Origin of the sequence: Streptomyces sp. TRM68416 (assembly GCF_014596915.1) — a bacterium.
Lineage (GTDB): Bacteria > Actinomycetota > Actinomycetes > Streptomycetales > Streptomycetaceae > Streptomyces.
Genome location: NZ_JACVWU010000021.1, coordinates 1 through 171607 on the forward strand (window position 1 = coordinate 1; position 171607 = coordinate 171607).

159 protein-coding genes and 5 pseudogenes are annotated in these 171607 nt (G+C 70.9%); 61 read left to right on the top strand and 103 right to left on the bottom strand.

The annotated features are described in order from the left end of the window. Positions 1 to 4513, bottom strand: a 4513-nt coding sequence (locus tag ICC28_RS29160) for a DUF6531 domain-containing protein (RefSeq protein ID WP_188291736.1), incomplete at its 3' end; no start/stop codon positions are given. A 106-nt stretch (positions 4514 to 4619) separates the two neighbouring features. Next, positions 4620 to 5267, bottom strand: coding sequence for a hypothetical protein (locus ICC28_RS29165; RefSeq protein ID WP_188291737.1), 648 nt, complete (start codon positions 5265 to 5267; stop codon positions 4620 to 4622). Positions 5268 to 5339: 72 nt separating this feature from the next. Between ICC28_RS29165 and ICC28_RS29170 the strand changes: the two genes are divergently transcribed. Both ICC28_RS29170 and ICC28_RS29175 read left to right on the top strand, forming a co-directional pair. Further along, entirely contained in the window at positions 5340 to 5699 is a 360-nt protein-coding gene (locus ICC28_RS29170) for a hypothetical protein (protein ID WP_188291738.1), read from the top strand. After that, entirely contained in the window at positions 5683 to 6465 is a 783-nt protein-coding gene (locus tag ICC28_RS29175) for a hypothetical protein (protein WP_188291739.1), read from the top strand. The genes ICC28_RS29170 and ICC28_RS29175 overlap by 17 nt, the downstream gene beginning before the upstream one ends. 115 nt (positions 6466 to 6580) lie before the next feature. Here the strand turns inward: ICC28_RS29175 and ICC28_RS29180 are convergent, their stop codons facing one another. The 14 genes from ICC28_RS29180 to ICC28_RS29245 all read right to left on the bottom strand — a co-directional run bounded on the left by ICC28_RS29180 (position 6581) and on the right by ICC28_RS29245 (position 17473). Beyond that, positions 6581 to 7171, bottom strand: a complete 591-nt coding sequence (locus tag ICC28_RS29180) for a hypothetical protein (protein WP_188291740.1) — start codon at positions 7169 to 7171, stop codon at positions 6581 to 6583. 100 nt (positions 7172 to 7271) lie between these two features. Continuing rightward, complete coding sequence (locus ICC28_RS29185; RefSeq protein ID WP_188291741.1) at positions 7272 to 7874, bottom strand: hypothetical protein; 603 nt, start codon at positions 7872 to 7874, stop codon at positions 7272 to 7274. Then, positions 7871 to 9235, bottom strand: coding sequence for a hypothetical protein (locus tag ICC28_RS29190; protein WP_317454118.1), 1365 nt, complete (start codon positions 9233 to 9235; stop codon positions 7871 to 7873). Before ICC28_RS29190 ends, ICC28_RS29185 begins: the two co-directional genes overlap by 4 nt. After that, entirely contained in the window at positions 9232 to 10659 is a 1428-nt protein-coding gene (locus tag ICC28_RS29195) for a hypothetical protein (RefSeq protein ID WP_188291742.1), read from the bottom strand. Before ICC28_RS29195 ends, ICC28_RS29190 begins: the two co-directional genes overlap by 4 nt. Continuing rightward, positions 10656 to 10967 (bottom strand): hypothetical protein, encoded by a 312-nt coding sequence (locus ICC28_RS29200; RefSeq protein ID WP_188291743.1) that lies wholly within the window; start codon positions 10965 to 10967, stop codon positions 10656 to 10658. Before ICC28_RS29200 ends, ICC28_RS29195 begins: the two co-directional genes overlap by 4 nt. A 23-nt stretch (positions 10968 to 10990) precedes the next feature. After that, positions 10991 to 11407, bottom strand: coding sequence for a Tad domain-containing protein (locus ICC28_RS29205; RefSeq protein WP_188291873.1), 417 nt, complete (start codon positions 11405 to 11407; stop codon positions 10991 to 10993). 29 nt (positions 11408 to 11436) lie between these two features. Next, positions 11437 to 11838 carry a TadE/TadG family type IV pilus assembly protein gene (locus ICC28_RS29210; protein WP_188291874.1) on the bottom strand — a complete coding sequence of 134 codons (402 nt, stop codon included), beginning with the start codon at positions 11836 to 11838 and terminating at the stop codon, positions 11437 to 11439. A 93-nt stretch (positions 11839 to 11931) separates the two neighbouring features. Then, on the bottom strand, positions 11932 to 12369 hold the full coding sequence (locus ICC28_RS29215; protein WP_188291875.1) for a TadE family protein: 438 nt from the start codon (positions 12367 to 12369) through the stop codon (positions 11932 to 11934). A 26-nt stretch (positions 12370 to 12395) separates the two neighbouring features. Then, a complete protein-coding gene (locus ICC28_RS29220) occupies positions 12396 to 12647 on the bottom strand; it encodes a hypothetical protein (protein ID WP_188291744.1) in 252 nt (83 codons plus the stop codon). A 34-nt stretch (positions 12648 to 12681) separates the two neighbouring features. After that, positions 12682 to 13608, bottom strand: coding sequence for a type II secretion system F family protein (locus ICC28_RS29225; protein WP_188291745.1), 927 nt, complete (start codon positions 13606 to 13608; stop codon positions 12682 to 12684). After that, positions 13605 to 14606 carry a type II secretion system F family protein gene (locus tag ICC28_RS29230; protein ID WP_188291746.1) on the bottom strand — a complete coding sequence of 334 codons (1002 nt, stop codon included), beginning with the start codon at positions 14604 to 14606 and terminating at the stop codon, positions 13605 to 13607. The genes ICC28_RS29225 and ICC28_RS29230 overlap by 4 nt, the downstream gene beginning before the upstream one ends. A 4-nt stretch (positions 14607 to 14610) precedes the next feature. Continuing rightward, positions 14611 to 15918 (bottom strand): CpaF family protein, encoded by a 1308-nt coding sequence (locus ICC28_RS29235; protein WP_188291747.1) that lies wholly within the window; start codon positions 15916 to 15918, stop codon positions 14611 to 14613. Next, positions 15915 to 16748, bottom strand: coding sequence for a hypothetical protein (locus ICC28_RS29240; RefSeq protein WP_188291748.1), 834 nt, complete (start codon positions 16746 to 16748; stop codon positions 15915 to 15917). Before ICC28_RS29240 ends, ICC28_RS29235 begins: the two co-directional genes overlap by 4 nt. Positions 16749 to 16765: 17 nt before the next feature. Beyond that, a complete protein-coding gene (locus ICC28_RS29245; protein WP_188291749.1) occupies positions 16766 to 17473 on the bottom strand; it encodes a hypothetical protein in 708 nt (235 codons plus the stop codon). Positions 17474 to 17999: 526 nt separating this feature from the next. Between ICC28_RS29245 and ICC28_RS29250 the strand changes: the two genes are divergently transcribed. From ICC28_RS29250 to ICC28_RS29310, 13 genes and pseudogenes are all read left to right on the top strand, one after another. Further along, the gene (locus ICC28_RS29250) at positions 18000 to 18239 is read left to right on the top strand and encodes a hypothetical protein (RefSeq protein WP_188291750.1); all 240 of its coding nucleotides are present in this window, start codon (positions 18000 to 18002) and stop codon (positions 18237 to 18239) included. A gap of 30 nt (positions 18240 to 18269) precedes the next feature. Beyond that, positions 18270 to 20363, top strand: coding sequence for a hypothetical protein (locus ICC28_RS29255; RefSeq protein WP_317454119.1), 2094 nt, complete (start codon positions 18270 to 18272; stop codon positions 20361 to 20363). Then, a complete protein-coding gene (locus ICC28_RS29260) occupies positions 20353 to 21636 on the top strand; it encodes a hypothetical protein (RefSeq protein WP_188291751.1) in 1284 nt (427 codons plus the stop codon). The genes ICC28_RS29255 and ICC28_RS29260 overlap by 11 nt, the downstream gene beginning before the upstream one ends. 460 nt (positions 21637 to 22096) lie before the next feature. Beyond that, the gene (locus tag ICC28_RS29265; protein WP_188291752.1) at positions 22097 to 22534 is read left to right on the top strand and encodes a hypothetical protein; all 438 of its coding nucleotides are present in this window, start codon (positions 22097 to 22099) and stop codon (positions 22532 to 22534) included. Continuing rightward, positions 22525 to 23214, top strand: a complete 690-nt coding sequence (locus tag ICC28_RS29270; RefSeq protein ID WP_188291753.1) for a hypothetical protein — start codon at positions 22525 to 22527, stop codon at positions 23212 to 23214. The genes ICC28_RS29265 and ICC28_RS29270 overlap by 10 nt, the downstream gene beginning before the upstream one ends. Before the next feature lie 31 nt (positions 23215 to 23245). Further along, a complete protein-coding gene (locus ICC28_RS29275) occupies positions 23246 to 23917 on the top strand; it encodes a hypothetical protein (protein ID WP_188291754.1) in 672 nt (223 codons plus the stop codon). A gap of 91 nt (positions 23918 to 24008) precedes the next feature. Continuing rightward, positions 24009 to 24767 (top strand): hypothetical protein, encoded by a 759-nt coding sequence (locus ICC28_RS29280; protein ID WP_188291755.1) that lies wholly within the window; start codon positions 24009 to 24011, stop codon positions 24765 to 24767. 167 nt (positions 24768 to 24934) lie between these two features. Continuing rightward, a pseudogene (locus ICC28_RS29285) lies at positions 24935 to 25315 on the top strand (MerR family transcriptional regulator); the annotation flags it as partial. Between the two features lie 21 nt (positions 25316 to 25336). Continuing rightward, positions 25337 to 25888, top strand: a pseudogene (locus ICC28_RS29290) (hypothetical protein); the annotation flags it as partial. A 379-nt stretch (positions 25889 to 26267) separates the two neighbouring features. Then, positions 26268 to 26510, top strand: coding sequence for a hypothetical protein (locus ICC28_RS29295; RefSeq protein ID WP_188291756.1), 243 nt, complete (start codon positions 26268 to 26270; stop codon positions 26508 to 26510). Between the two features lie 497 nt (positions 26511 to 27007). Then, complete coding sequence (locus ICC28_RS29300) at positions 27008 to 27679, top strand: hypothetical protein (RefSeq protein WP_188291757.1); 672 nt, start codon at positions 27008 to 27010, stop codon at positions 27677 to 27679. Beyond that, positions 27670 to 28755, top strand: coding sequence for a hypothetical protein (locus ICC28_RS29305; protein WP_188291758.1), 1086 nt, complete (start codon positions 27670 to 27672; stop codon positions 28753 to 28755). Before ICC28_RS29300 ends, ICC28_RS29305 begins: the two co-directional genes overlap by 10 nt. A gap of 23 nt (positions 28756 to 28778) precedes the next feature. Further along, the gene (locus ICC28_RS29310; RefSeq protein WP_188291759.1) at positions 28779 to 29093 is read left to right on the top strand and encodes a hypothetical protein; all 315 of its coding nucleotides are present in this window, start codon (positions 28779 to 28781) and stop codon (positions 29091 to 29093) included. Positions 29094 to 29095: 2 nt separating this feature from the next. Here the strand turns inward: ICC28_RS29310 and ICC28_RS29315 are convergent, their stop codons facing one another. After that, entirely contained in the window at positions 29096 to 29722 is a 627-nt protein-coding gene (locus ICC28_RS29315) for a hypothetical protein (RefSeq protein WP_188291760.1), read from the bottom strand. Positions 29723 to 29870: 148 nt separating this feature from the next. Between ICC28_RS29315 and ICC28_RS29320 the strand changes: the two genes are divergently transcribed. Further along, the gene (locus tag ICC28_RS29320; protein ID WP_188291761.1) at positions 29871 to 31211 is read left to right on the top strand and encodes a putative T7SS-secreted protein; all 1341 of its coding nucleotides are present in this window, start codon (positions 29871 to 29873) and stop codon (positions 31209 to 31211) included. Continuing rightward, a complete protein-coding gene (locus ICC28_RS29325; RefSeq protein WP_223189813.1) occupies positions 31208 to 31951 on the top strand; it encodes a hypothetical protein in 744 nt (247 codons plus the stop codon). Before ICC28_RS29320 ends, ICC28_RS29325 begins: the two co-directional genes overlap by 4 nt. Before the next feature lie 44 nt (positions 31952 to 31995). On the opposite strand, the gene ICC28_RS29330 is transcribed toward ICC28_RS29325, so the two are convergent. From ICC28_RS29330 to ICC28_RS29360, 7 genes are all read right to left on the bottom strand, one after another. Beyond that, entirely contained in the window at positions 31996 to 32445 is a 450-nt protein-coding gene (locus ICC28_RS29330; RefSeq protein WP_188291762.1) for a hypothetical protein, read from the bottom strand. Positions 32446 to 32544: 99 nt separating this feature from the next. After that, positions 32545 to 33327, bottom strand: coding sequence for a hypothetical protein (locus ICC28_RS29335; RefSeq protein WP_188291889.1), 783 nt, complete (start codon positions 33325 to 33327; stop codon positions 32545 to 32547). 143 nt (positions 33328 to 33470) lie between these two features. After that, positions 33471 to 34013: a hypothetical protein gene (locus tag ICC28_RS29340; protein WP_317454120.1), complete on the bottom strand. Its 543-nt coding sequence runs from the start codon at positions 34011 to 34013 to the stop codon at positions 33471 to 33473. Positions 34014 to 34045: 32 nt separating this feature from the next. Continuing rightward, a complete protein-coding gene (locus ICC28_RS29345) occupies positions 34046 to 34714 on the bottom strand; it encodes a hypothetical protein (protein WP_188291763.1) in 669 nt (222 codons plus the stop codon). Further along, a complete protein-coding gene (locus ICC28_RS29350) occupies positions 34695 to 35291 on the bottom strand; it encodes a hypothetical protein (protein ID WP_188291764.1) in 597 nt (198 codons plus the stop codon). The genes ICC28_RS29345 and ICC28_RS29350 overlap by 20 nt, the downstream gene beginning before the upstream one ends. A gap of 31 nt (positions 35292 to 35322) precedes the next feature. Further along, on the bottom strand, positions 35323 to 36555 hold the full coding sequence (locus ICC28_RS29355; RefSeq protein ID WP_188291765.1) for a putative T7SS-secreted protein: 1233 nt from the start codon (positions 36553 to 36555) through the stop codon (positions 35323 to 35325). After that, on the bottom strand, positions 36552 to 36863 hold the full coding sequence (locus ICC28_RS29360; RefSeq protein ID WP_188291766.1) for a WXG100 family type VII secretion target: 312 nt from the start codon (positions 36861 to 36863) through the stop codon (positions 36552 to 36554). The genes ICC28_RS29355 and ICC28_RS29360 overlap by 4 nt, the downstream gene beginning before the upstream one ends. Positions 36864 to 36968: 105 nt before the next feature. Here ICC28_RS29360 and ICC28_RS29365 point away from each other — a divergent pair, with 105 nt between their 5' ends. Continuing rightward, positions 36969 to 37649: a hypothetical protein gene (locus ICC28_RS29365; RefSeq protein ID WP_188291767.1), complete on the top strand. Its 681-nt coding sequence runs from the start codon at positions 36969 to 36971 to the stop codon at positions 37647 to 37649. Positions 37650 to 37721: 72 nt separating this feature from the next. Here ICC28_RS29365 and ICC28_RS29370 read toward each other — a convergent pair whose 3' ends face one another. Beyond that, a complete protein-coding gene (locus tag ICC28_RS29370; protein WP_188291768.1) occupies positions 37722 to 38024 on the bottom strand; it encodes a WXG100 family type VII secretion target in 303 nt (100 codons plus the stop codon). Positions 38025 to 38385: 361 nt separating this feature from the next. Here ICC28_RS29370 and ICC28_RS29375 point away from each other — a divergent pair, with 361 nt between their 5' ends. Further along, the gene (locus tag ICC28_RS29375; RefSeq protein ID WP_188291769.1) at positions 38386 to 43071 is read left to right on the top strand and encodes an FtsK/SpoIIIE domain-containing protein; all 4686 of its coding nucleotides are present in this window, start codon (positions 38386 to 38388) and stop codon (positions 43069 to 43071) included. Between the two features lie 9 nt (positions 43072 to 43080). On the opposite strand, the gene ICC28_RS29380 is transcribed toward ICC28_RS29375, so the two are convergent. Both ICC28_RS29380 and ICC28_RS29385 read right to left on the bottom strand, forming a co-directional pair. After that, positions 43081 to 44880 carry a serine/threonine-protein kinase gene (locus ICC28_RS29380; RefSeq protein WP_188291770.1) on the bottom strand — a complete coding sequence of 600 codons (1800 nt, stop codon included), beginning with the start codon at positions 44878 to 44880 and terminating at the stop codon, positions 43081 to 43083. 116 nt (positions 44881 to 44996) lie between these two features. Continuing rightward, complete coding sequence (locus ICC28_RS29385; protein ID WP_188291771.1) at positions 44997 to 45845, bottom strand: menaquinone biosynthetic enzyme MqnA/MqnD family protein; 849 nt, start codon at positions 45843 to 45845, stop codon at positions 44997 to 44999. Positions 45846 to 46131: 286 nt separating this feature from the next. Here ICC28_RS29385 and ICC28_RS29390 point away from each other — a divergent pair, with 286 nt between their 5' ends. Next, positions 46132 to 46335, top strand: coding sequence for a cold-shock protein (locus ICC28_RS29390; protein ID WP_037627265.1), 204 nt, complete (start codon positions 46132 to 46134; stop codon positions 46333 to 46335). A 100-nt stretch (positions 46336 to 46435) separates the two neighbouring features. Here the strand turns inward: ICC28_RS29390 and ICC28_RS29395 are convergent, their stop codons facing one another. Beyond that, on the bottom strand, positions 46436 to 47041 hold the full coding sequence (locus tag ICC28_RS29395) for a helix-turn-helix domain-containing protein (RefSeq protein ID WP_223189816.1): 606 nt from the start codon (positions 47039 to 47041) through the stop codon (positions 46436 to 46438). Between the two features lie 68 nt (positions 47042 to 47109). Here ICC28_RS29395 and ICC28_RS29400 point away from each other — a divergent pair, with 68 nt between their 5' ends. The 4 genes from ICC28_RS29400 to ICC28_RS29415 are packed head-to-tail and all read left to right on the top strand — an operon-like array spanning position 47110 to position 49097. Further along, positions 47110 to 47802, top strand: coding sequence for an AzlC family ABC transporter permease (locus ICC28_RS29400; RefSeq protein WP_188291773.1), 693 nt, complete (start codon positions 47110 to 47112; stop codon positions 47800 to 47802). Continuing rightward, on the top strand, positions 47799 to 48113 hold the full coding sequence (locus ICC28_RS29405) for an AzlD domain-containing protein (RefSeq protein WP_188291774.1): 315 nt from the start codon (positions 47799 to 47801) through the stop codon (positions 48111 to 48113). Before ICC28_RS29400 ends, ICC28_RS29405 begins: the two co-directional genes overlap by 4 nt. A gap of 54 nt (positions 48114 to 48167) precedes the next feature. Further along, positions 48168 to 48401 (top strand): hypothetical protein, encoded by a 234-nt coding sequence (locus tag ICC28_RS29410; RefSeq protein WP_188291775.1) that lies wholly within the window; start codon positions 48168 to 48170, stop codon positions 48399 to 48401. A 57-nt stretch (positions 48402 to 48458) separates the two neighbouring features. Further along, on the top strand, positions 48459 to 49097 hold the full coding sequence (locus tag ICC28_RS29415; RefSeq protein WP_188291776.1) for a class I SAM-dependent methyltransferase: 639 nt from the start codon (positions 48459 to 48461) through the stop codon (positions 49095 to 49097). On the opposite strand, the gene kstD is transcribed toward ICC28_RS29415, so the two are convergent. After that, positions 49094 to 50824, bottom strand: coding sequence for a 3-oxosteroid 1-dehydrogenase (kstD, locus tag ICC28_RS29420; RefSeq protein WP_188291777.1), 1731 nt, complete (start codon positions 50822 to 50824; stop codon positions 49094 to 49096). The genes ICC28_RS29415 and kstD overlap by 4 nt on opposite strands. 460 nt (positions 50825 to 51284) lie before the next feature. On the opposite strand from kstD, the gene ICC28_RS29425 reads away from it, so the two are divergent. After that, the gene (locus ICC28_RS29425; RefSeq protein WP_188291778.1) at positions 51285 to 52178 is read left to right on the top strand and encodes a LysR family transcriptional regulator; all 894 of its coding nucleotides are present in this window, start codon (positions 51285 to 51287) and stop codon (positions 52176 to 52178) included. A 186-nt stretch (positions 52179 to 52364) separates the two neighbouring features. On the opposite strand, the gene ICC28_RS29430 is transcribed toward ICC28_RS29425, so the two are convergent. Continuing rightward, positions 52365 to 54293 carry a long-chain fatty acid--CoA ligase gene (locus tag ICC28_RS29430; protein ID WP_188291779.1) on the bottom strand — a complete coding sequence of 643 codons (1929 nt, stop codon included), beginning with the start codon at positions 54291 to 54293 and terminating at the stop codon, positions 52365 to 52367. Positions 54294 to 54518: 225 nt separating this feature from the next. Here ICC28_RS29430 and ICC28_RS29435 point away from each other — a divergent pair, with 225 nt between their 5' ends. Further along, complete coding sequence (locus tag ICC28_RS29435) at positions 54519 to 55337, top strand: MaoC family dehydratase (RefSeq protein ID WP_188291780.1); 819 nt, start codon at positions 54519 to 54521, stop codon at positions 55335 to 55337. 20 nt (positions 55338 to 55357) lie between these two features. Here ICC28_RS29435 and ICC28_RS29440 read toward each other — a convergent pair whose 3' ends face one another. The 10 genes and pseudogenes from ICC28_RS29440 to ICC28_RS29485 all read right to left on the bottom strand — a co-directional run bounded on the left by ICC28_RS29440 (position 55358) and on the right by ICC28_RS29485 (position 63219). Then, positions 55358 to 56059 (bottom strand): TetR/AcrR family transcriptional regulator, encoded by a 702-nt coding sequence (locus ICC28_RS29440; protein ID WP_188291781.1) that lies wholly within the window; start codon positions 56057 to 56059, stop codon positions 55358 to 55360. Positions 56060 to 56069: 10 nt separating this feature from the next. Beyond that, positions 56070 to 56369: a DUF4229 domain-containing protein gene (locus tag ICC28_RS29445; RefSeq protein WP_188291782.1), complete on the bottom strand. Its 300-nt coding sequence runs from the start codon at positions 56367 to 56369 to the stop codon at positions 56070 to 56072. A 112-nt stretch (positions 56370 to 56481) separates the two neighbouring features. Further along, entirely contained in the window at positions 56482 to 57006 is a 525-nt protein-coding gene (locus ICC28_RS29450; protein ID WP_188291783.1) for a GNAT family N-acetyltransferase, read from the bottom strand. Positions 57007 to 57022: 16 nt separating this feature from the next. Further along, on the bottom strand, positions 57023 to 57673 hold the full coding sequence (locus ICC28_RS29455; protein ID WP_188291784.1) for a UdgX family uracil-DNA binding protein: 651 nt from the start codon (positions 57671 to 57673) through the stop codon (positions 57023 to 57025). A 93-nt stretch (positions 57674 to 57766) separates the two neighbouring features. Then, entirely contained in the window at positions 57767 to 58930 is a 1164-nt protein-coding gene (gene mqnE / locus ICC28_RS29460; protein WP_188291785.1) for an aminofutalosine synthase MqnE, read from the bottom strand. A gap of 49 nt (positions 58931 to 58979) precedes the next feature. After that, positions 58980 to 59435 (bottom strand): Lrp/AsnC family transcriptional regulator, encoded by a 456-nt coding sequence (locus tag ICC28_RS29465; protein WP_188291786.1) that lies wholly within the window; start codon positions 59433 to 59435, stop codon positions 58980 to 58982. Positions 59436 to 59547: 112 nt separating this feature from the next. Further along, on the bottom strand, positions 59548 to 60219 hold the full coding sequence (locus tag ICC28_RS29470) for a UbiX family flavin prenyltransferase (RefSeq protein WP_188291787.1): 672 nt from the start codon (positions 60217 to 60219) through the stop codon (positions 59548 to 59550). 32 nt (positions 60220 to 60251) lie between these two features. Beyond that, a pseudogene (locus tag ICC28_RS29475) lies at positions 60252 to 60823 on the bottom strand (Uma2 family endonuclease). 45 nt (positions 60824 to 60868) lie between these two features. Beyond that, positions 60869 to 61771 (bottom strand): menaquinone biosynthesis prenyltransferase MqnP, encoded by a 903-nt coding sequence (mqnP, locus tag ICC28_RS29480; protein WP_188291788.1) that lies wholly within the window; start codon positions 61769 to 61771, stop codon positions 60869 to 60871. Further along, a complete protein-coding gene (locus ICC28_RS29485; RefSeq protein WP_188291789.1) occupies positions 61768 to 63219 on the bottom strand; it encodes a menaquinone biosynthesis decarboxylase in 1452 nt (483 codons plus the stop codon). Before ICC28_RS29485 ends, mqnP begins: the two co-directional genes overlap by 4 nt. Positions 63220 to 63305: 86 nt before the next feature. Between ICC28_RS29485 and ICC28_RS29490 the strand changes: the two genes are divergently transcribed. Next, positions 63306 to 63620, top strand: coding sequence for a PLD nuclease N-terminal domain-containing protein (locus ICC28_RS29490; RefSeq protein WP_188291790.1), 315 nt, complete (start codon positions 63306 to 63308; stop codon positions 63618 to 63620). A gap of 27 nt (positions 63621 to 63647) precedes the next feature. On the opposite strand, the gene ICC28_RS29495 is transcribed toward ICC28_RS29490, so the two are convergent. After that, on the bottom strand, positions 63648 to 63983 hold the full coding sequence (locus tag ICC28_RS29495) for an ArsR/SmtB family transcription factor (protein WP_188291791.1): 336 nt from the start codon (positions 63981 to 63983) through the stop codon (positions 63648 to 63650). Positions 63984 to 64108: 125 nt separating this feature from the next. On the opposite strand from ICC28_RS29495, the gene ICC28_RS29500 reads away from it, so the two are divergent. Continuing rightward, positions 64109 to 65083, top strand: coding sequence for a zinc-binding alcohol dehydrogenase family protein (locus ICC28_RS29500; protein ID WP_188291792.1), 975 nt, complete (start codon positions 64109 to 64111; stop codon positions 65081 to 65083). 19 nt (positions 65084 to 65102) lie between these two features. Here the strand turns inward: ICC28_RS29500 and ICC28_RS29505 are convergent, their stop codons facing one another. Then, positions 65103 to 66977 carry a serine/threonine-protein kinase gene (locus tag ICC28_RS29505; protein WP_188291793.1) on the bottom strand — a complete coding sequence of 625 codons (1875 nt, stop codon included), beginning with the start codon at positions 66975 to 66977 and terminating at the stop codon, positions 65103 to 65105. 85 nt (positions 66978 to 67062) lie between these two features. On the opposite strand from ICC28_RS29505, the gene ICC28_RS29510 reads away from it, so the two are divergent. After that, complete coding sequence (locus ICC28_RS29510) at positions 67063 to 67662, top strand: TetR/AcrR family transcriptional regulator (protein ID WP_188291794.1); 600 nt, start codon at positions 67063 to 67065, stop codon at positions 67660 to 67662. On the opposite strand, the gene ICC28_RS40815 is transcribed toward ICC28_RS29510, so the two are convergent. Then, a complete protein-coding gene (locus tag ICC28_RS40815; RefSeq protein WP_282702969.1) occupies positions 67643 to 67762 on the bottom strand; it encodes a DUF397 domain-containing protein in 120 nt (39 codons plus the stop codon). The genes ICC28_RS29510 and ICC28_RS40815 overlap by 20 nt on opposite strands. Further along, complete coding sequence (locus ICC28_RS29515; protein ID WP_282702970.1) at positions 67719 to 68636, bottom strand: helix-turn-helix domain-containing protein; 918 nt, start codon at positions 68634 to 68636, stop codon at positions 67719 to 67721. Before ICC28_RS29515 ends, ICC28_RS40815 begins: the two co-directional genes overlap by 44 nt. A gap of 106 nt (positions 68637 to 68742) precedes the next feature. Between ICC28_RS29515 and ICC28_RS41335 the strand changes: the two genes are divergently transcribed. Beyond that, positions 68743 to 69336 (top strand): hypothetical protein, encoded by a 594-nt coding sequence (locus tag ICC28_RS41335; RefSeq protein WP_188291796.1) that lies wholly within the window; start codon positions 68743 to 68745, stop codon positions 69334 to 69336. Here ICC28_RS41335 and ICC28_RS29525 read toward each other — a convergent pair. After that, entirely contained in the window at positions 69309 to 69704 is a 396-nt protein-coding gene (locus ICC28_RS29525) for a DUF6281 family protein (RefSeq protein WP_188291797.1), read from the bottom strand. The genes ICC28_RS41335 and ICC28_RS29525 overlap by 28 nt on opposite strands. Before the next feature lie 108 nt (positions 69705 to 69812). On the opposite strand from ICC28_RS29525, the gene ICC28_RS29530 reads away from it, so the two are divergent. Together ICC28_RS29530 and ICC28_RS29535 are read left to right on the top strand one after the other, a co-directional pair. Next, complete coding sequence (locus tag ICC28_RS29530; RefSeq protein WP_188291798.1) at positions 69813 to 70262, top strand: nucleoside deaminase; 450 nt, start codon at positions 69813 to 69815, stop codon at positions 70260 to 70262. Then, positions 70255 to 71253 (top strand): isopenicillin N synthase family dioxygenase, encoded by a 999-nt coding sequence (locus tag ICC28_RS29535; RefSeq protein WP_317454122.1) that lies wholly within the window; start codon positions 70255 to 70257, stop codon positions 71251 to 71253. The genes ICC28_RS29530 and ICC28_RS29535 overlap by 8 nt, the downstream gene beginning before the upstream one ends. Positions 71254 to 71260: 7 nt before the next feature. Here the strand turns inward: ICC28_RS29535 and ICC28_RS29540 are convergent, their stop codons facing one another. The 8 genes from ICC28_RS29540 to hemL all read right to left on the bottom strand — a co-directional run bounded on the left by ICC28_RS29540 (position 71261) and on the right by hemL (position 79339). Continuing rightward, the gene (locus ICC28_RS29540) at positions 71261 to 71659 is read right to left on the bottom strand and encodes an SRPBCC domain-containing protein (RefSeq protein ID WP_188291800.1); all 399 of its coding nucleotides are present in this window, start codon (positions 71657 to 71659) and stop codon (positions 71261 to 71263) included. Positions 71660 to 71698: 39 nt separating this feature from the next. Then, a complete protein-coding gene (gene ccsB / locus ICC28_RS29545) occupies positions 71699 to 72811 on the bottom strand; it encodes a c-type cytochrome biogenesis protein CcsB (protein WP_188291801.1) in 1113 nt (370 codons plus the stop codon). After that, positions 72808 to 74514: a cytochrome c biogenesis protein ResB gene (locus ICC28_RS29550; protein WP_188291802.1), complete on the bottom strand. Its 1707-nt coding sequence runs from the start codon at positions 74512 to 74514 to the stop codon at positions 72808 to 72810. Before ICC28_RS29550 ends, ccsB begins: the two co-directional genes overlap by 4 nt. A 3-nt stretch (positions 74515 to 74517) precedes the next feature. Beyond that, positions 74518 to 75279, bottom strand: coding sequence for a cytochrome c biogenesis CcdA family protein (locus tag ICC28_RS29555; protein ID WP_188291879.1), 762 nt, complete (start codon positions 75277 to 75279; stop codon positions 74518 to 74520). 13 nt (positions 75280 to 75292) lie between these two features. Then, the gene (locus ICC28_RS29560) at positions 75293 to 75880 is read right to left on the bottom strand and encodes a TlpA family protein disulfide reductase (protein WP_188291803.1); all 588 of its coding nucleotides are present in this window, start codon (positions 75878 to 75880) and stop codon (positions 75293 to 75295) included. Positions 75881 to 75946: 66 nt separating this feature from the next. Then, positions 75947 to 77179: a polysaccharide deacetylase family protein gene (locus ICC28_RS29565; RefSeq protein WP_188291804.1), complete on the bottom strand. Its 1233-nt coding sequence runs from the start codon at positions 77177 to 77179 to the stop codon at positions 75947 to 75949. A 160-nt stretch (positions 77180 to 77339) separates the two neighbouring features. Continuing rightward, positions 77340 to 78023 carry a histidine phosphatase family protein gene (locus ICC28_RS29570; protein ID WP_188291805.1) on the bottom strand — a complete coding sequence of 228 codons (684 nt, stop codon included), beginning with the start codon at positions 78021 to 78023 and terminating at the stop codon, positions 77340 to 77342. After that, positions 78020 to 79339, bottom strand: coding sequence for a glutamate-1-semialdehyde 2,1-aminomutase (gene hemL / locus ICC28_RS29575; protein WP_188291806.1), 1320 nt, complete (start codon positions 79337 to 79339; stop codon positions 78020 to 78022). The genes ICC28_RS29570 and hemL overlap by 4 nt, the downstream gene beginning before the upstream one ends. 496 nt (positions 79340 to 79835) lie before the next feature. Here hemL and ICC28_RS29580 point away from each other — a divergent pair, with 496 nt between their 5' ends. Then, positions 79836 to 80273, top strand: a complete 438-nt coding sequence (locus tag ICC28_RS29580) for a hypothetical protein (protein ID WP_003974483.1) — start codon at positions 79836 to 79838, stop codon at positions 80271 to 80273. A 99-nt stretch (positions 80274 to 80372) separates the two neighbouring features. On the opposite strand, the gene ICC28_RS29585 is transcribed toward ICC28_RS29580, so the two are convergent. The 13 genes from ICC28_RS29585 to ICC28_RS29645 all read right to left on the bottom strand — a co-directional run bounded on the left by ICC28_RS29585 (position 80373) and on the right by ICC28_RS29645 (position 93393). Further along, positions 80373 to 81623, bottom strand: a complete 1251-nt coding sequence (locus ICC28_RS29585; RefSeq protein WP_188291807.1) for a DUF418 domain-containing protein — start codon at positions 81621 to 81623, stop codon at positions 80373 to 80375. A 607-nt stretch (positions 81624 to 82230) separates the two neighbouring features. Next, positions 82231 to 83340 (bottom strand): sensor histidine kinase, encoded by a 1110-nt coding sequence (locus tag ICC28_RS29590; RefSeq protein WP_188291808.1) that lies wholly within the window; start codon positions 83338 to 83340, stop codon positions 82231 to 82233. Next, positions 83337 to 84008, bottom strand: coding sequence for a response regulator (locus ICC28_RS29595; protein WP_188291809.1), 672 nt, complete (start codon positions 84006 to 84008; stop codon positions 83337 to 83339). Before ICC28_RS29595 ends, ICC28_RS29590 begins: the two co-directional genes overlap by 4 nt. Before the next feature lie 253 nt (positions 84009 to 84261). Continuing rightward, positions 84262 to 84567 (bottom strand): transcriptional regulator, encoded by a 306-nt coding sequence (locus ICC28_RS29600; protein WP_188291810.1) that lies wholly within the window; start codon positions 84565 to 84567, stop codon positions 84262 to 84264. An 8-nt stretch (positions 84568 to 84575) separates the two neighbouring features. Continuing rightward, positions 84576 to 85034 carry a hypothetical protein gene (locus ICC28_RS29605; protein WP_188291811.1) on the bottom strand — a complete coding sequence of 153 codons (459 nt, stop codon included), beginning with the start codon at positions 85032 to 85034 and terminating at the stop codon, positions 84576 to 84578. A gap of 240 nt (positions 85035 to 85274) precedes the next feature. Next, entirely contained in the window at positions 85275 to 85907 is a 633-nt protein-coding gene (locus tag ICC28_RS29610) for a sigma-70 family RNA polymerase sigma factor (RefSeq protein WP_317454123.1), read from the bottom strand. Positions 85908 to 86079: 172 nt separating this feature from the next. Continuing rightward, positions 86080 to 86724, bottom strand: coding sequence for a hypothetical protein (locus tag ICC28_RS29615; RefSeq protein ID WP_188291812.1), 645 nt, complete (start codon positions 86722 to 86724; stop codon positions 86080 to 86082). Between the two features lie 221 nt (positions 86725 to 86945). Continuing rightward, positions 86946 to 88190 carry a serine hydrolase domain-containing protein gene (locus tag ICC28_RS29620; protein ID WP_223189822.1) on the bottom strand — a complete coding sequence of 415 codons (1245 nt, stop codon included), beginning with the start codon at positions 88188 to 88190 and terminating at the stop codon, positions 86946 to 86948. A gap of 287 nt (positions 88191 to 88477) precedes the next feature. Beyond that, positions 88478 to 89911: a HAMP domain-containing sensor histidine kinase gene (locus ICC28_RS29625; RefSeq protein ID WP_317454124.1), complete on the bottom strand. Its 1434-nt coding sequence runs from the start codon at positions 89909 to 89911 to the stop codon at positions 88478 to 88480. Then, complete coding sequence (locus ICC28_RS29630) at positions 89912 to 90625, bottom strand: response regulator transcription factor (RefSeq protein WP_188291813.1); 714 nt, start codon at positions 90623 to 90625, stop codon at positions 89912 to 89914. Between the two features lie 73 nt (positions 90626 to 90698). Continuing rightward, positions 90699 to 91289, bottom strand: a complete 591-nt coding sequence (locus ICC28_RS29635) for an FMN reductase (RefSeq protein WP_188291814.1) — start codon at positions 91287 to 91289, stop codon at positions 90699 to 90701. Then, positions 91286 to 92368, bottom strand: a complete 1083-nt coding sequence (locus tag ICC28_RS29640) for an LLM class flavin-dependent oxidoreductase (RefSeq protein WP_188291815.1) — start codon at positions 92366 to 92368, stop codon at positions 91286 to 91288. The genes ICC28_RS29635 and ICC28_RS29640 overlap by 4 nt, the downstream gene beginning before the upstream one ends. A gap of 137 nt (positions 92369 to 92505) precedes the next feature. After that, positions 92506 to 93393 carry an NADP-dependent oxidoreductase gene (locus tag ICC28_RS29645; RefSeq protein ID WP_188291816.1) on the bottom strand — a complete coding sequence of 296 codons (888 nt, stop codon included), beginning with the start codon at positions 93391 to 93393 and terminating at the stop codon, positions 92506 to 92508. A 133-nt stretch (positions 93394 to 93526) separates the two neighbouring features. Between ICC28_RS29645 and ICC28_RS29650 the strand changes: the two genes are divergently transcribed. Next, positions 93527 to 93925 carry a winged helix-turn-helix transcriptional regulator gene (locus ICC28_RS29650; RefSeq protein ID WP_188291817.1) on the top strand — a complete coding sequence of 133 codons (399 nt, stop codon included), beginning with the start codon at positions 93527 to 93529 and terminating at the stop codon, positions 93923 to 93925. A gap of 113 nt (positions 93926 to 94038) precedes the next feature. Here ICC28_RS29650 and ICC28_RS29655 read toward each other — a convergent pair whose 3' ends face one another. Beyond that, positions 94039 to 94500, bottom strand: coding sequence for a hypothetical protein (locus ICC28_RS29655; protein ID WP_188291818.1), 462 nt, complete (start codon positions 94498 to 94500; stop codon positions 94039 to 94041). A gap of 106 nt (positions 94501 to 94606) precedes the next feature. On the opposite strand from ICC28_RS29655, the gene ICC28_RS29660 reads away from it, so the two are divergent. The 3 genes from ICC28_RS29660 to ICC28_RS29670 all read left to right on the top strand — a co-directional run bounded on the left by ICC28_RS29660 (position 94607) and on the right by ICC28_RS29670 (position 95978). Continuing rightward, positions 94607 to 94942: a YnfA family protein gene (locus ICC28_RS29660; RefSeq protein ID WP_188291819.1), complete on the top strand. Its 336-nt coding sequence runs from the start codon at positions 94607 to 94609 to the stop codon at positions 94940 to 94942. 107 nt (positions 94943 to 95049) lie between these two features. Then, complete coding sequence (locus ICC28_RS29665) at positions 95050 to 95826, top strand: SDR family NAD(P)-dependent oxidoreductase (protein ID WP_188291820.1); 777 nt, start codon at positions 95050 to 95052, stop codon at positions 95824 to 95826. After that, entirely contained in the window at positions 95826 to 95978 is a 153-nt protein-coding gene (locus tag ICC28_RS29670; RefSeq protein ID WP_188291821.1) for a hypothetical protein, read from the top strand. The genes ICC28_RS29665 and ICC28_RS29670 overlap by 1 nt, the downstream gene beginning before the upstream one ends. A gap of 79 nt (positions 95979 to 96057) precedes the next feature. Here the strand turns inward: ICC28_RS29670 and ICC28_RS29675 are convergent, their stop codons facing one another. After that, positions 96058 to 97251 (bottom strand): RtcB family protein, encoded by a 1194-nt coding sequence (locus tag ICC28_RS29675; RefSeq protein ID WP_188291822.1) that lies wholly within the window; start codon positions 97249 to 97251, stop codon positions 96058 to 96060. 179 nt (positions 97252 to 97430) lie between these two features. On the opposite strand from ICC28_RS29675, the gene ICC28_RS29680 reads away from it, so the two are divergent. From ICC28_RS29680 to ICC28_RS29690, 3 genes are all read left to right on the top strand, one after another. Next, on the top strand, positions 97431 to 98276 hold the full coding sequence (locus ICC28_RS29680; RefSeq protein ID WP_188291823.1) for a DUF3558 domain-containing protein: 846 nt from the start codon (positions 97431 to 97433) through the stop codon (positions 98274 to 98276). A 109-nt stretch (positions 98277 to 98385) separates the two neighbouring features. Continuing rightward, positions 98386 to 99210 carry a DUF3558 family protein gene (locus ICC28_RS29685; protein WP_188291824.1) on the top strand — a complete coding sequence of 275 codons (825 nt, stop codon included), beginning with the start codon at positions 98386 to 98388 and terminating at the stop codon, positions 99208 to 99210. Positions 99211 to 99294: 84 nt separating this feature from the next. Then, a complete protein-coding gene (locus ICC28_RS29690; RefSeq protein WP_223189824.1) occupies positions 99295 to 99675 on the top strand; it encodes a VOC family protein in 381 nt (126 codons plus the stop codon). Positions 99676 to 99706: 31 nt separating this feature from the next. Here the strand turns inward: ICC28_RS29690 and ICC28_RS29695 are convergent, their stop codons facing one another. After that, on the bottom strand, positions 99707 to 100903 hold the full coding sequence (locus ICC28_RS29695) for an FAD-dependent oxidoreductase (RefSeq protein WP_188291825.1): 1197 nt from the start codon (positions 100901 to 100903) through the stop codon (positions 99707 to 99709). A 479-nt stretch (positions 100904 to 101382) separates the two neighbouring features. Here ICC28_RS29695 and ICC28_RS29700 point away from each other — a divergent pair, with 479 nt between their 5' ends. Then, the gene (locus ICC28_RS29700; RefSeq protein ID WP_223189825.1) at positions 101383 to 101892 is read left to right on the top strand and encodes a helix-turn-helix domain-containing protein; all 510 of its coding nucleotides are present in this window, start codon (positions 101383 to 101385) and stop codon (positions 101890 to 101892) included. A 58-nt stretch (positions 101893 to 101950) separates the two neighbouring features. Here ICC28_RS29700 and ICC28_RS29705 read toward each other — a convergent pair whose 3' ends face one another. The 4 genes from ICC28_RS29705 to ICC28_RS29720 all read right to left on the bottom strand — a co-directional run bounded on the left by ICC28_RS29705 (position 101951) and on the right by ICC28_RS29720 (position 105536). Next, positions 101951 to 102670, bottom strand: coding sequence for a tryptophan 2,3-dioxygenase family protein (locus ICC28_RS29705; RefSeq protein ID WP_188291826.1), 720 nt, complete (start codon positions 102668 to 102670; stop codon positions 101951 to 101953). After that, positions 102667 to 103908 carry a pyridoxal phosphate-dependent aminotransferase gene (locus ICC28_RS29710; protein ID WP_188291827.1) on the bottom strand — a complete coding sequence of 414 codons (1242 nt, stop codon included), beginning with the start codon at positions 103906 to 103908 and terminating at the stop codon, positions 102667 to 102669. The genes ICC28_RS29705 and ICC28_RS29710 overlap by 4 nt, the downstream gene beginning before the upstream one ends. A gap of 73 nt (positions 103909 to 103981) precedes the next feature. Continuing rightward, entirely contained in the window at positions 103982 to 104743 is a 762-nt protein-coding gene (locus ICC28_RS29715; protein ID WP_188291828.1) for an SDR family NAD(P)-dependent oxidoreductase, read from the bottom strand. Next, the gene (locus ICC28_RS29720; protein ID WP_223189827.1) at positions 104733 to 105536 is read right to left on the bottom strand and encodes a thioesterase II family protein; all 804 of its coding nucleotides are present in this window, start codon (positions 105534 to 105536) and stop codon (positions 104733 to 104735) included. Before ICC28_RS29720 ends, ICC28_RS29715 begins: the two co-directional genes overlap by 11 nt. A gap of 207 nt (positions 105537 to 105743) precedes the next feature. Here ICC28_RS29720 and ICC28_RS29725 point away from each other — a divergent pair, with 207 nt between their 5' ends. Next, positions 105744 to 106985: a cytochrome P450 gene (locus ICC28_RS29725; protein ID WP_188291829.1), complete on the top strand. Its 1242-nt coding sequence runs from the start codon at positions 105744 to 105746 to the stop codon at positions 106983 to 106985. 421 nt (positions 106986 to 107406) lie between these two features. On the opposite strand, the gene ICC28_RS29730 is transcribed toward ICC28_RS29725, so the two are convergent. Then, positions 107407 to 109356 carry an amino acid adenylation domain-containing protein gene (locus ICC28_RS29730; protein WP_188291830.1) on the bottom strand — a complete coding sequence of 650 codons (1950 nt, stop codon included), beginning with the start codon at positions 109354 to 109356 and terminating at the stop codon, positions 107407 to 107409. Between the two features lie 193 nt (positions 109357 to 109549). Here ICC28_RS29730 and ICC28_RS29735 point away from each other — a divergent pair, with 193 nt between their 5' ends. Genes ICC28_RS29735 through ICC28_RS29765 form a run of 7 tightly spaced genes read left to right on the top strand, consistent with a single transcriptional unit; the run spans position 109550 to position 126456 of the window. Next, on the top strand, positions 109550 to 110854 hold the full coding sequence (locus ICC28_RS29735; RefSeq protein ID WP_188291831.1) for a condensation domain-containing protein: 1305 nt from the start codon (positions 109550 to 109552) through the stop codon (positions 110852 to 110854). Beyond that, complete coding sequence (locus ICC28_RS29740; protein ID WP_188291832.1) at positions 110844 to 117443, top strand: non-ribosomal peptide synthetase; 6600 nt, start codon at positions 110844 to 110846, stop codon at positions 117441 to 117443. The genes ICC28_RS29735 and ICC28_RS29740 overlap by 11 nt, the downstream gene beginning before the upstream one ends. Beyond that, positions 117440 to 122836 carry a non-ribosomal peptide synthetase gene (locus ICC28_RS29745; protein WP_188291833.1) on the top strand — a complete coding sequence of 1799 codons (5397 nt, stop codon included), beginning with the start codon at positions 117440 to 117442 and terminating at the stop codon, positions 122834 to 122836. The genes ICC28_RS29740 and ICC28_RS29745 overlap by 4 nt, the downstream gene beginning before the upstream one ends. Beyond that, the gene (locus ICC28_RS29750) at positions 122833 to 123975 is read left to right on the top strand and encodes a saccharopine dehydrogenase NADP-binding domain-containing protein (RefSeq protein ID WP_188291834.1); all 1143 of its coding nucleotides are present in this window, start codon (positions 122833 to 122835) and stop codon (positions 123973 to 123975) included. Before ICC28_RS29745 ends, ICC28_RS29750 begins: the two co-directional genes overlap by 4 nt. Then, positions 123972 to 125051 carry a Gfo/Idh/MocA family oxidoreductase gene (locus ICC28_RS29755; protein ID WP_188291835.1) on the top strand — a complete coding sequence of 360 codons (1080 nt, stop codon included), beginning with the start codon at positions 123972 to 123974 and terminating at the stop codon, positions 125049 to 125051. The genes ICC28_RS29750 and ICC28_RS29755 overlap by 4 nt, the downstream gene beginning before the upstream one ends. Beyond that, positions 125048 to 125821: a thioesterase II family protein gene (locus ICC28_RS29760; RefSeq protein ID WP_188291836.1), complete on the top strand. Its 774-nt coding sequence runs from the start codon at positions 125048 to 125050 to the stop codon at positions 125819 to 125821. The genes ICC28_RS29755 and ICC28_RS29760 overlap by 4 nt, the downstream gene beginning before the upstream one ends. Continuing rightward, positions 125818 to 126456, top strand: a complete 639-nt coding sequence (locus ICC28_RS29765; protein ID WP_188291837.1) for an O-methyltransferase — start codon at positions 125818 to 125820, stop codon at positions 126454 to 126456. Before ICC28_RS29760 ends, ICC28_RS29765 begins: the two co-directional genes overlap by 4 nt. 77 nt (positions 126457 to 126533) lie before the next feature. Here ICC28_RS29765 and ICC28_RS29770 read toward each other — a convergent pair whose 3' ends face one another. After that, entirely contained in the window at positions 126534 to 127913 is a 1380-nt protein-coding gene (locus ICC28_RS29770) for an FAD-binding oxidoreductase (RefSeq protein ID WP_188291838.1), read from the bottom strand. Positions 127914 to 128075: 162 nt separating this feature from the next. Here ICC28_RS29770 and ICC28_RS29775 point away from each other — a divergent pair, with 162 nt between their 5' ends. Continuing rightward, entirely contained in the window at positions 128076 to 128426 is a 351-nt protein-coding gene (locus tag ICC28_RS29775) for a VOC family protein (RefSeq protein ID WP_223189830.1), read from the top strand. A gap of 5 nt (positions 128427 to 128431) precedes the next feature. Further along, positions 128432 to 129613 (top strand): class I SAM-dependent methyltransferase, encoded by a 1182-nt coding sequence (locus tag ICC28_RS29780; protein ID WP_188291839.1) that lies wholly within the window; start codon positions 128432 to 128434, stop codon positions 129611 to 129613. Positions 129614 to 129675: 62 nt separating this feature from the next. Here ICC28_RS29780 and ICC28_RS29785 read toward each other — a convergent pair whose 3' ends face one another. The 7 genes from ICC28_RS29785 to ICC28_RS29815 are packed head-to-tail and all read right to left on the bottom strand — an operon-like array spanning position 129676 to position 136566. Beyond that, the gene (locus ICC28_RS29785; RefSeq protein ID WP_188291840.1) at positions 129676 to 130545 is read right to left on the bottom strand and encodes an alpha/beta fold hydrolase; all 870 of its coding nucleotides are present in this window, start codon (positions 130543 to 130545) and stop codon (positions 129676 to 129678) included. A 21-nt stretch (positions 130546 to 130566) separates the two neighbouring features. After that, positions 130567 to 131931: an NAD(P)/FAD-dependent oxidoreductase gene (locus ICC28_RS29790; RefSeq protein WP_188291841.1), complete on the bottom strand. Its 1365-nt coding sequence runs from the start codon at positions 131929 to 131931 to the stop codon at positions 130567 to 130569. 2 nt (positions 131932 to 131933) lie between these two features. Continuing rightward, positions 131934 to 132764, bottom strand: a complete 831-nt coding sequence (locus ICC28_RS29795) for an ABC transporter permease (RefSeq protein WP_188291842.1) — start codon at positions 132762 to 132764, stop codon at positions 131934 to 131936. Continuing rightward, positions 132761 to 133579 (bottom strand): ABC transporter permease, encoded by an 819-nt coding sequence (locus ICC28_RS29800; protein ID WP_188291843.1) that lies wholly within the window; start codon positions 133577 to 133579, stop codon positions 132761 to 132763. The genes ICC28_RS29795 and ICC28_RS29800 overlap by 4 nt, the downstream gene beginning before the upstream one ends. After that, complete coding sequence (locus tag ICC28_RS29805; protein WP_188291844.1) at positions 133576 to 134514, bottom strand: ATP-binding cassette domain-containing protein; 939 nt, start codon at positions 134512 to 134514, stop codon at positions 133576 to 133578. The genes ICC28_RS29800 and ICC28_RS29805 overlap by 4 nt, the downstream gene beginning before the upstream one ends. A gap of 53 nt (positions 134515 to 134567) precedes the next feature. Further along, the gene (locus tag ICC28_RS29810) at positions 134568 to 134837 is read right to left on the bottom strand and encodes an acyl carrier protein (protein WP_188291845.1); all 270 of its coding nucleotides are present in this window, start codon (positions 134835 to 134837) and stop codon (positions 134568 to 134570) included. A 46-nt stretch (positions 134838 to 134883) separates the two neighbouring features. Next, complete coding sequence (locus tag ICC28_RS29815) at positions 134884 to 136566, bottom strand: AMP-binding protein (RefSeq protein WP_188291846.1); 1683 nt, start codon at positions 136564 to 136566, stop codon at positions 134884 to 134886. 149 nt (positions 136567 to 136715) lie between these two features. Between ICC28_RS29815 and ICC28_RS29820 the strand changes: the two genes are divergently transcribed. Then, complete coding sequence (locus ICC28_RS29820; protein WP_223189832.1) at positions 136716 to 138323, top strand: (2,3-dihydroxybenzoyl)adenylate synthase; 1608 nt, start codon at positions 136716 to 136718, stop codon at positions 138321 to 138323. A 3-nt stretch (positions 138324 to 138326) separates the two neighbouring features. Continuing rightward, the gene (locus ICC28_RS29825) at positions 138327 to 139148 is read left to right on the top strand and encodes a 4'-phosphopantetheinyl transferase (protein WP_282703007.1); all 822 of its coding nucleotides are present in this window, start codon (positions 138327 to 138329) and stop codon (positions 139146 to 139148) included. Here the strand turns inward: ICC28_RS29825 and ICC28_RS29830 are convergent. Continuing rightward, the gene (locus ICC28_RS29830; RefSeq protein ID WP_282703022.1) at positions 139103 to 140317 is read right to left on the bottom strand and encodes a cytochrome P450; all 1215 of its coding nucleotides are present in this window, start codon (positions 140315 to 140317) and stop codon (positions 139103 to 139105) included. The genes ICC28_RS29825 and ICC28_RS29830 overlap by 46 nt on opposite strands. A 202-nt stretch (positions 140318 to 140519) precedes the next feature. On the opposite strand from ICC28_RS29830, the gene ICC28_RS29835 reads away from it, so the two are divergent. Beyond that, positions 140520 to 141761, top strand: a complete 1242-nt coding sequence (locus ICC28_RS29835; RefSeq protein WP_188291849.1) for a cytochrome P450 — start codon at positions 140520 to 140522, stop codon at positions 141759 to 141761. Positions 141762 to 141932: 171 nt separating this feature from the next. On the opposite strand, the gene ICC28_RS29840 is transcribed toward ICC28_RS29835, so the two are convergent. Then, positions 141933 to 144305, bottom strand: a complete 2373-nt coding sequence (locus ICC28_RS29840; protein ID WP_223189840.1) for a BTAD domain-containing putative transcriptional regulator — start codon at positions 144303 to 144305, stop codon at positions 141933 to 141935. Positions 144306 to 144832: 527 nt separating this feature from the next. Between ICC28_RS29840 and ICC28_RS29845 the strand changes: the two genes are divergently transcribed. After that, positions 144833 to 146122, top strand: a complete 1290-nt coding sequence (locus ICC28_RS29845; RefSeq protein ID WP_188291850.1) for a DUF2637 domain-containing protein — start codon at positions 144833 to 144835, stop codon at positions 146120 to 146122. A 55-nt stretch (positions 146123 to 146177) separates the two neighbouring features. Here ICC28_RS29845 and lysS read toward each other — a convergent pair whose 3' ends face one another. Then, positions 146178 to 147917, bottom strand: a complete 1740-nt coding sequence (gene lysS, locus ICC28_RS29850; protein WP_188291851.1) for a lysine--tRNA ligase — start codon at positions 147915 to 147917, stop codon at positions 146178 to 146180. Between the two features lie 127 nt (positions 147918 to 148044). Between lysS and argS the strand changes: the two genes are divergently transcribed. Then, complete coding sequence (gene argS, locus ICC28_RS29855) at positions 148045 to 149799, top strand: arginine--tRNA ligase (RefSeq protein ID WP_188291852.1); 1755 nt, start codon at positions 148045 to 148047, stop codon at positions 149797 to 149799. 19 nt (positions 149800 to 149818) lie between these two features. On the opposite strand, the gene ICC28_RS29860 is transcribed toward argS, so the two are convergent. Next, a complete protein-coding gene (locus tag ICC28_RS29860; RefSeq protein WP_188291853.1) occupies positions 149819 to 150235 on the bottom strand; it encodes an ATP-binding protein in 417 nt (138 codons plus the stop codon). Between the two features lie 113 nt (positions 150236 to 150348). On the opposite strand from ICC28_RS29860, the pseudogene ICC28_RS29865 reads away from it, so the two are divergent. Together ICC28_RS29865 and ICC28_RS29870 are read left to right on the top strand one after the other, a co-directional pair. Continuing rightward, positions 150349 to 151173, top strand: a pseudogene (locus ICC28_RS29865) (helix-turn-helix domain-containing protein). Beyond that, positions 151170 to 151367: a DUF397 domain-containing protein gene (locus ICC28_RS29870; protein WP_188291854.1), complete on the top strand. Its 198-nt coding sequence runs from the start codon at positions 151170 to 151172 to the stop codon at positions 151365 to 151367. The pseudogene ICC28_RS29865 and the gene ICC28_RS29870 overlap by 4 nt, the downstream one beginning before the upstream one ends. A gap of 55 nt (positions 151368 to 151422) precedes the next feature. Here the strand turns inward: ICC28_RS29870 and ICC28_RS29875 are convergent, their stop codons facing one another. The 8 genes from ICC28_RS29875 to ICC28_RS29910 all read right to left on the bottom strand — a co-directional run bounded on the left by ICC28_RS29875 (position 151423) and on the right by ICC28_RS29910 (position 160377). Then, on the bottom strand, positions 151423 to 151782 hold the full coding sequence (locus ICC28_RS29875; protein ID WP_188291855.1) for a DUF805 domain-containing protein: 360 nt from the start codon (positions 151780 to 151782) through the stop codon (positions 151423 to 151425). A 276-nt stretch (positions 151783 to 152058) separates the two neighbouring features. Next, positions 152059 to 153270, bottom strand: coding sequence for a PLP-dependent aminotransferase family protein (locus ICC28_RS29880; protein WP_317454125.1), 1212 nt, complete (start codon positions 153268 to 153270; stop codon positions 152059 to 152061). Between the two features lie 115 nt (positions 153271 to 153385). Beyond that, positions 153386 to 154378 carry a porphobilinogen synthase gene (gene hemB, locus ICC28_RS29885; RefSeq protein WP_188291857.1) on the bottom strand — a complete coding sequence of 331 codons (993 nt, stop codon included), beginning with the start codon at positions 154376 to 154378 and terminating at the stop codon, positions 153386 to 153388. A 245-nt stretch (positions 154379 to 154623) separates the two neighbouring features. Beyond that, entirely contained in the window at positions 154624 to 156330 is a 1707-nt protein-coding gene (locus ICC28_RS29890) for a uroporphyrinogen-III synthase (RefSeq protein ID WP_188291858.1), read from the bottom strand. Next, positions 156327 to 157298 (bottom strand): hydroxymethylbilane synthase, encoded by a 972-nt coding sequence (hemC, locus tag ICC28_RS29895; protein WP_188291859.1) that lies wholly within the window; start codon positions 157296 to 157298, stop codon positions 156327 to 156329. Before hemC ends, ICC28_RS29890 begins: the two co-directional genes overlap by 4 nt. After that, positions 157295 to 159043, bottom strand: a complete 1749-nt coding sequence (locus ICC28_RS29900; protein ID WP_188291860.1) for a glutamyl-tRNA reductase — start codon at positions 159041 to 159043, stop codon at positions 157295 to 157297. Before ICC28_RS29900 ends, hemC begins: the two co-directional genes overlap by 4 nt. Further along, on the bottom strand, positions 159040 to 159801 hold the full coding sequence (locus ICC28_RS29905; protein ID WP_188291861.1) for a redox-sensing transcriptional repressor Rex: 762 nt from the start codon (positions 159799 to 159801) through the stop codon (positions 159040 to 159042). Before ICC28_RS29905 ends, ICC28_RS29900 begins: the two co-directional genes overlap by 4 nt. A gap of 285 nt (positions 159802 to 160086) precedes the next feature. Beyond that, positions 160087 to 160377 carry a glutaredoxin family protein gene (locus ICC28_RS29910; protein WP_188291862.1) on the bottom strand — a complete coding sequence of 97 codons (291 nt, stop codon included), beginning with the start codon at positions 160375 to 160377 and terminating at the stop codon, positions 160087 to 160089. Positions 160378 to 160529: 152 nt separating this feature from the next. On the opposite strand from ICC28_RS29910, the gene ICC28_RS29915 reads away from it, so the two are divergent. From ICC28_RS29915 to ICC28_RS29925, 3 genes are all read left to right on the top strand, one after another. Beyond that, on the top strand, positions 160530 to 161444 hold the full coding sequence (locus ICC28_RS29915) for an HAD family hydrolase (protein ID WP_188291863.1): 915 nt from the start codon (positions 160530 to 160532) through the stop codon (positions 161442 to 161444). 628 nt (positions 161445 to 162072) lie between these two features. Next, complete coding sequence (locus tag ICC28_RS29920; protein WP_188291864.1) at positions 162073 to 162846, top strand: ECF subfamily RNA polymerase sigma factor, BldN family; 774 nt, start codon at positions 162073 to 162075, stop codon at positions 162844 to 162846. A gap of 233 nt (positions 162847 to 163079) precedes the next feature. Then, on the top strand, positions 163080 to 164321 hold the full coding sequence (locus ICC28_RS29925) for a DUF5667 domain-containing protein (RefSeq protein WP_188291865.1): 1242 nt from the start codon (positions 163080 to 163082) through the stop codon (positions 164319 to 164321). Between the two features lie 109 nt (positions 164322 to 164430). Here the strand turns inward: ICC28_RS29925 and ICC28_RS29930 are convergent, their stop codons facing one another. From ICC28_RS29930 to ICC28_RS29965, 9 genes and pseudogenes are all read right to left on the bottom strand, one after another. Beyond that, positions 164431 to 165483, bottom strand: coding sequence for a lysophospholipid acyltransferase family protein (locus tag ICC28_RS29930; RefSeq protein ID WP_188291866.1), 1053 nt, complete (start codon positions 165481 to 165483; stop codon positions 164431 to 164433). Between the two features lie 14 nt (positions 165484 to 165497). Then, entirely contained in the window at positions 165498 to 166559 is a 1062-nt protein-coding gene (locus ICC28_RS29935; RefSeq protein ID WP_188291867.1) for an NAD-dependent epimerase/dehydratase family protein, read from the bottom strand. A gap of 285 nt (positions 166560 to 166844) precedes the next feature. Continuing rightward, a complete protein-coding gene (locus ICC28_RS29940; protein WP_003948845.1) occupies positions 166845 to 166943 on the bottom strand; it encodes a 30S ribosomal protein bS22 in 99 nt (32 codons plus the stop codon). Between the two features lie 145 nt (positions 166944 to 167088). Then, positions 167089 to 167301 carry a helix-turn-helix domain-containing protein gene (locus ICC28_RS29945; protein WP_004984898.1) on the bottom strand — a complete coding sequence of 71 codons (213 nt, stop codon included), beginning with the start codon at positions 167299 to 167301 and terminating at the stop codon, positions 167089 to 167091. 129 nt (positions 167302 to 167430) lie between these two features. Then, positions 167431 to 168246 (bottom strand): phosphatase, encoded by an 816-nt coding sequence (locus ICC28_RS29950; protein WP_188291868.1) that lies wholly within the window; start codon positions 168244 to 168246, stop codon positions 167431 to 167433. A 119-nt stretch (positions 168247 to 168365) separates the two neighbouring features. Then, a pseudogene (locus ICC28_RS41600) lies at positions 168366 to 168517 on the bottom strand (cobyrinic acid a,c-diamide synthase); the annotation flags it as partial. Then, positions 168510 to 169685: an acetoin utilization protein AcuC gene (locus tag ICC28_RS29955; RefSeq protein WP_188291869.1), complete on the bottom strand. Its 1176-nt coding sequence runs from the start codon at positions 169683 to 169685 to the stop codon at positions 168510 to 168512. The pseudogene ICC28_RS41600 and the gene ICC28_RS29955, both read right to left, overlap by 8 nt. After that, positions 169636 to 170856: an MFS transporter gene (locus ICC28_RS29960; protein WP_188291870.1), complete on the bottom strand. Its 1221-nt coding sequence runs from the start codon at positions 170854 to 170856 to the stop codon at positions 169636 to 169638. The genes ICC28_RS29955 and ICC28_RS29960 overlap by 50 nt, the downstream gene beginning before the upstream one ends. A gap of 83 nt (positions 170857 to 170939) precedes the next feature. Then, on the bottom strand, positions 170940 to 171584 hold the full coding sequence (locus ICC28_RS29965; RefSeq protein ID WP_188291871.1) for an HAD family hydrolase: 645 nt from the start codon (positions 171582 to 171584) through the stop codon (positions 170940 to 170942). Positions 171585 to 171607: the final 23 nt, after the last annotated feature.

The window sequence follows — 171607 nt, forward strand, 5'->3', positions numbered from 1 at the left end:
CGAGCTCAGCTTCGACCTGCCGACCGATGGCGCGCAACTCCCTGCGGAGTTCGGTGCGGATCGCCCGATCACCGAACCCTCGGGCGACCCGGTCCTGGACGAGCGCGTCCAGGTGCTGGTTGACCCGCTGGAGGAACGGCTGACGGTGGGTGAAGTTGTGCGGGCTCGGGTGCCCGAGCGGGATACCGTTGGCCGCGTCGTTGATGTCGACGTTGTAGCGGTCCAGCAGCTGACGGCTGCGCGACCCCGGCGCCCAGTGCCCGGTCGTCCCGCCGGACGGCACGATGTGCGCCGCGGCCTGGCCCGGCCCGACCGGGCGCCCTTCCAGCCGCATGTTCCTGCGCAGCCGCCGGGCGTTCTGCCGACAGGTGAGCAGGCCGAGGTAATCGATCCAGTGCAGCGGATTGAGCACGTACAGGCGGTCGTGGGGGCCCGCGGCCAGGCCGAGGGGGTCCGGGGAGATGTAGGCCGCGGTCAGCGGGTCGTAGTAGCGGAACAGGTTGTAGTGCAGGCCCGTCTCGGGGTCGTCGTACTGCCCTGGGAAGCGCAACGGCGTCCGAGCATCCGCGCCGGGGTCCCCTGCGGTCAGCCCCCACAGCGTGGCGTCGGCGCGCCAGGCGATCTCGCCCGACTCCGTGACCAGCTCGGTCGGGGTGCCGACGAGATCCGTGACGATGGCGAAGAAGCGCTCGTCGATCACCGTCTGCGGGGCGTCCGCCAAGGTCGTGCGCTCGGTCTGGGTGACCGGGTGCACGCCGTCCCGCTCCCAGGTGAGCGTGGTCTCCTCCGGCTCCCCGGGGCGTCCGGTGGTCTGCTCGACCAGGTCGGAGCCGTCCCACGAGAAGCGGGTCTCCTCCACGACCGTCTCGCTGTCCGCGGCCAGCCGCTGCTTGGCGATGCGGCGGCCCAGCGGGTCGTAGAGATAGCGCCAGCGGGTGCCGTCGGGTGTGGCGACCGAGGTCAGGCGGTCCTCGGCGTCCCAGGTGTAGCGCCAGACGTCCGGCTTGCGCGACAGCCGCGTCCTGCGCCGCTCGACCAACCGGCCCGCGGCGTCGTAGGTGTAGCGGACCGCTCCCGCCCGGGTCACCCGGTGGCCCGCGTACGTGCGTTCCCCGCGCGCCTCCGGATCGGGGTGGCCGTCCGGCCAGGTCGCGCGGGTCTGGTTGCCCGCCGGGTCGTGGGCGTACGACTCGGTGCGACCGGGCGCGTGGACGGCCGTGACCCGGCCCATGGGGTCCAGGTCGAACGTGCGGCGGCCGGTGGCCGGGTCGTCTACGCGGGCCAGATTGCCGTCGGGCCGGTAGGTGTAGACCTGGCGCTTGAGGATGTCCCGGGCGCCGGGGCCGGTGAGGGTCTGGGCGGTCAGGCGCCCCGCGCCGTCCCAGGCGTGGGTCAGGGCAGGCCCGGCCGCGCCGAGTCGGCGGGTGGTCTCACGGCCGAGCGGGTCGTGGGCGGAGGTGAGCGTCCGCCCGGCGGCGGCGAGGGCGGTGCGGTTGCCCGAGGCGTCGTACGCGTAGGTGGTGACGACTCCGGACGGGGTGACCCGGCGGAGGGGCCGGCCGACGGAGTCGTAGTCCGTGAGCAGGGCCCGGGTGTCGATCACCTCCGCGGTGACCCGGCCTGCCCGGTCGTAGGTGTACGTGAGCGTGGCGTCGGGGCCCTCGGCCCGCAGAAGGCGTCCCGCGTGGTCGTGGACGTAGGTGGTGGTCCGGCCGTCGACGGTCTTGACCGTCTGGTTGCCCACGGCGTCGTAGGTGAACGCCACGGTCTGGCCCAACGGATTGGTTCGGCTGAGCAGTTGACCCGCGGCATCGTGGGTGTACGCGACGGTCCGGCCGTCGAAGTCCGTCTCCGAGACGAGGTTGCCGACCGGGTCGTAGGTGTACTCCCAGGTCAGCCCCTGCGGGCCGGTGACGGTCAGCGGGCGCAGTTCGGTGTCGTACGTGTAGGTGTGGCGCGCTCCGTCCGGCGTCGTCCGGGAGGCCAAGAGGTCGAAGCCGCCGTAGGTAAGCCGGTGCTCGCGGCCCAGGGGGTCGGTGTGGCGGACGCAGTTACCCTCGGGGTCGTACGACCAGGTCTCCGTGCCACCGTCCGGGGCGGTGCGCGAGGCGAGGAGGCCCTCCGGGGTCCAGGACATGACGGTCGTCGCGCCCAGCGGGTCGACCACCGTGACGGCGCGGCCGAAGGGGTCGTAGGTGTACCGAGTCGTGGCGGCGAGCGGATCGGTCGCCGTCGTCGGCTGTCCGGCGGCGTTGTTGTCCCAGCGGTGCACGGCCCCGGAGGCATCGGTCAACGAGGTCAGGGCGCCCGTGCTGTCATGGGTGAATACGGTGACGGCGCCGTCCGGGGCGGTCACGGAGACGCAGTTGCCCCGCTCGTCCCAGTCCTGGCGTCGTACGGAACCGTCGTAGTCGACCAGTTCCACCAGGAGGCCCGCGTCGTTGTGGCGGGCGGTGGAGTGGGTTCCGTCGGGCAGGGTCGCTGCGGTCAGGTTGCCGCGAGCGTCCCATTCCAGACGCAGGCTGCGGCCGAGGGCGTCGGTGCGGCTGAGCAGCCGGTCGCGATGATCCCATTCCTGGCGGACGGTGTGGCCCAGCGGGTCGGTCTCGGCCACCAGTTGGTAGGCATCGTTGAATTGAAGCGTGGTCGTGTTGCCGAGCGAGTCGACGGCGAGGGTCCGGTGTGCCTCCTCGTCGTAGACGAAACGGCAGGCGAGGCGGCCGTCCGCGCCCCGGCCGCCGACGCAGCGGTCGGCGTCGTCGTAGTCGAAGGTGTACCAGTAGCCGTTGCGGTCCTCCCAGCGGGTCAGGCGGTGCCGGTCGTCGTAGGTGAACAGCAGCGGGCGGCCCGAGGAGTTGCGGATCCGCGCCAGACGGCCGTGCTCGTCGTAGCCGTAGCGGATCAGAGTAGGGCTCTCGGGGTGGCTGTCCAGAGTCAGGGCCGTCATGCGGCCGTCCTCGCAGTGCACTCCGAGGCGGTAGCCGCCGTGGTGGAGTACGGCGGAAGGGGTGCCGTCGGCCCGGTGCTCGACGGTGATCCTGTTGCCGTGGCGGTCGGTGATCGCGGATAGCGGCAGCTCCGCCGCGGAGCGGCCGGGCAGGCGGCGGAAATGGAGGATCCGGCCGGTGTCCGCACGGTGGACCGTGATCTCGCCGTCAGGACTGCCGTCCCACCGCATCGGCCATTCCGGGCCCTCCACCGGCAGCAGCGAGATGTCCGGTTCCGGGACCGGATAGTGCAGGACCATGCCGTCCTCCACCACCAGCCGTACTCCGCCGGCGTAGGGGAGGAGCCGCTGGTCGAGGGTGCAGGTCCAGTTGCGGCCCAGCAGGCGGCCGCTGCGGACACCCGTGCGGTGGTGGCGTTCGAGAACCAGCGGGAGTATGCCGTCCAGCGAGACGTCGGTGGCCGACATGACCAGTTCGCCCGTGGCCATGTCGACCGGGTCACCGCGGGTGATGAGGTTCTTCATCTGCCGACCGAGCGAGCGGGCGCTCCTGCCGAGCCCTTTGACGCCGAGGGCCATGCCCTTGAGGCCCGTCTTGCCCAGCGCCTTGAGCCCCTTGGCGAGTCCGCCGAGGGTGGTCAGCCCCTTCATGCCGGGTATGCAGTCCAGCGCCGCGAACGCCACATCCCACAAAGACGCCCGTCCCTGTGAGTATTTATAGAGCGTGTCGGCAAGCACCACGAGCGCCGCCACCAGCACGATCGCCGCCAGGATCGGCCCCCCGATGATCATCGCGACGATGCCGACCACCGCCACGACCACCTTGCACACGGCGACGATCGTGTCCCAGTTGTCGACGAACCAGTCCCCGATCTCCTCCCACCACGACCGGTTCTGGATGCCCGCGTCCGAGGCTTCGTCGATCTTCGACTTCGCCGTCCGGGCCGCCTCCTCGCGCATCTTGCGCGCGTCCTCGGCCATCTTCTTCGCCGCGTCCAGCGCGCTCTGGGCGCTGGAGACGTCCGCCTTCGCGTTCGCCTGCGCGGTCTCCGCCTGCTGCGCGTCCCGCGTCGCGGCCCGGACCTTCGCCTCGTCCGGCTTCTCGGTGGACTTGCTGCCCGTGGGGTCGTCCTTGTACTTGTCGGCCTCCTTCGAGGCCCGCGTCACCCACGAATCGGCCTTGGACAGACGGGACTTGGCCGCGGTCAGGTCCGACCGCGCCTCCCGCCCCTTGGCCAGCGCCCGGTCCGCCAACGACTGCGCCCGCTCCAGCTTCGGCCAGTAATCGGCCAGCGCGTCGCCGCACAGCTCGTACGACGTCTTCAGCTTGCGCAGGTTCTTCGGGACGTCGGCGAAGTCCTCCTTGAAGACCTCGGCCGACTTGCCCGCCCACTCCGCAAGCGTCGACTCCCCCGCCATGCCCTTGACCAGACGCAAAGCGCCCGACACGTCGTCGGCGAAGTCGTGGAGTTTCTTGGCGAGTTGGCGGACCTGCTGCGGATCGCCCGGTACCGGGTCCTTGTCCAGGTCCAGGACATGCCAGTCCGTGGGCCGATAGCCCGCCATACCGCAACCCCCGTCACGTGCGCATCACCAACAACCGTATGCACGCGTGAACATACAGGGCACGGACGTTCGACGCGAAGGTCATCCCCTCGTCGCGGCCGACCGGCTACTCCGCGAAGCGGAACGTCGAGGTGATCGCGTCGAAGATGTCGAAGAAGGAGTCGGCGAGGTCCAGCACCTGGCTGCTGCCCGCCACCAGCGCGACCTTTCCCTCCTGCCCCGGCACCGGGATGAAGGTCTGCATCAGCACGGCGCGGATCGTGCGCTTGAGGGCGTCGTCGGGTACGGCGATGTCCTCGATGCCGTACGTGCGGGCCGCCGGGCCCACGCCCGGGATGTCGACCGTCGTCACCTTGCGCCAGGAGTCGCCCTCCTTCTTGGCCTCCTTGACGGCGAGTTGGCCCGCCATGACCGCGGGGTCCGTCGAGAGGGGCTCGCCGGAGGCCGAGCGGCCACCGACCAGGGACACCGTCACCGAGCCGGTGATCGGGGTGTCGCCGCCGAAGCTCTCGGCCATGCAGCCGCAGTACAGGGCGCCGGACTTCCAGGCGTCGGCGGCGGCCTTGCGGAGGAAGTCCGTGTAGACGTCGCGGTGCTTGGCCAGTTCGGGGTGGCCCGCGACCCGCTCGTTCACCATCCGGCGGATCGAGTCGTCCCGGGACTCCGGCCGGACGTCGAACTCCCACCACGACTCCGGCACCTTGATCCGGAACCCTCCGCGCTCGACGGCGAGCGCCTCCATGTAGCGGGCCATGACGTCGACCTTCCCCCTGCGTGCGATGTACCGTGCCGATCAGCCTACGAGTACCGGTCGGGGGACGAGCACATGGGCAAGGGCAAGAGCGACCTCTCGCTGCCGCTGACCGAGCTGGAGGACTTCGGGCGGCGACTGCGTTCCATCAAGGAGCGCATGAACCACACCAAGAAGATGTTCCAGTCCTACGAGGACGACATCGGCGACGGCACCGTCAACAACGCCCTCGACGACTTCGAGTCCAACTGGGAGGACGGCCGCGAGGACATCGGCCAGCAGCTCGACGCCCTAGCGAGCATGTCCGACGCCGTGGTCCGCGAGTTCAAGAAGCTCGACGACGAACTGACCAAGCAGGTCAACGACGCGATGAAGACCGAGGACAAGCGGGGTGGGAAGGGAGACAAGGGGGACAAGGGTGGCGGTGGCAAGTAGCGGCAGCCCCGCCCTGCACCTCGCCGACTACCGGCAACGCATGCGGCTGCTGCACCCGAACCGGAAGACCCCGCGCGCCCCGCACCGGCTCAGCGCCCGCCTCACGCGCCGCGTCCCCGCCCTCCCACTGCCCGCCGTCGTGTCGACGGCGGTGGCGCTCAGCGTGCTGGTCTGGCTGCCCCCGATGAGCGTGCTGTGGCTGCCCGGCGAGCAGGGGCAGAGGCTGTTCTGGCCGCTCATGGCCCTGGCGGGCCTGATGCTGCTGGTCGTCCTGCTCCCCGAGCTCGCCCACTACGGCAGCAGGCGCGGCGCCCTCGTCCTCGTCCTGCTCGGCGGCATGTACCTGCCCTTCGGCGTGGCCGTGACCCTCGACACCGCCACCCTCCTCGAACGCGGGTACTGGGTGGACACCGTCGTCGTGTCCAGGACCGAGCCCTCCGGGCGCGGCACCCCGAACTGCACGCTGCGGGAGCTGGGAGGCGACTCCCTGACCACGACCCTGAGCAACTGCGATCACCGGCCCGGCGACCACCTCCTCGTCTTCGCCGACCCGACGGGCGAGACCGGGGCCCGGCTCAGCCGCCCCTCGGGCCTGAGCCCGGAGCGCGAACTGGCCGTCCTCTCCGCGGCCGCGATCACGGTCGGCGCGTGGAAGGGCACGGTCACCGGATACCGGCGACGCAAAGCCCTCGGCCTCCTCGGGGCGGAGGCGGGCGAGGCGGAACTCAGCTACGGCCGGGTCCCGCGGGATCCTGGGACGCCGTAGCGGACCCCCGGGATCCTGGGACGCCGTAGCGGACCGTCGGGATCCTGTTACGCCGTAGCGGACCGTCGGCATCCGAGGCCCGGCAGCGGAGCCGCGGGTCAGGCCCCCGCAGCCGTCACACCGTCAGCGTCTTCGCGATGCCGTCCGCCATCTGCTCCAGCGGCTCGTCCAGCACCGCCTCCGTCCACGACACCATCATCGTGATCGCCGTACTCATGTGCTGCGGCCGGACGCCGTAGAACAGGGTGTGGATCACCTGGCGTTCGCCGAAGAGGCGCTTCTTCTCCTCCAGGAGGTTCTGGCGGATGCGGACCGCCTCGCCCAGGGGCAGGCGGACCTCGCGGACGTCCGGTTCGCCGAAGTCCCTCGCCGTCATGTGCTCGGCCAGCCACCCCAGCGTGACCTCGGGGAAGGTGTCGTCCGGGTGGATGGCGTCGAGTTCGAGGACCGCCGCCGCGGTGTTGTGGCCGCTGAGGTACAGGCCGAAGGCGCCCAAGGGGTCCCGCTTCTGGCAGTCGGCCGCGGCCCGCTTGAGGTCACGGGTCAGGCGTCGGGCATCCCCACGCTGACCGTCCCGCTCATACCGCTCCACCAGCTCCTGCGCCTGGGACCCGGCCCAGTAGTCCAGGTCCACGCTGCCCGGGACCGGGAACGGCACCCAGTCCTCGGAGCACTCCAGGCCGAGGTCAGAGAGGTCGTCCGTCATGTCCATAGCCACTCCATCAGCCACTCCGTCGCTGGAACAGGTTCTGCTCGTACGCACCGCACCGGGCGGCGCGCCCCCGGGGTCCTCCACGCCTCAGCCCTCACTCCTGCCATGTGAGTGACCCGGCGATCGCGTCGAAGAGTTCCGCCATCGCGTCCGCGATGGGCTCCAGCGGGGTGGAGAAGGTGAGCAGCAGGAACGCCGTCGTGCCGGGGACGGGGAGGTGGTACTCCACGGTGACCGAGTTGTGCGGGGCGCTCGCCGGGCCTTCTTGGCCGCTGCCCTGCGGGACCAGTTTCCGTACCCGGACCGCGGGCCCGGCCGGCAGGTTCTCGATGCCGACCGTCCCCGCGCCGTCCTCCGCCAGCGCCCGTACCAGGGCCTCCAACGGCAGGGGCTCGGGGCGTTGCAGGGGGGCGAGCGTGACCAGCAGCGAGGCGGGGATGGTGAAGGGTCCCACCTCCTGCAGGCTGAGGTAGAGCTCGATGCCACCGCTGCGGTGGGCCTTGGCCGCGCGGCGCCGCAGGTCCTCGCGGAACTCGTCCTTCAGATGGGGGGCGTTGTCGATGCCGTGGAACTGGCGCTCCACGAGCGCGTTGATCGACCGGTCACGCCGGTCGGGGTCGAGGTCGACACGGAACCAGCCCTCGGGGAGCAGGAGGCGGTAGTCGCCGGGGACGTCGGTTTCCTGGGCGCTGGTCATACGGCGTGCTCCGTGGCGTTCTGTTCCGGGGCCGGACGGTCGAGGTGGAGGCGGCTGCGCAGCTGGTGGACCGCGTACGGGGTCGCCTGAAGGAATCCGCCGAGGGCGCCCAGGGTGATCGCGGTCGTCCCGGCGGCCGGGTGGGCGTCCTCGATGCTCAGCCCGAGGGACACCGAGAAGAACGCGCCCAGGGCCATGACCGCCGTGGACGACAGTCCGGCGATCGTGGACGGGAAGCGCGCCGTACGACGGGCGGCCCGGCCCGACTCCGGCAGCGGCTGGGCTCCCAGCACCTGCTGCTTGGGCCAGGGCGTACGCCCGCTCAGGCGCCGCTCGGACACCGTGAGCCCGGTCGCGCCGCGCAGCCGGGACCATCCCTCCGCGCCCCCCGGGCCGCCGAACCACAGGGGCCAGGGCAGCACCGCGCGTACGTGCCCGCCGGGACCGCAGATCTCGACACCGGTCGCCGCCCCGGCCCGATCGCGGACCAGGACCAGGGAGGTGAGGGCATGCGGGCCGGCCAGCGGGAACCAGCACTCCTGCCCGCCCACGAAGCACAGGACGAGATCGCGGTCCTGCACCCGGATCCCGGTGTCCCGGCAGAACCGCACGGTCGCACCCGACCCGGGCGCGGGAGCGGCCTCGATCCGCGCGCGCACCACGGGGTCGTGGCGCCGCAGGCGCGTCCGGGTACGGGCGCGCAGGACCAGCCGTGCCACGGGCCCGACGAAGGCCGCGATCGCGGCCAGGAGGATGAGCCAAGGGGACCGGGAACCGGACAGGATGACCACCGAGATCGCGGCGAACCAGACACCCCCGGCCACAAGCCGCGTCCACCAGTACCAGGAGGGGAAGTCCCCGCCCGGCCCGAGGGACCTGCCCGACCCAAGAGACCCGCCCGGCCTGAAGGAGCCTCCCCCTGCCGTACGGCTCCCCGCCGCGACCAGCGGATCATCCCTGTCCTGCACGCGATGCAGCGGAATCCCCGCCGCTTTCAGCAGATCCGTGATGCCGGTGACGCGCAGCAGTTCCTCGCCCCGCACCGCCCTCTTGGGCAGAACAGGCGACTCAGGCAGCCAGTCCTCGACGTCGAACGACCCGATCAGCGCCCCGTCCCGGTCCTGGAACTGGATCTGCCCCCAGGAGCCGGGAATCGTCGGTCCCATGCGCTCCGCGTCCTCGCCGGCGGCGTCGACGAAGACGGCACGCGCGATCCCCGCCGCGCCCACCGGATGGCGGACCGTCCGGCCGCGGGTACGCAGGACGAGATCACCGCCGTCGACGAAGAGCCGGGCGGTGTGGCACAGCTCGACTCCGGGACCGCGGGCGCCGCGCGGCCTGAGCGCGGGCTCGGGGATCACCGGGTGACCTGGTCGTACGTCGAGGTCACGGCACTGTACGCGCCTTCCGCGCCCGCCACGACACCCGTGGCCGTCAGGCCCGTCCAGACCTGGCTCTGGCCGGTGAAGCTGTTGATGGCGGTGCTGACCTCGGGGGCCGTCCTCGCCGCCGCCGGGAGGGCGTTGAGCTCGGCGGCCGCGCGGGCCAGGTCGGGGTCGAGGGCGGACCCGGAGCTCGGGGGCGCCATGCTCTTGAGGCCGTCCCGCCATCCCTGCTTGGAGAAGGCGTTGCCGATCGTTTTCACGCCGTCGACGGTATCCCGGTACATGGAGACCGGGCTGAAGCCCTCCTTGAGGTTGCTCCAGGTGAAGACCTTCCCCTTGGGCATGCCCGCCACCGCCTGCGCCGCGCCCTTGCCGCGGGCCGCGCCCGGAACGGCACGGTTGGCGATCTTCCACGCCTTGTTGGCCTTGGCCCCCGCCGCCACCGCCTGCTTGTACAGGTTGCTGCGGGCCAGCGCCTTGGCACCGGCGGCGGCTCCCTTGGCGCCCGCCATGGCCGCCCGCCCGAGGCCGAAGGTGGCGACACCGACGGCGTCCAGGAACACCGACTTCCAGCTGCCCTCGCCGCCGATCGCGAGGACCAGGTCGACGGCGAGCGCGACGATGCCGGCCGCCAGCGCGATCGCGTTGGCGACCACCGCGATGACCTGCCCGATGACGGGAATCCAGCCGAGGGCGAGGGCCGCGACACCGGCCCACAGGGCGATACGCCCCGCCCATTTGGAGATCTCCTTGAGCCAACCGGAGTTCTCGTGGACCCAGTTGTCGAACTTGTCCTTCCAGCCGTCCTTGAGCCCGTCGCCCTCGATGACGTCGTGGATGGCGTCCGCGGCCAGCTTCGCGGCGCGGTCCCGGATGCCCTTGGCGGCCTGCACCGCCTCCTTCGCCGCCGACAGGGCGGAGGCCGCCTGCTCCTTCTGCCGCTTGTACTTCTTGCTGTCCGGGTCGTCCTTCGGAGTGTCGTCGGGCTGCCCGTCGAGCGAGCGCTGGGCAGCGCCGCGGTTCTCCTCGGCCTGCTCGGCGTCGCGCAGCGCCTGGTCGGCCATCTGCTGGGCGCGGTGCAGCTCCGAGGCGTACTCGTTGCTGCACACCCCCTCCCGCACCTGCGTGCCCAGGGCGTTGGCCGCCTCGTCGTACCGCTTGAACGCCCTGCGCAGCTTGTCGCCCGCGCCTTCGGCGGCCTCGCGGAACTCCGTGGCGGTCTTGCTCTTCCAGTTCTCGACGGAGGCCAGCTCCTTGATCTCGCGGGCCTCCTTCTCGATGGCCTCGGCGGTCTTGCGCAACTGGCGTCCGAGCCGGGCCACCTGCTCCGGGTCACCCGGGACCGGGTCGGAGGACTCGTCGACAACGGCCCAGCGGTGGCCGGCGGGACGGGATGTCACTTCTTGCCTCCGGCTTCCTTGTCCGCGCGGCGCAGCGCCTCGGCCAGTTCGTGGTCGAGGGTCTCGTACGAGTCCGCCGCGGTCTTCGTGATCGTGTGGAGCTTCTCCAGCTCCTCCGTGAGTTTCTTGCGATGGATCTTCCAGTTGCTGCCGAACTCGTCGAAGGCGTCCAGGATCTTCTGCGAGCCGATGTCCTCGACGCCGTAGCCCTCGGCCGGGTTGGCGCGCTCCGCGAAGGTGTCCTTGATCCGCTTCAGCGCCCTGGCACACTCCTTGATACGGGTTATGTCCGCCTCTTGGTCACCCATGGGTCCCCTCCGTGCGCATGGCCTCAGCCCACCTCGTTCTCCGCCACCGCCTGGCCGCGGACGATGACGTCACCGCCGTAGAACATGCCGGTGAAGACCGGGGAGTACGTCAGTTGCACCTCGACCTGCACCTGGTCGACGGCGGCGACGACGCAGTGGGTGGCGGCGATGTCCGCGCCGGACATGTCCATCTCGGCGGCGAAGGCCTTCACGCGGGCGTCGCAGTTCTCGTAGTTGATCGGGGCGGGGCCGCCCTCGTTGTCGTAGAGGGCCTCGCGGTCGATGTCCTGGGCGGCGTAGCGGGCGGCCTGTTCGGCGATGTCGGCGGCCCGTTCGCGCTGGGAGATGGACAGGCCGCCGTCGATGACGAAGGCCGCGAGGGAGAGGAAGACCAGCGCGAAGATGATCACGGCGCCGGCGCCCGAGCCGCGGTCGTCCATACGGGCGCGCAGGCCCGCGAGCCACAGTCTCACGCCGACCTCCGGAAGGGGTCCAGGGGTGAGCTGAAGGAGGCGTCCATCGTGGGGTCGATGTCCAGGCCGAGCGTCGCCAGGCCGCGTACCCGGCAGCTGACCTGCACGGAGAACAGGGGGTCGACCTCCGGGTCGAAGCCGGTGCTGGTCTGGGTCACCGTCACCGGGCCCGCGCACACGCCCACCAGGTTCGCGGCGGCCGCCTTGCGGGCCTCGGCCATCGCCGTGGCGTGGTCCTTCTGGATGGAGCCCGCGCGCGCCGCGTCACGTGCGGCGCCGTCCAACGCGCCGCGTCCGTCGACGAGTTGGCCGAAGGCCACCAGCACCAGGATGAACAGCATCATCACCGGGGCGAGGATGACCACTTCCACGGTGGACAGGCCCCGATCGTCGGTCATGGCGGACAAGCCGCGATCATCGGCCGTGGCGGACAGACCACGGTCACCGTCCACGGCGGACAAGCCGCGACCGTCGCCGCGAAGCGAACGCATCTAGTTCTCCCCCTCCGGCACAAACCGCTCCACCGGCCCCGCCGACTGCGCGTGCACCGTGAGGTTCAGGCCCGGGAAGACCGACGGCACCTTGGCCGTGATCTCCACGCCGACCGTGTTCTGCTCCGGCTGGAGCATCGTCACGTTCGGCGAGAGCACCAGCGCCGGGCCCAGTTGGTCGATGTAACTGTTGACGACCGTACGGGCCTCGCCCCGCCACCCGCCCGGCTGGGCGTCCGCCGTGGCGCGGGCCTTGCGGGCGCCGGCCTGGGCGGCCGCCTGGGCCACGTGGTCGGCGAAGAAGTACAGCGCGAACTGCACGGTGGCGAAGATCATGAAGAAGAGGACGGGGGTGAGCAGCACGAACTCGATCGCGGTCATGCCGGAGTCACCGCGCGCCGAGACCGCCTCCCGCCGACGGCGTACCCATGCCTCCATACGTCGCTGCACCCCCGTGACCGTGCTCAGCAGGTGCCGGACGCGCTGGCGCCCTCAATGCAGTTCTTGACGTTGTCCGCGCCCTTCTCCAGCGCCGCGTTGATGATCGCGGCCACCACGCCCACGATCGCCACGACGACCGCGGAGATGATGACCCACTCGACGGCGGAGGCACCGCGGTCCAGCTCGCCGGAGCGGGCGCGCTGCACGCGCGCCTGAAGGAAGGTGACCAGGAAGTCCACTGCCGGGATACCGGTGTTGAAGTTCCGCTGGTTCATGGCCAGTTGTCCTCTCGAAGAAATGGGATGGTCATCAGACCTGGAACACGCGCATGGCCGCCGGATAGATCAGGAACACCAGGAAGCCGGCGCACAGCAGCAGCTGCGCGACGAGCATCGACTGGGACTTCTCGCCCGCGCTGCCCTCGATCTCGGCGAGTTCGCGGTGCCGCATGGTCTCGGCGCGGGAGGCGAGCGACTCGCGGACCTTGGCGCCGTCGTCGGCGACCAGGGCGAGGGAGGCCGACAGGTCCTTCAACTCCTCCACGCCCAGCTCCTCGCCGAGCGACCCCAGCGCCTGCCACTGGCTGATGCCGGTGATGCGGGCGTCGGCGAGGGCGCTGCGGATGCGCTGGTTGGCCCAGCCGTCGGAGACCTCCGCCGCCGCCATCAGCGCCTCGGGCAGACCGCGTCCGCCGGCCAGGCTCATCGACACCAGGTCCAGGTAGGCGCCGATCACGCGCCGCAGGTCGCGCCGCTTCTCGGCCGCGTCCCGCCGTACCTCCACATCGGGGAGGAAGAAGAAGAGGACCGCGAACAGCAGCGCCAGCCAGACCGGGATGATCGGGCTGCTGCCGAAGCCGAGGGTCCAGACGACGGCGAAGAGGAACGGCCCGAAGAACAGACCGGCGACGCCCAGCAGCACCTTCGTCGCCAGGAAGTTCTCCCAGCTGCGCTCCAGCACGGCGAGGTCGGCGCGCAGCGAGCGCTGCTCCCACCCCTGCTGAAGGTAGAACTCGGCGACACGGCGGCCGACTTCGGCGCGCGTGGAGGAGAACCGGCCGTCCGAGTTCTGCGTGGTGCGCGCCGACTCGTAGGCCGCACCGCGGGCCCGCATCGCGTCGATCCGCGCGACCTGCGCGACGGCGCTGCGCTTGGTCGGCATCAGGGCGCGGACCAGGGCGTAGATGCCGAGTCCGAAGACCGCCCCGACGACGATCGGCATGGTCACTTCGCTCATCGTCGTGTCCCCTCCTCCGGCTGGAACGGCGACTGCTGCGGATGCGCCTGCTGCCCTTGCTGTCCGCCCGCTGCCGCCGACGACGTACGAGGACGCACGAACTGGACGGAGGCCTCGTCGCGGACCAGGAAGCGTTCGGGCGTCTCGATGGTGGACAGCTTGCGCAGCCACAGGAAGCCGAGCGCGAACAGGCCGCACACGCAGGCGAGGACGAGCTGGCCGACCGGGTCGCCGTAGGGTTCGACGAACTCGCGGTTGAAGATGGACAGTCCGAGGACGAAGGCGACGGACACCGCGACGACGATCTGCACCGAGCGCCGGGTGGACGCCCGTTGGGCCATCACGCGCTGCCGCATGTCGACCTCTTCGCGCGCCGACTTGGCGAGCGCGCCGAGCACCTGCCGCAGACCGGGGCCGCGCAGGCGGGCGTTGAGGATGAGGGCGGCGACGATGATGTCGGCGGAGGCGTCGTCGATCTCGTCGGCGAGCTGCTGGAGCGCTTCGGGCAGCGGGGTACGGGCGCGCAGCCGGTCGACGAGCGCGTCCAGGTGCGGCCGCAGCACCGGGGCCGCGGCGCGCGCGGACGCCGGGATGGCCTGCTCCAGGCCGACCGCGCCGGCGATGGTGTCGCGCAGCGACTCCGTCCAGGAGGCGAGGGCCTCGACGCGCTTCATGGCGGCCCGTTCCTCGGCGGCACCGCCGAACAACCGGTCCCAGAAGAACACGAGGATCCCGGCCGCGATGCCGAGCACCACCCAGCGGGTGAGCAGCAGGACGACCAGTCCCACGCCCGCGGCGAGCGATCCGCGCTGACCGGCGAACCGGACCAGCTCGTTCATCCGCTCGCTGGACTTCTGCTTCTCGTGCTCGGGCTTGGCGGGCAGTCCGCGTACGGCGATCAGGAGCAGCGCGAGTCCGCCGCCGACGGCGACACCGCAGGCGAGCGCGTACAGGACGGTGGTGGAGAAGAGACCACCCAGGGAGCCGAGTTCACTCATGTGCTCACCCCCACGTTCCGGCGGGCCGGTATCCGTGCGCCATCAGGTCCTCCAGGCAGGCGAGCGGGGCGTGCGGCACGACGCGGCCGTCGGGTGCCTCGGCGAACACCTCGCTGGACAGCACCCGGCCGTCGACGCCGTTGACCTCGCGGATGGAGGTGACCATGCGCTGGAGGCGGCCGCCGCTCTGGTAGTTGTTGCGCCGCTGGATGAAGACGACGAAGTTCACCGCGCCCGCGATCAGCATCTGGCTGGCCTCGATGGGCAGTCGCTCGCTCGCCTGCAGCGCGTAGGTGGAAATACGGTTGAAGACCTCGCTGGAGCTGTTGGCGTGGATCGTGGACAGCGAGCCGTCGTTGCCCTGCGACATCGCGTTGAGCATGGTCACGATCTCGTCGCCGAGCACCTCACCGACGATGACGCGGGAGGGGTTCATACGCAGCGACCGGCGCACCAGCTCCGCCATGGAGATCATGCCCTGGCCCTCGGAGTTGGGCAGCCGCTCCTCGAACGCCACGACGTTGGGGTGGAGTTCGGGGAACTGGTCGAGCCCGAGCTCCAGGGCACGCTCGACGGTGATGAGCCGCTCGTGCCCGGGGATCTCGTTGGCGAGCGCCCTGAGCAGCGTCGTCTTACCGGCGTTGGTGGCGCCCGCGATCATGATGTTCTTGCGGGCGCGGACCGCGCAGGCGAGGAAGTGGCCGACCTCCGGGGTCAGCGTGCCGTTGCCCACGAGGTCGGAGATGAAGACCTTGCCCATGCGCGCGCGACGGATGGACAGGGCGGGCCGCCGGGCGACGTCCATGACGGCCGACAGCCGCGAACCGTCCGGCAGCCGCAGGTCGAGCTGCGGGTTGGCGGAGTCGAAGGGCCGGGAGGACAGACCGGAATACGCGCCGAGGACCTGAATGAGCTCGATCAGCTCTTCGTCGGTCTCGGCGACGGGATCACCCTTGACCTCCCGCCCGTCGGAGTACCCGACGAAGACCTGGTCGCACCCGTTGATGTCGATGTTCTCGACCTCGGGGTCGTCGAGGAGCGGCTGAAGGCGCCCGACGCCGAACAGCGCGGCGTGCACGGCGGCCGCGTACTGCTCCTCGGTCTCGGCGTCCAGCGGAGTACGCCCGGCGTTGATCTCGGTGCGGGCGTACTCCTCCAGTATCTGCGCGATGACGGCACGGGCGTACTGCCGCTCGTCCTCGCTGGACATCGGAGTGACACCGCTGACCTGGTCCAGGCGGCGCTGCTCGGCGATGCGGTCGCCGGCGTCCTGCCGGAACCGCTTGACCAGCTGGTGATCGACCGTGCTCATCCGGGCTGGCCGTTCATCTGGGCCTGGTGGGCCCAGGCCGCGCCGTACTGCTGGTAGACGTCGGCCGCGACCTTGCGGGCCGAGCGGATCAGCAGCGACTTGTCGAGGCGTCCGCGCTTGCGGCCCGCGAGCTGGTCGGCGCCGGCCGGGTCGTCGGCGATGGTGCCCACGACCCGGGCGCCGGTCTGCGCGTGCACGAGCATGTCGTTGACCTGGCCCGCGATCTTGCCGGCGTTGTTCGGGTCGGCGACGAGGACGACACCGATCAGCGGGGTGGCGAGGCTCGCGGCGCCGCGCGGGCCGCCGTGCAGCTTGGTGGCCAGGGCGGCGGCCCGGTCCCGTACGCGGGCGATGGCCTCCGGCTCGGTACGGCTGACCAGCAGCACCAGCGCGGCGTGCGGGAACAGCTCCACCGCCGGGGTGTCCCCGCTGATGCGGCCGCAGTCGGCGATGACGTCGGCGGGCGCGTGGGGCGAGTCGGCGAGCGCGGAGAAGGCGTGCCCGAGCGTGGGCCACAGCCCCGCGAGCCCGGCCGCCTGCTCGGCGACACCGAGCCCGACGAGCACTTCGAGCCCACCGCTCAACGGCTGGACGTGGTCCCACAGTTGATCCGGGACGAGGCCGCGCCGGGCGGTGGCGGCTATGGACAGCATGCCGGTGTTCGGGTTCAGCGGCCCGCCGTGCGCCGCGGCACTGCGGTAGACGAGGTCGCCGCCCGCCGGGTCCGTCTCGGCGAGCAGGACGCGGCGCGGCCAGACCGCCGAGAGCGCGACGGCCGCGGTGGTGACGCCGGGGGAACCCTTGTCGGCGGCGAGAGCGATGAGCGCCATGGGTTTGGGTTCGCCTTCTAGTTGCTGCGGGGGACGGCCACGAGGGCCACTTCACCGACGGCCGCGGCCTGGGCGAGGGCGGCGGCCGCGTCGGCGTCGACGGTCAGGGTGACAGCCAGGTTGCTACTGCCGACGAGTTCGCCGCCGTTGCCGTCCGGTACGTAGGCGACGGTGGCCTGGTCGACGATGGCGCCGCCACCGGAGGAGGAGCCGTCGCTGTCGGTCTTGGAGCCGTTGGCCCCGACGCGGTAGGCGGCGACGGTGTCGCCCGCCTTGAGCCCGGTCGGGTACTGGCCGGCCTTGAGGGAGAGGCCCACGGTGGCCTTGCCCTCGGTGACACCCACCTTGTCGGCGAACATGTCACCGATGACGACGGTGCCCGCGTAGATCGTGGACTTGGCCTTGAGGGTCTTGAGCGTGGCCAGCTGGCTCCACTTGACGTAGTTGATGCTGTCGTCCTCGGCCACCAGCACGGACGCGACGTTGTTGCCGACCGGCTCACCGGCCTGGATGTCCTTTGTCACCTGGACGACCTCAACACGGTCCCCGGCCTGAAGCACGAGCATCGTCGCGCCCAGCGCGCCGACCAGGATGAGCAGCACGGCCAGCGCGGCCAGGGCGGGTTTGCGCTCGCGAGGAGGGGTGGGAAGCCGGTCGCCGACCGACGGCTGAGCCGGAGCGGCCGCACGTCCCGAGCCCGCCCCCGTACGCTCTTGGATCTTCACGCAACCGCTCCCCGTACACCCAAGAAGTTATCTGCCAAATACTCTGCATGCTCTGCAATTCCGGACACTTCGCCCGCCTTCGCGGCCTCCCCTTCGCGTCTTCGGCGGGTAGCCAGCGCCGGGGCGAGTGTCAAGCCATGGCACCGTATCAGCCGCCCATAAGCCCCTCAAGGCACGTCCGGCCCCATGCGAATCAGGGACGGGACTGTTACCCGTCCGCAACGAGAAGCGCTGGTCACCCGGCTGAACACACCCCCTTCTGTGCGCGCGCGAACCCCTCCCACTACGGCGCCCCGCTCGCCGTCCGACGCCCTCACACGCCGACCACGCCCCCTGCACGATTCGCCCACAGAGGCAGAGTGACCCAGAACACCAAGCCGAGCCGATCCCCCTTCACGCCAACGAGTGAACCAACGGCATATGCCAGCCCACCTTGCGATGCCCCACCCAGCGTCACCCCGCACGCCAAGAATCCGACGACCCCTGCCCTGGTGCAGCCCTGGCCGCCGAGACCTGGAGGCAACTGATGTCCGTGGACCTCTCCTTCTTCCGCTCCGAGACGTCCCAGCGCCTGCGCGCGGAGGGCCGCGCCGAGGGCCGCGCCGAGGACGTCCTCCTGATCCTCGACACGCGCGGCATCGAGGTGCCGGACGCCGCGCGCGAGCGGATCGCCTCCTGCACCGACCTGGACGAGCTGCGCACCTGGCTCACCCGGGCCGTGACGGCGACCACCGCCGACGACCTGTTCACGGAGCCCGAGGCCTGATCTTCTCCCCCCGTCAGTACAGTTCCGCGGGTGACGGCAGTCGACGGGGTGCAGGGAATGACGACACGGGACGCATACGGCAGGCAAGGCGCGGACAAGGCACTGCACCCTCCTGCCGCCGCACGCATACTCCTCGCCCTCTGCGCCCTGACCGCCCTCTTCACAGCCGTCGCCGCCGCGCTCACCCCGGCCCATGCGACCACCCAGGCCGCCTACCTCGCCGACCAACTGCGCGTCAGCCCGGTCTACGTCACCGACCAACTCCCGCGCGAGGTCCCGAAGTCCACGGCGCGCGACTTCGCCCGCCTGGCCAGGGGCACGGGCACGGGCGTACCGACGTACGTCCTCGTCCTGCCCAGCCAGGCCGCGGCCGGCGAGGGCCTGCTCGGCGCGGTGCACGACCGGCTCGGCCGGGACGGCCTGTACGTACTGATCGACGAGTCGACGGTCGAGGCCGCCACGGCCTACGGCGTAACCGCACCGGCCGACGACGCGGTCACCGTCTCCCGCTACGAACTCCCCTACGACGCAGGCCCGTTGCGCAGCTTCGAGCGCTTCGTCGAAGCCGTGGCCGAGGGCCCGGAAGCAGCCGCCGCGAGGGCGGCCGCGGCGCGCGAGAGGTACGCCGACGACGAACCACCCGACCTGTACATCGGCCCGAGCGACCGCCAGAACCAGTCGCTCCTCACAGGCATGCTCCTCACCGGCGTACCGCTGTCGATCCTGCTGACAGCCCCATATGTACGACGATGGCGGCGCCGCCTGCCGGGCGCACCGCGCAAACCTGCGAAGCCGAGCCCGCGTTGGCGGCTCCCGGCGATCGCAGCGGCCGCCGCCGCCCTGGTGGCCCTGACCGCGAGCGCCGCCTTCGACCAGACGACGTCGAGCGCGTCCCCGCCACCCCGGGCGATCGACCTCAACGCCCGTCTCGACCGGGTCGCGGAGGGCCTGTCCAAGGACCCGGTATATACGGACCCGGAGAGCCCTCAGACCCTGGACGCGGCTCAACTCAAGCAACTGCACAGCCGTATCCGCGCGTTCGAGGCGTCCGAGGGCGGCGGCCCGGTGTTCGTGGCCGTCGTACCGCAGTTGTGGTCGGACGAGTCGAAGGGCGACGAGGAGAACTTCGCGTACGCGCTCCACGACAAGGTGGGCAAGGACGGGCTGTACATCGTCGCGGACCCCCTGGACGGCTACATCGACGCCTTCAACTACGGCCTGCACCTCGACACTTACAGCCTCCTCTACGACCTCCCCGAGTCGATCGAGTACGGCGACGAGATGTCCCGCGCAGCACAGGACCACCTCCTGGGCGAACGACTCGACGCCCTGATGACGATCGTCGACGACACCGACCGCACGGACGAACCGACGACGCCCGGTGCCCCGTACCCGGTGGACAACCCCGTCACCGAGGACGACCTGACACCGCTGTTCGCCGCGGACGACTTCTGGCCGGGGCTGTTCATGGGCACCCTGGCGGCAGGCCTGCTGCTCGGGGTGGTGGCGGGCGCGCTGGAGATCACCCGCAGGGTGCTGCGGCGCCGCCGCCCGGAGCCCCCCGCCACGGAGACGCTGCCGGAGATCTCCCCGACGGAGCCGTCCACGCCGTACCTGCGTACCGCGGCCCGTACCGAACTCCGCGCGCTACTGGCCGACTTCGACCCCGAGAAGCCCGGCGACAGACGCCCCGGCGACTGCCTGGACGCGGCGATGCTGCTCCTCGACGGCGACGCCGACGGCATCGACGACGCCGCCCCGTACGCCCTGCTCGCGGTCACCCTCCTCGCCCGCGCGGGCCGTGCCGCCGCCGCGGGCAAGGCGTACAACCGCTGCTGCGCGGTCAACCCGCTGCACGGCCCCGCGGTCGGCCGCCACCACGTGCGCCTGACCGCCGGGGACGGGCACAGGCGCCAGCTCCACATCTGCGCCCGCTGCCGCGACACGGCGACCACGGCACCGCGCACCGTCCACACGCTGGTACTGACCCTGCCCGCCTCCGCCTCCGCCTCCGCCTCCGGCGCACGCGTGCCGTACGAGGAGGCGGACGAACTACTGACCGCCGTCCCCGAAGGCATCCGCCGGCTGATCGAGAAGGTGAAGGAGAGGACGTATGTCCCGTAGCCGCCACCTGCTCGCCGCCGTGGTGACGGCCCTGCTGCTCCCCGTGTCGACGGCGGCAGCCGCCACCCCCAGCCCCGGCGAGCACATCGCGCAGGCCCTGGCCACGACACCGGTCTACGTCGACGACGCCTACGCCTCCGCCGTCCCCCCGGCCGAACGGCGGCGCCTGGTACGGCAGATCGAGAAGACCGACCTCCCCATCAAGGTGGTGCTGACGCCGCTGACGAAGGGCGACGCCTTCGACGGCGAGGCGGACACCCTCGCCGCGGTCCTCCGCGACCGCCTCCCCCAACGCGAACTGATCCTCATCACCACCGACGGCAGCTACACCGCCTCCCTCAACGGCTACGAATGGCCCGCCGACACCCACCAGACCCGCGACGCGGTGGCAGCGGTCGGCTTCATGGACGAACTCCGCCACGCGGGCCTGGCCGCCCGCACCGCGAAGGCCGTTGAACTGGTGGCCGAGGGCGACGGCACGGCGGCGTACGAGGAGGCGACCAGCGACCTGCGGGAGCCGGCCACGGACAGCGACGCGCCGGGGGACAAGGCGGGAACCCCTTGGCAGCAACGGGGATGGGGATGGGGATGGGCCATAGCGGCATCGGCGCTGGGCACCCTGCTTGTCCTCGTCGTACGCCGTCGCCGCCGCAAGGCCCCGCCGCCCCGCTCCCCCTTCGCCCACCCCCAAGCGGTCTTCGCCGCGGCCCGCGCCGCGGACGAGGCGGCCCTGCGCCGCCGGGCGGAAGCGGAGGTGCTGGCCCTGGGCGAGGCGGCCCGGTCGGCAGACACCGCAACCACCCCCGGCCTCCAACGGGCCCTGGACGCCTACGCGGCAGCGTCCGCGGTCCTGGACACGGCCGGAACCCTCCCGGACCTGGCCGGAGTCCTCGCCCTGGTAACGGAAGGCCGAGACGCCCTAACCGCCACCACCCCGTCCCCCCTCCCCCTCTGCTTCTTCAACCCCCTGCACGGCCGCGCAACCCACCGCACCACCTGGCGCCCCCTCGGCCGCCGCGACAAAACCCCCATCGCCTCCTGCACCCCCTGCACCCACGCCCTCCGCACCCACCGCGCCCCAGAAGTCCTGACCACCACCTCCCCGTCCGGCACCCCGATCCCCTACTTCGAACTCCCGGCGGACCAGAGCGTGTGGGCCGCCACGGGCTACGGCTCCCTCCTACGGGGCGGGGACAGCTTGGCGGCGCGGGTGGGGCGGCGGGGACTTCTCGCGGAGTGGGCGGGGGGGGAGGCTGGGCATCGTCGTTCCTGAATCGGCTGGGCGTCAATGCGGCGCGATAATTGGCAGATTTGGGCGGCTTGGGGCGGTGATATGTGGGGGTTTGGTGGCCCGGATCTGCCAATTGCGAGCCGTCTGGGCGCAGGGGGCATCAGGGCCGGCGTAGGCGCGAGACCGGCAAGGTGACAAAGACGCCGCAGTCACCACGCCCCGCGGCGGGTGTCAGTGAACCGTGCCGTGTTCGATAGGACTCGATCGTTTGAGAGGATCGAGTTATGGCACGTCCTTCCCAGCACCCGGCAGTCGCCCAGAGGCTGGGCGCCGGCACAACCGGGACGCTGCGCAAGTGGGTGCGGCAGAACCAGATCGGCGCCGGTACCCGTCCGGGCATGACGAGCGGGGAGTCGGCGGCCGAGCCGAAGCGGGCCAACGACGACTTCAAGGCCGCGGCGCCTTTCTTCGCGACCGAGCTCAACCGGCCACACACGCGCTCGTGGCGTTCATCGACGAGCACGCCGTGGCCTTCAAGACCCCGGGCTGGCTGGCCCAGATCGAGCGAAGGACCGCCCCAAAGAAGTTCTATGCCACCATGGCGGCATTCGCCTTCGTTGTCGGCTTGATGACATCCGCGATTATCAGCCGCTGGCTCTTCCTGCCGGGCCTACTGCTGACTGCAGCCCTCCTGTGGTTCATTGCGATAAATGCGCAACACAGTAGATGGATTCCGACATTCTTCATTCTTTCGGTCATGGCGTTTGCGACCCTCGCTCTATTCCTGACACAGGAGATGTGCGTCGTGAGCGCGGCGGCCCGTGGTGTGCGCAGGCAGCGGGAGCAGCAGGCCATGGAACTTCTGATGTCGTCGCCGCCATCCACTCCGCCTCCGCCCCCGCCCCCGGCGGCCCCACCGCGGTTGCGCCCATGGAAGTGAAGCGGCGACGGGGCCTCGACACCACGCGCCCACCTGCCTGGCTGTCACGGCTGGAGCTGGGCATGCCTCCTCGCAGGCTCTATGCCCTGAGCGGTGCATTCGCCGTCCTGACGGGAGCCATGATCTCCACTGTGATCAGTCAGTGGCTGGTCTTGCCGGGCATCCTGCTCGCGCTCGGTCTGCTCTGGTTTATCGCGGTGAATACGGACCAGCGGCTCTGGCTGATGGCTCCGTTTCTCTTCGCCACCTTCGCGCTTATCGTGTTCGGGATGTTCATCGATCAGGACCGGGCCCTGGCCGAGCGTGGCCGCCCCGTCGACCTGGTGGTTGTCGAGAGGTCCCAGACCAGAAGCGAATCGACGTGCAAGGTGCGCTTCCCCGACGGCAGCGTGAGCGAAGGGCCGATCGGCGGCTGCCGCGGCGCCGACGTCGGCGAGTCCATTCGCCTCTTCGTGGACCCCGAGGGCGAGGTGCAGCCCAGCAACACCACCCCCAACGTCGCTCTATGGACCTGGCTGGCAGCAGGAACGAACCTCATCTTCACTGCCTGCGTGGTCCGATCCGCCGTCCGTGGTGTACGCAGGCTTCGAGAATTGCAGACTGCGGAACAGTTCGCGCCCCTGCGTGGTCTCGTGCCGCCGCCCCCACCTCCGTCGTCACCACCGCCGTTGCATGGGTGACAGCAGAACTGTGATCAGCGATGAAGCGCCCATGGCGGCGCACACTCTGAGCAGCAGGCTCACACAGCGCGAGCGCATGGCGTCCCCTATCGCCATGGCGTTGACCGGCCTCGTTCTGGGGCTGCTGGCCTGCGCGCTTCCCTTCGCGTTGCGGTTGGCGCTGTTGGTCGTACGTGCGGACAGCTGGCCGGCGTACGTCCTGCTGGGGGTGGTGGTGCTGGGCCTGCTGGTCGTGCTCACCGAAGTCAACTACTTCGGCAGAGCCTGGTACCTCACGCTCCTCTACGCAGTGGCGGCCGGCCTGCTCACCGCCACGGGGTGGTGGTGGGGCCACACCGCCGACGTACTGGACGCACGGGGTCGCTGGACCGAGGTGACGGTGGTCAAGGTCACGGAGCGGACCAAACGACAGGCTCTGTGCACCCTGCAGCGCGCGGGAGACGGGAGTAGGGTTTCCCGGCCGCTGGACGACTGCGCGGACCTCACTCTGGGAGACCGCCTCGCCGTCCTCGAAGACCCAGAAGGCGAGGTCCGGCCTCAGCGCTCAGCGCCAAGCGTCTTCAACACGTACGTCTCCTCCGGAGTCGAAGCTACGCTCCTCCTCGCCACCACGACGGGCGCGTTCTGGGTGGGAAGCCGCCGACGCCGCCTCCCCGCACCACCGCCGTACCCGCCGTCAACGGTGCCTCAGACATCGACGTGAGCAGTCAGTGGCCGACCGGCACGACGGCCGTGATCGCCGGTGGGTCAACATTGCTCGACGAAGTCGATGTTGCCGAGGGAGGGGCGTAGTCATGAAGCCCGGAAGGAGGCCGGATCTTCCGCCGGCCCCGGAGAACCTGACCTGGTTCGACCGTGCCAGGCTCCTGGCCGACCGAGCCGCGGCGATCAAGGTTCTCGAACGGCACAGTTTCGCGCTGCGCGACCTGCTGTGGACCGGCCTGGCCACAGCAGGGATCGCCGGCGGCTGGCTCATGGCGTTGGCCGTGATCGGCTGGTATCTGAGCCTCAATGAACCCGAGGGGATGGAACTGGGGGTGGCCGTCGCTCTGATGGTCGCCCTATTGCTCGCCGAGGCCGCAGCTGTCCTGGTGTTCGTGCGTGTGACGCGTCGAGGCCGAGTTGCCCAGCGGCTGCTTGAGGAGTGGACGGCACTCGACCGGCAGCCGACGGCTCGATCACTTCCCTCACAGATTCTCCCGGGTCCGCCAGCAGCCTCCACCTGGGACCTGATGCGCGCCGGACAGCCCTGGCAGGAGACCGTTCCCGTGAACGGGCGCCGCTATCTGGTCTTCATGTCCGCGGGAGCGATGACCTGGATGCTCGCTTCCATCGCTCCGCTCATGTTCGGCACAGTCATGATGCTCGCTACCTTCACGGGAGACGTGAGCACTACCGCCCGGGTGGGGGCGGTAGGCGGAGGTGCAGTGCTTGCAACCGTCGGCCTGTGGGTCATGGGCAAGGGGTGGCGGCACTATGCATGGGCGCTGAAGGAAGCCCGCATCAGGGTCTTGGAGGAGAAGACCTGGCCAGTCGCTTCCGCCCGGCGGTAGACCTCCCTCAACCGAGGAACAGCGGCAGGGCAGGGCACGCCGAGCAGCAGGCTCCGCCAGCGACCGGACGGAACAGATTCCGGTGTGCAGCCACGCTTGAACTGCCCGCATTCGACGAACTCTTCAGCGCTTGACCTTGACGCAACGGCAGGGCGTCTACTGACGGCATGCGAATCGGAGAGATCGCCGCGCTCGTGGGGCTCACTACCCGGGCGATCCGGCACTACCACCATGTCGGCCTGCTTCCAGAGCCGGAGCGGCTCCCCAACGGCTACCGGGCCTACAGCGTCCGCGACGCCGTCCTGCTCGCCCGGGTGCGCCGGCTCACCGAACTCGGCCTCAGCCTCGATGAAGTGCGCGACGCCCTCGCCGACGATGCCGGACGCGAACTGACCGAGATACTGAAAGAACTCGACGCCGACCTGGCCCGCCAGGAGGCCGACATCAGGGAGCGCCGCTGCCGACTCGGCGCCCTGCTCGCGGAGCCGCCCGGCGCTACCGGGCCCGTCTCACCCGCCCTCGCCGCACTGCTGGCACAGGCCCCCGAACTGACTCACGGAGCGCGGCCGCGCGCCATCGCCTCTCTGGGGCGATGAGTCCGGCGCCGCACGCACGGGGTGCGCCCCGGGGACCTCGCTGCCGCGTACACCGGGCCCCAGACCGCGATGATGTACGGACTGCTCTTCGTGACGGTCATCGAGACGGTGGGCCTGGCCTTCCTCATCCCATGGCCGGCGGTCCACCGGGCGATCCTGATACTCGACCTGTACGGCGTTGTCCTCGTACTGGCCCTGCATGCCGCCTGCGTCACCCGACCGCACGTCGTACGCCCTGACGGTTCTCTGCGGATCCGCTACGGAGCCCTCTTCGATCTCGCCGTACCGCCGGACGCGGTCGCCTCGGTCCGGGTCGACCGGCGATATCCCGTGGGCGGCCTGATCACGCTCTCCGAGGACGGGGTCCTCGACCTGATCGTGGGCAGCCAGAACTCGGTGACCCTGGAGCTGAACCGGTCACTTCCGTTCGCCCGCCCGCTCGGCGCAACGGAAGAGGCCCACACCATCCGCTTACACGCCGACGACCCACGCACACTGGTCAGCGCACTCCGCCAGCCCACCTGAGCACACAGGTCGGCCCTCGCCGCGACGTGGCGCCTGGCATGGGGCTCGCAAAAGTGCTCTCGCAACCGGCGTGTTGTACGAGGCACTTCCGAGAGGTGCCACCACGGAACTCGCCCCCCGGCTAGGCCGCATTGGCGGTAGACCGTCACAACTGCCCGACCTGTGACGACCCCGCCATGGCCAACGCCTGTACCGATCGACACGAAAGCCAGGACCTACCGCACGTCACGCGGCAAGACCCACCCCGAGTGCAAGATCGACCACATGCGGAACAACCACCCACAAACGCTGCCTCGTTATGGCAAGGCAAGCGCCCCCTCTACGTCACCGGGGTGCGGCGCATGAGCCAGTGCCACCACATCACGAAGTGAGTTCGCTCATGACCGAGCAGCAGACAGGGACCGCCCCGGACCAGGCGAGGGAGACACGGCGACGGCAGGCCGGGATCGCCGCCTTCCTGGTGGGCCTTGTCGCGACTCTCACCTTCTTCGCCTTCTTCCCAGGGCTGCCGCACGTCATCGACTGGGGCGCCATCCTCGTGTCCCTTGCCGTGGGCGCACTGGCCCGATGGGCCTACCGGTCCTGGACGACCAGAACGGCGAAGAAGGCCGAGCGCATGTGAGTCCTTGACGAGTACGGCGGGACTCTTGAGCCAGCCGGGACCCCATGCCCGCCCGCGCAGGAGCAAAGTCAGGGACCGAGGTCCATCACCCCCACGCCAAGCCCCTTGTATGCCTCTCGCGCGACCGTTGCCATCAACGCTCCGTCGGGCCCCGGCGTCAACGTCTATGCGTGCCCGGAGTGCGCCGTGCACTACCTGCCCATGACGGACGTACTCGAAATCCTGGAATCAGCTCGGCGTCGATGTCGAACCGCGCCGGAGGACCAGGGCTAGCAGTAGCGAAAGGGAACCGCGCGACAACGGCGGCCCGGACGCGGAGCCAGGGCGTCCGGGCCGCCTCCCGTAAGAGCAGGATCCGGACACATCACACCACCACAAAGGCCATACTCATCCGGAATTGCCCCGATTCTCGGGATAGTTCGCGGTGGCGAAACCGGGAACCTCACCGATAGCGTCGTTGCCCTTGACTGAACTTCTGTCTCACGGGGAGCCCCACTGTGAAGCGCCGTACTCTGCCCGCCGCTGCCGCGCTGGCCGCGACCGCCGCCCTGCTATTGACGGCCTGCGGCAGCGAGGACGACAAGTCCAGCGACAACGACAAGATCGCCGGAGCCGAACAGGCATCGGAGACGCCGAAGGAGTCGGCCACGGCCTCCGGAGCACCGGCAGAGGACAAGCCGGACGGCGTGGACCTGTCCCTGCCCAAGGACATGAACCTGGTCTTCGACTGGAACAAGCCGGCGGACAAGAACGAGGCGGCGGCGATGACCGACGCAGCCAATTTCTTCCGCGCCATCTACCACGGCGTCGACAAGCGCACGGCCAAGGACGCGGCCGTCACCGCGTACTCCACCGGCGAGGGGCTCAACTACGCGAAGACCCAGATCAACGCCTGGATCGATGGCGGTTGGACCGCTACCGGAACACTGCGTCACTACGACGCCACCACACGGTCCGCCCCGAACGGCACGTCGGTGGAGGTGGCGTTCTGTGCAGACGCGGGTGAGTTCTACGGCAAGGAAATCAAGTCCGGTAAGGTCCTCGAGACGGAGCCCAGCATCGAGGACTTCGATTACTACAAGATCATCATGGTCAAGCATCCCACGGGTACGGACCTGTGGCAGGCGTCCAAGGTCTTCGTCGAGACGAAGGCGGCGAAGTGCCAGTGAACGCATCCCGCCGCGCATTCCTCAGCACCGCAGCGCTCACGTTCACCCTCAGCGCCCTCCTGTTCGCAGGAACCGCCTATGCGGGTAAGCCGGTCGGTTCAGACGAGGGAGCCAGTGCGGAAGAAAAGGGCGGAAGCGACAGCACCGGCATCTACGCCGCCGCACAAATCACGTACTCCGGCTCCGTCACCAAGGACGGCAGCACCGGAAACGTGACGTCCTCCGATGTCAACTGGACACCCCCGCCCTGCTGGTACGCCCCGTACCTCGGTGCCGAGGACTTCAAGAAGAAGATGTCCAAGGACATCGAGAGCCAGATGAACGCGCCGGGCATGGGAGGCCATGCGGGCGCGGCGCTCAGTGAGTTGCAGCGGCACTACGAGGACGAGTACGGCTGGACCGACACCCCGGGCTACAAGGACTACAACGTCGACAAGGACGGCGAGGGGATGTTCTGGGCCGCCGTCGAGAACCCGAACGAGCCCGACATCCTGAAGCGGAGTTCGTGCAACGACCTCCCCTTCTGGGTCGAGAACGGCGAGGCCCCGCCGCCCCAGTACGAACAGGCCATCAGGCCGGAGATGCTCGCCGCCCTCGCCTACCAGCACATGCAACTGCCCGACACCAAGGTCACCCTCGCCCCCGAGGCCGTCACCAAGGTGAACCTGCCGACCTGGGCCTGGCTCGACAAGGCGGTGTTCGACGAGGTCCAGGCCACGGCGGCCATCAACGCCCCCGGCTTCAATCTCCAGGCCACGACGACCGCCAAGCCGGTGGCCCTCAAGCTGGTGCCGGGCACCAAGGACGCCGAGACCTACCCCGCCTCCGGCGAGTGCGCCATCAACGCCGACGGCTCCATCGGCGAGCCCTACGCCAAGGGCAAGGCCGACCGGACCCCGCCCTGCGGCCTCAAATACCTCCGCTCCTCCGGCGACGGCACCTTCAGTCTCCAGGCCACCGTCACCTGGGAAATCACCTGGACCGGCACCGGCGGCGCCGGCGGCGACCTCCCGAACGGCACCTTCGGCAACGAACAGGCCGTCACCGTCCAGGAGATCCAGGCCATAAACCGCTGAGCCCATCGGATACGGGAGCCTACTTGTCATTTCTTAGATTCTTCAGCGATGACGTAAAACAAATGGCCCGCACCCTGGAGACCAGCGGCGGCCGCATGAAGGACGCATCAAAGGAGATGTCGAATGCGGATTCGACCCAGCTCGGACACACCGACCTGAAGTCCGCATGCGACGACTTCGCCAGCTCCTGGGACTATGGATTCGGCCAGCTTTCGAAGATGACGAAAGGAATTTCAAAATTCGCCAACAAGGCGGCTGAAGAGTTCCTCAAGTTGGACCAGAAGCTGTACCAAGAATTGCAGGAGAAGTCCGACAGGAAACCCGAGAGAAACCAGTAGCCCTAACCATCCCGCCCGGGAAGGAGATAGGGATTTCCATCTTTATTGGGAGGCCACTCCACACCCGCCCCAGCAAGACGCTTCATGTGCTTCTCTCGCCTACGGCGGCCCACAGCACGGCCAGTAATATAGAAAACGAGAAGCGCAAGCCAGATAACAAAGGCAATCAGCACTCGCTTCATTGTATAACCAGGGAAGGCGAGAGCGATCGCCATGACGAACGGGATTCCTATAACACTCTTCAGGACACGGGGGCCAAATCTATCGCTCGCATCGACCATCATTCGAGAATAGAGCAGGTCGACTTCAGCCTGCGCTTCCGGAGTGGGATGCAGACCGCGCCCGGGGCGCATACCAGGGAGTGACCCGCCATGATACGCCCCATTCTGGCCGGCCAGGATGGAATTGGCCCGCTCGCGGGCGTCCGGCGTGCGCTGGAAAAGGTAGTACGGGTTATTCATGGACGCAGTGCCAGGCACATGCCCCATGTAGCGATAGCCAAATCGTTCGGCGACGTAGGCGAACGCAGCAAACTTCTCCATGCCGGGGAAGTATGGACGGGTGGTAAATTCAGCCTTTTCTTCAGCAACGGCCTTCATCAGGTCGTGCAACAAGTGCTGTTCATCCATATTCTCTCCTCCCTCGGGCGCTACGAAGCGGGATCCCGCAGCAGCATGTGCACGACCTTGTCAACCTACCCGCCCGAGACGGGACTACGGAACAGGAGGAAAGAGACATGTCACACATTGGCAGATCAGGAGAGTGGAAGGAAGCCGGATGAGCTCCGACGCCTATCCGAACCTGGGGTTCGATCCGGCCCCGGGGGATCTTCAGTCTGTACGGGATCTAGCAGCGGCAGTCGGCCGCGTCATCGAAGGAAGTAACACAGCCCGTACGGAACTTGTCAGGATGGGCTCTTCTGACGGTGTATGGGCAGGCAAATCCGCCGACGCATTCCAGGCCACCTTTTCCGCAGTTCCTCCTTACCTGAAGAAGTCCTTGGACTCACTGACCGCGGCGCGCCGAGCCATCAGCTCCTGGGAAACCCAGCTGGAGGCGTTCCAAGCAAGGGCAAGGAAGCTGGAATCGGAGGCGGCCGAAGCGGCACGCCGAGTCAGCTCAGCGCAGACCGCAGTGGAGGCTCTGCCCGCATCTACATCCGGAATGTCCGACAAGGAGAAGGAACGACACGAGAAGGACAGCAAGGAAAAAAGGGGAACTCTGGATTCAGCCAACAGTGATCTTTCTGCGATCCGAAGTCGAGCCTTCACACTCCAGTCCGAGCACGAGACTGCCGCGAAGAGCGTCTCACGTGCGCTCAAGGGGGCAGCGGACGATGCTCCCCCTGAGCCCGGCTGGTTCGAGGAGGCATTGGACTTTGCCACCGACTTGATTGCCGACGCATGGGACACCGTCACGGATCCGAACTTCTGGAAGATGATCGGCGACATCATGGCAGACTTGGCAATGATTGTCGGTATTGCCGCGATACTGTTCAGCGGTCTCGCCGTCGCCGCGTTCATCCTTGCGGGTCTCGCTATCGCCTTCCACCTTGCTGCCAAGGCCGGCGGCGCCGATGTCACGTGGGAAACAATAGCCTGGGACGCGGCCGGACTGATCGCCGGCGGTGTGGGATTGGCCGGCTCGCGTCTCGCACAGTCCGGCCGAGCATTGATCGAATCCGGCCGTGCTCTTCGCCTGTCCGAGGGCTTCATGGCTACCGTCAGCAAGGTCGGGCCGGGCAGTTGGGGTGCGCTCAAGGCCATCCCCAGCGGAGTTGCCAACTCCGCACGAGGTCTATCCACTGCTGGAAAGGGCTGGGCTTTTAGCGCAGCGGGCACCGCGATCGATACCACCGCCGCTTGGACCGGAGGAACTTTGGCGATCCTCTCCAACATGCATAACGGCACCTGGGATCAGGGACGTTGGACCGACGGCGAGGAAGAGGTAGCAGACCTACCGGTAGTCGGTCCCTTCATCGACTACTTCGCGGGCGAAGAACAAGTGGTGGCCCCTGGGCCCTCATACCCTACTTTTGATACGTCAACCGTCCTGACTTCCTCCGGTAGTTCCTTCACCAAACACCTCGACCCATCACAGGTGGGTGCAGCTGCATGAACACTGCCGATCACGCCATGTACAGCAACATCGAGCACAGCAACGCAACACCGGTCCGATACTCCTTTCACCACGAAGTGCCCGAGGAGTTCGTTCGGCTTCCCGATCCGACAGCCTCGGACGGCTGGCGTCAGGCCGTGGTTGAGCTGATACCCGGTTCCGATGAGGAGCAGCTAGAGGCCTTCAGCGCAGGCCTACGCCGCCAGCTGCCGTTGCTGAGCGCGAAAGAGAACGTCGTTCTTACCGCCATGTGCATCGGCACTGAAGAGGTGGATGGAGATGAACGACTGTCCATGGGGCTGCTCGCCGTAACCGTCCGTCCTAGCGAGCACACCCCTGCCACCCGACTCTTCACCGCCGAGGGGATCTATCAGGCGACTGTGAAGAAGTTCTTTTCGGGGATCGACGAAGAGAAGCTGGCCTCGCTCAGCCTCCCGCTTGGCGAGGGCCTCCAGGGTGTGCAGGACATGGTGCTCGCAACCAAACTCCCATGCGGCCCGGGAGTGATGTCCACCTCCTTGCGCAGCCTGCAGCTTCCACCGCTCGAAGCTGGCCTATCCCTGCCCCCACTAGCCACGGCTGCAATCCAACTGGTCGTGCCCGCGCCCCACAGCTACTGCGTATACGTGACGATCTCCACGCCGTCCGTCTTCCTCCTCGATTCATACAGTGCACGATTGGCGCATATCGGACGAACGCTCAAATTCGACGATCTCCCCATTACGGCGGAGCCCCGGTGATCTGATCCATCGGCAAGTTGAGAGCTGGTGGCTCGGCCCGCAGCTCACGATTCGCCCCTCCCCCTCCGCAGCATGGCGAGCTTCGGCAACCCCCACTGTGTAAGCGGCGCCGCCAGCGGAATCAGTACGTAGAGGAGTGAGTCCGTGACCAGGCCGATCAGGCAGTTCGACAGGGAGCCGCCGAAGATCACCAAGGGGATGTGGAAGTCCCGCTGAGGCGATCGCCGGTATTTCAGGATCAGTCCGATCATGGCGGCCGTGGCGACGACCCCGGCGGGCCCCAGGACATACCGAAGGACGGCCATGGCGATGTCGTCCGAGGCGGCGCCCACGATCATGGCCGCGCAGAACAGCAGAGGTGGCACCACCGAGATCACGCGCACCACGGCAACGTCCTTGGAGTAGGCGCGCTCTGCCGCCTCCCGTTCGCGCTCCTTCTCCTGCCTGCTGCGTTCCACCTCGAAGTAGTGCTCGCCCGGCTCGCGGCGGGTCACCAGTGGGACCACCCGGCGTCGGCGGTGTACTCGTTCTGCGGCGGGTCCACCAACCTCTCGAAGCCTCTCTCCGGGGATGGAAGGAGCGCTCACTTCCCCTCAGTCCAGCGGCACTTCCTCCACCACCGTCTCCCCGAACCGCCACACTCGTCGGTCCCCCGCCGCCTCCGCCTTCAGGCCCGTCTCCCAGGCGATGCGGGCCGCGCGGGCGTGGGTGAGGGCGGGGTAGTCCTCGGGGGTCACGTCGATGTAGGCACCCCTGACCGGCGGGCGGGTGCGCAGCGCCTCGCGGAGCCTGTTCTCCTGGTTCTGCCGGGCGGCGGCCTGCGTCGCTTCCTCGTCCCGGCGGAGCTTGGCCATGGCCCCCCGCCGCACGGCCCAGGGGACCGCACCCAGTGCGGCGAGGGCGGCGGCGGCCGCGGTGAGGGCGTCGCCCGTGGCGTCGGCCTCGCCCAGGGTTTGGGGGCGGAGTTCGCCGGTCGGGTCCTCGATGACCGTGATCTTCTGGCCGACGGCGTAGAGGTCGGTCTCGGCGTTCAGGGCGGGGCCGGGCACCCGGGTGCCGTCCTCGTGCTCCAGCTCGTAGTCGGACATGCGCGATCCGCGCCCGTGGACCGGGATCGGCCGCTCCTCGACGACCGTGACGGTGACCTTCTCGCCACGCCGCTGAAGGGTGAGGTCGTCGCGCGCCACGTCCATGACGTAGACGGAAGCCGCCGACGTGAGCACGATGAACAGCGCCGCGCCCAGGCCGGATTCCGGGGTTCCCGACTTCCCGATCAGTACGACCAGCAGAACTCCGTGTGCGATCCAGAGAGGGATCCCGACGAGGGGGCCGACCTCGTCGGCCAGTACCGACATCCCCGCGATCACTGCGAGCACGTAGCCCGCAATACCTGACGCCAAAACAGCGAGATGGCGAGTTCGTCTCCTGCCGATTTCACCCTCTGGCTGTACAGCGCCACTCATGCTCGCCCTCCGCCGTCCCGACCTCCCAGCCCTGCCTGTTGAACCTGGCACAAGCGTCAGATCACCCATCTCAAAGACCCCGCAATGGCATCCGACAACCGCTCCATCGGCCCGGACATCCCTGTCAGCAACGCCGAGAAGGAAAGCGTCAGGTAGCCCACCCCTCCAGGCATGCAAACGTGGATGTCCAGTGTCGTGTCGCTGAGAACTCTCACGGCTGTGCCCGCGGCAAGATCCATCACCGACACCTGCCGCCGCTCACGGCCTTCAGGTTCTTGCATTTCGAGCCACGCCGCGTACTTCTGCGGATCGGCCGGCGTCTTTCCCATGGGCTCCAAGGACACAAGGAGCGAGACGGGCATGCTGCCGTCCCGGGAAGTGGCCAGAAGGTAGAACTCCATGGCGCCGTGCGCTCGGCCCGCTTCCGCAGTATTGCGAAGCGTGGCCCATACGCTCCGTGTGATCTCCGCAGAGACATGCCTGCCTGCCGTCTGCTTGTCGACGAATGTCTTGAGCTGCGAGCGCCAGCGCTCCTGTGTGAGATCGATGCGGAACCACTCCCGTGGCACCAACAGGCTGTAGTCCCTGGGAATGGCCACCTGTGGTGAAGCATCCTCCTCTGTTGGCTCCCTCACCCCGGCATCACCAACGGGGCTCCCTGGTCGTCGAAGAAACGGATGCTCTTCACGACGCCGGCGAACATGGCGGAAAAGACGTCCCACCCTTCAATCGTCGGCGTTCCCATCTCCAGCACCAGCAAAGTACCGTTGTTCAGCGGAATCTGAACCTGAATGAACGACGTCCATATCGACTCATCCTGCCCGGACTGCGTCAGGCTGCCGTCGATGCTGGACGGCCGGTTACCGACGCATGTCACCGCCGGGCCGCAGGGCAGACGCGTTTCGCCAATCTGTCCGAGCTCCAGGTGCCGCATGGTGGCCGCGATGAAGCCCGCCGGATTGTCACCGGCTCGCTCGTCAAGGTCCATGAGGCTGACGTTCACCGTGGCCGTGCAGCGGATGCCCTCGACCTCCGTGGTCACGAAGCCCGCGTACTGCACGCCTGCCTCGATGAACTCGTCGTAATGTGCCGCGCACATGGCGGCGTACTGCAACTGCACTTCCTCATCGGCACCAGGCAGCGCCCGTTTGGCCAACTCGATGAGTTTCTCTGCCATTTCATCGAGATCATCCGCCTCGAAGGGTAGTTCAAGGAAGCCTTCTGGCATGATCCAGCGGATCTCTATGCCACCGCTTCCCGTAAGGCTGCGCTGGGCTTCTTCAACGAAGTCCGTTGTCATCTGCGCCCTTGTTCTCAGACCGTTCGCGGCCGTCCACTTCAGGACGGAATTTCGCGGCGAACGGGTACGGTCCGTAGTGTGGATAGTGAGCGGGGATATCGGCTCCTCCCCGTCGAGCGAGGTGCGCAATCTCCCGGTACTTTGCCGCCCGGGCCCGCAGGTTCTGCTGAACCGGGTCACCCCAGTGCGACATCGCGCTTCGTACGAAGAGGAAGACCTGAACCACCACGACGGCCACAGCAACCGCCAGATAGGCGTTACGGGAGGCTGCCGATTCCCAGTACTGGGCCACGCCACCCCAGTAGACCGCGGCTCCGAAACCCACGAGCGCCAGCGGCACCCCGTGCTTGAAGCCTGCGTTGAACATTGCCTCTTCGTCGAGATGCCGTTGGCGTAGCAGTTCGAGCACTGCCCTGTCGTCCAGGAAGTCGAACCGAAGCTCTCGCCGAGCCTCCTCCGCGACGCGCTTCGCCTCATGTACGGCAGCGATCACCGAGCCACCGACCAAGGTAACCGTGTCACCCCCTCGGCGGCCGACGTACTGCCAGGACTCAAGGTCGTGATCGTCTTGGCTCATCGCACACGCCTTCCGTAACGGTCTACCGGTCCTATGCCGCCAGCGCCGCGTTGAATGCCTTCGGCGAGACATTCGGAGCAGGTCGGGGGCTGGGGCGAGGTGAGGGTGCTGGAGTGGGGGCGACCGTGCTTGTCCTGTTCGCCTCCTGGTAACCGGTCCTCTCGCCGTTCTCACCACTGAGCATCCTGTTCAGTGCACTTGCGAGACCCGTGCCCTTGATCACAGCCGTGATCTTTCTACCCTCGATCATTGCGCTACGTGCCGACCTGCCCAGAACCTTATTGACCAGCGTAACGGCGACACCGTTCAAGAATTTGTGCCCAATACCGTCAAGCGCCGCCAATCCACTGAACCTGAACTTCCCCAGACCCTTTACGCCCTTGAGAGCCTTGAACCCTTTTATTACGCCAAGCCCAGGCAGCACCCCCAATACATCGCCACCCAGCTTTAGCCAGTCGACCTTTCCACCGCGCACCGCCATGTCGTATGCGTGACCGGCGAGGGCAGCTGCACTGGTTAGCACAGCAAGGGCCGCAAATATGGGGACCAGGAACTGAAGCGGCGGAACGAAGGCGCAGATCACCGCAAGCACGGACAGGACTGCCGAGATGTTCGACAACATATCGGCCCAGTCCGCAAGGAAGTTCATGAAACCGCCAGGATCTCGGACCGCATCATGATGCACGATGTTCTTGATATGGCGGGCAGCCTTGTCCCCGGCGTCGTCATAAATGCCCCTGGCTTCTTTCACTGCCTTGCGTGCGTCACCAAAGCGCTTTAGGGCATCGTCTCGCTTCTTGACCCAGCGCTCGTACTCCTCCTTCTCCGCGGCAGGAATATCGCTCATAGGGTACTTGTCAGTGAACTTCTTCACCTCGCCATCGGCAAGGTCATGGTCGGCCTTGGCCTCACGATAATCAGCTAGCGCCTTGTCGGCCTTCCGCTGCGCGCGGCGCATTTCGCTGGCAAACTGGTCGGAGCTGCCTTCGCGTACTTCCTCGCCGATGGCCTTGGCTGCCTCGTCATAACGCTCGAAGGATTTCTTCAGCTTGTCTGCCGTACCGTCTGCGATCTCATGAAATGCTTTCCCGGCCTCACTGTCCCAACCTTCCACCGAGGCAAGCGCTTTGATGACCCGGGACTGCTCATCGATCATATCGGCCATCTTGCGCAACTTACGCCCCAGTTCGGCCACTTCATCAGGGTCACCCGGGGTCGGGTCGTCGTGCCACAGAGGCGGCCAGTCAGCGTCAGACCTGCTCACTTCTTCCCCTTGCTCTGCGCCTTGGCTTCCCGGATGGCCTTGGCCAGCTCCTGGTCGATCTCGTCGTACGCCTTGGCAGCAGTCCGCGTAAACTCAGCCAGCTGCTCAAGCTCCTTCATCAGTTTCTTCCGCGTCTTCTTCCAAGTGTCCCCGAAGTCCGAGAAAGCATCCTTTAGACCACCATGACCAACCGCCTGGCCGTACTCATCCGCGGGATTTCCGTGCCGCTCGAACTCGCCATGGATCTTGGTCAGATCACGAGAGCACTGCTTGATGGCAGCGAGATCCGCCTTGATATGGTCCCCCATGAGTAATACCTCTCTCTAACTCTGCGATCGCCCTCATGGAGCCCGGTACGAGATACGCTCTCGACGCACCGATCCTGTTTCCGCATCGGCAAGGAGAGTCTTGACGTGACACGTAGAGGCAAGCAGCGCGTGGCAACGGACCGTCTTGGCATCCACGCTGAAGCTAGCGAATGGTGCTGGATCGACAAGATCCCGCAGCCTCCGGCGGAAGTACTCCAAGCCGCGGGCAACCCGCGTCTCCGCCCTGCCGCCCTGCCGCCACTGGCCATGATCGGTACGGTGCTCGGTGCGCCATTCATGCCCCTCATCATGCTGCTGAGCCTTTTGTCCGATGCAGAAGAAGCCGTTAAGCGCTCCCTTGGCACAAAGGAAGAAAAGGAACAGTGGCGAGCCAAGAAGAAGGATGCCAGGCGCCGCGACGCTTCCATCACCCAGCAAGGCCTCAACAAGGTATTCGACGGAAATTGGCACGGTAGCGCCGGACAGTTCCTGCTGCATTGGTACAGCCACTCCACCCACCACCAGCGACTGCTGCTCGCCACCCAGGAAGGGATCGTCCTGGCAGCCCCACCGCGGCGCGTCAGCGCGGGAAGGGAGAAGCACATGCAGATCGTCGCCCGTCTTCCCGCCACCGAAGCAACCCTCGTCGACCCGTTCTCCGGCGAGTTCGAGACGAGGATGCTGCTGATCCGCTTCCGTGATGGATCCTGGCTACGAGTCGATACTGAAGAACTTCGCAGCGACCTCCATATGTACGCACTCCGGCGTCCTCCCACCGACATCTGACGCGATCCGGCCGGTGCGGCGGCCCACCCCGGACCGCCGCACCACCGCAAAGCGTCCGTCAGCTGACGGACGTCACTTGCTGCGAGCCTGCTTCGCCAGCTCGTCGTCGATCTGCTCGAACTTGTCGGCCGCCATGGTGAGGTAGTCGCCCATGCCGTCGAGGCCGTCGAGGGTTTCCTTCGAGCCGTTGACGAACTCGGTGAAGTTCTCGTCGAAGGCCTTGGAGGAGCTCTTGGTGACGTAGCCGCCCTCGACGAGGTTGTTGATGTACTTCTTCAGGCCGTCGAGCTTCTCCTGGAGCCGTTCCTTCTCCTTCACGACATGCTTGGCAGCGTCCCGCATGTCCTGGTATGTGATGTCAAGGTCCTTGGCCATGAAGCCGCTCCCTATCCACAACGCCGCAGGGCCAACCCCCGTGGCTCCCTGTTTGCGGTCCGACAGTGACCGGCCCGCCTCCACTCGCGTGTGGCAGCCGGTGTGATCGTCCGCTCTTGAGGCAGCAGCTTACGGGGGCGGCCAGAGGTGTCACATCCCGGCTTTGTGAACAAGCCGTCATGACCCCGTCACAGGACCGTGCGCATCTCGTTGCCATCGGGAAGACGGGCGGCCGAAGACGGGAGGCGGCAGGAGCGGCGGCTCCCCGCTGTCGCCGCTCGGCGCCCAGCGGATATCGTCGCTTCCAACTGTGGCCAGCGTTGCGGAAGCGGTCGCAGGGGCAGCGGGGAGGACAAGAGACGTGCGCCTGACTCTGACCGTCGTCGACCCGTTCGGCGGGGGCACCGCCGACGTCGTGCTCGATGCCGATCCTGAGTCCACGATGGGGGACATCGCCGCCGAGCTCGCCAAGCAGGTCGGGCACAGCGGGGCTCAGGTCATTCCGCTCGGGCAGCAGGCCCCGGCCAACAACGCCCCTCTCCTCTACGTCGACGGTTACCCCGTCGACCCCTCCGCCACCGTCCTCGGCTCGCCCCTCCGCGAGGGCGCCGTCGTCAGTCTCCAGGATCCCTCCGGCTGTCTGCCCGGCGAGCCGACCGGGCTCGTCGAGCTGCGGGTCGTGGGCGGGCCGACGGCCGGGTACGTGCACCGGCTCGGCGTCGGCCGGTACGACATCGGCAGCGGGCCGGCCAGTTACGTCCGTATCGACGACCCCGAACTCGACGCCCGCGCCCTCACCCTCTCCGTCGCCACCGACGGCACCTGCCGTTTCGTCGTCCACGGTGACAAGAAGGAGGCCACCCTCGACGGCACCTCCATCGAGGACGTCCTCCATCCCAAGGACGACAAGGACACCAATAAGAAGGGGAAGAAGGGGAAGAAGGGCAAGAAGGGCAAGCGGAAGAAGAAGGGGACGGAGGAGGGCGGCGGTGACAGCACCCCCGTCGACCGTGACATCTGGCCCTTCGGCGGGCAGATCGCCATCGGTAACTCCCTCGTCGAGCTTGCCCGTTACTCCCCGCCCAACGCCGCCCTGAAGTGGTCCGAGGACGGTATCGGCCTCGACTACAACCGGCCGCCGCGGCTGCGGCCGCCGGAGCGGCAGACGCGGTTCCGGCTGCCGTCGCCGCCGCGTGAGTACGAGGCCCGGCCGCTGCCGTGGCTGATGGCGCTGACGCCGCTCGTCGGGGCCGTGGTGTCCGTGCTGATCTTCCAGCGCTGGTACTACCTGATCATGGCGGCGCTCAGCCCGTTCCTCCTCTTCGCGAACTACTACAACGACAAGAAGCACGGCCGGAAGTCGCACGCGAAGCAGGTCAAGGAGTACGAGGAGCAGAAGGCGCGGATCGAGCAGGACGCGCAGGACGCCCTGGTCACCGAGCGCAACGACCGTCGGCAGGCCATTCCCGATCCGGCGACCGTGCTGTCGATGGCGACGGGGCCGCGTACCCGGCTGTGGGAGCGGCGGCGGACCGACCGTGACCATCTCCTGCTGCGCGTGGGCACCGGGAAGCTGCCCTCCGAGGTCGTGCTCGACGACCCCGAGCAGGACGAGCACAAGCGCGAGGTCACCTGGACGATCGAGGACGCGCCCGTCGCGCTGAACCTGCGCGGGCTGGGGGTCATCGGCATGGCCGGGCCCGGGGACTCGGCGCGGGCCATGGGGCGTTGGGCGGTGGCACAGTTCGCCGCCCTGCACAGCCCCATGGACGTGCAGTTCTACGTCCTGTCCGAGCACTCCGCACAGGACGGCTGGGACTGGGTGCGCTGGCTGCCGCACGCCAGGCCGTCGAGCGGGCAGGACGTCAACGTCCTGATCGGCACCGATGCCGAGACCGTCGGCGCCCGTATCGGGGAGCTGACGCAGATCCTGGACGCGCGCAAGAAGGCCGCCGAGCAGAACCGCAGCCAGGGCACCTCCTTCACCGACCCGGACATCGTCGTCGTATGGGACGGGTCGCGGCGGCTGCGGTCGTTGCCGGGCGTGGTACGGCTGCTGCGCGAGGGGCCGTCCGTGTCCATGTACGCGCTCTGCCTCGACGCCGAGGAACGGTTCCTGCCGGGCGAGTGCCAGGCCTTCGTCGTAGCGGAGCCGAAGGCCGAGGAGTATCGGCAGCAGCAACAGGGGGTGTCGCAGCAGCAGGTGCCGGCCGCCGGGGGGTTTCCGTCCTTCCAGGCCTGGCATCAGAGTGCGCCCGAGTCCGGTGGGGCTGGGGCTCAGCGGGTCGACAAGTTGCGGCTGCGGGTGGAGGAGGCGGGTGCCGAGCGGCGCAAGGACGTGCGGCCGGACTTCGTGTCCGCGGCCTGGTGCCTGCGGCTCGCCCGGTCCCTGTCGTCCCTGCGTGACATCAGCGGGGAGACCGAGGACTCGGCGCTGCCGGGCGCCAGTCGGCTGCTCGACGTGCTGCAGCTGGAGCCGCCGACCAGTGACGCCATCGTCGCCCGGTGGCGGATGGGCGGGCAGTCGACGCTCGCCGTGATCGGTGAGTCGTACGACGGGCCCTTCGGGATCGACATCCGCAAGGACGGGCCGCACGGACTCATCGCCGGTACGACCGGTTCCGGTAAGTCGGAGCTGCTGCAGACGATCGTCGCCGCGCTCGCCGTCGCCAACACGCCCGAGAACATGACCTTCGTGCTGGTCGACTACAAGGGCGGCGCGGCCTTCAAGGACTGTGTCCATCTGCCGCACACCGTCGGCATGGTGACCGACCTGGACGCCCATCTCGTGGAGCGGGCGCTGGAATCGCTCGGCGCCGAGTTGCACCGGCGTGAGCACATCCTGGCGGCGGCGGACGCGAAGGACATCGAGGACTACCAGGATCTGGTCCGGCGGGATCCGTCCCACAAGCCGGTGCCCCGACTCCTCATCGTCATCGACGAGTTCGCGTCGATGGTGCGCGATCTGCCCGACTTCGTCACGGGACTCGTCAATATCGCTCAGCGAGGGCGGTCCCTCGGTATTCATCTGCTCCTCGCCACCCAGCGGCCCTCCGGTGTGGTGTCGCCCGAGATCCGCGCCAACACCAACCTCCGTATCGCGCTGCGCGTGACCGACGGCGGCGAGTCGACGGACGTCATCGACTCCCCCGAGGCCGGGCACATCTCCAAGAGCACGCCGGGCCGGGCGTACGTGCGGCTCGGACACGCCTCGCTGGTGCCGTTCCAGTCGGGGCGCGTGGGTGGCCGGCGGCCGGGTGCCGCCGATCCGACGGTCCTCATGCCGTGGGTGTCGCCGCTGACCTGGGAGGACCTGGGCCGGGCCGCGCTGACCAAGCCCAAGGCCGAGTCGCGCGAGGACGAGGAGATCACCGACCTCAAGGTGCTCGTCGACGAGATCCGCGCCGCCAACCAGTCGCTGGGCATCCCCCCGCAGCACAGCCCCTGGCTGCCCGCCCTCGACGAGACGCTGCTGCTCGACGACGTCCCCGCCCCGGCCTTCACCCCGGGACCCGGCAAGCTGCCGCCCGCGGTCTACGGCATCGAGGACCTGCCCGCGCTGCAGGCCCGCCGCCCGGTCGCCGTCGACTTCGAGTCCTTCGGGCACCTGATGATCGGCGGTGCTCCGCGCAGCGGACGCTCGCAGGTGCTGCGGACCATCGCCGGCTCGCTCGCCCGCACCCACTCGGTGGCCGACGTGCACCTGTACGGCATCGACTGCGGCAACGGCGCGCTCAACGCGCTGACCCGGCTGCCGCACTGCGGCGCGGTCGTCAGCCGTAACCAGACCGAGCGGGTGGTCCGGCTCGTGAACCGGCTCAAGGGTGAAATGGACCGCCGCCAGGGCGTGTTGGCGGACAAGGGCTTCGCCGACATCGGCGAGCAGCGGGCCGCGGTCGCGGAGGACGAGCGGCTGCCGCACATCGTCGTCCTGCTGGACCGCTGGGAGGGCTGGGTGCCCACCCTCGGCGAGGTGGACCACGGCGCGCTCACCGACGACCTGCAGACGATGATGCGGGAGGGCGCCTCCGTCGGCATCCACCTCGTCCTCACCGGTGACCGCACGCTGCTGGTGGGCCGTATCGCCACGCTGACGGAGGACAAGTACGGTCTGCGCCTGTCCGACCGCAGCGACTTCTCCTCGCTCGGCATCCCGACCCGCAAGGTGCCCGAGGAGATCCCGCCGGGCCGCGCCTTCAAGAACGAGGCCGGTACGGAGACGCAGTTCGCGCTGCTCGCCGAGGACACCACCGGCCAGGGCCAGGCGGCGGCGCTGACGGCGATCGGCGAGGCGGCGACCGCGCGCGACGCCGAAGTGCCGCGCGCCAAGCGGCCGTTCCGGGTGGACAGCCTGCCCAGCCGGATCTCCTTCCCCGAGGCGTGGGAGCTGCGCGACCCGGACGTCTCCGGCTCCAAGCTGTACGCGCTGGCCGGCATCGGCGGCGACGAGATCGTCGGCTTCGGCCCCGACCTCGCGCAGGGCGTGCCGTCGTTCGTCATCGCGGGCCCGGCGAAGTCGGGCCGCTCGACGGTGCTGATGAACTTCGCGCAGTCGTTCCTGAAGCAGGGCGCGCGTCTTGTCGTGGCCGCCCCGCGCCAGTCGCCGGTGCGCCAACTCGACGGTGTGGAGGGCGTGCTGAAGGTCTTCACCGGCGACGACATCGACGAGGACGAGTTCGAGGAGCTCATCGACGACGCCGAGCCGTCGCCCGAGAACCCGGTCGTGGTCCTCGTCGACGACGGCGAGATCCTGGAGGACTGCGACGCCGAGAGCCAGATGAAGAAGATCGTCTCCCGTGGCGCCGAACGCGGGCTCGCGCTCGTCATCGCCGGTGACGAGGAGGACGTGTGCAGCGGCTTCTCCGGCTGGCAGGTCGACGCCAAGAAGGCCCGCCGCGGCATCCTGCTCTCCCCGCAGGAGACCTCCAGCGGCGACCTGATCGGCTACCGCATCAACCGCGGCATGGTCGGCGGCCCGGCGGTGCCGGGCAAGGGCATGCTGCACCTCGGTGACGGCGAGCTGCGGACCGTGGTCATCCCCGGGTGACGGCTACTTCTACTCGATCTTCGACAGGCGGGAGGTCGGGTACCCCGACTCCTCGCTGTCGGAGGCGTAGTCGAGGTCGTCACCGACGGGGGTGAGGGTGACCGTCGTGGTCGCCGGGTTGCAGCCCTTGTGGTTCGACTCGGCGCCGACGGACGTCGCCACGAGCCGCTTCGCGGAGACGCTCTTCAGGGTGAGTACGTCGTTGCAGACCCCGCCGAGCACGTCTGTCTGGCGGAGTCTGCCCAACTCCTCGCCCGGCTGCGCCCGGTGGACGGTGAGCCGGAAGGTGCCGATGGGGAGCTTGCCGTCGAGGGCGACGCCCTGGCCCTCCCAGGTGCCGAGGTAGGCGGTGAGCGCGTCGGGCGCCGCGGTGGCGGAGGCGGGGGCGGAGGCGGCGTTGCTGGGCGTCTGGGAGTAGGCCGGGGCGGCGTCCGAACCGCCCCGGTCCCCTTCGGAGTCGTCCCGCAGCACGCCGAACACGAACACCGACCCGACCGTCACGGCGGCCAGCGACCCCGCGACCGCCAACGCGACGGAACAGCTCATACGGCGCCCCCGGCCGCCCTCCCCCGGCACCGAGGTCGCCGCCACGGAGACCGAGACCCTGCCGGGGCGGCGGGTGGAGGGCTCTTCGCCACCCCGTGGCTCGCCGCTGTCCCGAGGCTCGGCGACACCCCGTGGCCCGCCGCCGTCCCGAGGCCCGCCGCCGTCCCGAGGCTCGGGGACGGCGGCGGAGGGCGTCGATTCGGCGGGCGTGGAAGCGGGCGTAGAAGCGGGTGTAGAAGCGGGCGGCATCGTGGGCGGTGGTCCGAATTGTCCTGCAGCGGGACTTCCGGACTCCTCTACGAGACTTCCCGCCTCCCCCACCGCGGCCCTGCTGAAGCCCACCGGCCCCGAGAGTCCGCCCCCGTCCGTCGCCTCCAGGTTCAGTACCTGTACCGCGCTGCGGCTGACCCGCTCGACCAGCACGCCCGGCAGCCAGCCGTCCGCCACCAGCCGTGCCGTCCCCTGGGGTGCCAGGCGTCGGGCCAGTTCGGCGGGTGCGGGGCGAGCGGCCGGGTCCTTGGCCAGGCATGCCTCCGCCACCTCCCGCAACTCACCGTCCAGCGAGCCGAGTCGGGGTTCCTCGTGGACGACCTTGTAGAGCAGTGCCGCCGAGGAGTCGCCGGGGAAGGGCTGCTGTCCCGTCGCCGCGTACGCCACCACCGCGCCCAGGGAGAAGACGTCCGCCGCGCCGGTCACCCCCTCGCCGAGGATCTGCTCGGGGGACATGTAGCCGGGCGAGCCGATCGAGACGCCGGTGGAGGTCAGGGAGGCCGTGCCGTCGGTGGCGCGGGCGATGCCGAAGTCGATCAGGAGCGGGCCGTCGACGGTCAGCAGGATGTTGGAGGGCTTGACGTCCCGGTGCACCAGGCCGAGTTCGTGCACCGCCGTCAGCGCCTCCGCGAGCCCCGCCGCCAGTACTCGTACCGTGTGGGCGGGCAGCGGGCCGAGGTCGGCGACCGCCGCCGTCAGGGAGGGGCCCGCCGCGTACGCGGTGGCGACCCAGGGGACCGGCGCCTCCGGGTCGGCGTCCAGGACGGGGGCCGTCCAGGCGGCGCCGACCCGGCGCGCGGCCTCGATCTCGCGGCGGAAGCGGGCGCGGAACTCCTCGTCGAGCGCGAAGTGGGGGTGCACGATCTTGACCGCGACGGTCCGGCCGCCGGCGCTGCGCCCCAGGTAGACCCGGCCCATGCCGCCGGAGCCGAGCCGGCCGAGCAGCCGGTAGGGCCCCACGACGGTGGGTTCGTCGACTCCGAGCGGCTGCATGGGCCCTCCCCCGTAGGACTCCGGTCCCGACTCCGGTTCCGGCTTCGGTCCCGACTCCGGTTCTACGGGGGAACGCCTCGGTCTCCCGCGGAACTCCCCAGCAGGTTACGGCCTCATCAGGGGCGCAGCAGATCCACCTGCACATCGGCCGGGAATCCGGTCGTCGGGCCCACCCTGCGCGCGAACTCCGCGACCGCCTTCAACTGGGCCGGTCCGAAGCGGAAGTCGAGGGTGGTGAAGTACTGCTCCAGGACCCGCTCGTCGAAGGCCTCCCAGCGGGCCGCCTGTTCGGCGACCTTGCCGACCTCCTCCAGGGAGAGGTTGCGGGAGGCGAGGAAGGCCTCGTGGACCTTGCGGGTGATGTCCGGCTCGCGTTCCAGGTAGTCCCGGCGGGCGGCCCACACCGCGAAGACGAAGGGCAGGCCGGTCCACTCCTTCCAGAGCGCGCCGAGGTCGTGCACTTCGAGGCCGTAACGCGGTCCGTCGAGCAGGTTGGCGCGCAGGGCCGCGTCCCCGATGAGCACGGCCGCGTCCGCCTCCCGCATCATCAGGCTGAGGTCGGGCGGGCACGCGTAGTAGTCGGGCGTCACGCCGTAGCGCTCGGCGAGCAGCAGTTGGGCAAGGCGTACGGAGGTGCGCGAGGTGGAGCCGAGGGCGACCCGGGCTCCGTCGAGCCGCTCCAGGGGGACCTGCGAGACGATCACGCAGGACATCACCGGTCCGTCGCAGCCGACGGCGATGTCGGGGAAGGCGACCAGGTCGTCCGCGTTCTTGAGGAACTCGACGAGGGTGATGGGCCCGATGTCGAGGTCTCCCTGCACCAGCTTCTCGCTCAGCTTCTCCGGGGTGTCCTTCGTCAGCTCGAAGTCGAGGAGCGTGCCCGTTCTCGCGAGCCCCCAGTACAGGGGCAGGCAGTTCAGGAACTGGATGTGGCCGACGCGCGGCCGGGTGCGAGAATTGTCCACATCGCGAGGCTAGACCCTTTGAGGTACGCTCCAGACTCCGGCCCCAAGGTCAACCCATTTTCTCGATCTTCAAACGTCCGAGTGACGTGATCTTGACCTCTATTGCTTTCGGCTGCCCCCGTGCTAGGCTCGCCGCAAGTTGCAGTTTGGTTTCCCTTGCAGTACAGAGCCTGCGGAGCATGTGACCGCGGGCTCTAGTCGTTTTCAGACGTATGCAGTGCGGTGCGGTAGTTCTCACACTTGCAGGTTCTGGAGCAGGGCAACCCTTTGGGCCCAAGGAGGGCTTATGGCTACCGGAACCGTGAAGTGGTTCAACGCCGAAAAGGGCTTTGGCTTCATCGCCCAGGAGGGCGGCGGCCCCGACGTCTTCGTCCACTACTCCGCGATCAACGCGAACGGCTTCCGTTCGCTGGAGGAGAACCAGTCGGTCTCCTTCGACGTGACCCAGGGCCCGAAGGGCCCGCAGGCGGAGAACGTCACGCCGCTCTAAGCCACCGGCTCGACGAGCCAAGGCTTTGATCCGGACCTGAGAGAAGTACCCAAGGAGCCCCGCGCCGCAAGGCGTCGGGGCTCCTGCCTTTGTGCAGCCTTTATGCGTGCTGCATGACCAGCACGAACGTCGCGCCGGGCACCAGCGCCTCGTAGGAGTGGCGGACGTCCCCGCGGTACGACATGTAGTCGCCGGGCCCCAGCTCGACCTCCTCGCCCGCCGGTCCGGCCTTCATCCGGCCCGTGCTCACGATCAGATGCTCGACCGTGCCCGGAATGTGCGGCTCCGAATCGCGGGCCGCGCCGGGTTCCACCCGTACGTGGTAGACGTCCCGGCGGACGCCGGGCGGGCTGGCCGACAGCAGCGTGGCCGCGTACTCCGCCATCTCGGAGGCGACGGTCGGGCCCTGTCCCGCCCGGATGACCTGGACCGACGGAACCGGGGGTTCCACCAGGGCGCTGAACGGCACGCCGAGCGCCACGCCGAGTGCCCACAGCGTCTCCACGCTCGGGTTCCCGCTCGCCGCCTCCAGCTGGGACAGCGTGGACTTGGCGATTCCGGCCCGTTTGGCCAGCTCGGACAGGGACAGGCCGGCTCGGGTGCGTTCCCGGCGCAGGGCGGCGGCGATCCAGTCGAGGGGCAGGCGGGGCGGGGGATCGGGCCTGGGCTTGGGGTCGCGCTTGGGCTCAGACTCGGACTCGGGCATGCCGTTCGCTCCATCGGTACGATCGTTCGGCTTGACGAACATAGCTTCTTCTGTCCATTGTAGAGAACATGCGTACGGCAGAGCGAACACCTCGGCTTCTTCGGGACGCCTCACTGGTCTGGCTGGCCAGCGGGGTCGTCGGCGTCTCCTTCGGCGCGATCTCCGTGGCGGGCGGGCTGCCGGTGTGGGTGCCGGTCGTGATGTCGCTGGTCGTGTACGCGGGATCGGCGCAGTTCAGCGCGGTCGGCGTGCTGCTGGCCGGGGGCGGGCCGCTGGCCGCGGTGGCCACCGGTCTGATGCTCAACACCCGTACCGCCGCCTTCAGTCTCGCGGTCGCGGACGTCCTCGGCGGCGGCAGCCGGTTCTCCCGCCTGGCCGGAGCCCACCTCGTCACCGACGAGACCGTGGCCTTCGCGCTCGCCCAGGCCGACCCCGCCCGGCGCCGGGCCGCGTTCTGGATCTCCGGGATCGGTCTGTTCGCCGTGTGGAACGTCGGCGTCCTGGCCGGGGCGCTCGCCGGTACCGCCCTCGGCGACACGGCGACCTACGGGCTGGACGCGGCCTTCCCCGCGGTCCTGGTCGCCCTGGTCCTGCCCACCCTCCGCGCGGACCGGTCGGTACGCCGCTGCGCCCTGGCCGGAGCCGCACTGGCCCTGGCGGTGACCCCGGCGGTACCGGCGGGCGTACCGGTGCTGCTGGCCCTGACCGGGCTCGTCCTGCACGGCCTGGCCCCGCACGGCCGCAAGGGCGGTGCCGCATGAGCGCGACGGTCGCCGTGATCCTCGCGCTGGCGGTGGGGACGTACGCCTTCCGGCTGGTGGGGCCCGTGCTGCACGGGCGCGTCGAACTGCCGGATCGTATGCAGGAGTTGCTGTCCGCCGGGGCTGTGGTGCTGCTCGTGGCGCTGCTGGCCACGGGCGCGCTGACGGAGGGCGGGGGCTTCGCCGGGTGGGCCCGGCCCGCCGGGGTGCTGGCCGGCGTTGTCCTGGCGTGGTGGCGGGCGCCGTTCGTGGTGGTGGTGCTGGGGGCGGCGGGGGTCGCGGGGGTGCTGCGGGCGGTGGGGGTGGCCTGACCAGCAGCGGGACCGGCCTCGCCGTAGCGGAGAGCCGTAGCGGAGAATCGTCGTATGCAGAAGGAAGACGAAGAACGCGCCGACGCACCGCCCGCCAACTGGATCGCGCTGGGGCTGTCCGTCGGGCTGTCGTTCGGAGTGGCCATCGGTGTCGTGCTCGGTACGGTCGTCTTCGACGACCTCGGGCTGGGGATGTCCCTGGGAATCGGGCTCGGCCTGGCGAGCGGGGCGGGGGCCGGGGTGGGGATCAGCGTGGCGAAGCAGCGGGAGCGGGAGGGCGGGCAGTAAGGCGGGCGGTGTCAGTGGGAGGGGCGGTGTCAGTGGGGGGCGGTACGGTCGCCTGCCATGAGTGATGCCGACTTTCTGACCGACACCCGACGCTTCTACGACGCCGTTGCCGAGGACTACGCCGAGCGCTTCCGTGACCCGCATGCCGAACGGCCGCTGGACCGGGCGGTCCTCGGCGCCTACGCCGAACTCGTGGGCGGCACCGGGCAGGTGGCCGATCTGGGGTGCGGGCCGGGGCGGGTGACGGCGTACCTGGCCGCGCTGGGGCTGCGGGTGTACGGCCTCGATCTGTCGGAGTCGATGCTCGCCGTCGCCCGGCGGGAGAACCCCGGCCTGCGGTTCGAGCAGGGGTCGATGCTCGACCTGGACCTCGCCGACGGGGCCCTCGCGGGGGTGGTCTCGTGGTACTCGACCGTCCACTTCCCCGAGGACCGGCTGCCGGAGCTGTTCGCCGAGTTCCGGCGGGTCCTGGCGCCGGGCGGACACCTGCTGCTCGGCTTCCCGGTCGGTGACCGACCCCGGCGCTATGAGCAGCCGTTCGGCTACGACGGGGTCGTGGAGTTCCAGCGGCGCCGGCCGGACCGGATCGCGGACCTGCTGGCGGCCGCCGGACTCTCCGTGCGTGCGCGTACGGTACGGGAGACGGAGGGCACGGAAGCCAGTCCGCAGGCCTTCCTGATCGCCCGTAGGCCCTAGAGGACCCCGGCGATGTCCCGTGCCGCGATGTAGCCGAACGTCATCGCCGGGCCGATCGTCGAGCCCGCGCCCGCGTAGCTGTGGCCCATCACGGCGGCGCTGGCGTTCCCCGCCGCGTACAGGCCGGGGATCACCGAGCCGTCGTCGCGCAGGACGCGGGCGCGGGCGTCCGTCACCAGGCCGCCCTTGGTGCCCAGGTCGCCGGGGACGATGCGGAAGGCGTAGTACGGGGGCAGCCAGAGGGGGGCGAGGCAGGAGTTGGGGAGGACGGCGGGGTCCGTGTAGTAGTGGTCGTACGCGCTGTCGCCGCGGTGGAAGTCGGGGTCCTTGCCTCTGCGGGCCAGGGAGTTGAAGCGGTCGACCGTGGTGCGCAGGGACGCCGCGGGAACGCCGATCGAGGCCGCCAGTGCGTCCAGCGTCCAGGCCTTGTGGGCGGCGCCCGAGCCGTACCAGGCCGCGGGGAGGGGCAGGGTCGGCAGGACGTCCTTGAAGAGGTAGCGGTTGCGGTAGTTCTGGTCGGTGATCAGCCAGGCCGGGATCGCGGGGTCGGTGTCGTTGACGTCGTACATGGTGTGGACGACGTCGCTGTAGGGGGCGGCCTCGTTGACGAAGCGGGCGCCGGACGCGTTGACCAACAGGCCGCCGGGGAGCGTGCGTTCGGCGAGGCAGAAGTAGGGCTGGTCGGGGAGCGGGATCGTCGGGCCCCACCAGGCGTCGTCCATCAGGCCGAGGGCGGCGCCCGCGCGCTCCCCCGCCCGGATGCCGTCGCCGGTGTTCTCCTTCGCGCCTACGGTCCACTCCGTGCCGATGGGCTGGCGCTGGTAGCGGGCGCGCATGGCGGCGTTGTGCTCGAAGCCGCCGGAGCCGACGATCACGCCGCGGCGGGCGCGGACCAGGCCGCCGGGCACGACCGCTCCGGTGACGGCGCCGCCCTCGATGTGCAGGTCGGTGAGCGGGGTGTTCAGCAGCACCGGCACACCGGCGTCCAGCAGCCCCTTGCGCAGCCCGGCCGCGAGGGACTGGCCCATGGTCAGCGGCTTCTCGCCGCGCAGCGCCGCCGCCGTGCCGCGCGCCAGGCACTGGGCGGCCACGGCGGCGCCCCTGGCGTTCACCGTGGCCAGTGCCAGCCATTTGTAGTCGGCGCTGAAGACGACCATGCCGGTGGGGGTCTGCATGTAGGGCGGGTTCAGGCGGGCGAGTTCGGAGCCGAGGAGGTTGCCGTCGAGCTGGTCGGGTTCGATGGAGCGGCCGTTGGGCAGGCCGCCGGGCAGCTCGGGGTAGTAGTCGCTGTAGCCCTCCATCCAGCGGAACCGCAGCGGGCTGCGGGCCATCACGTAGGTGAGCATCGCCGGGCCGTGTCGGAGGAAGGCGCGTTGGCGGTCGGCGGGGACGTCCGGGCCGACGACGGCGGCGAGGTAGGCGGCCGCCTTGGCGGGAGTGTCGGGGACGCCGGCCGCGAGGATCACGGAGTTGTTGGGGATCCAGATGCCGGCGCCGGAGCGGGCGGCCGAGCCGCCGAAGGTGCCCGCCTTCTCCAGGACCACGCAGGTGAGCCCCTGTCCGGCGGCGGTCAGCGCGGCGGTCATGCCGGCCGCGCCGGAGCCGATGACCACTACGTCGTAGGTGCCGAGGAGGGGTAAGTCTGCTGAGTGGGCGGTTTGTTGGACTGCGGCGGCTACGGACAGGCCGGCTCCTGCGGCCAGCAGATGTCTTCGGGACACGCTCATGGTCAGCCCCCTGGGCACGTTTGGACGAGGGGACCGGAATGTGGCGCGGGGGTCTTGGGAAGTCAAGAGCCGTGCCGGTCGGGGGTGCCTGCGGCGGCCTGTTGCGGTGGTGTGGGGTGCGCGTAGCACCTTTGGTGTGGATGTGGGTCGGGGCCGCGCCGGGGGGTGTCCGTCCTCGGTCCGCCGGGGCGGGGGTTTGTGGGGTGCCGATTCTTTGCGGCGGCCGCTGCGGGCGGACACCCCCCGGCACGTCCCCTTGCCGCCGTGCGCGGGTGCCGCGCCGCACTGCCTCCGTCGCATGGTGGGTCGGCACCCGTCCCCTCTCCCCCGCCCTGTCCGGACTTCGGCGGAGGGGGTGGGACGGGTTGCCGCCCGGGGCCCTGGGGAGATCGTCGTACAGGGGGCGAGTGCAGTCAATCCTTGGGAATTCTCGTCAAGTGCAAGTGTTAGCTTGGGGGTTGTGACTCTGGATGACCTGCGTGTCTTTGTGGCCGTGTGCCGGGCGGGCAGTCTCAGTGCGGTGGCCCGTGATCTGTCCTGTACGCAGTCGGCGGTGAGTCAGCATGTGAAGCGGCTGGAGCGGGAGACGGGTGTCGCGCTGCTGGAGCGGCAGTCCCGCGGGGTGGTGCCGACGGAGGCCGGGCGGGTGCTGGAGGCGGCCGCGGCCGCGGGGCTCGGCGGGCTCGACCTGGCGCTGCGCCGCCTGCGGGACCTGGCTGATGGTGAGAGCGGTACCGTGCGGGTCGCGACCGGCGGTACGACGGTACGGCACTTCATGGCGGACGCGGTGGTCGCGTTCCGGCGCCGGTATCCGCGGGTCAGCCTGGAGTTCCGTACCGAGAGCTCCAGCCGGGGCTGTTTCGACGCGCTGGCGGGCAGTGACCTCGACCTCGCCTGGGTCACCCTCGGTCCGCCGGTGCGGGGTATCGAGCAGCGGGCGGTCGTTGACCTGCCGTGGGTGCTCGCCGTACGGGACGACGACCCCCTCGCCTCCCGGTCGTGTGCGGGGCCTGCCGAGCTTCAGGGGCTGCGGCTGATCCGGCTGCCCCCGGACTCCACCTCCGCCGCCCGTCTGGACGCCGCCTGCGCGGAGGTGGGGGTGCGGTTCGCCTCCGACACGAGCGTTGCCGACTGGGACACGGCCCTGCTGCTCACGGAACTGGGGTTGGGGCGGGCGGTGGTGCCGGCGTTCCCGGGCATCGCGGAGTCCGGACGGGGTCTGAGGCTCGTCCGGATTCCCGTTCTGCGTCCGCTGTCCGTGGGGTGGGCCGTACGGAGTTGGGACGCGCTCGGGCCGCAGGCGCGGGCGTTCGCGGAGACGGTGGCGCAGGCGTGCGGGGGCGGCGGACGCTGAGGGTGCCCGTGACTCCTGATGCCGTTCCCGGCAGCAGTACGGCGGTGGCCGTGGCGAGCGCCGGACGAAGGGTGGTGCGCGTGGGCATGTGTCTCCTGCGTGTTCGGAGCCTCTGGCAGGAATCCGTGCGGATCGGAGGCGGGACGCGGAGGGGGCGGTTGTGCGGCACAGCGGCGCCCGCCTCGCCTAGCGCTCGTACAGCCCCTCGACCTCCGTCGCGAAGTCCCGCATGACGGCTTCGCGGCGCAGCTTCATGGAGGGGGTGAGGTGGCCGGCCGTCTCGGTGAACTCGGTGGGGAGGATCGCGAAGCGGCGGATGGATTCCGGGCGGGAGACCAGTTTGTTGGCCTCGTCCACCGCGCGCTGCAGGAGGGTCCGCAACTCGGGGTCGTCGACGAGGAGTTCGGCGGGAACCGGGTGGCGGCCGTTCATCCGGCGCCAGTGGGTGACGCCGTTCATGTCCAGGGTGATCAGGGCGGCGATGTAGGGGCGGCGGTCGCCGACGACCATGACCTGCGAGATCAGCGGATGGGCGCGGAGCCAGTTCTCCAGGGGCGCGGGGGCGACGCTCTTGCCGCCCGCGGTGATCAGCATCTCCTTCTTGCGGCCGGTGATGGTCAGATAGCCCTCGTCGTCCAGTTCACCGAGGTCGCCCGTGGCGAGCCAGCCGTCCGTGGCCGCCGGGACGACGCCGCCGGCGGCCGGGTCCCAGTAGCCGCGCAGCACCTGCTCGCCGGCGATCAGGATCTCGCCGTCCGCCGCGATCCGGACCCGGGTGCCGGGCAACGGCCAGCCCACGGTGCCCAGTCGGGGCTTGAGCGGCGGTGTCACGGTGGCCGCGGCGGTCGTCTCGGTCAGGCCGTACCCCTCGTAGATCTCGATGCCGGCCCCGGCGTAGAACGCGGCGAGGCGGCGGCCGAGCGGGGAGCCTCCGCAGATGGCGTGGCGGACCCTGCCGCCCATGGCGTTGCGGATACGGCGGTAGACGAGCGGGTCGTAGAAGGTGCGGGCGAGGCTGAGGGCGCGGCTGGGTCCCGGGCCCGTGCCGTGCTGTTTGGCCTCGACGGCCTCGCCGTAGCGGCCGGCCACGGAGGCGGCGCGGTCGAAGGACGACAGTCGGCCGCCGGCCTCGGCCTTGGCGCGGGCGGCGTTGAAGACCTTCTCCAGCATGTACGGGATGGCCAGCAGGCAGGTCGGGCGGAAGCCCGCGAGGTCGGCCAGCAGGTCCTCGGCCAGCAGGCTGGGCGCGTGCCCGAGCCGTACCCGGGCGCGGACGCAGGCCACCGCCACCATCCGGCCGAAGACATGGGACATGGGCAGGAAGAGGAGGACCGAAACCTCTTCGCTGGAGCGGGACTTGAAGATGGGGTAGAGGAGTTCGATGGCATTGTCGACCTCGGCGAAGAAGTTGCCGTGCGACAGGACGCAGCCCTTGGGCCGGCCGGTGGTGCCGGAGGTGTAGACGAGGGTGGCGAGCGTGCTCGGGCCGAGCATGCCGCGGCGCACCTCGACCTCCTGGTCGGACAGTGGCGCGCCGATCTCCGCGAGCCGGTCCACGTGGCCCTTCTCCATGATCCACAGGTGCTGGAGGTCGGGGATGTGCTCCAGTTCCGGGCCGAGGGCGGCGGCCTGCGCGCTCTCCTCGGTGACCAGGGCGACCGCTCCGGAGTCCTGGAGGATCCAGCGGGTCTGGTAGACGGAGGAGGTCGGGTAGACGGGGACGGTGACCAGGCCGGCGGCCCAGGCGGCGAAGTCGAGCAGGGTCCACTCGTACGTGGTGCGCGCCATGACGGCGATCCGGTCGCCCGGCATCAGGCCCTCGGCGATCAGCCCCTTGGCCACCGCGAGCACCTGTGCGGCGAACTCGGCCGCCGTCACGTCCGCCCAACTGCCGTCCTCCGCCTTGCGGCTGAGGACCACTGTGTCCGGCACGGCGGCGGCGTTGTCGAAGGGCAGGTCGCCGAGCGAGCCGTGCGAGACGGGCGGCGCGAAGGGCGGTACGTACGCCTCCCGGACGACGCCGTCCAGCCGCCGCGTCTCGGGCTCCACGAGGGCGGGCGCGGGGGCGTCGTCGAAGGCGGCGGAGGCGGCGAAGGAAGGGAGTGGGGTGGACACGGGCGGCTCCTGGAACGACGTTCACCGACGGCCCCCGCAGGGGGAGTTACCGCCGGTTAGGCAGGCGATCGTACGGCGCGGACGTGTGAGACATGTGCCCGTTCGGGGATGGTACGGAGGGGATTCGCCACGGGCCGGTGGGGGTTCTCGCGCTGTCCGCCACACCACTATTACCTCCGGTAACCTTACTGCGGAGTCAGCAACCGGACCTCGTAGGGGAAGACCATGGCCGACCGCAATCTGCTGCCCCTTCTCATACGCGGCGCCCTCCGCTCCCCGTTCAAACGGCCGCGCCCGGACGCCGACTTCCCGCGCGACCCGCTCGTCGTGCCCGGCCTCCGCGTCGACCTCGCACGGCTCGCCGCGTACGAGCGGGTGTGCGGGTTCGCCACCGGGGAGGACGCGCTGCCCGTCACCTATCCCCATGTCCTCGGCTTCCCGTCCGCCATGCGGCTGATGAGCGGACGGGACTTCCCGCTGCCGCTGCTCGGCCTCGTCCACACGTCGGTCGAGATCACCCGGCACCGGCTGCTCCCGGCCACCGGCACGTACGAACTGACCGTGTACGCCGCCGGGTTGGCGCCGCACCGGCGGGGCACCGAGGCCACGGTCGTCACGGAGCTCCGGGAGCACGGGGAGGTCGTCTGGGAGTCACGGAGTACGTATCTGGCGCGGCACCGCACCCGGGCGGCAGCGGCGGCCAGGGAGGTGCGCGAACCGCTCCCGGCCGTCGCCGAGTGGCAGCTCGGCGGGGACATCGGCAGGCGGTACGCGGCCGTCTCCGGCGACCGCAACCCCATCCACCTGCACCCGCTCACCGCCCGGCTGTTCGGCTTCCCGCGCGCCATCGCCCACGGCATGTGGACGGTGGCCCGCTGCCTGGCGGCGTACGGCGTGCCGCCGGCCGCGCGGATCCGGGCGGAGTTCCGGGCGCCGGTACTGCTGCCGGGGACGGTGGTGTACGGGGCGGGGGACGGGTTGTTCGAGCTGCGGGGCGGCTCGGACCGCGTGCATGTGGTGGGGCGGGTCTGTCCCGTCGTCTAGCCCGTCGTCTGGCCCGTCGTCTAGCCCGTCGTCTGGCCCGTCGCCTGTCCCGTCGGCTGCTCCGTCACCGGGTGATCCGCTTCCTGCGGGGGCGCCCAGGGCCGTCCCTCCATGAGGTCGCCCAGGCCCGCCCAGGCGAAGTTCATCAGGGTCGTGGCCGCCTGGCGGGCGGTGACCCCGGGGGTGGCGTTGGCCCAGGCGGCGAGCGACTCGGCGGCGCCGACCAGGGCCTCGGCGAGCCCGGCGACCTCGTGCTCGGGCAGGTTGGGGTCCCGGTGCGCGGCACGTGCGGCGGCGAGGATCAGCTGGGTGACGAACGCGACGATCTCCTCGCGCATCGCGCCGGCCTCGGCGGCGAACGCCTCGCCGTGGGTACGGGCCTGGAGGTGCAGGATCGCCCAGCCGTCCGGGTTCTGCGCGGTGTGCGTGAAGAACGCCCGCAGCCCCGACCAGAGTTGGCGGTCGGCGGGCGCGTCGGTGCGCACCCCGGCCCGCACCGCTTCGGTCAGCGCCCGCGCCTCGCGGCGGATGCAGGCGGTGAACAGGTCGTCCTTGGAGTTCAGGTACAGATAGACCAACGGCTTGGAGACACCGGCGAGTTCGGCGATCTCGTCCATCGAGGCGGCCATGTACCCGCGTCGGCCGAAGGTCCGCACGGCGGCGTCCAGCATCTGCTGTTCGCGGACCGCACGCGGCATCCGCTTGGTCTTCACGGCACCCATGAGGGCAAGGTTAGGACGTCTGCCCCTGTGCGCGGGCCGCGTCGTCGGCAACGTCCTCCTGGCTGCGGTTCGCCTCCAGGTTGGCCTTCACGCGGTCGACCTTCTCGACGATCTGCACGGAGGCGCGGTCACGCTCCTTGCGCAGCGCGACGAAGCTGATCGGGGCGGAGATCACCAGGGCGAGCAGGACGATCCACATGCCGTTGGAGTCGCCGAGGCCGCGCGGGGCGAGACCGGAGTAGACGAGGCCCCAGACGACCACGAGGCAGCCCACGAAGATCCCGAGGCGCATCAGCGTGTAGCGGAGCATCTCAATCCAGTCTTCCGATTCCAAAAGGGGCGTCATCCAGTGAAGCATGCCCGGCACCGGATCTTGCAGGTGGGGTTCACCGCAAGGCTCACCACCGGGTTCGCCGCGAGGCTCACCGCAAGGACAGCAGCATGATCACGTCGTCGCGGTCGTCGCCGGGTGCCACGCGGATCGCGCCCGGTATCCGGCCGACCTCCTTGTAGCCGCAGGAGCCGTAGAAGCGCTCCAGGCCGAGGCCGCCTCGGCAGGTGAGCCGGATGGCGTCGATGCCGTCCAGGGTCCGTACGGCGGCCTCGGCGGCGGCCAGCAGGTCGCGGCCGTAGCCCCGGCCCTGGTGCCGCGGGTGCACCATCACCGTGTACAGCCACACCCAGTGGGTCATCAGCCGGTGCGAGTTCAGCGACACGAAGGCGGTGGCGGCCACACGCCCCTCCTCGTCGTGCCCGACGAGCAGCCGCATCCGCCCCTCGGCCATTGCCACGAGGTGTCGCACCAGCTCGGGGCGGATCTCCTCCCGCGTCACCGGCGCCACGAAACCGACGGCTCCGCCGGCCTCGGTGACGTCCGCCCACAGGTCGAGGATGCCGTCACGGAGGGCGGGGGTGAGGGCGGGATCGAAGGTGAAGGTAAGCGTCACGCGGACAGTTTAACCATTACGCCAAAGTCCGTGCCGCGACCTCCAGGTCCGCGACCAGCCCGCGGTAGGCCGCCTGACGGTCGTCCGAGCGCAGCACGGACGACGGGTGGACCGTCGGCACCAGCCGCTCCGGCCTGCCGTGGATCTCCTCCTCCAGCACCGTCCCCCGCACCCGCGTCACCCGGAACGAGGACCCGAGCAGCGCCTTCCCCGCGGTGGCCCCCAGCACGACGATCAGCTCCGGCTCCACGACCGCCAGCTCGGCGGCCAGCCACGGCCCGCAGGCCGTCATCTCGCGCAGGGTGGGCGCCTTGTGGATACGGCGCTTGCGGGGCTCGGCCCGCGTGAACTTGAAGTGCTTGACCGCGTTGGTCACATAGGTGTCGTCGGGATCGATACCGGCCTCGGCGAGAGCCCGGTCGAGCAGCTTCCCGGCGGGACCGACGAAGGGCTTGCCCTGCCGGTCCTCCTGGTCCCCGGGCTGCTCACCGACGAGCATCACCGAGGCATGCGCGTTCCCCGTCCCGAACACCGTCTGCGTGGCGTCCCGGTGCAGGGGGCAGCCCCGGCAGCCGGCGGCGGCGCGACGCAGGGCGGGGAGACCGCCGCGGTCGGGGAGGAAGGGCTCGGCGGTATAGGCGTCCTCATGAGCACGGCTGCTCACCATGCCGGCCGAGTACCCCACCCAGGGGCGCGGGACCCTGTCGATCGGCGGCTCCGCCGCGCGGGCGCGACCAGCCCCCGCACACCCGCAGCCGACTCACACCCGCATCGGCTGCGGCGACTCCCTGCGCTCCGGGTCCGGGCCGTCGTACTCACGGATGATCTCGTACCGGGTATTCCGCTCCACCGGCCGGAACCCGGCGTCACGGATCAGGTCCAGCAGATCCTCACGCGTCAGCTTGTTCGGCGTGCCGTAGTTGTCCGCGTCGTGGGTGATCTTGTACTCGACGACCGAGCCGTCCATGTCGTCGGCGCCGTGCTGGAGGGCCAGCTGGGCGGTCTGGACGCCGTGCATGACCCAGAAGACCTTGACGTGCGGGACGTTGTCGAAGAGCAGGCGGGAGACCGCGAACGTCTTCAGCGCCTCGGCGCCGGTGGCCATCTGGGTGCGCGCCTGGAGCCGGTTGCGGACCTTGCCGTCCTTCATGTCCACGAAGTCGTGCTGGTAGCGCAGCGGGATGAAGACCTGGAAGCCGCCGGTCTCGTCCTGGAGCTCGCGCAGGCGCAGCACGTGGTCGACGCGGTGGCGCGGCTCCTCGATGTGGCCGTAGAGCATGGTGCTCGGGGTCTTCAGACCCTTCTCGTGGGCCAGGCGGTGGATCCGCGACCAGTCCTCCCAGTGGGTGCGGTGGTCGACGATGTGCTGCCGGACCTCCCAGTCGAAGATCTCCGCGCCGCCGCCGGTGAGGGACTCCAGGCCCGCGTCGATCAGCTCGTCGAGGATCTCGGACGCGGACAGTCCGCTGATCGTCTCGAAGTGGTGGATCTCGGTGGCCGTGAAGGCCTTGAGCGAGACGTTCGGAAGAGCCGCCTTCAGCTCCCGCAGCGACCGCGGGTAGTAGCGCCACGGCAGGTTGGGGTGCAGCCCGTTGACGATGTGCAGTTCGGTGAGGTTCTCCGACTCCATCGCCTTGGCGAGCTTGACGGCCTCCTCGATGCGCATCGTGTACGCGTCCTTCTCCCCCGGCTTGCGCTGGAAGGAGCAGTACGCGCAGGAGGCCGTACAGACGTTCGTCATGTTGAGGTGGCGGTTGACGTTGAAGTGGACGACGTCGCCGTTCTTCCGCGTCCGCACCTCGTGGGCGAGCCCGCCCAGCCAGGCGAGGTCGTCCGACTCGTACAGCGCGATGCCGTCCTCGCGGGTCAGCCGCTCGCCGGCCATGACCTTCTGCTCCAGCTCGCGCTTGAGCCCGACGTCCATACCCTCAACCTCTTTCTACGACAGCACGACCAACCGTACGCCTGCCCGCTCAGACCTCTTCGGGCAGCTCTCCGACCCGGTTCTCCCACTTGGTGGAGAGCACGATCGTGGTACGGGTCCGGGAGACGCCCTTGATCCCGCTGAGCCGCCGGATGATCTTCTCCAGGCCGTCCACGTCGTTCGCCCGCACCTTGAGCATGTACGAGTCGTCGCCCGCGATGAACCAGCAGTCCTCGATCTCGCCGAGGTCCTTCATCCGGCGGGCCACGTCCTCGTGGTCGGTCGCGTCGGAGAGCGAGATGCCGATCAGGGCGGTCACGCCGAGGCCGAGGGAGGCCGCGTCGACGGTCGCACGGTAGCCGGTGATGACACCGGCCGCCTCCAGCCGGTTGATGCGGTCGGTGACGCTGGGTCCCGACAGGCCGACGAGGCGCCCCAGCTCCGCGTAGGAGGCCCGGCCGTTCTCTCTCAGGGCCTGGATGAGCTGCCTGTCCACCGCGTCCATGCGATTCGAAGCCTTCCGCTGAAGAGGTCGGTTGAAAAGGTTGAGAAGTTCGAGGAGTTCGATGGGTTCGATGAGTCCTGAAATGCTGAGTACTGCTGGTCCCGCGTGCTGCTCAGGTCGAGCGCGCGCCGCCGAGTTCGCCCTTCCAGCGGCGGTAGAGCCCGTGCTCCACGCCCGCCGCGTCGAGGACGCGTCCGGCGACGAAGTCCACCAGGTCCTGGATGTGGGTGGCCCCCGCGTAGAAGGCGGGCGAGGCGGGTACGACGGCCGCGCCCGCGTCGTCGAGAGCGACCAGGTGCCGCAGCGTCTGCCCGTTCAAGGGGGTCTCCCGAACGGCGACGACCAGCTTGCGGCCCTCCTTCAGGGTCACGCTCGCCGACCGCTGCAGCAGGTCCTTGGACAGCCCGAGCGCGACGCCCGCGACACAGGCGGTGGACGCCGGAACGATGAGCATGCCCTTGGCGGGATACGACCCCGAGGACGGCCCGGCGGCAAGGTCACCCGCCGCCCAGTGCCGTACCCCGGAGAGGTCCACGGCGAAGGTGTCCGGCTTTCCGTCGGCCCCGCGGGACAGCCATTCCCGCAGGTCGTCCTGCCAGTGCGCGTCCCGGAAGGAGATCCCGGTCTCGTCGAGCAGGGTGAGCCGGGAGGCCCGGCTGACCACCAGATCGACGCTCTCCCCCGCCTGGAGCAGCGCACGCAGCACCGCGGCCGCGTACGGGGTACCGGATGCTCCGGACACCCCCACGATCCAAGGCGCGCGCTGCGTTTCTCCTGCGTTCACACCCCGAGCCTACCGGCGGGTCACGGGTACCTTCAGGACGGGCGGCCGACTTTCGGGTCGACGGGGAGGTGTGCGGTGGGGATCGTCAGCTTGCCGAGCGGGGAGTCGACGGTCAGATCGGGGCCGTAGGGGATGGTGTCGCGGCCCCGGTAGCCGTCGGGGCCGGGGTTCCACATCGTGACGCAGTGGCCCTTCAGCGGGTCGAGGACCAGGTAGTTGGCGATGCCTCGGGAGGCGTAGAAGCGGGGCTTGATCTCGTAGTCGCGGCGGATGCTCTCGGGCGAGACCACCTCGGCCACGAACTCCAGCACGTCGGCAGGGTAGGAACTGAGGTTCTCGGCCTCCGCCTCCGCCGGGATGACCGCGATGTCCGGGCAGAACTCGTGGGCTTCGTCGAAGGGGAAGGCACGTCGCTCACCAGCGCCCACTCCGGCGCGAGCTGCCCCTCCAGGTTCGTGGCGACCCTGAGAATCGTCTTCCCGTGGAACGGCCTGACCGGGTTCGTCACGATGCTGCCCTCGACGATCTCCGTCAGACAGCCGGGGAACATGTCCTCCAGCTTGCTGAGCTGCGAGTGCAGGCGATCGAAGCCCGAGACGGTCATGGCGGCTCCCTGGGGTCCTGCCCTCGATGGCAGGCCGCACCGTAGTTACACGGTCAGGCCTCGAACCAAGAGATCCAGCAAGGCGCACACGAAAAGGGCGATGCCGATGAAGCCGTTGACGCTGAAGAACGCCCTGTTCAGGCGGGAGAGGTCGTGCGGGGTGACGATCCGGTGCTCGTAGACGAACGCGCCCGCCACGATCATCAGGCCCAGCCAGAAGAACGCGCCCGCGTCCGTGGCCACCGCGTACCAGGCGAGGAGCAGCGTGGTGACGGCGTGGCAGACGCGGGCGCCCCACACCGCGGCGGGGATGCCGAAGCGGGCGGGGACGGACCGGACGCCGGTCTCCCGGTCGGTCTCGACGTCCTGGCAGGCGTAGATCAGGTCGAAGCCGCCGATCCAGATGCCGACGGCGAGGCCGAGGACGACCGCGTCCCAGGACCAGGAACCGGTGATCGCCAGCCAGCCGCCGACCGGGCCCATCGCCTGGGCGATGCCGAGGATGGCCTGCGGGAAGTTCGTGAACCGCTTGCCGTAGGGGTAGACCACCATCGGGATCACCGCGACGGGGGCGAGGGCCAGGCAGAGCGGGTTGAGCAGCGCCGCCGAGCCCAGGAAGATCACGAGCGCGATCAGCGCGCCCGTCCAGGCGTGCTTCACCGACATCGCGCCGGTCACCAGCTCGCGCTGGGCGGTGCGCGGGTTACGGGCGTCGATCTCGCGGTCGATGATCCTGTTGACCGCCATCGCGAACGTGCGCAGGCCCACCATGCAGATGGTGACCAGGAGCAGCCGGCCCCAGTGGATGTTCCGGTCCAGCTGGAACATCGCGGTGAGGGAGGCGATGTAGGCGAAGGGCAGCGCGAAGACCGAGTGCTCGATCATCACCAGGCGCAGGAAGGCTCTGGTGCGGCCCGGCTGGGGAAGTGCGGCAGACGCGGAACTCACAGTCCGTATTCCTTCCACCGGCGGTCGACCTTCGCCGCCGTCTCCGGGTCGGACAACACCATGTCGGGCCAGCCGCCGTCACGCGTATAGCCCTCTTCCGGCCACTTCTTCGTCGCGTCGATGCCCGCCTTGCCGCCCCAGAACTGCTGGTAGGAGGCGTGGTCGAGGTGGTCGACCGGCCCTTCTACGACCGACAGGTCGCGGGCGTAGTCCGTGTTGCCCAGCGCCCGCCAGGCGACCTCGTGCAGGTCGTGGACGTCGCAGTCGGAGTCGACGACGACGATCAGCTTCGTCAGGGACATCATGTGGGCGCCCCAGATCGCGTGCATGACCTTCTGGGCGTGCTTGGGGTACTTCTTGTCGATCGAGACGATCGCGCAGTTGTGGAAGCCGCCCGCCTCGGGGAGGTGGTAGTCCACGATGTCCGGGACGATGATCTTCAGCAGCGGCAGGAAGAAGCGCTCGGTGGCACGGCCCAGCGGTCCGTCCTCCGTCGGGGGCCGGCCGACCACGATCGACTGGAGCAGCGGGCGCTTCCGCATGGTCACGCAGTCGATCTTCAGCGCGGGGAACGGCTCCTGCGGGGTGTAGAAGCCGGTGTGGTCGCCGAAGGGCCCCTCCGGCAGCATCTCGCCCGGCTCCAGCCAGCCCTCGATCACCACCTCCGCCTGCGCCGGCACCTGGAGCGGCACGGTCTTGCAGTCGACCATCTCGATCCGCTTGCCCGCGAGGAACCCGGCGAACAGGTACTCGTCGATGCCACCGGGGAGCGGCGCGGTGGAGGCGTAGGAGACGGCCGGCGGGCAGCCGAAGGCGATGGCGACCGGGAGGCGCTCGCCGCGCCGGGCGGCGACCTGGTAGTGGTTGCGGCTGTCCTTGTGGATCTGCCAGTGCATGCCGATGGTGCGCTTGTCGTGGCGCTGCAGGCGGTACAGGCCGAGGTTGCGGACGCCCGACTCGGGGTCCTTGGTGTGGGTCAGCCCCAGGTTGAAGAAGGAGCCGCCGTCCTTGGGCCAGGTGAAAAGGGCCGGGAGCTGCTCCAGGTCGACGTCGTCCCCGTGCAGGACGACCTCCTGAACCGGCGCGTCCTTCACCTTCTTCGGCGGTACGTGGGTCATCGCGCCGAGCTTGCCGAAGGCCTCGCGGACGCCGACGAACCCGTGCGGCAGCTCGGGCTTGAGCAGTCCGCCGATCTTCTCGCTGATCTCGCCGTACGACTTCAGCCCCAGCGCCTTCAGCAGCCGCCGGTCGGTGCCGAAGACGTTCATCGCGAGGGGCATCGCGGAGCCCTTCACGTTCTCGAAGAGCAGCGCCGGGCCGCCCGCCTTCTGCACCCGGTCGACGATCTCCCCGACCTCCAGGTACGGATCGACCTCGGCTTTCACGCGCTTGAGGTCGCCTTCGCGTTCCAGTGCCCTGAGCAGAGAACGAAGATCGTCGTAAGCCATGGGGTCAAGTATCCCCGAGCGGCTACCCTGGCCCTGTACCTGGGGGCTGTACTCGCGGCCCCGACGACCCACTCGCGGGAGGCCCCATGCTCCGGGTGCTGATGTTCCTCGTACCACTTGCGCTGAGCATTTACGCGTTCATCGACTGCATCAGCACGAAGGACGAGGACATCCGTCACATGCCCAAGCCCCTCTGGGCGATCCTCGTGCTGCTGTTCCCGCTCGTCGGCTCGATCTCCTGGATGATCGCGGGCAAGAAGCGCAGCCTGGCCGCCGAGGGCTGGTCCGGCGCGCGCACGAACCGCTCCCAGCAGTGGGTGGCGCCCGACGACAACCCCGACTTCCTGAAGTCCCTGGACGAGGACGGCGACCAGGACAAGAAGAAGCGGGACGAGTCCTGACGTAGAACTCCGCGTGCTGTTGGACGTTCAGGCGCTGTCGTCGTTCCGCAGGACGAGGTCCAGCAGGCCGGGGAAGCGGGCGTCGAACTCCTCGCGGCGCAGCCGGTTGACGCGCTTGGCGCCCCGGTCCCGCTGCTCGACGAGCCCGGCGCCGCGCAGCACGGCGAAGTGATGGCTGAGGGCGGCCTTGCCGACGGGCACGTCGAAGCTGCCGCATGCCCGTGACCACTCGTCGGAGGCCGCCAGTTCCCTGACGAGGGTGAGGCGTACGGGGTCGGCGAGGGCGGCGAGCGCGGTGAGGACGGGGACGTCGTCGGGGTGGGTGTGCTCGGGGGCGCTGCGGTGGCTGGTGGCGGCGGCCATGGGCGCCCCTCTCTCTGTTTTCCGCTTGCCGACTCGGTTGCCGAGTGTTCGATGAGAACCATACACTCCACGGGTGTTCGCCTCCCGTCGAACACTTCCCACCCACGGCGAGGGGCTGATTTGTCATGCGCGCAGTCGAGTTCCAGGAGTACGGCGGCCCCGAGGTCCTCAAGGCCGTGGAGACGCGGGTCCCCGCACCGGGCGCCGGACAGGTGAGCATCGACGTCGCGTACGCCGGGGTGAACTTCGCCGACCTGAAGGCGCGGGCGGAGGGCTACCGGGTCACCGCCCTGCCCTACGTCCCCGGCCTGGAGGTCTCCGGCCGGGTGCGGGCGGTCGGCGCGGGCGTGACGGGCCTGTCCGTGGGCCAGGAGGTGACGGCGCTGACGGACGCGGGCGGGTACGCGGAGGTGGCCGTCGCCGACGCCACGACCGTCTTCCCGCTCCCGGCGGGCACGGACCTCCGTACGGCGGCCACCCTGCCCACGGTGCTGCCGACCGCGTACGCCCTGGTCCGTACCGTGGGCCGGCTCCAGCCCGGCGAGACGGTGCTGGTGCAGGGCGCGGCGGGCGGAATCGGCACGGCGGTGGGGCAGTTGGCGCGGGCGGCGGGCGCCGGGGCGGTGTACGGGGTGGTGTCGAGCGAGGCGAAGGCCGCGTACGCGCGTGAGCACGGGTACGACGAGGTCTTCGTCGGGGAATTCGAGGCGGCGGTGCGGGCGGCGACGTCCGGCCGGGGCGTCGACCTCGCCCTGGACCCCGTGGGCGGCGAGACCCTCCGCGCGGGCCTGCGCTCACTGGCTCCCTTCGGCCGCCTGGTGTCGTTCGGCAACGCGAGCGGGGCGGAGCCGTGGCAGGCGGGTCAGCCGGAGCTCTACCCCCTGGGCCACTCGGTCGCCGGTTTCTCCGTCCTGATGCTGGCGAAGCAGGCCCCGGCCGAACTCCGCGCGATTGCGGAGCGGGCCTTCGCCGCCGTGGCCGAGGGGACCGTGTCCCTTCCGATCACCGCGGAGTTCGGCCTGGAGGAGGCGGCGGAGGCGCACCGGCTGATGGGCGGGCGCGGCAGCACGGGGAAGCTGGTGCTGCGGGTGGCGGCCTGACGGTTCTCCGCCGCCGCTCCTACTGCCGTGACCAGCGCTGGGACGCCTCGCCCGCGCAGGTCGACGTGGCCGCGTCGTTGGTCATGCTCAGGTCCAGGCAGCCGCCGTTGGAGACGCTGATCAGGGTGTTGCCGGAGCCCGCGCGCCAGGTCTGGGAGCCGGAGCCGTCGCAGGTCTTCACGAAGACGGCCTGGCCCAGCATGTTCGCCGAAAGGCAGCCGCCGCTCTCCTTGTTGACCAGCTTGAAGCCGCCGGACGTGCTCTGCATGACCCAGGTGGTGGTGGAGGCGGAGCAGCCCGCGGTGCTTGCCGCGCCGTAGACCTGGCTCAGGCAGGCGCCGGTGTCGCCGTTGCGGTAGCGGTTGGAGGTGGAGGAGGGGGCTGTGGTGGAGGGTTGTTGGGTGGCGGTGGGGGCGGGGCCTCCGCCGGATGAGCCGGAGGAACCCGATGAACCCGATGAACCCGATGAGCCCGACGAGCCCGAGGAACTCGAAGAGCCTGAAGAGCCCGACGAACCCGGTGCGTCGGCGGAGCCGCCCGAACTTCCGGAGCCCGAAGCCCCGTTGGACCCCGTAGCTCCCGACGCCCCGCTCGATTCACCGTCTTCGCCGTCTTCGCCGTTCTCGCCCTTCTCGCCCTTGTCGCCCCTCTTCCCCTTCTCCTTCCCGTCTGTCGGTGACGCCGACGCGCTCCCCTCCGCCGCGGGATCCTCGGAGGCGACGGCCGGTGCCGAGGTGGTGAACGACGGGGCCGCCTGGGCCTCGTCGTCGGCGTCCGGGTTGAACGCGTACGGCAGGAGTTGGAAGGCGACCGTCGCACCGGCCGTGACGACCACGGGGACGACGGCGAAGAGCACGCGGGTGCGGCGGCTCCGCTCCCGTACCTGCGGCTCGGGAGCGGGGGCAGGGTCGGGCTCGGGGTCGGGCTCGGGCTCTGGTGCCTGTTCCGGGATCTCCGGTGCCGCCGTCGCCGCGAACGCCGCGCGTGCCGCCAGCGCCTCCGCGACGACCGGCGGCCAGGCGGGGGCGTCGCCGGACGGGGCGTGCGGTGCGGCGAGTTCGAGAAGTTCGGCGGCTGTGGGGCGGCCCTCGTGGTCCTTGTCCAGGCAGGAGGCCACGACGTCGGCGAGGGCGGGGTCGAGGGCTCGCAGCGGCGCCAGGTCCGGCTGCTCGTGCACGATGCGGTACAGCACCCCGTGGCCCGACTCGTCCCCGAAGGGCGGACGGCCGCACGCCGCGTACGCGATCACCGAGCCGAGTGCGAAGAGGTCGGCAGCGCCGGTCAACTGCCTTGCGCCCGAGGCCTGTTCGGGCGACATGTAGGCGGGCGTGCCCACCACCATGCCGGTCCGCGTCAACTGGCTCTGGTCGGCCGCGCGGGCGACACCGAAGTCGATGAGGGTGAGGCCGTCGGCGGTCAGCATGACGTTCGTCGGCTTGATGTCCCGGTGGACCATGTCCAGCGCGTGTACGGCGGCCAGGCCCGCGGCGGCCTCCTTCAGCAGGAACCACAGCGACGGGACCGGGAGCGGTCCGCCGTTCAGGTCCACCGCCTCGCGCAGGGTGATCCCGGGGACGTACGCCGTCGCGAACCACGGCGGCCGGGCCTCCCGGTCACTCGCGAGCAGCGGTGCGGTGGCCCCGGCGGGCAGCCGTGAGAGGTTGTCCAGCTCCTGGCCGAAACGGCGTACGAAGTCCTTGTCCTCGCCGACGACGGAGGGCAGCAGTTGCTTGACGGCCGCGTACCGGCCTTCGTGGACGCCGAGATAGACCCGGCCCATGCCACCGGCGCCGAGTCGGCCGATCAGCGGTATCGCTCCGATCCGCCGTGGATCCTCCGCCTCCAGCGGTTCGGCGCCGCTGCCGGTGAGGTCGAGACCGTATTCCCCGTTCATGACAGACAGTGTGTCGCAAGGAGAGGTTGATCTAGAACAGCTTTCTAGAAAAATGCTCTAGAAAACTGTGCTCTACGCTGGCCGGATGAGCCCCAAGCAACAACGTGGCCAGGCCACCGCCGACCTCCTCCTGGACGCCGCGTTGCGGGTGTACGCCGAGTCGGGCGAGCAGGGTCTGACCGTGGGGGCCGTCACCAGGGCCAGCGGGGTCAGTCTCGGCAGCCTCTACCACCACTTCGGCAGCATCGACGGGCTCGTCAACGCCCTGCTCGTACGCTGGCTGGGTCGCCTGCTGGAGGAGATGGGCACGGCCGTCAGCCGCTCCCGCACGGCCCGCACCGGCATCAACGCCATCGTGCGGACCTACCTCACTTTCATCCGGGAACACCCCGATGCGGGCCGGCTCGTCCACTCCTCCCACGCGGACCGCGTCGGCATGGCCCAGGCCAAGCAGCTCCGCGACGCACAGGAGGCCCGCCTGTCACCCCTGGCCGCCTGGATCACCTTCCACGTCGAGAAGGGCGAGATCGCGCCCCTGCCGCCCGAGCTGATCGAGACGCTCGTACTCGGCCCCGTCATCGGCCTCGCCCGCCGCTGGCTCACCCTCGGCGACGTGGATCTGGACGAGGCGGCGCGAGTCCTGCCGGAGCGGATCTGGCGGTCGATCAGCGCAGAGCCGCGGTGAACGCGGACCAGGCGGGGCGGGAGACGAGGAGGACGGGGCTGTCAGGAAGCTTGCTGTCACGGACGGGGACGGCGGTGGGGAAACCGGGGGCGATTTCCACGCAGTTGCCGCCGTTGTCTCCGCTGTAGGAGCTCTTGATCCAGGTCGCCGCGCCGATCTCGTGCGTCTTCATGGTGCTCGTACGCCTCCATCGCGTCACGGATCAGAGCGGCGGACTCCCCGGCTGACGGAGCGTCCGCCCTGAGCACATCATAGGCCTGGAAGTGAAGCCGGTAGACGGCCGGATCGTCGTTGAAATGGCCACGGTCCAGCGACTCGGAGTACACCCACCGATGCCCGTCGGGCAGCTCGATCAGGGACACGGAGGCATTGGGGCGGACGAGTTCGGCAAGGCCGGACGGGGCCACCTGGATGCGGACGTTGGGGCGTCTCCCAGCGCTCAGCAAGTGCGCGAGTTGATCACGCATGACGCGTCCGCTGCCCACAACGTTGCGCAGACAACTCTCGTCCAGGACGGCGACGTAGAGGGGACCATCCTCCGCGAGGAAGCGCTGCTGTCGGCTCAGCCGAGCCCGTACCCGCTCCTCGACCTCCTCGGCATTACGGAGGCGGCGTCCGAACAGGGCCCGCATGTAGTCCTCGGTCTGCAACAGGCCCGGCATCACACCGTCCTGGTACTCCCTCAACGCGACTACTTCCGCGTCCATTTCGGCCCTGCGCCTGAACCAATCCGGATGCTCCACCTGCGGATACCAGTCGACCCTCCCCCACAGTCGCGCCAACACCCCACCCGTGCCCAGTACTTCGTCGCACTTCTTGGCGAACGTGTCCGAGGGGACCCGGGTCCCCGCCTCCACCCTCGCCACGTAGGACCGGTCACAGGGGATTTCGCGGGCGAGGGCCTCCTGCGTGAGGAAGGCGACCTCGCGGAAGTGCCGTAGAAGCTCTCCGAAGAACTCGGCGTTTGTCGTCACACCCCGCCCCCTCCGTGACAACGCCCCGCTGTCACGCGGGATGCATTGCTACGGACCGTTCCCGTGAGCCACGCTCGCTACACACAGAGTTACGAAAGGTGAGCCGATGAAGCCGGGAACGCTCGTCTACGACCCTCATACGCGCAAGGTCGGTGTGTATCAGGCACGGATCGGTCCGGCCGCGCTGCTGCGGCCGGTCGGCGGGGGCCGGGAGTGGGACGCGGACCCGGCGCGGATCAGGCCCGCGACGCCGGAGGAACGGCTGAGCGCGGAGCTGCGGGCGGCCAACGACCGCTCGCTGGGCGCGCTGCCCACGCCGGACCCGGTGCCGGGCTGCCTGACGTGCGGGGAGTTGGGCGTGCGGCGGGAGGAGGCGCGGACGGCGTGCGACGGCAGCGCGGAGACGGACGCCAATGTGCTGCTGCGCCAGCACCAGGCGCGGGAACACGGGGGCGTCACGGCAGGGCGCCGCCGCCTCTTCCGGTACGTGCCGTACTCGATCGTGCAGGACGCGTCGGCGCAGCCGGAGTACCAGGCGTACTGCGTCTCGGGGGACGAGCACGACTGCGGCGCCACGTCCGGCCCGTGCACCGACCCGACGGACGTCGAGGAGTGGCAGCGCCGGCATACGCAGGAGACCCGGCACACGCGGTACCGGCGCAGCTTCGCGGACTACGCGGTGCTGGAGGGACAGGCCTGAGAGGGCAGCCGCTCGCACACCTCGGCGGGCAACTCCCCGTGCGCGTCAACGGCGACGAAGAGGACGTCGTCCGGTGTGTCGCCGACCGCGATGGCCACCTCGGGGTCGAGCCCTTCCACCTCGTACGCGCCGGTCGTCCAGTCCTCCGGCATGCCGTGGCCGTCGGCGCACGACTTGTGCGTGGCGGTGCCGAGCCGGTCCCCCGGAGTGAAGTCGACGTTCGCGACATTCCCGTATCTGCGGTTCTCGTACTCGATCACCACCGCGCAGGCCGCGTCCGCCTGCCCCCCGCCGCTCGTCCGCGTGCAGCCGACCACACCCATCACGACAGCCGTCAGCGCCACCAGCGTCGCCATGCTCGCTCTCATCGATGTGCCCCCTTCGCTCAGTACACCGACGCCGCGACCGCCCCGTTCGTTCGGTCCCCCGCGCCTTCTTCGATTGCCCCGGCCCTTCCGCGCCAGCAGAGTGGACGCATGGATCAGGTACAGGCACGTACGTGGCTCGCCGTCGCCGTGGCGGAGGCGCGCGCCGGGCTGGCCGAGGGCGGGATTCCGATCGGCGCCGCGCTGTACGGGGGCGACGGCACGCTGCTCGGCCGTGGGCACAACCGGCGCGTCCAGGACGGCGACCCGTCGACGCACGCGGAGACGGCGGCGTTCCGGAATGCGGGGCGGCAGCGGTCGTATCGCGGGACGACGATGGTGACCACCCTCTCGCCCTGCTGGTACTGCTCCGGCCTGGTACGGCAGTTCGGCATCTCGCGGGTCGTGATCGGCGAGGCGGTCACCTTCCACGGCGGGCACGACTGGCTGGCGGAGCACGGCGTGGAGGTCGTACTGCTGGACGATCCCGAGTGTGTCGGGATGATGCGCGACTTCATCGAGAAGAACCCGGCTCTGTGGAATGAGGACATCGGTGAGTGAGACCCCAGGCCCCGGGCACCCCGGCCGCCCCGGCCCCCGTATCCCCACGATCGATCTGCGGCCCTGGCTGGACGGTGACTCCGAAGCCCGCGCCGCCATCGCCCGTACCGTCGACGAGGCCCTCCAGACCGCCGGGTTCCTGCTGGTGACCGGGCACGGGGTGGATCCGGGGCTGCGGGCGCGGATCCGGGCGACGGCGCGGAGCTTCTTCACGCTGCCCGTCGACGTCAAGCAGCCGTACGCGGCGAAGGTGGGCGGGCGGGGCTGGCTCGGGCCGGGGGCGGAGGCCAACGGCTACGCCGAGGGGACCGAGACCCCGCCGGACCTGAAAGAGTCGCTGACCTTCGCCACGCACGAGCCGTTCGACGATCCGGTCGTCAAAGCGGAGTGGTACGCGCCCAACGTCTGGCCGGACGAGGTGCCCGAGCTGCGGACGCTGTGCGAGGAGTACCTGGCGCGGATGGCCGGGCTGGAGAAGGAGCTGCTCTCGCTGCTCGGCGAGGCGCTCGGGCTCGAACCCGACTTCTTCTCCCGGCACATGGACCATCCCACCTACGGCTTCAACATCAACTGGTACCCGGGTACCGAGGTGGTCGGCGAGCCGCGGCCGGGTCAGTTCCGGATCGGGCCGCACACCGACTTCGGGACGGTGACGATCCTCGACCGGCAGGCGGGGAAGGGCGGGTTGCAGGTCTGGACGGAGGACGGCGGCTGGGAGGACGCGCCCTTCGATCCGGACGCCTTCACCATCAACATCGGTGACCTGATGGCCCGTTGGACCGGCGACCGGTGGCGTTCGGGACGGCATCGCGTACTGCCGCCGCCCGCGGACGCCCCGGCCGAGGAGCTGATGTCCCTGGTCTACTTCGGCGAGTGCACGCCCGGCACCCGCGTGGAGTCGGTGCCCGCGCCGGTGGGGCGGGTGGCGTACGAGCCCGTCGACTCGCACGTGTACCTGCGGGAGAAGCTGGACTCGATCACTGTCGGCTGACGGAGGCCTACGCCTCCAGGGAGGCGATCAATCGTTCGAATCTCATCCTCCAGCGGTCCTCCGACTCCACCCCGCCCCGGAATTCATGGGTGAACCGCAGCGCGCTGCCGTCCTCCCCGTCCCGTTCGAGGTGGAAGCGGATCCGGCCGCCGCCTTCCACCGTGTACTCGGCGATCCGGTCCACGTCCCAGGCCGTGACCTGCCCCGATCCCAGCCCGCGCAGGGAGACCTCCCCGCCGAGCCGGGGTTCGAGCAGGTCCGCCTCGGTGAACCAGCCGGCCAGCCCCTCCGGGGTGGAGAGCACCGGCCAGACCGCCTCCATGGGCCTCGGCAGCCGCACCAGGAAGTGCAGGATGTGCGTGCTCCCGCGGGTCTGACTGGCGCCCTGTTCGATGGATCCGGTCATGACACCAGCGTGGCCCTTGGGAGCGGGATCCGCACGTGTTCAGAAGCCCACGGCCTGGAGGGCGCCGAGGCCCACGTCGGCGTAGGAGTGCTTGCCGGAGACGAAGATGTTGACGCCGTAGTAGTTGAACAGCCAGCAGCCGAAGGCGAGCAGGGCCAGGTAGGCGGCCTTGCGGCCCTTCCAGCCGGCCGTGGCGCGGGCGTGCAGGTAGCAGGCGTAGGCGACCCAGGTGATGAAGGACCAGGTCTCCTTGGGGTCCCAGCCCCAGTAGCGGCCCCAGGCGTCGCCCGCCCAGATCGCGCCCGCGATGATCGTGAACGTCCACAGCGGGAAGACGGCGGCGTTGACGCGGTAGGAGAACTTGTCCAGGGAGGCCGCGGCGGGCAGCCGCTCCAGGACCGAGGAGGCGAACCGGCCCGGCCTTCCGCCGCCCGCCAGCTTGTTCTCGTAGGAGTCGCGGAAGAGGTAGAGCAGCGTGGAGACGGCACCGACGTAGAAGACCGCGCCGCACAGGATCGCCGTGGAGACGTGGATGTACAGCCAGTACGAGTGGAGGGCGGGAACCAATTGGTCACTGGCGGTGTACAAGACAGTGACGGCGAGACCGAGGTCGAGGAGGACCGTGGTGGTCAGGAACAGCCCCAGCCAGCGCACGTTCTTCTTCAGCGCGAGCAGCGTCAGGTACACCCCGACGGCGACGGTGGAGAAGGTGATGTTGAACTCGTACATGTTGCCCCACGGCGCCCGCTGCACCGACAGGGCCCGGGAGAGCACCCCGCCGAAGGCGATGAGGAACGCGAGCACGGTGAGGGACACGGCGATACGGCCGTAGAGGTCGCCCTGCTCGTCCCCGCCGTGCGCGCCGGGGCCGTCGGGCACGTCACGGCTGCCGCTCGTGGCCCGTACGACCACCTGCGGCCGCTCCAGGACGGCGGTGCCGCCCGCCTTCCGCACCGTGACGGCGGGGGCGGCGGCTCCCTTCGTTCTCGTCGCGGTGAGCGCGGCGGCGGTGCGGCCGACCTTGCTGCGGCTGCCGAAGAGCCATTCGGCGATATACGCGAAGAAGGCCAGGGTGTACACGGCCATCGCGGAGTAGATCAGCGTGTTGCTGAGGTTCGCGAGGCTTTCGTTGGTCGCGGCGGCGAGAGTCACTTCTCTGCCCCTTCGGCAGGTGCTGCGGGGTCGGTTGGGTCGGGGTCTTCAGCGGGGTCGGGCGCGCCCGGCGCCCCTTCCTCGTACAGGGTCCCGGCGAGGTCGCCGAGTTCCTCGGGCACCTTGGCGGACTCGCTGCGGCCGAGGCCGGCCATCTCCACGACCGTGACACCGTCGGCGCCCTGCACCGCCCGCACCCACACCCGTCGGCGCTGGATGAACAGGGAACCGGCGAGACCGAGGATCGCGGCGACGGAACCGGCCAGCGCCCAGCCGCTGGCGGGCTGCCGGGTGATCTGGAAGTTCGCCCACTCCTTGGTGTCCTCGTAGGTGACGGAGCCGGCGCCGTTGGGGAGCTGCATGGTCTCGCCGGGGCGCAGGTTCTCCCGCATCTGCTTGCCCTTGGAGTCCTTGAACCCCTTCATGTGCTTCTTGTTGAGCTGGTACACGTTCTGCGGGATGCCGGCGTTGACGCCGAGGTCGCCGTGGTAGGGCTCCAGGTTCAGCACCGGGTTGATCAGTGCGGGGAAGCTGGAGGAGACCTCGTTTCCGGCCGCGTAGGTCGGCAGGAAGGCGGCCTGGAAGGCGAGCTGCTCGCTGACGCCCTTGGCGTTCTTGTAGCCGTCGTAGACCTTGATCACGCCGGAGGAGGTGACGTTGGAGTCGAGCGGCAGCAGCGGTACGGCGTCGGAGAAGACGACCTTGCCCTTGCCGTCCCGGACGGTGATGACGGGGGCGTAGCCGTGGGCGGTCAGGTAGACCTTCGTGCCGTCGATCTCCAGCGGCTTGTTGACCTTGACCACCGTCCGCCTGTCCTCGCCGTAGGCGCCCTCGGAGTAGGTGAGGTCGGCCTGGTAGGTGCGCGGGGTGCCCTTGTTGGGGCCGGAGGTCTCGTAGGTGCCGGTGAACTCCTTCAGGTTGAAGCTGAAGGGCGTCAGGTCGTCGGTGCCGAAGAGGGTGCCGGGCTTGAAGTCGTCGTACTGGGTGAGGGTGTTGGAGAACCCGCCGCCCTCGACGATCAGCTTGTTGCCCTCCATCTTGAACAACTGGCCCCAGGCGAAGGCGACCAGCATCACGATCAGCGCGATGTGGAAGGCGAGGTTGCCGACCTCGCGCAGATAGCCCTTCTCGGCGGCGACCGCGTCACCGGCGACGTGGGCGCGGAAGCGGCGCTTCTTCAGCAGGGCGAGCGCGGCCTCGCGGACCTGCTCGGGCTCGGCCTCGGTGCGCCAGGTGGTGTAGGCGGGCAGCCGGTTCAGCCGCTTGGGGGCGCCCGGCGGGCGGCCGCGCAGTTGGCCGACGAACTGCCAGGTGCGGGGCACGATGCAGCCGATGAGGGAGACGAACAGCAGGATGTAGACCGCGGAGAACCACACCGAGCTGTAGACGTTGAAGAGGCCGAGCTTGTCGTAGATCGGCGCGAGGACCTCGTGCCGGTCGCGGAAGTCGGCGACCTTGGTCTCGTCCGTGCCGGACTGCGGGATCAGCGAGCCGGGGATCGCGCCGAGTGCGAGGAGGAGCAGCAGGAGCAGGGCGACCCGCATGGAGGTCAGCTGGCGCCAGAACCAGCGGGCCCAGCCGACGACGCCCATGGCGGGGACGTTCGCCAGCTCTTCCTTGGGGGTGGTGGAGAGCTGGGATCCGGCGGCGCCGAGGTCCTGCTCCTCGACCTGTTCGGCGTGGTCGGTGGTCGTGTTGCTCATCGATCAGATCCCCACAGTGAAGCCGTCGGACCAGTTCTGCATCTCCGACACCAGGCTGTCCCAGGCTCCGGTCAGCAGCAGCAGACCGGTCGCGATCATCATGGTGCCGCCGATCCGCATCACCCAGACATAGTGGCGCTTAACCCAGCCGAAGGCGCCGAGCGCCTTGCGGAAGGCGACCGCGGCGAGCACGAACGGCACGCCGAGGCCGAGGCAGTAGGCGACGGTCAGTATGGCACCGCGGCCCGCGCTCGCCTCGTTGTAGGACAGGGCGATCACGGAGGTCAGGGTGGGGCCGATGCAGGGCGCCCAGCCGATGCCGAAGAGCGCGCCGAGGAAGGGGGCGCCGATCAGTCCGGCCGCGGGCCGCTTGTGGAAGCGGAACTCGCGCTGGGTCATCCACGGCATCAGACCCATGAAGAAGACACCCATGGCGATCATGAGCACGCCGAGCACCTTGGACAGGACGGCCTTGTGCTCCTGGAGGGTGTCTCCGAAGTAGCCGAACAGGGCGCCGGTGGAGACGAACACGGCGGTGAAGCCGAGGACGAACAGGGAGGCGCCGACGACCATCCGCCCGCGGCGGGCCTCGGCCAGGTCGGTTCCGGCGACGCCGGTGACGTAGGAGAGGTAGCCGGGGACGAGCGGCAGGACGCACGGGGAGAAGAAGGAGACCAGGCCGCCGAGCATCGCGATGGGCAGGGCGATGAGGAGGGCGCCGCTCATCACCGTCTGGTTCGGGTCGGTGGCCGCGGCGAGCGTCATGCTTGCGCTCACGTCACTTCTCCGCGAGGACCGGGTCGATCATCTTGCGCAGCTTGTCCTCGCTGAGCGCGGCCAGCGAGCGGGCGGCGATCTTCCCTTCCCGGTCGAGGACGAGCGTGGAGGGGATCGCCTGCGGGTTGAGCGTGCCCTTCTCGAAGCGGAGCATCAGCTTGCCCGTGGGGTCGTACAGGCTCGGGTAGGTGACGCCCTGCTCCTTCTCGAAGGCGAGGGCGTTGGCGGTGCTGGTGTCGCGGGTGTTGATGCCGACGAACTGCACGCCGTCCGACTTGAGGTCCTTGTAGACCTTCTGGAAGTGGGGTGCCTCGGCGCGGCAGGGGGCGCACCAGGAGCCCCATACGTTCAGGACGACGACCTTGCCCTTGTAGGAGGCGACGTCGAGCTGCTTGCCCTCGATGGTCTTTCCGGACAGGTCGGGAGCCGCGTCCCGCTCACCCCGCTGCACCGTCGAGATGCCGTCCTCGCCCATGACGAAGCCGGTGCCCGAGCCCGAGGACGTGCCGCCGGAGCCGCATGCGGACAGCAGCAACGCGGCGGCGAAGGCACCTGCGAGGGTCAGGGGGGCGCGACGGGCGGCACTCATGTGAAAAGTTTCGCATGTCCGTTCCGGGGATCTTGCGCACCCCCCTTGCGGGTGAGAACCCGCATTTCAGAGGCGCTTCCAGCCCTCCGCCGGGGCCTGTCCCACGTCGAGGGTGCGCAGCTTGTCCAGCACCTCCGGACGCTGTACGTCCAGCCAGTCCACGAACTGCCGGAAGGAGACCAGGCGCACGTCCTCGCCCTTCTCCTTCTCCCGTGCCATGTGCTTCAGCGCCTCCTCGACGGCGTCCATGTAGATGCCGCCGTTCCACTGCTCGAAGTGGTTGCCGACGAAGAAGGGTGCACGGTTTGTCTCGTATGCCCGCTTGAAGCCGGATATGTAGGCCTGCGTCGCCTGCTCGCGCCAGGCGGGGTAGTTGTGGGCGGGCGCGTTCGTGGAGTTGATCGACTGGTTGGCGAGCATGTTGTAGTCCATCGACAGGACCTCGAAGCTGCGGCCGGGGAAAGGTATCTGCTGAAGTGGCAGATCCCACAGCCCCTGCTTCTTCACGGGCCAGACCTGGCGGCCGCCGGGCGAGGAGGCGTCGTAACGCCAGCCGAGTTCGCGGGCGGTGGGCAGCAGGTTGTCCTGGCCGAGCAGACAGGGCGTACGGCCGCCGACGAGTTCCTTGTCGTAGTCGAAGGGCAGCGACTCCAGGTCGGTCCAGCCGCTGTTCGTCCGCCACTCCTTCACGAAGGACTTGGCCTGGTCGATCTCGCTGCGCCACTGCTGCGGGGTCCAGTTGCCGACCGAGCCGGAACCGGCGCAGAAGTGGCCGTTGAAGTGGGTGCCGATCTCGTGGCCGTCGAGCCAGGCGCGGCGGACGTTCTTCAGCGTGTCCTTGATGTGCTCGTCGGTGAGGTAGCCGATGTCGGAGGCGCCGCGCAGGTTGTTCGGGGGGTCGTAGAGACGCTTCTTGGACTCGGGCAGGAGGTAGAGCCCGGAGAGGAAGAAGGTCATGTGGGCGCCGTGTTCCTCGGCGAGGTCGAGGAAGCGCGGGAAGAGGCCGTTGCCGACCTCGCCCGCCCCGTCCCAGGAGAAGACGACGAACTGCGGCGGGGTCTGGCCGGGCTCCAGCGGTACGGGCTTCTCGGGCTGCTTCGGCTGCTTGCCGGTGTAGGAGGTGGAGCCGTCGCCGATGGGACGGGCCGTGGGCTTGGAGTCGGCCGGACGGCGGTCCGGGGAACCGCCGCCCTGCTTCGGCCCGTCTGACGGCTTGTGGGCGCCGCACCCCGCGAGTCCGACGGCAGCGGCACCGGCGACGCCGAGTCCCAGTGCTCCCCTTCGGGTGAGAGTGCGCATGGCATCCCCGTTCGTCACGTGCTTCGGTGGTCACCCATTCAGAGGACGCGACGGACGGGGAGGTTCCTGTTGATCACAGGCATTTAGCAACAAATGTCACGAAGGCGTCACTTGGTGGGCCTGGCGGACGTGGTGTGCCTGGGGCCAGGGCCTGGTGGGCCTACGCCCCGAATGCCTTGTCCTTGCCCTTCACCGGCTTGGCACCCGCCCGCAGATGCGCCGGGACCAGATCGATGGCCGGCTCGGCGTACCCCACGGAGACGATCTTGTCGCCCTGGTACGTGAAGGTCGTCAGGGACGCGAGCGTGCACTGGCGTCGGCGCGGGTCGTGCCACAGCCGCCGCCGCTCGACGTAACTGCGCACGATCCAGATCGGCAGCTGGTGGCTGACCAGCACCGCCTCGTGCCCGCGCGCCCGGTCCTTGGCGGCGTCCAGCGCCCCCATCATCCGGACGACCTGGTCGACGTAGGGCTCGCCCCACGACGGCTTGAACGGGTTGACCAGGTGCTTCCAGTTGCCGGGCTTGCGCAGGGCGCCGTCGCCGACGCCGAAGGTCTTGCCCTGGAAGACGTTGCCCGCCTCGAGGAGCCGCTCGTCGGTGGCGAGGTCGAGGCCGTGCGCCTTGGCGATCGGAGTGGCCGTCTCCTGCGCCCGCTCCAGCGGGGAGGAGCAGACGTAGGTGACGTCCCGGGGGGCGAGGTGCTCGGCGACCCGGTCGGCCATCCGCAGGCCCAGTTCGGAGAGGTGGTAGCCGGGCAGGCGGCCGTAGAGGATGCCGTCCGGGTTGGCGACCTCGCCGTGCCGCATGAGGTGGACGACGGTGATGTCCTGGTTGTCGCTCATGCCTGCGTGGCCTCCGCCGCGGCTCGGGCCGCCGCCGGGAGGGCGTCGGCGATCTTCTGGACGGCCCGCTCGTCGTGGGCCGTGGACACGAACCAGGACTCGAAGGACGACGGCGGCAGGTAGACGCCGTTCGCCAGCATCGCGTGGAAGAACGCGGTGAAGCGGAAGGACTCCTGCTTCTTGGCGTCCTCGTAGTCGCGCACCTCGCGGTCGGTGAAGAACACGGAGAACATGTTGGAGGCGGTCTGCAGCCGGTGCGCGACGCCCTCCTTGGTGAGCGCCTCGGTGACGAGGGCCTGGATCTGCGCGGACACGGCGTCGACCGTGTCGTAGGCCGCGTCGTCGAGGAGGCGCAGCTGGGCGAGGCCGGCGGCCGTCGCGACCGGGTTCCCGGAGAGGGTGCCGGCCTGGTAGACGGGCCCGGCGGGCGCGAGGTGGGCCATGACGTCGGCCCGGCCGCCGAAGGCCGCGGCGGGGAAGCCGCCGCCCATGACCTTGCCGAAGGTCATCAGGTCGGGCACGACACCGTCGACACCGAACCAGCCCGCGCGGCTCGTGCGGAAGCCGGTCATGACCTCGTCGGAGATGAAGAGGGCGCCGTTCTTGTGGCAGGCGTCCTTCAGACCCTGGTTGAAGCCGGGCCGCGGCGGTACGACGCCCATGTTGCCCGGGGAGGCCTCGGTGATCACGCAGGCGATCTCGCCGGGGTGCCGGTGGAAGGCCTCCTGTACGGCCTCCAGGTCGTTGTACGGCAGCACGATCGTGTCGCCGGCCTGGGCGCCGGTGACGCCCGGGGTGTCGGGCAGCGCGAAGGTGGCGACGCCGGAGCCGGCCGAGGCCAGCAGCGAGTCGACGTGGCCGTGGTAGCAGCCGGCGAACTTGATCACCTTGGAGCGGCGGGTGAACCCGCGGGCCAGCCGGATCGCCGACATGGTGGCCTCGGTGCCGCTGGACACCAGCCGTACCTGCTCGACCGGCCCGACCCGGTCGACGATCTCCTCGGCGAGCGCGACCTCGCCCTCACCGGGCGTACCGAAGGAGGTGCCGCGCGCGACGGCCTCCTGCACGGCGGCGATCACCTCGGGGTGGGAGTGTCCGAGGATCATGGGGCCCCAGGAGCACACGAGGTCGACGTAGCTGCGCCCGTCGGCGTCGGTCAGGTACGGACCGGTGCCGGACACCATGAACCGGGGCGTTCCGCCCACGGCACGGAAGGCGCGCACCGGGGAGTTCACGCCGCCGGGCGTGACGGCGGCCGCACGGTCGAATAGAGCCTGCGACACAGGCGCTTCGTATGAATAAGGCAGTTCGCTCATGACCTGCGACTTCCCCGACTTCTCGGACTCCGGTTGCCAGTGACCTCCTCAGAGTAGGGCAGGGGGCGCCGGGGACCGTGGGGCCGCCGCCCGGCCACCGCGTCGATCGCCCGCCCGCTCCCCGCTGACCGGACAACCAGCCCCTGCCCGCCCGCGATCTGCGAAACTGGGGGCAGATACAAGATCCCGCGGACAGGTGTTTCAAACGCACGTTTCGGCGAGCGGCCGTGGGGGAGGTCACTGACACGATGATCGGGTTGCGCGGCGGGGGCCACGCGTCCTAGAAAAGCAGTCGGGTGGAGATATGCATCGCGGTGGCGGACTGGGCGAGGGGACTGACGGCCTGGGTCCTCGACGTGCCCGGCGGGGAAGGCACCGACGCGACGCGGAGGAATCGAACGAACCACGCCAGGGACACGTAGTACCGGGTGAGGAGCCCGAGCGGATCGAACGACGGGACGACCGGCTCCGGGCGTCGAGCAGGAATGGTGGTCGGGTGGGGGTGACGTACAAGTACTTCGGCGCGCCGGACGGCGCGACCGCGGCCCGCGTCCCGATCTCGATGCGTCCCGAGGAACTCGGCGGCGACGAGCTCGGCATGAACGGCATGTTCACCAAGATCAAGCCGGAGACGATGGCCGCGATGGTCCTCACCGGCATCGAGGGCGTCCCGCTCCACAAGGTCCCGCCCCTGGAACTCGTCGTCCTCCACCCCGACTACGCCGTGGTCAAACTCCCCATGACCGTCGTCGACCCCCTGCGCGGCATAGGCGAGGAGGCCGTCGGCGCGGCGGCCTTCATCTGGTCCACGGTCCCGGACCGGGGTGGCCCCCGGGACGCCTTCAACGTCTACCAACTGCTGCACGAGTGGCAGGACTTCAGCCATCGGTTGCATGAGGCGGGGCATCAGCCGTACTGCCTTGTGTGGCCCTGAGCCGGGGTTTCGCTGGGATCGGGCGGGGTTTCGGACCCCGCCCTCGCTGTGCCGGGGCGGCCCGCCTCCACGCTCCGCCCCGGTCTCGGCCGTCCGGTCTCATCTGATGTGCTTCGCCGGCTTGGTGGCGACGTGGAGCAGGTACTCCAGGGGGCCGCGGCGGAAGAAGCGGGACCAGAGCGCGGCGAACACGATCGCGCCGAGGACGAACATGAGCAGCGGGCCCCAGGACTGCTGGGTGCTGGTCCCGGCGGGCAGGGACAGCGCGGACTGTGCGAGGAAGTGGCCGACGTAGGCGGTCAGGGACATGGTGCCCACGGCGATGACCGGTTTGGCCAGGCGGCGCAGTCGTGGCAGGCGGTCCATCGCCACCGTCGCCCCGACGATCACGAGGATCGCGACTCCGACGCTGCCGATGATGTCGAACGTCGTGCCGCTGTGCGGCCCGGCCGTCAGGAGCGTCGACGCCGGCAGGTCGGGGAACGACCCTCCGTCGAAGGGTGCCGACCCGCTGCCGAAGGACACCGACCCGGACCCGCCCGACGACGACCCGTCTTCCGCCATGCTCCGCAACGCGTCCTTTCCGGCGAGGAGCAGGGACATGCCGTACGCGGTCACGGTGAGGGTGGCGCCGAGCGCGGCCAGGCGCCGCTGGACGGTGCCGGAGGACAGGTCGAGGCGGCCCAGCGCCATGCCCGCGATCACGAACGACATCCAGGTGAGCGCCGGGTAGAAGCCGGTGAGCAGCAGATCGAGCACGCCCACCTCGCTGAGGCGGCGCAGTGGATCGTAGGCGTTGATGCTCTGCTGGACCGACTCGCTCAGCCGCGAGGTCAGGAGGAACGCCAACTGCGGTGCTACGACGGCGAATCCGGCGGCGATGAGTGCGAGCGTTCTGGCGCGCAGCCGTACCAGGGGCAGGGCGAGCAGGAAGTAGACGCCGTAGAAGCCGAGGATGATGACTCCGCCGTACTCCATCGCCATCACGGTGCCCAGCGCCAGCAGGATCACGGCGCGGATCGCGATGCGGGCCTTCGCCTGTCGGCCGGCCAGGCCGGTCTTGGGCTCGCTGCGGCCGGCGAGCAGCATCAGCGAGAACCCGGCGAGGGTGGCGAACAGGACCGACGAGTGACCGTCGGCCAGGTACCGGATCCAGCGGGCGACGCCGTCCGTGGCCGACAGCGGGGGGCCGATGTGCACGATGTACATGCCGAACACCGCCAGCGCGCGGGCCAGGTCCACCCCGACCAGGCGGCCCATCGAGGCACCGGGCGAGGCGGGCGCGGCGGACTCGGGCGAGGTGCGGGGCCGCGGAGCTGACGCCTCCTGCGGCGGCTGTGTCTGTGTCATACGAAAAATCTCGCGTGGGCGCCGCGGGGCGGACCATCCGGCAGTGCGCGGCAAGGCCCCCGCCGGTCGGCGGGGGCACCCCTGCCGACCGGCGGAATCGCGTCCCGGCCGGCCTCCAGAGCGACCGAACCAGCCACTCGGCGGGGGTGGACCCGACGGTTGCCGGATGGGCGCGGGGCGGCTCGGCTCCGAGGCTGGAGGCGTGACACACCGGGCGCGAGACGACGAGCGCGAGGACCCCCTCACGTCATCACCCTCCGGCAGAAGGCACAGGGGCGAGTTCGTGGAGCTCCTCGGCCTGACGCTCGCGGCGGGCGCCTTCGTCCTGTACGTCGTGCGCCCCGAGGCCTCCGAAGCGCTGGTGCGCCTCGCCGAGAGGACAGCCGCATTCGCTCCCTGAGAGCCGGCACCGCGGATGACCGGCGCCGACCGGATCGTCGTCATGGAATCCGGAGTCCGGCCGGGTCCGCTCGGTGGGCACCTATGGGGAACTGGTGGCCCGGGAACGGCTGTACGCGCGGCCGGCAGCCGCCCGGCCGCCGGCAGGCGCGCGATGACGGCAGGGAGTTCCGGTCGGCGCCCGATGACGGCAGGGAGTTCCGGTCGGTCAGTCCGCCCGGAGCGGGATCCGCAGCCGTACCCGGTAGCCGCCTTCGGCCGTCGGGCCCGACTCCAGGGTCCCGTGCAGGATGTCGGCCCGTTCCCGCAGGCCGATCAGGCCCTGCTGCGCACCGGGCAGGGCCAGGGAGGGGCGGGTGGGCGCGGTGTTGGTGACGGTCACTCCGACGTCGTCGCCGTCCTGCCACAGTTCGACGCGGGCCGCGGCGCCCGGCGCGTGCTTGCGTACGTTGGTCAGGGCCTCCTGGACCGTGCGGTAGACGGCTCGTTGGGCGGGGGTGCCGACGGCGGGCGGGAGCTCACCGGTCAGCTCCGCCTGAGTGCCGCTTGATTCCACCAGTTGGTGCAGGTCGGCGAGGGTGGGCTGAGGCGTCAGCTCGGTGGCGCGACCGCCGGAGGCGCGCAACAGCGTGACCATGGTGCGCAGTTCGTCGAGCGTGGTGACGCTCAGCGAACGGATCGTGCGGGCGGCCTCCTTGGCGTCCGCGTCCCTGGTGGCGACCTGGAGGGCTCCGGCCCGTACGGCGATCAGACTGACCTGGTGGGAGACCACGTCGTGCATCTCCCGGGCCAGCTGGGCGCGTTCACGGGCGAGCACGGCCTGGGCGTGCAGGGCCCGCTCGTGCTCCCTGGCCTCCTCGATCTCGTCCAGCCGCCGCGCCAGGTCCCGTTGCGCCTGGAGCAGTTGGCCGAAGAGGACCGGGGCGGCGGAGGTGGCCAGGCCGTACACGAAGAAGACCAGCGTCATGGTCCGGTCGGCCTCGGCCAGGGGCCACGGGGTACTGCCCGCGACGGCTGCCAGGACGACGCACACCGCGAGGAGACGGCGGTCGCGGGAGCGCTCGGCCAGGGTGAACAGCGCCACGAGCACAGCGACGGCGACATCCTGCATCAGCGCGACGGGCAGGGTGAGCAGGAACACGGCGAGCGGGAACCGGCGCCGGAACGCCAACGCGGCGCAGCCGACCGCGGCCAGCGAGACCCCGAGGCCCGTGTGCTCCCACATGTTCAGCCATACGTCCACGGCAGCCGCCGCCACCAGAAGGGCGTCGACGACCGGAGGGGGAACCCGCTGCCAAGCAGTGGCGGCGCGGCTCATCGTCCGGCCTGCGACCGCGGGCGCTCGTCGAGCAGCCCGGCCCGCTGCGCCAGCAGGGCGGCCTGCACCCGGCTCGTCACCCGCAGCTTCGTGAGGATGGCACTGACGTGGTCCTTGACCGTACCGGCGCTCAGGTGGATGCGCGCCCCGATGTCCGCGTTCGACAGGCCCTCCGCCACCAGGACAAGGACATCGCGTTCCCGGGCGGTGAGCAGCCGGACGCGGGCCGCCTCCTCGTCGACGGCCGCCCCGCTGCCGGGGTGGTTGCGCAGCAGTGTCCGCGAGGCTTTGGGGGACAGCACGATGCCGCCCGCGGCCAGGGTGCGCACCAGGTGGGCGAGCTGTTCCGGCTCGGTGTCCTTGAGGAGGAAACCGGCAGCGCCGGAGTGCAGCGCGGTCAGGATGTACTCGTCGGCGTCGAACGTCGTCAGCATCGCCACCACCGGCGGATCCGGCATCGCGCGCAGCTCGCTCAGGACGGTGAGCCCGTCGACGTCCGGCATCCGGATGTCCAGCAGCACCACGTCGGGCCGCTCCCGGCGCACGGTCTCCACGGCACCGCCCCCGCCGGCGGTCGCTACGACCTCGATGTCCTCGGCCGCCCCCAGGATGAGTTCGAAGCCGGAACGGACCAGCGCCTCGTCGTCCACCACCACTACCCGGATCACGCGCTCCGCCTCGCCTTCGTCCCTGCCGCCCGGCCCATGCCGACTCGACCCTAGAGCCCCGGCACAGGTCAGGCGGCCAGACAAACGCCGACTCCAGCCACACGGCGGGGCTGCTCCCACCGATCGGCAGGGCTGCGCAGCCTCCTGCCGGCTCATCAGGACCCCTGGGCGCAGGAACCGATCCTGATTTGCGAGGTCGGCCTTGCCGGCACCGCCGCCCCGCCACACGCACTGAGGAGCACGGCACAGGGCGTTACTGAGTCGTACGCAGCCCGTCGGTGAGCCGTCGTAGCTCCGCGACATGGGCGTCGAGCGCTCGGCGTCCCTCACGGGTGAGGCTGACCCAGGTGCGTACCCGTCCGCCCCGGCCGGTCGGTTTGGTGAGGGTCACGTACCCGGCCTCCTGCAAGGTCCGCAGATGCTTGCTGACCACGGAGTCGGCCACCCCGAGCACCTCGCGCAGGACGGCGAACTCGACCTCCGTGGCCGCCGCGAGCGCGACGCAGATCCGCAGCCGGTGCGGCGCGTGGATGACGTCGTCGAACCGGGGCCCCGGCACAGCACCGCTCACCCGGCACCGCCCCGCTCTCCGGCCTCGGCGATGTCGCGCCGCACCCCGGCGTCGTACGCGAATCCGAGCAGCACCGTCGCGGCGCACGCGACGACGGCGATCAGCACCGCGAGCCCGGCGCTCCCGATGAGCGCCGCGCCCCAGATGCTCACCAGCGCGACCATGGCGCGCGCCGCCATGAGCGTGTTCCCGCGCGGACCACGCGGCCACGCGACGGTGACCCCCGTCGCCCGCCGGTCGAACGCCACGAGCACCGCCGCACCGACCACGAGGACCCCGAACGAAAGGGCCGTCCACAGGCCCCTGCTCACCCCGTTCACCAGAACCTGCTGGGCGACCAGCAGGCCGAGCCCGCCGTGGAACCACCACGGCGACCCGACCCGCTCGCTCAGCCTTCCCCGGGCCCGGCGCACCTCGTCGAGCGCCGCCCGGGGGTCGACCGCGTCACTTTCCATACTGGAAAGCTACTGCTGACTTTCCGTCTCGGCAAGTGATGAGGGCGAGGGAAGCCCTACGACGATGCTGCCGACCTTGCGGCTGACCCGCACAAGGACCTCGCCGGCCCGCGCCACAGGCCGCGCCACCTCGACGACCCGCACCACCTCGGGCCCGCCGTACCCGCTCGAACACCGCGGCCCGCATGCCCTTCCCAGGTAGGGGCGCCGGGCCCTGTGGTGCAGGGTGTGGGGCGGGGGTCAGGTGGTGACCAGGTCCGCCAGGGTCTCCCGCGCGCGTGCCACACGCGAGCGGACCGTGCCGACCGGGCAGCGGCTGACCTCGGCGGCCTCGGCGTAGGGGAGGCCTAGTAGTTGGGTGAGGATGAAGGCTTCCCGGCGTTCTGTGGGGAGGGCGGAGAGGAGGTCCAGGAGGGCGATGCCGTCGTCGAAGCCGGGCAGACAACGCGGCTGGGCGTTCTCGACGGCCAGCTGCCAGTCGGGGACGTCGCACAGTCTGGGGCGGGCGGAGGCGTGCCGGTAGCTGTCGATCACCGCGCGGCGGGCGATGGACAGCAGCCAGGAGCGGGCGGATGAACGGCCCTCGAAGCGGTGCAGGCTGCCCAGTGCCCGTAGGAATGTGTCCTGGGCGAGGTCGTCCACAGCCTGGGGATCGGCGCACAGGTGGGCGACGTAGCGCAGGACGTCTCGGTGCAGGGCGCGGACCACTTGCTCGACCGCGTCCGTGTCGCCGGCTCGGGCGGCGAGCGCCCATGCCGTTGTCGACTCGTCGAGGGCTGCCCGTCTTGCGGAGTTCTCGGTGTTCTCGGCGTTCTCGGCGTTCTCGGCGTTCTCGCTTCGCTCGCGGGAGGTGAGCGGGGCAGAAGTGATCACGTGGTGTCCTTCTCGTCATCCGTGATCCGGACCGCCGGCACACACACGCACACGCACGCGTACGCGGGCGGTCCGGTAAATGGGGAGACGGCCGTACGGCACCTGCGGGGGCGTACGACCGGGGCCCGGGGCGTGTCCGTGTCCGTGCACGGCCCCGGGAATCCGGCTGTCGTCAGGCGACAGCAGGCCCCACGGGCGGACCCCGAGAAGTGATCGCGTGGACGAGGAGGAGGCGCGGGGCGCGTTCCGAGCGGCGTCGGCGTGCGCGGATGCGCAGGCGCCGCGGGGGAACGACGAGCCGGGCGAGCGACAGGCGCAGTGGCGCCGCCAGCCATCCGGCCACGGCCCGCAGGATGCGGAAGGCGGCCCTCTCGCCGTGGGCCAGCCACAGTCCGGTGAGGAGCGCGGCCAGCAGGTGGGCGGCGAGCATGCCGAACGACGACGAGCCGTCGGAGGCGGACTCCATATGGGCATGCGCATGGCCCATGTCCATGACGTCCACCGGCATGGCGTGCCCGGCGTGCAGGTGCGGCGCCGGTCCCATGTCCCCGGCGGGGCGGCCCTGCGACTGTGCGGAGGAGAAACCCGCGTGCAGCCCGGTCTGCGCCGCCACCACGACCGCCAGGATCAGCGGCAGGCCCCGCTCACGCCCCGCCAGGGCCCAGCCCACGCCGCCGGTGACGGCCGCGCCTGCCAGCAGCGTCCGGCCCGGTACATGACTGCCGGACATCAGGACGTGGCCCAGGGCGGCGAGCAGCACGCACACGGCCGCGAACACCGCGGCCCGTATCGTGCGCGTACACCACCCTGCTGTCATGGCGCCCCATCCTCGCATCCGGGCACGGTCCGTCAGGTGGGGGTACGGATCCACCCCCGTGCCGCGCTCAACCGGCGGGGCCCCCACTTCGTCCCCACCGTCCGCGGCACCACTGCCCGGCGGCGACCATCAGGCACGGACCGTCATCACCGTCGCCTCCGCCATCGCCGTCGCCTCCGCCGTCGCCTCCGCCGTCGCCTGCGCCTGCGCCTGCGTCGAACTCAGCGCTCGCAGAACTCGGTCTCGACGGCCGCGTCCTCCAGCCGCTGCTCGCCCCAGTCGCCATTGCGGTTCATGGTCATGACGCGTCGGCCGTCCGCCGAGGCGAGCGCCCGGGTCGCGGAGCCGGGGATCATGCCGCCGTGGCCCCACGCCCAGCAGCCCTCCTTGAGCTTGAAGTGCCGTATGCCGAGGCCGTAGCGGTCCTGTGGACCACCGTGCCCCTTGTCGCCGTCGACGTGGACGGCGTCGAGCAGTTGCCGCTGCTGGGCGGGCGGCAGCAGCTCACCGGCCAGCAGCTTGGACAGGAACGTGTTCACGTCTCCGACGGTCGAGATCATCTGTCCGGCGGAGAAGGCGACGGTGGGGCTGAACTCGGTGACATCGCGCACCTTCGCCTCCGGCCCGTCCTGGAAGAGCGTGGAGTAGTGCCTCGCGTGCGGTGCGGGCAGTTGGGGCGCGGTGCCCGGCACGCTCGTGCCACGCAGGCCGAGCGGCCGGATGACGAGACGCTCCACCGCCTGCGCGTAGGTGCCGCCGGTGGCCTTCTCGATGATCATGCCGGCGACGACGTAATTGGTGTCGGAGTAGTCCCACCTGCCTGGCCTGCCGGGCCGACTTCCCTGCTCCGGCTGGAAGTTGGGCGGGTGGGCGAGCGCGATGTCCACCAGCTGTTGCGGGGACCACTTGGTGTGGCGGTTCCGGTCGAACTCGTCCCCCGCGTACAGGGCGCGGAAGCCCTCGTCCATGTTGTAGTCGAAGATGCCGCTCGTGTGGTTGAGCAGGTGCCGCACGGTGATGTTCCCGGGCCGGTAGCCCTTGCCGCGCACGACCCCCGGCAGCCATTCCTCCACGCTGTCGTCCAGCGAAATCCTGCCCTCGGCTTCGAGGCCGAGCAGCACCGTGGCGGTGAAGGTCTTGGTCACGCTGGCGATACGGAACTTCTCGTCGGTGTTCCTCGGCCGCTCGGTGACCAGGTCACCGACACCGGCCCGGCCGTCCCACACGCCGCGCGCGTCCTGTACCCGGGCGATGACGCCGGGGGTGCCTTGCGCGACGATCTCGTTCAGTACGGCCTGGGTCCTCGCGTGCGCGGCCGGTCCGCCCGCGTCTAATCGGGGCGGAGTTTGATGGGCCGACCGAGCCGGTGTGCCGGTGAGCGCTCCCAGCGCGACGGCTGCGACGGCAAGGGCGGCAAGAGTGGCAAGGGCGACGAGGAGTCCACGGGAGGACAGTTGACGGTTCATGAGAACAGCAGACCAAGTGCTCCCATACCCACACCATCGGGGACATCCCGGAAAGGGGTCGGTGACCCTACCTAGGGGGTGCCGCCCGCACGAGGGCCGCGAGCAGACGAAGGTGCCCGAGCAGACGAAGAAGGCCGAGCAGACGAAGAAGGCCGCAAGCAAACGCAGGCACGCCACCGACAAGTGCCCGACCAGCCCCTACCGACAACCGCCCGCCCCCCACCGCGAACCCGATCCCAGGCTCTACCGACAACCGCCCGCCCCCACCGCGAACCCGATCCCAAGCTCTACCGATAACCACCCGCCCCCACCGTGAACCCAATAACCGTCCCGCCCCCGGCCCGCCGCGCGGCGAACGTCGCGCCGCCGTGTGCCAGAGCGACCTCCCGCACGATCGACAACCCCAGCCCCGACCCCGGCAGGGACCGGGCATCCGCGGCCCGGTAGAAGCGGTCGAACACATGGGTCAGATCGGCCTTGGTGATCCCGGGCCCCCTGTCCAGCACCTCGACCCGCACCGTGCCCGGCACCGCAGGACCCGCCACGTTGATCTCGATCGGCGCCACTGCGTCGCGATCGAACTTCGCCGCGTTCTCCACGAGGTTGGACAACGCCCGCTGCAGCATCCCGGCCCGCCCGTCGACGACCGTGCACCCGCCGGCCCGCACCACGACGCTCCGCCCGGTACGCCGCCGGGCCAGCCCCGCGACATCCTCGGCGAGCTCCGCGAGATCGACCCGCTGCGGCGGCTCGGAGTCGGACTGCCCGGCCGCCAGGTCGACCAACTCGTTGACGAGATCGGTCAGTTCACGCGCCTCCTGGGCGAGGTCGGCGACGAGTTCCTCACGCGTGGCGGGCGGAAACTCGTCGATGCGCCGCAGCAGCGAGATGTTCGTACGCAGCGACGTCAGCGGCGTACGCAGCTCGTGCCCCGCGTCCTGCACCAGCCGCCGCTGGTCCTCCTCCGACTGGGCGAGCCGCCCCAGCATGCGGTCGAAGGCGCGGCCGAGGCGCCCCACCTCGTCGTAGCCGGCGACCGGCACCTGGACGCCGAGGTGCCGGGTGCGGGCGACGTCCTCCGCCGCCGCGGTCAGGACGATCAGCCGCCGGGTGATGCGCCAGGCCAGCCACCAGCCGAACAGTCCCGCGCCGACGACCACCGCGGACATCAGGACCAGCGTCCGCTGCTGAAGGGCCCGCAGCAGGTCCTCCGTGTTGCTGAACTCCTGCGCGACCTGCACCGCCCCGCGGCCGCCGCCCAGCGAGACGGTCGCCACCCGGTAGACGTCGTTGCCGACGTCGACGTCCGCGTGCACGACGGTGCGCCCGGACACCTGCCGGCCCGCGATCCGCCGGTCGGCGTCGGTGACCGGCAGCCCGGGATCGCCGGGGTCGACGACCGAGCCGTCCGGGCCCAGCACCTGCACATCGGTGCGGGCGGGCCGTACCAGGTCGTGGCCGGGCGCGGTGGAGGAGAAGTCCTCGGGGTCCATACGGCGCTCGCGCACCTCGTCGCGCAGGTCCTGCACGACCTCGTCGAACACGGACTGCTGGTCGACGCGGACCAGCCGGGCGGCGGCGCTGTAGGAGAGGATGCCGACGACGACGGTGACGGCGGCGGCCACCGCGGCGAAGGACACCGCGAAGGTGGTGCGCAGTGAGACCAGCCGCGGACGCCGGCCCTTGAGCAGCCGCAGCCGCAGCCGCCCGACGCGGCCCACTCAGTTCTCCCGCAGCACGTAACCCACACCGCGCACCGTGTGGATCAGCGCGGGCGCGCCCGGCTCGTCGAGCTTGCGGCGCAGATAACCGACGTAGACGGCGAGGTTCTTGGAGCCGGGCCCGAAGTCGTAGCCCCAGATGCGGTCGTAGATGGTGGAGTGGTCGAGCACGATTCCCGCATTCCGTACGAGCAGCTCCAGCAGCTCGAACTCGGTGCGGGTCAGCTCCAGCTCGCGCCCGCCGCGCCAGGCCCGGCGCGCCTGCGGATCCATGCGCAGCCCGGCGGCCTCCACCAACCGCTGCTCGGGCGCCGGGGCCGGTACGTCCACGACCACCGGCGGCTCCTGTCCGGTGCGGCGCAGCAGGGCGCGCAGCCGGGCGAAGACCTCCTCCACGTCGAACGGCTTGACCACGTAGTCGTCGGCGCCCGCGTCCAGTCCTGCGATGCGGTCCTGGGTCTCCACGAGCGCCGTCAGCATCAGGATCGGCGTGCGGTCGCCCTCGGCACGCAGCACCCGGCAGACCTGGAGGCCGTCGATGCCCGGCATCATCACGTCCAGGACGAGCACGTCCGGCGGCGCGGTGTGGGCCTGCGCCAGCGCCTCCACACCGTCGGCGACCGCGGTGACCCGGTAGCCCTCCAGGGTCAGGGCGCGCTCCAGGGCGTGCCGGATGGCGCGGTCGTCTTCGGCGAGCAGAACGGTGTGGGGCACGCGGCCAGTGTGCCAAGGCGGCCGGTCGTCCGGCGTGACGAGCAGCTCACCGGCCTGCCTTCTTACTGGCCTCTCACCCGGCGGGGCGAAGCGCGGCGAGCTGTTCCTCGAAGGGCACGAACCGCTCCTCGGCGGGCTTCTTCGCGGACAGCCCGCTCATCAGCCCCGCCAGCTCCCCCGCGGCCCGCTCGATCCGCCCGTCCAGCCCCTGCGCACCCCAGTCCTCCGAGGCCGCGTACACCCCGGTGGGTACGACGACGGCACGCAGGTAGGCGAAGAGCGGGCGCAGGGCATGCTCCAGCACCAGCGAGTGCCGGGCGGTGCCGCCGGTGGCCGCGACCAGCACCGGCTTGCCCGCCAGCGCGTCCTTGTCGAGCACGTCGAAGAACGACTTGAACAGCCCGCTGTACGACGCCGAGAACACCGGCGTCACCACGATCAGCCCGTCCGCGCCCGTCACCGCCTCCTGCGCGGCCGCGAGCCCTCGCCCGGGGAACCCGTTGGTGAAGTTGTGCGCGATCTCCACGGCGAGGTCGCGCAGCTCCACGACCTCGACCTCGACGTCGGCCGGGGCCGCCCCGGCGACGGCGGCGGCCAGCCGGTCGCCGAGGAGCCGGGTGGAGGACGGGACGCTCAGTCCCGCGGAGACGACGACGAGCTTCATTTGGTGGTCACCTTCCCGGTGAGCAGGGACGAGTGGGTGGGGGCGTCGGGCACGTCCGTCGGACGCCCGGCCGCGAACTCCTTGCGCAGCACCGGCACGACCTCCTCGCCGAGCATGTCGAGCTGCTCCAGCACGGTCTTCAGCGGCAGTCCGGCGTGGTCCACCAGGAACAGCTGGCGCTGGTAGTCGCCCGCGTACTCGCGGAAGGACAGCGTCTTCTCGATGACCTGCTGCGGGGAGCCGACGGTCAGCGGGGTCTGCTCGGTGAAGTCCTCCAGGGAGGGGCCGTGGCCGTAGACCGGGGCGTTGTCGAAGTACGGACGGAACTCGCGCACCGCGTCCTGGGAGTTCTTCCGCATGAACACCTGCCCGCCGAGCCCGACGATCGCCTGCTCGGCGGTGCCATGCCCGTAGTGGGCGTAGCGGCTGCGGTACAGCTCGACCATCCGCTTGGTGTGGTCGGCCGGCCAGAAGATGTTGTTGTGGAAGAAGCCGTCGCCGTAGTACGCGGCCTGCTCGGCGATCTCCGGGGAGCGGATGGAGCCGTGCCAGACGAAGGGCGGCACGCCGTCCAGCGGGCGCGGGGTGGCGGTGAACCCCTGGAGCGGGCTGCGGAACTTGCCCTCCCAGTTCACCACGTCCTCGCGCCAGAGCCGGTGCAGGAGGGCGTAGTTCTCGATGGCGAGGTTGATGCCCTGCCGGATGTCCTGCCCGAACCAGGGGTAGACGGGGCCGGTGTTGCCACGGCCCATCATCAGGTCCACCCGGCCGTCGGCCAGGTGCTGGAGCATCGCGAAGTCCTCGGCGATCTTCACCGGGTCGTTGGTGGTGATCAGCGTGGTGGCCGTCGACAGGACGATCCGCTCGGTCCGCGCCGCGATGTAGCCGAGCATGGTGGTCGGCGACGAGGGCACGAACGGCGGGTTGTGGTGCTCGCCGGTCGCGAAGACGTCGAGCCCGACCTCCTCGGCCTTCAGGGCGATGGCGACCATGGCCTTGATGCGCTCACGCTCGGTCGGCGTCCGGCCGGTGGTGGGGTCCGGCGTGACATCGCCGACGCTGAAGATCCCGAACTGCATGGTCGCTCACCCTCCAGGTTGTTGACCGTTCAACTATACCGCTGAACGATCCACCCGGCCCCCTTATTCCACCCATCGATTCCCGGAGCCACCACCCACCGCCCCCGAAGCCCCCGAAGTCCCCGCCCCCTCACCCCCTACGGCACCAGCACCAGCCGCCCCCGAAGCCCGCCCTCCGCAAGCCGGGCATGCGCCTTGGCGGCCTCGTCCAGCGCGAACGTCTCCGCCACCCGCAGGGTCAGCACCCCCGACTCCACCAGCCGCACCAGCTCACCGAGCCACCCCCCGTCCGCACTCACCTCGACGGCGGCCACCCGCACCCCGCGCACGGCCCCCGGCACGGCCTGCGGAATGACACCGGCGTATGCGCCACCGTCCCGCACCCACGCGAGCGCCGTCTCCCCGAGCACCGCCGCGTCCAGCACCGCGTCGAACCCGCCCCGCCCCTCGGCAAGGAACTCCGCGGCCCCCAGCTCCCGTACGAGCCCCTCGTCCGCCTCCCGGGCCAGCGCCGTCACCGCGATCCCCCGCCGCGCGGCGAGCTGCACCGCAAACCCGCCGACCGCCCCCGCGGCACCCGTGACCAGCAGCGACTGCCCGGACTCCAGCCCCAGCAGATCCAGCGCCTGCACGGCGGTCAGGGCGTTCAGCGGCAGCGTCGCGGCCGTCACCGCGTCCACACCCTTCGGAGCGGCCGCCACCGCGTCCGCGTCCACGACGACATAGTCGGCGTGCGTGCCGAGCGGCACCACCGCACCGTAGGCGAGCGCGACGACCTCGCCCCCCACCGCCCACGCGCCCGCCTCGGCGCCGACCGCGTCCACCGTCCCGGCGACATCCCAGCCGAGCCCGATCCGCTCGCCCGCACCACCGAAGACGCCCTGACGCACCGCCGCGTCCACCGGGTTCAGCGTGGCCGCCGCCACCTTGATCCGCACCTGCCGCGCGGCCGGCTCGGGCACCTCGGTCTCCACGACCTCGACGACCTCGGGCCCACCGAACGCGTTCACCACAGCAGCACGCATGACAGTCAACTCCCCTTGAATCAAAGCCTGTTGGCCGAGGCCCAATCCCTCGACCCGCCAACAACCCTAGGAAGAGCTACTATCCATTGGTAAGTAGTTACCTGAGAGTGCCTACCTACCCCGAAGGTGAGCCATGCCGACCATGACCGCGGCCCAACGCCGCGACCAGGCCCGTGCCGAATACGACGCGTTCATCCGGGGCTGCCCCACCAACCAGCTCCTGGACCGCCTCAGCGACAAATGGGTCAGCCTCGTCGTCGCCGCCCTGTCCTCCGGCCCGATGCGCTACAGCGACCTCACCCGCAAGATCGCCGGCGTCAGCCCCAAGATGCTCACCCAGACCCTGCGCGCCCTGGAACGCGACGGCATCCTCAGCCGCGCGGTCACCCCGTCCGTCCCCGTCCGCGTCGACTACGAACTCACCCCCCTCGGCCACAGCCTCTCCCTCCTCCTCACCGCGGTGAAGGACTGGGCCGAAACCCACATCGAGGAGGTCCACCGGGCACGCGAACGCTACGACGCGGACAACTAGTGTCCGGCGGATCATGCCGCAGACGCGGGGCTCACCGGCATCGATGAGTCACCGCCGCTTTCCTGCGACCTGATCCGCCGGACAGGCCCCAGAACCCACCACGCACCGACGGCTCAGAAGTAGTACGCGTCCCCCGTATCCAGCACCAGCACCCGCTGCCGGTCGTTCGCCCGATTACGGTCCACCACACCACCGCTCCACACCGTGTCGATCTCCAGCAGCACCTCCGACGGCACCCCCCGCAACCGCACCCGCAACTCGACCGCCTCCCCCACCTCGTCCGCCGCCAGCCCACCCACCCGGCACAGCAGCGCACGCGCCCCCGCACGCGCACACCCCGCCGGCAGCACCTGCCGGTTCGCCAACGGCTCCGACCAGCGCAACCGCACCGAGGCGTCCGGCACCGCCGACGGCCCGTGATTGCGCGGGGTGAACCGGACATCGACCCGGCCCTCGGACATGGCAGCGGCCCCGTGATACGCCAGATCGGCCTCGGGCACCTCGACGGCCCCCGCCGCCGGAGCCACCCCGCCCACCCAAATCGCGGCCGCGACGCACCCAGCAAGAACCCGCATACCGCCACTCCTCACATTCATACGGTCATACGGATGTATCCCACGAGGAGCGCCCGACAGGCGCCGTCCATCAGGTGAAGCACAGCGCGTATGCGACGCTGCCCGCATGCTTGTCCTGCGCTCCGCCGCCCTCTTCGCCGTCGCCGCCCTCTTCGAGATCGGCGGCGCCTGGCTGATCTGGCAGGGCGTACGCGAACACCGCGGCTGGACCTGGATCGGCACCGGCGTCCTCGCCCTCGGCGCCTACGGCTTCGTCGCCACCCTCCAGCCCGACGCCCACTTCGGCCGCATCCTCGCCGCCTACGGCGGAGTCTTCGTCGCCGGCTCCCTGGCCTGGGGCATGGCAGCGGACGGCTACCGCCCCGACCGCTGGGACGTGACAGGCGCACTGATCTGCCTCGCGGGCATGGCGCTCATCATGTACGCCCCCCGAGGCGACTGAGACCCCACCCCGTTCCACCAGCCAAAATCACAAACCACCCGCGCCCCCGCCCGCCTATCCTGCTGACCAGAGCCGGTCATAAGAAATACGCACTCCCGAGGAGCCCCATGGCCACCGCAGCCCCGTCCCCCGCCTCTCGCATCGCCGTCGTCACCGGTGCGAGCAGCGGAATCGGCGCCGCCACGGCCCGGCAACTCGCCGCGGCCGGCTACCGAGTCGTCCTCACCGCCCGCCGCAAGGACCGCATCGAGGCGCTCGCGGAGGAGATCAACGCGGCAGGCCACCGGGCCACCGCCTATCAGCTCGACGTCACCGACCGCACCGCGGTCGACGAGTTCGCCACGGCCTTCAAGACGATCGGCGTCCTGGTCAACAACGCCGGAGGCGCGCTCGGCGCCGACCCCGTCGCCACCGGCGACCCGGCCGACTGGCGCGCGATGTACGAGACGAACGTCCTCGGCACCCTCAACCTCACCCAGGCCCTGCTCCCCAAGCTGGACGCCAGCGGCGACGGCACGGTGGTCGTCGTGTCCTCCACCGCGGGCCACGCCACCTACGAGGGCGGCGCGGGCTACGTCGCCGCCAAGCACGGCGCCCACGTCCTCGCCGAGACCCTCCGCCTGGAGATCGTCGGCCGCCCCGTCCGCGTCATCGAGATCGCCCCCGGCATGGTGAAGACCGACGAGTTCGCCCTCACCCGCTTCGGCGGCGACCAGGACAAGGCGGAAAAGGTCTACGCGGGCGTCGCCGACCCCCTCACCGCCGACGACGTCGCCGACACCATCACCTGGGCCGTCACCCGCCCCAGCCACGTCAACATCGACCTCCTTGTCGTCCGCCCCCGTGCCCAGGCCTCCAACACAAAGGTGCACAGGGACCTGTGATGCCCCCCGAGAACCCCAAGGACAAGGGCGACAACACCCCCCACGAACACCACGACGAACGCCACATGTGGTGGTGGCTCGCCTACTTCCTCTTCGGCATCCACATCGTCGCGTTCGTCATGATCTACGCGGTGACGCACGCACCGAAGTAACCCACAGCTCGGCCTGCCCTACGGCCGCAGGTCTCGAGCTGCCGCAAGCGCCCTCGGCCACTGGTCGAGGGCGCCCGTGTCAGCCCTTCACGCAGATGACCTGCTTCAGCTTCGCCACGACCTCCACGAGGTCCCGCTGCTGGTCGATGACCTGCTCGATCGGCTTGTACGCGCCCGGGATCTCGTCCACGACACCGGAGTCCTTGCGGCACTCCACGCCCCGCGTCTGCTCCTCCAGGTCCTTCGTGGAGAAGCGCCGCTTCGCCGCGTTACGGCTCATGCGACGACCGGCGCCGTGCGAGGCCGAGTTGAAGGACTTCTCGTTGCCGAGGCCCTTCACGATGTAGGACCCCGTGCCCATCGAGCCGGGGATGATCCCGTACTCCCCGGAGCCGGCCCGGATCGCGCCCTTACGGGTAACCAGCAGGTCCATGCCGTCGTAGCGCTCGCGGCTCACGTAGTTGTGGTGGCAGCTCACCTCGGGCTCGAAGGTCACTTTGGCCTTCTTGAACTCCTTGCGGACCACGTCCTTGAGGAGCGCCATCATGAGCGTGCGGTTGTACTTCGCGTACTCCTGCGCCCAGTACAGGTCGTGCTCGTACGCCCGCATCTGCGGGGTGTCCGCGACGAAAACGGCGAGGTCACGATCGACCAGACCCTGATTGTGCGGGAGCTTCTGAGCCACGCCGATGTGGAACTCCGCCAGTTCCTTGCCGATATTCCGTGAACCGGAATGGAGCATAAGCCATACCGAACCGGATACATCTACACAGACCTCGCAAAAGTGATTCCCTTGGCCAAGGGTTCCCATTTGCGTAGCCGCCCGCCCCCTGCGGAACCGTACCGCTTCGGCGACTTGGTCGAACCGCCCCCAGAAGTCGTCCCAGCCCGCGGTCACCAGACCATGAAAGTCCCCCGGCTCGATGGGGTCCTGGTGCATCCCCCGCCCCACCGGAATCGCCTGCTCGATCTTCGACCGCAGTCGGGACAGATCCCCCGGAAGGTCGTTCGCCGTCAGGGACGTCTTGACGGCCGACATCCCGCACCCGATGTCCACACCCACCGCCGCGGGACACACGGCCCCCTGCATGGCGATGACGGAGCCGACCGTCGCGCCCTTGCCGTAGTGCACGTCCGGCATGACGGCCAGGCCCTTGATCCACGGCAGGGTGGCGACGTTGCGCAGTTGCTGGAGAGCCACGTCCTCGACCGTCGCGGGGTCGGTCCACATGCGGATCGGGACCTTCGCGCCCGGCATCTCCACGTACGACATAACGTCCTCATTCCCCCGAAAGCCAACAGAAGTACTAGAAGTCTCAAATCGCAAAACCGGCGCCAAGGTCAACGAAAGGGACGACGGACCGGCGTTCACGGCAGTGCGTGCGATACACATTGTCTGCCGGGGGCACCCCGGCCCGGCAAGCGATTAACGAGCACCGAGAGGAGCCGACCGTGCAGCGGAAGGCGTATGTATCCGGCGTGGCCGCCCTCCTCGCGGCGCTGCTGGCCGGCTGCACCGGCAGTTCCGCGGACGGCGGCTCGACGGACGACTCCAACCCGGGCGACTCGGGTACGACGCAGGCGACGGCCGAGCCGGGCCGGTACCGCACGCTCCCGGAGGCGTGCGGCGCGGTGAGCCAGGACACGCTCGATCTGCTTCTCCCCGGCATCCGGGAGATGGCGGACGAGGCCCAGCAGGAGAAGGCGTACGAGGGTTCGGCGACGCTGACCTACGACACCGACCGCAAGGTGGGCTGCCGTTGGAAGGTGGAGTCGTCGGACGCCACGGACCACCTCTTCGTGAACTTCGACCGGGTGGTGTCCTACGACAACGCCGTGAGCGACGACAGCGAGGCGGAGCAGGTCTTCGCGACGAAGCAGGCGGCCGCGAACCTCCCCGCACCGGCGACCAGCGGCCCCGACACCGAGGAGAGCCCCAGCCCCTCGGCCACGCCGAGCGATTCCGCGTCGGCGTCGGTGTCGGCCTCGGCCTCGACGTCCCCTTCCGGCTCGTCGTCCGAGTCCGGATCCGCCTCCCCCTCCGGCCCTCCCGCCGACCTCCAGCCGCGCACGCTCGACGACCTGGGTGACGAGGCGTTCCTCAACGACGTCCTGGGCAGCGCCGGTTCCACGGCCCGGCAGCGCACGGTGACTGTGGCCTTCCGCACGTCCAATGTCATCGTGACCATTCAGTACGAGGAGCAGCCGACGACGATCGGCGTCGTCCCGGACAGCAAGGAAATGCAGGACAGGGCGCGGAAACTGGCTGCCGAGCTGGCGGGTTCGCTGGGCGGCTGAGGCCTTCCGGTGGCCGTTCGTGAAGACGGCGAATCAGAAACGTGCGGCGTGCTCACCGCGTACCGTGGCCCCTCGGACCCGATCCGACCGCAGGAGCACGAGCAGCGTGATGAGTGAAGGAACCATGCGATCAGCACAGCGAGACCTCTGTGACCAGCGAGTGAGGCGGTTCGGCCGCGTTCTTCTCGGTGCGGCCGCCGTCCCCGTGGTGCTGCTCGCGGCGGGCTGCTCGTCGGACTCCGGCTCGGACGAGGCGAGCAAGAACTCGACGGCCGAGACGTCGGCGTCGGCGAGCCCGTCGCCGACGGTGCAGGCGGCCGCGTACGGCACGCTGCCGGAGGCGTGTTCGGTGCTGACGAAGGACACTCTGGGTGATCTCGTTCCGGAAGGCGCCAAGTCCGGCAAGGAGGGCAAGTCCGACGATACGGCGTCGCGGGCGAGTTGCTCCTGGAGCAGCCTGGACAACAACGGTGTGAAGGGCTCGCAGTTCCGCTGGCTGAATGTCTCCATGCTGCGCTTCGACTCCGACCTGGCGCGCGGTGAGGGCGACAAGCTGGCGCGGCAGTACTACGAGAAGCAGCTCAACGACGTCCAGTCGGTGGAGGGCGCGAAGAACGTGAAGTCGGAGCCGGTCGCCGGGACGGGCGACGAGGCGACGGCCGTGCGTTACGACCTGAAGAAGAAGGAGGGCGCCTTCAAGCAGCAGACGGTCGTGACCCGGGTCGAGAACGTCGTCATCACCCTCGACTACAACGGCGCCGGCCTGGCCGGTGAGAAGACGCCAAACGCGGACACCCTCACCAAGCTGGCGAAGAAGGCGGCGAAGGAGGCGGTGGCCGCGGTGGCGAAGGCCAACGACAAGGCCGGTGACAAGGCCGACGGCGGCAGCTCGGCGAGCGCGGCCCCGTCGAAGTCGGCGGTCGGCAAGAGCTGACGCGGGGCCGGGGCCGCGTACCCGCGTGGCTCGAACTGATCGGAACGCTCCGGCGGGCCGCCGCGGCGAATATAGGGTCGCCACATGAGTCTGACGCCACGGTTGATCGTCCCGGATCCGGACACGGCAGCGGCCTACTACCAGAAGGCCATGGGCGCCAAGGAGGTCTTCCGCGCCCAGGACGACAGCGGTCGCGTGATGGTCGTCGTCCTGGACATCGGCGGCTCTTCGCTCTCCCTGTCCCCGGCCGTGCGGGAGTGGGGCTGGCTCTCGCCCGATGACGTCGGCGGCTCCCCGGTCCTGATGGAGGCGGAGTTCACCGACCAGGACGCCGTTGCCGAGCGGATGGTCGCCGGCGGCGGCACCGTGGTCGTACCGGTGGAGAACCGCCCGTACGGCAAACGGGAAGGGCGCCTGCGCGACCCGTTCGGTCACCTGTGGATCGTCACCGGCGCGCTGCGCTGAGGCACCGCCCGGCGGGCCGTCCGTGCCTTGCTCAGTCGGCCCGCACGGGCCACGGCGAGGGCCGGTAGGAATAGGCCTCGGTGCCCTTGCGCACCCCGTGCTTGATGGCCGTCGGCAGCATCAGGTCGCGTATCACCCGGGTGATCCACCGGTCGGGGGTCATCACGGCCCCCGTCTGCCGGGCCTGCTTGGCCATCGCGGCGACGCGGGCCCGCCGGGACTCCTCGAACGCGGTGAACGCCTGTGGCGCGGCGGGGTGCCGGTGCAGTGCCAGGGCGAGTTCGTAGGCGTCCTCCATGCCTAGTGCGGCGCCCGCCCCCAGGTGCGGGGCCACCGCGTGCGCGGCGTCCCCCAGCACCGCGGCGCTCCCCCGGTGCCAGGTGTCCAGGGGCGGTACCTCGTGGACCGGCCATCGGCCGACCGGTCCGGTGGAGGCGTTCAGGATGCGCCGGACCACGGCGGGGTCGGGGCGGTGCCGGCGTGCCAGTGCGGCCAGCCACCACGCGTCGTCGGTCTCGGCGAGTTCGGCGAAGCTGCGTTCGTGGGTCTCCTGGTGGTTCTCGAACCACCACACGACACCGGGTGAGACCACCTGGTACCCGAAGAAGCCGCGCAGACCGAAGACCATGTGGAACCGGCCGTCCACGGGGAGTTCCGCGGCGCCGGTCTCCGACCTGCCGCCGGAGCCGACCACCTGGGTGTAGGTGGGGCGTGGCGCGTGGGGAAGCAGCAGGTGGCGCGTGGTGGAGTTCACGCCGTCGCAGCCGAGGACGATGTCGGCCTCGGCCCGCGTGCCGTCCTCGAAGCCGAGGCGCCAGCCGTGCTCGCCGCTCTTGTCCAAGGTGACGAGGCGCTTGGCGGTGTGGAGTTTCACCCCGCCGTCGGTCGCCGCCTCGCGCAGGGCGGCGCTGAGCTCGCCGCGCATGATGTTGGTGGTGCGCTCCGGGTTCCGCGCGAGTTGCCGGCCCTTGTGGTTGGCGAAGGTGATGGAGTGCGCCACGGTGCCCCGTTCGAGGATCCGGTCGGCCAGACCCAGGCGTTCCAGTACGGCCCGCCCGTTCGGGGCGAGGTTGAGGAACGAGCCGACGTCCTGCGCCCGGCGCAGGTAGGCCTCGTACAGGTCCACCTCGAAGCCCAGCCTTGCCAGGCAGAGGGACAGCAGGGGTCCGGTGATGCCGGCGCCGACGACGGCGACGCGGCGGTTCGGTGTGCTGTTCTCGTTGGTCATTGCGTGCTCCTGATCGTGACCGCGGTCTAGAGGTCGGGGCGGTCGTTCCCCCGACGGGATCCTGGCGGTCACCGGATGGGCGCACTCCACCATGTCGTGGTTCTTTCGCCGCTTCCGCAGCCCCCGTCGCGCCCCCGCCGCGCCGCCACCTCCACCACGTCCGCCACGCTCGTCGCAACCGTCACGGGGGACGCTCGGCGCGCCTCGAAGCGGAATCGAGCCCCCGGCAAAGCGGAATCCAGCCGGAATTGACCTGGAATCGAGACCCGGCAGGATCGGGATCACGGGGGCCGGTGACGAAGTCACGCGGGAACCGGCGTCGCAGGCAGACAGCAGAACCAGTCGTGCACGTCCGGACCAGCTCCGGCGGCACCGTCGGCCGACACTCCGACGGTGCCGGAGGGACGCGCGCATGCCCAAGGGCGCCGATGGTCCTCGACCACCAGCTGTCACTTGTCACGGGAAACGGGGTCACGACCATGGCCACGCTCGTTCACACACAAGAAGTCACGTTCCTACGCTGGCCGGTGCAGAGCCGGGAACGGGACCAGCTGCGCAAGGCGGGACTGCCGTGCCTGCTGGTTCTGGAGGGCCAGGCGGCACCGCCGAACGACATCTCCCCCACCGAGGACTGGGTGCGCCCGCCAGTGGCCCGCCTCGACCTGGCGGCGCGCGTGCACACCCTGCAGCAGCGCACCGGAACCGACTTCATTCCCGCGCTGGATCCGACGGGGGTTCTCTACTACGGCGGTCAGTCGGTGCCCATGTCCGAGGCGCAGAGCGAGATGATGCGCTGTTTCCTGGCCGACTTCGGCCACCTCGTCCGCCGGGACACGCTGAAGGAGGCCCTGGGCCGCATCAACAACGAGGCGGTCACCAGCAACGCGGTGGACCTGCACATCATGCGGCTGCGCCAGCGGCTGGACGGTGTCCGGCTGAGCCTGCGCACCGTGTGGGGCCGGGGCTACATCCTGGAGGCCGCCCCCTGATCCGGCCGGCCCCGGAACGCGCCCGCGGGCGCGTTCCGGGGCGGTGCGCCCGCCGCGGTCAGCCTGCCTGCCGCCGACGGCGTTCGTGCGCCTTGCCGCGCAGTTCGTGGAGTTCGGTGAACGGCATCGTGGCGCGGCCCATGAGGTGCGCGACCCCCGAGGTGCCGGCGGTGCCCGACTGCTCCCCGATCATCTTCATCACCAGGCCCACGTGTCCGATCTTCCACTGGAAGTAGCCGTTGCCGACCCTGAGCATCGCCTCGATGACCCGGTGGAACGAACCCGCCCCGACACCCGCCGCGACGATCTCCTCCAGGTCGGCGCCGATCCGCTCCAGCCCGGAGCGGAAGGCGAGGAACAGTGATCCGGAACGGCTGGCGCTGCCGAGGACCCGCTCCAGTTCGTGGGACTGGCTGGACTGGGCGCCGCTGGCCGTGCCGAGGTACTGGCGGAACTGGACGAAGTCCTCCAGCGGCAGCCGTTCGAGCGCCATGAGCTGCTCGTGCAGCAGGCGCAGCAGTTCACTGCACCGATAGAGCAGGTCCACGGACCGCTCCAGGCCCGCGGTGGTCATCGTCAGGAAGTCGTCCTCGACGGCGGCGAGGTCGCCCAGGATCTGCTTCAGCCACAGTTCGCAGGTCTGGTGGCTGACGATGAAGAACTGTTCGGAGAGCACCGTGGCGGGGTCTTCGTCGCCCTTGGAGGCGCGCGGCTGCTGAAGGGTGAGCAGTTCGTCGAGTTTCAGGTAGGAGGCGTAGGTCACCTCGGTGGGTATCAACGCTGCCTCTTCTCACGGACCAGCGCGACCAGCCGTTCCACCCCGGTGACGAGTTGTTCGCGGTCCACGCAGAACGCGATCCGGACCAGACCGGACGCGACCCCGCCGGGCTCCAGCGGTTGCAGTGTGCCGTCGGGGGCGAAGGCGGGCCGTGCGGAGAAGCCGCTGCCGGGAACGACCACGACGTCGTGCCGGCGCATGAGTTCGGCGCTGAACTCCTCGCCGGTCAGGCCGGTGCAGGAGATGTCGGCCATGGCGTACCAGCCGCCGCCGGGCAGTGCGGGCAGCAGCCCTTCGTCGACCAGCGGGGAGAGCGCGGCATCCCGGTTTCCCCGGACGAAGTCGTGGTTGGCGGCGAGGGCTCCCGACGCGTCCAGGGCGGCCAGTCCGGCGTACTGGACGGGCGCGTTGGGCGCGATGATGCAGGACTCCTGGACCGTGCGCATGGCGGCGGCCGTCCGCGGCCGCGACACCGCGACGTAGCCGAGCCGGTAGCCGGTCATCGCCGGTCCCTTGGAGAAGGTGAAGACGCTGTTGACGAGGCGCTGTGCCGCGGGGCGGTCGCGTTCCAGGGCGCCGATGGACAGGTGGGGGCCCTGGAACGCGAAGTCCTCGTAGGCCTCGTCGCTGATGATCTGCCAGCCCCGCTCGTCGGCGATCTCGTACAGGGCCTGTTGCAGCGGGAGGCCGGCGACCGCGCCGGTGGGGTTGGAGGGGGTGTTGAGCAGCAGGACCCGTGTCGCGGGGGTGGCGACCTGCCGGATCGACTCGGGGTCGGGCGCGAAGCGGTCGTCGAGCCGGTAGAACACCGGGCGGAATCCGGCGAGCAGGGCCTGTTGCAGGTGCACGGGCCAGTGGATCTCCGGCATCAGGATCTCCGCTCCCGGGCCGGCGAGCGCGCGCATCAGGGCGCTGAGCCCCTGGCACGATCCCGGGGTGACGAAGAGCCGGGCGGGCTCGGTGTCGATGCGGTTGACGGTGTCGAGCTTGTCCGCGAGGCGCTCGCGGAGTTCCGGGAGGCCCTGTACGTCGATGTAGCGGGCCCGGCCCTCCAGGACGGCGGCGGCGAACTCCTTGGCGACGGAGTCCGGCGGGCCGAAGGCGGGTTCACCCACGTGCAGTTTGATCTGGCCGGGGTGTTCCCGCTCCCGCTCGTTGGCGATCCGGAAGGACTCGTACAGCCAGGAGGAGGGGATCGCCGAGGCCGGGGCGAACCAGGGTGGGGCTGTCTGCGTCATCTGATTCTTGCCTTTCCGCTGGTGGCAGGGCCGGCCGGAACGGGCCGGCCGGGTGGTGCTCCTGGGGTGTGGGTCAGGCCGTACGTCCGCCGTCCACGGACACCAGGGATCCGGTGACCCAGGACGAGGTCTCGGGGTCGACGAGGTGACACACCCAGGCCGCCACCTCCGGGGCGAGGCCGAACCGCCCCAGGGGGGTGCCGGCCACGATTCCCGCGCGCAGGGCGTCCGCGCCCTCGCCCGCCGCCAGGTCCCACAGGCCTGTGTCGACAGGGCCGGGCAGTACGGCGTTCACCCGGACCTCGGGCGCGAGTTCCACGGCGAGCGACCTGGTCAGGGAGTTCAGGGCGGCCTTGCTCGCCCCGTAGAACGACCGGTTGGGCATCGCCAGGACGCCGCCGACGGAGGACACGTTGACCACGCAGCCCCGGCTGGCGCGCAGCAGGGGCAGCAGCGCCCGGGTCAGCAGGGCGGGCGCCACCAGGTTGGTGTCGAGCATCTCCCGCAGGTCCGTCTCGGCGGCGTCCTCCAGGCGGTCGAAGACCGCGTGCCCGGCGTTGTTGACCAGGGCGTCGACGCCGCCGAGCACCTCCCCGGCACGCTCCGCGATCCGCGTGGCGGCGCCGGGGGCGGTGACGTCCGCGGTGTACGGCACCGCGGTGCCCGCTCCTTCGGCCCGCGCCTTCGCCGTCACCTCCGCCAGCCGGTCGGCTCGCCGGCCGACCACCAGGACGTCGGCGCCGAGTCCGGCCGCGCGGGCGACCACGGCGGCCCCGATGCCCGATCCGCCGCCGGTGACGACCAGCCGCAGGCCTGCCCAAGGACTACTGCTCATGCGCCGAAGCGCCTCCTTTCGTACGGGTGAAAACCCGCCGCGCCAGGTCCGCCAGCAGCGGCGCGGGGTCGTCGAAGACGTGGAAGTGGGCTCCGGGTCTGATGTCGGTGCTCGCGTTCCCGGTGGTGAGACGGCCCCAGTGGCGGCCGGCCAGGACCGGTACGAGGGGGTCTTTGCGGGCCATGCAGGCGTGCACGTCGCAGTGGAGCGTCACTGAGTCGGGGCAGCCGAGGTAGCGCTCGTGCGCGGCGATGTCGGCGCGCATCGCGGGCAGCAGCAGGTCACGCAGCTCTATGTGCGCGGCGATGACGGGGTCGAGGCCGCCGAGAGCGACCAGGCGTTCCCACAACTCCTCGTCGGACAGCAGGTGTTCGTCCCGAGGGGGCCGGGCGGGGTCCCCCGGCGCCCAGGCGCTGGACGCGACGAGCAGGACGACGTCGAGGCCCGCCTTGGGGCATCTGCGGGCCACCTCGCAGGCGACGGCCGAGCCGAAGCTGTGGCCGAAGAGCACCAGGTCCGCCGGTGGCAGCCGGGTCAGGTCGGCGACGATCTCCTCGGCGATGGCGCCGACCTCCTCCAGCGGCGGCTCCGCCAGCCGGTCGCCGTGCCCGGGGTACTGCGCGGCGCACAGGTCCACCGCGGTCCGGGGGAACGCGGCGGGCAGCGCGTCGCGCCAGCCGATGAAGCTCTCCGCGCGGCCGCCGGAGTGCGGCAGCGCGAGCAGCCGGAGCGCGGGGTGTCCGGTGTCCGGCCTGCCCGACACCGTGCGTACGGATCCGCGCTGTTCGCCCATGGCCGGTCTCCCCTCCGCCGCCTCGGATGTGAGAATCGCACGCACGCCCGGGGCCGCCGCCGAAACCTTCAGCATTCATTCAGCGCCGCCTCGGAGGCGGGCGCGGAGGGTGAGGATCGGGGCCGGAAACGAGCACCTCCGTACCGGCCCGGGTGTCCGGGCCGAGCCCCCGTAAGGCCCGGTGTCCGGGCCGAAAGGAGTCTCCCGGTGGCCTCCTCCCGCAACGCCGCCGTCTTCGGCGGCCCGTACGACGACGCCTCCGGTGCGGCTCTCGACCTCGCCGACCCGGCCGCGTTCGTCGAGCACGACCCGTACACGTACTGGGACCGGATGCGGCGCAGTGATCCGGTGCGCTGGCATCCCCCCGTGGACGGCCGTCCCGGCTTCTGGGCCGTGGCCCGGCACCGGGACGTCGAGGCCTGCTACAAGGACGCGGCCCGGCTGAGCTCGGCGCGCGGAACGGTGCTGGACGTCCTGCTGGGCGGCGGCGACTCGGCCGGCGGGCGGATGCTGGCGGTGATGGACCGGCCCCGCCACCGCGAGCTGCGCCAGGTGATGCTGCGGGCCTTCTCGCCACGGGTGCTGCGGCACGTGGAGGAGTCGGTACGGCAGCGGGCCGACGCCCTGGTGGCCGCCGTGGTCGGTGCGGGTGAGGCCGACGCCGCGCGGGACATCGCCGAGCACCTGCCGCTGAACACGGTGTGCGATCTGCTGGAACTGCCCGTCTCCGACCGGCCGTTGCTGCTGGGCTGGAACAAGCGCGCGCTGTCGTCGGAGAGCGCCGAGGACGATCCCTTCGACGCGCTGGAGGCCCGCAACGAGATCCTGTCGTACTTCGTGGACGTGGTCCGCGAGCGCCGGCGCCGGCCCGGCGAGGACGTGATCAGCATGATCGCGGGCGCCCGGGTGGAGGGCGAGCCGATGACGGAGGACGATCTCGCCCTGAACTGCTACAGCCTGATCCTGGGGGGCGACGAGTCCACCCGGGTGACCACGACCGGGGCCCTGCACGCGCTGGGCACCCACGAGGAGCAGTGGCGGCGGCTGCGCGGCGGCGAGGCGGCGGTGCGCACGGCGGTGGAGGAGGTGCTGCGCTGGGTGACCCCGGCCATGCACTTCGCCCGTACGGCCGCCGTCGACCTGCGGATCGGGGGTGCCGAGGTGTCGGCGGGCGACATCGTCACGCTGTGGAACATCTCGGCCAACAACGACCCCGAGGTCTTCGCGCGGCCCCGCAGCTTCGACGTCGGCCGACAGCGCAATCCGCACCTCGCGCTCGGGCACGGCCCGCACTTCTGCCTGGGGGCCTTCCTCGGCCGGCTGGAGCTGTCCGCCGTGCTGGACTCACTGGTCCGCCGGGTGGACCGGATCGAGATCCTGGCGGAACCGCCGCGCGTGTACTCCAACTTCCTGTTCGGACACAGCGCTCTGCGCCTGCGGCTGGACTGAGCCGCGTCCCCCTCCCCGGGGCCCGGCGAGGGGGCCTCGGATGCCCGGCCCGCGTCTCGCGTGTCGTCCACCGGCGAGACCGCCCCGGCCGGCCCCACGGCCCCCCGCCGACCGGGGCCGTGGGTGTGACCCGGCCCGGACCGGTCCCTGCGAAGAAGGTGTGGCGTGGCACGAGCCTGGCCGTGGGCGTGCCCGGCACCGAACCCTGGGCCGCCCTCGGCCCGGACCGAAGCCCGAGCCGCTACGGACCGTAACTCGCCCGCGGAAGGGGACTGTGGTCCCGACACGGGCCGAACCCGCCACACACCGAGCGAACCCCGCCGGTCCGGAGCACATCCGCTGGTGCAGAGCAACGCCCGCCGGTAGGCGGCGACACCCGCCGGCACGCAGCAACACCTGCCGGTCCGAGCCCGGCCCCCGTTCAGTCCGCGGTCAGCGAGTCGGCCAGCTCCGCCATGGTGGACCGCTCGAAGACGGCCCGTACCGGCAGCTTCATCCCCCATTCGTCCCGTACGGCCTTGGCGAGCCGCACCGCAAGGACCGAATGGCCGCCCCGGTCGAAGAAGTTGTCGTCCGGGGCGATCGCGGGCACCTCCAGCACCCTGGCGGCCAGGGCGCACAGCGCGGCCACCGGGTCGGACGGGCCGGTGTCGGTGGCCGGCCCGCCGGACGGCGTCGGGGCGGGGGCCGCGGCCCGTTCCCCCAGGGCGCGCCGGTCGATCTTGCCGTTGCTGGTCATCGGCAGGGAGGCCACCACCTCGACGCGGGAGGGCACCATGTGCGCGGGCAGCCGAGCGGCGAGCCGCCCGCGCAGGTCCCGTGCGAGACCGTCGGCCGGGTCCGTGCCGGGCACCACAAAGGCGACCAGGCGCGCCGAGTCCACCTCGCCGGTCACCACCACCGCCCCGAGCCGGACTCCGTCGCACGCCTCCAACGCCGCCTCCACCTCACCGAGTTCGACCCGGAAGCCACGGAGTTTGACCTGGCGGTCGGCGCGGCCCGTGAAGTAGAGGGTGCCGTCCTTGTCGCGGTGGCCGAGGTCGCCGGAGCGGTACATCCGGCCGCCGGGTCCGCCGTAGGGGTCCGCGACGAAGCGTTCCGCGGTCAGGGCGGGCCGGTTGAGGTAGCCGAGGGCCTCGCCCTCGCCGACCAGGTACAGCTCGCCCTCCTCGCCGGGTGGGCAGGGCCGGAGGTCGGCGTCGAGCACCCGGACCTCGTTGCCGGGCCACGGCTCCCCGATGCTGACCGGCTCGCCGGGCCGGACCGGGCCCGCCATGGTGACTCCGACGGTCATCTCGGTGGGCCCGTACCCGTTGAACATGCGCCGGCCGGGCGCCCACCTGGCCACCAGGGCGGGGGTGCAGGAGTCGCCGGTGGAGAGCACCACCCCGCCGGGCAGGACGCCGTCCGGTTCGGTGGCGGTGAGGGCGACCGGGGGCAGCACCGCGTGGCTGACGCGTCGGTCGATCAGGGTGCGGCGCAGTTCCTCGCCGGGCAGTACCGCGCGGTCGTCGGTGAGCACCAGGGTGGCCCCTGACAGCAGGGCCAGCGTCAGGTCCCAGAAGCCGGCGTCGAAGTTGAACGAGGCCCACTGCAGCACCCGGTCGCCGGGGCCCGGGTCGATCCAGCGCCGCTGCGCCTCGGCGAGCGCCGCCATGCCGGCGTGCGGGATCACCACGCCCTTGGGCGTTCCGGTGGAGCCCGAGGTGTAGATGACGTATGCGGTGTCCTCGGCGTGCAGCGGGCTCCGTCGCTCCTCGTCGGCGACGGGGCCGGCCGGACGGCGGGCGGGGTCGGGGGCGGCGAGGTCGATGGTCTCCAGGCCGGTGACGTCCACCGGCGGGGGGCCGGTGTGCAGGAGGGTGCGCAGGCCCGAGTCGGCCGCCATGTGGCGCAGCAGCGCGGTGGGGTACCCGGGGTCGAGGGGGACGTAGCCCGCTCCGGCGGTGGTCACGGCGAGTGCCGCCACCACCTGGCCGGTGCCGCGGGGTACGCAGATCCCGGCGAGGTCGCCGGGGCCGAGCCCGGCCGCGATCAGCCGCCGGGCCAGCCGGTTGACCCGGTCCGCCAGTTCACCGTAGGTCAGGGTGGTGCTGTCGCTCTCCACCGCGGGCAGTTCCCGGAACTTGGCCACCACCCGTTCGAAGAGCACGGGGAGGGTTTCGGCGGTGGCCGGGGACGCTGTGGGCACGCGGACGTCCGGCCAGACGCGTTCGACGTGGGCGAGGGCGCGGGCGCGGGAGGTCGCGGGCAGTTCCGCCGGCCATCCGGCGGGAACCGGCAGCCGGGCGGGCCACAGCGACCGCTGGCCGCGCTCGTTGCACAGGACCAGGTAGCTCTCGTCCGGGTCTTCGAAAGGGTTGGCGGGCATCGGGCGACCTCCCGTGGGACGGTGCCGCTGGACGGGTCCGGCGCCCTGCGGGGGCGCCGCGCGCGACACAGGTGTCCTCACCCTGACCCCGGCGGGGGGCCGGACCCGCACGGCCGGAAAGGAACCTGAAGGTCCTCTCAGCTTTCTTTCAGCGGCGGCTGCGCGGGCGGCGGCCGTCGTTACGTTGCCGGACGTGACAGTCACCGAGATCCGCCCGTCCGTGGGCCAGACGCTGCTGTGGTTCCTCGACCGCTACCGGGGCGAGGAGGGCGCGCTCAACTGCCCGGTGCTGTGCAGGCTGCGCGGCCCGCTCGACCGCGAGCGGCTGCGGGAGGCGATCGACCGGGTGACGAACCGCCACGAGGCGTTGCGTACCACGTTCACCGGCGGTGGCCGCCGCCTCAAGGCGCTGGTGCACCCGGCCGTGTCACCGCCGGTCCGCGAAGTGGACCTGAGCGGCGAGCCGGACCCCGGGGCGTGTGCCGACCGGGAGGTGGCCAGGGAACTGGGCACCCGGATCGACGCCACCGGCAGCGCCGTACGCATCACGCTGTGGCGGCTCGCCGAGGACCATCACGTCCTCTGTTTCAACATGCACCACATGGTGACCGACTCGTGGTCCTGCAACGTGATCTTCGAGGATCTGTGCGCCGCTCTGGACGGCAGGCCCTGCGCCGGCACCGCCCCGTACTCGCGGTTCGCCGAGGAGCAACGCGCGGCCCTCGCCGGCCCGTCGGGGAAGCGGCTGAGCGCCTTCTGGGGTGAGCGTCTGAAGGACGTGACGCTGCCCCCGCTGCCGATCCGGCCGGCCACCGCGGGCGCGCCGCGCGACACCAGGCTCGTGCGGCACGTCCTGGACGCGCCGACGGTGGCCGCGCTGGACGCCCTGGCCAAGCGGGAGCGGTCGACGATGTTCGTGGCGCTGCTCACCGCCTACTACCGGGCCCTGAAGGCGGTCAGCGGCGCCGAGGACCTGGCGGTGGCGACCCTGTTCGCCAACCGCGGCGCGGAGCACCGGCGCACGGTGGGGTTCCTGGCCAACATGGTGCTGCTGCGGACCCGGCTGGCCGGCGACGACTTCGCCGCGCACCTGCGGGCCACGCACGGCACGGTGATGGAGGCGTTCGTCCACCAGGCGCTGCCGTTCCAGATGCTGCCCATCAACCTGGGCCGCACCGACCGCCGGCTCGACGACGTGGTGTTCCAGATGATGGCGGACCCGGTGTACTCGACCCGGGCCGGCGGGCTGGACATCGAGGTCCTGGTGCCCGACGACGTCGCCACCCGCTTCGAGCTGGAGCTGGTCGCGGTGCCCGACCGGGACACGGTGCGGGTGCTGCTGTTCTACAACCCCGACCGTTTCGAACCGGAGTTCGCCGAGTCGCTGCTCGCCGCGTACGTCGACATCTGCACGAGCGCCGCCCGCAGCGCGGCGCCCCACACCGACCAGGCCGGGGCGCGTCCCCGGCTGCGCACGGGAGGCCACGATGACCAGTGAGGTGACGGCGGGACGCGCGCTGTCCGCCGAGGAGATCCGCGAGGCCGTCGCCGCGCGGCTGGAACTCCCGGCCGCGGAGATCGGCCTGGACGAGGACCTGGTCACGCTGGGCCTGGACTCGCTCGGGATGATGAACCTGGCGGCCTCCTGGCAGGAGGCCGGTGTGCAGGTCACCTTCGGCGACCTGGTGGAGGAGCCCACCGTGCGCGCGTGGGCGGCCCTGCTGTCCGGGAGCGACGACGGCGCGGGCCCGCGCCCGGAGGCGGAAGCGGACCCGGCCGCCGGTACGGGCGTGTTCCCGCTGGCCCCGATGCAGCACGCCTACTGGTCGGGCCGTCAGCCGGGCATGCCGCTGAACACCGGCTCGCACTTCTACTTCGAGTTCGACGTGACCGCCGACGTCGCGCGCTGGGACGGCGCGGTGGCCGCGGTGCGCCGCCGGCACCCCATGCTGCGGGCGGCCGTCGGCGAGGACGGCCAGCGGGTCCTGCCGGAGTGCCGGGGGCTGGACGAGGTCGTCGACCTGCGTGGCCTGGAGGGTGCGGAGCGCGAGCGGCGGCTGGCGCGGCTGCGCGAGTCGCTGTCCCACCAGACGCTGCCGGTGGCCGAGGGGGGCGGGCTGGACGTGCGGCTGGCGCTGCTGCCGGCCGGAAAGGGACGGCTCTTCCTCGACATCGACATGATCGTCTGCGACGCGTCGAGCTTCCGGATCGTCGTCGCGGACCTGGCCCGGCTCTACGAGGACCCGGCCGACGCGCCCGCGCAGCCCGCCCTGACCTTCCCCGAGTACCGCCGGCTGGTCGCCGAGGGCGGCCGGGAGCCCCGCCCGGCCGACGTCTCCTACTGGCGCGACCGGGCCGAGGACCTGCCCGAGGCGCCCCGGCTGCCGCTGGCCGTGCCGCCGGAGCGGATCGAGCGGGTGCACACGGTCCGCCGGCACGCCTGGCTGGCCCCGGAGTCGTACGAGCGGTTCACCCAGCACGCCCGCAGCAACGGTCTGACGGTGTCGATGGCCGTCGCCGCCGCCTACGCGGACGTCCTGGCGGCCTGGAGCGAGGAAGCGGATTTCCTGCTCAACCTGCCGGTGCTGAACCGGCTTCCGGTCCACCCGGACGTCGGCCGGGTCGTCGGGGACTTCACCGATCTGCTGCTGCTGCGGGTGGCGCCCGACGCGCGCCGCACCTTCGCCGAGCGCGCCCACGCGGTGCAGGAGCAGTACCGGCGGGACGCGGCGCACGCGGCGTACGGCGGCACGTCGGTCCTGCGCGACCTGGCCAGGACGGCGGCCGGGGCGAACCGGCGGGCGGGTGTGGTGTTCACCAGCGCGCTCAGCCTGGGTGAGCTGTTCGACGGGCCGACCCGTGCGGTGCTGGGCACGCCGCTGTGGATGAGTTCGCAGACCTCGGGCGTGTGGATCGACCTGCAACTGGTCGAGCAGGACAACGGCATGCTGATCAACTGGGAGACCACCGAGAACCTCTTCGCCGCCGGTGTCCCCGAGGCGATGTTCGAGGCGTTCGTCAACCGGGTGCGGCTGCTCGCCTCACAGCCCAGCGCCTGGTGGGAGAGCCTGCCGGTGCGGCCGCCCGCGGCGCAGCTCCAGGCCCGCCGCGGCGCCAACGACACCGCAGCGGACCTGCCCCGCCGGGCACTGCACGAGGAGTTCTTCCGGCAGGCGGCCGAGCGCGGCGGGGCGCCGGCGGCGCTGTGGGGCGAGGGCCGGGTGCTGACGTACGGCGAACTCGCCGAGCGGGCCCTGCGGCTGGCCCACGTCCTGCGCACCGCCGGGGTCACCGCGGGCGACCGGGTCGTGATCACCCTGCCCAAGGGCGTCGAGCAGGTGGTCGCGGTGCTGGCGGTGCACGCGCTGGGGGCCGCGTACGTGCCGGTGGGGACGGAGCATCCGCAGGCGCGGCGGCGGACCGTGGAGGCAGTGTCCGGCGCCCGGTGCGCGGTGACCGCGGGCCCGGCCCGGGACGCGGCCGCCGGCCGGATCGCGGAGGTCGACGTGGGGTGCGCGACCGACCGCACGCTGCCCACGCTGGAGCGTGCGGTGGACGTCCCGCCGGACGCCCCCGCCTACGTGATCTTCACCTCGGGCTCGACCGGGGAGCCCAAGGGCGTGGAGCTGACCCATGCGGCGGCCCACAACACCGTGGCGGCGCTGAACGAGCGCTATGCGATGGGCCCCGCCGACCGCACGCTGTGTCTGTCGGCGCTCGACTTCGACCTCTCCGTCTACGACATCTTCGGCCCCCTCACCTGCGGCGGCGCGCTGGTCCTGGTCGACGACGAGGAGCGGCGCTCGCCGGGGACCTGGCTGCGCCGGGCGGCCGGGCACCGGGCCACCGTCCTCAACTGCGTGCCCGCGCTGCTGGACATGGCGCTGACCACGGCGTCGACGCGGCCGGAACCGGACGCCTGGCCGTTCCGGCTGCACCTGCTCGGCGGGGACTGGGCGGGGCTGGACCTGCCGGGGCGGGTGCACGCGCTGCGCCCGGACAGCGTGTTCGTGGTCCTGGGCGGCACCACGGAGACCGCGATCCACTCGACCGTCCAGGAGGTCACGGAGGTGGATCCCTCCTGGCCATCGATCCCGTACAACGTGCCGCTGCCCAACCAGTGCTGCCGGATCGTCGACGAGCACGGCGGCGACCGCCCCGACTGGGTGCCCGGGGAGCTGTGGATCGGCGGGGCCGGGGTGGCCCGCGGGTACGTGGGCCGGCCGGAGCTGACCGCCGCGAAGTTCGTGGAGGCGGACGGCGTGCGCTGGTACCGCACCGGCGACCGGGCCCGCTACCGGCCGGGTGCGGTGATCGAGTTCCTCGGCCGCGCCGACCTCCAGGTCAAGGTGAACGGCTACCGGATCGAACTCGGCGAGGTGGAGCGCGCGCTGGAGCTGCACCCCGGGGTGCGCGAGGCGGTGGTGACGCCGGTCGCCGGGCCCGGCGGCGCCCTGTACGCCCTGCTCGCCCCGGGCACGGCCGACACCGAGGAGGCGCTGGCCACCGCCGCCCGGCAGGTGCCCCCGTACATGGTTCCCGCCCTGGCGGTGGCCGTCGACGAGCTGCCGCTGAGCCGCAACGGCAAGACCGACCGCGCGGCGGCGGGACGGCTGCTGGCCGCGCTGCTGGACGAGCGGACGTCCGGCGACGCCTCGGCCGCCCCGCGCGGTGCGGCGGAGGAGACGGTCGCCGCGCTGTGGGCGGGCCTCCTCGGGTGCGGGCCCCTCGGCCGGGACACCAACTTCTTCCACGTCGGCGGCGACAGCCTGCAGGCCACCCGCCTGCTGGCCGCCCTGCGCCGGCACGGGTACGAGGCCAGGCTCGGCGACCTGTTCACCCGCCCCACGGTGAGCGGTTTCGCCGGGACGCTGACGCGCACCGAGGCGCAGGAGCCCGGCACGGTCCCGGCCGACCCGGTCCACCGGCACGAGCCCTTCCCGCTCACCGACGTGCAGCGCGCCTACTGGCTCGGCCGCGACCCCGACTTCGTCCTCGGCGGTGTCGCCTCGTACTGGTACTGGGAGTTCGAGAGCGACCACGTCGACCTGGAGCGGCTGGAGGCCGCCTGGAACACGCTGGTGCGGCGGCACGAGATGATGCGGGCCGTGCTGGACGGCGAGGGCGGCCAGCGCATCCTGCCCGAGGTGCCGAACTACCGGTTCGCCGTCACGCGCACCACGGCCGCCGATCACGAGGCGGCGGTCGCCGCACTCGGGGAGATGGCGCAGCAGGTCCTCGACGTCACCTCCTGGCCGCTGTTCGACGTGCGCGCCGTGCGGCGGGACGACGGACGCACGGTGTTCGGAGTGGGCTTCGACTACGTGGTGCTCGACGCGCTGTCGATCATGACCATCTTCACCGAGCTGAACGCCCTGTACGCCGACCCCGGCCGGGAACTCCCGGCGCTGGAGCTGTCCTTCCGGGACTACCTGCTCGCGCAGCGCACCGATCCCGCGGCGAGGGCAAGGGACGAGGAGTACTGGCTGCGGGCGATCGAGGAGCTGCCCGCGGCTCCGGCGCTGCCCATGGCGACGGACCCGGAGCGCGTCGACCGGCCGCGGTTCGTGCGGGAGGAATTCCGCATCGACCCGGCGACCTGGGCGAAGCTGCGCCGCCGCACCACCGACGCGGGGCTGACCGCCTCGACGGTGGTGGCAGCGGCCTTCGCCGAGGTGCTGGCGGCGTGGAGCGCGGAGACCTCGCTGACGCTGAACCTGACGGTCTTCGACCGGCAGGACGTGCACCCCCAGGTGAACCAGGTGGTCGGCGACTTCACCTCGCTGCTGCTGCTCGGCCACCACAGCCGCCCCGAAGGGTCCTGGGCCGACACCGTGCGCCGGTTGCAGGGGCAGGTGTGGGAGGGCATGGAGCACCGCGACGTCTCCACCACCTGGGTGCTCCAGCAACTGGCCCGCCGCTCCGGAGGCGGACAGACGCTGATGCCGGTGGTGTTCACCTCCACGCTCGGGGTGGACGCGGACTTCAAGGACCTCTCCTTCGGCTTCGGAGAGCTGCGCCGGGGGCTGTCCCAGAGCCCGCAGGTGGCCCTGGACTGCCAGGTGGTGGAGCGCGGCGGCGCACTCGCCGTCAACTGGGACCACGTAGAGGGCCTCTACAGTCCCGGGGTGGTCCCGGCCGCCCTGGAGGCGATGCGCCGTCTGCTGGAAGCCCTCGCCGACCACGACTGGTCCCGCCCGGCGCCGCCGGTCGCCCTCCCCGAGGCGCAGGCGAAGGTCCGCGCCGAGGTGAACGACACCGCCGTGGTCCGCCCCGCCCGCACCCTGCACGGGCCGGTCCTCGACGTCGCCCGCCGCACCCCCGGGGCCGTCGCGGTGCGCACCCCGTCCGGCGAGGCACTGACCTACGCCGAGCTGGCCGGCCGGGCCCTCGCGGTCGCCGGGCACCTGGTGTCGCTCGGGGCGCGGCCGGGCGAGACGGTGGTCGTCTCACTACCGAAGGGGCCCGACCAGGTGGCCGCGGTGCTCGGCGTGCTGGCGGCGGGCTGCGCGTACGTACCGGTGGGCGTGGGCCAGCCGGCCGCGCGCCGCAACCGGATCGTGCGGTCCGCCGGGGCGCGCCTGGCCCTGGTCGCGGACGGCCCGGACTCCGGCACAGGCTGGGACGAGGCGGTACGGCTGGTGCCGGTGGCCGAGGCGTCGGCGGCCGAGCCGCTCGCCGGGCCGGTGCCGGTCGAGCCCGGGCAGCTCGCCTACGTCATCTACACCTCGGGCTCCACCGGCGAGCCCAAGGGGGTGGAGATCACCCACGCGGCCGCCGCCAACACCATCGACGACGTCAACGCCCGGTACGGCGTGGGCCCCGCCGACGTGGTCCTGCAGGTGTCGGCGCTCGACTTCGACCTGTCCGTCTACGACCTGTTCGGGCTGCTCGCGGTGGGCGGCACCGTGGTGACCCTCACCGAGGACGTCCGGCGGGAGGCGCCCGTCTGGGCCCGGCTGGCCGCCGAGCACGGGGTGACCGTCTGGAACACGGTGCCCACCCTGCTCGACATGCTGCTGGTGGCCTGCGAGTCGGGTCCGGGCCTGCCGGGGCTGCGCGTGGCGATCGTCTCCGGCGACTGGGTCGGGCTGGACCTGTGCGACCGGCTGCGGGCGTGCGCCCCGGACGCCCTGCTCGTCGCGATGGGCGGGGCCACCGAGGCCTCGATCTGGTCCAACGCCCACGAGGTGCCCGCCGTCGATCCCGCGTGGGTGTCGGTCCCGTACGGGCGTCCGCTGGCCAACCAGCGCTTCCGCGTGGTGGACGCGCACGGGCGGGACCGGCCCGACTTCGTGCCGGGCGAGCTGTGGATCGGCGGCGCGGGTGTGGCGCTCGGCTACCGCGGCGACCCGGAGCGCACCTCGGCCTCCTTCGTCACGGACGGCGGCGAGCGGTGGTACCGCACCGGCGACCTGGGCCGCTACCACCCGTCGGGAACCCTGGAGTTCCTGGGGCGGCGCGACCACCAGGTGAAGGTGCGCGGGCACCGGATCGAACTCGGCGAGATCGAGACCAGGCTGCGCGACCTGCCCGCAGTCGCCCACGCGGTGGTCTGGGTCGACACCGGCGCCGGAGCGCGCCGTCTGGCGGCGGTCGTCACCCCGGACCAGGGCGCGGATCGCGCACCGGCCGCGGGAGAGGTGCTGACGGCACTGTCCGCGCATCTGCCCGCCCACATGCTCCCCGAGCACCTCACCGTCGTCGAGCGGCTGCCGCTGAACGCGAACGGCAAGGTCGACCGCGCCGCCGTCGCGCGGACGTACGGGCCGCGGCACGCGGCCCAGGAGCCCGCGGCGGACGACCGTCCGCGCGGGGAGACCGAGCGCGCGGTGGCCGAGGTGTGGGCCGAGCTGCTGGAGGCCCCCGGGGTGGGCCGCGACGCCGACTTCTTCGGCCTCGGCGGGGACAGCCTCGTCGCCACCCGGGTCGTCCAGCAGTTCGCCAAGCGGTTCGGCGTGGAGCTCTCGCTGCGCCAGCTCTTCAACCACCCGACCGTGGCCGGGATCGCCGCCGTCCTCGACGCCGAGATCTCCGCCGGCCACCCGCACCAAGCGTCCGTCAGACTGGAAGAAGGTGTCCTGTGACCGCAGCCGACCTCATCAGCGAACTCGAACAGGCCGGACTGCACTTGTGGGAGGACGAGGGCCGACTCCGGTTCCGGGGCCCGGAGGGGATCATGACCCCCGAGCGCCGCGCCCAGCTCTCCGGCTGCCGGGAGGACGTGCTGCGGGTGCTGCGCGAGCGCGGCCCGCAGCAGGTGCGGCCCGACCCCGACGCCGCCCACGAGCCGTTCCCGCTCACCGAGGTCCAGTCGGCCTACCTGCTGGGCCGCCGGGGCGCCTTCGAGTACGGCTCGGTGCCCTGCCACGCCTACGGCGAGCTGGAGTTCCCCGCGCTGGACCGGGAGCGGCTGCTGCGGGCCTGGCAGCGGGTGGTCGACCGGCACGAGATGCTGCGCGTGGTCATCGACTACGACGGCTATCAGCGGGTGCTGAAGGACCCGCCCGCCCCCGTCATCGGCCGGCACGACGTGAGCGCGCTGTCCGCGGCGGCGGGCGAGGAGCGGCTGCGCGAGGTCCGCGGCCGGCTCTCCGCCGAGTCCAAGGACGTCACCTCCTGTCCGCTGTACTCGCTGGAGGTCACCGAGTTCGCCGACCGGGCCGTCCTGCACTTCTCCATCGACTTCCTGATCGCGGACTACGTCAGCATCTACCGGCTGCTGGACGAGTTCGGCACGTTCTACGAGGACCCCGGCGCCGACCTCCCGGCCCCCGGGATCTCCTTCCGCGACTATCTGCGGGCGGAACGGGCGGTGCGCCAGGGGCCCGCGTACGAGCGTGACCGCGACTACTGGACGGCGCGCCTGGACAGCCTGCCGCCGGCCCCCGAGCTGCCGCTGGTCGACCGGCCCAGCCGGCACGGTGCGGCCGGTTTCACCCGGCGCGAGCTGCGGCTCGAACCGGAGCTGTGGTCGGCGCTGAAGACCCGGGCCGGCAAGCGCCAGGTCTCCGCCTCGACGGCCGTGATGGCCGCGTACGCGGAGGTGATCGGCCGCTGGAGCCGCAGCCCCCGGTTCACGCTCGACGTGACGGTGCTCAGCCGGCTGCCGCTCCACCCCGACGTGGGCGACATCGTCGGCGACTTCACCTCCGTGGAGTTGCTGGCCGTCGACGGCGGCTGCGCCGACACCTTCGCCGGACGGGCCCGCAGGGCGGGCGAGCAGCTCTTCGAGGACCTCGACCACCGGCTGTTCTCGGGCGTGGAGGTGCTGCGTGAACTGACCCGCCGCCGGGGCCAGCAGGGTTCGTTGATGCCGGTGGTGTTCACCAGCGCCATCGGCCTGTCCGACGGTCTCGCCCCGCAGGGCATGATGCGCTCCCAGATCAGCAACGGCATCAGCCAGACGCCGCAGGTCTGGGTGGACTGCCAGGCGATGGAGGCCGGCGGGGCGCTCCTCGTCAACTGGGACGTGCGGGACGACACCGTGCCCCCGCCGGTCCTCGACGACATGTTCGCCGCGTTCCGCGACCTGCTGCACCGCCTCGCCGACGGGGACGAGGCGTGGGACGGCGACCCGCTCGCCCTGCCCGCGCACCAGGCCCGGCGGCGCGCGGCGGTCAACGACACGGCCCGGCCCGTGAGCGACGCGCCGCTGCACCGGGCGCTGCTCGACGCGGCCCGCCGCAGCCCGCGGGCCACGGCGGTGATCGACCGCCGCGGCCGGGTCGACTACGTGACGCTGACCGGCCGGGCCGCCGCCGTGGCCGCCGCGCTCACCGCGCGCGGCCACCGGCCGCACCAGCGGGTCGCGGTGGTGCTGGAGAAGGGCTGGGAGCAGATCGCCGGGGCGCTCGGGGTGCTGCTGGCCGGAGGCACGTACGTGCCCGTCGAGGCGGGCCAGCCGGAAGCCCGGCGCAACAGGATCATCGAGTCCGCCGGGGCCGGCCTGGTGGTCGCGCACAGCACCCTCGGCGGCGCACTGCCCGCCGGGGTGGAACGCGTCGACGTGGACCGGCTGTCGGAGGCCCCCGTCGAGGAGGTTCCGGTCTCCCCGGGCGACTCGGCGTACGTCATCTTCACCTCGGGCTCGACCGGCGAGCCGAAGGGTGTGGAGATCAGCCACCGGGCGGCGGTCAACACCCTGGACGACGTGTGCCGCAGGTTCTCCGTCGGCGCGGACGACGTGGCGCTGGGGCTGTCGAGCCTCGGCTTCGACCTGTCGGTCTTCGACGTCTTCGGCGTCCTCGGCCGGGGCGGCACCCTGGTGCTGCCCGACCCGGAGCGGCGCAACGACCCCTCGCACTGGGCCGAGCTGATCACGGACCACGGCGTGACGGTGCTGAACACGGTGCCCGCCCAGATGATGCTGTTGGAGGAGTACCTGCGCGGCGACGGCCGGGACTGCGCGAGCGTGCGGCTCGGCATGATGTCGGGCGACTGGATACCCGTGACGCTCCCCGACGCCGTCCGCGCCCGGCTGCCCCGGGTGGAGCTGTACAGCCTCGGCGGCGCCACCGAGGCGTCGATCTGGTCGATCTTCCATCCGGTCGGCGAGGTGGACACGTCGGCGCCGAGCATCCCGTACGGCACTCCGCTGGAGAACCAGCGCTTCCACGTGCTCGACGCGTTCCTGCGGCCCAGCCCCGACCTCGTCGTGGGCGACCTGTACATCGCAGGAACGGGTCTCGCCGAGGGCTATCTGGGCGACCCGGAGAAGACCGCGGCGAGCTTCTTCGCGCTGCCGGACGGCGAGCGGGTGTACCGCACCGGCGACCTGGCCCGCTATCTGCCCGACGGCACCCTGGAGTTCATCGGCCGCGACGACCGGCAGGTCAAGATCCGCGGCCACCGCGTCGAGCTGGCCGAGGTGGAGTCCGCCCTGGCCGCCGACCCCCAGGTCGACGCGGTGGCGGTGACCACGCAGGGCGAGCGCAACGACCGCAGGCTGGTCGCCTTCGTCTCGCCCTCGCCCGCCGCCCCGGCCGACCACACGGTGGACGAGGCCCTGGTGCCCGAGGTGCTCGCGGCGGCCGACGAAATCCGCGACGGGGTGGACGTCGCCAAGGTGGTCGAGTTCGCGGCCGTGCTCGACGACGCGGCGCTGCGCCGCATGGTCGACGTGCTGCGCCAGGAGGGCGTGTGGCCGGACACCGCCACACGGCACAGCACCTCCGAGATCATGCGGCTGGCCAGGGTGGCCCCCCGGCACGAGCGGCTGGTGCGCCGCTGGCTGACGGCCTGCGTGGAGAACGGCTACCTGGACCGGGCCGAGGACGGTACCTTCGGCGCTCTGCGCCTGGTCACCCCCGAGGACGTGGCGCGGGCGTGGGCCGAGGTGGACCGCCTGCTGCCGGAGGCCAACGACCGCCCCGAGCTGGTGAACTACTTCAAGCTGGCCGCCAACCACCTGCCGGAGCTGATGCGCGACGAGCGGGACCCGCTGCGGATGCTGTTCCCCGAGGGCGACCTGAGCATCCACGAGGCCGCCTACATGGAGGGCTTCCTCTCCCGCTACCTCAACCGGCTGGCCACCTCCACCGTGCTGGGCGTGGCCCGGCGCAACACCTCCGGCCGCCCGCTGCGGGTGCTGGAGGTCGGCGCCGGCGTCGGCGGCACGAGCGTCGACACCATTCCGGCGCTGGACGGCGAGAACGTCCGCTACACCTTCAGCGACGTGTCGCAGTTCTTCCTGAACAAGGCCGGTGAGCGGTTCACCGCACACCCGTGGGTGGACTACGCGCTGTTCGACTTCAACGAGCCGTACCGCGAACAGGGCGTCCGGCCGAACTCGGTGGACGTCATCCTGTGCGGCAACGTCATGCACTACGCGAAGGACGCCCGCGCGGTGCTGCGCCGGATGCGCGAGGCGCTGGTGCCCGGCGGGTGGCTGGTCTTCATCGAGACGACCCGCGACAACTACCAGATCCTCACCTCGATGGAGTTCCTCTTCGACGCCACCGCCGGTGACTTCCAGGACGTGCGCCACGGCAAGGACCAGACCTTCATCGGCCGCGAACAGTGGTACGAGCTGCTGGCCGAGGCCGGGGCCGACCTGGAGCTGTGCGTCCCGGCGCCCGAGGAGGAGCTGGCCCGCATCGGCATGCACGTCTTCGCGGCCCGCTTCAAGACCGACCGCGCGCCGCTCGACACCGAGGAGCTGACCCGGCGGCTCGCCGAGCGGCTCCCGGCGGAGATGATCCCCTCGCGCTTCGAGGTGCTGGACGCGCTGCCGCTGACCGGCAACGGCAAGGTGGACCGCGCCACTCTGGCCCGGTGGGCCGAGGAGCACCGCACGGCGGGCGCCGCGGCCGTCGCGGAGAGCCCGGGCGAGGCGGGCGAGCTGGAGCTGGGCGTCGCCGCGGTGTACGCGGAGGTGCTGCGCGAGACGGAGGTGCCGCTGGACACCAACTTCTACGCGCTCGGCGGGGATTCGCTGCTCGCCGCTCAGCTCGTCACGGCGCTGCGTGAGCAGGTGCCGGCCGCGGCCGAGGTGTTCTTCGACGAGCTGCTGCGCGAGCTGCTCAACGGCGCGTCGGTGCGGGAGCTGTCCGCCTTCCTCCAGCAGGGACAGGAGGTGGCCGAGGCGAGCGGGGCCGGTGACGAACTGGCGCTGGCCGGGGCGGCGGACGCCCTCGGCAACCCGGTGCACGTCCTGGTCGGCGACGGTCTGGGCGGTCACGCGGAGCGGCTCGCCGCGGGCCTCGGTGCGCTCGACCCGGTGGTGGTGGTGCCGCCGGTGCGGGTGGCCGAGGGGCAGAGCCTGGACGACGTGGCGCAGGAGATCGTGGCGCGGGTACGGGCGTTGAGCCCGGGGCCGTTCCACCTGGTCGGCGCCCACAGCGGGGGCGTGCTGGCGCTCGCTCTCGCCCAGCAGCTGGCCGAGCTCGGCGCCCCGGTGTGCGGGCTGACCGTGCTGAGCAGCTACCCGCTGCCCGCCACGGTCCGCGACGACGTCCTCGAAGAGGCGCTGTTCTGCCTGGACCGCGGGCTGGACCCGGCCGCCCTGGGTTACCCGGACGTGTCCGCCCTCGGGTCGGCGCTCGCCGTGCTCGCCCCCGCCGGTGACATCCCGCCCGGTGCGCCGGCCGCGCTGGCGGACCGGAGCGAGCCGGAGCTGCGGGCGGTGGGCGAGACGGCCGCCGCGCTCGGCGCGCGCCCGCGCGAGGAGCGGCTGGCCGGTCTCGCCGCGGCGCTCGGGCTCGGCGCGGACGAGCTCGCCGGACGCCTCGCGCGGGGGCGGGCGCTGGCGGCCTGTGTCGCCGACCACGACCCCGGTCTGTACACCGGTGAGGCCCGGCTGCTGGTGCACGCCGAGGAGTCCCCCGTCTGGCCCGCCATGGCCGCAGACATGACCGCGCTGTGGGAGTCGGTCTGCGTGGGCGGGCTCCGGCCACAGACGGTGCCGGGCAACCACTTCACCTGCCGTGAGCTGATCACCTCCGAGGTGATCGACCTGCCCGATGAGGAGAACGCGTGAGTGAGCACAGCACCCCGTCGGTCGCGGTGGTCGGTGCCTACGGCGCCGTCGGCGAGGCCGCCGTACGCGCCCTCGCCGAGCGCCGTCCCGACCTCGTCGTACGGCTCGGCGGGCGCGACCGCACCCGGGCCGAGACGCTGCTGGCCAAGTCCGGGCTGCGCGGTGAGGCGGTGCAGGTGGACCTGTACGACGGCCGGTCGCTGGCCCGGTTCTGCCAGGGCGCGCGGACCGTCCTGAACTGCGCGGGCCCGTCCTACCAGGTCCTGGACCGGGTGGCGTGGGCCGCGGCGGCGGCCGGCGCCGACTACGTCGACCCGGGCGGCGACGAACCGCTGCTTGAGGCGCTGACCCGGCCGGGCACCTTCACCGGCACCGCCGTCATCACCGCAGGGATGCAGCCGGGCCTGACCGGTCTGCTCCCCCGCCACCTGTGCTCCCTCCTGGGCCGCCCGCACCGGCTGACGGCCTACGTCGGCACGATGGACCGGCTCACCCCGGCCGGGGCCGCCGACTACCTGCTGTCCATGGGCGGCGCGTACGGGGAGGCCCGCGGCGCGATCCGGGGCGGCATCCGGGTGGAGCGCGAGCTGGAGCCGCGTACCGGTGTCGAACTGCCCTACGCGCACAACCGGGTGGACGTGTACCCGTACCTGAGCTTCGAGTCGGCGCGGCTTCCCGAGGTCACCGGGCTGAAGGAGATCGACTGGTACAACGTCTTCGACGGCGGCGCGCACATGATGAACTGCCTGAGCAGGCTCCAGGGGGCGATGCGCGGCGAGTCCGGCCTCGCCGAGGCGGCCGAGGAGCTGACCCGGGCCGCGGCGCTCGACCTGTTCGGCAGGGACCCGTACCAGCTGATGCTGTTCGAGGTCACCGGCACCGACGGCGCCGGCCGCCCCGCCACCCGCAGTCTGGCGCTGCGCGCCGGCGACACCTACGCCCTGACCGGCCTCGCCAGTGCGCTGGCCGTGCTGGCGGTCCTCGACGGCACGGCGGCTCCCGGGGTGCGCTTCGGCTCCGACGTGCTGGACGCCGAAGCCGTGCTGGCGGCGCTGCGGGCCGAGCCCGCGGTCGGGCTGCTGGAGGTCGTCGACCGGCCGATCCTCACGGCCCGTGCCATGGAGGAGGGCGAACTGTGACCCGCCCACGCGTCCTGGTGGCCGGAACCGGGTTCGGCCGCGCCTACCTGGCTGCCTTCGAGCGGGCGGACCTCGGCTTCGAGCTGGCCGGCATCCTCGCCTCCGGCAGCGCCCGCAGCCGCGCCTGCGCCGCACACTACGGCGTGCCGCTGTGGTCCTCGGTCGCAGAGGTGCCCGGCGACGTCGACCTGGCCTGTGTGGTCGTCGGCGGGGTGATGAACGGCGGCCCCGGGCCGGAGCTGTCCCGGGCGCTGATGCGCCGGGGCGTGCACGTGCTGCAGGAACACCCGCTGCATCCGGACGAGTTGGTGGCGTGCCTGCGCGCCGCCACCGAGTCCGGGGTGGTGTTCCGGCTCAACACCCACTACCCGCACGTGGAGCCGGTGCGCCGGTTCATCGCCGCCGCCCGCCGCCTGGTGGCCCGGCAGCGGCCGCTGTTCCTCGACGTGACCTGTGCCTTCCAGGTCCTCTACACGGTTTTCGACATCCTGGGCCAGGCCTTGGGGACGATCCGCCCGCACGGCGTCGACGGGGCGCTCGCGGAGACACCGGAGGCGCCGTACCGGAGCCTGACGGGCCGCTTCGCGGGCGTACCGATGTCCTTCCGGCTGCAGAACGAGCTGGTGCCCTCCGACCCCGACAACTACAGCCACCTCTTCCACCGCATCACCCTGGGCACGGACGGGGGGCACCTCACCCTGGTCAACACGCACGGTCCGGTGCAGTGGAGTATGCGCCCGCACATGCCGGGCGACATGAAGGACCTGGTGCGCTTCGGCGACTCCGCCGCACCGCATCTGAAGGTGCCGAGCGTGGAACACCTCGGCCCGGCGCAGGGCGCCTCCTACGACGAGGTGCTGCGCGAGCTGTGGCCGCAGGCCACGGCACGGGCCGTCGCCGCGCTGTGGGACGAGGTCCGCTCGAGCGCCGACAGCCGGGGGCACGTGCAGTACCACGTGGCGCTGACGAAGCTGGCGATGCGGGTGAGCGAGGCCTGCGGGCCGGTACGGCTGCGCCACCCGCAGGCGCCGCCGGAACTCCTCGCCGCCTCGGACCTGCTGGAGGCCCCCGCATGAGCACCGACGTCCCCAACCCGTGGCTGCGCGGCTACTTCCCCCGGCCCGGAGCCACGCGGCGCATCGTGTTCTTTCCGCACGGCGGAGGAGCGGCGAGCTTCTACCGCCCGCTGGTGCGCGACCTGCCCGAGGACGTCGAGGGCATCGTGGTGCAGTACCCCGGCCGGGAGGACCGCCTGGGCGAGCCCTGCTGCACCGACATGCCCGGCCTGGTGGAGCCGCTGGCGAAGGCGCTGACCGACCTGGACGACAGGCCGGTGTGGTTCTTCGGGCACAGCATGGGCGCCTCCGTCGCGCACGAGGTGACCCGGCTGCTCGGCCCGGCGGGCGAGGCGCTCCCGGAGCGGCTGATCGTCTCCGGCCGTCCGGGACCCGCCCGGCAGCACCCGGACGACAAGCACCTGGACGACGGGCGGCTGTGGGCCGACGTGTGCCAACTGGGTGGCACAGACGCACGGTTGCTTCAGTTGCCGGGCCTGCGCGAGATGCTGCTGCCGGTGCTCCGCGCCGACTACCGCCTGGTGGGCGGCTACCGTCCCGGGGCCGGCCGCGACCTCTCGGTGCCGGTGAGCGTCTGCTACGGCACCGAGGACCCCGAGGTGGACGCGGCGGACGCGGCGGCGTGGGCGGAGGCCACCTCGGCACCCACCGACGTGACCGAGTTCCCCGGCGGCCACTTCTATCTGCGCACCGGCCACGACACCTTGACGCACTGGCTGGCCGGACGGCTGGACGACCGCACCGACCCCGCGGGAAGGAACCGAGGATGATCGTACGACCCGTCGTGGAGAAGTACGCCGAGGAGGCCTCCTCCCCCGCGCCGCCCTGGCTGGCCGACCTGGTCACCGAGACGGAGGCTGAGACGGATCTGCCGGCCATGATGGTGGGGAGCCTGGAGGGCGAGTTCCTGGCCTCCCTGGTGTTCGCCCTGCGGCCGCGCCGCATCCTGGAGATCGGCACCTTCACCGGCTACTCCGCGCTCTGCATGGCCCAGGCGATGCCGCGCGACGCCGAGCTGCACACCTGTGAACTGAGCCCGCTGCACGCCTCCATCGCGCGCAAGCACTTCGCGGCCTCCCCCTGGGCGGAGCGCATCCACCTGTGGGAGGGCCCGGCGCTTGCATCGGTCAGGGACCTGCCCGGACCCTTCGATCTGGTCTTCGTCGACGCCGACAAGCCCGGTTACGTCGACTACTACGAGGCGGTACTGCCGAAGCTGTCCCCGCACGGTCTGCTCCTGGCCGACAACGTCCTGCAGTTCGGGGGCGTCGCCAACGAGCGGGACCAGCAGCCCGACACCGTCGCGATGCGCGCGTTCAACGCGCATGTCGCGGCCGACCCCCGGGTGCGGCAGAGCGTGCTCACCGTGCGCGAGGGCGTGAGCGTCATCCGCCGGGTCGACTGAACCGGCCCGCGCGCACGTGACGGCGCCCGGACCTCGTGACGAGGTCCGGGCGCCGTCGTGCGAGGGGCCCGCCCGGTTCAGCTCGCGGGCTTGATGTTGTTGTTCGTGTGGAAGAAGTTCTCGGGGTCGTAGACGGCCTTGATCCGGGTCAGCCGCTCGTAGTTGGCGCCGTAGGCGTCCTCGATGCGCTCGGCGGAGTCCGCGCCCAGGTGGTTGGCGTAGACCGCGCCGGTGGTGTGCGGCAGGAGTTCGGCGTACACCTTCTCCGTCCACTCGACGGCCTCCTCGTCCTTGGCCGGGTCGGTCCAGGAGGTGAGGATGCTGGTCAGGTAGCCCTCGCGGTGCAGGAAGGGCGTCTCGGAGGCCGGGACGTTCGACATCACCCCGCCCATCAGGCCGCCGCCGACCAGGCTCCGCTCGGACGGGGCGTTGACGAACCCGTCGGCGAGGATCTGGAGCGGCTCGTCGCGCAGTTCGGGCAGCAGGAAGGAGCGCGGGTAGTACCGGTGGCCGGCGACGGTGTTCTCGTCGAGCATCCGCTGCACGGCCACGTACGGCATCAGGCCGCAGTGGTCCAGGAGCGCGCCGGTGCCCAGGCCGCGCATCTGGCCGATCAGCTCCTCGGTGGAGTCGTCGGGGGCGGCGTGCACGAATCCCAGGCCGATCGCCGGTGCGCCGCCCGGAGCGGTGAGGAAGGCGAAGGAGGTGGTCAGTTCGTCGGGGGCGGTCCGGTTGAACTCGTCGAGTCGGCGGGCCACGTCCACCGTCTGGTCGATGGGGAAGGCGAGCAGTCCCGCCATGCAGTCGCCCTGCGGGTACAGGTCGAACTCGAAGCGGGTGGCCACGCCGAAGTTGCCGCCGCCGCCCCGGATCGCCCAGAACAGGTCGGGGTGGTCCTCGGCGGTGGTGGTCACCAGCCGGCCGTCGGCGAGGACGATGTCGGCGGAGACCAGGTTGTCCACCAGCAGACCCCGGTAGCGGGCGAGCCAGCCGAGGCCGCCGCCGAGCGTGAGACCTCCGATGCCGATGTAGGACTCCTGGGAGCCGGTGACGGCGAGCCCGAAGCTGGTGGTCTCGGCGTCGACGTCGCCCTGTTCCAGGCCGGGCTGGACGACCATGCGGCGGTTGGCGGGGTCGACGCGGATGCCGCGCAGCCGGGAGGTGTCGAGGAGCAGTCCGCCCTCGACGGTGCCGGTGCCGGCGAAGCAGTGGCCGCCGCCCTTGACGGCGAGTTCGATGTCGTTCTCCCGGGCGAAGTTGACGACCTTGACGACGTCGGAGGCGCCGTCCACCTGGACGATCACCCCCGGGCTCTTCTGGAAGTAGCCGTTCCAGATCTGCTTGCGCTCGTCGTAGTCGGCGTCCTGCGCGGTGATGATCCGGCCCCTGATCGCCTCACCCAGCTCCGCGAGCCTGGATTCCGGGACGGCCGTACCGGTCGCGGTGACGAGTTCCACGTCAGTCCTCCTTCGGGGTAGGCGAGTTCGGCCGGCGCACGCTCGCGCGCAAGGAGGCCGATGCGAGGAGAACGTACGGCCGCCGAAGGGCCCGCGACGCGGGGGTGAAAGAGGCCGGAAAGGCCCCCGGGACCGGGGAGAGTGCTGGTTACGCTGGCGCACATGTCTGCACTCCGCGCGATGCCGCTGCTCACGGTGAGTGATCTCGATTCCGCTGTGGAAGCCCATGTCCGGGTCACCGGAATGGAAGTGATCATGAATCACGGCTGGATCGTCACCCTCGCCCCGCCGTCCGACCACTCCGTACAGGTCAGCCTGATCACCAAGGACCCCACCGGGCCGGTGAACCCGGCCGCCTCGATCGAGGTGGAGGACCTGGACGCGGCGCTCGAAGGCGCCCGCGCCGCCGGTCTGGAGATCCTGTACGGGCCCGCGGAGGAGGAGTGGGGCGTACGGCGCTTCTTCTACCGGGACCACGACGGCAACGTCGTCAACGTCCTCGCCCATCTCTGACCGCCATGGCCCCCGCCTTCCGCAACCCCTCCCCCGCCCGCCCCGGCCTCGGCGCGCCGCCCGACCGGCGGGGCAGGCCCGCCGCGGACGCGGCGGACTCCGCGCAGGCGTTCTCCCTCAAGCTCTTCGGCGCCGGGCTCGCCTCCGCCGAGCTGATGACCTGTTACCTGGGCCTGGAACTGGGCCTGTACGAAGCGCTGCGCCGCACCGGCCCCGCCACGGCCGCACAGGTGGCGCGGGCGAGCGGCCTCGACGCCCGGATGGTCCGGGAGTGGCTGGAGCAGCAGACCTGCGCCGGGGTTCTGACCGTCGACGCGCCCGAGGCGCGGCCGCAGGACCGGCGGTTCGCGCTGCCGCCCGCCCACGCGGAGGCGCTGCTCGACGCCGACAGCCCGAACTGGATCGCCCCGCTGGTGGTGATGCCCATCGGCGGCATGGCGGCCGTCCTGCCGCAGCTGGTGGAGGCCTACCGCGGTCGCCGGGGCCTGCCGTACGCGGCCTACGGCGAGGCCCTGCGCGGAGGCCAGGCGGGTCTGAACCGCGGTGTCTTCGAGCACCACCTGCCCGGCTGGATCGGCCGCCACCTGCCCGACATCGACGCCCGGCTGCGGGTGCCGGGCAGCAGCATCGCCGACGTGGCGTGCGGCTCCGGGCTCTCCACGCTGGCGCTGGCCCGTATGTTCCCCGACGCCGAGGTGCATGGGATCGACCTGGACGAGGCGTCGGTCAGGGACGCCGAGGCGAACCTCGCCGCCGCCGACCCCGCGGAGGGGCTGGCCGACCGGGTCCGCTTCCGTGCCGGGGACGCCGGCGCTGCGGGGGCGGCCGGGGCGGCGGGGTACACCCTGGTGTGCGTGTTCGACGCCCTGCACGACATGTCGGCGCCGGTGGACGTGCTGCGGGCGTGCCGCCGTCTGATGGCGCCCGGAGGTGCGGTGCTGCTGATGGAACCGTCCGTCGGCGAGCGGTTCACCCCGGCGGCGCCGGACAGCGAGCGCTTCCACTACGCGGTCAGCGTGCTGCACTGCCTGCCGGTCGGGATGAGCCGGACGCCGAGCGCGGCCACGGGCACGGTGATGCGGCCGGAGACCGTGCGCGCATACGCCGCCGAGGCAGGCCTGGACACCCGGGTGATCGACGTGGGACACCCGTTCCACCGGCTGTACCGGCTCACGGACCGGCGCTGAGACGGTACGACGACGGCTCCCAGCCTCGATGAGGGGCTGGGAGCCTGCGCGTCGCGGGGAGGTCAGCCTGCCTCCGTCTCCTCCCCGGAGGCCCGGCGCGAGCCGCGCGGGGTGCCGACCTTGCCGGAGCGCAGGTAGTCGGCGACCAGGGCGTTGACCTCGGTGGGCTTCTCCAGCAGGGAGGCGTGCCCGCAGTTGCGGATCTCGGTGTACTCGGCGGTCGGGATCAGGTCCGCCAGCTCGCGTGACAAGTGCCGGGGCGCGACGATGTCGTGCTCCATGCCCACGACGAGCAACGGCACCCGCACCGCGGCCACTTCCTCGTCGCTGGGCCGGAAGGCGGTGCTCGCCTCGGCGTGCCCGATGGCGCCGTGCCCGCCCGACTCCGCGAGGCCCGCCAGCCCGTCCAGGTAGGGCGCGATGAACTGGTCGCGGTTGAGCGCCCGCGGCCCGAACAGGTACATCGCCCGGAACGCGCCCTCCAGCAGGGCCGGCACCTTGTGCCCGTTCTTGAGCCGCTCCACCGCCTCGGCCTGGATGGCCTGCTGGAGCTTGCCCGGCTTCCAGGGGACGCCGATGAGCGCGGCGCGCTCGATCAGGTCGGGGCGCTTCATCGCCAGCTCCAGCAGGATCATCGCGCCCACCGAGTAGCCGATGTAGGTGCAGGGGCCGAGCTCCAGGGCCTCGTTGAGGGCGGCCAGGTCCTGCCCGAGCAGTTCCACCGTGTACGGCGGCGGGGTCTCCTCCGAGGGGTGCACTCCGCGCAGGTCGAAGGTGACGACGCGGTATCCGGCCTTCGTCAGGTGCGGCACCTGCATGGTCTCGAACAGGGAGGCCTGGTGCTGTCCGGGCACGAGCACGACCACGGGGCCGTCCTCGGGACCGTAGATGTCGTAGCTCAGCGTGACGTCCGTGGGCAGGGTGACTTTCATGGGGTTCCCTTCTGTGGGCGCTCAGCCGGTGACCAGGCGCTCGAAGTCCTGGCGGGTGGGTCCGACGTGGTCGCGCCGGAGGTCGGGGTGCTCGCGCAGGAACGCGAGAACCCGGCGGGCCACCTTGCGGTCCCGCATCAGCTCGGCCGGGGTGAGCAGCATGTGGTAGACGCGCTCGGCGGCGACGCGCACGTGCGCGTCGTCCTCACGCAGGACCGCGAGGGCGGTCAGGACGCGCGCGGTCAGCGAGTCGTCGTGTGCCCCGCCCGCGAGTTCGGCGAGCCGGGCGGCGTCGGTGGCGACCTGCTGCTCGAACCAGAGCCCCAGGCACTCCTCGGTGGCCTCGTGGGTTTCCAGGGCCCACTGGGCCGGGTCCTGGTCGAGGCGGCCGAGTCGGTCGGCGACGGTCCTGGCGTGCGCCAGGGCGAGGGACACACCGCGTCCGAAGGTGGGGTTGGTCTGTACGCAGGCGTCGCCGACCAGCGCGTACCCGGTGACCAGCGGGGTGCCGTCGGCGACCAGCGACCGGCGGCGGTTCTCCAGGCCGGCCATGGGCAGCGGCCCGCCGACCGGCGTGGCTCCGTCGAGCCAGTCGCGCACCGGAGCCACGCTCTCCAGGAACCGCAGATAGACCGGGAGTTGCAGGAGCCTGGTCCGGACGGGGTCGTGGGAGGAGACGGTGGTCGACAGGTGGAAGCGGCCGTTGTCGCCGGGGAAGGCCAGCACGGTGGCGAAGTCGAGTTCGTGCACCACCGGGGCCCGCAGCGACGGGAACCGGCAGCCCGGCGCCAGCGCGAACTCCTGGGCGATGTAGGAGAACCCGCAGGACTGGACGGTCTCGCGGGGCGGGGCGGCGCCGATCTCGGTGAGCCAGGCGGCCACCGGGGACCGGCGGCCGGTGGCGTCCAGCACCACGTCGGCGGCCAGGTCACCGCTCTCGGCGAGGCGCACCCCGGACACCTGGGGGACTCCGTACGGTGCCGGACCGCTCAGCAGGCCGGTGGCCCGGTCGCGCAGGAGGGTGACCGCGGGGTCGGCCGCGGCCCGGCGGCGCAGCGCGGCCTCGAAGACCAGGCGGCGGCTGAGCAGGCCGAGGTCGTCGCCGCCGGTGTCCAGGGGCACGGCGACCGCACCGCGGCCGGTCAGCTCCGCCAGCACGTCGGGGCATTCGGCGCGCAGCACCCCGATGCCCAGCCCCAGCAGGGCGTGCCCCTGGCGGGCGTGCGGCACGCCGCGCCGCTCCCAGTCGGCCACCTCGGTGTGGGCGCCGCCCTCGGGGGGCGGGCCGTCCCGTTCGACGAGCGTGACCCGGTGTCCGCGGCGGGCGGCGAAGGCCGCGAGCCCGAGGCCGGCCACTCCCGCACCCAGTACGACGATGTCGGCCACGGTCAGCCGCGCTTCACGAGCATCGCGAACCGGCGCGTGGCGACGGCCGTGCAGACCGCCGTGACGCCCAGGGTCCAGGCAGCGGTCCCGAGCACCGGGGCGGTCAGTGCGCCTTGGTGGGAGAGCCCGGCGAGCGCGTCGGCCGCCAGCGAGACGGGGTTGACGCGCACCACCGGCTGGATCCGGTCCGGGAACGCCTCCAGCGGCACATAGCCGCTGGACATCAGGGTCAGCACGAGCGTGGGCATCTGCACGTAACGCACGATGATGCCGGGGTGCTGGGCGACGAGGGCGACGGCGACGGCCAGCGCGCTGCACATCATCCCGAACAGCGCCACGATCCCGAAGAAGCCGAGCGCCGCCAGCGGCCCCCGGGAGAACCGGAAGCCGACCGTGTGGGCGATGAGCGTGACCAGGACGGCCACCCCCATGATCCGTACGAAGTCGCCGCCGATGCGTCCGAGGACGTAGGCCCGCATGTCCAGCGGCATCGCCCGCAGCCGGTTGAAGACCCCGCTGCGGATGTCGCTCCACAGGGCGATCGCCGTGGTGAGGACGGAGGAGAACGCCGTGGTGAGCACGATCAGCGGGGCGAGCCGGCGCACGTAGTCGACGTCCTGGGTGTCGCGCACCAGCACGTCGAAGGCGGCCAGCAGCATGAAGAGCTGGAGCAGCGGGAAAGCGAGGGTGACGATGATCATCATCCGGTTGCGGACGAACTGGCGGAGCACCCGCCCGGCGATGACGACGGAGGCTCCGGCCAGCGTGGCCGGGGCGGGCGAGGGGGACGGCCGCACCGACGGTGCGGCCGTCCCCGGCGACTGCGCGGTCATCGGATGGCCACCTTCCTGAAGGCGACGGTCGTGGTCCAGGAGAAGAGGGCGAGCAGGCCCGCCACCCAGGCGAGGCCGGGCAGCGTCGCGCCCCAGGTGAGGTCGGCGGTCGACAGGGCGCGCAGCGCGTCGATCACTCCGGACACCGGGGAGGCGCTGACGACCGGCTGGAGCCAGCCGGGGAAGAGGTCCGCCTCGACGAAGCCGGTGGAGAGCACCAGCAGCGGCAGGTACGGCAGGTGGAGCACCGCGCTGAGCGCCTCCAGGTTGCGCAGGCGCAGCGCGATGGTGGCCGTGGCCAGCGACAGGGCCACGGTGAACGAGACAGCGAACAGGACGAAGCCGAGGGCGGCGAGCGCCCCGTGGTCGAAGCGGAAGCCCGCCAGGTACCCGGCGAGGACGAGGGCGAGGCTGGACAGCAGGCCTTGCAGCGCCACCACGGCCAGGTGCGCCAGGCTCATCGCGCGCATGTCGACGGGGCTGGTCAGCAGGCGGGAGAAGACGCCGCTGGAGCGGTCGGCGGCCAGGTCGGTGGCGCTGCCGATGGCCACGAACATCAGCGCCTGGACCAGGACGGTGGGCGTGACGAAGCGGCCGAAGTCGATGCCGCGTTCGTCCAGCATCCCGGCGAAGGTGCAGTAGAAGATGGCGAAGAAGAGCAGCGGCTGCACCACGGTGGCCACCAGGCCCCCCCGGGAGAACGAGCGCACCCGCAACCGGTCGAAGAGCACCTGGAAGTCGTGCTGCCAGCCGGCCGGCCGGCCCGGGGGCGCCGGGGCGCCGGGCACCGCGGCGACGCCGGGCGTGGCGGTCATCGGGTGGCCTCCTTCTCCATCGGCTCGGTGAGGGTGAAGAAGACCTCGTCGAGCGTCGGCTTGGTGACCTCTATGTCGGCGATCCGCAGCCCCTTGCCGTCCAGTTGGCCGAGCACCGCGCCGACATCCTCGGGACGCGCCACGGGCACGGCGACCTTGTCGCCCTCGGCGGTCACGCCGGGCAGGCCACCGAGGGCCTGACGGGCCGCTTCGGCCTCGGCGGCGCCGGCCAGGGTGAGGCGGCACATGAGGCCGCCCACGTCGAGCTTGAGCTCGTCGGAGGAGCCGTCCGCGAGGACCCGGCCCTTGTCGATGACGACGATGCGGTCGGCGAGCTGGTCGGCCTCCTCCAGGTACTGGGTGGTGAGCAGGACGGCGACGCCCCGCGCGGCCTCGGCCCTGACCATGTCCCACAGGAGTTTGCGGCTGCGCGGGTCGAGGCCGGTGGTCGGTTCGTCCAGCACCAGCACCGGCCGCGGGACCACCAGGCTCACCGCGAGGTCGAGGCGGCGGCGCATGCCTCCGGAGAGGTAGCCGACGGGGGTGTAGGCCGCCTCGGCCAGCTCGAACCGGTCCAGCATCTCCTGCGCCCGCTGCTGGGCCTCGCCCTTGCCGAGGCCGAGGAGCCTGCCGAAGAAGACCAGGTTCTCGCGCGGGCTGATCTGTTCGTCGAGCGCGGCGAACTGCCCGGTGACGGCGATGTTGGCGCGCACCAGGGACGGGTCGGTCCCGGGGTCGTGGCCCAGCACGCGGATGGTGCCGCCGTCGGGTTGCAGCAGCGTGGTCAGGCAGTTGATGAGGGTGGTCTTGCCCGCTCCGTTGGGGCCGAGCAGGCCCACCACGGTTCCGGCCGGTATCCGCAGCGACACCCGGTCGAGCGCGGTCTGCTCACCGAACCGCTTGGTGAGCTCCGACAGGACGATGGCCTCGGTCATCGTGGCTCCTTCATTCCTTCATGACGTCGTCGTGCTCGGGCCGGTGGTGTCGGTCACGACGGCGTCCGGGTCTCGACCTGGCTCAGGACGTAGGCGACCACCTGCTCGGTGGTCTGGATGGCCCGTCCGGTCTGCTCGTCGATCGGCGGCAGGTCGAAGTCGTCCTCGATCGCGAACGCCATCTCCAGCAGGGCCAGGGAGTGGAACCCCAGGTCCTCGACCAGACGCATGTCTTTGCCCGGCTCGAACCGCTCCCGCTCGGGGGCGAGTTGCTCGATGATCGCGAGCACGGTCTCGCGCACCTCTTCACTGGAGTAGGACATGTGGTCTCCTGTTCTGGGCCGGTCGGGCGGTGAGAGGAGGGGCCGGTCAGGCGGGGCTGTCGGCCGCGGCGGACACCGCGTCGAGGGCGCGCTCCTGGCTGAGGCGCTGCCACAGCCGACGGCGGCGGCTCTTGCCACTGCTGGTACGGGGGATGGCGCCGCGGGGCACCTGGGCCACGTGCCGGCGGGTGCCGGGGCAGGCCGCGGCGAGCACTTCTTCGGCGACCTTGGCGGCCCGGGTGTCGAGTCCCTCCAGAACGGCCACCGCGTGCGGCTGTCCGTCCGCCTCGCCGAGCACCACGCAGACCCGGCTCAGGTCGAGTCCGGCCCGGCCGAGCATCAGCTCGACGTCCTCGGCGAAGAGCGAGCGGGCGTGGACCTTGACGCTGTCGCCGAGCCGGCCCAGCACATAGAACTCACCGGCCAGTTCGAAGGCGACGTCGCGGGTGAGGAGCCGTCCGCCCGCGAAGGCGGTGCCCTCGGCGGAGCCGTCCGTGAGGTAGCCGTCGGCCAATGAGGAGCCGGTGACGGCCAGTTCACCGACGTGGCCCTCGGGCAGCGGCTCCCCGTCCTCGCCGACGACCCGCACCGTCAGCCCGTCGAGTGCGCGGCCGCAGCTCATCACCTGGACCGTCGCCCGGTCCGTCCGCCCGTCCGCGAGGCTCACCTGCGCTCCGACCCGCAGCTCGTCCCGGTGCACGAGGACGGAGCGCGGCTCCTCCTCGACGGGCACTCCGGTGACGGCGAGGGTGCTCTCGGCCAGCCCGTAGGCGGGGGTGAGCGTGTGCGGGTCCAGGCCGTGCGGGCGCATCAGCTCCGTGAAGCGGGTCACCAGCGCGGGGTCGATGCGTTCGGCCCCGACGATCACCGCCCGGGTGCGGGAGAGGTCGGCGCCCTCCAGGTCCGCGTGGCCGACCTTGTCCACGATGCGCTTGAGGCCGAACGCCGGGGTGGCGGTGATCGTGGCGGGCCGCTCGACCCGCTTGGCGTCGAACCGGGTGAGGTAGACCAGCGGATGGCGCAGGAACGTCTCGGGTCTGCACACCGCCAGCCGGTTGTTGCCGGAGACAGGCACCACCAGGCAGCCGATGAGCCCCATGTCGTGGTGCATGGGCAGCCAGGAGCACCAGGAGTCGTCGCGCCCCGCACGCTCCCAGGCACGGATCGCGGCGGTGTTGGCGTCCAGCGCGGCATGGCTGACGCGCACGCCGCGCGGGCGGCCCGAGCTGCCCGAGGTGAACTGGACGAGGGCCTGTTCGACGGGGTCCCGCCGACCGGCTTCGGCCGCGGCGAGCTCCTCCAGGAGCAGCACGCGGGCCCCGCTCCCGCTCCCGGTCCCGGTCCCGGTCCCGGCGAGGACGTCCACCGCGTAGTCGTGGTGGGCGGCGTCGGCCACCACGGCTCCGGCGTCCACCGCGGTGACGACGGCGCGAACGTGGGCGCGGGCGGCCTCGCCCGACATCCGGGTGGGCGGCGCCAGCACGCTCACCACGCACCCGGCGGCCTGCACCCCGTAGAAGGCGGCGACGAGATCGGGGCCGGTGGAGCACAGCAGCGGCACGACCGCCCCGCGGGGCACGCCCCGCGCGATCAGCCCGCCCGCGATCCGGCCCGCCGCGTCGGCGAGTTCGGTGTAGGGCCGGTACGTGTGGGAGGCCTCGTCGAACATCTCCACACCGGTGTCGTCGCGGGGTGCGTCGAGCCAGTTCAACGTACGGGGTCGACTCATCCATCACTCCTTGGCGGGGTGCCCCGGGGACCGGGATCTCGTTGGCGACGCTGGTGACGATAGGAGCGATCGCGGTGGCGCCCCGCGTCTCTTTCACGGCTCTGTTCGCCCCGGCCGGCGCGGCCCGGTCGGCCGGAACACTGGCGGTCATGGATGAGTTCACGCCGTGGAGCGACGAGGACGCCGCCCGCTACCGGGCCGCCGGGATCTGGCGGGGGGTACCGCTGGGCGACGCGCTGACGGAGACGGCACGTACCTTCCCCGACCGGACCGCGGCCGTGGACCGCACGCGCCGCATCACGCACGGCGAGGTGCGCACCGAGGCCGACGCCATCGCGCGCGGCCTGCTGGCCCGGGGAGTGAAGCCCGGGGACCGGGTCATGGTTCAGCTGCCGAACGTCGTCGATTTCCTCACCGTCACGGTGGGCCTGTTCCGGGCCGGCGTCATCCCGGTGTTCGCTCTGCCGGGACACCGGCAGAGCGAGGTACGGCACCTGATCGAGGCGTCCGGGGCGGTCGGTTACGTCACCACCGGCCGTTTCCAGGGCTTCGACTACCGCACCCTCGCCCGGCACGCCGCGTCCCTGCCCGGCGTCCGCACGGTGATCGTGGCGGGCGACAGCGAGGAGCTCACCGCGCTGGACCGGGTCCGGGCCGAGGGCGCCGACGGCGGGCCGCTGCCCGAGGTGGACCCTGCCGGTGTGGCGTTCCTGCTGCTCAGCGGCGGCAGCACCGGCAGGCCCAAGCTGATCCCCCGCACCCACGACGACTACCTCTTCAACATCGACGCCTGCGCACGAGCCCTGGAGTTCGACGCGGAGAGCGTGTACCTGGCGGCGAACCCGGCGGCGCACAACGCCGCCCTGGGGTGCCCGGGGGTGCTCGGCGCGCTGCGGGTGGGCGGCAAGGCGGTCCTGGCGGCGAGCCCCTCCCCCGACGAGGTGTTCCCGCTGATCGAGCGGGAGGGTGTCACCCACACCACCGTGGTGCCCGCGCTCGCGGCGCTGTGGTCCAAGGTCGCCGCGCAGCGGCCGGTGGACATGAAGGGGGTGCTGCTCCAGGTGGGCAGCTCCAAGTTCGACGAGCAGGCCGCCGCGCGCACCCAGTCCGCGCTCGGCTGCCGCATCTCCAACTGGTTCGGCATCGGCGAGGGCCTGCTGACGTACACCCGCCTGGACGACCCGGAGGACGTGGTGCACGGCACCGAGGGCCGCCCCCTGTCCGAGTTCGACGAACTACGCCTGGTCGACGAGGAGTTGCACGAGGTGGAGCCGGGCGCGGTGGGCGAGCTGGTCACCCGCGGCCCGTACACCATCAACGGCTACTGGAACGCGCCGGAGGCGAACCGCACCTCGTTCACCCCCGACGGCTTCTTCCGCACCGGCGACCTGGCCCGGCTCACCCCGGAGGGCAATCTGGTGATCGTCGGCCGCGCCAAGGACGTGATCAACCGGGGCGGCGAGAAGGTGTCGGCCGACGAGGTCGAGGGCCACCTGCGCGGCCACGAGGCCATCGACGACGCCGCGGTGGTGGCCCGGCCGGACGCCGAACTCGGCGAGGCCGTCCTGGCGTTCGTAGTCCCGGGCGGAGGTCCGGGACAGGTGCCTTCCCTGACGGAGATCAAGCGGTACCTGACCGGCAAGGGGCTGGCCGCGTTCAAGCTGCCCGACGAGGTGCGCGAGCTGCCGGTGCTGCCGCGCACCCCGGTCGGCAAGATCGACAAGGTGGCGCTGCGGGCGACGGCAGCCTCCGGTTGACCGGTGGCCGCCGTCTTCTCCGGTACGGGCGGCGGGTCGGCGTATCCCGGGGGAGCCGCCGCCCCCGGCGCACTCCGGGCACTGCTGCCCGCGGGCGTGGCGGCCCGGGACAGCTCCGGGGAGCTGACCGGCCCCGCGCTCTTCGAGGCCGAACGGCGGCAGGTCGCCGACGCGCTGCCCGCGCGCCGCGCGGAGTACGCCACCGTACGGCGGCTGGCGCGCGCCTGCCTGGCCGAACTGGGCGTCCCGCCCGCCGCACTGGTGCGCGGCGCCGACGGGGCGCCCCGATGGCCGGCCGGGACGGTCGGCTCCCTGACGCACTGCCGGGGTTACCGGGCGGCGGCGGTGGCCTGTTCCCGGGACGCCGACGGCCTGGGCATCGACGCCGAACCGTGCGAGCCGCTGCCCTCCCGGGTGCTGGCACAGGTGACCTCGGCGGCCGAGCGGGCCCAGCTCGCCGAACTGGCCGAGGCCCAGCCGGGCGTGCCGTGGTGCCGGGTCCTGTTCAGCGCCAAGGAGGCCTACTACAAGGTCTGGTACCCCGCGACCGGACGCTGGCTGGGCTTCGACGACGCCGAGGTTGCCTTCGAACCCGGCCTGGACACGGGCACCTTCGTGGTGCGGCCGGTGCCGGGCGGCGCGCGCCGGGCCCGCCGGGCGGACGCCGCCTTCGATGCGTGCGCCACAGGCTTTCCGGCCCTGCGCGGGCGGTGGACCGCCGGTGCGGAACTCGTGGTGACCGCGATCGCCGCACCGGCCGGTTCCCTGCCGCGCCGGGCTCAGGCGGGCCGCACCGCCACCGGAATGCTGCGGTGGGCCCAGTAGGGAAAGCGGAAGCCGCCCGCGCTGGGCTCCCACACGCCCTCGCCCGCCGCCTCGATGTCCGCGAACCGGGCGACCAGCCGTTCGAAGACCACCGCCCCCTCCAGCCGGGCCAGCGCCGCGCCGAGGCAGTGGTGCACTCCTCCGCCGAAACTCAGGTGCGGGTTGGGCGACCTGGCCGGGTCGGCCCGGTCCGGCTCGTCGAAGACCCGCTCGTCGTGGTTGGCGGAGGCGAGCAACAGCACCACCACACGCCCCTTGCGGATGGTCAGTCCGGCGATCTCGATCGGCTCCAGGGCCATCCGGGTGGTGGCGTGGATGGGGGCGTCGTAGCGCATGAACTCCTCCAGCACGCTGCCGGCGAGGCCCGGGTCGGCCCGCAGCTGCCGCTGGGTGTGCGGCTGTCGTACGAAGAGGTCGCCGCCGGTGGCGATGGCGTTGGTGGTCGTCTCGAAGCCCGCGTAGTAGACGAACAGCGCGTTGTCGATGATCTCCTCGTCGGTCAGCGGCTCCTCGCCGTCCCTGGCCGCGGCGAGCATCCGCGACAGCAGGTCCTCGCCGGGGCGGCGCCTGCGCTCGCGGACCAACTGGGCTATGTAGTCGCGCAGTTCGACAACGGCCCCGTGCGCCTCGCGCTGCTTTTCCGGCGGGATGAACACCGCAAAGGCCTGGGCGAGCGAGTGGGACAGGCGGGCGATGTCGGCCCGGTCGGGGCGGGGGATGTCGAGCAGTTCGCTCATCACCGTCATCGGCACGGGCACGGCCAGGTCGGCGACGAGGTCGAGGCGCCGCTCGTCGGCGAACCGGTCGAGCAGGCCGTCGACGAGCCGGGCGACGGGCTCGCGCAGAGCGCGCACCATCGCCGGACTGAGCGACTTCACGAGCAGCCGGCGCAGCCGGGTGTGGCCGGGCGGGTCACGGTCGACGACGATGCGCCGCAGGTAGTCGTTGGCCGGGCCCTCGCCCACCGACACCGCCTGGTACTCCTCGGGGAACTCCCGGCCGAGCCGGGGGTCGCGGAGCAGCGCGGAGACCTCCTCGTGCCGCGGGAAGACCCACTGTCCCGGGCCGCCCCGGCAGACCGGGCCGTACGCGCGCAGCCGGCGGTAGACCGGGTAGGGGTCGCGCATGGCGCGCGCGTCGTCCAGCAGGAAGCGCGGCATGTTCAGCACGGTGTCCAACGCTGCGTCACCTCCCGGCACCCTCGGGTGCGCGGCTCGGGTTCCGGTGGTTGCCTGGCCCGCCCAGTCTGCGAGCCCGGTGCCGGGCGCCGTACGGCGGTGAAGGACTGGTGACAGGTTCCCCCGCCCCCGCTCCCGAGCTGTCAGGCTCACCGGCGGACACCACGCGCAAGCCACAGGAGGTGCCGGTCGCATGCGAGAGCTGCCCGTCAAGTTCGACTCCCGCGATCCCGCCGTGGTCGCGGACCCCTACCGGGTGTACGCGGAGCTCCGCACGGCCGGCCGGCTGGCCCGCGGCGCGGCCGGGCAGTGGGTGGTCTCGCACCACCAGGACGTCAGCCAACTGCTCAAGGACCGCCGGCTCGGGCACGAGTACCCGCCGGAGTACCACGAGTTCTCCACGGGGGCGGGGCCCGCGAACGAGTTCCTGAAGCGGATCGTGCTGGACCAGGACGCGCCCGCGCACACCTTCCTGCGGGGGATCATGCAGCGCTCGTTCAGCCCAAGGCTGATGCGCAGGCTGGAGGAGTACGTCACCGCGCAGGTGGACCGGCTGATGGCCGACGCCCTGGACCGGGCGGCGGGCCGGGGCGGGGTGCTGGACGTGGTCGGCGACCTGGCCTTCCCGCTGCCGGTCACGGTGGTCTGCGAGTTGATCGGCATCCCGGACGTGGACCGCGACGCGGTACGTCCGCACGCCGTGGAGCTGGCCAAGGCGTTCGCGCTCTACGTGCCCGAGGAGGAGCGGGCGGCGGCGCACGAGGCGGTGACCTGGCTGCGCGACTACGTCTCGGCGCTGGTCGACGAGCGGGCGAAGCGGCCCGACGACGACCTGGTCAGCAATCTGCTGGCCGCCCGGCGCACGCATCCCGGCTTCGACCGGGAGACGCTCGTCGACAACGTGGTCTTCCTGTTCTTCGCGGGCTTCGAGACCACCACCAACCTGATCTCCACGATCTTCTCCGCGCTGCTGCGCCATCCCGGGCAGTTGGCCCTGCTGCGGGAGCGGCCGGAGCTGGCGGCGCCGGCCGTCGAGGAGTTCCTGCGGTACGACGCGCCGATCCAGGCCACCGCGCGCTATGTGAAGGAGCCGGTGGAGATCGACGGCCGCACCGTGCGCGCGGGCCGCATCCTGGTGCTGCTGCTGGGCTCAGCCAACCACGACCCGGCCCGGTTCACCGACCCCGGACGCCTCGACATCACCCGCGACCCCAACCCGCACGTGAGTTTCGGCGGCGGCGTCCACCACTGCCTGGGCGCGGCACTGGCCACGGTGGAGGGACGCGCCGTGCTGCGGTGGCTCGCGAACGCACCGGCCGTGCCGACCGCGGCGGGCACCGTGGAACGGCGGCCCAGCGTCACCTTCCGGGCCTACCGCAGCATCCCGGTGAGGTTCGAGCCCACCGAACACCCCCGGACAACGCCCACCCCCTGACACCGGCCTTCCGCCCCACCCGCGCGGCCCGGACGATCCCTGCGGCCAAGCGGGTCCGGCGAAGTCGGCCGCGGTTCGGTCGCGCCCCGAAGGAGCGCGGGGAACCGCGCGACCAGCCACGACGGCGCCGCGGACAGACGCCGACCGCTCTTCGTACTTCCGGCGGAGCGCTCAGCGCTCCCCGGAGCGGACGCCCCCGGGGCGGGCCCGTCCCGTCCCCAGGGCGGCGGCGGTGAGCCTCGCGCCCTCCTCCAGCAGGCCGACGTTCCGGCAGGCGGCGGCCAGCCCGAGCAGCGCCGTGCGGTACTCCTCGGCCTCCGGAGAACGGGCGGCCCCGCCCCCGGGCGCACCGACCCCGGCCGTCTCGTAGCGGACGCCGCCCTCCGGCGCCAGGACGAACCGCAGGTCGCGGGCGAGCTGCGCGGCCGGGACATAGAACTCCTCCGGCTCGCACGCGCGCAGCACCTCCACCATCGCGGGCAGTTCGCGCTCGCAGATCTCCGTCGCCGCCTTGCGGCTGTTGATCTCGGGGAGGTGGGGAGCGGGCCCCGGTCCGGCACCGGACCCGCCGTCCGGCCGCCCGAGCAGGAGGCAGCTGCGGGTGGTGACCGCCAGGTGGTGGTCGAGCAGCCGACGGAGCGCGGAGCGCCGCCCGCCGCCGCGCAGGAACTGCTCGAACTCCGCCGCGCCCGTCGTGACACCGGCCACGAGCCCGTGCAGGGCGTAGCGGCCCATGTGGGGCTGTTCGAGAAGGTTCACGTCGAGCAGGCCCTCCAGCAGCGCTTCGGCCTCGACCGGGCCGGTGCCGAGCAGCGCGGCCGCCCCGTACGCGTCCATGCTCGCCTCCGGCACCAGGGCCAGCGCACACAGGGCGTGGCGCTGCGCCTCCGTCAGCGCGTCGAAGGAGAGCTGGAGCACCGACCGGACGCTCCGGTCGCCCGCCTGGAGTTCGGCGGCACGGCGGTGCGGGTCGCCCAGGCGCTCCACCAGGTGGGACAGGGTCCAGGTGGGGCGGCTGCGCAGTTTGGCGACGGCCAGGCGCAGTGCCAGCGGCAGCCCTCCGCAGTACGCGATGAGCCGTTCCGTCGCCTCGGACTCCGGTTCGCCTCCCAGCAGCCGCTTGACGAGTTCCCGGGAGTCGCCGGAACTCATCCGGGAGACCAGGCAGGGCTCGATGCCGTCGAGGCCGTAGAGGCGGCGGCGGCTGGTGATGAGGGTGAGGGAACCGTTGCCCGGCGGCAGCAGCGGCACGATCTGCGCCTCGCTCGCGGTGTTGTCGAGCAGCAGCAGCACCTTGGAACCGGCCAGCCGGGCGCGCCACATGGCCATCTGGCTGTCCAGGTCCGCGGGGATGCGCTGCGTCTCAACCCCCAGTGAGCGCAGCAGCACCTGGAGCACCTCGGCGGGTTCGCGGGGGCGTTCACGCGGACTGAAACCGTGCAGGTCGACGTAGAACTGGCCGTCCGGGTAGTCCGGGGCCAGCCGGTGGGCCGCATGCAGGGCGAGGGCCGTCTTGCCGATGCCGCCCATGCCGTCGACGCAGATCAGCAGCGGCCCCGGGCCCTGGGAGCCCGCCCTGGCGATCCGCAGCAGGGTGTCCGCCTCCTCCCGGCGGCCGACGAAGTCGGTCAGCGCGTGCGGCAGGGTGCAGGCGGCCTTCACGGGTTCCTTCCGGACGCCTGGCGTCAGAAGGTGTCTACCCGCGTCGAGTCCGGTGACGGCGGGCTGCTCGTAATAGCGGGCGGGGACCCCGGAGTGCAGGTAGGAGAACGCGTCGCCGCGCAGCACCGCTTCGTGCACCTGGGCAAGCGAGCGGTCGGGGTCGATGCCCAGTTCGTCGCGGAGCAGGGTGCGTATCTCGGCGTACTCGGCGAGCGCGTCGGCCTGCCGCCCCGAGAGGGACAGCGCGAGCATGAGCTGTGCGCGCAGATCCTCCGCGAGCGGGTGCTGCGCCACGAGGTCCCGGAGGTCCTCTATCACCAGCGCCGGCGGCGACGAGCGCAGCCGCAGCGAGATCAGTTCCTTCTGGACCGCGAGCCGCCGTTCCTCCACCACGCGTGCGGCCGCGCGGATCAGGCCGTTCTCCAGTTCGTCGCCGTCGACGACGTCGGCCGCGACCTGACCGCGGAAGAGGGACAGCGCCGCCTGGAGTTCCTGGATGAGCGGGATCGCACCCGCTCCGCCCTCCGCGAGTTGGCGGGTCCGCAGGCGGCGCTGGTTGAACTCCACCAGGTCGGACTCGGCCGCACCGACGTTCAGACGGTAGTTGGGGCCGTCGGTGAGCAGGTAGGCCCCCGCGCCCGGTATCGCCTGGCGGAGCTGGGCGACCGCCTTGCGCACCTGGTTGGAGGCGGTCGCCGGGCAGCACGAGCCCCAGACGGCCTTGGCGAGGCGGGGAGTGCTGAGCACTTCGCCGGGGGACAGCATCAGCACGGTGAGCACGCGGCGTGCCACGGTGCTGGGCAGGCGGGCGGGCACATCCCCGCAACGCACCGCGACCGACCCCAGCACCTGGAAGCGCAGACCCTCTGCTTCGGCGATCATACGGTCGGCTCACAGCACGCGGACCGAGACCGAACCTTCCGCCGTTCCCCCGCGAGGGTGCCTGTTTCCAGCCCCATGCCCTCCCCTAAACCGCCTGAACCACGCGGGAACAACCGCCCTGCCCCCGTCGGAGACGGCCGGGGCAGCCCGCACAGGAAGACAGATACGGCAACCTCGATGATCACCGATGCCTCACAAGTTGTCACAGGAAGTACACAAATTTGCAGGCAGTATCCACGGACGACATTCCCAAACGAGCAAGAATCCGCCGCATCGCCACCCGGGTGCAAATATGGCTATTAACACTCGATTCGCGTGGTCCGATGAGCTGAATCTTCCCTTCTGTCGCCCGTTGCCGCTGTCGAATCGACCGAAAGACGTCAGGTCTTCGCGCGGCGCCGCACAGCCCCTCACCCGCCCTGCCCGACGGTCACTGTTTCTCACCATCTCCCGTACCGGCCCGTCCCGCGCCGGACGTATGTGCGAGGGTGTCGCTCGCAACAGATCGAACAGGGAGGGGTCTCCGCGTGGCCGCGCCTCTAACGCTCACCCGCACGCACCGGATACTCATCGGAGTGGTCGTAGCCGGTGCGGTGGTCATCGCCGGCATCGGCTTCGCCGGTTCCTACGCAGCCGTCCGTGAGCTGGCCATCAAGAAGGGCTTCGGGAACTTCAGTTACGTGTTCCCGATCGGCATCGACGCGGGCATCTGCGTCCTGCTCGCCCTGGACCTGCTCCTGACCTGGATCCGTATCCCGTTCCCCCTCCTGCGGCAGACGGCATGGCTGCTGACGGCGGCCACGATCGCCTTCAACGGCGCGGCGGCCTGGCCGGACCCGCTGGGCGTGGGCATGCACGCGGTGATCCCGGTGCTGTTCGTGGTCTCGGTGGAGGCGGCCCGGCACGCGATCGGGCGGATCGCGGACATCACGGCGGACAAGCACATGGAGGGCGTCCGTCTGACCCGCTGGCTGCTCTCGCCAGTCCCCACCTTCCTCCTGTGGCGCCGCATGAAGCTGTGGGAGCTGCGCTCCTACGAGCAGGTCATCAAGCTGGAGCAGGAGCGCCTGGTCTACCAGGCCCGCCTGCGCTCCCGCTTCGGCCGAGCCTGGCGCCGCAAGGCCCCCGTGGAGAGCCTGATGCCTCTGAGGCTGGCCCGCTACGGCGTCCCCCTGGCGGAAACGGCCCCGGCGGGCTTGGCAGCGGCAGGCATAGAGCCCCAGGTGCTACCCGCACAGGCCGCCCAAGCCGCGGGCGCCCCTGCCGCCGTAGCTGCGGACAACCGTGCCGCTGGGGCGGCTCCCGTCCCACAGAAAGCGGCACCCCACAGCGGGCAGCGCCCAGAGCTGGTCGCCAACCCCCACGCCGTGCAACCGGATCCCGATCCCGAGCAGAGCCCCTGGTTCGAGGCGCCCCAGCAGACCGAGTACCACGGCGGCTACGACCCCACCTACGAGCCCGACTACGAGCAGTGGTACGTCCACCAGCAGATGGCCCAGCAGTACCAGGAAGAACTCCCGCCGCAAGATCAGCAGCCCTCTCCGGAGGAAACCGGCAGCTTCCCCATCCCGGTAAGCGGCAACCGCACCCGCGAGCTGGGCGAGGGCGGCGGCACCGCACCCGCGGAACCGGACGAGGAGGCCTACTACCAGGTCTTCAAGCAGTCGATAAACGGCAGTTACCCCACTCCCCGCGAGTTCGGCGAGAACGTCGAGGCGGAGTTCAGCCTGGGCCTGCCCCCGGACGAGGCCAAGCGCATGGTCAACCGCTTCACCAACCGCTACAACGCGGAACTGGAAGAAGACCACATCGCCTGAGTACGAGGGAGGGGGCGCCTGTGATGCACCGGCGCCCCCTCCCTCGTGGAACGGCCTACTCCCCGAGCAGGGCCCGCACCCGCTCCTGACCCACCGCCAGCAGCAGCGTGGGCAGGCGGGGACCGGTGTCGCGGCCCACCAGCAGGTGGTACAGCAGCGCGAAGAACGACCGCTGGGCGGTCTTGATCTCCGGCGGCAGCTCCTTGGGCGTGGCGTCGGCCGGGAACCCGGCCTGCACCTTGGGCACGCCGTAGACGAGGTGGGTCAGCCCGTCCAGCGACCAGTGGTCGGCCAGCCCGTCGAGCAGCAGCCGCAGAGACTGCTGGGAGGCCTCGTCAAGGGACTTCAGCAGCTCGGCGTCGGGTTCGGCGCGGACGATGGTCCGCTGGTCGGCGGGCACGTGCGTGTTGATCCACGCCTCGGCCTTGTCGTAGCGCGGCCGGGCCTCGTCCAGCGAGCCGAGCGGGTTGGCCGGGTCGAGTTCGGAGAGGATCCGCAGCGCCTGGTCCTCGTGTCCGGCGGTGATGTCGGCGACGGACGCGAGGGTCCGGTACGGCATCGGCCGGGAGGTGGTGGGCAGTTCGCCGCCGGCGGTCCGCACCGCGCGCGAGTGGGCGGCGATGTCCGCCGGCAGGGCGGAGCCGTCGGCGACCTTGGCGTCGAGCTTGTCCCACTCGTCGTAGAGCCGCTGGATCTCCTGGTCGAAGGCGATCTTGAAGGACTGGTTGGGCCGGCGGCGGGCGTAGAGCCAGCGCAGCAGCTGCGGCTCCATGATCTGGAGGGCGTCGGCGGGGGTGGGGACGCCGCCCTTGGAGGAGGACATCTTCGCCATGCCGCTGATGCCGACGAAGGCGTACATGGGGCCGATGGGCTGCTTGCCGCCGAAGATCCCGACGATCTGCCCGCCGACCTGGAAGGAGGATCCCGGGGAGGAGTGGTCGACGCCGCTCGGCTCGAACACGACACCCTCGTACGCCCAACGCATGGGCCAGTCGACCTTCCAGACGAGCTTGCCGCGGTTGAACTCGTTCAGCCGGACGGTCTCGGCGAAGCCGCAGGCGTTGCAGGTGTACGACAGCTCGGTGGTGTCGTCGACGTAGGAGGTGACGGTGGTGAGGTCCTTCTCGCAGTTGCCGCAGTAGGGCTTGTACGGGAAGTAGCCGGCGGCGCCCAGGGAGCCGTCGTCCTCGCTTGCCGCGCCGGAGCCCTCGGCGGCTTCCAGCTCGGCTTCGTCGACGGGCTTCTGCGACTTCTTGGCGGGGGCCTTCTTGGTGCGGTACTGCGCGAGTACGGCGTCGATGTCGGCGCGGTGCTTCATGGCGTGCAGGATCTGCTCGCGGTAGGCGCCGGAGGTGTACTGCTCGGTCTGGCTGATGCCGTCGAACTCGACGCCCAGCTCGGCGAGCGACTCGATCATGGCGGCCTTGAAGTGCTCGGCCCAGTTGGGGTACGTGGAGCCCGGGGGCGCCGGTACTGAGGTCAGCGGCTTGCCGATGTGCTGGGCCCAGGACTCGTCGACCCCGGCGATACCGGCCGGCACCTTGCGGTAGCGGTCGTAGTCGTCCCAGGAGATCAGGTGCCGGACCTGGTGGCCGCGGCGGCGGATCTCGTCGGCGACGAGGTGCGGGGTCATGACCTCGCGCAGGTTGCCCAGGTGGATGGGGCCGGAGGGGGAGAGGCCGGACGCGACGACGACCGGTTTGCCCGGGGCCCGACGCTCCGACTCCTCGATGACCTCATCCGCGAAACGGGAGACCCAGTCGGTGGTCTCGGTGCTCTGAGCCACGATCGGCACGTCCTTCTTTCTGAACGGGTGACGCCCCATTGTCACAGACCGCGGTGCGGCCGGAAAAATGGCTTTACCCCCCGTGGGATACTGAGCGTGTCTATCGATCCCCACGAGGAGAACGGCACCCACTCCTATGGCTCCGGTCACGTCCCTCAGCGACTCCGTCGAACAGCAGCTTGCCTCCGCGATCTCCGCCGCCGTGCCGGAGACCTCCGCGGACCCCCTGCTGCGACGCAGTGACCGGGCCGACTTCCAGGCGAACGGTGTTCTGGCGCTGGCGAAGAAGGCGAAGGCGAACCCGCGGGAGCTGGCGACGCAGGTCGTCTCGCACGTCGTCACGGGGGATGTGATCAAGGAGGTCGAGGTCTCCGGCCCCGGTTTCCTGAACATCACGCTGAGCGACCGGGCGATCACCGAGAACCTCGCCGCGCGGTACGCGGACGGTGACCGGCTCGGCGTGGCCCCCAAGCCGAACCCGGGTATCACGGTCGTCGACTACGCCCAGCCGAACGTGGCGAAGGAGATGCACGTCGGTCACCTGCGCTCGGCGGTGATCGGTGACGCGCTGCGGGGCATGCTCGACTTCACCGGCGAGCAGACGATCGGCCGGCACCACATCGGCGACTGGGGCACCCAGTTCGGCATGCTGATCCAGTACCTGCTGGAGCACCCGGGCGAGCTGGCCCCGGCCTCGGAGGTCGACGGCGAGCAGGCCATGTCGAACCTGAACCGGGTCTACAAGGCGTCGCGCGCGCTCTTCGACTCCGACGAGGAGTTCAAGGAGCGGGCGCGGAAGCGGGTCGTCGCCCTGCAGTCCGGTGACAAGGAGACGCTGGAGCTGTGGCAGCAGTTCGTGGACGAGTCGAAGGTCTACTTCTACTCCGTCTTCGAGAAGCTGGACATGGAGATCCGGGACGAGGAGATCGTCGGCGAGTCGGCGTACAACGACGGCATGCCGGAGACCGCCCGCCTCCTGGAGGAGATGGGCGTCGCGGTGCGTTCCGAGGGCGCGCTCGTGGTCTTCTTCGACGAGATCCGCGGCAAGGACGACCAGCCGGTTCCGCTGATCGTGCAGAAGGCGGACGGCGGCTTCGGTTACGCGGCCTCCGACCTGACCGCGATCCGCAACCGGGTCTTCGACCTGCACGCGACATCGCTGCTGTACGTCGTGGACGTGCGCCAGTCGCTGCACTTCAAGATGGTCTTCGAGACGGCCCGGCGCGCGGGCTGGCTGACCGACGGCGTCACCGCGCACAACATGGGCTACGGCACGGTGCTGGGCGCGGACGGCAAACCGTTCAAGACGCGTGAGGGCGAGACCGTACGGCTGGAGGACCTGCTGGACGAGGCGGTCGAGCGGGCCGCCGAGGTCGTACGGGAGAAGGCGCAGGATCTCACCGAGGACGAGATCCAGGAGCGGGCCGCGCAGGTCGGCATCGGCGCGGTGAAGTACGCGGACCTGTCGACGTCGCCGAACCGGGACTACAAGTTCGACCTGGACCAGATGGTGTCGCTGAACGGCGACACGTCGGTGTACCTGCAGTACGCGTACGCGCGTATCCAGTCGATCCTGCGCAAGGCGGGCGACACGGAGCCGGTCGCGCACCCGGAGCTGGAGCTGGCCCCGGCGGAGCGGGCGCTGGGCCTGCACCTGGACGCGTTCGGTGACACGGTGTTCGAGGCGGCGGCGGAGTACGCCCCGCACAAGCTCGCCGCGTACCTGTACCAACTGGCGTCGCTGTACACGTCGTTCTACGACAAGTGCCCCGTGCTGAAGGCCGACAGCCCCGCGCAGGTGGAGAACCGTCTGTTCCTGTGCGACATGACGGCCCGCACCCTGCACCGCGGCATGGCCCTCCTGGGCATCCGCACCCCCGAGCGCCTCTGAGCCCGGCCGGTTCACCCGCTCACGCCACGGCGGAGCGGGTGAACTCGCACCACACCACCTTGCCTGGGCTGCGCTGCCCCACACCCCACTTGTCGGCGAGCGCGTCGACGAGGAACAAGCCACGCCCGCCCTCGCCGTCGTCGGCGCCCGCCCCGACGTAGGGCCACCCGTCCCCACTGTCGTGCACCTCGACGCGGACGACGTCACCGTCGTAGCGCACCCGCAGCAGGAACCCGCGTCCGGGCGGCGCCCCGTGCCGCACGGCATTGGTGGCCAACTCGCTCACGCACAGCGACACGTCATCGGCCCGCGACCACTCCGCGAGCCCCCAGCAGGTGAGCGACCACGCCGCGAATCTCCTGGCAGCGGGTACGGAACGGCGGTCACGGCGGTAGAACTGGTCGCGCTGACAGGGGAGTTGGGTTTCTTGATTCACGGGACGAATGTCACGCAGAGTCACTACCGTGAGTCAGAGGGTGAACCCGTACGGGGAATTTGTACGGGTTCCCGTGGGGTCGGTACGGGCATGCGTTGGGGAGTTGAAGCGACATGACCACCAAGAAGCAGCGCAAGAAGAACCTCTCCACCATGCGGATGGTCGGCGCCCAGGTGCAGGCCGCCCGCAGAGCAACGGGGTACACCCAACGCTCCCTCGGGGAGGCGGTCCGTCTGGACGAGGAGACAATCGCGTCGATCGAACAGGGCAGGCGCCCCCTGCTGCCCGACCTCGCCCAGATCCTGGACAGGCTCCTCGACACCAAGGGGCTCCTGGTGGCCGGCGTGGACAACATGCCCGAGTTCGACCCGTTCCCGCTGTTCGCCGAGCAGTACATGCTGCACGAGCGGGAGGCGGTCGCCCTGTCCTGGTACGACAATGCTGTCCTGCCCGGCCTGCTCCAGACGGAGTCCTACATCCGCGCGGTTCTCAGCGAGCGCGTACCGGCATACGACGAGGATGAGCTCGCGACGAAGACGGGAGCCTGATTGGAGCGCCAGGAGATCCTGTGCCGCAAGTGTCCACCGACGATGAGCTTCATCGTGTGGGAGCCGGTGCTCCACCTCGCCATCGGCGGCCCAAAGGTCCGCCGCGACCAGCTGCGGCATCTGCGCGAACAAGCCGAACTTCCCGGCCTGTCACTCCAGTTCCTGCCGATGAACACGCCCTCACACGCCGGTCTTGACGGCCCCTTCACCCTGCTGGAAACCCCCGACCACCTGCACCTGGCCTACACCGAAGGGCAGCGCGGCAGCCAGTGGGTTTCCGACCCGGACGAGGTGTCCATCCTGGCACGCAAGTATGCGATGCTGCGGTCACAGGCCCTGTCTCCGCAGGAGTCCAAGGGCTTGCTCGACCGTCTGCTAGGAGATAAATGAGCACCGCACTTGAGTGGTTCAAGTCGAGCTACAGCGGCAGCGAAGGCGGCCAGTGCATCGAAGTCGCCTGCAACGAAGCCGGTATTCACATCCGCGACTCCAAGAACCCGGAAGCGACGGGCCCCACCCTCACCTCCTCCCCGGAGGCCTGGGCGGCCTTCACGGCGTACGCCACGGACGCCACCGCCCGCTAGAGACGCCGAAAGCCGCCCGGAGGAACCGGGCGGCCAGGGCTTGCGCGTATGTGTGTCAGGCGTGGGCCTGCACGAACTTCGGGTTCTCGCCGTGCTTGTTGGCGCCCGCCTCACCGTCGAGGCAGAGGAAGACCAGCAGCACGATGCCGCCGACGAGCGGAATCAGAGCGATGAGGATCCACCAGCCGGAACGGCCGGTGTCGTGCAGCCGCCGGACCGTGACGCCCAGGCTGGGCAGCAGAAGGCCGAGAGCCATCACCAGGGAGAGGATCTGCGAACCGAGGACCGCGAGGTCGACGATCGACGCCACGACGGCGAAGATCATGTAGAACAGGGTGTACATCCAGTATTCCTTGCGACGGGCACGCCCGCTGAACACCGCGTACTTCTTGACGACTTCGACGAACCAGTTCATTCCATCCCCCAGGGATCGATCTACGGAGCCTCACCGATCAGGTCCGGCCAGGCGGAGAAGCTACGTAGCTGACGAGATCTCGTCAAAGCGCCTGCGCATTCCCTGTTCACATGACTTGAGCACCGCAAAACGGACACTCCGGCAACGCATCGGCGATCATTTCCGGACACACTCAGCAGCGATCACCGAGGACGACACCAGTCAGCCACCGAACCGTGTGCGTTCCGTTGTCACTCCTACGCAGTTTCGATGCCGGAACGATCCGGAACCGTTGCCTCAGCACAGCCCGTTCGCCAGCCTCCGCAGGCCCTCCCCGATCCGCTCGGGCGTCTCCGTCACGAAGCACAGCCGCAGCGTCGAACGGTCGGCCGCACCGGCGTGGAAGGGCGCGCCCGGCACGTACGCCACGTCATGCCGCACAACGGCGGGCAGCAGGACCGTCGCGTCGTACGACTCCGGCAACCGCGCCCAGAGGAACATCCCTCCCTCGGGCCGGTTCCAGGCCGAGCCCTCGGGCAGGGCCCTCGCCAGCCCGGCGACCATGGCGTCCCTACGCTCCCGGTAGGCCCCGGCGACCCGCGCCACGTGCGCGTCGAGGTCCTGGTCGGCCAGGTAGCGGGCGGCGGCCAGCTGGTTGACGGTCGGGGTGTGCAGGTCGGCGGCCTGCTTGGCGACGGCGCAGGCGCGGCGCAGGGCGGCCGGCGCGCGCAGCCAGCCCAGCCGCATGCCGGGCGCCATGACCTTGGAGAAGGAGCCGAGGAGCACGGTCCGGTCGGCGGCGTTCTGCAAGGAGGCGATCCACGGCACGCGCTCGCCCTCGAAGCGCAGTTCGCCGTAGGGGTCGTCCTCGACGATCCACAGCCCGTGCCGCGCGGCGACGGCGGCGAGGGCGGCGCGCCGTTCGGCGGGCAGGGTGCGGCCGGTGGGGTTCTGGAAGGTGGGGACGGTGTAGAGCAGCTTGGGCCGCTCGCGCCGCACGTACTCCTCCAGCGCCGCGGGGTCGACGCCGTGCTCGTCGCCGGGCACGGCCAGCACGCGGGCCCCGGCGAGGCCGAAGACCTGGAGGGCCGCGAGATAGCAGGGGTCCTCGACGAGGACGGTGTCGCCGGGGTCGACGAGTGCGGTGGCGAGCAGGGACAGGGCCTGCTGGGAGCCGGTGGTGACCAGCAGGTCGTCGGCGTCGGTGGGCAGCCCCCGCGCCGAGGTCCGTGCGGCGAGCGCCTCGCGCAGGGCCGGTACGCCTTCGGTCGTGGAGTACTGCAGCGCCTGCCCGGGAGTGTCGGCGAGGACGGCCCGGTAGGCGGCGGCGACCCCGTCGGCGTCGAAGAGTTCCGGTGCCGGCAGCCCGCCCGCGAAGTTGATCACCTCGGGGCGGGCGGTGACGGCGAGGATGTCCCGTACCGGGGAACCGCCGATCGAACGGGTCCGCGCGGCCAGCGGCGGCACAGCGGCTCGATCGGCGGCTGACACGGACTCGATGACGCTCACGGCACGGCTCCTTCGGTCGGTTCGTGACCGCAGCGTAGGCACATACATGCCGCCTACAAGCAGATTTCCGCGATCCGGACCCGGAGCCGGGTACCGTCGACGTGCCGCCGACGAACTACCGCAGCTTCTGGGCCGCTTCGGTGGCCCAGTAGGTGAGGATGTTGCGCGCGCCGGCCCGCTTGATGCCGGTGAGCGCCTCCATGATGGCGCGGTCCCGGTCGATCCAGCCCTTCTCCGCGGCGGCCTCGATCATCGAGTACTCGCCGGAGATCTGGTAGGCGGCGACCGGCACGTCGACGGCGTCGGCGACCTTCGCCAGGATGTCGAGGTAGGGCCCGGCGGGCTTGACCATCACCATGTCGGCGCCCTCTTCGAGGTCGAGGGCGAGCTCCCGCAGCGACTCCCGCGCGTTGGCCGGGTCCTGCTGGTACGTCTTCCGGTCGCCGCGCAGCGACGAGCCGACGGCCTCCCGGAAGGGCCCGTAGAAGGCGGAGGCGTACTTGGCGGTGTAGGCGAGGATGGCCACGTCCTCCCGCCCGATCTGGTCGAGCGCGTCCCGTACGACGCCGATCTGCCCGTCCATCATCCCGCTGGGGCCTACGACATGGGCGCCGGCATCGGCCTGCACCTGGGCCATCTCGGCGTACCGCTCGAGGGTGGCGTCGTTGTCGACGCGCCCTTCCGCGTCGAGCACTCCGCAGTGCCCGTGGTCGGTGGTCTCGTCGAGACACAGGTCGGACATGACGAGCAACTCGTCGCCGACCTCGGCCCGTACGTCCCGGATGGCGACCTGGAGGATCCCGTCCGGATCGGTCCCGGGCGTCCCGAGCGCGTCCTTCTTCGACTCCTCCGGCACCCCGAAGAGCATGATCCCGGAGACCCCGGCCGCCACGGCCTCCGCGGCCGCCTTCTTCAGACTGTCCCGGGTGTGCTGCACGACGCCCGGCATCGCCGCGATCGGCACGGGCTCAGCAACCCCCTCCCGCACGAACGCCGGAAGGATGAAGTCGGCCGGGTGCAACCGCGTCTCGGCAACCATCCGCCGCATCACGGGGGTAGTCCTCAGCCGCCGAGGCCGGGTACCGGGAAAGGATCCATACGTCGACATAACACCTACGCTACGCCCGCCCCACCCACCCCGATACCAACGCCCTGTCGGCACCGGCCCGCGCCCACCGCGTAGCTGTCGAAGCCCGTCAAGCTGCGGGCATGTGTGCCGCCTGGGGCGGCACGGGTGGGCGCAGGCGGCACCCCGACAGCGCCGGGCCGCGCGACCCACCCGCGCCGGCCCCAACGCAGGGCCACCTGCACCGCCGTACGCCGAAACCCCCGTACGCGGAACCCGCCGTACGCCTAAGTCGTCGTACGCCGCCGCCGGGCCCCCGGCCTCCGCTCGCTCGGCCGCGTCACCGGATCCCCGGCCTCGACCGCCGCGGCCCGCCGCCGCAGACCGAAGTCCGCAAGCGCCTCCGCCAGCTTGTGCACGGACGGCTCCGGAGCCATCACGTCCACCCTAAGCCCATGCTCCTCGGCGGTCTTCGCAGTGGCAGGACCGATACAGGCGATGACGGTCACGTTGTGCGGCTTCCCGGCGATACCCACCAGGTTCCGCACGGTGGAGGACGACGTGAAGAGAACGGCGTCGAAGCCACCGCCCTTGATCGCCTCCCGCGTCTCCGCCGGCGGCGGCGAGGCGCGCACGGTCCGGTACGCCGTGACGTCGTCGACCTCCCAGCCCAGCTCGATGAGCCCGGCGACCAGCGTCTCGGTGGCGATGTCGGCCCGCGGCAGGAACACCCGGTCGATCGGGTCGAAGACGGGGTCGTACGGCGGCCAGTCCTCCAGCAGACCCGCGGCCGACTGCTCCCCGCTCGGCACCAGATCCGGCTTCACACCGAACGCGATCAGCGCCTTCGCGGTCTGCTCGCCCACCGCGGCGACCTTGATGCCCGCGAACGCCCGGGCATCGAGCCCGTACTCCTCGAACTTCTCCCGTACGGCCTTCACCGCGTTGACCGACGTGAAGGCGATCCACTCGTAGCGGCCCGTGACCAGGCCCTTGACCGCCCGCTCCATCTGCTGCGGCGTCCGCGGCGGCTCGACGGCGATCGTCGGCACCTCGTGCGGCACGGCCCCGTAGGACCGCAGCTGGTCGGAGAGCGACGCCGCCTGCTCCTTCGTCCGCGGCACGAGCACCTTCCAGCCGAACAGCGGCTTGGACTCGAACCACGAGAGCTGCTCGCGCTGGGCCGCGGCGGAACGCTCACCGACCACGGCTATCACCGGCCGGCCGCCCTCCGGCGACGGCAGCACCTTCGCCTGCTTCAGGGTCTGCGCGATCGTGCCGAGCGTCGCCGTCCACGTCCGCTGACGCGTGGTGGTACCGGCGACCGTGACCGTCATCGGCGTATCGGGCTTGCGGCCGGCCGCCACCAGCTCACCGGCGGCGGCGGCGACGGAGTCGAGGGTGGTCGAGACGACGACCGTCCCGTCCGACGCGCCCACCTCCGTCCAGCACCGGTCGGATGCCGTGCGCGCGTCCACGAACCGTACGTCCGCGCCCTCGGCGTCCCGCAGCGGCACACCCGCGTACGCGGGCACGCCGACCGCGGCCGCGACGCCGGGGACCACCTCGAAGGGCACCCCGGCCGCGGCGCACGCCAGCATCTCCTCGGCGGCGTAGGCGTCGAGCCCGGGGTCCCCGGACACCGCACGCACCACCCGCCTGCCGCCCCGTGCGGCCTCCATGACAAGATGTGCGGCATCCCGCACGGTGGGTGCCCCAGCGGTTTTTGACGAACCGTCAACAACCGCTAGTTGAGGCGTGCCTGTGCCCGGAACCGGGTCCGACGAAGGATCCGTGTCCGTGTTCATGACGGCAACGCCCGACCTGGCGTGCACACGTACGACGTCGAGCACCTCGTGCTCGGCGACGAGAACGTCCGCGTTCGCCAGCGCCTCCACGGCGCGCAGAGTCAGCAGTCCCGGATCCCCGGGTCCGGCACCGAGGAAGGTGACGTGCCCGTGTTCGAGGCCGGTGGGAAGGGTGGTGGGGCTCACTGTGCTCGCTCCCCCATCAGACCGGCCGCGCCCTGGGCAAGCATCTCGGCAGCGAGTTCGCGACCGAGCGCAAGCGCCTGGTCGTGCGTCTCGGGCACGGGACCGGTGGTGGACAGCTGCACCGTACGAGTGCCGTCGGTCGTGCCGACGACGCCCCGCAGGCGCATTTCCTTGACAATCTGCCCGTCGGCCAAAAGGTCGGCCAGCGCGCCCACAGGGGCGCTGCAGCCGGCCTCCAGGGCGGCGAGCAGGGAACGCTCGGCGGTGACGGCGACCCGCGTGAACGGGTCGTCGAGCTCACCGAGCGCGGCGACGAGGGCAGTGTCTTGGGCGGTGTGCCCCGCCCTGCACTCGATCGCCAGGGCCCCCTGGCCGGGGGCGGGCAGAACTGTGTCGACCGACAGGAAGTCGGTCACTTCGTCGATGCGCCCGATGCGGTTCAGGCCGGCCGCCGCCAGCACCACCGCGTCCAGCTCACCGTCGTGCACGTACCGGATCCGCGTGTCGACGTTCCCGCGGATCGGCACCGTCTCGATGTCCAGCCCGTGGGCCCGTGCGTACGCGTTCAGCTGTGCCATCCGGCGCGGCGAACCCGTACCGATGCGCGCCCCGCGCGGCAGGTCGGTGAACTTCCGCGCGTCGCGGGCGACGATGACGTCCCGCGGGTCCTCGCGCACGGGAACGGCGGCCAGCGCCAGCTCCTCGGGCTGTGCGGTCGGCAGGTCCTTCAGGGAGTGCACGGCGAAGTCGACCTCGCCGCGCAGCAGCGCGTCCCGCAGCGCGGTCACGAACACGCCCGTGCCGCCGATCTGCGCGAGGTGCTCCCGCGACACATCCCCGTACGTGGTGATCTCGACGAGCTCCACGGGCCGCCCGGTCACCTGGCTCACGGCTTCCGCCACCTGCCCGGACTGGGCCATGGCGAGCTTGCTCCGCCTGGTCCCGAGCCTCAGCGCCTTGTCCCTCATGATGCGGGCCCTCGGTCTTTCTCATCGGTGCTCTTCTCGGCCCGCGAGACGGCGGCAACCGTCTCCGGGGCGAGGTCGAACAGGGTCCGCAGCGCGTCCGCGTACCCGGCGCCGCCGGGTTCGGCCGCGAGCTGCTTGACCCGTACGGTCGGCGCGTGCAGCAGTTTGTCCACGACGCGCTTCACGGTCTGGGTGATCTCGGCGCGGTGCTTGTCGTCGAGCCCGGGCAGCCGCCCCTCCAACCGGGCGATCTCACCGGCCACGACATCGGCGGCCATGGTCCGCAGCGCCACCACGGTCGGGGTGATGTGCGCGGCCCGGAGCGCCGCCCCGAACGCCGCGACCTCGTCGGAGACGATACGGCGGACCTGGTCGACGTCGGTCGCCATCGGCGCGTCCGCCGAGGCCTCGGCCAGCGACTCGATGTCGACCAGACGGACCCCGGCCAGCCGGTGCACGGCGGCGTCGATGTCACGCGGCATCGCAAGATCAAGAAGGAACAGGACGGGCTCCGGCCCCTCGACCACAGCCTCGGGCCTGCGCCGCTCGGGAATCCGCCCGACCGTGGCAACAGCAGCGGCCAGCGCGGCAATGGCCTCGCCCTCATCGGCCGCACTGTGCGACCGCGTGCTGCCGTTGTCCACCCAGGCGGCATGCTGCTCCAACTCAGCAGCCCCCATCCCGGCGACGGCGGCCTCACCAGCCACGGAGAACCCGGCAGCGGCCTGCAGATCAAGCGGACAGTCGTCGTCGGCCCCCGCCGCCAAGCCGCGGGCGCTCACGCCACCTGCCTCGCCCGCCCAGCTGCGGGCATGCGTGCCGCCTGGGGCGGCACGGGTGGGCGCAGGCGGCACCCCGTCAGCGCCGGGCTGCGCGACACCCCCCCGGCCGGCACCAGCGTCCGGCACCCGCCCGGCAACGGCCCGCGCAACGGCGTCCGCCGCCAACACCAGCCCCGTAGCCCCCGTACAAGACACCACGACATCGGCACGTGTCAGCTCATCAGCCACCGCACCCATGGACACCGCACGGGCCAGCCCCGCAGAGCCGCCCTCATTGAGAATCTCCGCAAGCCGCTCGGCCCGATCAGCCGTACGGTTGGCGATGACGACCTCGGCCACCCCCACCCGCGCCAGCGTCGCCGCGGCCAGCGAGGACATCGACCCGGCCCCGATCACCAGCGCGGTCTTGCCCCGGGCCCAGCCCTGCACCGCCGTACCCCGGGCCAGCTGCTCAAGCCCGAAGGTGACCAGCGACTGCCCCGCCCGGTCGATCCCGGTCTCGGAGTGCGCCCGCTTGCCGACCCGCAGCGCCTGCTGGAACAGGTCGTTCATCAGCCGCCCGGCGCTGTGCAGCTCCTGCGCCCGCGCCAGGGAGTCCTTGATCTGCCCGAGGATCTGCCCCTCGCCGACGACCATCGAGTCCAGCCCGCAGGCCACCGAGAACAGATGGTGGACGGCCCGGTCCTCGTAGTGGACGTAGAGGTACGGCGTGAGCTCGTCGAGCCCGACCCCGCTGTGCTGGGCGAGCAGCGTGGACAGCTCGGCCACACCGGCGTGGAACTTGTCCACGTCGGCGTACAGCTCGATCCGGTTGCAGGTCGCGAGCACCGCGGCCTCGGCGGCCGGTTCGGCGGCGACGGTGTCCTGGAGCAGCTTGACCTGCGCGTCCGCGTTCAGTGCCGCCCGCTCCAGCACGCTGACCGGTGCGCTGCGGTGGCTCAGCCCGACGACGAGGAGACTCATGCCGGCATCACGGCGGGTACGTCCCCGTCGGGTCCCTGGTCGGCGGAGTCGCCCCGGGTGGCGGCCGGGATCGTGCCCTCGGCAGCCGCGGCCTCCTCGCCGGCCTTGCGCTGCTCGTGGAAGGCGAGGATCTGCAGCTCGATGGAGAGATCGACCTTGCGCACGTCGACGCCGTCCGGGACGGACAGCACGGTCGGCGCGAAGTTCAGGATGGAGGTGACCCCGGCGGCGACCAGGCGGTCGCACACCTGCTGGGCGGCACCGGCGGGCGTGGCGATGACGCCGATGGACACGCCGTTGTCCTCGATGATCCGCTCAAGGTCGTCGGTGTGCTGCACGGGGATGCCGGCCACGGGCTTTCCGGCCATTGCGGGATCGGCGTCGATCAGTGCCGCGACGCGGAAACCGCGCGAGGCGAACCCGCCGTAGTTGGCCAGGGCGGCACCGAGGTTACCGATACCGACGATCACAACCGGCCAGTCCTGGGTCAGGCCCAGTTCGCGGGAGATCTGGTACACGAGATACTCGACGTCGTAGCCGACGCCCCGGGTCCCGTAGGAGCCGAGGTAGGAGAAGTCCTTGCGCAGCTTCGCGGAGTTGACTCCCGCCGCGGCCGCGAGCTCCTCGGAGGAGACCGTGGGTACCGAGCGCTCAGACAGTGCGGTCAGCGCGCGGAGGTACAGCGGAAGCCGGGCGACGGTGGCCTCGGGAATCCCTCGGCTACGGGTCGCCGGTCGGTGAGTTCGGCCAGTTGCCACGGTGCTCCTGCGGGTAGAGCGGGGCTGCAGGCGGTCATGCGTCCCCAGACCGCCCCGTCGAAAGCAGGCTATGTCTTTGTGAACGCGTGCACAAAGATGGTGTCCGATTTGCCCGGCCAACGTGACCGGGGTCACGCGCCCCCGGCGCACGGGTGTGGAACCGGCGCACAGGCACCTTCGTTCCTCTCTCATTGGGGGCAAAACCGCACACTCTCCTCAACGATCCCCGCCCCCGAGACCAATTCGCCGTCGATCCTAAGCGACTCTCCGGGACAGTTGGACTGCTCAGTCAGTTCCGGTGAGGGCCTTGCGGAGGCGTTCCTCGTTCACGCGCCAGAAGGTGTGCTGGGCTCCGTCGACGAGGACGACGGGGATCTGTTCCCAGTACTGGTCGTGGAGTTGGGGGTCCTGGGTGATGTCCTTCTCCTCCCAGGGAACACCCAGATCGCCGCAGACCTTCTCGATGACGATCTGTGCGTCATCACACAGATGGCATCCCGGTTTGCGGACGAGTGTGACGAGCCGGTCTTGGGGAGCCGGGGGCTTCCGGCGGAAGAGGGGACTCATGTCAGCCATTCTCGCGCGAGCGCGCGGGACGGGAACAGCCGCGAAGCAGCCGGGCAACACGCCGATCGGATCAGTTCTTTAACGACACGGTCGCGGAGAGTTCACAGCCTTCAAACCTCTCGACTCCGGAACCACCGAACAAACTGGCTATGCTCACGGGCATGGCCGCTCTCGGATGGCTCACCCCCCGTAGGCGCTCCGCCACTGCGCGGAGCGTGTTGGCAGGCGAGGCCTCGGCTGAGGCAGCGCGCAAGTCCGTCCCCGAGTCCCTCCCGGAGGAGGAACCGGAGTTCCCGGTGCTGGGCGACGACAAGGCAGCCGCGTTCTTCGACCTGGACAACACCGTGATGCAAGGCGCCGCGCTGTTCCACTTCGGCCGGGGCCTGTACAAGCGGAAGTTCTTCGAGACCCGCGACCTGGCGCGGTTCGCCTGGCAGCAGGCGTGGTTCAGGCTGGCGGGCGTCGAGGACCCGGAACACATGCAGGAGGCCCGCGACTCGGCACTGTCGATCGTGCAGGGCCACCGCGTCTCCGAGCTGATGTCGATCGGCGAGGAGATCTACGACGAGTACATGGCCGAGCGCATCTGGCCGGGCACGCGCGCACTGGCCCAGGCCCACCTCGACGCGGGCCAGAAGGTGTGGTTGGTCACGGCGGCACCGGTCGAGATCGCCCAGGTGATCGCCCGCCGCCTCGGCCTGACCGGCGCGCTGGGCACGGTCGCGGAGTCGCTGGACGGCGTCTACACGGGCAAGCTGGTCGGCGAACCGCTGCACGGCCCGGCCAAGGCGGAGGCGGTGCGCGCCCTCGCCGCCGCGGAGGGACTGGACCTCTCCCGCTGCGCCGCGTACAGCGACAGCCACAACGACATCCCGATGCTCTCCCTGGTCGGCCACCCCTACGCCATCAACCCCGACACCAAGCTCCGCAAGCACGCCCGCGAACTGGACTGGCGCCTACGGGACTACCGCACGGGCCGCAAGGCCGCCAAGGTCGGCATCCCCGCCGCAGCAGGCGTAGGCGCGGTGGCGGGCGGCACAGCAGCCGCCATCGCCATCTCCCGCCGCCGCCGCTGAGCACGCACCTCCCCTGCGGACCGGCGAGCACCGGCCACGCAGTCCCCCGCCCCCTGAAGGGCCACACCACCCACCCAGCCTGCGCGCAGCCGCGCCGCTGAGGCACGCGACCACCCCCACCCACCCACCCACCCAGCCTGCGGGCAGTCGTGCCGCTGGGGCGGCACGGGTGGGCGCAGGCGGCACCCCACCAGCGCCGGGCAGCGCGCCCCACCCCCACGCGCGCCCCCACGCACGCGCACCCCACACCCCACGCCAACCCCGCCCCACCCCCACCCCCACCCCGGTCACCTCTGATCACGAACGCCCCCCACCCCCCGATCCCGGCCAATCCCCGCCCCGCACCCCCAAACCCCCCTGTCCAGCCCCCTTGGCTGCACACGGCCACAACACGCCCCGCACCAGACCGAAATCCGATCCTTTCCGATCAACAACCTGTCACTGTGCGGCACTTGATCGACCGTCAATCGGTTACAGAAGCGACGTAATCGATGATTTGAGCAACTGGGTGTAGCAGCACCTACACGAAGCGTTATTCTCCTCAGACGCAATCCGGTACTGCTCCGTCGCTACGACGGGTGAACGGTCCCGCACTGCACGTGATGGAAGCTCTGCCTCTGGGAGTCCCGTGTACCCACACGTCGGGGTTGACGCCTCGGGCCTGGCTACGCTGCGCGCAACGGTCCAAGACCTACTGCGCGGCTTCGTCCCCACCGCGTACGCCGTCCCCGCCCTCGCCGTAGCCACCGCCCCCGTCGGCCCGTGCTACGCACTCGCCGACGGCGGCGCCGCCGTCGGCAGACGGGGACGTTCGGCCGGCGCCACCACCCCCCGGCGACCGGCCGCGGACAGCGACAGCGCCCGGATGATGGATCTCGTCGAGCGGGCGCAGGCCGGCGAGGCGGACGCGTTCGGCCGCCTCTACGACCAGTACAGCGACACCGTGTACCGGTACATCTACTACCGCGTCGGCGGCAAGGCCACCGCCGAGGACCTGACGAGCGAGACCTTTCTGCGCGCGCTCAGAAGGATCGGCACCTTCACCTGGCAGGGCCGCGACTTCGGCGCCTGGCTCGTCACCATCGCCCGCAACCTCGTCGCCGACCACTTCAAGTCCAGCCGCTTCCGGCTGGAGGTCACCACCGGCGAGATGCTCGACGCCAACGAGGTCGAGCGGTCCCCGGAGGACTCCGTACTGGAGTCCCTCTCCAACGCCGCCCTCCTGGACGCCGTACGACGGCTCAACCCCCAGCAGCAGGAGTGCGTCACACTCCGCTTCCTGCAGGGCCTCTCGGTCGCGGAGACCGCCCGCGTCATGGGCAAGAACGAGGGCGCCATCAAGACCCTCCAGTACCGGGCCGTGCGCACCCTGGCCCGACTCCTCCCGGACGACGCCCGCTGACCGTGCACCCTCAGTAGCAACCAACTCGCTTTCCGTGAAAGTCCGTTGACTCCCCGATCCGATCATCCGCCGTCCGTAACCCAAGTGCCGCGACGCTCGTTGTGCGGGATGCAGGCTCCCTGTGGTCACTACCCGACCACCTCCGGTCACTCGATCGTGTGGATGTGGTCAGGGTGTGCAACCCTCAGGACCCCCTGGGGAGTCGACCGTCATGACGAGAGGAGGTGCCGCCAGTGATCGCGAACGTATCGGCACACCGGCGGGCGAACGCCTTCGCCCAGGCCCTGGAGGAGCAGTCCGACCGGGGCACGGCGGCCGAGCAGCCCGAAGGATCGGCACCGGCTCCGGCTGCTGCGGAGCAGACCGAGCAGGGCCTTCTGTTGGCCCTCGCGACGTCTCTCGGCGAGCTGCCCAAGCCGGAACTGGATCCCGAGGTCAAGGTCGTCCAGCGGGCCCAGCTCGTGGCCGCGATGGAGGCCATGCTGCTGGAGGGCACCGCAGGGGGCGGAGCGGACACGTCGGTACCCGAGCAGCGCTCCCCCCGCGGCCGGGGCGCACACCGGGCGAGCCCGCTCGGCAAACTGCGACCGCGTTCCCGGCTCACCAAGGGCCTCGCCGCGGGCGGCCTCAGCGTCGGGGTGGCCGCAGGCGCCTTCGGCGGTGTCGCCGCGGCCAGCGGTGACGCCCTGCCCGGCGACTCCCTCTACGGCCTCAAGCGCGGCATCGAGGACTTCAAGCGCGGCCTCGCGGACGGCGACAGCGAGCGCGGCGAGGCCTACCTCGACCAGGCCTCCACCCGCCTGAGCGAGGCCCGCCGACTGATGGAGCGCGGCCGCGGCGGCCACCTCGACCACGAGTCCCTCGGCGAGATCCGCCGCGCCCTGTCCGGCATGCGGCACGACGCCTCCGAGGGCCACCGCCTGCTCTCCGCGGCCTACGAGGCGGACCCGGACTCCCTGGGCCCCATGCAGACGCTCTCGGCCTTCTCCCGCTCGCACCGCGACGTCTGGGGCGCCCTGCGCGACCGGCTCCCGGTGCAGCTGGGCGATGTCAGTCAGCAGGTGTCGTCGGTGTTCGACGCCATAGACGAAGACGTCGCCCCGCTGGAGTCCCTGCTCCCGCAGCCACCCACCGAAACCGGCGGCGACGGCAAGCGGCAGGGCGGTTCCTCCTCCGCGTCCACCGGCACCTCCGGTACGGACAGCCCGGCGGCCCCCAGCAGCGGCAGCGGCACCTCCGACGACGGCCAGTCCGGCACCGGCAGCCCCAGCAGGTCCGCCGCCGGCTCCGGCAGCACGGACGAAGGCCTGCTCGGCGGCGGCACCGGCGGCCTGCTCGAACCGCCGAAGGACAGCACCGGCAGCACCGCACCGTCCACCAGCAACCCGCCGACCACCCAGCCGGACGTCACGCTCCCGCCGCTGCTCCCGGGCCTGCTCCCCGGCCTCGGCATCGACAGCGAGGACGCCAACTAGGCATGGCGTAGGCATAGGCAGTACGGCGACGGGGGCGCCCTCCTCACGAAGGGCGCCCCCGTCGCCGTACAAACGTTTCTTCAGCCCGGGACCCGACCGGCCGAAGACGTCAGAAGAACACCGACCGCCGCTGCACCAAGAGCTTGTACAGCGTGTGCTGGATCTGTTCCCTGACCTGGTCGGTCAGGTTGAACATCAGCATCGGGTCCTCGGCCGCCTCCGGCGGATAGCCGTCCGTGGGAATCGGCTCGCCGAACTGGATCGTCCACTTCGTGGGGAGCGGAACCGCGCCCAGCGGGCCCAGCCACGGGAAGGTCGGCGTCAGCGGGAAGTACGGGAAGCCCAGGAGCCGGGCCAGCGTCCTGGCGTTGCCGATCATCGGGTAGATCTCCTCCGCGCCGACGATCGAGCACGGGATGATCGGGGCGCCCTGCCGCAGCGCGGTGGAGACGAAGCCGCCGCGGCCGAAGCGCTGGAGCTTGTAGCGCTCACTGAACGGCTTGCCGATGCCCTTGAAGCCCTCCGGCATCACCCCGACCAGCTCGCCCTGGCCCAGCAGCCGCTCGGCGTCCTCCGCGCAGGCCAGCGTGTGACCCAGTTTGCGGGCCAGCTCGTTGACCACGGGCAGCATGAAGACCAGGTCCGCCGCCAGGAGCCGCAGATGACGGCCGGCGGGATGGTTGTCGTGGACGGCGACCTGCATCATCAGGCCGTCCAGCGGCAGCGTGCCGGAATGGTTGGCGACGATCAGCGCCCCGCCCTCGGACGGGATGTTCTCCACGCCCTTCACCTCGACCCGGAAGTACTTCTCGTACACCGGGCGCAGCAGGGACATCAGGACCTGGTCGGTGAGTTCCTCGTCGTAGCCGAAGTCATCGACCTCGTACTCCCCGGTGAGGCGGCGGCGCAGGAAGGACAGGCCCCCGGCGATACGTCGCTCCAGACCGCCGCCGTCCTGCGGCTCCTGCGGCCGCTGCTCCTCATGGGTCACAGGTACATCATCCTGCGCGGCCGCCCTGCTGGGCAGGGGCTGGACCTCGCGGACCAGCGCGGGCTCACCGCTCTTGAGCCGGCTCCCCGCGCTCCGGCGCCGCGGCGACCGCTGCACGGTGCCGCCGCGGGACCGGTCGTCGTCGAACGGAATGACCTTGGCATCCGCCATCGTTGATGCGCTCCTCAGTTGGCGCTCTGCGTCGGGGGGTGGCCGCTGCCCGCCAGGGGCAGCGTGGCGATCCGGTCGACGGCCCCCGCAAGGGCCTCCGGCGGCAGGAGTCCGGGTCCGCGGCTGCGCGCGAAGTCCGCGAAGGTCTCGGCCGTCGTGTACTTCGGCTTGAAACCGAGCGTCTCCCGCATCTGGTCCGTCGCCACGACCCGGCCGTGGGTCAGCAACCGGATCTGCTCGGGTGAGAAGTCCGTCATGCCCAGCGTACGGACCAGGGAGCCCGCCCAGGTGACGGCAGGCAGGAGCAGGGGCACGGTGGGCCGCCCGAGCCGCCGCGAGCACTGGGAGAGCAGCAGGACGCCGTCGCCGGCGATGTTGAAGGTGCCGCTGTTGAGCGTGCCCCGCTCCGGTTCGTGCGAGGCGATCCGCAGCACCTCGATCACGTCGTCCTCGTGCACGAACTGCAGCCGCGGGTCGTACCCGAACACGGTCGGCAGCACGGGCAGCGAGAAGTACGAGGCGAGCGGCGAGTCCGCGGCCGGCCCCAGGATGTTGGCGAACCGCAGCACGCACACCGCGACATCGGGCCGCCGCCGCGCGAACCCGCGCACATATCCCTCGACCTCGACCGTGTCCTTGGCGAACCCGCCGCTGGGCAGGGACTTGGGCGGCGTGGTCTCGGTGAACACCGCCGGATCCCGGGGCGCGGACCCGTACACGTTCGTACTGGACTTCACCACCAGCCGCTTCACGTTCGGGGACTTCTGACACGCGCCGAGCAGCTGCATCGTCCCGATGACGTTGGTCTCCTTGACCGTCGTACGGCTGCCACTGCCGAGCGCCGTACCGGTCACGTCCATGTGTACGACCGTATCGGCGGCCGTCTCGGCGAGCACCCGCGCGATGGTGGCCTGCCGGATGTCGGCCTGGATGAAGTCGGCGCCGCCCAGATGATGCTCGGGCGGGACCGCGTCCACGGCGATCACCCGCTCCACCTGTGGGTCACGCTGGATGCGTCGTACGAAACGGCCCCCCAACTGGCGAGCCACTCCGGTCACGAGCACGACCTTGCCCAAGATCAGCGCCTTCCTTCCAGCACTCGTCCCTGCACCCTGCCCGCGTTCCCCGTGTGCGGCCAACTTAGCGGGTTGTTGTTGCGCTGTGATGACCGCCCAATGCACGAAGTGACGACATCGGCGGACGTACGAACAGACCAAGCCATGTGCCACACATGCGTACGCCCGCGATCCTCCGCCCCCGCACAGTGCCACGCCCGTGTGCACGAGCCGGCCCCGCTATGCGTGTGGCCCCCCACCAGGATCGGTGGGGGGCCACAGTCACGCCTGCTTTCGCGGCGCCGCTTACTTCTTGTTGCGACGCTGAACGCGCGTGCGCTTGAGCAGCTTGCGGTGCTTCTTCTTGGCCATCCGCTTGCGCCGCTTCTTGATAACAGAGCCCACGACTACCCTCGCTCACTTCTCATCACTCGGTGTTTGGGCGCCATGGGCCCACACGACCTACGAGGGGCTAGCCTACCCGCCCGAGCGCTGAGGTCGTAATCGAGGGGACGGGGGGATCCTTGCGAAGCCCCCTCGCCCACCGTCGTCAGGCGGTTTCCACCCCCACGTAGCTCTCGCGGAGATACTCGTGAACCGCTTGCTCGGGGACGCGGAAGGACCGCCCCACCCGGATCGCAGGCAGATGACCGCTGTGCACCAACCGGTACACGGTCATCTTCGACACTCGCATCACCGAGGCGACTTCCGCCACGGTAAGGAACTGAACCTCGTTCAGAGGCCTCTCGCCAGCTGCAGCCATGACACACCTGAACCTTCCGCACTCGACGGCCACCGGCTTCCCCTTCCGGTGACTCTTCGTCGCTGCGTGCTCACTCCCCAATGTAGGGGCGGGTGATGCGAGTGGGGAAGAGGTGCACCCATCGGCGCCCTACTGTGACAGACACGCTCGATTGAGTACGTAGCGGGTAAGCGGCCGGTAGTAATCAGACCGCACAGCGTCATCAAGTGGAACGACGACGGACACCACCCCCTCGGCCTCCCCCACGAAGAGCGCAGGGTCATCGGTATCGGCGAGCCCAATGGCCTCAAACCCGAGCTGACCTGCCCCGCAGACCCAGCCGTGATCCCCGATGACAAGCTCGGGCAGGGGGCCACCGGCCTCCGCGGCCGCGGCCAGCGCGGTACGAACCGGGAGCGGTGAGTGCGTGTGTGCGCCGGGCTCACAACCGGAGCCCGAGGGGCCGGGTTCCCGCACGAACGCGACTCCTCGTACGTAGTCAAGGTTGTACGTGCGTAGGCCGAACCGGGTCGTTATGTCGACACAGCGACCCTGCGCCGGGGTGAGTACGGCACATCCCACCGCCGAGAGCGCGTCTGCCAAGGCGGCGTAGAACCCGAGCAGCCGATGCGGATGCCCGGTCCCCAGCAACACCGGCGCCCTACGCTGCGCGACAGCCGCGAGCCGCTCCGCGAAGGCGTCCAGCGCGGCCACCGTCCGCTCAGGATCGATCACATCATGGCCTGAGACGCACCGAGGATCGGCCGAAACCCCACACTTGTCCGCCATCAACCCGATCAAATCCCGCTGCCCCCACGACCACTCAGGATCGATCCCGATCAGCACCCGAGGATCCCGAGCCGCGAAAAGCCGATAACTCCGCAGACTCTCCTCCCGCGAGGTCGCCACCACCCCCGCAAGACGAGCAGCAAGCAGATGAGCCCGCAGAGCTCCAACGGTCAACACGGATGCGATGCTGACGGACAGAACCCCCCTGACACCCCCAGAACCCCGAAAGACCCCACGGTTGGCGTAAACACCCCCAGCCCGTCCGGCGCTTGAGGACGAGGCGGCAGCCCCAGGGTGCCTTTGCCGACGCCGGTCGATATATCCAGCCCGTCCGGCGCTTGAGGACAAGGCCGTTCAGGCCGAAGCGGGGGTCTGGGGGCGCAGCCCCCAGGGACGGGACGGGTAGGGGCGGCGGGGGCGAAAGAACACCCCACCCACCCCTACGCCAACAACCCCCGCAACGGAAACACCGCCCGCCGAGCCGCCAACACCGCCTGATCCAACCGATCCGCAGGGTCGTACCCCGCCTCCCAGTCCCCCCACCCCACAGGCCACCGCCCATCAGTCATCCGCACCGGCGCCAACTGCCGAGTACGCGCGAAGACCTCCTGCCGCCACCCATCAGGAATCCCCGTCTCAGGCGCAATCTCCCGCCCCGCGGCAATCCCCACCAGATGCGTCCACGACCGCGGCACGACCTCCACCACCGCGTACCCCCCACCCCCGAGCGCCACCCACCGCCCATCCGCATACTCATGCGCCAACGCATGACACGCCACCTGCACAGCCCGCTGCGCATCCAACGACACCGCAAGATGCGCCAACGGATCCTCGAAGTGCGTATCGGCCCCGTGCTGCGTCACCAACACCTGCGGCCGAAAATCAGCGATCAACTCCGGCACCACGGCGTGGAACGCCCGCACCCACCCCGCATCCCCGGTCCCCGCCGGCAACGCCACATTCACGGCCGACCCCTCCGCGGCCCCCTCCGCCCCCGTCTCCTCCGGCCACCCGGTCTGCGGAAACAACGTCCGAGGATGCTCGTGCAGCGAAATCGTCAGAACCCGCGGATCCTCCCAGAACGCCGCCTGCACCCCGTCCCCGTGGTGCACATCCACATCGATGTACGCGACCCGCTCGGCCCCCAGCTCCAACAACCGCGCAATCGCCAACGAGGCGTCGTTGTAGATGCAGAACCCCGACGCGGTCCCCGGCATCGCATGATGCAGCCCACCCGCGAAGTTCACCGCATGCAGCGCCTCCCCCCGCCACACGGCCTCCGCCGCCCCCACCGACTGCCCGGCGATCAGCGCCGACACCTCATGCATCCCGGCGAAGGCCGGATCGTCCATCGTCCCGATCCCGTACGACCCGTCCGCCGCCCCGGGATCCAGCGACGCCGCCTTCACGGCCTCGATGTAGTCCTGCCGGTGGACGAGCCGCAGCGTCGACTCCCCCGCCGGCTTCGCCGCGACGACCTCGATGTCCCGATCGAGCCCGAAGGCGTCCACCAGGCTCCGGGTCAGGGCAAGCCGAACCGGATCCATCGGATGCCCGGGCCCGAAGTCATAGCCCGTTACTGCCTCGTCCCACATCAACTGTGCGCGGCCGCTCATGCCCGTCACCGTATCGGTCCGGTTGAGCGGCGAACGAGCGGGCATACACCAGCGTCACCAGGACCAACACCATCGGCACCAGCATCGCCCCGCGATAACTCCACGCATCCCCCAAGGCCCCCACCAACGGCGAACCGACCAAAAACCCCACATAGTTGAAGACATTGAGCCGCGCCACGGCCGCATCCGACGCCCCCGGGAACAACCGCCCCGCCGCCGCGAAGGTCTGCGGCACCAGCACACACAACCCCAGCCCCAGCAGGGTGAACCCGAGCATCCCGACCCACGCCCCGGGCGCCCCGGCCACCACCGCGAACCCCACCGCCGCGACCACGGCCCCACCCCGTACGACAGCCACGGCCCCGAACCGCCGCACCCCGAGGTCCCCCAGAGCCCGCCCGAGCAGCGTGGTGACCATGTAGACGTTGTACGGCACCGTAGCCAACTGCTCGCTGCTCCCCAGCACGTCCTGCAGATACTTCGCGCTCCAGTTGGAGACGGTCGAGTCCCCGATGTACGCGAAGGTCATCACCAGACACAGCGGCAACAGCACCTTGAACCCGACGGCCCCCGCCCGAGCCTCGGCCTCCACCACCGCCTTCGCGGCCACCGGCTCCCCGTCGACGTACCACCGACTCCCCACCAGTGCGGCCGGCAACAGCACCACGACCACCGGCAGATACGCCACGAACAGCGCCAGATCCCAGTGCGCCCCCACCCAGGCCAGCGACGCCCCCATGATCCCGCCCAGGCTGTACGCGGCATGGAAACTGAGCATGATGCTGCGCCCGTACGCCCGCTGCAGACTCACCCCGAGCATGTTCATGGAGGCGTCCAGCGCCCCCACCGCCAGCCCGAACGCCCCGAGCGCGATCCCCAGCTCGACCATCCGGTCCCCGGCCCCGACCCCGAGCAGCGCCAGGAGCACCACGGGCTGGGACCACCGCAGCACCCTGCTGGCAGGAACCTTCCTCACCAGTTTCCCGGTGGCGACGCTCCCGACCCCGGCCAGGATCGGTACGGCGGCCAGGAAGACCGGCAGCAGCGCGTCCGACACCCCGTACCGGTCCTGGATGGCCGGTATTCGGGTCACCAGCAGAGCAAACGCGACGCCCTGAGCGAAGAAGCTGAACGCCAGCGAGGCCCTGCCGCGCCGCAGCACATCAGTCATGGCGGCGAGCGTAAGGCCCCGGCGTACCCGTGGGTAGATCAAGCCAAAGATGAATTTCCCTCAGCTTCACTCCGACCGCTGCCTCACAGCAGCAGATCGGCCAACTCCCCCATGTCGGCGAAGAGTCGGGTGGCCTGGGAGAGCTTCGCGGCGGGTGTCATGGCGGTGAACCCGTAGACGTCCATCCCCGCGGCCACGGCCGCCTGAACGCCCAGCGGACTGTCCTCGATCACCACACACCGCGCGGGCTCGACCCCCATCCGCTCTGCCGCGTACAGGAAGAGATCCGGTGCCGGCTTGCCCCGCCCCACATCCTGCGAGCTGAAGATCCGCGCGTCGTCGAACCACCGGTCCAGCCCGGTCGTCCGATGCCCGACCCGAATACGCTCATGGCTCCCGGACGAGGCCACGCAGTACGGCACCTCGTCCGCGGCCAGCTTCTCCAGCACCCCACCGGCCCCCGCGACCGGCTTCAACTCCCGCTCGAAGGCCGCGAACACCCGCCCGTGGAAGACGTCGTCGAACTCCTCGGGAAGCCGCTCCCCCGTGCGCTCCAGGACCAGCTCATGGATCCGGTGCATGGCGGACCCCATGTAGTCCCGAATGGACTCCTCGTACGAGGTCGGGTGCCCGAGCTCGGTCAGATAGGCGGCCAGGAGCCGGTTGGAAATCGGCTCACTGTCGACGAGGACACCGTCGTTGTCAAAGATAACCAGGTCGTAGCGCATACCTAGACCCTAGATGACCCCTG

Excerpts from the sequence above, each read along its gene's own strand:
- ICC28_RS29495 (WP_188291791.1), bottom strand. The coding sequence starts at position 63,983 with ATGGCCGCCGCCACCAGCCACCGCAGCGCCCCCGAGCACACCCACCCC.
- ICC28_RS29945 (WP_004984898.1), bottom strand. The coding sequence starts at position 167,301 with ATGGCTGCAGCTGGCGAGAGGCCTCTGAACGAGGTTCAGTTCCTTACC.
- ICC28_RS29350 (WP_188291764.1), bottom strand. The coding sequence starts at position 35,291 with ATGAGCCAAGACGATCACGACCTTGAGTCCTGGCAGTACGTCGGCCGC.
- ICC28_RS29500 (WP_188291792.1), top strand. The coding sequence starts at position 64,109 with ATGCGCGCAGTCGAGTTCCAGGAGTACGGCGGCCCCGAGGTCCTCAAG.
- hemC (WP_188291859.1), bottom strand. The coding sequence starts at position 157,298 with ATGAGGGACAAGGCGCTGAGGCTCGGGACCAGGCGGAGCAAGCTCGCC.
- ICC28_RS29395 (WP_223189816.1), bottom strand. The coding sequence starts at position 47,041 with ATGCCCGAGTCCGAGTCTGAGCCCAAGCGCGACCCCAAGCCCAGGCCC.
- ICC28_RS29955 (WP_188291869.1), bottom strand. The coding sequence starts at position 169,685 with ATGAGCGGCCGCGCACAGTTGATGTGGGACGAGGCAGTAACGGGCTAT.
- ICC28_RS29700 (WP_223189825.1), top strand. The coding sequence starts at position 101,383 with ATGGCCACGCTCGTTCACACACAAGAAGTCACGTTCCTACGCTGGCCG.
- ICC28_RS29820 (WP_223189832.1), top strand. The coding sequence starts at position 136,716 with ATGGATGAGTTCACGCCGTGGAGCGACGAGGACGCCGCCCGCTACCGG.
- ICC28_RS29635 (WP_188291814.1), bottom strand. The coding sequence starts at position 91,289 with ATGAAGCTCGTCGTCGTCTCCGCGGGACTGAGCGTCCCGTCCTCCACC.
- ICC28_RS29485 (WP_188291789.1), bottom strand. The coding sequence starts at position 63,219 with ATGGCTTACGACGATCTTCGTTCTCTGCTCAGGGCACTGGAACGCGAA.
- ICC28_RS29440 (WP_188291781.1), bottom strand. The coding sequence starts at position 56,059 with ATGGGTGCCGTGAAGACCAAGCGGATGCCGCGTGCGGTCCGCGAACAG.
- ICC28_RS29565 (WP_188291804.1), bottom strand. The coding sequence starts at position 77,179 with ATGCGCACTCTCACCCGAAGGGGAGCACTGGGACTCGGCGTCGCCGGT.
- ICC28_RS29525 (WP_188291797.1), bottom strand. The coding sequence starts at position 69,704 with ATGAGAGCGAGCATGGCGACGCTGGTGGCGCTGACGGCTGTCGTGATG.
- hemL (WP_188291806.1), bottom strand. The coding sequence starts at position 79,339 with ATGAGCGAACTGCCTTATTCATACGAAGCGCCTGTGTCGCAGGCTCTA.
- ICC28_RS29555 (WP_188291879.1), bottom strand. The coding sequence starts at position 75,279 with ATGACGCTCGCCGCGGCCACCGACCCGAACCAGACGGTGATGAGCGGC.
- ICC28_RS29185 (WP_188291741.1), bottom strand. The coding sequence starts at position 7,874 with ATGACCAGCGCCCAGGAAACCGACGTCCCCGGCGACTACCGCCTCCTG.
- ICC28_RS29785 (WP_188291840.1), bottom strand. The coding sequence starts at position 130,545 with ATGAAAGTCACCCTGCCCACGGACGTCACGCTGAGCTACGACATCTAC.
- ICC28_RS29250 (WP_188291750.1), top strand. The coding sequence starts at position 18,000 with ATGTCCGTGGACCTCTCCTTCTTCCGCTCCGAGACGTCCCAGCGCCTG.
- ICC28_RS29900 (WP_188291860.1), bottom strand. The coding sequence starts at position 159,043 with ATGAGTCTCCTCGTCGTCGGGCTGAGCCACCGCAGCGCACCGGTCAGC.
- ICC28_RS29915 (WP_188291863.1), top strand. The coding sequence starts at position 160,530 with ATGGCCGCTCTCGGATGGCTCACCCCCCGTAGGCGCTCCGCCACTGCG.
- ICC28_RS29215 (WP_188291875.1), bottom strand. The coding sequence starts at position 12,369 with ATGGAGGCATGGGTACGCCGTCGGCGGGAGGCGGTCTCGGCGCGCGGT.
- ICC28_RS29540 (WP_188291800.1), bottom strand. The coding sequence starts at position 71,659 with ATGACCGGATCCATCGAACAGGGCGCCAGTCAGACCCGCGGGAGCACG.
- ICC28_RS29400 (WP_188291773.1), top strand. The coding sequence starts at position 47,110 with ATGCGTACGGCAGAGCGAACACCTCGGCTTCTTCGGGACGCCTCACTG.
- ICC28_RS29645 (WP_188291816.1), bottom strand. The coding sequence starts at position 93,393 with ATGCGTGCTGCTGTGGTGAACGCGTTCGGTGGGCCCGAGGTCGTCGAG.
- ICC28_RS29445 (WP_188291782.1), bottom strand. The coding sequence starts at position 56,369 with ATGCTCCGCTACACGCTGATGCGCCTCGGGATCTTCGTGGGCTGCCTC.
- ICC28_RS29670 (WP_188291821.1), top strand. The coding sequence starts at position 95,826 with ATGCCCCCCGAGAACCCCAAGGACAAGGGCGACAACACCCCCCACGAA.
- ICC28_RS29835 (WP_188291849.1), top strand. The coding sequence starts at position 140,520 with ATGCGAGAGCTGCCCGTCAAGTTCGACTCCCGCGATCCCGCCGTGGTC.
- ICC28_RS29585 (WP_188291807.1), bottom strand. The coding sequence starts at position 81,623 with ATGACACAGACACAGCCGCCGCAGGAGGCGTCAGCTCCGCGGCCCCGC.
- ICC28_RS29275 (WP_188291754.1), top strand. The coding sequence starts at position 23,246 with ATGGCGGCGCACACTCTGAGCAGCAGGCTCACACAGCGCGAGCGCATG.
- ICC28_RS29235 (WP_188291747.1), bottom strand. The coding sequence starts at position 15,918 with ATGAGCACGGTCGATCACCAGCTGGTCAAGCGGTTCCGGCAGGACGCC.
- ICC28_RS29570 (WP_188291805.1), bottom strand. The coding sequence starts at position 78,023 with ATGAGCGACAACCAGGACATCACCGTCGTCCACCTCATGCGGCACGGC.
- ICC28_RS29810 (WP_188291845.1), bottom strand. The coding sequence starts at position 134,837 with ATGTCCTACTCCAGTGAAGAGGTGCGCGAGACCGTGCTCGCGATCATC.
- ICC28_RS29490 (WP_188291790.1), top strand. The coding sequence starts at position 63,306 with ATGCTCCGGGTGCTGATGTTCCTCGTACCACTTGCGCTGAGCATTTAC.
- ICC28_RS29965 (WP_188291871.1), bottom strand. The coding sequence starts at position 171,584 with ATGCGCTACGACCTGGTTATCTTTGACAACGACGGTGTCCTCGTCGAC.
- ICC28_RS29910 (WP_188291862.1), bottom strand. The coding sequence starts at position 160,377 with ATGGCTGACATGAGTCCCCTCTTCCGCCGGAAGCCCCCGGCTCCCCAA.
- ICC28_RS29280 (WP_188291755.1), top strand. The coding sequence starts at position 24,009 with ATGAAGCCCGGAAGGAGGCCGGATCTTCCGCCGGCCCCGGAGAACCTG.
- ICC28_RS29805 (WP_188291844.1), bottom strand. The coding sequence starts at position 134,514 with ATGACCGAGGCCATCGTCCTGTCGGAGCTCACCAAGCGGTTCGGTGAG.
- ICC28_RS29695 (WP_188291825.1), bottom strand. The coding sequence starts at position 100,903 with ATGACCAACGAGAACAGCACACCGAACCGCCGCGTCGCCGTCGTCGGC.
- ICC28_RS29390 (WP_037627265.1), top strand. The coding sequence starts at position 46,132 with ATGGCTACCGGAACCGTGAAGTGGTTCAACGCCGAAAAGGGCTTTGGC.
- ICC28_RS29615 (WP_188291812.1), bottom strand. The coding sequence starts at position 86,724 with ATGACAGCAGGGTGGTGTACGCGCACGATACGGGCCGCGGTGTTCGCG.
- kstD (WP_188291777.1), bottom strand. The coding sequence starts at position 50,824 with ATGAGCGTGTCCCGAAGACATCTGCTGGCCGCAGGAGCCGGCCTGTCC.
- ICC28_RS29675 (WP_188291822.1), bottom strand. The coding sequence starts at position 97,251 with ATGTCGTACGTGGAGATGCCGGGCGCGAAGGTCCCGATCCGCATGTGG.
- ICC28_RS29270 (WP_188291753.1), top strand. The coding sequence starts at position 22,525 with ATGGAAGTGAAGCGGCGACGGGGCCTCGACACCACGCGCCCACCTGCC.
- ICC28_RS29220 (WP_188291744.1), bottom strand. The coding sequence starts at position 12,647 with ATGAACCAGCGGAACTTCAACACCGGTATCCCGGCAGTGGACTTCCTG.
- ICC28_RS29660 (WP_188291819.1), top strand. The coding sequence starts at position 94,607 with ATGCTTGTCCTGCGCTCCGCCGCCCTCTTCGCCGTCGCCGCCCTCTTC.
- ICC28_RS29685 (WP_188291824.1), top strand. The coding sequence starts at position 98,386 with ATGAGTGAAGGAACCATGCGATCAGCACAGCGAGACCTCTGTGACCAG.
- mqnE (WP_188291785.1), bottom strand. The coding sequence starts at position 58,930 with ATGGACGTCGGGCTCAAGCGCGAGCTGGAGCAGAAGGTCATGGCCGGC.
- ICC28_RS29455 (WP_188291784.1), bottom strand. The coding sequence starts at position 57,673 with ATGGTGAGCAGCCGTGCTCATGAGGACGCCTATACCGCCGAGCCCTTC.
- ICC28_RS29200 (WP_188291743.1), bottom strand. The coding sequence starts at position 10,967 with ATGGGTGACCAAGAGGCGGACATAACCCGTATCAAGGAGTGTGCCAGG.
- ICC28_RS29180 (WP_188291740.1), bottom strand. The coding sequence starts at position 7,171 with ATGACGGACGACCTCTCTGACCTCGGCCTGGAGTGCTCCGAGGACTGG.
- ICC28_RS29345 (WP_188291763.1), bottom strand. The coding sequence starts at position 34,714 with ATGACAACGGACTTCGTTGAAGAAGCCCAGCGCAGCCTTACGGGAAGC.
- ICC28_RS29165 (WP_188291737.1), bottom strand. The coding sequence starts at position 5,267 with ATGGCCCGCTACATGGAGGCGCTCGCCGTCGAGCGCGGAGGGTTCCGG.
- ICC28_RS29765 (WP_188291837.1), top strand. The coding sequence starts at position 125,818 with ATGATCGTACGACCCGTCGTGGAGAAGTACGCCGAGGAGGCCTCCTCC.
- ICC28_RS29870 (WP_188291854.1), top strand. The coding sequence starts at position 151,170 with ATGAGCACCGCACTTGAGTGGTTCAAGTCGAGCTACAGCGGCAGCGAA.
- ICC28_RS29780 (WP_188291839.1), top strand. The coding sequence starts at position 128,432 with ATGGCCCCCGCCTTCCGCAACCCCTCCCCCGCCCGCCCCGGCCTCGGC.
- ICC28_RS29225 (WP_188291745.1), bottom strand. The coding sequence starts at position 13,608 with ATGAGCGAAGTGACCATGCCGATCGTCGTCGGGGCGGTCTTCGGACTC.
- ICC28_RS29205 (WP_188291873.1), bottom strand. The coding sequence starts at position 11,407 with ATGGACGACCGCGGCTCGGGCGCCGGCGCCGTGATCATCTTCGCGCTG.
- ICC28_RS29530 (WP_188291798.1), top strand. The coding sequence starts at position 69,813 with ATGGATCAGGTACAGGCACGTACGTGGCTCGCCGTCGCCGTGGCGGAG.
- ICC28_RS29370 (WP_188291768.1), bottom strand. The coding sequence starts at position 38,024 with ATGGCCAAGGACCTTGACATCACATACCAGGACATGCGGGACGCTGCC.
- ICC28_RS29665 (WP_188291820.1), top strand. The coding sequence starts at position 95,050 with ATGGCCACCGCAGCCCCGTCCCCCGCCTCTCGCATCGCCGTCGTCACC.
- ICC28_RS41335 (WP_188291796.1), top strand. The coding sequence starts at position 68,743 with ATGAAGCCGGGAACGCTCGTCTACGACCCTCATACGCGCAAGGTCGGT.
- ICC28_RS29815 (WP_188291846.1), bottom strand. The coding sequence starts at position 136,566 with ATGAGTCGACCCCGTACGTTGAACTGGCTCGACGCACCCCGCGACGAC.
- ICC28_RS29510 (WP_188291794.1), top strand. The coding sequence starts at position 67,063 with ATGAGCCCCAAGCAACAACGTGGCCAGGCCACCGCCGACCTCCTCCTG.
- ICC28_RS29170 (WP_188291738.1), top strand. The coding sequence starts at position 5,340 with ATGGGCAAGGGCAAGAGCGACCTCTCGCTGCCGCTGACCGAGCTGGAG.
- ICC28_RS29550 (WP_188291802.1), bottom strand. The coding sequence starts at position 74,514 with ATGAGCAACACGACCACCGACCACGCCGAACAGGTCGAGGAGCAGGAC.
- ICC28_RS29640 (WP_188291815.1), bottom strand. The coding sequence starts at position 92,368 with ATGCAGTTCGGGATCTTCAGCGTCGGCGATGTCACGCCGGACCCCACC.
- ICC28_RS29405 (WP_188291774.1), top strand. The coding sequence starts at position 47,799 with ATGAGCGCGACGGTCGCCGTGATCCTCGCGCTGGCGGTGGGGACGTAC.
- ICC28_RS29720 (WP_223189827.1), bottom strand. The coding sequence starts at position 105,536 with ATGGGCGAACAGCGCGGATCCGTACGCACGGTGTCGGGCAGGCCGGAC.
- ICC28_RS29465 (WP_188291786.1), bottom strand. The coding sequence starts at position 59,435 with ATGGACGCGGTGGACAGGCAGCTCATCCAGGCCCTGAGAGAGAACGGC.
- ICC28_RS29690 (WP_223189824.1), top strand. The coding sequence starts at position 99,295 with ATGAGTCTGACGCCACGGTTGATCGTCCCGGATCCGGACACGGCAGCG.
- ICC28_RS29230 (WP_188291746.1), bottom strand. The coding sequence starts at position 14,606 with ATGAGTGAACTCGGCTCCCTGGGTGGTCTCTTCTCCACCACCGTCCTG.
- ICC28_RS29800 (WP_188291843.1), bottom strand. The coding sequence starts at position 133,579 with ATGACCGCCACGCCCGGCGTCGCCGCGGTGCCCGGCGCCCCGGCGCCC.
- hemB (WP_188291857.1), bottom strand. The coding sequence starts at position 154,378 with ATGTCGACGTATGGATCCTTTCCCGGTACCCGGCCTCGGCGGCTGAGG.
- ICC28_RS29240 (WP_188291748.1), bottom strand. The coding sequence starts at position 16,748 with ATGGCGCTCATCGCTCTCGCCGCCGACAAGGGTTCCCCCGGCGTCACC.
- ICC28_RS29590 (WP_188291808.1), bottom strand. The coding sequence starts at position 83,340 with ATGAGCCGCGCCGCCACTGCTTGGCAGCGGGTTCCCCCTCCGGTCGTC.
- ICC28_RS29560 (WP_188291803.1), bottom strand. The coding sequence starts at position 75,880 with ATGAGTGCCGCCCGTCGCGCCCCCCTGACCCTCGCAGGTGCCTTCGCC.
- ICC28_RS29410 (WP_188291775.1), top strand. The coding sequence starts at position 48,168 with ATGCAGAAGGAAGACGAAGAACGCGCCGACGCACCGCCCGCCAACTGG.
- ICC28_RS29740 (WP_188291832.1), top strand. The coding sequence starts at position 110,844 with ATGACCAGTGAGGTGACGGCGGGACGCGCGCTGTCCGCCGAGGAGATC.
- ICC28_RS29380 (WP_188291770.1), bottom strand. The coding sequence starts at position 44,880 with ATGCAGCCGCTCGGAGTCGACGAACCCACCGTCGTGGGGCCCTACCGG.
- ICC28_RS29930 (WP_188291866.1), bottom strand. The coding sequence starts at position 165,483 with ATGGCGGATGCCAAGGTCATTCCGTTCGACGACGACCGGTCCCGCGGC.
- ICC28_RS29760 (WP_188291836.1), top strand. The coding sequence starts at position 125,048 with ATGAGCACCGACGTCCCCAACCCGTGGCTGCGCGGCTACTTCCCCCGG.
- ICC28_RS29505 (WP_188291793.1), bottom strand. The coding sequence starts at position 66,977 with ATGAACGGGGAATACGGTCTCGACCTCACCGGCAGCGGCGCCGAACCG.
- ICC28_RS29360 (WP_188291766.1), bottom strand. The coding sequence starts at position 36,863 with ATGGGGGACCATATCAAGGCGGATCTCGCTGCCATCAAGCAGTGCTCT.
- ICC28_RS29960 (WP_188291870.1), bottom strand. The coding sequence starts at position 170,856 with ATGACTGATGTGCTGCGGCGCGGCAGGGCCTCGCTGGCGTTCAGCTTC.
- ICC28_RS29295 (WP_188291756.1), top strand. The coding sequence starts at position 26,268 with ATGACCGAGCAGCAGACAGGGACCGCCCCGGACCAGGCGAGGGAGACA.
- ICC28_RS29840 (WP_223189840.1), bottom strand. The coding sequence starts at position 144,305 with ATGATCGCCGAAGCAGAGGGTCTGCGCTTCCAGGTGCTGGGGTCGGTC.
- ICC28_RS29655 (WP_188291818.1), bottom strand. The coding sequence starts at position 94,500 with ATGCGGGTTCTTGCTGGGTGCGTCGCGGCCGCGATTTGGGTGGGCGGG.
- ICC28_RS29325 (WP_223189813.1), top strand. The coding sequence starts at position 31,208 with ATGAACACTGCCGATCACGCCATGTACAGCAACATCGAGCACAGCAAC.
- argS (WP_188291852.1), top strand. The coding sequence starts at position 148,045 with ATGGCTCCGGTCACGTCCCTCAGCGACTCCGTCGAACAGCAGCTTGCC.
- ICC28_RS29315 (WP_188291760.1), bottom strand. The coding sequence starts at position 29,722 with ATGGATGAACAGCACTTGTTGCACGACCTGATGAAGGCCGTTGCTGAA.
- ICC28_RS29620 (WP_223189822.1), bottom strand. The coding sequence starts at position 88,190 with ATGAACCGTCAACTGTCCTCCCGTGGACTCCTCGTCGCCCTTGCCACT.
- ICC28_RS29260 (WP_188291751.1), top strand. The coding sequence starts at position 20,353 with ATGTCCCGTAGCCGCCACCTGCTCGCCGCCGTGGTGACGGCCCTGCTG.
- ICC28_RS29710 (WP_188291827.1), bottom strand. The coding sequence starts at position 103,908 with ATGACGCAGACAGCCCCACCCTGGTTCGCCCCGGCCTCGGCGATCCCC.
- ICC28_RS29730 (WP_188291830.1), bottom strand. The coding sequence starts at position 109,356 with ATGCCCGCCAACCCTTTCGAAGACCCGGACGAGAGCTACCTGGTCCTG.
- ICC28_RS29875 (WP_188291855.1), bottom strand. The coding sequence starts at position 151,782 with ATGAACTGGTTCGTCGAAGTCGTCAAGAAGTACGCGGTGTTCAGCGGG.
- ICC28_RS29320 (WP_188291761.1), top strand. The coding sequence starts at position 29,871 with ATGAGCTCCGACGCCTATCCGAACCTGGGGTTCGATCCGGCCCCGGGG.
- ICC28_RS29650 (WP_188291817.1), top strand. The coding sequence starts at position 93,527 with ATGCCGACCATGACCGCGGCCCAACGCCGCGACCAGGCCCGTGCCGAA.
- ICC28_RS29605 (WP_188291811.1), bottom strand. The coding sequence starts at position 85,034 with ATGGAAAGTGACGCGGTCGACCCCCGGGCGGCGCTCGACGAGGTGCGC.
- ICC28_RS29795 (WP_188291842.1), bottom strand. The coding sequence starts at position 132,764 with ATGACCGCGCAGTCGCCGGGGACGGCCGCACCGTCGGTGCGGCCGTCC.
- ICC28_RS29415 (WP_188291776.1), top strand. The coding sequence starts at position 48,459 with ATGAGTGATGCCGACTTTCTGACCGACACCCGACGCTTCTACGACGCC.
- ICC28_RS29715 (WP_188291828.1), bottom strand. The coding sequence starts at position 104,743 with ATGAGCAGTAGTCCTTGGGCAGGCCTGCGGCTGGTCGTCACCGGCGGC.
- ICC28_RS29210 (WP_188291874.1), bottom strand. The coding sequence starts at position 11,838 with ATGACCGACGATCGGGGCCTGTCCACCGTGGAAGTGGTCATCCTCGCC.
- ICC28_RS29435 (WP_188291780.1), top strand. The coding sequence starts at position 54,519 with ATGGCCGACCGCAATCTGCTGCCCCTTCTCATACGCGGCGCCCTCCGC.
- ICC28_RS29775 (WP_223189830.1), top strand. The coding sequence starts at position 128,076 with ATGTCTGCACTCCGCGCGATGCCGCTGCTCACGGTGAGTGATCTCGAT.